176 protein-coding genes, 3 tRNA genes, 6 pseudogenes and 1 riboswitch (1 of these 186 only partly in view) are annotated in these 188,957 nt (G+C 70.4%); of the genes and pseudogenes, 81 read left to right on the top strand and 104 right to left on the bottom strand.

Translation table 11 applies throughout. The annotated features are described in order from the left end of the window. Nucleotides 1-175: 175 nt before the first annotated feature. Nucleotides 176-667: a response regulator gene (locus J7E88_RS08850; protein ID WP_215178951.1), complete on the bottom strand. Its 492-nt coding sequence runs from the start codon at nucleotides 665-667 to the stop codon at nucleotides 176-178. 147 nt (nucleotides 668-814) lie between these two features. Here J7E88_RS08850 and J7E88_RS08845 point away from each other — a divergent pair. From J7E88_RS08845 to J7E88_RS08835, 3 genes are all read left to right on the top strand, one after another. Further along, a tRNA-Arg gene (locus tag J7E88_RS08845) sits at nucleotides 815-886 on the top strand. A 365-nt stretch (nucleotides 887-1,251) separates the two neighbouring features. Further along, nucleotides 1,252-1,437, top strand: coding sequence for a hypothetical protein (locus J7E88_RS08840; RefSeq protein WP_215178949.1), 186 nt, complete (start codon nucleotides 1,252-1,254; stop codon nucleotides 1,435-1,437). Next, the gene (locus J7E88_RS08835) at nucleotides 1,427-2,164 is read left to right on the top strand and encodes a hypothetical protein (RefSeq protein ID WP_215178947.1); all 738 of its coding nucleotides are present in this window, start codon (nucleotides 1,427-1,429) and stop codon (nucleotides 2,162-2,164) included. The genes J7E88_RS08840 and J7E88_RS08835 overlap by 11 nt, the downstream gene beginning before the upstream one ends. Nucleotides 2,165-2,230: 66 nt before the next feature. Here the strand turns inward: J7E88_RS08835 and J7E88_RS08830 are convergent, their stop codons facing one another. From J7E88_RS08830 to J7E88_RS08770, 13 genes are all read right to left on the bottom strand, one after another. Continuing rightward, nucleotides 2,231-3,682, bottom strand: coding sequence for a tyrosine-type recombinase/integrase (locus J7E88_RS08830; RefSeq protein WP_251022357.1), 1,452 nt, complete (start codon nucleotides 3,680-3,682; stop codon nucleotides 2,231-2,233). A 5-nt stretch (nucleotides 3,683-3,687) separates the two neighbouring features. Beyond that, nucleotides 3,688-3,882 carry an AlpA family transcriptional regulator gene (locus tag J7E88_RS08825; RefSeq protein WP_215178943.1) on the bottom strand — a complete coding sequence of 65 codons (195 nt, stop codon included), beginning with the start codon at nucleotides 3,880-3,882 and terminating at the stop codon, nucleotides 3,688-3,690. Continuing rightward, nucleotides 3,879-5,036 carry an AAA family ATPase gene (locus J7E88_RS08820; protein ID WP_215178941.1) on the bottom strand — a complete coding sequence of 386 codons (1,158 nt, stop codon included), beginning with the start codon at nucleotides 5,034-5,036 and terminating at the stop codon, nucleotides 3,879-3,881. The genes J7E88_RS08825 and J7E88_RS08820 overlap by 4 nt, the downstream gene beginning before the upstream one ends. Then, nucleotides 5,033-5,929 carry a bifunctional DNA primase/polymerase gene (locus tag J7E88_RS08815; RefSeq protein ID WP_215178939.1) on the bottom strand — a complete coding sequence of 299 codons (897 nt, stop codon included), beginning with the start codon at nucleotides 5,927-5,929 and terminating at the stop codon, nucleotides 5,033-5,035. Before J7E88_RS08815 ends, J7E88_RS08820 begins: the two co-directional genes overlap by 4 nt. 90 nt (nucleotides 5,930-6,019) lie before the next feature. Then, the gene (locus tag J7E88_RS08810) at nucleotides 6,020-6,487 is read right to left on the bottom strand and encodes a hypothetical protein (protein WP_215178937.1); all 468 of its coding nucleotides are present in this window, start codon (nucleotides 6,485-6,487) and stop codon (nucleotides 6,020-6,022) included. 2 nt (nucleotides 6,488-6,489) lie between these two features. Then, entirely contained in the window at nucleotides 6,490-7,101 is a 612-nt protein-coding gene (locus tag J7E88_RS08805) for a hypothetical protein (RefSeq protein ID WP_215178935.1), read from the bottom strand. Nucleotides 7,102-7,111: 10 nt separating this feature from the next. Then, nucleotides 7,112-7,303: a hypothetical protein gene (locus J7E88_RS08800; protein WP_215178933.1), complete on the bottom strand. Its 192-nt coding sequence runs from the start codon at nucleotides 7,301-7,303 to the stop codon at nucleotides 7,112-7,114. A 162-nt stretch (nucleotides 7,304-7,465) separates the two neighbouring features. Beyond that, complete coding sequence (locus tag J7E88_RS08795; RefSeq protein ID WP_215178931.1) at nucleotides 7,466-7,717, bottom strand: hypothetical protein; 252 nt, start codon at nucleotides 7,715-7,717, stop codon at nucleotides 7,466-7,468. A gap of 140 nt (nucleotides 7,718-7,857) precedes the next feature. Then, entirely contained in the window at nucleotides 7,858-10,101 is a 2,244-nt protein-coding gene (locus J7E88_RS08790) for an FtsK/SpoIIIE domain-containing protein (RefSeq protein WP_215178929.1), read from the bottom strand. A gap of 74 nt (nucleotides 10,102-10,175) precedes the next feature. Then, entirely contained in the window at nucleotides 10,176-10,562 is a 387-nt protein-coding gene (locus tag J7E88_RS08785; protein ID WP_215178927.1) for an RRQRL motif-containing zinc-binding protein, read from the bottom strand. Next, nucleotides 10,562-11,212 carry a GGDEF domain-containing protein gene (locus tag J7E88_RS08780; RefSeq protein WP_215178925.1) on the bottom strand — a complete coding sequence of 217 codons (651 nt, stop codon included), beginning with the start codon at nucleotides 11,210-11,212 and terminating at the stop codon, nucleotides 10,562-10,564. Before J7E88_RS08780 ends, J7E88_RS08785 begins: the two co-directional genes overlap by 1 nt. Next, nucleotides 11,209-12,219 carry a DUF2637 domain-containing protein gene (locus J7E88_RS08775; RefSeq protein ID WP_215178923.1) on the bottom strand — a complete coding sequence of 337 codons (1,011 nt, stop codon included), beginning with the start codon at nucleotides 12,217-12,219 and terminating at the stop codon, nucleotides 11,209-11,211. Before J7E88_RS08775 ends, J7E88_RS08780 begins: the two co-directional genes overlap by 4 nt. Next, a complete protein-coding gene (locus tag J7E88_RS08770) occupies nucleotides 12,216-12,512 on the bottom strand; it encodes a hypothetical protein (RefSeq protein ID WP_215178921.1) in 297 nt (98 codons plus the stop codon). Before J7E88_RS08770 ends, J7E88_RS08775 begins: the two co-directional genes overlap by 4 nt. A 381-nt stretch (nucleotides 12,513-12,893) precedes the next feature. On the opposite strand from J7E88_RS08770, the gene J7E88_RS08765 reads away from it, so the two are divergent. Next, complete coding sequence (locus J7E88_RS08765; RefSeq protein WP_251022286.1) at nucleotides 12,894-13,583, top strand: XRE family transcriptional regulator; 690 nt, start codon at nucleotides 12,894-12,896, stop codon at nucleotides 13,581-13,583. Continuing rightward, nucleotides 13,580-14,053 (top strand): NUDIX domain-containing protein, encoded by a 474-nt coding sequence (locus J7E88_RS08760; RefSeq protein WP_215178917.1) that lies wholly within the window; start codon nucleotides 13,580-13,582, stop codon nucleotides 14,051-14,053. The genes J7E88_RS08765 and J7E88_RS08760 overlap by 4 nt, the downstream gene beginning before the upstream one ends. On the opposite strand, the gene J7E88_RS08755 is transcribed toward J7E88_RS08760, so the two are convergent. Both J7E88_RS08755 and J7E88_RS08750 read right to left on the bottom strand, forming a co-directional pair. Continuing rightward, nucleotides 14,046-14,609 carry an HD domain-containing protein gene (locus J7E88_RS08755; protein ID WP_215178915.1) on the bottom strand — a complete coding sequence of 188 codons (564 nt, stop codon included), beginning with the start codon at nucleotides 14,607-14,609 and terminating at the stop codon, nucleotides 14,046-14,048. The genes J7E88_RS08760 and J7E88_RS08755 overlap by 8 nt on opposite strands. 29 nt (nucleotides 14,610-14,638) lie before the next feature. Further along, entirely contained in the window at nucleotides 14,639-15,076 is a 438-nt protein-coding gene (locus J7E88_RS08750; protein WP_215178913.1) for a GntR family transcriptional regulator, read from the bottom strand. A 561-nt stretch (nucleotides 15,077-15,637) separates the two neighbouring features. Here J7E88_RS08750 and J7E88_RS08745 point away from each other — a divergent pair. Both J7E88_RS08745 and J7E88_RS08740 read left to right on the top strand, forming a co-directional pair. Further along, a complete protein-coding gene (locus J7E88_RS08745; protein ID WP_215178912.1) occupies nucleotides 15,638-15,982 on the top strand; it encodes a CU044_2847 family protein in 345 nt (114 codons plus the stop codon). After that, nucleotides 15,975-17,081 (top strand): serine protease, encoded by a 1,107-nt coding sequence (locus tag J7E88_RS08740; RefSeq protein WP_215178910.1) that lies wholly within the window; start codon nucleotides 15,975-15,977, stop codon nucleotides 17,079-17,081. Before J7E88_RS08745 ends, J7E88_RS08740 begins: the two co-directional genes overlap by 8 nt. A 17-nt stretch (nucleotides 17,082-17,098) precedes the next feature. Here J7E88_RS08740 and J7E88_RS08735 read toward each other — a convergent pair. The 5 genes and pseudogenes from J7E88_RS08735 to J7E88_RS37360 all read right to left on the bottom strand — a co-directional run. Beyond that, nucleotides 17,099-17,239 (bottom strand): annotated as a pseudogene (locus J7E88_RS08735) (IS5/IS1182 family transposase); the annotation flags it as partial. Between the two features lie 739 nt (nucleotides 17,240-17,978). Then, on the bottom strand, nucleotides 17,979-18,275 hold the full coding sequence (locus J7E88_RS08730) for a GYD domain-containing protein (RefSeq protein WP_215178908.1): 297 nt from the start codon (nucleotides 18,273-18,275) through the stop codon (nucleotides 17,979-17,981). Between the two features lie 243 nt (nucleotides 18,276-18,518). After that, nucleotides 18,519-19,163: pseudogene (locus J7E88_RS08725) on the bottom strand (site-specific integrase); the annotation flags it as partial. A gap of 68 nt (nucleotides 19,164-19,231) precedes the next feature. Next, a pseudogene (locus tag J7E88_RS08720) lies at nucleotides 19,232-20,111 on the bottom strand (FtsK/SpoIIIE domain-containing protein); the annotation flags it as partial. Between the two features lie 15 nt (nucleotides 20,112-20,126). Beyond that, a pseudogene (locus tag J7E88_RS37360) lies at nucleotides 20,127-20,462 on the bottom strand (hypothetical protein). Nucleotides 20,463-20,947: 485 nt separating this feature from the next. On the opposite strand from J7E88_RS37360, the gene J7E88_RS08705 reads away from it, so the two are divergent. Next, nucleotides 20,948-21,292, top strand: coding sequence for a hypothetical protein (locus J7E88_RS08705; protein WP_215178906.1), 345 nt, complete (start codon nucleotides 20,948-20,950; stop codon nucleotides 21,290-21,292). A gap of 525 nt (nucleotides 21,293-21,817) precedes the next feature. Then, nucleotides 21,818-22,522 (top strand): GIY-YIG nuclease family protein, encoded by a 705-nt coding sequence (locus J7E88_RS08700; protein WP_215178904.1) that lies wholly within the window; start codon nucleotides 21,818-21,820, stop codon nucleotides 22,520-22,522. Here J7E88_RS08700 and J7E88_RS08695 read toward each other — a convergent pair. Continuing rightward, nucleotides 22,503-22,955: a very short patch repair endonuclease gene (locus tag J7E88_RS08695; protein ID WP_215178902.1), complete on the bottom strand. Its 453-nt coding sequence runs from the start codon at nucleotides 22,953-22,955 to the stop codon at nucleotides 22,503-22,505. The genes J7E88_RS08700 and J7E88_RS08695 overlap by 20 nt on opposite strands. 106 nt (nucleotides 22,956-23,061) lie before the next feature. On the opposite strand from J7E88_RS08695, the gene J7E88_RS08690 reads away from it, so the two are divergent. Beyond that, nucleotides 23,062-24,234 carry a DNA cytosine methyltransferase gene (locus J7E88_RS08690; RefSeq protein ID WP_215178900.1) on the top strand — a complete coding sequence of 391 codons (1,173 nt, stop codon included), beginning with the start codon at nucleotides 23,062-23,064 and terminating at the stop codon, nucleotides 24,232-24,234. Nucleotides 24,235-24,966: 732 nt separating this feature from the next. Here J7E88_RS08690 and J7E88_RS08685 read toward each other — a convergent pair. The 7 genes from J7E88_RS08685 to J7E88_RS35655 form a co-directional block, all read right to left on the bottom strand. Further along, on the bottom strand, nucleotides 24,967-25,905 hold the full coding sequence (locus J7E88_RS08685) for a DUF3883 domain-containing protein (protein ID WP_215178898.1): 939 nt from the start codon (nucleotides 25,903-25,905) through the stop codon (nucleotides 24,967-24,969). Nucleotides 25,906-25,914: 9 nt separating this feature from the next. Then, a complete protein-coding gene (locus J7E88_RS08680; protein ID WP_215178897.1) occupies nucleotides 25,915-27,798 on the bottom strand; it encodes a DEAD/DEAH box helicase in 1,884 nt (627 codons plus the stop codon). Further along, nucleotides 27,795-29,129 (bottom strand): hypothetical protein, encoded by a 1,335-nt coding sequence (locus J7E88_RS08675; protein WP_215178895.1) that lies wholly within the window; start codon nucleotides 29,127-29,129, stop codon nucleotides 27,795-27,797. Before J7E88_RS08675 ends, J7E88_RS08680 begins: the two co-directional genes overlap by 4 nt. Nucleotides 29,130-29,135: 6 nt before the next feature. Next, nucleotides 29,136-29,981: a hypothetical protein gene (locus J7E88_RS08670; RefSeq protein WP_215178893.1), complete on the bottom strand. Its 846-nt coding sequence runs from the start codon at nucleotides 29,979-29,981 to the stop codon at nucleotides 29,136-29,138. A gap of 720 nt (nucleotides 29,982-30,701) precedes the next feature. After that, a complete protein-coding gene (locus J7E88_RS08665; protein WP_215178892.1) occupies nucleotides 30,702-31,064 on the bottom strand; it encodes a hypothetical protein in 363 nt (120 codons plus the stop codon). Beyond that, nucleotides 31,061-31,381 (bottom strand): transposase, encoded by a 321-nt coding sequence (locus tag J7E88_RS35660; protein ID WP_251022350.1) that lies wholly within the window; start codon nucleotides 31,379-31,381, stop codon nucleotides 31,061-31,063. Before J7E88_RS35660 ends, J7E88_RS08665 begins: the two co-directional genes overlap by 4 nt. Nucleotides 31,382-31,564: 183 nt before the next feature. Further along, a complete protein-coding gene (locus J7E88_RS35655) occupies nucleotides 31,565-31,786 on the bottom strand; it encodes an integrase core domain-containing protein (protein WP_374196254.1) in 222 nt (73 codons plus the stop codon). 290 nt (nucleotides 31,787-32,076) lie between these two features. On the opposite strand from J7E88_RS35655, the gene J7E88_RS08650 reads away from it, so the two are divergent. Then, nucleotides 32,077-33,033: an IS30 family transposase gene (locus J7E88_RS08650; protein WP_215178890.1), complete on the top strand. Its 957-nt coding sequence runs from the start codon at nucleotides 32,077-32,079 to the stop codon at nucleotides 33,031-33,033. Nucleotides 33,034-33,039: 6 nt separating this feature from the next. Here J7E88_RS08650 and J7E88_RS35650 read toward each other — a convergent pair. From J7E88_RS35650 to J7E88_RS08635, 3 genes and pseudogenes are all read right to left on the bottom strand, one after another. Continuing rightward, nucleotides 33,040-33,312, bottom strand: a pseudogene (locus J7E88_RS35650) (transposase); the annotation flags it as partial. 99 nt (nucleotides 33,313-33,411) lie between these two features. Next, nucleotides 33,412-33,831, bottom strand: coding sequence for an Imm10 family immunity protein (locus J7E88_RS08640; RefSeq protein WP_308307419.1), 420 nt, complete (start codon nucleotides 33,829-33,831; stop codon nucleotides 33,412-33,414). A 359-nt stretch (nucleotides 33,832-34,190) separates the two neighbouring features. After that, on the bottom strand, nucleotides 34,191-34,487 hold the full coding sequence (locus J7E88_RS08635) for a hypothetical protein (protein WP_215178889.1): 297 nt from the start codon (nucleotides 34,485-34,487) through the stop codon (nucleotides 34,191-34,193). A gap of 499 nt (nucleotides 34,488-34,986) precedes the next feature. On the opposite strand from J7E88_RS08635, the gene J7E88_RS08630 reads away from it, so the two are divergent. Continuing rightward, nucleotides 34,987-35,670 carry a hypothetical protein gene (locus J7E88_RS08630; protein WP_215178887.1) on the top strand — a complete coding sequence of 228 codons (684 nt, stop codon included), beginning with the start codon at nucleotides 34,987-34,989 and terminating at the stop codon, nucleotides 35,668-35,670. Nucleotides 35,671-35,879: 209 nt separating this feature from the next. Here J7E88_RS08630 and J7E88_RS35645 read toward each other — a convergent pair whose 3' ends face one another. The 10 genes from J7E88_RS35645 to J7E88_RS08580 form a co-directional block, all read right to left on the bottom strand. Then, nucleotides 35,880-36,296 carry a hypothetical protein gene (locus J7E88_RS35645; RefSeq protein ID WP_374196251.1) on the bottom strand — a complete coding sequence of 139 codons (417 nt, stop codon included), beginning with the start codon at nucleotides 36,294-36,296 and terminating at the stop codon, nucleotides 35,880-35,882. Between the two features lie 278 nt (nucleotides 36,297-36,574). Next, nucleotides 36,575-37,762: a M6 family metalloprotease domain-containing protein gene (locus J7E88_RS08620; protein WP_215178885.1), complete on the bottom strand. Its 1,188-nt coding sequence runs from the start codon at nucleotides 37,760-37,762 to the stop codon at nucleotides 36,575-36,577. 32 nt (nucleotides 37,763-37,794) lie between these two features. Further along, entirely contained in the window at nucleotides 37,795-39,060 is a 1,266-nt protein-coding gene (locus tag J7E88_RS08615) for an alpha/beta fold hydrolase (protein ID WP_215178883.1), read from the bottom strand. A 154-nt stretch (nucleotides 39,061-39,214) separates the two neighbouring features. After that, nucleotides 39,215-39,901: a GntR family transcriptional regulator gene (locus J7E88_RS08610; protein ID WP_215179013.1), complete on the bottom strand. Its 687-nt coding sequence runs from the start codon at nucleotides 39,899-39,901 to the stop codon at nucleotides 39,215-39,217. Nucleotides 39,902-39,949: 48 nt separating this feature from the next. Further along, complete coding sequence (locus J7E88_RS08605; protein WP_215178881.1) at nucleotides 39,950-41,332, bottom strand: aldehyde dehydrogenase; 1,383 nt, start codon at nucleotides 41,330-41,332, stop codon at nucleotides 39,950-39,952. Beyond that, nucleotides 41,329-42,333 (bottom strand): proline racemase family protein, encoded by a 1,005-nt coding sequence (locus tag J7E88_RS08600; protein WP_215178879.1) that lies wholly within the window; start codon nucleotides 42,331-42,333, stop codon nucleotides 41,329-41,331. The genes J7E88_RS08605 and J7E88_RS08600 overlap by 4 nt, the downstream gene beginning before the upstream one ends. A gap of 49 nt (nucleotides 42,334-42,382) precedes the next feature. Next, nucleotides 42,383-43,291: a dihydrodipicolinate synthase family protein gene (locus J7E88_RS08595; protein WP_215178877.1), complete on the bottom strand. Its 909-nt coding sequence runs from the start codon at nucleotides 43,289-43,291 to the stop codon at nucleotides 42,383-42,385. 75 nt (nucleotides 43,292-43,366) lie between these two features. After that, entirely contained in the window at nucleotides 43,367-44,815 is a 1,449-nt protein-coding gene (locus J7E88_RS08590; protein WP_215178876.1) for an NAD(P)/FAD-dependent oxidoreductase, read from the bottom strand. Next, nucleotides 44,787-45,110, bottom strand: coding sequence for a (2Fe-2S)-binding protein (locus J7E88_RS08585; RefSeq protein WP_215178874.1), 324 nt, complete (start codon nucleotides 45,108-45,110; stop codon nucleotides 44,787-44,789). Before J7E88_RS08585 ends, J7E88_RS08590 begins: the two co-directional genes overlap by 29 nt. A 105-nt stretch (nucleotides 45,111-45,215) precedes the next feature. Continuing rightward, nucleotides 45,216-46,379, bottom strand: coding sequence for an FAD-binding oxidoreductase (locus J7E88_RS08580; protein ID WP_215178873.1), 1,164 nt, complete (start codon nucleotides 46,377-46,379; stop codon nucleotides 45,216-45,218). 192 nt (nucleotides 46,380-46,571) lie between these two features. Here J7E88_RS08580 and J7E88_RS08575 point away from each other — a divergent pair, with 192 nt between their 5' ends. From J7E88_RS08575 to J7E88_RS08555, 5 genes are read left to right on the top strand one after another with little or no spacing between them, the layout of a single operon-like run. Then, complete coding sequence (locus J7E88_RS08575) at nucleotides 46,572-48,323, top strand: ABC transporter substrate-binding protein (protein WP_215178872.1); 1,752 nt, start codon at nucleotides 46,572-46,574, stop codon at nucleotides 48,321-48,323. Between the two features lie 14 nt (nucleotides 48,324-48,337). Further along, nucleotides 48,338-49,264 carry an ABC transporter permease gene (locus J7E88_RS08570; RefSeq protein ID WP_215178871.1) on the top strand — a complete coding sequence of 309 codons (927 nt, stop codon included), beginning with the start codon at nucleotides 48,338-48,340 and terminating at the stop codon, nucleotides 49,262-49,264. After that, entirely contained in the window at nucleotides 49,261-50,247 is a 987-nt protein-coding gene (locus tag J7E88_RS08565; protein ID WP_215178870.1) for an ABC transporter permease, read from the top strand. Before J7E88_RS08570 ends, J7E88_RS08565 begins: the two co-directional genes overlap by 4 nt. Beyond that, complete coding sequence (locus J7E88_RS08560; protein ID WP_215178869.1) at nucleotides 50,247-51,251, top strand: ABC transporter ATP-binding protein; 1,005 nt, start codon at nucleotides 50,247-50,249, stop codon at nucleotides 51,249-51,251. Before J7E88_RS08565 ends, J7E88_RS08560 begins: the two co-directional genes overlap by 1 nt. Beyond that, complete coding sequence (locus J7E88_RS08555; RefSeq protein WP_215178867.1) at nucleotides 51,248-52,219, top strand: ABC transporter ATP-binding protein; 972 nt, start codon at nucleotides 51,248-51,250, stop codon at nucleotides 52,217-52,219. Before J7E88_RS08560 ends, J7E88_RS08555 begins: the two co-directional genes overlap by 4 nt. 59 nt (nucleotides 52,220-52,278) lie before the next feature. Here the strand turns inward: J7E88_RS08555 and J7E88_RS08550 are convergent, their stop codons facing one another. Beyond that, nucleotides 52,279-53,460, bottom strand: a complete 1,182-nt coding sequence (locus tag J7E88_RS08550; protein WP_251022285.1) for a M6 family metalloprotease domain-containing protein — start codon at nucleotides 53,458-53,460, stop codon at nucleotides 52,279-52,281. 112 nt (nucleotides 53,461-53,572) lie between these two features. Here J7E88_RS08550 and J7E88_RS08545 point away from each other — a divergent pair, with 112 nt between their 5' ends. Then, complete coding sequence (locus J7E88_RS08545; RefSeq protein WP_215178864.1) at nucleotides 53,573-54,568, top strand: LysR family transcriptional regulator; 996 nt, start codon at nucleotides 53,573-53,575, stop codon at nucleotides 54,566-54,568. A 51-nt stretch (nucleotides 54,569-54,619) separates the two neighbouring features. On the opposite strand, the gene J7E88_RS08540 is transcribed toward J7E88_RS08545, so the two are convergent. Next, on the bottom strand, nucleotides 54,620-56,293 hold the full coding sequence (locus J7E88_RS08540; RefSeq protein ID WP_215179011.1) for an SWIM zinc finger domain-containing protein: 1,674 nt from the start codon (nucleotides 56,291-56,293) through the stop codon (nucleotides 54,620-54,622). Between the two features lie 208 nt (nucleotides 56,294-56,501). Here J7E88_RS08540 and J7E88_RS08535 point away from each other — a divergent pair, with 208 nt between their 5' ends. After that, complete coding sequence (locus J7E88_RS08535; RefSeq protein ID WP_215178862.1) at nucleotides 56,502-56,678, top strand: hypothetical protein; 177 nt, start codon at nucleotides 56,502-56,504, stop codon at nucleotides 56,676-56,678. Nucleotides 56,679-56,765: 87 nt separating this feature from the next. Here J7E88_RS08535 and J7E88_RS08530 read toward each other — a convergent pair whose 3' ends face one another. Beyond that, nucleotides 56,766-57,890, bottom strand: coding sequence for an amidinotransferase (locus J7E88_RS08530; RefSeq protein WP_215178860.1), 1,125 nt, complete (start codon nucleotides 57,888-57,890; stop codon nucleotides 56,766-56,768). 610 nt (nucleotides 57,891-58,500) lie between these two features. Between J7E88_RS08530 and J7E88_RS08525 the strand changes: the two genes are divergently transcribed. Then, on the top strand, nucleotides 58,501-59,664 hold the full coding sequence (locus tag J7E88_RS08525; RefSeq protein ID WP_215178858.1) for a GDSL-type esterase/lipase family protein: 1,164 nt from the start codon (nucleotides 58,501-58,503) through the stop codon (nucleotides 59,662-59,664). Nucleotides 59,665-59,727: 63 nt separating this feature from the next. Here the strand turns inward: J7E88_RS08525 and J7E88_RS08520 are convergent, their stop codons facing one another. The 3 genes from J7E88_RS08520 to J7E88_RS08515 form a co-directional block, all read right to left on the bottom strand. Continuing rightward, nucleotides 59,728-60,348, bottom strand: a complete 621-nt coding sequence (locus J7E88_RS08520) for a hypothetical protein (protein WP_215178856.1) — start codon at nucleotides 60,346-60,348, stop codon at nucleotides 59,728-59,730. 36 nt (nucleotides 60,349-60,384) lie between these two features. Beyond that, on the bottom strand, nucleotides 60,385-60,459 hold the full coding sequence (locus J7E88_RS37355; protein ID WP_373297613.1) for a 50S ribosomal protein bL37: 75 nt from the start codon (nucleotides 60,457-60,459) through the stop codon (nucleotides 60,385-60,387). Between the two features lie 231 nt (nucleotides 60,460-60,690). Continuing rightward, on the bottom strand, nucleotides 60,691-61,596 hold the full coding sequence (locus J7E88_RS08515; protein ID WP_215178854.1) for a DUF2867 domain-containing protein: 906 nt from the start codon (nucleotides 61,594-61,596) through the stop codon (nucleotides 60,691-60,693). A 45-nt stretch (nucleotides 61,597-61,641) separates the two neighbouring features. On the opposite strand from J7E88_RS08515, the gene J7E88_RS08510 reads away from it, so the two are divergent. After that, nucleotides 61,642-62,253, top strand: coding sequence for a TetR/AcrR family transcriptional regulator (locus J7E88_RS08510; RefSeq protein ID WP_215178852.1), 612 nt, complete (start codon nucleotides 61,642-61,644; stop codon nucleotides 62,251-62,253). Between the two features lie 75 nt (nucleotides 62,254-62,328). On the opposite strand, the gene J7E88_RS08505 is transcribed toward J7E88_RS08510, so the two are convergent. Then, a complete protein-coding gene (locus J7E88_RS08505) occupies nucleotides 62,329-63,384 on the bottom strand; it encodes a Ku protein (protein ID WP_215178850.1) in 1,056 nt (351 codons plus the stop codon). A 41-nt stretch (nucleotides 63,385-63,425) separates the two neighbouring features. Between J7E88_RS08505 and ligD the strand changes: the two genes are divergently transcribed. From ligD to J7E88_RS08490, 3 genes are all read left to right on the top strand, one after another. Further along, nucleotides 63,426-64,301 (top strand): non-homologous end-joining DNA ligase, encoded by an 876-nt coding sequence (gene ligD, locus J7E88_RS08500; protein WP_215178848.1) that lies wholly within the window; start codon nucleotides 63,426-63,428, stop codon nucleotides 64,299-64,301. Then, the gene (locus J7E88_RS08495; protein ID WP_308307416.1) at nucleotides 64,298-65,227 is read left to right on the top strand and encodes an RNA ligase family protein; all 930 of its coding nucleotides are present in this window, start codon (nucleotides 64,298-64,300) and stop codon (nucleotides 65,225-65,227) included. The genes ligD and J7E88_RS08495 overlap by 4 nt, the downstream gene beginning before the upstream one ends. A 68-nt stretch (nucleotides 65,228-65,295) precedes the next feature. Further along, the gene (locus J7E88_RS08490; RefSeq protein WP_215178846.1) at nucleotides 65,296-65,730 is read left to right on the top strand and encodes a DUF4440 domain-containing protein; all 435 of its coding nucleotides are present in this window, start codon (nucleotides 65,296-65,298) and stop codon (nucleotides 65,728-65,730) included. 33 nt (nucleotides 65,731-65,763) lie between these two features. On the opposite strand, the gene J7E88_RS08485 is transcribed toward J7E88_RS08490, so the two are convergent. Then, complete coding sequence (locus J7E88_RS08485) at nucleotides 65,764-66,570, bottom strand: NERD domain-containing protein (protein WP_215178844.1); 807 nt, start codon at nucleotides 66,568-66,570, stop codon at nucleotides 65,764-65,766. 157 nt (nucleotides 66,571-66,727) lie between these two features. Between J7E88_RS08485 and J7E88_RS08480 the strand changes: the two genes are divergently transcribed. The 6 genes from J7E88_RS08480 to J7E88_RS08455 all read left to right on the top strand — a co-directional run bounded on the left by J7E88_RS08480 (nucleotide 66,728) and on the right by J7E88_RS08455 (nucleotide 73,928). Next, complete coding sequence (locus J7E88_RS08480; protein WP_215179006.1) at nucleotides 66,728-68,833, top strand: PBS lyase; 2,106 nt, start codon at nucleotides 66,728-66,730, stop codon at nucleotides 68,831-68,833. Nucleotides 68,834-69,002: 169 nt separating this feature from the next. Next, nucleotides 69,003-69,293 (top strand): zinc-ribbon domain-containing protein, encoded by a 291-nt coding sequence (locus tag J7E88_RS08475; RefSeq protein WP_215178842.1) that lies wholly within the window; start codon nucleotides 69,003-69,005, stop codon nucleotides 69,291-69,293. Nucleotides 69,294-69,531: 238 nt separating this feature from the next. Beyond that, a complete protein-coding gene (locus J7E88_RS08470; RefSeq protein ID WP_215178840.1) occupies nucleotides 69,532-70,911 on the top strand; it encodes an FtsW/RodA/SpoVE family cell cycle protein in 1,380 nt (459 codons plus the stop codon). Further along, the gene (locus J7E88_RS08465; protein WP_215178838.1) at nucleotides 70,908-72,365 is read left to right on the top strand and encodes a penicillin-binding transpeptidase domain-containing protein; all 1,458 of its coding nucleotides are present in this window, start codon (nucleotides 70,908-70,910) and stop codon (nucleotides 72,363-72,365) included. The genes J7E88_RS08470 and J7E88_RS08465 overlap by 4 nt, the downstream gene beginning before the upstream one ends. Nucleotides 72,366-72,369: 4 nt before the next feature. Next, nucleotides 72,370-73,461: an amidase gene (locus tag J7E88_RS08460; RefSeq protein ID WP_215178837.1), complete on the top strand. Its 1,092-nt coding sequence runs from the start codon at nucleotides 72,370-72,372 to the stop codon at nucleotides 73,459-73,461. Further along, entirely contained in the window at nucleotides 73,458-73,928 is a 471-nt protein-coding gene (locus J7E88_RS08455; protein WP_215178836.1) for a DUF3291 domain-containing protein, read from the top strand. The genes J7E88_RS08460 and J7E88_RS08455 overlap by 4 nt, the downstream gene beginning before the upstream one ends. A 382-nt stretch (nucleotides 73,929-74,310) precedes the next feature. Here J7E88_RS08455 and J7E88_RS08450 read toward each other — a convergent pair whose 3' ends face one another. Further along, nucleotides 74,311-75,426 (bottom strand): ferritin-like domain-containing protein, encoded by a 1,116-nt coding sequence (locus J7E88_RS08450; RefSeq protein WP_215178835.1) that lies wholly within the window; start codon nucleotides 75,424-75,426, stop codon nucleotides 74,311-74,313. 179 nt (nucleotides 75,427-75,605) lie between these two features. Here J7E88_RS08450 and J7E88_RS08445 point away from each other — a divergent pair, with 179 nt between their 5' ends. From J7E88_RS08445 to J7E88_RS08425, 5 genes are all read left to right on the top strand, one after another. Then, nucleotides 75,606-76,541, top strand: coding sequence for a diiron oxygenase (locus J7E88_RS08445; protein ID WP_215178834.1), 936 nt, complete (start codon nucleotides 75,606-75,608; stop codon nucleotides 76,539-76,541). Between the two features lie 31 nt (nucleotides 76,542-76,572). Continuing rightward, the gene (locus J7E88_RS08440) at nucleotides 76,573-77,301 is read left to right on the top strand and encodes a TetR/AcrR family transcriptional regulator (RefSeq protein ID WP_215178833.1); all 729 of its coding nucleotides are present in this window, start codon (nucleotides 76,573-76,575) and stop codon (nucleotides 77,299-77,301) included. Nucleotides 77,302-77,311: 10 nt separating this feature from the next. After that, complete coding sequence (locus tag J7E88_RS08435; protein ID WP_215178832.1) at nucleotides 77,312-77,587, top strand: hypothetical protein; 276 nt, start codon at nucleotides 77,312-77,314, stop codon at nucleotides 77,585-77,587. A gap of 35 nt (nucleotides 77,588-77,622) precedes the next feature. Beyond that, nucleotides 77,623-80,463 (top strand): PQQ-binding-like beta-propeller repeat protein, encoded by a 2,841-nt coding sequence (locus J7E88_RS08430; protein ID WP_215178830.1) that lies wholly within the window; start codon nucleotides 77,623-77,625, stop codon nucleotides 80,461-80,463. A gap of 164 nt (nucleotides 80,464-80,627) precedes the next feature. Next, on the top strand, nucleotides 80,628-81,524 hold the full coding sequence (locus J7E88_RS08425) for a hypothetical protein (RefSeq protein ID WP_215178828.1): 897 nt from the start codon (nucleotides 80,628-80,630) through the stop codon (nucleotides 81,522-81,524). Between the two features lie 63 nt (nucleotides 81,525-81,587). Here the strand turns inward: J7E88_RS08425 and J7E88_RS08420 are convergent, their stop codons facing one another. The 5 genes from J7E88_RS08420 to J7E88_RS08400 form a co-directional block, all read right to left on the bottom strand. Beyond that, nucleotides 81,588-82,832, bottom strand: coding sequence for a styrene monooxygenase/indole monooxygenase family protein (locus J7E88_RS08420; RefSeq protein WP_215178826.1), 1,245 nt, complete (start codon nucleotides 82,830-82,832; stop codon nucleotides 81,588-81,590). 29 nt (nucleotides 82,833-82,861) lie between these two features. Further along, nucleotides 82,862-83,455 (bottom strand): ATP/GTP-binding protein, encoded by a 594-nt coding sequence (locus tag J7E88_RS08415; RefSeq protein WP_215179004.1) that lies wholly within the window; start codon nucleotides 83,453-83,455, stop codon nucleotides 82,862-82,864. 88 nt (nucleotides 83,456-83,543) lie between these two features. After that, the gene (locus J7E88_RS08410) at nucleotides 83,544-83,954 is read right to left on the bottom strand and encodes a DUF742 domain-containing protein (protein ID WP_215178823.1); all 411 of its coding nucleotides are present in this window, start codon (nucleotides 83,952-83,954) and stop codon (nucleotides 83,544-83,546) included. Continuing rightward, nucleotides 83,951-84,433: a roadblock/LC7 domain-containing protein gene (locus J7E88_RS08405; RefSeq protein WP_215178821.1), complete on the bottom strand. Its 483-nt coding sequence runs from the start codon at nucleotides 84,431-84,433 to the stop codon at nucleotides 83,951-83,953. Before J7E88_RS08405 ends, J7E88_RS08410 begins: the two co-directional genes overlap by 4 nt. Further along, entirely contained in the window at nucleotides 84,430-88,368 is a 3,939-nt protein-coding gene (locus J7E88_RS08400) for a nitrate- and nitrite sensing domain-containing protein (RefSeq protein ID WP_374196250.1), read from the bottom strand. The genes J7E88_RS08405 and J7E88_RS08400 overlap by 4 nt, the downstream gene beginning before the upstream one ends. 366 nt (nucleotides 88,369-88,734) lie before the next feature. On the opposite strand from J7E88_RS08400, the gene J7E88_RS08395 reads away from it, so the two are divergent. Further along, nucleotides 88,735-89,523, top strand: a complete 789-nt coding sequence (locus J7E88_RS08395; protein ID WP_215178817.1) for a hypothetical protein — start codon at nucleotides 88,735-88,737, stop codon at nucleotides 89,521-89,523. Between the two features lie 170 nt (nucleotides 89,524-89,693). Here J7E88_RS08395 and J7E88_RS08390 read toward each other — a convergent pair whose 3' ends face one another. Further along, nucleotides 89,694-90,176, bottom strand: coding sequence for a MarR family transcriptional regulator (locus tag J7E88_RS08390; RefSeq protein WP_215178815.1), 483 nt, complete (start codon nucleotides 90,174-90,176; stop codon nucleotides 89,694-89,696). Between the two features lie 231 nt (nucleotides 90,177-90,407). Here J7E88_RS08390 and J7E88_RS08385 point away from each other — a divergent pair, with 231 nt between their 5' ends. Then, entirely contained in the window at nucleotides 90,408-91,232 is an 825-nt protein-coding gene (locus J7E88_RS08385; protein ID WP_215178813.1) for a lysozyme, read from the top strand. Between the two features lie 45 nt (nucleotides 91,233-91,277). On the opposite strand, the gene J7E88_RS08380 is transcribed toward J7E88_RS08385, so the two are convergent. Both J7E88_RS08380 and lon read right to left on the bottom strand, forming a co-directional pair. After that, on the bottom strand, nucleotides 91,278-92,081 hold the full coding sequence (locus J7E88_RS08380) for a pentapeptide repeat-containing protein (RefSeq protein WP_215178811.1): 804 nt from the start codon (nucleotides 92,079-92,081) through the stop codon (nucleotides 91,278-91,280). A 368-nt stretch (nucleotides 92,082-92,449) separates the two neighbouring features. Continuing rightward, nucleotides 92,450-94,861: an endopeptidase La gene (gene lon / locus J7E88_RS08375; protein ID WP_215178809.1), complete on the bottom strand. Its 2,412-nt coding sequence runs from the start codon at nucleotides 94,859-94,861 to the stop codon at nucleotides 92,450-92,452. Nucleotides 94,862-95,023: 162 nt separating this feature from the next. Between lon and J7E88_RS08370 the strand changes: the two genes are divergently transcribed. The 13 genes from J7E88_RS08370 (at nucleotide 95,024) to J7E88_RS08310 (ending at nucleotide 109,909) form a co-directional block, all read left to right on the top strand. Then, the gene (locus tag J7E88_RS08370) at nucleotides 95,024-95,665 is read left to right on the top strand and encodes a GNAT family N-acetyltransferase (protein WP_215178807.1); all 642 of its coding nucleotides are present in this window, start codon (nucleotides 95,024-95,026) and stop codon (nucleotides 95,663-95,665) included. A 158-nt stretch (nucleotides 95,666-95,823) separates the two neighbouring features. Then, nucleotides 95,824-96,381 (top strand): RNA polymerase sigma factor, encoded by a 558-nt coding sequence (locus tag J7E88_RS08365; RefSeq protein WP_215178805.1) that lies wholly within the window; start codon nucleotides 95,824-95,826, stop codon nucleotides 96,379-96,381. After that, the gene (locus tag J7E88_RS08360; protein ID WP_215178804.1) at nucleotides 96,378-97,370 is read left to right on the top strand and encodes a zf-HC2 domain-containing protein; all 993 of its coding nucleotides are present in this window, start codon (nucleotides 96,378-96,380) and stop codon (nucleotides 97,368-97,370) included. The genes J7E88_RS08365 and J7E88_RS08360 overlap by 4 nt, the downstream gene beginning before the upstream one ends. Further along, the gene (locus J7E88_RS08355) at nucleotides 97,367-98,152 is read left to right on the top strand and encodes an ABC transporter ATP-binding protein (protein WP_308307411.1); all 786 of its coding nucleotides are present in this window, start codon (nucleotides 97,367-97,369) and stop codon (nucleotides 98,150-98,152) included. Before J7E88_RS08360 ends, J7E88_RS08355 begins: the two co-directional genes overlap by 4 nt. Further along, on the top strand, nucleotides 98,149-99,519 hold the full coding sequence (locus J7E88_RS08350) for a hypothetical protein (protein ID WP_215178803.1): 1,371 nt from the start codon (nucleotides 98,149-98,151) through the stop codon (nucleotides 99,517-99,519). Before J7E88_RS08355 ends, J7E88_RS08350 begins: the two co-directional genes overlap by 4 nt. Continuing rightward, nucleotides 99,516-100,121 (top strand): hypothetical protein, encoded by a 606-nt coding sequence (locus J7E88_RS08345; RefSeq protein WP_215178802.1) that lies wholly within the window; start codon nucleotides 99,516-99,518, stop codon nucleotides 100,119-100,121. The genes J7E88_RS08350 and J7E88_RS08345 overlap by 4 nt, the downstream gene beginning before the upstream one ends. A 231-nt stretch (nucleotides 100,122-100,352) precedes the next feature. Beyond that, entirely contained in the window at nucleotides 100,353-101,048 is a 696-nt protein-coding gene (locus tag J7E88_RS08340) for a spermidine synthase (RefSeq protein ID WP_215178801.1), read from the top strand. A 102-nt stretch (nucleotides 101,049-101,150) separates the two neighbouring features. Next, on the top strand, nucleotides 101,151-101,888 hold the full coding sequence (locus J7E88_RS08335) for a response regulator transcription factor (RefSeq protein WP_147988102.1): 738 nt from the start codon (nucleotides 101,151-101,153) through the stop codon (nucleotides 101,886-101,888). Further along, on the top strand, nucleotides 101,885-102,988 hold the full coding sequence (locus J7E88_RS08330; RefSeq protein ID WP_215178800.1) for a HAMP domain-containing sensor histidine kinase: 1,104 nt from the start codon (nucleotides 101,885-101,887) through the stop codon (nucleotides 102,986-102,988). Before J7E88_RS08335 ends, J7E88_RS08330 begins: the two co-directional genes overlap by 4 nt. Nucleotides 102,989-103,267: 279 nt before the next feature. Beyond that, nucleotides 103,268-107,086 carry a multifunctional oxoglutarate decarboxylase/oxoglutarate dehydrogenase thiamine pyrophosphate-binding subunit/dihydrolipoyllysine-residue succinyltransferase subunit gene (locus tag J7E88_RS08325; protein WP_215178799.1) on the top strand — a complete coding sequence of 1,273 codons (3,819 nt, stop codon included), beginning with the start codon at nucleotides 103,268-103,270 and terminating at the stop codon, nucleotides 107,084-107,086. Between the two features lie 227 nt (nucleotides 107,087-107,313). Then, nucleotides 107,314-107,496 (top strand): DUF6104 family protein, encoded by a 183-nt coding sequence (locus J7E88_RS08320; protein WP_019075209.1) that lies wholly within the window; start codon nucleotides 107,314-107,316, stop codon nucleotides 107,494-107,496. A 513-nt stretch (nucleotides 107,497-108,009) separates the two neighbouring features. After that, nucleotides 108,010-108,870, top strand: a complete 861-nt coding sequence (locus J7E88_RS08315) for a DUF4097 family beta strand repeat-containing protein (RefSeq protein ID WP_215178797.1) — start codon at nucleotides 108,010-108,012, stop codon at nucleotides 108,868-108,870. A 1-nt stretch (nucleotide 108,871) separates the two neighbouring features. Further along, the gene (locus J7E88_RS08310) at nucleotides 108,872-109,909 is read left to right on the top strand and encodes a helix-turn-helix transcriptional regulator (protein ID WP_215178795.1); all 1,038 of its coding nucleotides are present in this window, start codon (nucleotides 108,872-108,874) and stop codon (nucleotides 109,907-109,909) included. A gap of 54 nt (nucleotides 109,910-109,963) precedes the next feature. Here the strand turns inward: J7E88_RS08310 and J7E88_RS08305 are convergent, their stop codons facing one another. From J7E88_RS08305 to J7E88_RS08290, 4 genes and pseudogenes are all read right to left on the bottom strand, one after another. After that, nucleotides 109,964-112,720 (bottom strand): ABC transporter substrate-binding protein, encoded by a 2,757-nt coding sequence (locus tag J7E88_RS08305; RefSeq protein ID WP_251022279.1) that lies wholly within the window; start codon nucleotides 112,718-112,720, stop codon nucleotides 109,964-109,966. A gap of 102 nt (nucleotides 112,721-112,822) precedes the next feature. Then, nucleotides 112,823-114,263: pseudogene (locus J7E88_RS08300) on the bottom strand (cellulase family glycosylhydrolase). A 72-nt stretch (nucleotides 114,264-114,335) separates the two neighbouring features. Continuing rightward, on the bottom strand, nucleotides 114,336-115,301 hold the full coding sequence (locus J7E88_RS08295; protein WP_215178793.1) for a zinc-binding dehydrogenase: 966 nt from the start codon (nucleotides 115,299-115,301) through the stop codon (nucleotides 114,336-114,338). A gap of 219 nt (nucleotides 115,302-115,520) precedes the next feature. After that, entirely contained in the window at nucleotides 115,521-116,732 is a 1,212-nt protein-coding gene (locus J7E88_RS08290; RefSeq protein ID WP_215178791.1) for an NADP-dependent malic enzyme, read from the bottom strand. Nucleotides 116,733-117,255: 523 nt separating this feature from the next. Here J7E88_RS08290 and J7E88_RS08285 point away from each other — a divergent pair. From J7E88_RS08285 to J7E88_RS08275, 3 genes are read left to right on the top strand one after another with little or no spacing between them, the layout of a single operon-like run. Then, complete coding sequence (locus tag J7E88_RS08285) at nucleotides 117,256-118,224, top strand: ABC transporter substrate-binding protein (RefSeq protein ID WP_215178790.1); 969 nt, start codon at nucleotides 117,256-117,258, stop codon at nucleotides 118,222-118,224. Between the two features lie 41 nt (nucleotides 118,225-118,265). After that, the gene (locus tag J7E88_RS08280; RefSeq protein ID WP_215178788.1) at nucleotides 118,266-119,228 is read left to right on the top strand and encodes an amino acid ABC transporter permease; all 963 of its coding nucleotides are present in this window, start codon (nucleotides 118,266-118,268) and stop codon (nucleotides 119,226-119,228) included. Nucleotides 119,229-119,233: 5 nt separating this feature from the next. Beyond that, complete coding sequence (locus J7E88_RS08275; protein ID WP_215178999.1) at nucleotides 119,234-119,986, top strand: amino acid ABC transporter ATP-binding protein; 753 nt, start codon at nucleotides 119,234-119,236, stop codon at nucleotides 119,984-119,986. A gap of 64 nt (nucleotides 119,987-120,050) precedes the next feature. On the opposite strand, the gene J7E88_RS08270 is transcribed toward J7E88_RS08275, so the two are convergent. Continuing rightward, nucleotides 120,051-120,824, bottom strand: a complete 774-nt coding sequence (locus tag J7E88_RS08270) for a trans-aconitate 2-methyltransferase (RefSeq protein WP_215178786.1) — start codon at nucleotides 120,822-120,824, stop codon at nucleotides 120,051-120,053. 79 nt (nucleotides 120,825-120,903) lie between these two features. On the opposite strand from J7E88_RS08270, the gene J7E88_RS08265 reads away from it, so the two are divergent. Then, nucleotides 120,904-121,518: an ABATE domain-containing protein gene (locus tag J7E88_RS08265; RefSeq protein ID WP_215178784.1), complete on the top strand. Its 615-nt coding sequence runs from the start codon at nucleotides 120,904-120,906 to the stop codon at nucleotides 121,516-121,518. On the opposite strand, the gene sodX is transcribed toward J7E88_RS08265, so the two are convergent. Next, the gene (sodX, locus tag J7E88_RS08260) at nucleotides 121,437-121,862 is read right to left on the bottom strand and encodes a nickel-type superoxide dismutase maturation protease (protein WP_215178998.1); all 426 of its coding nucleotides are present in this window, start codon (nucleotides 121,860-121,862) and stop codon (nucleotides 121,437-121,439) included. The two genes, J7E88_RS08265 and sodX, sit on opposite strands and share 82 nt — an antisense overlap. 148 nt (nucleotides 121,863-122,010) lie before the next feature. Between sodX and sodN the strand changes: the two genes are divergently transcribed. Next, complete coding sequence (gene sodN, locus J7E88_RS08255) at nucleotides 122,011-122,406, top strand: superoxide dismutase, Ni (protein WP_089511141.1); 396 nt, start codon at nucleotides 122,011-122,013, stop codon at nucleotides 122,404-122,406. Nucleotides 122,407-122,546: 140 nt separating this feature from the next. Then, complete coding sequence (gene argG / locus J7E88_RS08250) at nucleotides 122,547-123,995, top strand: argininosuccinate synthase (RefSeq protein WP_215178782.1); 1,449 nt, start codon at nucleotides 122,547-122,549, stop codon at nucleotides 123,993-123,995. 369 nt (nucleotides 123,996-124,364) lie between these two features. Here the strand turns inward: argG and J7E88_RS08245 are convergent, their stop codons facing one another. From J7E88_RS08245 to J7E88_RS08230, 4 genes are all read right to left on the bottom strand, one after another. After that, a complete protein-coding gene (locus J7E88_RS08245; RefSeq protein WP_215178780.1) occupies nucleotides 124,365-124,805 on the bottom strand; it encodes a DUF6304 family protein in 441 nt (146 codons plus the stop codon). Nucleotides 124,806-125,160: 355 nt separating this feature from the next. Continuing rightward, entirely contained in the window at nucleotides 125,161-125,766 is a 606-nt protein-coding gene (locus J7E88_RS08240) for a dihydrofolate reductase family protein (RefSeq protein WP_215178778.1), read from the bottom strand. A 244-nt stretch (nucleotides 125,767-126,010) separates the two neighbouring features. Then, nucleotides 126,011-127,042: a family 2 encapsulin nanocompartment cargo protein polyprenyl transferase gene (locus tag J7E88_RS08235; protein ID WP_215178997.1), complete on the bottom strand. Its 1,032-nt coding sequence runs from the start codon at nucleotides 127,040-127,042 to the stop codon at nucleotides 126,011-126,013. Between the two features lie 429 nt (nucleotides 127,043-127,471). Next, on the bottom strand, nucleotides 127,472-128,890 hold the full coding sequence (locus tag J7E88_RS08230) for a family 2B encapsulin nanocompartment shell protein (RefSeq protein ID WP_215178775.1): 1,419 nt from the start codon (nucleotides 128,888-128,890) through the stop codon (nucleotides 127,472-127,474). A gap of 147 nt (nucleotides 128,891-129,037) precedes the next feature. On the opposite strand from J7E88_RS08230, the gene J7E88_RS08225 reads away from it, so the two are divergent. Continuing rightward, nucleotides 129,038-130,000 (top strand): 1-aminocyclopropane-1-carboxylate deaminase/D-cysteine desulfhydrase, encoded by a 963-nt coding sequence (locus tag J7E88_RS08225; RefSeq protein ID WP_215178773.1) that lies wholly within the window; start codon nucleotides 129,038-129,040, stop codon nucleotides 129,998-130,000. Here the strand turns inward: J7E88_RS08225 and J7E88_RS08220 are convergent. Further along, nucleotides 129,982-131,577 carry a Na+/H+ antiporter gene (locus J7E88_RS08220; protein ID WP_215178771.1) on the bottom strand — a complete coding sequence of 532 codons (1,596 nt, stop codon included), beginning with the start codon at nucleotides 131,575-131,577 and terminating at the stop codon, nucleotides 129,982-129,984. The genes J7E88_RS08225 and J7E88_RS08220 overlap by 19 nt on opposite strands. Nucleotides 131,578-131,621: 44 nt before the next feature. On the opposite strand from J7E88_RS08220, the gene J7E88_RS08215 reads away from it, so the two are divergent. From J7E88_RS08215 to J7E88_RS08205, 3 genes are all read left to right on the top strand, one after another. Further along, the gene (locus J7E88_RS08215; RefSeq protein ID WP_215178769.1) at nucleotides 131,622-131,882 is read left to right on the top strand and encodes a UBP-type zinc finger domain-containing protein; all 261 of its coding nucleotides are present in this window, start codon (nucleotides 131,622-131,624) and stop codon (nucleotides 131,880-131,882) included. Between the two features lie 246 nt (nucleotides 131,883-132,128). Further along, nucleotides 132,129-132,542: an anti-sigma regulatory factor gene (locus J7E88_RS08210; protein ID WP_018845530.1), complete on the top strand. Its 414-nt coding sequence runs from the start codon at nucleotides 132,129-132,131 to the stop codon at nucleotides 132,540-132,542. 23 nt (nucleotides 132,543-132,565) lie between these two features. After that, complete coding sequence (locus tag J7E88_RS08205) at nucleotides 132,566-133,510, top strand: RNA polymerase sigma factor SigF (protein WP_251022275.1); 945 nt, start codon at nucleotides 132,566-132,568, stop codon at nucleotides 133,508-133,510. A 160-nt stretch (nucleotides 133,511-133,670) separates the two neighbouring features. Here the strand turns inward: J7E88_RS08205 and J7E88_RS08200 are convergent, their stop codons facing one another. Continuing rightward, nucleotides 133,671-134,096 (bottom strand): hypothetical protein, encoded by a 426-nt coding sequence (locus tag J7E88_RS08200; RefSeq protein WP_215178765.1) that lies wholly within the window; start codon nucleotides 134,094-134,096, stop codon nucleotides 133,671-133,673. Between the two features lie 70 nt (nucleotides 134,097-134,166). Here J7E88_RS08200 and J7E88_RS08195 point away from each other — a divergent pair, with 70 nt between their 5' ends. Continuing rightward, a complete protein-coding gene (locus J7E88_RS08195; RefSeq protein ID WP_215178764.1) occupies nucleotides 134,167-135,135 on the top strand; it encodes a diacylglycerol kinase family protein in 969 nt (322 codons plus the stop codon). 317 nt (nucleotides 135,136-135,452) lie between these two features. Further along, nucleotides 135,453-135,710, top strand: coding sequence for a WhiB family transcriptional regulator (locus J7E88_RS08190; protein ID WP_003953983.1), 258 nt, complete (start codon nucleotides 135,453-135,455; stop codon nucleotides 135,708-135,710). A gap of 195 nt (nucleotides 135,711-135,905) precedes the next feature. Here the strand turns inward: J7E88_RS08190 and J7E88_RS08185 are convergent, their stop codons facing one another. The 5 genes from J7E88_RS08185 to J7E88_RS08165 form a co-directional block, all read right to left on the bottom strand. After that, nucleotides 135,906-137,381 (bottom strand): sensor histidine kinase, encoded by a 1,476-nt coding sequence (locus tag J7E88_RS08185; RefSeq protein ID WP_215178996.1) that lies wholly within the window; start codon nucleotides 137,379-137,381, stop codon nucleotides 135,906-135,908. Between the two features lie 508 nt (nucleotides 137,382-137,889). Then, nucleotides 137,890-139,437 (bottom strand): glycoside hydrolase family 3 protein, encoded by a 1,548-nt coding sequence (locus tag J7E88_RS08180; protein WP_215178763.1) that lies wholly within the window; start codon nucleotides 139,435-139,437, stop codon nucleotides 137,890-137,892. 9 nt (nucleotides 139,438-139,446) lie between these two features. Continuing rightward, nucleotides 139,447-140,304 carry a carbohydrate ABC transporter permease gene (locus tag J7E88_RS08175; protein ID WP_215178762.1) on the bottom strand — a complete coding sequence of 286 codons (858 nt, stop codon included), beginning with the start codon at nucleotides 140,302-140,304 and terminating at the stop codon, nucleotides 139,447-139,449. Beyond that, on the bottom strand, nucleotides 140,301-141,296 hold the full coding sequence (locus J7E88_RS08170) for a carbohydrate ABC transporter permease (RefSeq protein ID WP_215178761.1): 996 nt from the start codon (nucleotides 141,294-141,296) through the stop codon (nucleotides 140,301-140,303). The genes J7E88_RS08175 and J7E88_RS08170 overlap by 4 nt, the downstream gene beginning before the upstream one ends. 79 nt (nucleotides 141,297-141,375) lie before the next feature. Further along, nucleotides 141,376-142,659 (bottom strand): extracellular solute-binding protein, encoded by a 1,284-nt coding sequence (locus tag J7E88_RS08165; protein WP_215178760.1) that lies wholly within the window; start codon nucleotides 142,657-142,659, stop codon nucleotides 141,376-141,378. Nucleotides 142,660-142,943: 284 nt separating this feature from the next. Here J7E88_RS08165 and J7E88_RS08160 point away from each other — a divergent pair, with 284 nt between their 5' ends. From J7E88_RS08160 to J7E88_RS08140, 5 genes are all read left to right on the top strand, one after another. Continuing rightward, the gene (locus J7E88_RS08160; RefSeq protein WP_215178757.1) at nucleotides 142,944-143,708 is read left to right on the top strand and encodes a GntR family transcriptional regulator; all 765 of its coding nucleotides are present in this window, start codon (nucleotides 142,944-142,946) and stop codon (nucleotides 143,706-143,708) included. 225 nt (nucleotides 143,709-143,933) lie between these two features. Further along, nucleotides 143,934-144,215, top strand: coding sequence for a DUF3311 domain-containing protein (locus J7E88_RS08155; RefSeq protein ID WP_215178755.1), 282 nt, complete (start codon nucleotides 143,934-143,936; stop codon nucleotides 144,213-144,215). After that, nucleotides 144,212-145,840 carry a monocarboxylate uptake permease MctP gene (gene mctP / locus J7E88_RS08150; protein ID WP_215178753.1) on the top strand — a complete coding sequence of 543 codons (1,629 nt, stop codon included), beginning with the start codon at nucleotides 144,212-144,214 and terminating at the stop codon, nucleotides 145,838-145,840. The genes J7E88_RS08155 and mctP overlap by 4 nt, the downstream gene beginning before the upstream one ends. A gap of 171 nt (nucleotides 145,841-146,011) precedes the next feature. Next, nucleotides 146,012-146,145: riboswitch (cobalamin riboswitch) on the top strand. 137 nt (nucleotides 146,146-146,282) lie between these two features. Next, nucleotides 146,283-148,643, top strand: coding sequence for a ribonucleoside-diphosphate reductase subunit alpha (locus tag J7E88_RS08145; RefSeq protein WP_215178752.1), 2,361 nt, complete (start codon nucleotides 146,283-146,285; stop codon nucleotides 148,641-148,643). Then, nucleotides 148,643-149,659, top strand: coding sequence for a ribonucleotide-diphosphate reductase subunit beta (locus tag J7E88_RS08140; RefSeq protein ID WP_215178751.1), 1,017 nt, complete (start codon nucleotides 148,643-148,645; stop codon nucleotides 149,657-149,659). The genes J7E88_RS08145 and J7E88_RS08140 overlap by 1 nt, the downstream gene beginning before the upstream one ends. Nucleotides 149,660-149,734: 75 nt before the next feature. Here J7E88_RS08140 and J7E88_RS08135 read toward each other — a convergent pair whose 3' ends face one another. From J7E88_RS08135 to J7E88_RS08095, 9 genes are all read right to left on the bottom strand, one after another. After that, nucleotides 149,735-150,472: a D-Ala-D-Ala carboxypeptidase family metallohydrolase gene (locus J7E88_RS08135; RefSeq protein WP_215178750.1), complete on the bottom strand. Its 738-nt coding sequence runs from the start codon at nucleotides 150,470-150,472 to the stop codon at nucleotides 149,735-149,737. A 214-nt stretch (nucleotides 150,473-150,686) separates the two neighbouring features. Then, nucleotides 150,687-151,319: a peptide deformylase gene (gene def / locus J7E88_RS08130; protein ID WP_215178749.1), complete on the bottom strand. Its 633-nt coding sequence runs from the start codon at nucleotides 151,317-151,319 to the stop codon at nucleotides 150,687-150,689. Nucleotides 151,320-151,401: 82 nt separating this feature from the next. Next, nucleotides 151,402-152,382, bottom strand: coding sequence for a hypothetical protein (locus J7E88_RS08125; protein WP_215178748.1), 981 nt, complete (start codon nucleotides 152,380-152,382; stop codon nucleotides 151,402-151,404). A gap of 117 nt (nucleotides 152,383-152,499) precedes the next feature. Next, a complete protein-coding gene (locus J7E88_RS08120; RefSeq protein ID WP_215178747.1) occupies nucleotides 152,500-153,822 on the bottom strand; it encodes an HDOD domain-containing protein in 1,323 nt (440 codons plus the stop codon). Next, nucleotides 153,819-155,228 carry an HD-GYP domain-containing protein gene (locus tag J7E88_RS08115; RefSeq protein ID WP_215178746.1) on the bottom strand — a complete coding sequence of 470 codons (1,410 nt, stop codon included), beginning with the start codon at nucleotides 155,226-155,228 and terminating at the stop codon, nucleotides 153,819-153,821. Before J7E88_RS08115 ends, J7E88_RS08120 begins: the two co-directional genes overlap by 4 nt. A gap of 163 nt (nucleotides 155,229-155,391) precedes the next feature. Continuing rightward, nucleotides 155,392-155,688 (bottom strand): mycothiol system anti-sigma-R factor, encoded by a 297-nt coding sequence (gene rsrA / locus J7E88_RS08110; RefSeq protein WP_215178744.1) that lies wholly within the window; start codon nucleotides 155,686-155,688, stop codon nucleotides 155,392-155,394. After that, nucleotides 155,685-156,350, bottom strand: coding sequence for a sigma-70 family RNA polymerase sigma factor (locus tag J7E88_RS08105; RefSeq protein WP_215178995.1), 666 nt, complete (start codon nucleotides 156,348-156,350; stop codon nucleotides 155,685-155,687). The genes rsrA and J7E88_RS08105 overlap by 4 nt, the downstream gene beginning before the upstream one ends. 248 nt (nucleotides 156,351-156,598) lie before the next feature. Next, nucleotides 156,599-157,234, bottom strand: a complete 636-nt coding sequence (locus J7E88_RS08100) for an alpha/beta family hydrolase (RefSeq protein ID WP_215178742.1) — start codon at nucleotides 157,232-157,234, stop codon at nucleotides 156,599-156,601. Nucleotides 157,235-157,645: 411 nt separating this feature from the next. Next, nucleotides 157,646-158,461, bottom strand: coding sequence for an SOS response-associated peptidase (locus J7E88_RS08095; protein ID WP_215178740.1), 816 nt, complete (start codon nucleotides 158,459-158,461; stop codon nucleotides 157,646-157,648). A gap of 49 nt (nucleotides 158,462-158,510) precedes the next feature. On the opposite strand from J7E88_RS08095, the gene J7E88_RS08090 reads away from it, so the two are divergent. From J7E88_RS08090 to J7E88_RS08075, 4 genes are all read left to right on the top strand, one after another. After that, complete coding sequence (locus tag J7E88_RS08090; RefSeq protein WP_215178739.1) at nucleotides 158,511-159,251, top strand: M50 family metallopeptidase; 741 nt, start codon at nucleotides 158,511-158,513, stop codon at nucleotides 159,249-159,251. Nucleotides 159,252-159,291: 40 nt separating this feature from the next. Continuing rightward, the gene (aroA, locus tag J7E88_RS08085; RefSeq protein ID WP_215178737.1) at nucleotides 159,292-160,629 is read left to right on the top strand and encodes a 3-phosphoshikimate 1-carboxyvinyltransferase; all 1,338 of its coding nucleotides are present in this window, start codon (nucleotides 159,292-159,294) and stop codon (nucleotides 160,627-160,629) included. Between the two features lie 4 nt (nucleotides 160,630-160,633). Next, the gene (gene rsgA, locus J7E88_RS08080) at nucleotides 160,634-161,647 is read left to right on the top strand and encodes a ribosome small subunit-dependent GTPase A (RefSeq protein ID WP_215178735.1); all 1,014 of its coding nucleotides are present in this window, start codon (nucleotides 160,634-160,636) and stop codon (nucleotides 161,645-161,647) included. Between the two features lie 94 nt (nucleotides 161,648-161,741). Next, nucleotides 161,742-162,065 (top strand): multidrug efflux SMR transporter, encoded by a 324-nt coding sequence (locus tag J7E88_RS08075; protein WP_215178733.1) that lies wholly within the window; start codon nucleotides 161,742-161,744, stop codon nucleotides 162,063-162,065. Here J7E88_RS08075 and J7E88_RS08070 read toward each other — a convergent pair. Continuing rightward, nucleotides 162,031-162,687, bottom strand: coding sequence for a TetR/AcrR family transcriptional regulator (locus J7E88_RS08070; RefSeq protein WP_215178731.1), 657 nt, complete (start codon nucleotides 162,685-162,687; stop codon nucleotides 162,031-162,033). The genes J7E88_RS08075 and J7E88_RS08070 overlap by 35 nt on opposite strands. 133 nt (nucleotides 162,688-162,820) lie before the next feature. Here J7E88_RS08070 and hisN point away from each other — a divergent pair, with 133 nt between their 5' ends. From hisN to J7E88_RS08050, 4 genes are all read left to right on the top strand, one after another. Then, entirely contained in the window at nucleotides 162,821-163,621 is an 801-nt protein-coding gene (gene hisN, locus J7E88_RS08065; protein ID WP_215178730.1) for a histidinol-phosphatase, read from the top strand. Between the two features lie 133 nt (nucleotides 163,622-163,754). Then, entirely contained in the window at nucleotides 163,755-163,961 is a 207-nt protein-coding gene (locus tag J7E88_RS08060) for a protease inhibitor I42 family protein (protein WP_215178728.1), read from the top strand. A 36-nt stretch (nucleotides 163,962-163,997) separates the two neighbouring features. Then, nucleotides 163,998-164,408, top strand: coding sequence for a hypothetical protein (locus tag J7E88_RS08055; RefSeq protein ID WP_215178726.1), 411 nt, complete (start codon nucleotides 163,998-164,000; stop codon nucleotides 164,406-164,408). A gap of 274 nt (nucleotides 164,409-164,682) precedes the next feature. After that, nucleotides 164,683-165,081, top strand: coding sequence for a cyclic nucleotide-binding/CBS domain-containing protein (locus J7E88_RS08050; RefSeq protein WP_215178724.1), 399 nt, complete (start codon nucleotides 164,683-164,685; stop codon nucleotides 165,079-165,081). 86 nt (nucleotides 165,082-165,167) lie between these two features. Here the strand turns inward: J7E88_RS08050 and J7E88_RS08045 are convergent, their stop codons facing one another. Further along, nucleotides 165,168-166,619 carry a catalase gene (locus tag J7E88_RS08045; RefSeq protein ID WP_215178723.1) on the bottom strand — a complete coding sequence of 484 codons (1,452 nt, stop codon included), beginning with the start codon at nucleotides 166,617-166,619 and terminating at the stop codon, nucleotides 165,168-165,170. 161 nt (nucleotides 166,620-166,780) lie between these two features. On the opposite strand from J7E88_RS08045, the gene J7E88_RS08040 reads away from it, so the two are divergent. Beyond that, nucleotides 166,781-167,197 carry a Fur family transcriptional regulator gene (locus J7E88_RS08040; protein WP_215178722.1) on the top strand — a complete coding sequence of 139 codons (417 nt, stop codon included), beginning with the start codon at nucleotides 166,781-166,783 and terminating at the stop codon, nucleotides 167,195-167,197. A 166-nt stretch (nucleotides 167,198-167,363) separates the two neighbouring features. Here the strand turns inward: J7E88_RS08040 and J7E88_RS08035 are convergent. The 4 genes from J7E88_RS08035 to J7E88_RS08020 all read right to left on the bottom strand — a co-directional run bounded on the left by J7E88_RS08035 (nucleotide 167,364) and on the right by J7E88_RS08020 (nucleotide 172,875). Next, nucleotides 167,364-167,437 (bottom strand) — tRNA-Met (locus J7E88_RS08035). A 67-nt stretch (nucleotides 167,438-167,504) separates the two neighbouring features. Beyond that, the gene (locus tag J7E88_RS08030; protein WP_215178721.1) at nucleotides 167,505-169,658 is read right to left on the bottom strand and encodes a tetratricopeptide repeat protein; all 2,154 of its coding nucleotides are present in this window, start codon (nucleotides 169,656-169,658) and stop codon (nucleotides 167,505-167,507) included. A gap of 216 nt (nucleotides 169,659-169,874) precedes the next feature. Beyond that, a tRNA-Met gene (locus tag J7E88_RS08025) sits at nucleotides 169,875-169,948 on the bottom strand. 41 nt (nucleotides 169,949-169,989) lie between these two features. After that, the gene (locus tag J7E88_RS08020; RefSeq protein WP_215178993.1) at nucleotides 169,990-172,875 is read right to left on the bottom strand and encodes a UPF0182 family protein; all 2,886 of its coding nucleotides are present in this window, start codon (nucleotides 172,873-172,875) and stop codon (nucleotides 169,990-169,992) included. A gap of 136 nt (nucleotides 172,876-173,011) precedes the next feature. On the opposite strand from J7E88_RS08020, the gene J7E88_RS08015 reads away from it, so the two are divergent. Beyond that, nucleotides 173,012-173,590, top strand: coding sequence for a PPA1309 family protein (locus J7E88_RS08015; protein WP_251022272.1), 579 nt, complete (start codon nucleotides 173,012-173,014; stop codon nucleotides 173,588-173,590). 85 nt (nucleotides 173,591-173,675) lie between these two features. On the opposite strand, the gene J7E88_RS08010 is transcribed toward J7E88_RS08015, so the two are convergent. The 4 genes from J7E88_RS08010 to J7E88_RS07995 all read right to left on the bottom strand — a co-directional run bounded on the left by J7E88_RS08010 (nucleotide 173,676) and on the right by J7E88_RS07995 (nucleotide 176,882). Further along, nucleotides 173,676-174,764 carry a PDZ domain-containing protein gene (locus J7E88_RS08010; protein WP_215178720.1) on the bottom strand — a complete coding sequence of 363 codons (1,089 nt, stop codon included), beginning with the start codon at nucleotides 174,762-174,764 and terminating at the stop codon, nucleotides 173,676-173,678. Between the two features lie 85 nt (nucleotides 174,765-174,849). Then, a complete protein-coding gene (locus J7E88_RS08005; protein WP_215178719.1) occupies nucleotides 174,850-175,026 on the bottom strand; it encodes a hypothetical protein in 177 nt (58 codons plus the stop codon). A gap of 172 nt (nucleotides 175,027-175,198) precedes the next feature. After that, complete coding sequence (locus tag J7E88_RS08000; RefSeq protein WP_215178718.1) at nucleotides 175,199-175,660, bottom strand: molybdenum cofactor biosynthesis protein MoaE; 462 nt, start codon at nucleotides 175,658-175,660, stop codon at nucleotides 175,199-175,201. A 109-nt stretch (nucleotides 175,661-175,769) separates the two neighbouring features. After that, nucleotides 175,770-176,882, bottom strand: a complete 1,113-nt coding sequence (locus J7E88_RS07995; RefSeq protein WP_215178717.1) for an SDR family oxidoreductase — start codon at nucleotides 176,880-176,882, stop codon at nucleotides 175,770-175,772. A 215-nt stretch (nucleotides 176,883-177,097) separates the two neighbouring features. Between J7E88_RS07995 and J7E88_RS07990 the strand changes: the two genes are divergently transcribed. After that, nucleotides 177,098-178,561, top strand: a complete 1,464-nt coding sequence (locus J7E88_RS07990; RefSeq protein ID WP_215178715.1) for a zinc-dependent metalloprotease — start codon at nucleotides 177,098-177,100, stop codon at nucleotides 178,559-178,561. Continuing rightward, nucleotides 178,558-179,091 (top strand): NUDIX hydrolase, encoded by a 534-nt coding sequence (locus J7E88_RS07985; protein ID WP_215178713.1) that lies wholly within the window; start codon nucleotides 178,558-178,560, stop codon nucleotides 179,089-179,091. Before J7E88_RS07990 ends, J7E88_RS07985 begins: the two co-directional genes overlap by 4 nt. Nucleotides 179,092-179,145: 54 nt before the next feature. On the opposite strand, the gene J7E88_RS07980 is transcribed toward J7E88_RS07985, so the two are convergent. From J7E88_RS07980 to J7E88_RS07965, 4 genes are all read right to left on the bottom strand, one after another. Beyond that, on the bottom strand, nucleotides 179,146-179,901 hold the full coding sequence (locus tag J7E88_RS07980; RefSeq protein ID WP_215178711.1) for an AIM24 family protein: 756 nt from the start codon (nucleotides 179,899-179,901) through the stop codon (nucleotides 179,146-179,148). Between the two features lie 17 nt (nucleotides 179,902-179,918). After that, nucleotides 179,919-180,599, bottom strand: a complete 681-nt coding sequence (locus J7E88_RS07975) for an AIM24 family protein (protein WP_215178709.1) — start codon at nucleotides 180,597-180,599, stop codon at nucleotides 179,919-179,921. Nucleotides 180,600-180,612: 13 nt separating this feature from the next. After that, nucleotides 180,613-182,268, bottom strand: coding sequence for a TerD family protein (locus J7E88_RS07970; protein ID WP_215178707.1), 1,656 nt, complete (start codon nucleotides 182,266-182,268; stop codon nucleotides 180,613-180,615). Nucleotides 182,269-182,433: 165 nt separating this feature from the next. Next, nucleotides 182,434-183,054: a M48 family metallopeptidase gene (locus J7E88_RS07965; protein ID WP_215178705.1), complete on the bottom strand. Its 621-nt coding sequence runs from the start codon at nucleotides 183,052-183,054 to the stop codon at nucleotides 182,434-182,436. 199 nt (nucleotides 183,055-183,253) lie between these two features. Between J7E88_RS07965 and J7E88_RS07960 the strand changes: the two genes are divergently transcribed. Beyond that, nucleotides 183,254-184,399, top strand: coding sequence for a ThiF family adenylyltransferase (locus J7E88_RS07960; RefSeq protein WP_215178703.1), 1,146 nt, complete (start codon nucleotides 183,254-183,256; stop codon nucleotides 184,397-184,399). 64 nt (nucleotides 184,400-184,463) lie between these two features. Then, nucleotides 184,464-185,867 (top strand): AarF/ABC1/UbiB kinase family protein, encoded by a 1,404-nt coding sequence (locus J7E88_RS07955; protein WP_215178701.1) that lies wholly within the window; start codon nucleotides 184,464-184,466, stop codon nucleotides 185,865-185,867. An 81-nt stretch (nucleotides 185,868-185,948) separates the two neighbouring features. On the opposite strand, the gene J7E88_RS07950 is transcribed toward J7E88_RS07955, so the two are convergent. From J7E88_RS07950 to J7E88_RS07930, 5 genes are all read right to left on the bottom strand, one after another. Continuing rightward, complete coding sequence (locus tag J7E88_RS07950; protein ID WP_215178699.1) at nucleotides 185,949-186,164, bottom strand: hypothetical protein; 216 nt, start codon at nucleotides 186,162-186,164, stop codon at nucleotides 185,949-185,951. Between the two features lie 97 nt (nucleotides 186,165-186,261). Next, on the bottom strand, nucleotides 186,262-186,585 hold the full coding sequence (locus J7E88_RS07945; protein ID WP_215178697.1) for a hypothetical protein: 324 nt from the start codon (nucleotides 186,583-186,585) through the stop codon (nucleotides 186,262-186,264). Further along, nucleotides 186,582-186,950, bottom strand: a complete 369-nt coding sequence (locus J7E88_RS07940) for a WhiB family transcriptional regulator (RefSeq protein WP_215178695.1) — start codon at nucleotides 186,948-186,950, stop codon at nucleotides 186,582-186,584. The genes J7E88_RS07945 and J7E88_RS07940 overlap by 4 nt, the downstream gene beginning before the upstream one ends. A gap of 169 nt (nucleotides 186,951-187,119) precedes the next feature. Next, on the bottom strand, nucleotides 187,120-187,446 hold the full coding sequence (locus J7E88_RS07935; RefSeq protein WP_215178693.1) for a hypothetical protein: 327 nt from the start codon (nucleotides 187,444-187,446) through the stop codon (nucleotides 187,120-187,122). 163 nt (nucleotides 187,447-187,609) lie between these two features. Next, nucleotides 187,610-188,957, bottom strand: the 3' portion of a protein-coding gene (locus J7E88_RS07930; RefSeq protein WP_215178691.1) for an ATP-dependent DNA helicase UvrD2. The gene runs 827 nt beyond the window's last position; only the last 1,348 of its 2,175 coding nucleotides appear in the window; the start codon falls outside the window, past its right edge; the stop codon is at nucleotides 187,610-187,612.

The raw sequence follows: 188,957 nt of genomic DNA, 5'->3' as shown, positions 1-188,957 counted from the left end.
GAGGGAATAGGGGTGGAAAGGGGTTCTGTGGGGTGGGGAGAGGTGTATAAGAGACGGGTGCGGAAGGGCGGGGGGACGGGTGGGCGGCTCGCTGGCGGAGGGCCGACGCCGAGGGGCGGGCGGGGGCGGTCAGCCGCGGGGACGGGGCGGTGCGAGTGCGGGTCAGGCTGGGCGGTCAGCCGCGGGGGCTCGGGGCCCGTCCGGCCTCATGCCTGCCGTCTACTGACGGCGGGCCCTCCCGGTGCTCCTGGCGCATCAACTGCCGCACGATCCGCACGAGCTCCGCAGGCTCGAAGGGCTTGGCGAGGAACGCGTCGACGCCGGCGGCGATCCCGGACTCGACCTCGTACGGCGTGCACGCGCTGATGATCGCAACGGGCACCTGCCGGGTACGCGGATCGGCGCGGAGACGGGCGGCGGTGCGCAGCCCGTCGAGCCGGGGCATGACGACGTCGAGGGTGATCACGTCCGGCTGCACCTGGTGAACGACGTCGAGACACTCGGCACCATCGGCCGCGGTCACGACCTCGAAGCCCTCCAGCTCGAGGTTGACCCTGATCAGCTGCCGAATCACCCGGTTGTCATCGACAACGAGCACTCGGCCGGACGCGCCGGACACAACTCGAGAGTAGGTGCGGGGACGCGGCTGCGTCCGGGTTTTCCCCACTTCCGACCCCCGCGGGGGACGCGGGGGCACGTCGGGGCACACGGGGGCGCGCGCCAAGACGGCCGCACAGGCCGGAAATACCTGTTCACGGCGACCCTTCGGGAGCTGGTAGGGTTCTACCCGTCGCCGCGCACGAGCGAGGCGCACGCCCCCGTAGCTCAGGGGATAGAGCAACGGCCTCCGGAGCCGTGTGCGCAGGTTCGAATCCTGCCGGGGGCACTCGCCAAGCAGCCAGCGTGAATCAGCCGCTGACCAGGGCGGATGCCGACATGAAAGAGCGGGAGTCAGTCTCACTGACTCCCGCTCTTTCTCGTTGTCTCTCAGCGTCCGCGACACACCTCCGACACACGTCTCGGGGTGCCCGGCGACCCCGGCCCCGGTTGCTTACCGACTTTGAGGAGTAGAGGGTGCGGAAGGTCGGGATGAGCGCAGGTTCAGTCTGCCCAGCTCCTCGCGCTTCTGGCGCCTCCCAGAACGCCCTGCTGCCTGTCGTCGCCTACTTGGCGTGTCCGAACGAAGCCTCTAGGGTCATTGTCAGAGGTGCCTGCTTCACTCGACCTCTGAACGCCACGAGGGAGCACCCTATGACGACCATGATCCGCACAACACCTGCGGAACTCGTAGCTCAACGGGAACGCCTGCTCGCAGAGGTGCACATGACCTTCGAGGAGCTGCGCGACCGCGCCGAGACCTACAGCCTGAGCAGCGACGAGCTTGACGTCTGGCACACCATTGAGGGCATCGACTACCTTCTCAACGGTGAGTGCTGAGGAAGCTACGCTCGATGAAAAGGCGGCTGAGTTCGCCGATACGCTGACAGACCTTACGCGGGGAGTCCTCGGTCAGGACTCCCCGCGTTTTTCTGCCCTGAACGTCGGTAACCGCATCAGGGTTGCACCGCTGGCTGCTGACGGTCGAAGTATGCGCATCCCTATAAAGATCGACGGCGAGAGGTGCCTTAACCTCCACGTTCAGCACTTCTGCTGCTGGGATGGTCCGAACATGTACCTTGCCGCCGATCGGGCCGACGTACACGTCTTCTTCGAGGGGGTGCAAGACCCACTGCTTCGCTATGAATACCTGCGCCACTCGAAGACCCCTCCAGGGGCCCACTTGCAGGTGCATGCCCACCGGGACGAGATGGCCTATCTGCTTCGCCTGGCCGAAAAGAAGAAGGGCAGGCCGGCAGCGATGATGCGGAAGGGTAAGCTGCCCCGGCTGTCAGAGATGCATCTGCCAGTCGGCGGCCACAGGCTGAGGCCAGCGCTTGAAGACGTGCTACTGCTGCTGGTACGCGAGTTCGCCATTGACGTTGAGGACGGCTGGGAATCTGTCCTCGACCAGCACCTCAGGAAATGGCGCGTGCTGCAACTCAAATCCGCAGTCCGCGATGCGCATGAATCTGCCGCCGAGACACTGCGGGAGATGGGTTATACGGTTGAGCCGCCCAAGGATATGGAACCTCAACGAGCAGACTCTCGCCTCTACTGGCCCTGACCTCCGCTCCCTCCGACTTGCAGTCGACTGATAGGGAGCTGCCGTCACAGCCCCCTATCCGGGTGGCTACATGTCGCCCTCCTCCTCCAGGGCCTTTGTGATCTTCGCGTTGGCCGCTTCCTCATGGCCGTCGATGCAGCTGTGATATCGGCGGTGGATCACCTCCGGCGAATTACCGACCCGCCGGGCCACCTCAGCGATGGGCACTCCCGCGTTCAACCACCGCGTGATGCACGCGTGTCGCAGGTCGTACGGGCGGCCGGCCAACGGCGAGTCAATGCGCTCTGGCGGTAGGGCGTACCTCCGCGCTTCCTCCCACACCCGCCAGTAGGTGGAGGATCCGACCACTCCCCCGCGTTCGTTCCCGAACACGCGCCCCTCCTTGGCGGTCCCGAACTCCTTCAGGTGAGCCATGAGGATGGCAACGAGGACCGGCGGGATGGGGACCGGCCGGTCGGAGGACGCCTCGCGCGCCTTCAGGCCGCGACGGTCGTGGCGCTCCCCGGAGTCGGTCCACTGCTTGCCGGAGACGGGACGCGTCTCCCGCAGCGTCAGCGTGCCCCAGCCCTTTTCCGGCAGGTGGCAATCCGACAGCCGTAGCCCGACCGCCTCAGCCGGTCGGAGCCCCGCGTAGTACAGGACCGCATAGAAGGCCACCAGGCGCCGCCCACGGCAGCGATCCCACGACCCGACGTACGAGACGGCGGTGAGCAACTGCCGGGCCTGTACGGCGTTCACCAGTACGCGACGGTCCACCACGTCGTTGGAGCCGACGCGCTTCCGGCGGGTTCTCTGAAGCGGGTTTTCCGGGAGCTCGCCCGTGGCAACGGCGTGTTCGAGAGCGGCGTTCAGGGCCCGGCGGCGCCGCTTGTACGTGTCGCCCGCGGCCGGGGTGCCGTCCAGCTTGTAGCTGACGCGGTACACCACGTCCTCGAACACCTCGGCGCGGGCCATCTCGCCCAGCGGCCGGTCAGCCGTCGTGACCCAGTCATACGCGGCCTTGAGTTCGGCCGGCGGGTCCTCTCCCGCGTTCGCGGGCACGATCCCCCACCGGAAGGCCAACCGAAGGGACTCATCCTCGGGAACGCCGTCCCCACGCTTGACCATGGCGAGCGTCACGGCCGCGAGGCCGTCCGCCATGCCCTCACGGGACTTGGCCGCGCTCGTGCGCCACCGCGCGGCCACGTACTTCCGGCAGAACTCGAACCACCGCAACGGCGGTTCGGCGTCCGCTGCTGCGACGGCTTCGGTCGCCGCGCGCACCTCGGATTCAGGCAGCCCCGATTCGATCTCGAACGCTTCCCCGCGCCGGTTCATGGCCTGCCACAGCTCAGACCGTCGGCTCTCCGCGAGCGCCGACGTGGTGAACGTGTCGCCGTGCACCTGCCCTGCGACCACCCACCGGAGACGCCACGGGCGGGACTTACGGCCGGTCTTGGACACCTTCCACAGTTTGACGTCGAAGGAGTAGCCCGGCCGGGCCGACCCACGAGGGCGCCCGGCCGAGGTGTCGTTCAGAGCACTCACGCAGCGTCCTCCCGCTCCGCAAGCCAACGCTCGTACTCCGACCGCCGGATCCGTACGTCGCCGTTCGGGAGCTTGATCGAGCGGGGCCCCTTCCCGAGCTGGCGCCACCGGTAGAAGGTCGACGGGGCAACCTTCAGATCAGCGATGACCTCCTTGACGGTCATCTTCTCGTCCCGCGTACGGAGGCTCATGGGGCCATCCCTTCGACTTCGTCCGTACCGGACAGCCCGGACAGCTCGATTTCTGACTGTCCGGGTCGTTCTTGCAGGTCAGATGCGGTTCCCGGACACCCGGACAGCTCGGACACCTCTTGGGCGGCCTGTGTCCGGGTGTCGGTGTCCGGGTAGTACCGGCCGCCGGCGTCCCGTGTGAGCTGGCCGTCTGCGGCCATGCGGGAGCAGGTGCGCCGGGTCGTCTCGATGTCGACGTGCGGGAGCGTCGTGGCGATGTCCTTGGGCTTGGCGCCGGGGTGGGCGCGGACGTGCTTGAGGATTGCGGCGCGGGTGTCGCCGACGGTGTGGTCGGAGACGGGTCCGTCCAGGAGGTGCCAGGCGCCGGAGGCGTCTTGGAACTGGAGGGCGTATTCGGCTTCGTTCACGTCGCGTCCTGTGACGTGCAGGATGCCGTCGGCCTGGCCGCGGGCGCGTTTGAGGACGAGGGTGGCGTCGGCGGCTCCGGCGATGCCGTTGGTTCCGGAGACCTCGGTGAGGAAGTCCTCTGAGCCTGCCTTGCGGACGTGGTGGACGAGGACGACGGCGATGCCGTAGTGGTCGGCGATCCGCTTGGCGAAGCCGACGGCGTGATAGTCCGCGTCGTAGGCGGATACGCCTTGCGGGGCCTGGCCGCGCATCTTGGCGAACACGTCGATGACGACCATGCGGGCGTCCGGGTTGCGCTCCAGCCATTGGGAGATGGCTTCCGCGCCGCCCTGGGGGAAGGGAGGGCACTCGGTCACGAGGGTGAGCCCGGCCGGCGCCTTCTGGCCCCCGAGCAGCTTGCCCATGCGGGTCTGCAACCGGCGCGGGGTGTCCTCCAGGGCGAGGTAGAGCACCGGGCCGCCCTGGACGGGGACGGAGTCGAACGCCTTGCTCCCGGCAGCGACAGCGAGCCCGAGCCCGAGGGACAGCCAGGACTTGCCCACCTTCGGCGGTCCGGCGAGCAGGCTCACCCCCTCGGCGAGGATGCCGGGCACGGCCCATTTCGGCTCGGGAAAGTGCGCGGCCATCAGCTGGTCCGCGGTCCACGCCGTGCGCGGGCGCTCGCGCTTCGGCAGCGCCTCGGGCCCGGCCTGGGTGTCGCTGGGGACGGAGTACAGGTGCAGCGGCGGAATCGGGTTGGCGCTCATGCGGCGACGGTCCTCGGACGGTTGGCCCCCGCGCGCAGGCCGGAGGCGATCGTGCGCCGGGCCTCGCGCTCGCCCTGGCCGATGTTGAGCGCGGCGGCACACAGCCACCCGGTCACTTCGGCTTCGCCCAGTTCGCCCCCGGCAACGAGCTGCCCGAGAGCGACGGCTGCGATGTAGAGGGTCTTGTTCCGCTCGCCTTCCACGGCGCGGCTGACGCGTTCCAGCTCGCCGTTGACCGCGGCCTGCAGCCACTTGCCGCGCCGGTCCGTGGCGAGGGCGACCGTGATGGGCTTCTGCGGAGGCAGCGGTGCGGGGCGCAGGAGTTCGGCGAGCCATCCGGGCAGCGGCGCCACGTTCCTGTGGCGCACGGTCTCGTACGGATGGTGAGTGAAGGTGCTGCCGGGGGCGACGACGTAGCCGCCGTGGGCGCGGGTGTCGATCTTCCAACCGAGCCCGTTGCCCTTGTCGCCGCTGGTGTTGCGCAGCGGCTCGCCCTGGGGTGCCGTGAAGTACAGGTGGGTGCCGCCGCTCCAGGTCCGCACGGTGAACGTGTCGCCGGGGAAGGGCTGGCCGTGGCGCTCGCACAGGACGGCGAACACGTCGGCGCCGCTGGTCACGCCGGGCAGTGCCCAGTCGGCCGGCGGGGTGTCGTCCGGGGCCTTGGGCATGTCGAGGTCGATGACGACCAGCCCGGACGGGCCGGTGGCCAGGCCGATGTTGTACGGGGCGTGGGCCCAGCACCGGGCGATGCGTCCGGCGTCGGTCGTGGCGCGGGTCTCCCAGTCGGTGATGGCGGGGCGCTTGTCGCCGGGCCGGAGCGGGAAGACGTGCCAGCCGCGGGCGGCAGCGTCCAGCGCGGCGTGGGGCAGCGCGAGGCGTTCGGCTTGAGGCATGCTGAGGGTTCTCCTGATCTGTCTTCGGATGGGCAGGGAGAACCGCGGCGGCGGGCGACCTTGCTGGGGAGTCCCGCCGCCGCGGCGTTGCTACTGGTGCTTGGCCCAGTGGGCGTACTGCTGACGGACGTAGTGGCGGGGGTCGCAGGCGGCCCTGGCGTTGTCGGTGTCCATGAGGCGCTGGGCTGCCTTGGCGGCGACCTCGCTCGCGTCGCCGTGGATACCGGCGTCTTCGTCGGCGAGCGCGATGCGGTCCAGGACGGCGGCCTTGCGGAGCCAGAACTCGCGCCCGAGCGCGTGGCCGAACGGCTTGTCAGCGGCGGCGCGGGCGGTCCATCCGATCTCGCTGATGATGCTCGGGGCCAGCGCGTACGCCGCTTCCGGCGTCGGCCACGCCTCGGTGTCGGCGCGGTGTTCCGCCGTGACGTACACGCGGGTGCGCTCGGTGTTGTGGCGGTTGGGGTACTGGCGGGCGGGCCCCGTGGTGAACGTCTGGGCCAGCTTCTCGGTGATGTGGTCGGCGTCGGCCGGGTCGCAGATGACGCGAATCTCGAACACGGTCAGTCCTCCTTCGATGCGGTGTGCGCGGTGGGGAGTTCGGGCAGTCCGGCACGGGTGAGCTGCGCCGGGTCGAAGCCGGGGAGCATGGCGCGGGCGGTCATGGCCTCGGCGAGCGCGGTGGCGTAGGCGGCGCCCTCGCGGGCGACCTCGATCTGTGTGCGTGAGCGCAGGGCCTCGATGCGCTCGACGTGGCCGTGGTCCTCGCGCTTCTCGCTCATGCGCCGCTCGTGCGCGAGGGTGTCGCGGCGGTCGGTGCGCCAGTACCGGGCGGCGAGCCCGTACGCCACAGCGGTCGCGAGCGCCCACAGCAGCAGCGGAAGCGAAAGGCCGTCGGCGTATCCGGCAACCCCGGCAAGGGCGAGCCCGCCCGAGGCGGCGAAGCACGTCCCGGCGAGGACACCGTCTCCGGAGCGGCCGACGGACGCGCATGCGCCGGCCGCGGCGGCGCCCGTGGCGAGCACGACCATCAGGGCGGCGTTGCCGACGGAATGTTCGGCGCCATTGGCGTTCCAGATCCGCCCGAGAATCAGCACGGTGGAAGTGGCCACTGCGGGCGCGACCTTCGGCAGGGCGACGGTGAGCGGGTGGCGGACGGTGATGGGCTGGTTCATCGCGGGCTCCTCAGTTGATCTGCTGGATGGCGTCGATGACAGCTGTGGTGAGCTGGTTGATGGGGCCGGACGCTCCGGTGGAGGCGAGGAAGAACCCGAACGCTGCGGCGACGAACGCGGAGCCGTAGCCGAGGGTCTTGGAGCGCAGCAGGAAGAACAGGACGAGCCCGAACAGGGCGACGAGCGAGACCGTCACAGCCATGGTGGAAACTCCTTTGACGGTGGGTCGGGGAAGCGGGCTAAAGTGCGTGCGCCCTCGGGTCCTGGCCAATTCGAGGGCTTGGCCGACGGTTGCGCCCGCCTAGCTCCTGCTCGGAGCGGGGTCCGTCTCATGACGGGCACCGTCGGCCCCTTCGCGTCCACGTCAGCGGGTGCCGTCGCGGTACAGGCGCTGGGCACGGTTGAAGATCCAGCGGCCGATGCGTATGCGGCGACCGGTGGCCTTGCAGCGGCGGCAGTTCTTGCCGCGCTTGAGCTGTCCTTTGCGATCGGTCTTCAACTCGAAGCCCCAGCCGCGGCACTTGCGGCAGGGTCCGAACGGCGCAGCCGCACACATCCCGGCATAACCGAGCGTGACGGCGAGCAGGCTGGCGATAACAAGGGCGATGGGGGTCATCGGGGCCCTCCCAGGGCGGTTTCCGGCGTTTGTGCAGGTGGGGTGCTATCCACTAGATCGCTGATGGGAGCGCATTTGGGTCGCTAGCGGGGGTGCTACCGGTAGCAGGTGGCCCTGCTACCGGTAGTGGTCCTCTCGGGCTATGCGGCGCCCGAGTTTCGGTCACGCTCCGCGATCGTCTTGGTGAGGTCGGCGCGGACGATGCCGCGCCTTGTGGTCCGGGCTCCGTCGTCGGTGGTGCCGGCGACGTCGCGGGTCTTGATGCCGTGCGGCTTGAGCGCGCTGGTGACGTTCTCGCCCTTCCAGCCGCCGTAGACCTCGGGCCGCAGCTCCGCGAGCCGCGCGGCGATCCGCTCGTTCCACACCCGCTCTTCCGTCTCGGGGACGACGGCGGCGATGTCGGCGAGCAGGTCATACGAGGGGCCCTTGGCCTCGGCGGTGTCCTCTCCGAGCGCATGGCCGGACAGGGTGCCTTCGGCCTTGCGCAGGGCGAGGGCGCGCTGCGCGATGGCGTTGGTAGCCGGGTCGTCCAGGTAGGCGGTGCGCACCACGACCGGGAGCGTGGTGGCGCCCTTGAGGTAGCCGTTTCCGGCATCGATCTCGGGCCGGAACTGCGTCGCCCGCACACCGTTCTTGTAGGCGCTGGTGCCGAGGATCATGTCGTTCTCGGTCTGGCCTGCGACTTTCAGCGCGAATCGGATGGACACGTTGCCGCTGACACCGGTCGGCAGCGAGTCCTTGTCCGGGCGCTGTGTGGCCAGGACCAGGCTCACGCCCAGGGCGCGGCCGAGCTTGATGATGAACTCGGCATCGTCGCCCGCCTGCTTGCCGTAGGTGCCGTGGGCGAACAGGTTCTGGCACTCGTCGAAGACGGCGAGCAGCGGCCACAGCTTGAGCGAGCGCTTGTCGGCGATCTGCCGGGTGACCCGCTTGTCCGGGCACAGGTCCCGCGGCAGTTGCTTGATCGCCTTGGCGCGGCGCATGACTTCCTCGCGCAGCAGCTTGAGGGAGTCAGCGGCGTACTTGATCGACTCGTCATCAATGCCTGAGACGAACCGGTGCGAGACGCATTCGAGGGAGTCCAGGTCACCGGTGCCCTTGTTCTCGTGGAGCCACAGCTCCACCGACGGGTCCAGTGCCGCGCCGCAGGCAAGCACGCGCACGGAGCTGGTCTTGCCCTGCCCGGGCAGCGAGCCGATGAGCACGTTGTGCTGGATCAGCGGCACCGCCTGCGCCCGGCCGCGCGGGTCCAGACCGAACGGGATCCGTTTGAACACGTCGTGCCGAGCGGCGCTGGCGAGCTGCCACTTGACGATGCCCGTCTTGGACAGATCCCGGTCACCCACCCACAGGATCAGGCGGCCTTCGTGCTCGTTCGGATCGGCGTCCGGCCACACACAACCGAGCGGCCGACGCAGACCCGACGCGAGTCGGGCACGTCGGTCGGCAACGTCGGCCACGGTCACGCCCAGCGGGAGGTCGATGTCGGCGCGCCAGCCCGGTCCTTCACGGGTGATCGGGGCGGCGAACTTGATCCCGTCCTGGCCCTTGGCGACCGCGGAGGCGATCTGACCGATACCGATGGACGCCATGGCCTTGACCACGATGTCGCTCGTGAGTTTCTGCACCTCGGTCTTGATGACCGCCCGCGTCGACAGGGGCGCATCCGCCGGCGCACCCACCCAGCCGAACCCGAGCACCGCCGCCACAGCGGCGATGACCTGCGTCAACGGCTGTGCGCCGTAGACGAGGTAGAGCACGGCGACCAGCGAGCCGAGCCCGCCCACGGCCGTGAGCAGCATCCGCAGCCGCACCCGGCGGTCACGCTGCTTGGACAGCTTCAGGTACAGCTCCGAGTTCTCCCGGCGCGCCTCCGCCTGACGCAGCGGCTCGCCCTCGGCATCCACCGCCCAGCGGCCCACCTTGCCCAGGGTGTTCACCACGCCGCGCGGGGCACGCACCACGAGCTTGGGGGTGTAGAGGAACGGCACCCGCACCGCGTGGAAGGCGACGGTGTGGCCGACGTGTCCGGCGATCCACCCGGCCGTGTCCTTGAACTCCTCGCCCGACTTCATCCACACCGGGATCACGTCCAGGCGCTTGGAGCCCTTGATGCGCTCCAGCAGACCCGGACCCGACTGCGTCGGCACCATCGCATCGACCCGGACCGTCTTCGAGTCGGCCGACGGGTCGGCCTTCGGGACGGCCGACCCAAGGGGCTCGGAGTCGGCGGCCGCGTCGGGCGATCGGTCGGCGCTCGGGTCGGCCGACTCGGTCCGGGCGGATCGGGCCTTGCCGAGGTCGACCACATCCGCGCCCGGGTCGGCGTTCATGTCGGCTTCGAGTCGGTTGAAGAGTTCGTTCTCGTCATCGGGGTGCTTCACTGATGGTCCTTCCAAGGGAGGGCGGGCCCGGCCGACGCTGTGAGAGGTGAGCGGTCGGGCCCCGTAGTGGTTGATCAGGCGGCGCGCTGTTCATCGGGGTAGGCGCAGGGGACGCACATGCCGAGCGAGGTCGGGATGACGTATCCGGCGTCCGTCTGGCAGGCGGGGCAGGTGCGTCGGGCACGCATCGCCTTGGCGAGCGCGGCCGACTTCCCCGCCGTCATGGGCCGCACGGGCTTGGCCCGGTCGATGCGGTACAGGTAGGCGACCAGCACCCCGGCCTTGCGGCGGCGGGAGCGGCGCATCACCTGCGCCGCGGGCTCCTGGCCGCCGGGCCGCAACCCGCGGGCGCGGAGCTGGCGGCGGGTGGCGTAGCCGTCGGGGGCGAACCGCCACGGGTACGTCGGTATCCCGTACGTCGCGCCGGACGGGTCGTAGCACTTGCCGAACGCGGGGGACATCAGGCGGCCATCCCGACCGGCGGAACATCGGTGCGGGCACCGCGGCGGCCGGAGCGTCGGCCGGCCACCGTCGCGAACAGCCGCCCCAGCCCCGCCCGCCGGATACCGGCCCTTGCCTGCTTGGCCGCATACATGGCCTCATCCGCGCGCCCGAGCAGCCGGGACAGGTCCTCGCCGGGATGGTCGGCGGCGCGGACCCAGCCGAGCGAGACCGTGGTGTGCACGTCAGGCGTCTGGCCGTCGACGGGGCGGGCGAGCACGCCGTGCAGCACCGCGAGCAAATCGGCCGCGGTGCCGTTGCGGTCGATGACCACAGCGGCGAACTCATCGCCCCCGAGCCGCCCGGCGACACCGGCCGGGCCGACGTAGTGGGCAAGGCGCTGGGCGGTCGCCTTCAGCAGCACGTCCCCGGCCGCGTGGCCGTACCGGTCGTTGATGTGCTTGAAGCGGTCGACGTCGGCGAGGACGACCACCGCCCGCTCATCACGCAGCAGCGATGTGGCGCGGCGGGTGAACCCCTCACGGGTCCGCAGCCCCGTGAGCGGGTCGCGGCGGGCGGTGTGCAGGCGGCGGCGCAGCCACAGAGCGTGCAGCGCCCAACCCGCCAACAGCGGAGCGGCGGTGGCCAGGGCGGTTAAGAGGGTGATCATGCCGCCGCCCCCTCGCTGTCGTCGCTGTCCTCGGTGGCGTCGGCGTCGACGGGGTGCAGGCGCCGGCCGTCGGCCCGCTCGCTCAGCAGCGCGTCCCGCAGCACGCGGGAGTTGGCTGCCGAGCAGTGCAGCGTGGTCCGGATCGCCTCGGCGTTGATCGCGTCATCCGCCCAACCGGCCGTGGTCTCGCGCGCTTCGGCCAGCAGCTCCACCGCGGTGCGCTGGCCCTTGCCGGGCTTCGCCTTGGCCTTGGTCGTCCGCTTACGCGGCGGCTTCGGCGCTGCCGCCTCCGGCGGGGCGGGAGGCTCGGGGGCTGCGGGCTCCTCGGGCGGCAGCTCCTCACCCGCAGGCGTGAGCTCCCCGAGCTTGAGAAGCACCCGCTCACGGCGCGGTGTGCGCGTACGCCACCGGCGACCGTGCCGCTCCCGCAGGTCCGCACGAGCGAGCTGCCGCTCCCGCTCCCGCCCGAGCGCGTCGGCATAGGAGGTGATCTCCCACAGCGTCATCCGCCGCCACAGGGCGAACGTCGACAGCGGGGCGAGCAGCCAGCGCGAGGCGCGGATCTTGTCCATCCGCCGGCCGGTCGCCGCGCCGATCCGCACGGCGTAAATGTGGGCGCCGATCTCGGAGAACACCACCCACAGCAGCGGCATCGTCCCGTGAGCCACCTTCGCCCACGCTCCCGGACCAGAAGCGACGTTCAGCCCGCAGGTCACCAGCGTGAGGACCCAAGGAACGAACCGGACCCAGGCCAGGGCCATGTCCATCCGGACCAGCAGCAGGTTCGCCACGGTGAACACCGGGATCGCCACGTCGATACCGACGGGAAGCATCCACGGCTCACCGAACCCCCACCGCAGCGCGGCGGCCGACACGGCGTCGAACGATGAGATCAGACCCAGAGCGCCGACACCGGCCGCGGCGAGCGCGCCCACACCAGCAAGGCCCATCTCCGGACGCGTCAGCGGCGGCACCGCCGGGCGCGCCACCTCGGTCACGGTGCTCATGCCGCCACCCCGTTCCGGCGCGGCTGGCGGCGAGCCGCCTTCGGCGCGGTCAGCGGGACGACGTTGAATAGCTCCGGCGCGAACGCTTCGATCGCCTCCGCGGCGACCCGGCTCACGTCGTCCGGCAGGCTCGGGTTGTCGGCGAGGATGTCGCGGGCCGCGTCCATGCGGGCCGCGCGCTCCATCTCGCTCTCGCCCTCCACTCCGAGCCACAACTCAACCGGGGTACCAAGGGCAAGCTCCACGAAGTCCTCAGTGGAAACGGCCTGTTGATGGCCCACGTACGTGCGCATAGTGCTCTCCTGAGTCGAAGGAACAGGGAGAACCGCGGCGGCGGGCGACCTTGCTGGGGAGTCCCGCCGCCGGGCAGTGGTGGTGCAGGTAAGGACAGCCGTGGCCGCCCGTTCAAGTATGCGATACATGCTTGAACATGTCTCTCACATTGGCGCGCCCGATTGCGGCTGTCAAGTCCCTCGCTGCTTTCGGGTCGCCCTGCGACGTGCCATCAGGTTGCCGCGCTGGGGCGGGACGAAGTGACCACGTCCCTGGACGACTTGGGATGTCCTCGATAGCGTTCAGCGAGTCATGTACGTCCCGAGACGTCCCCGGGGGTTGGGATGGCGAACGAACGCTTACGGTCGGCGATGCTGACGCATGGCATCACGGTCGACGCCATGGCGACCCACGTCGGGGTGGACCCGAAAACCGTCGAACGCTGGATCACGCAGGGACGCGCCCCCTACCGGCGCCATCGCCTGACCATCGCCGCATTCCTGCACGAAGACGAGACATACCTCTGGCCGAATGGCCTCCCTGACGGCCAGCGGCAGGACGCAGCTGACGCAGAGGTCCTGAAGGTGTACCCGCACCGCTCCTACGTTCCCCCGGAACTCTGGTTGCAGCTCTTCGGCCGGGCGGAGCGGGAGATCGGCGTACTCGTCCACGCGGGTGTGTTCCTAGCGGAGAACCCACGGTGGCCCAAGCTACTGCGACAGAAGGCGTCGTCCGGTGTGCGGGCCCGAATCCTGCTAGGCGACCCCGATAGTGCAGAGATCCAGCGGCGCGGGGAAGAAGAGGAGATCGGCGAGGGAGTCGCGTACAAAGTGCGCGAAGTCATGAAGCTCTACCGCCCGCTGTACTCGGTCCCGGGCATCGAGTTCCGGATGCACAGGTCGACTCTCCACAACTCCCTCTACCGCTCCGATGACGAGTGGCTGGTCAACACACAGGTGTACGGCGTGAGCGCCCCCATGGCTCCGGTGCTCCACCTCCGCCGTGTCGCTGGCGCCGAGCTGGTCTCGACGTACCAGCAGAGCTTCGAGAAAGTGTGGTCCGAAGCCATCCCGATCGAAAGGCCCTCATGAGTCGCCGCACCGACTACTTCAACGATCCCGCCGCGCCGAAGGCCAACAGCATCGTGCCCGCGGTGACCGCGTTCGTCGTGAACGACGCAAATGACGTGCTCCTGGAGCGACGTTCGGACAATGGCCGCTGGGGCATGCCAGGGGGCGTTCAGGAGGTCGGGGAGAACATCGCCGGTACGGTCGTCCGGGAAGTCCTGGAGGAGACGGGGATTCACGTCGAAGTGGTCGGACTGGTCGGGATTTTCACCGACCCCGGACACGTCATCGCCTTCGCGGATGGAGAGGTGCGTCAGGAGTTCTCGCTCTGCTTCCGGGCTCGGCCGGTTGGTGGCGAGATCAAGGTGAGCTCGGAGTCCTTCGCTGTGCGGTGGGTCCCCAGAGATGAGCTGGACGCTCTCGACATCTCGCCGACCACGCGTCGACGCCTCGAAGAGGGGTTCCGTAACGCTGAGGTCCCCCTGATCAGCTGAGCTTCGCCACCGCCACCTCGGCACGCCGCCGGCGCACCCGGGCCACCCTTGCCATGAGCTCGGGCCGGGCCTCGGATACCGCCCGAAAGACGACGTGCTCGGGACCGTACCGCTCCAGGACTTCTGAGAGCCGCTCGGCAGGGTCCACCAGATCCCCGACCGGACTACTGGTCAGGTCGCAATAGGTGATCGCGTCTACCAACTCGGGTTCGGCGGGCCCAAACTCGTTGAGCGCATCGGCCAGCCCAAGTTCGGACGCCTCCCACGAGGAAGACGTATGGAAGGCCACGATGCTGCACAGCCGCGGGTCAGCCCCCACGACGTCGCGCAAGTACCGGGCCCCGTCAATCATGTGCTGTCCGGTGTCCACGGCGGCCTGTGCATACCCGATGTCGTGCGCGATGGCGGCGGCCGCCAAGAGCTCTGCGTCCTCGCCCAGCGTCGGCGCCAGGGTCAGAGCCTGGAAGTACACCCGCTGAGAGTGGGCCCACCGCCGCGGCAGGCTGTCCGCCAACATCGACTCAGCAAGGTCATGGGCCCACTTGGCCAATTGCATTTTCCACTGCCTCCGAGGCAATCGGGAGTTCAGGAAGGCGAGCTGACGAACCGGCCAACCCCGTGTCGCGCCACGATATGGCCGGCGGTCTCCAGTTCGCGCACAGCGCGGCGAACCGTGCCGCGAGACACTCCGTACTTCTCGACGAGGGCCGCTTCGCTCGGGAGACGCGTACCCGCAGGCAGCTCGCCCCTGCGGATCTGCTCCAACAAGTCCGCCATGATCTGTTCGTACGGTGCGGTCCCGGCGCCCCCAGCGAGCTTGCGGCCGACGCCGGCAACGGTCTTGATGTCCCCCGATTCTTCGAGGGCATGCAGGGCACGCCGAACCGTCGTACGGGCCACCCCGAACTCGCGCCCGATCTCGGCCTCGGACGGCAACCCGTCCTGGTAGACCCCTGCCGCGATCCGCTCGCGCAACGCCTGAGAGATCACCTGATACGTCCCGCGTGGACTGGGGCTCGGCACTCATTCCTCCTTCGGACGCCGTCGCGTTCCAGCTTCCCACGCGCACCCGTGCAGGTGGAATGTCCCAGCTGTCCGGGGGCCCGGGGTGAGACGCACTCAAATACCGCGTACAAGCGAGGCCTGAGGAAGGACCAGTTCACGACGTCGACGTGCGCGCATGGCTTCCCCCCTGTTGGTGAGTGCTTCGCCTGTCTCCCGCGCCAAGGCGTGGAAGAACTGTTGGCCGTCCGGCGATTGGCTCGACGTGCCCCAGTCGTAGACCGGCCCCTCGCACAGGGCCCATCGCACAAGTCGGCGTCCCAGCCGCTGACGCTGCCAATCAGGGCTCATCGAAATCTTCGAGTGTGATACTTCGACCGCGAACGCCACCACCGAGTGTTGCAGCCGTCGCTGGCGAAGCCGACCTTCTCCCCTCGGTCCAAAATTCAATTTTATGACCAGGCAAGAGTCAACCCTCGCCCAAAGTGATCCAGATGCGTGCATGTCACCTCTGGAGTTACTTTGAGATCAGACCCCTTCACCAAACCTTCCACATCCGGTCGGCAAAGTAGCGTGGTCTCTATGAGCACAGTTGTAATCGATCTCCCCCAGGGCTTGACGGTTGCCTTTGAGGTTGAGGAAACCGAAGTATGGCATGACGGCGACTGGGAAGAGGTCGGCGTCTCTGACGTCGCTGACAAACTCCAGAAGAAGGGCGTTGAGTCCCTGAAAAAGGGAATCGCTGCCGCATCCAACTTGGCTCAGATAGCCAAAGACGAGATGAGTGCCAGCAATCTCAGCTACGAGGAGGCTGAGCTTAGCTTCGGAATCTCCTTCGTCGGTGGGGCAGACGTAAAGTTCGTCAAGGGCGAAGCTGAGGCTACTCTCAACTTCACAGTGCACTGGAACGGGAACGGAAATGCCTGACGAGACGTTCAGCGGACTAGTGACCGTGGCGCGCCATGGTGAAGAGCAACACCGAGGGTGCGGTATCTACACCGTCAACAACCACGTCTTCACAGCAAACCATGTGATTGAGAAGGTGCTCGGTCGTCGCGTCGTTTCATCAGATCGCGGCACTGCTCAGGCAGATATTCGTTTCCCTTGGGCCGCCGACCCGAAGTCCCCCGTCGTGGCCACATTGCTCAGGAACGAGGAACGCGACGATGTAGCAACTCTTCGCCTCTCAGGGCCTGCACCCGAAGGCATCCAGCCCTGCCTGATAGTCCCTGATGCCGATAGGCGCGCCCTTGTCGGTAAAACAGCAAGGATACAGGCTTGGATCGAAAGCAGTGAGGAGACCTGGATTGAAACAACGATATCAGGACCTCACGGCCCAAGTCGGTATCAACTTGATACGACATCGATTCAAGGGTATACGGTGAAGCCAGGTTTTAGTGGAGCGCCAGTATGGATTAAGAGGAACGAAAATGAATGGTTTGTCGTTGGCATGATGGTTCGTGCCAGCAGGAAAGCCAGAAGCGTTTCCGAGATGCTTTCCAGTGCCAGACTTGCGACGCGCTACGCGTTCCAAGAGCGCTACGTCGGAACGTTGACCGACAAGATGCTCTGGTTCCGAGAGAACGCCATTCAGTCCATACTGAGCGATTTGGCGAGGCGAGAAAGGAAAGGCCTGCAGAAGCATCAGTGCGACGCCGTCTATGACGCCCTGAACCAGGTGCAGCTATCCTTCTCGGATTTGGACGGCTTGGCAGGTTGGGTCTTCTCGCCCTCCTCTCACCTCCAGAGGTTCCGGGACCTGTATTATGACTGGAATCACTTGCCGAGGATGCCTAGAGAACGGCGCGACCGTCACGATGACCTGACAAGGGTAAAGAATGAGCTGATGTCTGAGCTCGGGCAGACACGCTCACTTGTACTTCAGCATGTGAACATGAATCGCATTGTCGACAGGTCCATTGACCACCTTGAGGAACTATACGGCAACCATACTGACCTATTCCCCGCAATCGGCTCGACGGTCAGCAATTACCATAGCCGATTCGGCAGCACGACTGAGGCATGAACGGCGCAATGGGTCTCTCAGCGCTGCCGTTCCATGGTGAGGACCGCTGCTGCGATTGACGTCATTCGGTTCGGGCTGTATCGGGCTCTGCGGAAAATCCGCCAGGAGTTCAGACGGTCAATTCCGCCGTCGACCGGGGCCCGCGCCCTGGACAGCGCCCACCGTTCTCACCCTGGAGCGGCATCGTCGAAAGAGTTCAATCACTCCAAGTACGTACCTCGCGAACTGGCCTGCGGCACGTGGCCTCCCCTTCCAGTTACGTGGCGGCTTTCCCCATTGGCGTCCCACTCGCCCGGTTGACCGACACCTAGTGTCCAACCTGTCCGGCTGTCCGGTTACGCCTCTCACCTGCATCAACAGCCGGACAGCTCAACGTGCCGATGTCCGGGCTGTCCGGTCACAGACGGGCTGTAACACCGCGGGTGTTACAGCCCGTCGGCGAAGCCGACCTCTCAATGGGATCTAGGAGCTGGAGGCGACATCCGATCCGCTCTACCTCCCTGCGGCCCTCGCGACACACCTCCGACACACACCGCGTCGCCGCCCACCCCCATCCAACTCCGCACCAGGTCAGCGGGGCGTAGGGGGTGCGACCAGACAATCACTCCGGAGCCGTGTGCGCAGGTTCGAATCCTGCCGGGGGCACCCTGTATGAGGTGCCCAAAGACCCCGTCACCAGCGGAAACGCTGAGGCCGGGGTCTTCGCGTATGCGCAGGCGTACGCCGCTCGGAGCGGGCGTATGTCGGGGTCTGTGGACGAGGCGTGGACGGGATCTTGGGACGTAAGCCCAGGTGATGCCCCGGGAAAGCGAAGGCCCCGGGACAGGTCCAGGGGCCTTGGGGCGTGCCGCCTCGAGCGTGCCACTCGTACCAACAGATCCTCGACGTGGCAGTCCCTCAGCCAGTGGCTTTGGCGATGATGCGGTCCATCTCCTCCCGGCCGAAGGCTCGCAGGGTCGTGCTACGGACGTTGCCCAACGCGCCGACCTGTAGGAGCACTGCGGTGGCAGTCTCGTCGTCGGTCGCCTCTACGACAGCCACGATGTCGTACGGACCGACGGTCCAGAAGAGGTTCAGGACCTTCACCCCGAGCTTCTGTGCCGCTGCCGTGAAGGCTTCGGCGCGTTGCGGGGTGTCCTTGTAGCCGCGGACTCCCTGGTCGGTCCAGTTCAGCAGCGCAACAAACGTCGGCATGATCCTTTACCCCTGAAAGTAGACGCAACAAGTCGTGGTCAACTCTGGGCACCATGCGCGTAATGCGCATGAGAGGCGCATCTGAACGAGTGATGGAAGCCTGCCTGGCTTCATGGCCCGGCTCGGACACAAACCCCGAAGCCACCGACGCGGAAATCCTGAGGACAAGAACGCCGGTCTCCGCCAAGGCATGGCGATGCCCCCGGACAAGTCCGAGGGCATAAGAGCTACCGACGTCTGCGATCACTCGTACTCGCGCAACAGATCCTCAATACGGCGGTTGGCTACCTCTTGGCGGCCGTCGAGGCACTTGGCGTATCGACTGAGAAGGACCTCCACGCTGTTGCCGGCGCGCTCGGCCACCTCGGTGGCGTCCACTCCGGCGTCCAGCCATGTGGAGAGCGCGGAGTGCCGAAGGTCGTACGGGCGCCGCGCGAGTGGTGAGGCGACCGCGGCCGGCGGGAGCGCGAGCGTCCGGGCTTCTTGCCACGCCCGGTAGTAGGTCGAGGAGGAGACCACTCCCCCGTTCTCGCTGAAGAACAGCCGGCCGTCGTCGGCGGTCCCGAAGGTGTCGATGTGCTCACGGAAGATTGCGACGAGCTGGGGAGGGATGGGCACCCGCCGGACGTCCTCGTTCGGGCGGTTCTTCAATCCGCGGTCGTCGTGGCTCTCGCCGGAGTCGGTCCACTGCTTGCCCACGCTCGGACGCGTCCGATGCAGAAGCGCCGAGCCCCACCCGACAGCTGGCAGCGTCAGGTCTGGCTCAGCCAGGCCCACCACCTCAGCCGGGCGGAAGCCACCGAAGTGCATCCCGTAGGAGACGGCATGGAGCAGAGATCGTGCCTGCTCAGGGTTGGCTACGACCCGTGGGTCGACCTCGCTCGACATTCACGATTCGTTGATGCCGTCACGCGTGTTCGGCGCAGCATGCGGCCATATTGTGCCTCGGTCTCGCCCGGGATCTTCACCAGCGACACGGCGGGCGGCAGCGGGCGGAAACGTGCCAGCTCCGGCAGGTCCGGGTTGCGGTGCGCGTTGGCGTTGATGCGGACCCAGCCGCCTGTCGAGTCACCGGCGACGGCGGTGCCGGGACGGTCCGCGGGAATCTGTGTGGCGGCGATGACGGCGTCCGGTGCGATGTCGCCGAACGCCATCTTGGCGGAGGCTTCGGTCGTTGTTGCGGTGCGAGGTGCGGCCGGTGAGCTGGTCCGTCGCCGAGTTCGGATACGAAGCGCTGGCCGCAGATCTCGACGTCGATGCTGGCGGCGCGGCCGAACTGGCCGAGTCGGACGAGTGCGGTGATGATCCGCCCGCGGCGCTTGTTCTCAGCGGCGTTCCCGAAAAACGACAGTTCGGCCTCGTCGACCAGGAGCACGACGGCACGGGGCGCAGGTGGTCGGGCAGGCCCCAGATGTCGGCGGTGATCTCCGCGTCCGGGACGTCCGAGCTGATGCGCTGCTCGCGGCGGACGATCCGGTACGTCGCGGCCATGCGGTAGACGAGGACGTCGAGCAGGTCGGCGGCATTGTCGGCGAGCGCGGAGAAGCGTCGGGCGAGTGGGTAGAGCTCTACTCCTTCCTTGCAGTCGATGCCGACCAGGGCGACGTCGAGGGCGGCAAGTTCCTTGACCAACTGCCGCTGGTATACAGATTTGCCGGACTCGGTCGCGCCGAGGTTGAGGGCGTGCGGGACCTGGCTGTAGTCGCGGTAGTGGACCTCCCCGTCCTCCCGCAACGCGACCGGGATACACAGGCCCTCACGGGCGATCCTCGCGGGCATCTGCACCCGCTTGAGCACGTCATAGCCGGTCATCCGCAGCTCGACCACGCCTGATCGCTGTCCCGGTCACGATCAGGCCGCCGTGGGCTTGCCCGCGTCGACGGCCAGCGAGGTGACCGCGATCGCGCGGAAGCTCATGCCGTGCCGCTTCTAGCCGTTGAACTCGTTCTCGCACGGCCGGGCCACCACGCCGGTCAGGCCGACCGGGGTGCCGGTGCTGAGCTCGCCGGTGAACGCGGTCTCCGGGACGGTCAGGCTCAGGATCTCGGCGTTGCCGTTCATGACGAACATGACGTCGATCGTCACCAGCGGTGCACCGGTGTCCCGGTCGGTGGCGACCTCTCCGGTCTGACCATCACGACGGCGCCGGTCGTGTCGACGGAATTCGTCTTCTACCTGTCCGCCCAGACCAGCCTCATCCGCGAACTGGACGCCGAACCGGCGACGCACGACGTCAGCGATCCGCGCCAGCGTCCAGCACTGGTCAGGCCAGCCGAATGCGGCGGGGCCGGCATCCAGCGCCGTCTCCAGCAGGCGGAGTTGTTGCGGGTCGAGCTTGCAGTGGGCGCCGCCTGGACCCTTGGAGGCAAGGGCATGCCGGCCGCCCGAAGCCAACGCCCGCCGCCAGCGGTTCGCCGACATCCGAGTCACCCTGAACCGTCGGGCCACCTCCCGGTCACTGGCCCGGGACCGATCAGGTCAGCAGCTGCGAGCCGGACTTGCTCACGCCGAGCCCGTTCCTCAGCCGTCAATCCACCGCCATCGGGATACCTCATCCTCCCGGCACAGCGCGGACCACGGCAGCCGTCACGGCCCGACGTAACCCGCATCATTAAAGATCTCTAGGCAACTCGGTAGACACGCGAGTAATCAACTCAATACCCTCTGCAGTCATGGGATATGAAGAAATCGTGAGCGCCGTCAGGATCGATGGCGGGGTCAAGCGTTTACAGATGGTGACGATCAAGGAGCTAGCAGCGCCATACCGCGAACGGCTGAGCACGGCGCTCTCTCACGAAATCACCGACAAGCTGAACCACCTTGGAGTTCTGACGTTGCCGACGACGCTCCCGACCGATGAACGAGCCTGGGCAGTCTTGATCATTGAGAAGAGCCCTCTAGGCGAGGCCGTCTCACTGGCCACGAAGGCTGTTCGCTGCAGCGAGCTCGATACGCCGATGGCTCCGGGGGCTCACACCAAGTTCCGGAAGTTCGCAAGGCAGATCACGAAGAGGTAGAGCGCCTTCCGGTGCCGCCACGGGGCCCTCCGGGGCAGCCGAAGACGACCAACGTTGACAACCGTCGACAGCTGCAGCCACAAGGACCCCCAACCGGCCGGTGAGAGTCGAGACTCCCCATCGCTCCCTGCACCGCCATACCAGGACGTGAGCGAGGACTTCCCTCAGTCGCTGCGCCGCCCACTCAGCCTCCGCGAGGACGAGTAATCTGCGTCGCCAGAACCTCAATCGTGATCTTGTCGGGACGATCGGGGAACTACCCTCCACCCGTTCCGACATCGCGCTTCCGTCACGGTTGACCAGCGCCACGTCCGCGGGCCCACCGCACCCAGCATCTCCGCCCATCAGACGAGTGGCGTTGACACGCACCTCGATGTTGCACAAGTGGTTGATCGTCCTGGACCGACGCCGCGGTCCCTAGATCGTATCCACGCCCAGGCCGTCCGGCGCCGTCCCGGCGGCGGCGCACCCTCAGGTGCATCACGTGAGTACGATCTTCGTCCCGACTCCCCCGAGGTTAAGCGAATGACCGCACACGCCAAGCGTCCGCCTCGCGTAACGCTCCTGATCCGATCAGAAATCCATGCATACATGGATCAACCGGATCCTAATCATCCCGGGAAAAGGCTAGGGGATTGCAAAGGCGGGGTATACGCGTTCTACGACTACGATGGCGAGCCTATTTACGTAGGGCAGACCAGCGACACGGTGCGTGGACGCGTTGGGCGACATCTCACCGGCCAGCGAACCGACGTCGTGGCCAAATTCATCCTGGACCCCTTCGAGGTCGCTGACATCGAAGTCTGGACGATTCCCGAGATCGCAGCCTCCGACGCAGGCACCGCCACAAAGAGAAGACTACTTAACGAGTACGAATCAACCGTCTACCAGAAGCTCCGCAGTCAATCACGCTTCAATGCCGTTCTCAACGAACGGGTGCCAAATGCGGTTCCACCCGTACCCCTGCCCCCAAGCGTTCGTGGCCGCATCATTCCGGATTCAATCTGGGAGGACAGAATACACGCAGATGTACGCATCGCTCGCCGTGCCACCATCGTGGGACGACTCGCGCAGCTGATCAGCGAACGGCAAGTTACGGGCGGCATTCGAAAAACCCTGCACCTCCAAACCCAAAGACTTGAGTGGTTGAGCAACAAACGGCTGGAAGATTTTGGAATCACCTCCGAGAGCTCTCCGGCGGACACTCAGGTCAACTTTGAGGAGACGTGAGGCCAGGGTAACGTCGGGAATCAACCGCCTCAGAGACTCTAGAAGTCGCTGAAGCCACGTTCTCATGCTCCCAAATCCTGATTGACAGCCAGCCAGCCGCGGCGAGCTTCTCGTCTACCTCTTCATCGCGGATTCTATTTTTGCGGATCTTCTCTTCCCAATAGTCACGGTTACGCTTGGCAAGCCGGTGATGGATTGGACAGCCGTGCCAAAAGCAGCCATCAACAAATACCGCTACCTTCGCCCGCGAAAAGACCAGGTCGGCAGTCCTGCGGAGTTCAGGCAACGGCCGGCTGGCAACCCGGTATCGGTAGCCTCTCGCGTGCAAAGCTCTGCGCAACAAAAGCTCAGGACCTGTGTCACGACTGCGGTTCGCTCGCATACTGGCCCTGACGGCGGGGGTTGACGCCCAGGACTGCGAACTCTGTGTCATGCACCCACCGTACCTTCGCGAGCCTCTGGTGATCCTCGGCACACCTATCGAGTGATCGGCGCACGATCAGGTCCTAGCGAGGCACCGGTAGCATAAGATCTCCGACGTGACTATCGCGCCCGCCCTCACGCCCCCACAGCAAGCCACTTCGAGCTCCCTCCACCGGGAGCTCAACGCAGCAGAATTCTTCGCTGGCATCGGACTGGCTCGGCTCGGCATGGAAGCAGCGGGCCTCAAGGTTACGTGGGCCAACGATCTCTCCGCCGACAAGCACGACATGTATCTGCGGAACTTCGGCCAGAACGTCGCAAGTCATTACAAACTTGCGGATATCAAGTCAATTGCCGAAAATCCCCGCGCTTACGAAGTTCCCAGGAATCTTTCCGTCGCATGGGCGTCCTTCCCTTGCACCGACCTCTCTCTGGCCGGCGGCCGAAAAGGCCTGGCGGGCAAGCACTCGGGAACTTTTTGGAACTTCGTAACGATCTTGGAGAAACTGGGCGCTGACAGGCCACCCGTCGTTGCCTTGGAAAACGTAAACGGATTTGCCACCAGCCACAAGGGCGAGGACCTCAGAGCCGCCATTCGAGCGCTGAACGGTCTCGGCTACTCCGTTGACGTCGTCACGCTCGACGCCAGGAGCTGGGTTCCGCAATCGCGACCCCGTCTCTTCCTTGTCGGAGCTCTTGAAGTACCCGAGCAGACCCAGTTCCTCTCGCGTTTTCTGCGACCGCGCTGGCTCGATGGGATCTTCGCCGACGCGGCCCTACGAACGCATCAGGCGTCGTTGCCCGCTCCACCCGAACACCGAAACAGTGGCTGGACCTCCATCGTCGATGACGTTCCCCTGAGCGACCCACGTTGGTGGGATAATCAGCGAATGATGAAGTTCAACAGCGAGCTTTCTCCGGTTCAGATCAAAAAGATCGCGGAAATTTCTTCCACACGTGTCGCTTATAGGACTGCCTACCGCCGTACAAGGGACGGGAAGCCAGCTTGGGAGATCCGCGCCGATGACATCGCCGGCTGCCTGCGAACAGCAGGAGGTGGCTCATCAAAGCAAGCCGTCGTGCGGATTCAAGAGGGCCAGCCGCTGCGTGCACGGTGGATGACCTCCGTGGAGTACGCCCGACTCATGGGGGCGGACGGTTACGTACTCCCCGAGCGTCCCAGCCAGGCTGTTATGGGATTTGGTGACGCTGTCTGTGTTAATACGGTTCAATGGCTAACCGAGAGTTATTTGATTCCCCTCTTGGAAGGCAAGATGGCTCCGAAGTGAGCCAGGCAGCCTTCAAGAGCCACCTGGAAAAGCACCTCCGTGGCAAGCTGGCGGCTTCGAGGAGCTGCTTCTGTGATCCGTCCCTGAACGCCCGCTTCAGCGAGCGGTGGGCCTGCGCAGGGTGCGCTGAGCACGGCTTTCAAACCCGACCGACCAGCGCTGCCGTACATGGTCATCAAGGTCGACCCTCGCCGCCGCCAAGATCGGAATCAGCGAGAAAATACTGCCGTAACGGGTGGACTGTCCTGAAGGAGCTGACTTTTCCGCTCGGGCGCGACGATCGCGGCTGTGGAGAAGGCCACGGTCGAGTCGTGGCGGGTTCGCGGCTGGCCAGCTGTCTTGGACAACGGCCTTGCGTACGACGGCTACACAGAGAAGGTTTCTGTGCGGTCCATCTCTTCTGCGGAGATCTGGGCTGGGGTGTTCGCATTGGAGCCTGCTGGCGGCTCACCGTCCAGAGGAGGAGATACTGCGACCGCAACAGACCCCACCCCGCCGGTTCGCGCAATGGCGTCCCGGCCTGGGAGATGGTGCTGACGAGGTCGCTGGCTGCCTGCGCACTAGGGCAGCAAATCCTCGAAGCAGGCCGTCGTGCGCATCGCCCCGGACGGGCTGCGGGTACGCTGGATGACGCCGCGCGAATACGCCTGCTTGATGGGCGCGGATGAATACAAGCTCCCGAAGCGGACGAATCAGGCTCCCGATTCCCCTCAAGTGTCGGGGCCCCCGCTTTCAGGAGTGGTTTCCCATAGCCGCGAAGCCCGGCCGGACGAAGGACGGATCCGGTTCCAGCGTGCTCGGCCGCCACGCATCCGGCGGCGGAGTGATGAGCGCTGAGTCCTCCCACCGGAACTCGGAAGAATCCGCGGGCACGAGGTCCCGCAGCGCCGAGGCGGGCAGCTCGCGTATGTGGCTGACGTCCGCGGCCGTGATCGGGTCGGCGACGAATGCGCTTGCCTCGAAGACCACCTGGACCAGACACCAGGCATCACCCTGCCGGACGCTCGTGTCGAACTCGTGGCGGGAGAGGTGGAAGCGCGACAGAGTCTTCGGCCCGGCCGACTTCACCTCGAGGAACCGGACGGGCCCCTCGGACACGTCCACGTCGTACCCGTAGCCATCGGAGATGCGGGCGACATGCAGGGGCTCCTTGCCCGCCGCGCGCAGCGCCGCGACGACGATCTCCTCCGCGGCGTCGCCGATCTCCTTGGACAGATCCGCGCCGTCAGAATCGCCGACTAGCCAACGGGCCTCCACCAGGACATCGTCGAGAGCCTCCTCCAGCCAGCTCAGAGCGTCGAGATCCGGCTGAGGGATGTAGGCGCGCTCGACGCCGTCCGCATTCACGGCGACCCGCAGCCACGCCGGAGGCTGGGAGGCCAGCAGCGTGACCGCTGCATGACGCATCGCGTGCTGAGCTCCTCCTTTCGACGCCGCCACGGCGGCGAGCGAACGCGCCACCCTTATGTCGCCCTCCTCGCCCAGCGACGCGAGCCCGGCCCGGACCAGCGCCCGCGCCGGCGACCGAAGGTCGGTCGCCGCCGTCATGTAGGAGCCGTGGCGCAGCGCGGCCCTCACCCACTCGTCGACGCCTCTGCGTGGTGCGAGTCTCGCCACGCGAGCGAGATGCAGCACGGCGAAGACGACGCCGTGCCGAGGGAGCAGATCCACATGCCCCCCTCAGTCGCGCAGCATGGCCGCGACGACCTGCATGTCGTCCTCCGCGGCGGCTGCCCCTCCGACGTGTTCGTCGGGCTCGGGAAGCGACACACGCACCAGACCCGGGTCGTTCATCAGCCTGGCCATGGTTTCGATCTTGTCTCGCAGCCGTCCGTCCACGGTCTCGTCGATCGTGTCCCGGCTCAGCAGAAGCGTGAACCGGGTGAGGGTGCCCTCGGCGAGGCCGATACGGTGGATGCGGTCCTGGCTCTGCAGGAAATGACCGGCGTTGAACGTCCGGTCCAGGTAGACCGCATGGTGGCACCAGTGCTGGAGGCTGACGCCCTCGCCGCAGGCGGCCGGGTTAGCCAGCAGGACCTTGCACGATGGGTCGTTGCGGAACCGGTCGAACTCAGCCTCTCTGGTCACCGCGCCCGCCGGCGGATTCCCGTCCGCGGCGGGGACGCCGCCGTGCACCACTGCGGGCTCGTACTCCTTCAGGAAGGTGCGCAGGATCTTCAGGTTGCGGACGAATGTTGACCAGACGAGGACCTTCTGGCCACGCGCCGCCTCCTGCGCGACGATCTCCCGGACGCGGTCGTACTTCCACGGGACCTCGTGCGCCCGGTACTGCTGGAGCAGCCGCACCAAGGGTTCGTCGCCCTTCACTTGCAAGGGCGGGTGGAGGAAGCCGTCCTCGTCGTACCTGTCGGAGCCGGCCACGAGCAGCGCCGGGTTGGTGGCCGCCTCCAGCAGGTACATCATGATCCGGCCGAGCCGGTCGAAGTCCCGGCGTTCCTTGATGGCCAGTGCGAACTCTCCCTGGTACCGCCCGATGAGCGCCTCGTAGATCGCCCGCTGGAGCGGCCGCATCTCCTTCGACTCATAAATGATCTTCGTTTCCGGCAGCCCCAGGCGGGCCTTCGGCGTCCGGACGAAGTACTTCGAGATGGCGTTCCCGGTGTCGCGGACGACGTCCTCGTCGCGGCCGTTGCGCTCGTTGTAGGCGCTCTCCGGGAGGATCTTGCGGTCCTGGCCCGGATAGAGGAACCGCACCGGGGCGACGAGATCGTGCGCACCCTGAGGAGCGGGCGTCCCGGTGAGCACGTCGCGGCGGCGCGCGGCATACGCCAGGTCGAGCACAGCGCGCCCGTGCACGCCGCCCGAACCCCGCTTGATCCGGTGCGCCTCGTCCAGGACGACCTGGGTGGGACGGCGCACCACGAAGTCCCTGATCCGGTCGTAGTCGTTCGCCGCCCGGTTGTAGTTCGTCAGCAAGATCTGGGCGCTCTTCGGTATCGCAGACACGGAGCCGTGGTGGACGACGAGTTTCGGTGCCGGATCGAGGCAAGCCTCGACCTCCTCCTTCCAGGCCGGGAAGGCGGCGATGGGCGCGATTACCAGCAGCTGCTCGACCTGCCCCCGGGCACGCGCCACGGAGTGGTTGGCCAGCGCCACCGTCGTCTTGCCGGCCCCGGGCACCGAGAAGTCCGCGGCGTGCGGCAGCCGCACGATCCGCGCCAGGTTCTCCAGCTGGAAAGGCTTCAGCGTCCTGGTGAAGCCCGCGGCCACCAGTTGCTGCTCCAGGTCGGACAGGGAGACGGAGGACACGGGTGCGTCCAGGGCAGCCTGCCGCTGCTTCTGGTCCGCCGCCAGCGCCTGGATTTGCTCCCGCAGCGCTGGGCCGAGATCGACCTTCTGGTCGTAGCGCCTGCGGACCGCTCCGATGACGTTGAGCTCGGCGAGGAACACCTCGACCCGTACCTCGGTCCGGTCGCTTGAGCCGCCGACGATTCCCCGGGCGAGCGCCTCCTGGACGCTCGCCCACGCGCCGAGACTGGCCCCGGAACGCTTCTCGAGAACGACGACCGGTCTCGGTTCCTGGTACAGCTCGGCGTGGATCAAGACGCTCCCTTGGCCGTCCGGACGAGCTCATCGAGCTTCTCGATCCTCGCGGAGAACTCCCTCTCGTCCCACTCCTCGTAACGGCGAGCCTTCGGCAGCGCGTCGATCGCGCGCTTAAGCTCAAGGGCGGCCTTCTCCGCGCGCTCCAGCGGCGCGGTGATCTCCCTGCGGTCCTGCGTGTCTTCCGCCGCCTCCTGGGCGGCGCTCTTGACGACGTCGCGCAGGCTCTTCAGCAGGTCGGTCATCTCGATCGACCCTCCGTCCGCGACCTGGACGGTCTCCTCCGGCCCCTTCGTGGCGACCAGGCGCAGAAGGTCCTCCAGCGGCTCGGAAGCTGCCGGCTCATCGTCGAGGAACGAGTCCAGGAGGTTGTCGTCCTCCGAGGCGGGAGCGTGCGACGAGGCCTGCGGCAGGGCGTCGAGCAGCGGGGCCAGGGTGGCGTTGGCCCGGAGTTCGTCGACGACCAGCTCCGCTGCGTCCGGGCGGCGCAGGTGACGCAGGTTTCGGTACTCCACGCCGGCCAGCGTGCCGAGGAAGTAGACGTCCTTTACCGACTTCGCCTCGGTCTCGGACTTGTTTTTGACGTGCTTCGCGAGCTCCGCGAACGCCGACTCGTTGGGGATGAAGTCGACGTACTCCCGAGTCCCGTCGGAGAGAGCCACCAGCTGGTGAACCTGCTGGATCTTCTCGTAGTAGTCGCGCACCTCCTCGGTCTTGCGGTGTACGCGCTCGGCGACGCGCTTGAAGTCCTTGTTCTCGCGCTCGTAGAGCTCCTCGATGAGCAGGGCCTCGTTGATCCACGAGTAGTCCTGCTTGAAGTCCTTGGCGACCTGGAGCTCTGTTTCGAGGTCGACCAACTCGGCAGCGGTCGCGTCCGCCGGAAGCACGAGGCACTTGACGTAGCGAGCGCTGCGCACGTCTTCGTCGACGAACAGCGAACGCATCGCCGCCGAACGGCGGTTGCCGTTAATCAGAACTCCGTCGCCGGTGACGATCGCGGGCTCCTGCTGCCGCCGGCTCTTCAGGTCGCTCTTGAGATCCTCGAAGCCCTCCTGCCCGCACAGAATCCGGTACTGGGCGTCCTGCGCCTCCTTGCCGAGGGGATCCCGGCTGAACAGGTCGTCACGGCCGGCTTTGCGCTGCTCGCGGATCTGCTCGGCCTTGGTGCGGTGGTTGATGACCGAGAACCGCGCCCAGGTTACCTCGAGCTCCACGACCGGCAGCTCCTTCTCGGAGCGCGGCCAGGCGGGTACCGGCATGGTCTTCTGCGTCCCGCTCAGGCGTGCCGCGAGGAACTGGGACCGGTCCGGGTCGAGAGAAGAGAAGTGCATGCGGGATCAGCTCCTGTGCGAGGTCATGCGGACGAGGCCGTAACGCGAAACGATGTTGGTCTTGCGCTTGCCGCCGATGAGGCGGTAGCCGACGTCGCCCACGAAGAACGACGCCTGCTCCTGCGGGATGCCGAAGGCCTTCATCAGCACGGCTGGGAACTCGCGCTGCTGGCCGCCGTTCCAGTTCCACTCGTTCGCGGAGGGGTTCCGATCAGGCATCACGTAGACGCACGGCGGAGGCGTCTCGCGCCCGTCTATCGTGACGGCGTGCTCCATCTTCGGGCACAGGCGCCTGGACCCGCCGCACAGCTCGTTGTGAAAGATCACCCCGGCGAGTTGGTCGGGCCGCTCGTCGCTGAAGCGCTGGAAGAGCCTCTGGACTCCCTTGTGAACGTGGGTGCCCGGCTCGTATTTCATGCTGTCGCACACCCACCACAGGTACGCTTCACCGGCCCAGTCGGGCACCGACCATCTAGCGCTGCTGTGCGTCCCGTCAGGGCACCCCTTCTGGATGATGGCCACGTCCTCGGCCATCCCGGGAACCGACAGGCGATAGACGGTGTCGTCGCCATACTGAGGTTCCTCGAAGCGGGTGACCACCCCGCTGGACACCAGATGGCCCAGCATGCCTTGCATGAACTGTCGTCGGTCGCCTACGCCGGCGCTCGAGCTCCCGCGCATCTTCTGGATCGTCGGCCCCAAGGCCTCGCGGAACTCCTCCGCGGTGATGCCATGACGGGTGAGGAGGGCTTCCTCGGCCCCGAGACTCCGGATCAGCCGGGAGACCCGCTCGACGACATCGGCCGGAGGAGCTCCCGCGTGACGGCACGGCGCGGCTTCGTCTGCCCCCATACTCCACTTCCCCATTCCTCTAGTCAGCTGGAGGTGTGCTCTGCGTCGCGCGCAGGTCAGCACGCACATCCGGCCCCCAGAGAGCAGAGCGAGAATCGTAGCAACGGGGTCCGACAACGGCCCCTGGGCCAAGGGCACCCGCTTCTCAACAGCAGTCTGGCGCCACCCTGCCGGTCGCTTCGGCCCGACTGTGAGTCCATGACGTGCCGCGAGGGTTACAGACCCTCAAAGCGCGGATCTCTACGGCCGTTTCGACCGCCGCCGGGTGCTCCGGTCCTTGATCCTCACTGCCCCTCCCCATCGCATGGACGATGCATAGCCTGCGCATCGTATCGACCGAACGCCAGCCTCGTGCTGTCCCGAGCGGTACAGCAGGAATCCTTCTGAGCGGTCCTGATCACGGCAATGGTTGCGCAGGGAGGCCGGGTCCGGCTCTTTGTCGTTGTCTATCACTGGTTCCGTGCGAGTGGCGTGTGGGAGCGCGCAGCCGCGGAGTGCGGTCGCCTGACGATCGGTCCAGGTGCGGGTGCCAAAGATGTTGAGCGATCAGGTAGGGCTGCCCACATCTACGCTGCTTCTGCCGGCGGACCGCGAGGTACTGGGGGGCTGGCGGCCGAGCAGAGACGGGACGCTAACAACGGCATCTGGCTGTGCGCTACTGAACTTGAACTCGTGATGTCGGTGGTGTCGCAGAGACCGCTGGACTCTAGCCGTTCGAGATCAAGAGCGTGTCTGCAGCCAGCGACGCGCGGCGGCCAGGGTCACCTCGACATCGTCGCTCCATGAACAGACTTCCAGCCACGACAGGTAGCCGCCTTGCGTGAAGACCAGGACCTCACCGGCGCACTCGCCAGCCTCGGTGACGAGCTGCGCTTCGGCCGCCATGACACTGCTGGGGCCAGTGGGTGCGGGCTCCGCCTCGCTGGTGTCGAGTTCGAAGTAGGCGGTTCCGCACCCGCATGTGCAGCGCCCTCGGACGCTGAGGTGCGGAACCTGTCTTCGGAGCGCGACATTAACCGGATTGTCCGTGTTCAGGACTGCCGCGAGCACGTCGGCTACGTCGGCAGGCCAGCTCTCGGTCATTCCGTCACCGTATCTGACCAGCAACTTTTGGCTTGACCGTGCCGGCCAATCGCCGATCGGCCAGCCATTGCGTTCACGCGTCCAGGGCCAGGTCGGTGCCGGCGAGGCAGCCGTCGATGACCTCCGGCCCAGTACTGCAACATCTTGACCTTGCGCTTCACGGCGCGGGTGATCTGGCTGAGGTCGGCGGCGGCAAGGTTGCCGATGTCGCGCTTGACCAGCGACCAGATGCCTTCTTGCGGGTTCAGGTCGGGCGCGTAGGTGGGCAGTTGGAAGACCGTGAGCCAGTCCCCGTTCGCTTCGATGAACTCCCGCAGGGGCTTGGTCAGGTGTAAGCGGACGTTGTCCCAGACCAGACGATCGGGCCGCCGAGCTGGATGCGGGAGCGGATCAGCAGGTCACGGAAGTCCCGCCAGCCGAAGCCCTTGGATTGGTCCTTGCGTCCGGTGTACTCGCGGACTGAGCTTGTTCCGCTTTGACGGACACCATCAGTGTGGTGGTCAGGCTGCGAGTGCGGTCTCGTATTCGGCGGGACTGCGGTAGCCGAGGCTGCTGTGCAGTCGGTGCAAGTTGTACCAGCCCTCGATGAAGTCGAAGATCGTGGTGCGGGCGGCGGCCCGGCTGGGCCAGGAGCTCGTGTCGAGCAACTCCCGTTTGATCGTGGCGAAAAACGACTCGGCGAGCGCGTTGTCCCAGCACTGCCCGGTGCGGCCGACCGACAGACGGACGCCGAACTCCGTTGCCTGGGTGGCGAATTGCTGACTGGTGTACTGCTTAGATTCAACCGGTCAGAGCAACAGTGCTGGTTGAGGACGGTATACGTGGCGAGACTGGGTCGGCCGGGGATGTCGGACGAGATGAAGGCCGACTTGTGGCGGCGGTGGAGGGCCGGGGAGTCGATCAGCGTCATCTCAAGGCAGATCGGCAAGCCGCCCGGCTCGGTGTTCACTGTCCTCAGCACCACGGAGGAATCGCTCCCGGATCCCGCAAGGCGCGCGCTGGAAACTTGACCATGGGCGAGCGGGAGGAGATCTCGCGCGGGCTTTGTGCCGGCGAGTCCTACCGGACCATCGCTGGCCTCCTGGGGCGTGCGGTGTCGACGATCAGCCGTGAGGTCAACAACAACGGCGGACGCGACGTCTACCGGGCGATTGCTGCGCAGGAACGGGCGCTTGATCGCGCCCGGCGCCCGAAGCAGTGCTTGCTCGCCCGCAGCCCCGCGTTGAGGCAGACGGTGCTGACCCTGCTGAAGGAGGAGTGGTCGCCCGAACAGATCGTCGGACACCTGCGTCTGCATCACGGGGACGACCCGCAGATGCGGATTACCCACGAGACGACCTACCGGTCGGTCTACACCACCCGCTGGAAAATGGTGCCCCGCGAGTTGTGCAAACGCCTGCGAACTGGCCGCCCGATCCGGAAGAACAAGCGTCACACGGTGAAGGGACAGTGGCGTTCACAGATCAGCGATGCCCGACCGATCGAGGAGCGGCCCCAGGCGGCGGAGGACCGCAGCGAGTCCGGACACCTGGAAGGCGATCTGGTGATCGGCTCGAACAACAGCCAGGTCGCCACACTGGTCGACCGGAAGACGCGCTTCCTCACGGTCGTGAAACTCGCCAGCCGTCACACCACCGTGGTCGTTCCCGCTCTGGCCGAGACCTACGCACGCATGGATCCCCGACTACGCGGCACGCTGACCTGGGATCGCGGCATGGAACTGGCAGCCCACAAGCGTCTCAGCGCTGACACCGGTGTCGACGTGTTCTTCGCAGCCCCGCGTAGCCCCCGGCAACGTGGCACCAACGAGAACACCAACAAGTTGCTCCGGCAGTACCTGCCCAAAGGAACGAACCTGTCGACGTTCAGCCAGGACGACCTTGACGCTATCGCGACGAAGCTCAACAACCGTCCGCGCAAGTGCCTGGGATTCCGAACACCAGCCGAGAGTGTTGCCTTGACCGGTTGAATCTAAGGTGGCCCGCTTGAGGATCTCCACGTCCTCCCGCAGTCGGCGGTTCTCCCTCCGCAGCGCGGCCAACTCCTCGCGTTCGCTGCTGGTCAGGCCGTCGCGCTCGCCCGCGTCGACCTCGGCCTGGCTGACCCACAGCCGCACCGCCGTCTCGGTCAGGTCGAAGTCCTTGGCGACCTGACCGACCGAGCGGTCACCGCGCCGGCACAGCTCGACGATCTCGGACTTGAACTCCGGCGTGAACGAACGGCGAGGCCGAGGCTTCTTCTTCCCCATGCTCTCCATGATGGACATCCTTCCGGGGCAGAACCCCTGATCTCAGATGTCCGTCAAAACGGATCAAGCCCAGTCCTGACCACGTCTGTGTCGGCAGACTCAGACTGCGATCAAAATCGGCAGCGCGTCGGGGCGACCGTAGGTGAGGATGCGTGTGAGTGCCTCTCTCATACGAGCTACGTCTTCGGCTGGCGCACGCAGGACTGCCTCAACTACTGGATCGTCCAAGCACAGGGCCTCCAGGTAAGCAGGGTCGAATGTGACCCGCAGGAGGTTCCCTTCCAGCTCCGCAGTGCGCACGCATCCGTACGCGGTGTTCTGGTCGGGGGTAAAAACGCAGTACGAGTCGCTGCCGTTGCGGATGTCCTGTTCGGCTGCTTCCTCGAAGCCACCCTGGAACTCGAGCGCGAAGCTCTCCTCGTCTTCCGACTCGGCAACTCCGGCGGTCGGGACGTAGATGTCCGGCGGCCGCTTCTCCTGCCATCCGTAGGCGATGTTCGCAACAAACCTGTAGCCCACACACGTGTTCTACCAGGCCTGTGGCGGCCGATGCCGTGCGGTCGGCGCAGCGGTGCATTACCAAACACCCCGCCAGGGCAAAACGCTCTTTTAGAGGTCGTTTTCATCTAGAGAGTCTGTTTCATCCCAACTCGCCGCAGCGTTGGGAGTCAGCCTCTGAGGCGCTGGCGCATCAGAGTGCCTGGCGAGACTCAACGGGCAACCGTATTGCCTGTTTCATTCCTCGAAGCCTGTCTCGCTCCAAAACATGCGCACATTGGCGATTGGCCCCTCCGGGCCGCGCGCAATCTCGACACGCATGAGAGGCGAATGCATCTCTGTGACACATGATGCGACGCAAACCAGGTGAAAACGACCTCTTAGGTGGCAGGAGCCGACGACGGCCTCAGGCCGAGTGGAGGGGCGGCGAATGCCTTCTCCGAGTCGACCTCGTAGCAGACGTTGATGCTCGAGTCTCCGAGAGTTTCGTCGGCGAAGCGCTGGACGTCCTCGACGGACTCTGCCTCCCAGAGGCACGTCACGGCGGATCCGTCGACGTGTGGGTAGAACTGCAGCACCCGGCTGCCATCGGGCGCCCCGATACCGTCGATAAGGGCCTGGCCGCGGGGAAACGCTGTCTCCGGGTTCAAGATCTTGTGCTGGACCACGACGTACATGGGGTCCTCCTCGTTTGGTGTCGTGCCGTTCAACGATTCGACGCTGGGCGTGGGGAGGTGGACGCCGCGTCGCACACATTCACCAAGTCCATTGTGGACTGGGAAGGTCATTCCTGCCCGAGCAGCTCAGACCGGCTCGAACACCACCAGAGCCGCACCCCCGGCGGCGCCATGCTCCGCGTCTTCGGATGAACACCCCTCCGTGTGAGTGGCGTGCGAGACCGACACGTACGTGATCTTTGAACCGTATTCTTGCAGGTCAAGCCCTCAATGGCACACTTCCTGATCAGGCTCTGCGGGGCCGTGTGCGCAGGTTCGAATCCTGCCGCGGTCACATCGCAGGAAGTGCCCAAAGACCCCGCCGCCAGCGCTTTCGCTGAGACGGGGTCTTCGCGTGGACACGACCTTGGACATCGGCCCAGGTCAATCAGCGACATGAACGGGGGCTCGCGAGGCATGGCCCACAGCCACAGGACTCGCAGTACTCATCGCGAAAACCGTGTTGGCCGCCACCGGATCGCCCGTCGTCTTCCTGGGAAGGCTCATACAGGACACGACATCATGGAGCACACAGGGGGAGCGAGTGTCACAGCTGATGGGGGCGCTGATCGGAGTCTTCGGGACTCTCGCCGGCGGGTCGGTCGCAGGAGCGTTCACAGTGCTCAAGGCGCGGCAGGAGAGCTCAGACAGAGAACGGGACCGGCTGGAACAGCGCCTGGGGCGGCAGCACGAGGTGCGGCAGGGCGCGTACGCGGGGTTTCTTTGTGCCTGCCATAAGGCCGACGACAAGTTCATGGCGGCATGGGCCGCGCCGCTTGGTGGAGAAAGGGAAGCAGAGCTGCTGACTGCCGTTGTGGCGGCGAGGGAGGCGGCCCGTTCCATCAGGGAGTACCAGGTGATCGTTGGCCTCGCCGGACCGAACAACCTGGCCGACCTCACAGATCAGCTGTGCAGGAAGTACGCGGCGGAGCTCGCGGTCATCGAGGACCTTGGACGGGCGCACGCGGCTGATCCGGGCTGCGTGGAGGACCACCAGACTCCGGAACAACGGCGTGAGGTTGAGGCGCGGTGGGACATCCACGATCGAATCGTGGCGGAGGGGCGAGCGGTTCTGGGCGGGGACCTGCCGCCCGACTACCACTCGTTGAGGTCGGATCAGCGAGCGGCCCCAACGATCGCGTGATCTGAAAGAGAGGGTCGTAGGCCCCGGGACAGTTCCGGGGCCTACGAGGCTATTAGCTGATCGCCGTCACTCGTATTCATCGCAACAGGTCCTTGATGGGACTACTGGCCACCTCCTGCCTGCCGTCGAGGCACTTGGCGTACCGACTGAGCAGGACCTCTACGCTGTTGCCGGCGTGCTCAGCCACTTCGATGGCATCCACTCCGGCGTCAGCCATGTGGAGAGCGCGGAGTGGCGGCCGGCGGGAGCGCCAGCGTCCGGGCTTCCTGCCAGGCCCGGTAGTAGGTCGAGGACGACACCACTCCCACGTTCTCGCTGAAGAACAGGCGGCCGTCGACGGCGGTTCCGAAGGTGTCGATGTGCTCGCGGAGGATGGCGTCCGGGAACTCCCCCAGGTCCACGGCACAGTGCACTGCGTTGCCGAGGGTTCGGCGCTTGCGTTGTACGGTCTCGGCAGCCGCCGCGGTGCCGTCCGACTTGAGCTTGAGCGAGTCGAGAACGGCCCGCCCGATCACCGGGTCGGCCAGGTCGGCGAGAGGCCGGGAAGCCTTGGCTGCCCAGTGCAGGACGTTGCCGATCTCTGCCGGCAGCTCATGCTCATCGGGCCGGGGAGGACAAGGGCCCACTTCCGCAGGGCCTTGCGCAGCAGTTCATCGGACGAGCGACCCGGCCGACCGCGAGCCCCCCGGCGGTGTCGGCGGCGCGCTGGAGACCCCGCGGCGGCCCGGCGGCCGGCACACGACCGCGGCCCCCGGCCAGGCCAGGGCGCACCGCCCGCCGGCCATGCCGCGGCACGCCCCCGGACCGGCAAGGCACTCGGGCCGTGCTCGCGGTCCTGGCCTTGGTGGCGGGCCGGGTCGGATACCGGCTCACGGCGCAGACCCGGCCGTCGGCGGCACCGGCCTCAGGACTTGTCGAGCCGCACCACGTCCCCCGCTCTGCCGCCCTCGAGGACCTCGATCCGGACTCCGGTGTCTGGATCGGTGAAGGTCTGGCCGGGTGCGTACGCCGCCAGGTCGAGCTGGGTGCAGCCGGGGGGCGGTGTCGCGGACGGGTTGCCGTTCATGATCCGGACCGGGCCCTCACCGGTCGGGGTCGCGGAGTCGACCTTGTAGATGAGGACGCCGGTGGAGCAGGCGTCGCGGTCGTTGCCATCGGCGCGGCGGGACTCGGCGACGTACGCCGTGGTCTCGCTGGTGCGCAGCACGGCGATCTTGGTGCCACCGGGGCGTTCCACCGGTGTCAGCCGTACGGTGCGGTTTCCGGGGGCGGGCAGGCAGGCCACCTGGCGGTCGCGCGTCCAGCCGAGCTTCCAGGAGTGCCAGCCGAGGAACTGCGGGGCGGGACCAGCGATGTTCCCCATGACGTCCCAACCGCCGGCGTACTGGTGGGTGGCGCCGGTGAAGGAGTAGAGGTCCGGCAGTCCGAAGGTGTGGCCGGTCTCGTGGGCGACGACCTTGGGGCCCCAGCGCCAGAGGTCCTGACCGAACGTCACGCCCCACTTGATACGGGTGCCGTCGGCCCTCACGCCGGACGTGGCCGGGTCGTAGAGATAGGTCGGGGAGAAGGAGATGGCGGCCGCCGCCTTGGTGGGCACGACGTAGACCATGTCGTAGCGGGAGAAGTCCGCGTGCGGGTCGGCGGCGGCGATCGCGTCGCGTACGTACTTCTCGTGGGTCTCGAAGGTGAGGCCGCGCTCGAATCCGTACGAGGCGGAGTCCGCCGGCATGCGGATCCAGCGGTGCAGTGAGCTGATCGCGAGGCGGGAGCGGCCGTAGCTGGCCGTGCGCATCCAGTCGACGGCGGGGGCGAGTTGGGCGGCGTAGGCGTCCGTGGAGTCGGTGGCCGGCGCGTCGGGGAAGTCGACGAACAGCGTCAGGACACGGCGGGTGCCGGTGGACGGCTGGAACTGGGCGCGGTCGGTGTCGTGGCCCTCGTCGGTCCAGCCCGTTCTGCCGGGAAGTGCGCAATCGGCGGCGGGGGCGGGGGGATGGGGCCTCTCGGCCGCGGTCGCCGTGGTGGATGCGGCGACGCAGGAGAGAAGGGCGACCGCCACGGCGAACGGGCGCAGGCGGTGGGGCGAAGTGGGCATGTGACTCCCATCGATGGTGAGGTGGGGACCGATCAGGCGCGGCCTGCGGCCAGGTCCATCAGGCGGGCCAGGACGGCGCCACCGGAGGTGGTGACGCCGTCGTGCTCCCATTCATTGGTGACCCAGACCCGGGTCGAGCCGACCTCGCGCGCCGTGCGCAGGGAAAGGCCCGCGTCGACGTACATGTCGTCGTGGTAGACGACGGCAGCGAGGGGGACCTGGTTGGCGGCGAGGTGGTGAGGGTCGTAGAGCCGGGGCCAGTCGGTGCGCTGGGCCAGGAGGTCGGCGGCGTCCGCGAAGGGGCGCAGGCCCGCGACGTCCCGGAACATCCAGGGGTAGATCATTTCTCCGGTGAGGAGGAACGGGTCCGCGTCCTCGGCGAACTCGCTGAAGTCGGCGAGGGCCCGGGAGGCCGCCCAGTCGGTCGGCCCCGCGCCCTGGCCGTACAACGTCTCCTGCATGACGGCGAACAACGGGTTGTCCGTGAAGCCGGTCAGGGCCATCACCTGGTGGAGAAACGTGTCGGTCAACTCGCCGTCGGCGTCCAGGGATTGGTCGAGCAGCCAGTGGATGCGCTCGAATCCGTCGCCCATGCCGAGGGCCAGGCCGAGGGTGCGCAGGCGGCGGGGGGTGAGCCGGTCCCCGTCCGGCAGACGGACGTCGCCGGCCGTGAGGAGATCGGCGATCTTCCTCAGGCGGGGGGCGTCGTCCGGGTAGCGGGCATAGAAGTCGAGGACCCGGTCGCGTACGCGCGGGTAGGTGCGGGCGTACACGTCGTCGGCGGTGGCCGTGAGACCGGGCAGGCCGCCGGTGACATAGCAGGCCCGCAGGCCGTCGGGTGCCCGGGAGAGATAGGTGAGGGTGATGAAGCCGCCGTAGCTCTGGCCGAGCGTCTCCCAGGGTGTGTCGCCGCAGAGCCTGCGGCGGATCAGTTCCGCATCCGCCACGATCGCGTCCGCGCGGAAGTGGGCCAGATACGCGGCAAGTCGGGGTGCCGAGGCGAACCGGGAGGCGGAACGCGCGGTGATGGGCGTGGAGCGGCCGGTGCCGCGCTGGTCGAGGAGCAGTACGCGGTGGGTCTTCAGCGCCTGGGGCAGCCAGCCGGGCGAACCGGCTGACGGGCGTGGTGATTTACCGCCCGGTCCGCCCTGGAGATAGAGCAGCCAGGGCAGTTGCTCGCCGAAACGGGAGGGATCGGCGACCTCGCGGGCGAAGATCTCGATGGCAGGGCCCTCGGGGGCCTCGTGATCCAGGGGGACGGTGAAGACGTGGTCGACGGTCGCGTACGCGGGGTTCATGGATCCCTTTCACGGCCGAGGCGAGGTGGCCGAGTGCGATGTGACATTGCATAGCCAGTCTGAACCAGCCTCCCCTTTCCGCGGAGCCCTCGCTTGCGCATAACCCCGCGTTATGAACCTCCTCGCCGCAGCCGAGCGCTACCCGGCCGAGGCGCTACCCGGCGGTGCCCGCCGGCCCCTTGCTCCTGGCCCACAGGGAGCGGACATGCCCCAGGTGCTTGGTCATGCACTTCTCCGCGCCCTTGGTGTCGCCCGCGAGCATGAGGTCGAGAAGCTCCAGGTGTTCCTCGGCCGATGGGATCAGGTCACCGCGCTTGTCCAGGGCGGTGAGTCCGTACAGGCGGGACCGCTTGCGCAGGTCGCCGACGGTCTCGACGAGGCGGTCGTTGCCCGTGAGGCCGAGCAGCGTGAGGTGGAAGCGGCGGTCGGCCTCCAGATAGCCGATCAGGTCGTGCTCACGGGCCGCGCGCACGATTTCCTCGGCGACCGGCCGCAGCGCCTCGAGATCCGCGCGGTCGGCGGTGCGGGTGAGCCGGCCGACCGTGGGGACCTCGATGAGCGCGCGGATCTCGGCGTACTGGTCGAGGTCGCGCTCGTCGACCTCGGTGACCCGAAAGCCCTTGTTGCGGACGGGCTCGACAAGGCCCTCGCGGGCCAGGTCGAGCATCGCCTCGCGGACCGGGGTGGCGGAGATGCCGAAGTCCTCGGCCAGCGCCGGCGCCGAGTACACCACCCCCGGCCGCAGCTCACCCGAGATCAGGGCGGCTCGCAGGGCATGGGCGACCTGGTCGCGCAGCCGCTCCCGGGAGGCGTTCAGGTCACGGCGGGTCAGGTGCCCCATGACGGTGGTGGTCCCTTCGTTTTCGGTACGGACCACCACCGTACAATGTCACGTTGTTCCCGCAGGTAGGAGGGTGTAGGTGCGGCTGGAGGTGTAGAACTCCAGAGCGGCCCGGCCCTGTTCCCGCGGCCCATGGCTGGATTCCTTGGCTCCGCCGAACGGCAGATGGAAGTCGACGCCTGTGGAGGGGGCGTTGATCCGGATCATGCCGGTGTCCAGCCGGTCGAGCCCGTGCAGGACCGTGTTCAGATCAGCCGTGTGCACCGAGGTGACCAGGCCGTACGGTACGGAGTTGGTGATCCGTACCGCGTGGGCGAGGTCGTCGGCGGGCAGCAGGGCGGCGAGGGGGCCGAAGACCTCCTCTCGCAGCAGCCGGTGCCCCTGGGGGACCTTCTCGACCAGGGTCGGGACCGCGTACCAGCCGGGACCGGACGGCACCGTGCCGCCCACGAGCGTGGGCAGGCCCTGCCAGGCGTCGCTCACCCGGTCGCGCGCGTTCTCGCCGATGAGGGGCCCGCACATGACGGCCGCATCGGCCGGGTCACCGACCGGGAGGGCTCGCAGCGCTTCGGAGAGCGCCTCGCGCAGGGGGTCGAGGGCCGTGCCGACCGCGATCACCCGGCTGGTGGCGGTGCACTTCTGCCCCGCGTACCCGGCGATGGAGCCGGCGATGTGGGCCGCGGCCTGCTCGATGTCGGCGTCCGGCAGGACGATCGCCGCGTTCAGGCCGCCCATCTCGGCCTGGACCGGGACGCCCCGGGCTGTCGCCTCCCGGGCGACGGCCTGACCGACGGCGGTCGAACCCGTGAAGGAGACGACATCGGCGGCGGAGACGATCGCGTTGCCCTCGGTCGCACCGCCGGGCAGGACGGTGAACACCTCGGCCGGCAGCCTGTGCTGGACGATCTCGGCCAGACGCTGGGCGCACGCGGTGGCCTCGGGGGCGGGCTTGAGGACGACCGTGTTGCCGGCCGCGAGCGCCGGGGCGGCCTTCCAGCTCGGGATGGCGAAGGGGAAGTTCCAGGGCGTGATCAGCCCTGCCACACCGTGCGGACGGCGACGGGTCAGGAGCAGTCCGGAGCCCGCGGCGGTTTCGTGGACGACGCCGGTGGGCTCGTAGGGGGCCTGGGCGTAGTAGCGCCAGATCGCGGCGGTCCGCGCGGCTTCGGCCCTGGCCTCGGTGAGGGGCTTGCCGACCTCGCGGACGGCGAGTGCGGCCAGCTCATCCGCCGCGGCGTCGATGGCGGCGGCGACCGCGCCGAGGGCGGCGGAGCGGGCGGCGGCTCCGGCGAGCAGCCAGCCGGGCTGGGCGGCACGGGCCCGCTCGACGGCGTCGGCCGCCGCGAAGGCGCCGGGCGCCGGAATCCGCAGGAGGACGTCGGCCGGGTCGGCCGGGTTGCGGGAGGTGATGGACGTGACGGCCGTGGTCATAGGAGGAAGCCTCCGGGGAAGGGGTCGTCCGGGTCGAGGAAGTACTGGGCGGTGCCGGTGATCCAGGCGCGGCCGGTGATGGCCGGGACGACGGCGGGCAGCCCGCCGACGTCCGTCTCGGCGATGAGCCGGCCGGTGAAGCGGGTCCCGATGAAGGACTCGTTGACGAAGTCGCGGTCGAGCGGCAGCTCGCCCCGGGCGTGCAGCTGGGCCATCCGTGCCGAGGTGCCGGTGCCGCACGGGGAGCGGTCGAACCAGCCGGGGTGGATGGCCATCGCGTGCCGTGAGTGGTGGGCGTCGGAGCCGGGGGCAGCGAGGTAGACGTGCTTGACTCCGGCGATCTCCGGCCGCTCGGGGTGGACGGGCCGGTCCGGCGACGCATTGATCGCGTCCATGATCGCGAGGCCGGCCGCGAGCAGGTCGTCCTTGCGGGCACGATCGAACGGCAGCCCGAGATCGTCGAGCTGGACGAACGCGTAGAAGTTGCCGCCGAAGGCGAGGTCGTACGTGACCGACCCGAAGCCGGGGACGGCTGCCTTGCGGTCCAGGCCGACGCAGAAGGCGGGCACGTTGGTGAGCGTGACCGATTCCGCCACGCCGGCCGCCACCTGCACGTCGACGGTGACCAGGCCGGCCGGGGTGTCGAGCCGCACGGTGGTGACCGGTTCGCTCACCGGCACCATGCCCGTCTCGACGAGAACGGTGGCGACCCCGATGGTGCCGTGCCCGCACATCGGGAGCACTCCGGAGACCTCGATGTAGAGAACGCCGTAGTCGGCGTCGGGCCGGGTGGGCGGCTGGAGGATGGCGCCGCTCATGGCGGCGTGCCCCCGTGGTTCGTACATCAGGAGCGTGCGGAGATGGTCCAGGTGCTCGATGAAGTGCAGCCTGCGCTCGGCCATCGTGGCGCCGGGGATCACCCCGACGCCACCGGTGATCACGCGCGTCGGCATGCCCTCGGTGTGCGAGTCGACAGCATGGAAGACATGACGCGTACGCACGGGGGCCTCCTTTGTCGGGAACGGTGTCGTTCGTGAACGAGTCTCGTGGTCAGCGGTGGCCGTTGGCGATGGCCTTCTCGGTGGCGGTCCGCACTCCGGCCTCGATCTCGCCCGTCAGCGCCAGACGCGGCGGCCGGGTGGGGCCGCCGCGGCGGCCGGCCAGGTCCATGGACAGCTTGATCGACTGGACGAATTCGGTCTTGGAGTCCCAGCGCAGCAGCGAGTGAAGGGACGTGTAGAGCGGCACGGCGGTGGCCAGGTCGCCCGCGACCGCCGCGTGGTACAGCTCGGCGCAGCTGGCCGGGAAGGCGTTGGGGTAGCCGGCGATCCAGCCGACCGCGCCCGCCACGGCCAGTTCGAGCATCACGTCGTCCGCGCCGATGAGGAGGTCGAGTCCCGGAGCGAGTTCAGCGATCTCGTACGCCCTGCGGACATCGCCGGTGAACTCCTTCACGGCGACGATGCCGCCGTCCTCGTGCAGCCGGGCAAGCAGGCCGGGCGTGAGGTCGACCTTGGTGTCGATGGGGTTGTTGTAGGCGACGACCGGCACTCCGGCCCTGGCCACCTCGGCGTAGTGGGCGCGCACGGCCGGCTCGTCGGCGCGGTAGGCGTTCGGCGGCAGGAGCAGCACCGAGCCGCAGCCCGCTTCGGCCGCGTGCTCGGCCCAGCGGCGGGCTTCGGCGCTGCCGTAGGCGGCGACACCCGGCATGACGCGCGCGCCGTCGCCGGCCGCCTCGACGGCCGTACGGACCACCCGGGCGCGCTCGTCGTCGGTGAGGGTCTGGTACTCGCCGAGCGAACCGTTGGGTACGACGCCGTCGCAGCCGTTGTCGATCAGCCAGCGGACGTGCTCGGCGTACGCGTCGTAGTCGACGGACAGGTCGTCGTGCAGGGGCAGGGTGGTGGCGACCATGATGCCGCGCCAGGGGCGGGCGCTGTTCCAGGTGGTGGCGGTCATGTCCAAGAACCTCTCTTTAAGGTGTGACGTTCTACTCATGGTTGTGCGAGGTCCACGAGGGTGGGCGGGTCGCATTCAGTGTTCGGTCTCGGGGGGTTCGCCGAGCGCGGCGAGCGCCGACAGCGGAACCGGCACCGCGAACGGGCGGCGCTCGCAGGTCGTTTCGGCCGCGCGGTCGCGTGCGGCGAGGCGGGCCACGGCCGTTCCGCACATCCGGCCCTGGCACCAGCCCATACCGGCCCGGGTGAGCAGCTTGACGGTCCGGGCGTCGCGCGCCCCGAGGTCGGTGACCGCCTCGCGGACCCGCCCAGCGGTGACCTCTTCGCAGCGGCACACCTCGGTGTCGTCGGCCAGCCAGTCCGGCCAGCCGGGACCGGGCGCGTGGGCGGCGGCCATCACGTCGGCGAAGGCGCGCATCCGGTCGCGGCGGCGTTGGAGCGCACGGACCCGGCCGTCGCCGGTACGGCGTCCGAGCAGCCGGGCGGCTGCCGCGATGCCCGCCAGCTCTCCCTCCGTAAGGGCCAGTTCGGCGCCGCCCACTCCGCCCGTCTCGCCCGCCGCCCACAGACCGCGCACCGACGTCTCCTGAAGGCCGTCCAGGGCAAGAGCCACTGTGCCGTCGGCCAGGGGGCGGGTGGCGCAGCCGAGGGTCGTGGCCAGTTCGATCTGGGGGGCCAGTCCGTGCCCGACGGCCAGCGCATCGCACGTGATCCGCCGGCCCGTCCCCCGCACGGGCCGCCAGTCACGGTCGAGGCGGGTGACCGTGACGGCCTCCACCCGGTCGGTGCCGTGCACCTCGGTCACCGCGCTGCGCGGTCGGAGCCGGACCCGGTGCCGCAGCAGCGCGGCGCCGTGCACCAGAGCCTCGGCCGCCTTCCGCGGGTTGGTCACGAGCGCCCGGGGGCTGCGGGTGTACCGCAGGTACCCGGACGCCTCCACCACGGCCGGCACCCGCGCCCCCGCCGCGGCCAGCGACGAGGCGACCGCCAGCAGCAGCGGACCGCTGCCCGCCACGACGATCCGCCTGCCGGGCAGCACCAGGCCGGACTTGAGCATGGCTTGCGCGCCCCCGGCACCCACGACACCGGGCAGGGTCCAGCCCGGAAACGGAAGTTGACGCTCATAGGCCCCGGTCGCGAGCAGTACCGCGCGGGCGCGTACCCGGGCGGGACGCTCGTCGGTGCCGTCGGCCCCGGTGACGGCGTGCACCGCCCATGAGCCGTCGGCCTCCTTCATCACGCTCCACACGTGGTGTCCGGCCAGATGGGTGACCTCGCTCGCCGCCAGTCGCCGGCGCAGGTCGGAGAAAGCGGACCAGTCGTGGTGCAGGGCCTCGGGCCGCACTGCCCCCAGAGCGGGTGCGGGATGCCGGTAGAACTGCCCGCCGATCTGCGGGGAGGCGTCCAGCAGGGCGACGGTCAGGCCGAGTCCGGAGGCGGTGACGGCACCGGCGATCCCGGCGGAGCCCGCGCCGATGACCGCGAGGTCGTACGGTTCATACGATCCGGACGCTGGGTCGGTCATGGCCGTGTCCTTTCTGGGTGGTGATCGTGTCGCCGGGGCGGGCGGGGACCAGGCAGGCCCGGCGGTTGGGCTGTTCGTTGATGGTGGCGAGGCAGTCGAAGCACTGGCCGATGCCGCAGAACGCGCCGCGCGGCCGGCCGCCGACGCGGGTGGTGCGCCAGGCGAGGATTCCGGCCGCCCACAGTGCGGCGGCGACCGACTGCCCGGGCTGGGCGGTGACGCGGCGGCCGTCGAAGGTGATCTCGAACGGCGGATCGGGTTGTGCCCCGACGAGGTCGGCGGGCGTGCGGGCCACAGGGCCCTCCTCTCGTGACGGCGCGGCAGGAGCACCGGTCGGCTTCGGACACGGGCGGCACAGGACTCGGCAGGCAGCCAGTCCCAGGCGGCCCTGCCGGCGGATTCAGCAGGAGGCGGAGGCGGACGCGAACCGCTCGGGTCTGAACGGGCGGATGTCGAGCGGCGGTTCATCACCGGTCAGGCACCCCGCGACGATCAGTCCCGTCACCGGCGCCAGCCCGATCCCCGCCCCCTCGTGGCCGCAGGCGTGCAGCAGGCCGGGGACGCGCGGGTCGGCGCCGATCGCAGGCAGGTGATCCGGCAGGTACGGGCGGAAGCCCGCGTACGTCCGCACCGCCCGTACCGCGGCAAGCACCGGGAACAGGGCCGTGGCCCCGGCCGCCAGACGCCGCAGCACCTCCGCCGACATCGTCCGGTCGAAGCCGACCCGCTCCCGACTGGCCCCGATCAGGACCGGGCCCGCCGGGGTGCCCTCGACCACGGCCGAGGTCTGCAGCGCGGCTGACCCGCTGGCGACATCCGCCACATAGTCCGCCGCGTACACCTTGTGGCGCACCACGCGCGGCAGCGGTTCGGTGACGAGGACGAAGCCCCGGCGGGGCAGTACGGGAAGGTCCACTCCCGCCAGGCGCGCGAGTTCACCGCCCCAGGTCCCGGCGGCATTCACCACGTACGGGGCGTGGATCTCCCCGGCCGTCGTACGGACCCCGCGCACTTCCCCGGTGGCCCCGGTGAGCAGGCCTGTGACCTCCTCCCCGAGTCTCAGGCGCACCCGGTCGCCGCCCGCGCGCAGCAGATGCGCGGCGGCGAGGGCGGGCATGACCTGGGCGTCCTGCAGATAGTGGAAGCCGCCCGCCAGGCCGGGAGCGAGGTGGGGCTCCAGGTCATGCAGCAGCTCGGGCGGGACCTCCCGGGCACTGACACCCGCCTTCTCCTGTCCGGCCGCGAACGCGCGCAGCGCGCGCATCGCGTCCTCGTCGGAGGCGACGACGAGGCCGCCCTTGGACTCGTACTCGATCTGTGGCGGGAGCCGGTCGGCCAGCTCCAGCCACAACCGGGAGGAGAGGAGCGCGAGCTCGAGTTCGGGGCCCGGCTCCTTGTCGGAGACCAGGAGGTTTCCCTCCCCCGCGCCCGTGGTGCCGCCCGCGACGGGGCCGCGATCGATGACAGTGGCGGTGAGGCCGGCTTGAGAGGCGTAATAGGCGCAGGCCGCGCCGATCACACCGGCGCCGACGACGATGACGTCCGGGGCATTTCTCGTGGGCACGGCAGTAATATTTCACATGGCACTCCCTCTGCCAAGAGGCCTCGCCGAACGAACCGAACCGACCGAGCCGCTCGGACACAGGTCGGTAACGGACGCCCCCACGCCTTGTCAGTAAAATTTCACATTACTATGTTACAGGTCACATTCCAGCCGCTCCCGGCTGGCCGATCGCTGCTCCCGGAGTGACCACTGATGGACAAGCGCACCTCCACCGCCCTCGCCACCGCACTGGTGGCAGCCCTCACCCTTGGCCTGGCCGGTTGTTCCGGCGAAAAGTCCTCCGGCGACGACCGGGGAGGCAGGAATCCCGCGACCGCCAACAACGGCGCGATAGTCGGCGGTACTCCGCAGAAGGGCGGCACCCTGACCGTCCTGTCCAACCAGGACTTCCAGCACCTCGACCCCGCCCGCAACTGGGTCATGAACGAGATGGACTTCGGCACGCGGCTGCTCTACCGCACCCTCGTGACATACAAGGCGGAGCCCGGCGCCAAGGGCGGGGAGCTGATCCCCGACCTCGCCGAGGACCTCGGCACCTCCTCCAACGGCGCCAAGACCTGGACGTTCACGCTCAAGAAGGGGCTGAAGTACGAGGACGGCTCGCCCGTCACCGCCCAGGACATCAAGTACAACGTGGAGCGGTCCTTCTCGCCCGACCTGACCGGTGGCCCGGACTACGCGGCCCGCTACCTCGCCGGTGCCGAGGGGTACCAGGGTCCGGCCAAGGGCAAGCATCTCGACTCCATCAAGACCCCCGACGACCACACGATCGTCTTCGAACTCCGCAAGCCCTTCGCCGAGTTCCCCTACGCGACGGTCCTGCCCACCTTCGCCCCGGTGCCCAAGGCCAAGGACAAGGGCCCCCAGTACGACAGCCGCCCCTTCTCCTCGGGCCCCTACAAGATCGAGACGTACGCCCGGGACAAGCAGATGGTGCTGGTGCGCAACCCGCACTGGGACCCGAAGACCGACAGCGTGCGCAAGGCCTACCCCGACAAGATCGTCGTGAGGATGGGGCTCAAGCAGAACCAGATCGACGACCGGCTCATCGCCGGTACGGGAGCCGACGCCTCCGCCGTGCCCTGGGGCAAGCTGCGCCCCGAGAGCACGCCCAAGGTGCTCACCAAGCCCGACGTGAAGGCGCGTCTGCTGGCCGAGTCGAGCAACTGCCACGACATGGTGCAGATGCACACCGGCCGTGCGCCGTTCGACAACATCAAGGTCCGCCAGGCGGTGCAGTACGCCCTCGACCGCGAGGCCATCCTGACCGCGAACGGCGGTCCGGCACTCAACGACCTGTCCACGGCCCTCATGCCGGCCTCCCTCTTCGGCGGCAAGCAGCCCGACACCCTGAAGATCCCCGTCACCGGTGACGTGGAGAAGGCCAAGCAGCTCCTCAAGGAGGCCGGAAAGGCGGACGGCTTCGCCACCAGCATCACCGTCTCCAACGGCGACAAGGGAGTCGGCGAGGCGATCCAGCAGGCCCTCGGCCGGGCAGGGATCAAGGTCACCATCGAGACGGTGGACCCGTCGGCCTTCTACGACACCATCGGCGACACCAAGAACCGCACCGACCTCGTCTACACGGGCTGGTGCCCGGACTACCCCTCCGGCTCCACCTTCCTGCCCTTCGTCTTCGACGGCCGCTACATCAAGGAGAAGGGCAACTCCGGCAACCACTCGCTCTTCCGCGACGAGCCGACCATGAAGCGGATGGACGAGATCGCCGCCATGGCGGACGCCGCACAGGCCAACAAGGCCTGGCAGGACCTGGACGGCGAGATCCTCGCCAAGGCTCCGACCGCTCCCACCATCGTCGAGCGCTGGCCGCTGGTGCTCGGCCCCAACATCGCCGGCGCCTTCGGCCACAACTCCTTCGGCGGCCAGATCGACTACGCCACGATCGGCCTCAAGGACCCCTCGAAGAGCGACAACCAGGACTGAAGGTACGTCACCACATGGCTACCACCTCCGTCTCCGCTCCGGCGGGCAGTGGCCCCTGGCAACTCGCCCGCGCGGAACTGCGCCGCCGTACCTCCGTGAAGATCTCCCTCGCCGTGGTCGCCCTCTTCGTGATCACGGCGGTGGCCGCCCCGCTGCTCAGCTCGCTGGGCGGCTGGGGCCCCGAGGAGTTCGACAAGAGCGCCGTCGACCCCTATCTGGGCGGACAACCCATCGGGCCGTTCGGCGGCGTCTCGGCCGAACACTGGCTCGGCGTCGAACCCGTCACCGGCCGCGACCTGTTCGCCCGGGTCCTGCACGGCGCCCAGGTCTCTCTTCTCATAGCCTTCGCCGCCACGGCAATCGTCGTCATCGGGGGCGTCGCGGCCGGGACCGCGGCCGGTTACTTCGGCGGCCGCACCGACACCGTGCTCTGCCGGCTGATGGACCTGACCATGTCCTTCCCGTCCCTCATCTTCATGATCGCGATGATGTCGGTGGCCCGCGACGTCAACCGGATCGTGCTGATGACCGCGGTCATCGGCCTCTTCGGCTGGCCCGGCATCGCCCGCATCGTGCGCGGACAGACGCTCTCGCTCAAGCACCGCGAGTACGTCGACGCGGCCCGCGTCGGCGGCGCCGGCCCCTGGCGGATCCTCACCCGCGACATCCTGCCGGGTGTGGCGGGACCCGTCATCGCGTACACCACCCTGATCATCCCCGGGATGATCGCCACCGAGGCCGCCCTGAGCTATCTGGGCGTCGGCGTCCGCCCGCCCACTCCGTCATGGGGCCAGATGATCGCCGAGAGCGTCGCCTTCTACGACACGGATCCCATGTACTTCGTCATCCCGAGCACCTGCCTGTTCCTGACCGTGCTCGCGTTCACCCTGCTCGGCGACGCCCTGAGGGACATCCTCGACCCGAAGGGAAGCCGCACATGATCCTCTACATGTTGCGGCGGCTGGCCGGCGTCATCGGTGTGCTGATCGCCGTCGCCGCCGTCACCTTCGCCATCTTCTACGTCTTTCCCTCCGACCCCGCCGCCGCGGCCTGCGGCAAGTCGTGCAGCGCGGAGCGCCTGGAGGCGATCCGCACCCACATGGGCCTGGACCAGCCGCTGTGGCGGCAGTTCGCGGACTTCGTCACCGGCATCTTCACCGGCCGCACGATGGGCAGCGGCCAGTACGCCCTGCACTGCGACTTCCCGTGCCTGGGCTACTCGTACGAGAACAGCCAGGGTGTATGGGACCTGCTGATGGACCGGCTGCCCGTCTCCGCCTCGCTCGCGCTGGGCGCCGCGGCGATCTGGCTGCTCCTCGGCCTCTCCGCGGGCGTCGTGGCGGCCCTGCGCAAGGACACCCTCACCGACCGCGTCCTGATGGTCGGCGCGGTCGCCGCCGCCTCGCTGCCCGTCTACTTCACCTCGGTGATGCTCATCTATGGGCTGATCCGGGTGGCCGGACTGCTGCCCTATCCCGAGTACGTGCCGTTCGGCTCCGATCCCCTCGACTGGGCATCGAACCTGCTGCTGCCCTGGCTGGCGCTCGCCGTCCTGTACGCGGCCATGTACGCGCGCCAAAGCCGCAGTTCGATGATCGAGACGATGGCGGAGCCGTACATCCGCACCGCCCGCGCCAAGGGCCTGCCGCGCCGCAAGGTCGTGGTCAAGCACGGCTTGAGGGCGGGCATGACCCCGATCCTCACCATCTTCGGCATGGACCTGGGCGGCCTGCTCGCGGGCGCGGTGATCACCGAGTCCATCTTCGGGCTGCCGGGCATCGGGCGGCTCTTCTACGGCGCCCTGTCCACCGGCGACCAGCCGGTCATCCTCGGCGTCACACTGCTCGCCGCAACCTTCATCGTCGTGGCCAACCTGGCCGTCGATCTGTTGTACGCCGTCGTCGACCCGCGAGTGAGGTACTGATGGCCGACTCCGCCTCCCTGTTGTCGGTACGGGACCTGACGGTCACCTTCCCGACGAAGCACGGCCCGGTCCGGGCCGTAGATTCCCTCACCTTCGACGTGCGGCAGGGGCAGACCCTCGGCATCGTCGGCGAGTCCGGCTCCGGCAAGTCCGTCACCTCCATGGCCGTGATGGGCCTGCACACCGGCGCCGAAGTCACCGGCTCCATCACCGTCGGCGGCCGGGAACTGGTCGGCCTGGCCGAGCGCGAGCTGAACCGGCTCCGCGGCCGGAAGATGGCGATGATCTTCCAGGATCCGCTCTCCAGTCTCCATCCGTACTACACCGTGGGCGAGCAGATCGCCGAGCACCACCGGGTGCACTTCGGATCCAGCCGCAGGGCTGCCCGTGAACGTGCGGTGGAAGCGCTGGCCGATGTCGGCATCCCCGAACCCCGTCGCCGGGAGGGCGAGTACCCGCACCAGTTCTCCGGCGGCATGCGCCAGCGCGTGATGATCGCGATGGCGCTGGTCTGCGAACCCGACCTGCTCATCGCGGACGAGCCGACCACGGCCCTGGACGTCACCGTGCAGGCCCAGATCCTGGAGCTGATCGCCCGGATTCAGCAGGAGCGGGGCCTCGCCGTCATCCTGATCACCCACGATCTGGGGGTGGTCGCCCGGATCGCCCACGAGGTGCTGGTGATGTACGGGGGGCGGGCCGCCGAACAGGCTCCGGTCGACGCGCTGTTCGCGTCCCCGGCCCACCCCTACACCCGGGGCCTGCTCGACTCCCTGCCCCGTCTCGACGACAGCGACGACGCGCCACTGCGGGCGATCCCCGGCAGCCCGCCGTCGCTGCTCATCCCCGCTCCCGGCTGTGCGTTCGCGCCACGCTGCCCACGGCCGGCCGCCGGCTCCGCCGAGGAGCGGTCCCGCTGCGAGACGGAGCGCCCCACCCTCCGGGGACCGGCCGGACACCCGGCCGCCTGCCACTTCCCCGCGTACGAAGGCATCACCTCATGAGCACTGAACCCCTGTTGTCCGTACGTAACTTGACCAAGACCTTTCCCGGACGACGACGTACGAGCCCGGTGCGGGCCGTCGACGGCATCAGCTTCGACGTCGCGGCGGGCGAAACGCTGGGCCTGGTCGGCGAGTCCGGCTGCGGGAAGTCCACAACCGGCCGCATGATCGTCCGCCTGCTGGAACCCACCGCAGGGTCCATCACATACGACGGACGCGACATCAGCCATCTGTCGCAGCGGGGACTGAAGCCCCTGCGCAAGGACATGCAGATGGTCTTCCAGGACCCGCAGTCCTCCCTCAACCCCCGCCAGACGGTGGCCCGGATCATCTCCGATCCCCTGATGGTGCAGGGCAGTCCGGCGGCCGAGGCACGCACGAGGGCGGCCGAGCTGATGGAACTGGTCGGGCTGATCCCCGAGCACATCGACCGCTACCCGCACGAGTTCTCCGGGGGACAGGCCCAGCGCATCGGCATCGCCCGCGCCCTCGCCACCAGCCCCCGCCTCGTCGTCGCCGACGAACCGGTCTCCGCCCTCGACGTCTCCGTCCAGGCCCAGATCGTCAACCTGATGGAACGCCTCCAGCGCGAACTCGGCCTCGCCTACCTCTTCGTCGCCCACGACCTGTCCGTGGTCAAGCGGGTGTGCGACCGGGTCGCCGTGATGTACCTGGGCAGGATCGTCGAGATCGGCGCCAAGGAGCGGGTGTACGCAGCCCCCGCCCACCCCTACACGCGGGCGCTGCTGTCCGCCGTGCCCCTGCCCGACCCGGCCGCGGAACGGACCCGCGAACGGATCACCCTGCTCGGCGACCCACCGAGCCCGGCCGCGCCCCCGCCCGGCTGCACCTTCCACCCGCGCTGCCCGAAGGCCCAGGAGATCTGCCGGGCCGAGGCGCCGCTGCTGCGGATCGCCGCCCCGGGCGAGGCGCGGCAGGTGGCCTGTCACTTCCCCGAGGCCGCCTGAACGAGGTCCAGCCCCGGCTCCGGGATCACCGGAGCCGGGGCTGGACCGTCCGCGCGGGTTCAGGACTTGGTGATCCGCACGGTCTCGCCGTACCCGTCGGCGCTCAGCACCTCGATCCGCACACCGGACGCCGAGTCGGTGAACGACTCGCCGGCCCAGAACGGGGCGTCGTCCAGCGGGCGGCAGCCGTTCGCCGGCGTGGCGGCGGGCTTGGCATCCATCACCTGGATCGGCCCGTAGCCAGTCGCCACCGAGGTGTCCACCTTGTAGACCAGGGCGCCGGTCGAGCAGACACCCGTGTCCCCCTGGACCGCCCGCCTCGACTCCACGACGTACGCGGTGCCGGGGCCCGTGCGTACGACCGCCATCTTGGTGCCGCTGCCGTACTCGACCGCGGTCAGGCGCACGGTGTCGCTGCCCGCGGACGCCCGGCACACGACCTGGTTGTCGTCGGTCCAGCCGAGCTTCCAGGAGTGCCAGGCGAAGTAATGAGGCCCTGCGCCCCCGATCAGCCCCATCACATCCCAGCCGCCGACGAAGCGATGGGCGTCCGTGCCCGCGTCGAACGCGTACAGGTCGGGCAGGCCGAAGGTGTGTCCCGTCTCGTGGGCCACCAGCTTGGGTCCCCAGTGCCACATGTCCTGGCCGAAGGTCACGGCCCACTTGACCTTACTGCCGTCGGCGACGACGCCCGCCGTTCCCGGGTCGTACACATAGGTGGGGGTGAAGGAGATGGCCGCCGCGTTCCTCGTCGCGACCACGTACACCATGTCGTACCGCGAGAAGTCCACATACGGGTCGGCCGCCGCGACCGCGTCCTTGAGGTACGCCTCGTGCGTCTCGTGCGTCAGCCCGCGTGCGAAGCCGTAATCCGTCGAGGCGTGCGGCATCCGCACCCACCGCTGGTGCTGGGTGATGGCGAGCCAGGCCTTGCCGTACGAGGCGTTCCACAGCCAGTCGGCGCCCGGCGTGATCTGTGCCGCGTCGTCGGCGGGGGATTCGGTGGCGGGTGCGTCGGGGAAGTCCACGAAGATCATGCCGACGTTCACGGTCCCCGCAGGGCGCTTGAACACCGAGTAGTCCGTGTCATGTCCCTCGTCCGTCCAGCCGGTGGTGCCGCGCAGCGCGCAGGCCGACGGGTTCTCGGCTGCCGCCCGGGCGTGCGCCGTCCCTGGCAGGAGCAGGAACAGAGCGGCGAGCAGGGGCGCCCAGAGCGCCGCCCGAGCGGGCGCGCTGGACATGGTCCTTTGCATGGGGACACTACCTCTCCATGTATGGCGTGTGACATTTCACATAAGATTGCGGATGCAGATGCATGGCCGAAAGCTGTCGCCGGTCCATAACATCCGCGCCATGGACCTGGAGGTACGTCATCTACGGGTGGTGTGCGCGATCGCCGAGGCGGGCAGCCTCACCCGCGCCGCCGCCTCTCTCCGCATGACACAACCGGGGCTGAGCGCTCAACTGCGCCGCATCGAGGCCATGCTGGGTGGCGCCTTGTTCGACCGGCGGCAGGCGGGTGCCGTCCCCACGCCCTTCGGAGAGCTGGTACTCGGCCGGGCCCGCGCCATCCTGCCGGGCATCGACGGGCTGCTCGCCGACACCGCCCGGGCCGCCCGCCGGATGTCGGCTGCCGACCGGGTTCGGATCGGCTCGGTCGGCGCCCCCCTGATCGGCCATCTCATCCAGGCGGTGAAGGAATTGCTGCCGGATGCCGAAGTCACCTCACGCTGCCAGTACTCCCCCGTCGTCCTGCTCGACGACCTCGCGGCAGGCCGGCTGGAAGCGGCGGTGCTCGGCGACCACCCCGACCAGGAGCTGCCACAGCGTGAGGGCGTGGTGCTCCATCCGCTCGTCACCGAGCCGGTCTTCGCCCTCCTGCCCGCGGCCCACCCGCTCGCGGCTCGGGACGAGGTCGCGCTAGCCGATCTCCTGGACGAGGACTGGGCGGTCCCCCGGCCCGACAGCGACCGGACCCGCGAATACTGGTCGTCCGTCTGCGCTCTGACGGGTCGCCGCCCGTTCACCCCGTACGAAGCAGAGGGGCGCCAGCTGATCGAGACCGTCCGTGCGGGTCTGGCCGTCAGCCTCTGCCAGGCCACCTTCATCGAGGCCCCGGGCGTCGTGGTCCGTCCCCTCGCCGGAAATCCCCTGTGGTACCGGCACATTCTGGCCTGGCACCGTGACGGGCCGCTCGCGGCCCACGGCGTCGAGATCATGCGCCGTGTCCTCGATGGCTATCTGGACATATGCCTCAACAGCCCCACGTACGCACACTGGCGGGAACGGCATCCGCCTGCGGCCGGGCCGATGCCGAGGTCGAACGGCTGGGGCGACGGCGGGCGTTGAGGGTGCCATGTGGTCGTCATACGGCCGTGGAGCCCTTCGGGGCGTTCTGGCTCAGAGGCCGTGTTCGTCCATCAGCCGCATCAGGTTCCGCTTGCGTCTCTGGGCGGTGCGCAGGGCGGTGATGTACGCGGTGAACTCGTCCGATGTACCCAGGCGGTGGTGGCATTCGCCAATGCTCAGCAGCAGGCTGACGAGCCGCCCGTAGACCGCGTCGCCGGTCTGCTGGGTGAGCGACTCGGCCAGGCGCAGGTAGACACCGAGCGCGTCGGAGGGACGGTCGGCACGAGTTTGGTCGGCGAGGGTGAGCCACTGCCGCTCATGGGCGCCGGTTTCGGTGGCGGCTCGCCAGGCGGCGTCGACGTCCTTGTCGTCGAGCAGGGCATCGACCAGGACGGAGTCGCCTCGCCCGCTCTCGAGCCGCCGCCCGGCGTCGGCGCGCAGCAGGGCCAGCGCCCCCTCGCGCTCGGCCGGCCAGCAGTCGGCGGCCCGAGCGGCGGCACGCAGTTGTCTGTAGGTCAGCAGGGTGCGCAAAGCATCGAAGTGGTCGCGGCGCAAGGCGACGGCGTCGGCGAGCCGGTCCGCCTGCGCGTAGCGGTCACAAAGGTGATCGACGAGGGCGGTGTCGACTGCGGCGGGGTCCCGGACGTCCCGGATACCGCGCTCCGCCCAGCGCAGGCCCTGATCGGGCCGCCCCGCGGCATCCAGCTCCCGGGCGATGACCAGGTGGGTGCGGCCGTCCGGTGCGAGGTCGGCCGCATGCACGGCGATCACCGCTTCGACATCGCCTCCCGCCTTGGCCAGGCGCTCCATCAGGTACTTCTCGGCCCAGCCGGTGCGGTTGCCCCGCCACGCCTCGACCGCCAGGTTCCGCAGGACGGTCATCCCCCTGTCTCCGAGGACGTCCGCGTAGTCGAGCGGATCGATGCCGGTGAGATCGTCCATGTCACCGAGCACATGGCCGACCAGCCAGCGCGCGAGCTCCTCCGGGTCGGGGCGCGCCGAACGGCATGCGGCGTGGTGCGCTTCGACGAGGGCTGCGGCGACATGCCCGAGCCATCCGTCGGAGTCGTCGACGCTCTCCACCGCCTCGGCCAGCAGTCGCATGGCCTCTCGTGCCAGGATCATCGCATCGGCGGCCCGGCCCGAGCCGGTCAGCGCCCTGATCGCAGACACCGCCTGTCCGGCCTGGTCGGAGTAGGCACGGGCGTCGGCGTACTCGACGTACCCGTACTGTGCGAACGGACCGATGTCGAGCAGCTCGCGGACGCGGGTCCGGACCCCGGCCAGGTCTCCTCGCGCGCTCGCGACGCGCAGCTCCAGACGGCGGCGCAACTGCCGGTCCTCGGCGATCTGATCCCGTACGAGGGCGAGCAGTTCCTCCCGGGACAGGTCGGACAGCCAAGCGTCGAGGTCCTGTGCGCGGTCCCGAGCCGCCTTCCGTTGCCGTGGCAGACTCTCTCGCCGGGCGAGCACGGTAAGGCCGAGCGCGACCAGGTGCTTGCAGAAGTTTCCCTCCAGACCGTAGGGGCAGTCGCACTCGCCGGCCACGCCCCCGGGCCCGTTCAGCGCCAGTTCGACCTCGTACCGTTCCGTGCCATGGACGGTGGCAGTGACCCATGCGTCACCGACCTCGACTCCGGACACCGCGTCGAGGTATCCGAGCCCGCGCTCAAAAGAACGAGCCCCAGCCAACGCCCTGAGGTTCGCCTCGGTAAGGCCGACCACGGCTCTGTCCACCCCTGACTCCGGTCCTCTCGTGACGACCGTCAGCCTATGACCGCCGGTCAGCCCGGTACGGCGATCCGCCGGGAAAGCAGCCTCATCGGTGACGTGTGCGGCGTGGGCACCTACCACGACCTGGAGCCCTCGCCGTCATGAGTCTGCACAGCCCCATGTGCGCGAATCGTTCGGACGGCCGGCCCATCCATTCCTCATGACGCCCCCCTTTCTGGCCAGGGAACGCACCAGTTGCTCGCGACAGCGAGGGCTGTCCGCCTACGTCGCCGCGGGACCGGTCACGATCCTCACCTCGGACCCCGAGGACCTCACCACCCTGTGCGCTGGGCGGGTCACCGTCATCAAGGTCTGGCGGCAGGCCCTCGGCTCGTGATCCGTCCCCCGGCCGCTTTCCGCTTCGGACTGGCGAGTTGGCCGGCGGTCGTCCGGAGCCTTGACTGCCGGCGATCGATGGGCCCATTCACTGGAAATACGATTCCAGCGTGCCACGACGTCGGACATCCAGCGTCGCGCAGTGGAATGAGCCGCCGAACGGCGCGTAGTGGAGCAGGTCGCACGGGATCGGCTCGAATCCCCATTTTTCGAGCGCACGCAGCATGGCGGTGTGGTGCCGCTCCGCGATCACCCGTTTGTCGTCGATCATGAGAACGTTCATGCTGAGCCATTTGCCGCACATCGAGGTGAGCTTGAGCAGGCGCTCGTCGATAGGGTCGGGTTCGGGGGCGACCAGGATGTCCCACGAACTCAGGACATCGGGCAGGCGGTCGACGTCGATGTTTTCAGGATTGATCAGTGCCTTGCCGGGAGAGAGCAAGACGAACGTCGTGTCGATGTGCATGGGCGTTCGGCAGCGGCTCTCGATCTCGTGGATGCGATAGCCCGGTCCGAGATGGCGGCGCAGCCATTCGATGCCCATGCGGTTGGTGACGTTGCTCCGCGTAACGAACAGATCGCGTCCCGCCCGCACGAAATCCGCCGCGTCGAACACTGGCTCGAACTCGGTGAGGATGTAGCGCATGGGCTCGCCGGCCTCGGGTGTACGGAAATCCGCCTCGAACAGTTCGTCGGTGAGCTGCGGTTTCGGCGCCGCCGTCCAGCGCGCGCCACGCCGGAAGTAGTCCTTGAGAATGGCGCGATAGGAGTGGGTCTCGAAATATCGGCACGGCCATGCCATCGGGGTCTCGATGATCTCGTCGCCGATGACGAGCATGCTGTCGCGCGGACAGGTGTTGCAGAAACCGCGCGACGACCAATCGGGGGTGCCGAAGCGTTGCCTGTGGTCGACCGCGTCCGGGCGGGTGACCGTGACGCCGAGGGACTGCAGGAGCGTGATGAACTGATCGAGCTCCTGCTGCGCCGGCTCGATCAGCCTGCCCGGATACCTGAAGCCGGCCGCGATCCCCTGCAACCGCGCCGCCCACGGCGGGATGTTGCAGGCCACGACCGGGTGGTGGGAGGGGATCGTCGCGCCATCGAGACGCCCGACGATGATCTCCTCCAGCGGGTCCCACTCGTTGTGTGAATTGACCGGCGAGACGAGAGGTTCTGCGGCGTTGTCCGTCGCGGTCAATGGCGCCGACTTCACGCGTACTCCACAGCCCGCGTATGGGCATCACCGTCTGCCGCCGTCAGAATGTCGGACCTCTGCACTACCGCCAATGCTCAACCGCTTTCGATCGCAGAAAACAGTGACCGCCGCATTACCTGCCGCAATGGCTACGTTACTGCAAGTGGCATGGGCAGGGCGCTCCATGTCGACGGTCGGAGCCGTCCACCTGACAACGGATTGGCCGCCCGCAGGAGATCACGGCGGGGCGTCGGAGCGCCCGCTCCCCCAGGAACGGCTCAAGGCTCCGTCAGTTCGCAGGGTTGGCGAGCAGCGCGGCGGCAACGGGACCAACACGGTCGTCGCCAGGGGGCGCTGGGGCGTGGCCGGCAACGGGCACGGCAGATCCTGGGTGACCGCCTCGGCCCACACGTCGCGCGTCGTCGCGGCTCCGTCGCCCCCGCTCATGTGACCGAAAAGAGACCTGTCGCTACCTAGCGGTAACAAGACACGACGTGCCAGATTCCGCATGCCACCGGCCGGCGGCCCCCTCACTCGTACGTCACGCCCTCGTCGAGATCGACCGAAAGTCGCTCTCTTCCGTGGCCAGCCGCAGGAGTTCGCCGTGTCTGGATTCCGCTTGTACCGAATGCTTCCCTCAACCGCGCGTGGTCGGCGGTGGCTGCGTGCCGTGGTCGCCGGGGCTCTCGTCTTTCTCGCCCTTGTGGTCGCCGGAGCCGGGACCGCTCAGGCCGGGTCGGGCGTCGGGCCCAGCGCCATCGTGGCGCTCGGGGACAGTTACATCTCCGGCGAGGCCGGGCGCTGGAGGGGCAACAGCCTCACCGACAGCGGCAGCAGGGACGGCACGGACCGGGCGTGGACCGGGACGGCGTACGACCCGGCGCGGGTGTACGGGACGACCGCGGCGAACGGGTGCCACCGGTCGGACTCCGCGGAAGTGCTCAGCGCCACCGGGACGACCCAGGCGCTGATCAACCTCGCCTGTTCCGGGGCGACCACGGGGAACGTCTTCCGGGCGTCCCGCGGCGGCATCGCGTTCAAGGGGGAGGCCCCGCAGGCGGATCAGCTGGCCGCCGTGGCCGCCTCGCACGACGTCGAGGTGATCGCGCTGTCGATCGGCGGCAACGACCTCGGCTTCGCCGACATCATCACCACCTGCGCGAAGGACTACATCATCTACTACTCGTACTGCCACGACGACCAACAGGCCGTCGTGGACGGGAAGATCGACGCCGTGATGGCGAACGTCGGCAAGGCCGTCGACGAGATCCGCGCGGTGATGTCCGGTGCCGGGTACGCGGCCTCCTCGTACCGGATCGTGCTCCAGTCGTACCCCTCCCCCATCCCCCGCGGCAGCGAGAACCGGTACACCGAGAGCGGCTGGTCCCGGGTGAACACCGGCGGGTGCCCCTTCTGGGACCTGGACTCCGACTGGGCGCGCGACTCGCTCGTGCCGCAGCTCGCCGACCGGCTGAAGGCGCTCGCCGCGGCGAAGGGAGCCCAGTTCCTGGATCTGCGGGACATGCTCCAGGGCCGTGAGGTCTGCGCGAGGGCCAGCCGCCTGGTGACCGCGACGCAGCCTCCGTCGGCATCGGCCAGCGAATGGACGCGGTGGATCGACAGCGACGGGACGCAGGGGCCGGTGCAGGAGTCGGTGCACCCGAACTATTACGGGCAGTTGGCGCAGGGGCGCTGCCTGGCCCTCGTCCACGCGAAGCCGACGGGCGACTACAGCTGCCGCAACACGGCCGGCACCGGGGCCTCGGGCATGTATCTGACCGCGTTGTCCTGACCCCTGCCGCGGCCGGGGGCCACCTCGCTGATCACGCCCCGTGGCGACCGGCAGGGGCGGCCCTCAGCCGCGTGACAGCGTCCGCGACGGCTCGCCCGTTGTCGGCGACAGGTCGATGGCGTGCGTACGCACTCCGCCGTCGCCGTCGTCCGTCACCAGGCGGATGCGGTCGGGGCCGGCCCATGCGGCCTCCGTCAGCGCGTTGGCCGGGTCGTCGCCCTTGAAGTGGGCGACCTGCCAGCGGCGTGTGGCGAGGCCCGTGCCCTCGTCCACGTGGACCAGCCAGATCGGGTCGATCATCGCCGCGCCCTCCTCCACCACCAGGTGGCGATCGGGGCGGCCGGGGGCCGGGGCGTTCTGGATCGTCTTCGTGATGCCGGACTGTGCGAGCAGGAGCGAGACGGGGCCGCCGAAGAGGACAGCGGCCGCGGCCGGCACCGTGACGACGATGCGTACGGCCACGTGCCGAACGCCCAGGAGCAGCGCCGCGGTCAGGGCAGCCAGGAACAGCCGGCCGAAGAGCAGCGGGTGGTCGAAGGTCTGCGCGAGCGCGAGCAGGCCGCCCGGGCGGGCGGCCCAGTGGCCGACCGGCACCGCCGCCGCGCAGGCCGCGGCGGCTCCCACCAGGGCCCGGATGATCGTTCTGCGGCGCCGGACCGTCGGGTCCGCCATGGTCTCCCCCACGGCGGAGAAGTATGGCAGGGCGTCGGACGGCTCAGGTCAGGCGTTGGGGCGCTTGCCGTGGTTCGCGCCCTTCTTCTTGCGGGCGCGTCGCTTGTTGCCTCGCTTGGACATCGTGCGCACCTCCCTCTGTCGGGGCGTATCGGGCGCTCGCCAGTCTAGGTCCGGCCCCTCGGGGCCGCATCAGCGATGCGGAGGGGGCGGGGTCAGGCGGCGCTCGAGGTCCCGCAGATCCTCGACGAGCAAGGAGCGGACCCTGCGGGACATCAGGAGCGCGTCGGATCCCTGGTGTACACCGCCAGGGAGTGAACCCGCCGCGCCCTGGCGCCCATCAGCCCCCGCGGCTCAGCCGGACGGCGGGGCAGCCGCTTCCCGCGCCAGGCGCACCGGCGCCGGCGGAGCCGCGTACGCCAGCCGGCGGTGGGTGCGGACGAGCATCAGGCGCGCCATGAAGGGGTGAACGCGGCGCACCACGGACCAGTAGAGCCTGCCGCGCAGGTTGTGGGTCCGTACGACGGTGGTGAGCGTGACCGTGTCGTTCTCGATCAGGACCGAGGCGCGGAAGTCGAGGTGGCTCGCGTCCTCGCCGAGCAGCAGCTCCCTGGGCGCGCTCGCCCTGACCTCGTACGGGAGCACCCCGCGCCAGGCCTCGGGCGACGTGGGCATGCCGGGGCGGAGCGGGAGTTGCCAGGAGTCGGTGAAGTCCGGCCGGTCGTACGCCTCGTGGCCCAGGACGGCCGCCGCCGGGAACGGAACCGCCTTCGGGCGGTCCCAGACCGCCCGGTGCATCAGTCGCGCCCAGGTGCTCCGGCGCGTGGGGCGCAGGGGCCGGTCGGGAGTGGCGGCGCGGACGACGTTGTCGAAAAGTTCTTCGATCATCACGTCGTGCAGCGGTTCGATCGCCAGGGACCAGAGCAGCGCCTGCCTGATGCCCTGCTCCTCGTGGAAGACATGGGTGATGCGACAGCGGCCGGCGTCCAGGGGCTCGACGGTGAGGGTGTGGTAGCCGTCGGCCGGCGGGGGGAAGTCGAAGCGGACGGCCCGGCCCGGCTCGTACACGGTGACCCGGTACCGCACGAAGCCGTGGCCGCCGTCGGCGCCGACACCGAGGGGGCGGTCGAAGCGGAACGGGGGCCAGACCGGGCTCGGGGCGATCGGGTCGTCCGGCGACGAGAGGCGGTCGAGCAGGGCGCCGACCACCTCGGCGGGGGCTTCGACGACACGCTCGTGGACATTGCGTTCCGTGCGCATGACACACCTCCATACGGTCGCGTATGTTTAACCGTACGGTAGCGTATGGCCATGCGCAGGACAGAGGAAGGGGCCGGAAAAGGCCGCGGGCAGCATGCCGGACGCCGACGGCTCACCGCGCGGGACTGGGCCGACGCCGCGCTCGCCGCGATGGCCGAGCGCGGGCTCGCCGCCGTCGCCGTCGAGCCGCTCGCGGCGCGGCTCGGCACCACCAAGGGCAGCTTCTACTGGCACTTCACCAACCGCGAGGCGCTGATCGAGGCAGCCCTGGAGCGCTGGGAGGAGATCTGCACCGAGGAGATCATCACCGCCGTCGAGGCGGAGCCCGACCCCGAGCGGCGGCTGCGCACCCTGCTGCGGCAGGCGACGACGTCGGCCGCCGACGACCCGCTGGAGGTGTCACTGCTCGCGACCGCCGCGCACCCCCAGGTCGCCGCCGTGCTCGGCCGAGTGACGGAGCGCCGGATCGGGTACGTGGCGCAACTCTTCGAGGAGCTCGGCTTCCCGGGACCGGAGGCGCGCACCCGTGGCCTGCTGGCGTACAGCAGCTACCTCGGCCACACGCAGCTGGCGCACGCCGTGCCCCAGGCCCTGCCGCCGGCGGCGGAGAGCGACGCGTACCTGGAGTCCGTCATGGACACCCTGCTCAGACGGTAGGCGGTAGGCGGTAGGCGGCCGGGGTCGACGGGCCGGCGGAAGGCGGAACCGCGCCGCGGGGCGCCGAACTGCTCGTCACGCCGAACTGCGCCTGCGCGACGCCGCCTTCTTGGCCGCGGGCTTGGACTCCGCTGGAGACGCGCTCTTCGAGGCCGTCTTCGAGGTCGACTTCGAGGCTGACTTGGTGGTGCTCTTCGACGCCGCCTTCTTCGCCGTCTTCGCCGTGGACTTGGTCGCCGCCTTCTTGGCCGCGGTCTTCCTCGCGGCCTGCCCGGTCGACTTCTTCGTCCCGGACGGCTTGGGCGCGGCACGGCCCTTGATCGGCGTGACCTCGGCGACCTCCTCCTCGCCCCGCGCCTCCTTCGCCGCGCGCACGCTGTTCTCCAGTGCCGCCATGAGGTCGATGACCTTGCCTCCGGCGCGTTCGGCAGGCGCTTGCGTCTCCGCCGTGACCCCGCCCTCCACTTTGGCGGCGATCATGGCCTCGACCGCCTCGCGGTAGTCGTCGTGCAGGGACTCGATGTCGACCTCGCCGAGGGTGTCCATCAGGGCGTCCGCCAGGTCGAGTTCAGCCTCCCGCACGGTCACGTCGGCCTGCGGCGCCACACCCTCCGGGGCGCGGATCTCGTCCGGCCACAGCAGGCCGTGCATGGCGACCACATCGTCCACGACCCGCAGCATGCCGAGCCGTTCCCGGCCGCGCAGGGCGAACTTGGCGATGGCGACCTTGTCGCTGCGCTTGAGTGCCTCGCGCAGCAGCGTGTACGGCTTGGCGGCCGGCACTCCGTTGGGCGACAGGTAGTAGGCCGCGTCCATCTGCAGCGGATCGATCTCGGAGGAGGGCACGAAGGCGACGATCTCGATCGTCTTCGCCGTGGGCAGCGGCAGGGAGGCGAGATCCTCGTCGGTGATCGGGATCATCGATCCGTCCGCGTCCTCGTACGCCTTGCCGATCTCGGCGTTCGTCACCTCCTTCTCCTCCAGCTCGCACACCTTGCGGTAGCGGATCCGGCCGCCGTCGGCCTCGTGGATCTGCCGGAAGGACACCGAGTGGTTCTCGGTGGCGTTCACGAGCTTGATCGGGATGCTGACCAGCCCGAAGGAGATCGCACCATTCCAGATGGATCGCACGTTTCATCCCTTCTGTCCGGGATTCGTGGGATTCTCATCGTATGACGCCGATCACGGAGGTGGAGGGACGGCGGCTGGCGCTCACCAATCTGGAGAAGGTCATCCACCCCGCCACCGGGACGACCAAAGGCGAGATCCTGCACTACTACGCCGTCACGGCCGAGGCGATACTGCCCCACCTCCAGGACCGGCCCGTCTCCTTCCTGCGGTATCCGGACGGCCCCGCCGGGCAGGTGTTCTTCACCAAGAACCCGCCGCCGGGCACGCCCGACTGGGTGCGTACGGCCCCCGTCCCGCGGTCGGAGGATCCCGGCGCCCGCCAGGTGGTCGTGGACGATCTGGCGTCGCTGGTGTGGGCGAGCAACCTCGTCGTCGAATTCCACACGCCGCAGTGGCGTGCCGCGAAGCCGGCCGTCGCCGACCGCATGGTCTTCGACCTCGACCCGGGCGTCCCCGCGGGCGTCGCCGAGTGCTGCGAGGTGGCGCTGTGGCTGCGCGAGCGGCTGGCGGCGGACGGTCTGGACGCCTACGCCAAGACCTCGGGCGCCAAGGGGCTGCATCTGCTCGTGCCGCTGGCGCCGACGCCGTCCGAGACGGTGTCGGCGTACGCCAGGGCGCTGGCCAAGGAGGGCGAGGCGGCGATGCCCAAGCTGGTGCTGCACCGGATGACGCGCTCGCTGCGGCCCGGGAAGGTGTTCGTCGACCACAGCCAGAACGCCGCCGCCAAGACGACCGCCACGCCCTACACCCTGCGGGCCCGCCCCGAGCCGACGGTGTCGGCGCCGGTGACGTGGGAGGAGGTGGAGGCGCGGCGCGGCCTGACCTTCCGCCTCGGCGACATGGCGGCGCGGCTCGACCGGTACGGGGAGCTGCTCGGCCCGCTCACCGACCGGGACAGCGCCGGGCACCTGCCGTGAGCGTGCCCAGGCCGCCGGTGAAGGTCGCGGCGGCGGAGTCGGTGACCGTGCTGCCACGCGGAGCGGGCCTGGCGTACGAGCCCAAGTTCGACGGGCACCGGATGGTGGTCTTCCGGGTGAGCGGCGAGGTACTGCTCCAGGCCCGGTCGGGACGGATCGTCACGGCCGCGTTCCCCGATCTCGCCGAGGCGGCCGCGCGGCTGCCGGACGGCACGGTGCTCGACGGCGAGGTGGTGGTGTGGCGCGACGGGCGTACGGACTTCGCCGCCGTGCAGAAGCGGGCCGCGGCCACCCCGGGGCGGGCGCCGGGGCTCGCGCGCTCCCTGCCCGCCTCGTACGCGGCCTTCGACCTGCTGGCCGCGGGCGGCGAGGACCTGCGGCGGCTGGCGTACGCGAAACGGCGGGAGCGGCTGGTGGCGCTGGTGGGGCCCCTCGGGCCACCGCTCCAGCCGGTGCCGATGACGCTGGACGTGACGGAGGCGGAGACCTGGTTCGAGACGCTGCCCGCGATCGGCGTCGAGGGACTGGTGGTCAAGCGGCTGGACCAGACCTACCGGAGCGGTGCGCGCACATGGCGGAAGCTGCGGCACACCAGCAGCCGGGACGCGGCCGTGGTGGGCTTCACGGGCGGAGCGGCGCGGCCCGCGGCGCTGGTGCTCGTATTGCCGGACGACGACACCCCCGTGGTGTCGAGCCCGTTGCCCCCGGCGCTGCGGTCCCAGGCGGCGGTGGCGCTCACCGGGCGGGTGGGGGCCGGGACCGGGACGGCGGTCGCGCCGGGGCTGGGCGAGATCGGCTACCGGATGGTGGAGCCGGGGCTGACGGCGGAGGTGGAGCAGCGCACGACGCGGCACACGGTCACGACGGTGGTGCGGCTGCGACTTCCCGAGGAGATGGATTCACCGACTGGGATTGATCAAGTTTGACTAGATGCCTGGGCGGGAAGCAGCTTCGAGACGGCACGTAGCCAAATTTGATGAGCAGAGGAGACAGAGTGACGCGACTGCCCGACACCGGATACATCCCGACCGCCGAGGAGCTGGCGAGCGTCCAGGAGTGGTTCGCCGCCTACGACGCGGCGAGCGCCAAGCGCGACGTCGAGCGCATGGCGGACATGGCCGTCTTCCCGCTCAACCTGGTCAGCGACGACTCGGCGGGCAACGGCGCCTCGGCACAGTGGGACCGGCAGCAGTTCGTGCGGACGATGACGCAGGTGATGGGCGACGGCGGCAGCGACGACATCACGTTCGAGTCGGTACGGACACCCGTCTTCCTCTCGCCCGCCATGGCCGTGGTCTTCACGGACTCGACCATGACCATGGAGGGGCGGACGCAGCAGCTGCGGTACGCGGACATCCTGATCCGGCAGGACGGCCGGTGGGCGTTCCAGACCATGCTGCAGGGCGGCTGGGGCGACAACCTCCGCTGAGACGGCGCGGCATCGCCGGGCGCCGCGCGCGGTTCAGACCCCCAGCCAGGTGCGTCTGTCCCGTGCCGTCGCGTACAGCGCCTCGATGTCGGCCGGCTTCAGCACCCCGCCGAGCCGTGCCAGCGCGGGCACCTCGTCGTCCCGCAGGATGCGGACATCCTGCGGGACGGCCTCCGTCTCCAGACGCGCCGCGCCCACCACGGCCAGGACCGGCCGCACCGCCGTGGCCAGCGCGCGAGCGGCGCGCTCGGCCCGGCGGCGCACCGCCACCGCGTATCCGCTCGCCGGTCCGCGGCCCACCCGCACCACGGGTCCGGCGACGCGGACCCGGGTCCCTTGCGCCGCGAGGGCGCGTACGGCGAGGACGCCGCCGGGGCCGACGGCGAGGTGGTCGATCCGATCGGCGCCGGGCAGCGGTACACAGTGCACGGTCCGCCATCCAGCACCCTCCAGCCGGTCCAGCGCGTCACCGAGGCGCTGCTGGGCCGCCAGGTCGGCACGGCGGGGATCCTTGCGGAGCCGGGGCAGGGCAGGTGGTGGCCGCAGGTCCAGCTCGGCGTACAGGGCCTCGCCCGGGCGGTTGGGCGCCAGGTCGTCGTCCGGGTGCAGGGCGAGCCGGGCCAGCTCCGCCGAGGAGGGGACGGGCGGCGGCCCGACGGTGAGGTCACCGGTCGTATAGGGGGCGAGCGCCGCGAGCGCGTCGTCCCTGTACCGCTCCAGGACCACACTGATCCGGCCGTTGTCGGGGTCGTACCAGGCGACGGTACGGCCGCCCGGAAGATTCACGTACAGCCTGTTACGGCCCCCTGCCCGTGCGGGCGTCACCCTGAGTCCCTGCATGACAGCACCACCCCTGACCATGGGAGCAGCCATGGCGTCCGGCGGCAACATCCCGCAGTCCGGCAAGCGGCGTGATACCGGTCGCCCCGGCCGGGTCGTGGGGCACACTCTCCCCAGACACAAGGACGATGCGGGAGTTCTTGGGAGGGGGGCAACGGTGTTCGCGGGGATCGACGAGGTCGACTGGGCCTCTCTGGCGCACGCCTACGGCCCGGCAGACGACGTGCCGGAGTTACTGCGCGGACTGGCCTCCGCGGATCCCGACGAGCGGGAGCACGCGCTCGACGCGATGTACGGGGCGGTGCACCACCAGGGAGACGTCTACGATTCGACGCTCGCCTGCATCCCGTTCCTGATGGAGCTGGTGGCCGACCCCACGGTCGAGGACCGGGGCGGCATCGTCGAGCTGCTGACCAGCATCGGCGGCATCGATCTGGACGGCGACGACGAACTGGACCCGGACGACGAGGAGTTCGAGGGGGCGGCGAACTACGCGATGGCGGCCTCCGCCGTCACCGCGGGCGCCGACGTCTTCCTGGCCCTGGCCGGGGACCGCGACCGTGGGGTGCGGCTCGCGGCCCCGCTCGCGCTCGCGACGCTGCACAGCGACCCGGTGCAGGTGCTGGGGGTACTGCGGGAGAGGTTCGACAAGGAGAAGGACAACGAGGTACGGCTCGCCTTCATCGACGCGGCGGGCCGGATAGCACTGCGGCACCAGTGCCTGACGCCCGACGTCGTCGCCTGGCTGATGACGATCGGCGGCCCGGCCTACTGCGCGGGCCTGCGGCTGGGCGCCATCGCCCAGCTCGCCCGCTGCGCGCCCGCCACCCTGCCCGCGGACGTCGTGCCGTGGGTGACAGGGCTGCTGCGGGAACTGCGTGCGGAGCCCGTGGTGGTGGCAGCGGCCGCCGAGATGCCGTCGCCGCCCGTGCCGGGGGCGCAGCGCGAGACGCGGGCAGCCGCCGTCGCGCGCCGGGTCGCGCCGTGGACGGCGGACCTGCTGCGCACGCTCCACGCAGGCCTCGGCGACCGGGTGGACGACCGGATCGCGCTGCTGGCCGACCAGTTGTGCAGCCCCGACCGGGGCCAGCGGATCGACGGCGTACGGATGAGCGAGGCGCTGCTGCGGACGCTGCGCGGCGCCTACGACGAGCTGGTGGGTCTGATCGGCGAGCAGCTCGCGGATCCCGAGCCGCGGCTCGGCGACGCCGCCGCCGTGGTGCTCAAGGGGCTGTTCCAGCTCGCCGCGCCCGCCGCGGACGCGCTGATGGAGCGGGTGGCGGCCGAGCCGCACGGCTGGGTGCGCGAGTGGGACGCCGGTCCACCGACGCTCGGCGCGGCGGTCATGGCGCTGGTACGGGCGGGCGACGCGCGGGTCGTGCCCGTACTGGCCCGGATCCTGGAGCGCGAGAAGGCGCCGGGGGACCTGGGCCGGTCGCTGGACCGGCTCGGCACGACGGCGGCACCGCTCGGACCGGCGCTGTGCGACCGGCTGGCCCGCGTACCGCTCGACGACACGCTCCACGAACAGGCCGGACCGCTGCTCCACGGGCTGTCCGTGCTGCGGGCGGCCGACACGCTCCCCGGGGCCGTGCCCGCGGTGCTGCGGGTACTGCGGGGCGCTCCCGCGTACCGGCGCGAGTGGGTGACCGAGTCGGCGCTGCGGGCGCTGACCGCGTTCGGTCCCGCGGCGCACGAGGCGGTGCCGGAGCTGCGCCGGCTGATCGCCGGCCCGCACGGCGGGCGGCCCGGCGACACGGGACTCCCCGCCGCGCTGACGGCGCGGGCAGCCGGGGCGCTGTGGGCGATCGAGGGCGATGCCGATGCCGTGCTGCCGGTGCTGTGCGCGGTGCTGAACGGGCCGGACCTGGGGGCCCGGCGCACGGCCGCCGCGGTGCTCGGCGCCCTGGGGCCCGCCGGGGCGCCGGCCGCGCACCTGCTGGGCGGGCTGCTGTGGTCGGCGGAGCCGTGGACGCGGGTGGAGTCGGCCGCGGCACTGTGGCGGGTCAGCGGCGACCCGGGACGGGCGTGGCCGGTGCTGCGCCGGGCCTGGGGCGAGCAGCCGCACTCCCGGGTGCCGGTCGCGGCGGCTCTCGCGGAGATGACGACGCGGGGCGCCGAGGGCGCGGACCGGCTGGTCGACAGCGAACTGCTGTCCGTACGGCGGCACAACGCGATCGACGCGGGGGCGGGCGGCCACGACATCTTCACGGACGAGCGGCTGCTGAGCCTGTGCCGGCAGACGGTCACGGGCGGCCCCTGACCGCCCGCGGCCCCCCTGTCGGCGGCCCCTGACCGCCCGCGCCCCGACCGCCCTGCGTACGCCGTGGGCTCCTGACCGCCCGCGCCCCAACCTCGCGTACGTCATGGCCCCAGGGCGCGCCCCTGGCCGCACGTGCGCGATGCTGGACCTCTACGGAGGGAATCGGAACATGATCATTTTCGGCACCAAGGGCTACCTGTACCAACTGGCGATTCTGACGCTGGTGTGCGGCCACTGCGGCAACCCGTCGGCGCACACGCTCCGTAAGCGCGTCACGAAGTTCACGCTGTTCTTCGTGCCCCTGTTCCCCGTTTCGACGAAGTACGCGACGCAGTGCACGTTCTGCGGCGCGGAGCAGCGACTCACGGCCGAGCAGGCGGAGCAGCTCCAGGGGCAGGCTTCCTCCGCGCCGCCGGCCGGACAGCCGTCAGGCGGACAAACGGTGCGCCCGAGCGAATGAGGTCGACGGGCCGGTGATCGCCCGGTGCAGCCGCGCCGGCGCCGGCCCTGTCGGCCCGCCGTCCGGTCCGCCCCCGCGCGGAGAACGGGGAGCCCGAGCCGTACCGCCTGATGAGCAGGGGCGACCCGCCGGTTGAACTCGTCACGGACAGCACGGTGGTGACGGTCCGCGACCACAGGCCGGGGCCCTCCGCCGACATAAGGGACAAAAACTCTTACGGCTTGCTACGTTGCGTGGCATGACCGCAAAGACGGCGGAGCCCGACCCGCCCGAACCGCGCCCCGCCAAGCGGCGGGGCGTGGAGCTGTCGCTCCTCGTCTGCGCCGTCCTCATCTCCGTCTACGGCTATGTGGCCGTCGGCCTCGCCCGTCAGGGCGCCGTGCCCCCGGACACGGTGGGATACGGGGCCGGCCTCGGTCTCCTCTCCCTCCTCGCCCATCTCGCGGTACGCCGGCGCGCCCCCTACGCCGACCCCCTGCTCCTCCCGATCGCCGTCCTGCTCAACGGCATCGGGCTGGTGCTCATCTACCGGCTCGACCTGGAGACCCCCGGCGACGTCGCCGCCCCCACCCAGCTGGTGTGGTCCGCACTCGGCGTCGCCCTGTTCATCGCCTCCGCCGTCGCCCTGCCCGACCACCGGGTGCTCCAGCGCTATGCCTACGTCAGTGTCGTCGCAGCCCTCGTCCTGCTCTGCGCCCCGATCCTCTTCCCCGCCGTGAACGGGTCCCGCATCTGGATCCGCGTCGGTGAACTGTCCTTCCAGCCGGGCGAGTTCGCCAAGGTGCTGCTCGCCGTGTTCTTCGCCGCGTATCTCGCGGCCAACCGCGGCGCCCTCGCGCACACGGGGCGGCGGCTGTGGAGGCTCCAGCTGCCCGCCGGGCGCGTGCTCGGCCCGGTGCTCGCGATCTGGCTGCTCAGCGTGGGGGTCCTGGTCCTGGAGCGGGATCTCGGCACCTCGCTGCTGTTCTTCGGGCTGTTCGTCGTGATGCTGTACGTGGCCACCGGCCGGATCGGCTGGATCGCCGTCGGTCTGCTGCTCGCAGCGGCCGGCGCGTACGCCGTCGGCTCGCTCGAACCGCACGTCCACGGCCGGGTGCAGGACTGGCTCGACCCGTACGCGAGCATCGAGGCCGGACAGGGGCCCGGACAGCTCGCCCAGTCGCTGTTCGCCTTCGCCACCGGCGGGTTGCTCGGCACCGGCCTCGGGCTCGGCAACTCCGTCCTCATCGGCTTCGCCACCAAATCAGACTTCATCCTCGCCACCGCGGGCGAGGAGCTCGGCCTCGTCGGACTGACCGCCCTCTTCCTTCTGTACGCGCTGCTCGTGGCCCGCGGCTACCGCGCCGGACTCGTCCTGCGCGACGCGTTCGGCGCGCTGCTCGCCGTCGGGCTCTCCTCCATCCTCGCGCTCCAGGTGTTCATCATCGCGGGCGGTGTGACGGGGCTGATCCCGCTCACCGGTATGGCGATGCCGTTCCTGGCCCAGGGCGGCTCGTCCGTCGTCACCAACTGGGTGATCGTCGCCCTGCTCATCCGCCTGAGCGACTCGGCGAGGGCGCCGGGGCCCGAGGCCGCCGAGCCCGGCGTCGTCCTCGCGGAACCGGCGGTCGGCCGGTGACCCGCTGCATGCGGCACGCCGCCGCGTTCTGCGTGCTGCTGCTGGCCGCGCTCCTCGTCAACGCCGCACGGGTGCACCTTGTCGAGGGCCCCTCCCTCGTCGACAACCCGGCCAATCGCCGTACCGCCATCGCCCGTTACGCCGACCCGCGCGGCGACATCGTCGTCGACGGCAGGCCGGTCACCGGCTCCCGGGACACGGGCGGCCGACTGCGGTACGAACGGACCTACCTGCACGGCCCGCTGTACGCCCCGGTCACCGGCTACGCCTCCCAGACGTACGGCACCTCGCTGCTGGAGAGCATCGAGGACGGCATCCTCTCGGGCACCGACCCACTGCTCTCCCGGCTGCCGCTCTGGAACGACCTCAGCCGCGGCCGCCCGCCCGGCGGACGGGTCGTCACCACCGTCCGGGCAGCGATGCAACGCGCCGCGTACGAGGGGCTGAACGGACGCCGGGGCGCGGTCGCGGCGGTCGAGCCCGCCACGGGCCGCATCCTGGCGCTGGTCAGCAGCCCCTCGTACGACCCCGGCGAGCTGGCGGGCTCAGGAGAGGAGACCGCGGACGCGTGGGCTCGGCTGAACGGCGCCCCCACCCGGCCGATGCTCAACCGGGCGATCCGGCAGACGTACCCGCCGGGGTCCGCGTTCAAGATCGTGACGGCCGCGGCGGCGCTGGACTCGGGCGTGGTGGACGACGTGGACGCGCCGACCCGCACCCCGGACCCGTACGTCCTGCCCGGCACCAGCACCAGGCTTCCCGACGCTGCCGAGGGGTGCGAGAACGCCTCGCTCGCGTACGCGATCCAGTGGTCGTGCAACTCGGTGATGGCCGGGCTCGGGGCGCGGGTGGGCCTGTCGGGGATGGTGGAGGCCGTCGCCGGGTTCGGCTTCAACGACGCGGGGCTGCGCATCCCGGCGGCGGTCTCGCGGTCGAACTTCGACACCGACATGTCCGTGGACCAGCTCGCGCTCTCCTCGATCGGGCAGTTCAACACGACCGCAACACCCCTGCAGATGGCGATGGTCTCGGCGGCTGTCGCCGGTGGCGGCTCCATCAGGCACCCGTATCTGGTCGAGCGGGTGACCCGGGCGGACGGCTACCCGGTGGCCCAGTACGGCCCCCGGGCCTACCGGCAGGCGATGAACCCGGCCACGGCGATGCGGCTGCGGCGTCTGATGGTGCAGGCCGTCGAGGAGGGCACCGGGACCAACGCGGCGATCGACGGCGCGATCGTGGGCGGCAAGACCGGCACGGCCCAGCACGGCGTCGGCAACGCCGGTACGCCGTACGCCTGGTTCATCTCCTGGGCGCAGGGCCGGAACGCGGCGCAGCCCACGGTCGCGGTGGCGGTGGTCGTCGAGGAAGCGGTGGCGGACCGCGAGGAGATCAGCGGCGGGGGCAGCGCGGCGCCGATCGCCCGCGCGGTGATGGAGGCGGCGCTGCGAGACTGACGGCATGGATGTGGCACAGGCGCTGGAGACCATCGGACGGCTCGATCCCGCGCTCAGCGCCTTCGTCGAGGTCTGGGACGAGCGGGCTCGTGCGCAGTGGCGCGCCGTCGATCCCGGGCTTCCGCTCGCCGGGCTGCCGTTCGCGGTGAAGGGGCGGTCGGGCATCCGCCCCCGCAGTCCTTCGGGCACGGGAGGGGCCCGCACATACGCGGCTCGCCGGCTGATCGCGGCGGGCGCGGTCCCGGTCGGGTCGACGTCGGTGCCCGGCCCCGGCACGTACTGGCAGACCTGGGGCCTGGGCGCGCACGGCCCCACCCGCAACCCCTGGCGCGCCGACCGCACCCCGGGCGGCTCTTCGGCCGGCTCGGCGGTGGCGGTCGCGACGGGGATGGCGCGACTGGCCACCGGCAGCGACGGAGCTGGCTCGGTGCGCATCCCGGCGGCATGGTGCGGGGTGTTCGGCCTGAAGACGACGAACGGGCTGCTGCCGTCGCCGGACCGCACCGGGCTCGCCTCGGCCGGTGTGCTGACACCGAGGGCCGCGGACGCGCGGGCGTATCTGCGCTGTGTGTTCGACAGCCCCGCGGAGGCCCCTGTGGACCTCCCGCTGCGGGCGGTGTGGTCGCCGGACCTGGGCTTCGCCGCTGTGGACCCGGAGGTGGCCGATGTGGCACAGGCCGCGGTGGACCGGCTGGTGGCGGCGGGGGTCGTACGCCCGGCGGGCCCGGCTCCGGCTCTGCTGGACCCGGCGGACGCGTGGTCGGCGGTGCGAGCCGGGCGGGCGGCGGCGGGGACGGCGGTACGGGAGGAGAACGACCGGCGGCTCGACGCCCTGTTCGCCGGGGCGGACGTCCTTCTCACCCCGGCGACCCCGAACCGCCCGCACGGCCACGACGGCCCCGGTCCCGACGTCTACTCCACGGCGATGACTTGGGTGTTCAACCTGAGCGGCCATCCGGCGGCAAGCATTCCGGCGGGTTTCACCAGCGACGGCTGCCCCGTCGGGCTCCAACTGGTGGCGGCGCGCGGGGCGGACGTCTCACTGGTCGAAATGGCGGCGGCGGCCGAAGAGCGGCTGATTACTGTGGGGCCATGACCACACACGAACTCGCGCAGGTGAACATCGCCCGGCTCAAACACCCGCTGGACTCAGTGCAGTTGAAGGACTTCGTCGACAACCTCGACCCGGTGAACGCGGTCGCCGACGCGGCCGACGGCTTTGTGTGGCGCATGCAGGACGCGACGGGCAATGCGACGGACATGCGGGTGTTCGGCGACGACATGATGATGGTGAACATGTCGGTGTGGCGCGACACGAACTCGCTGTCGGCGTTCATGTACCAGGGGATGCACCGCGAACTCCTGGCGCGGCGCAACGAGTTCTTCGAGCGCATACAGGAGGTCATGAGCACCCTGTGGTGGGTCCCGGCTGGCCACCGCCCGACGGTGCGGGAGGCGGAGGAGCGACTGCTGTACGTGCGGGAGCACGGGCCGACGGAGTATGCGTTCACGCTGCGGACGTCGTTCCCGCCGCCGGTGGAGGAGCTCAAAGCCGCCGGTTGACCGCGGTGAGGTCGATGCCGACGGGGTACGGAAGGTCGACCTTGGGCTGCTTGCGGTGGATCCCGCTCAACGCGTAGGCGCCGGTCGCGGGGTCGTGGACGTGGACGACCGGCAGCCCGTCGCGGGGGCGAGCTCGTAGACGTGGACGACCGGCAGCCCGTCGTCTCCTCGACGCGCCAAAGTGGGGGACGCCGGCCTGGGCGTACGTGCGGTCGACGATCTGGTATCGACCGGCCCGGCCGTCAGCCGCCCAGCCCGTCCCGGTCGAAGGCCCCGTCCAGGTCGAGGACCCGCTGGATCGCCGGTGCCATGTCGGCGGGCAGGTGCTCGGGCCTGGCGGTCATGGCCGCCATCCGCCGCCCGCCACGAGGCGTGCACCGGCTCACGGACCGGAGAGCTGAGCGCCCTCCGCGATCGCGTCCGTCACCTCGGTCACCCGCGCCTGCTCCTCGGCCGCGAACCGTTCCCGGTCCAACTGTTCGGCCGCCTCCTCGTCCTGGGACATCAGCAGATCCAGGCCTGCGTCGCCCAACTCGAGGACGCCCATGTCCAGATACGCCTTCCGCAGCCGCTCGCCCCACAGGCCGATGTCCTTGACGCAGGGCACGATGCGGCTGAACAGCAGCTTGCGGAAGAGGTGGAGGAACTCGGACTGCTCCGAGTACTCCTCAGCCTCCTTGCGCGAGATGCCGAAGTTCTCCAGGACCTCGACACCGCGCAGGCGGTCGCGCATGAGGTAGCAGCCCTCGATCACGAACTCCTCGCGTTCGCGCAGTTCGGCGTCGGTGAGCTGCTGGTAGTAGTCGCGCAGCGCCATCCGTCCGAAAGCCACGTGACGGGCCTCGTCCTGCATCACATACGCCAGGATCTGCTTCGGCAGCGGCTTGGTGGTGGTGTCACGGATCATGCCGAACGCGGCCAGCGCCAGGCCCTCGATCAGGACCTGCATCCCGAGGTAGGGCATGTCCCAGCGGGAGTCGCGCAGGGTGTCGCCGAGCAGACTCTGCAGATTGTCGTTGATCGGGTAGAGCATGCCGATCTTCTCGTGCAGGAAACGGCCGTAGATCTCGGCGTGCCGGGCCTCGTCCATCGTCTGGGTGGCGGAGTAGAACTTGGCGTCGAGGTCGGGGGCGGACTCGACGATCCGCGCGGCGCAGACCATGGCGCCCTGCTCGCCGTGGAGGAACTGGCTGAACTGCCAGGAGGTGTAGTGCCTGCGCAGCTCGCCCTTGTCCTTGCCGGTCATCCTGGCCCAGTGCCGGGTGCCGTGGAGGGTCAGCGCCTCGTCGGGCGTGCCGAGGGCGTCGTACGGATCGACCTCCAGGTCCCAGTCGATGCGCTTGGCGCCGTCCCACTGCTTGTCCTTGCCCTTCTGGTACAGGGCGAGCAGCCGGTCGCGCCCGTCGTCGTAGTCCCACGTGAAGCGTGCCGAACCGGAAGCCGGGACCTGCCAGAGTGGGCTCGGGGGCGGCTGCGTGTAGTGCTCGTACGTCGACACTGGCGGCTCCTTCGCCGGGTATCCCGTTTCGTACTCACCGATGTGCAAAGACAGTTGGCAGGCTCACATGCTGGTAGACGGATAGTCAACGAGTTGCGCGCGAGGGATTGACGAGCTTGCTGACGAGCAGTCTCATAACGGGTGACGACCGGCAACCCCCTCGCGAGGTGTCCTCAGCCATGACAACCGTGACCGAACGCGACGTGCAGCTGCTGCGTGACGCACTGGGCCCGCTCCGGGACCGCGAGCAGGTCGCCGCCCGCCTGCTCGAGGCCTCCGCGAAGCACTCCTTCGACCCCGACAAGGAGCTCGACTGGGAGGCGCCGATCGAGGACGGCAAGTGGTTCTGGCCGCCCGAGCTGGTCTCGCTCTACGACACCCCGCTGTGGCACCGGATGTCCGAGGAGCAGCGGATGGACCTGGCCCGGCACGAGGCGGCGTCACTCGCCTCGCTCGGGATCTGGTTCGAGATCATCCTGATGCAGCTGCTGGTCCGCCACATCTATGACAAGTCCCTGACCAGCGACCACGTTCGCTACGCCCTCACGGAGATCGCCGACGAGTGCCGGCACTCGATGATGTTCGCGAAGATGATCCGCAAGGCCGAGGCCCCCGCCTACCCCGTGCCGCGGATCTACCACAACCTGGCCCGCGTGCTGAAGACCGTCTCGACCACGCCCGGGTCCTTCGCGGCGACGCTCCTCGGCGAGGAGATCCTCGACTGGATGCAGCGCCTCACCTTCCCGGACGAGCGGGTGCAGACCCTGGTGCGCGGCGTCACCCGCATCCATGTGGTGGAGGAGGCCCGCCATGTGCGGTACGCCCGTGAGGAGTTGCGCCGCCAGATGGTGACGGCGCCGCGCTGGGAGCAGGAGTTCACGCGCCTGAGCTGCGGCGAGGCCGCCCGCGTCTTCAGCGTCTGCTTCGTCAACCCGAAGGTGTACGAGAACGTGGGCCTCGACCGGCGCGAGGCCGTCGCCCAGGTGCGGGCGAGCGGTCACCGGCGGCAGGTGATGCAGTCGGGCGCCCGGCGGCTCACCGACTTCCTGGACGACATCGGCGTGCTGCGCGGGGCGGGCCGCAGGCTGTGGAAGAGCTCCGGCCTTCTCGCGTAGGGCGGCGCAGGCGGCGGTTACGCTGCGGAGCATGACCAGTCCTGCTCCCGCGGCCCGCGCGTACCGACGGCTCAGCGTCGAGAAGCGCCGCGCGCAGCTGCTCGCCGCGGCGCTCTCCCTCTTCGCGCACCGGCCGCCGGACGAGATCTCGCTCGACGACGTGGCGGAGGCGGCCGGTGTCTCCCGGCCGCTCGTCTACCGCTACTTCCCGGGCGGCAAGCAACAGCTGTACGAGGCGGCGCTGCGCTCGGCCGCCGACCGGCTGGAGGACTGCTTCGCCGAACCGGCCGACGGGCCCCCGACCGCCCGGCTGGCCCGGGTCCTCGACCGCTACCTCGTTTTCGTCGACGAGCACGACACGGGATTCAGCGCGCTGCTGCGCGGCGGCAGCGTCGTCGAGACCTCGCGCACGACATCGATCGTCGACGAGGTGCGGCGGTCCGCGGCCGAGCAGATCCTGATCCATCTCGGCGCCGAGGGGGCGGGGTCCCGGCTGCGGATGATGGTGCGCACCTGGATCGCGGCCGTCGAGGCGGCGTCGCTGATCTGGATCGACGACGGCAAGCAGCCGCCCGCCGCCGAGATGCGGGACTGGCTGGTGGACCATCTGATCGCCCTGCTCGTGGCGACGGCCGCGACCGACGAGGAGACGGCGGCGGCGGTCGCGGACCTGGTGGCGCAGGAGACGGCGGACGGCGCGGTCGGCACGCTGGCCCGCCGCGTGCTGCCGGTCGTGGCCGAGGCGTCGCATCTGCTGTGACACTGGTGCGGTGAGAAGCGAGAACACCCCCTTCGTCGGCGGCCCGATGGACGGGCGCGTACTGCCGGTGCTGGTGGGCCCCACGGGCCATCCCCCGAAGTGGTACACGATTCCGGTCCCGCACGACGACGGCAGCCCGCCCACGGTCCATGCCTACCGCAGGGTCCCGTCCGGCTACACCAAACGCCTCGGCCTGCAGCGCGGCTGGATGTACGAGTACGCGCCGGAGGGCGTGCGGCGGCGTGAGCCCAGGTGGCCCTGGTCGAAGCCGAAGGGCACGCCATAGGATCACGGCACCGTGTCACCAGGGGGGATGTCGCGATGGAGCCGCTGCAGCCGGACGATCCGGCCCGGATCGGTCCGTACCGCACGCTGGCCCGTGTGCGCGAGTCGGCCAGTTCGGTCCGCTTCCTGGCCCTCGGGCCGGACGGAGAGGCGACCGTGGTCGCGCTCGTCAGGCCCGAGCTGGCCGCCTCACGCGTGTTCCGGCGCCGTTTCCGGCACGAGACCCGCAGGACGGAGCAGCTGGCCGGGGGCTGGGTCCAGCCGGTCACGTCGGACGCGGACGGGCCGCTGCTGTGGACGGCGAGCGCGTACGTCCCCGCGCTGACCCTGCGGGAGGCGATCGCACTCGCCGGCCCGCTGTCCGAACGCACGGTACGGATCCTGGGCGCGGCGCTCGCCGAGACACTGTCCCGGGTGCACGCCACCGGCACGGTCCTGCACGGCCTCTCGCCCGACACGGTGCTGCTGGCGGCGGACGGCCCGCGTCTGACGGCGCTCGGCGCTCTCGGCGCCGCGGTCGTCGCTGAGGCGGACGCGGACGGCCAGCTGACGGTCAAGCTGGGCTATCTGACGCCGGAACAGGCCACGGGTGCCCAGCCCGGACCCGCGTCGGACATGTTCGTCCTCGGCCAGCTCCTGGCCTACGCGGCGACGGGTACGACCCCGCTCGCGGACGCGGACCGGATCACGCACGGCGAGCCGGAACTGGCCGGCGTGCCGGAGCAATTGCGCCCGGTCGTGGCCTCCTGCCTGGCGAAGCCCCCCGCCGAACGCCCCCTCGCCGGAAAGGTGGCGGCGGCCCTCGCCCTGGAGGGCGCGGCAGCCCTGGCCCGCGACGGCTGGCTCCCGGCCCCGGTGACGTCGGCGCTTGCGGCCCAGGAGGCGAAGGCAAGGACACTCGCCACGGGCAACGCGGACGCGGCGGGTACTCCGGGCGTGCGGTCCCCGGGTGGGGCGTCCGTGGGCGGCCCGGTCACGGGCGGGACCGGCTCAGGCCGCGCAGCCGAGGAGGCGGGCGGCACGACCGGCCCGACCACGGCCGGTGCAAGCCCGGTCCAGCCTGCCGCGGGGGCGGACGGCGCCGCCCACGCGGCCACACACCACCACCCCGCCGCAGGGAAACAAGGCGCCGCCCAGGCTGCCGCAGGCGCAGCCGACGGGGGCCACCCGGCAACGAGCGCGGGCCACCCCCACCACGACGCCGTCGGCGCAGCGAGCAGCGCCGACGAGGTGTATGGGACCGCTGCCGCAGGCGCACACCACCACCCCGCTGCGCGGGGAACGGGCGCCGCCCGGCCCACCGCGCTCGGAGCCAACACGCCCCACCCCGCCACGGGCCCGGGCAACCCCGCCCAACCCGCCGCGGGCGACGCGGGCGACACGGGCGACCTCGGGGATCGGGCCACCGTGCTCGTGCGGCGTCGTGGCGGGCCAGACGTGCGGGACACCACCCCCATGCCCGTGAGCGACCACACCGCGCCCGCGGTGCCGGCGCTGCCCGCAGTCGTGCCCTTCGCGGGCGGGACCGCGTCGCGGCCCGAGCAGGACACCGGCGTCGCGCGGCGAGGGCTGCTCGTAGCGGCGGCGGCAGGCGTCGCCGGGCTCGTCGTCGGGGGCGGGGCTGTGTACGCCCTCGGCGGCGACAGCGAGGACAAGGCCGGGACGGGCACCCCCGCGCCCGCCCCGCGGCCCAGGCGTATGGCCGGGCTCGCGCCCGATCCGCTGTGGCGGTACGAGCATCCGGCGGCCGGGGACGGTCCCGTCGGGGCAGCCGTGTGGCGCGACCGGCTGCTGCTGGTGACGGACGGCGAGCGGATGACCGGCGTCGATCTGCGCACCGGCCGCCGCCGGTGGGAGCTGGCGGAGGCGGCGTCCGCCTCCCGTCCCGTGCCGGTGGACACCACCTTCTGTCTCGTCGACACCGCCGACGACCTGCTGTGGGTGTCGGCGGAGGACGGCAGGACCGGCCACCGCGTGGCCAAGGCGACCCTGGCGCGGCCGGGCGAGAGCCTGACGATCGGGAACGTCATGGGAACCGACGGCTCCACCGTCTGGTTCACCGGCCATGTGCGCAAGACGGTCGAGAAGACCGTCAAGAAGCGCAAGAAGAAGGTGGACGTGCGCGAGACGTACGTGATCGCCTACGACCTCGCCGGGCGCAGACAGCTGTGGCGGGCCCGCGTACCCGACGGGCGTGCGCCGTACACCCCGCTGTACCAGCTGGTCGCGGCGCGCTCTGGAGAGGTGCTCGTACGGCAGGACGGCCACACCCTCACCCCCGCGCAGCGCAAGGCGGCGAGGAACAAGACCGTGCTGCTCGCCTTCGACCGCGGTACGGGCAAGCCGCTCGCGTCCGTTCCGCTCGGCGCGGTGGGCGCGACCGCCGCCGTCACCGGGGACGCCGCGGGCCGGCTCTACGCCGCGTCCGGCGGCGAGCTGCACGCGTACTCAGGGCCGGACGGCAAGCGGCAGTGGCGGGTCACCGCGGCCGACGCCCGCGGCGAGAACGAGGAGTTCGCCTTCGGTACGGCAGTACTCCGCGGCCCCAACCTGTACGCCGCCAACCGCTACCAGCAGGTATGCGCCGTCGACACGGCCACCGGCCGGCAGCTGTGGCGGCGCTCCACCGAGGCCCCGGTGTGGCGGGAGACGCCCTCGACGGTCCTGAGCACCAGCGGCCGCACCGTCCTGGCGGGTGATGCCGCGCAGCTCACCGCCTTCTCCGCGCGTGACGGCCGACGCCTGTGGAAGTTCCAGGAGGCGGGCGCCGCGGAGGCCGAGGAGCAGGCCGCGCCGCGCTACACGGCGATACCGGCCGGGGGCCGCCGGGTCCTCGCCCGCCGGGGATCCGTCTTCTACGCCCTGCCAGTGGACTGACGGACACCGCGGGGGCCCGTCGCCACGCCGCGCCGCGCGTGCACTGTGCCTCGACGGATGACCGTGTTGCGCCGATGCGACGACTCGGCGGGCCCACGCGGCGGCTGGGGCGCATGCTCAGGCCGTGGGGAGGACGGGCCGCCCCAGGAGGCGGAGGTGATGGTGTGTCAGACAGGCTGCTGCGTACGGTCTGCGCGGGGGCGCTCATCGCCGCGACAGCCGTCGCCGGGGTCCCGGCCGCCGCCGACCCCGTTCCCGATGGCGCACCGGGTGCCGTGGCGCCCGCTTCCGGCGGCACAACCGGTGCCATGGCGCCCGCTTCCGGCGGCGAGCCGGGCGGTGCCGTCGACCGGGTGCTCGGTGATCTCGGGGACGGTGTGGTCGAGGCGCTCGTCGGGCACGGCGGGCCCACGACAGGCGCAGGCGCGCCGGTCGGCGTGCAGGGGGTGCTGACGCAGCTTCGGGCTCAGTACCGGCAGGCGTCCGAGGCGGAGAGGACGTACCGGGTCACCGCACGGGCGCTCACGAAGCAGCGCGCCGAAACCGCACGACTCGGCCGCGAGCTCGCAGCGGCGCGCCGGGCGCTCGCCGTCGGTCGTGCCGAAGTCGGGCGGATCGCACGCCAGCAGTACCAGGGCACCTCGGAACTCTCCGCCTACCTGCGGCTGCTGCTCGCCCCCGATCCGGAACAGGCGCTGGACCAGGGATATGTGATCGAGCGGGCCGCCACCGGGCGGCTGGCGGCGATGTCCCGCCTTCAGGCCGTGGAGCGGCGGGCCCGGGAGCTGGCCGCCGCCTCACGTGCGGCCCTGGACACCCAACTCGCGCTGGCGGCAGGGCAACAGCACGTCCAGGCCACCGCGACCGCCCGGCTGAAGTCCGCCGCGGCGCTGCTCGCCACGTTCTCCCCCGAGGACGTCGCCGCTCTCGGATCCGCGCCGAAGGCCCCGCGGCCCCTGCCCGGCGGTGCTGCGGAAGGAACGGGCGGTACGAGCAGGACGGACGGCACCGCCGGTCCCGTGCCGCCGACCCCGCCTACCTCGCCGGCCCCGCCGGAATGACGGCGGGGAGGGGACGGGCAGGGGAGGGGACGGGACGACGGCGGCGGGCGAATGGGGACGCCGTCAGGAGCCCTGGGCGCCCGCGACCTCGGCCAGGTAGGCGCCGGCCTTCTCCGGATCGTAGAAGAAGTTCTCGAAGTCCGCCGGGTCGTTGAACCCGTTCGCGAACCGGTTCGCGACCGGCTGGAGCTGACCGGCCGCACCGATCAGGTTCAGCACGTGCTCCGGCGGGACTCCCAGCATCGCGTTGGTCCACTTGGTGACGTGCTGCGCCGTCTCCCAGTACCTGTCGAACGTCGCCTGCATCCATGCCTCGTCGAACGGCTTGTCGCCGTGCTCGGTGATCGAGGCGAGGTACGACGCCGCGCACTTGGCCGCCGAGTTGGATCCCTGGCCGGTGATCGGGTCGTTGGCCACGACCACGTCTGCCACGCCGAGGACCAGGCCACCGCCGGGCAGGCGGCCGATGGGGTTGCGCACGGTGGGGGCGTAACGGCCGGCGAGCGTGCCGGCCGCGTCGGTCAGCTCGACCTTCGTGGCCCGCGCGTACTCCCACGGCGTGTACTTCTCCATCAGCTCCAGCGTCAGGGCGAGATGCTCGGAGGGGTCCTTGACGCCCTGGAAGACGTCGAGCGGACCGCCGGGGACGCCCTCCCAGAAGAGGATGTCCGCGCGGCCCGACGTCGTCAGGGTCGGCATCACGAACAGCTCGCCGACGCCCGGCACCAGGTTGCAGCGCACCGCGTCGTAGTCGGGGTGCTCGGGGCGCGGGCCCAGGCCGTGGACGTAGGCGACGGCGAGCGCACGCTGCGGTTCGGCGTACGGGGAACGGGCGGCGTCCCGGCCGAACATGGAGACCAGTTCGCCCTTGCCGGCCGAGACCAGCACCAGGTCGTAGGTGCGGGAGAAGTAGTCCAGGTCGGACACGGCCGCACCGTGGATGACGAGCTGCCCGCCGCGCTGGGCGAACGTCTCCATCCAGCCGGCCATCTTGACGCGCTGGTCGACGGACTGGGCGTAGCCGTCGAGCCTGCCCACCCAGTCGACGGCACGGCTCGCGTCGGGCCCGGCCACCGAGACGCCGAGACCCTCGATCTTCGGGGCCTGCGTCTCCCAGAAGTTGATGCCCAGGTCCCGCTCGTGCTGGAGCGCGGTGTGGAACATGCACTGGGTGGACATGACCCGGCCGGACCGGATCTCGTCCGCCGTGCGGTTGGACATCAGGGTGACCTCGTAGCCCCGGGACTGGAGGCCGAGGGCGAGCTGCAGTCCGGACTGACCGGCACCGACTATGAGTATCTTCCGCATGAAGGGGTGCTCCGTAGATGTTCGGGAGGCTATTCGGGGGTGACTTCGAGGGCGTGGGCGACGAGCGCGAGCAGCGACTCGATGACCGTGACGCGATTGCGGGCGTCCATGATCACCACCGGCACGTGGGGCGGCACGGTGAGGGCCTCTCGTACGTCCTCGGCCTCGTAGGCGGTCGTTCCCTCGAAGTGGTTGACGGCGACGATGTAGGGCAGCCCGCAGCTATCGAAGTAGTCGAGCGCCGGGAAGCAGTCCGGCAGCCGCCGCGTGTCGGCCATCACGACGGCGCCGATCGCGCCGCGCACCAGGTCGTCCCACATGAACCAGAAGCGCTGCTGGCCGGGCGTGCCGAAGACGTAGAGCACCAGGTCGTCGTCGAGCGTGATGCGGCCGAAGTCCATCGCCACGGTCGTGGTGACCTTGTCGGGCGTGGCGGCGAGGTCGTCGGTGTCCTCGCTGGCCCGGGTCATCAGCGCCTCGGTCTTCAGCGGGGTTATCTCCGAGACCGAGCCGACGAAGGTCGTCTTGCCCACGCCGAAACCGCCCGCGACGACGATCTTGGTGGCGGTGGGGGCGCGGGTGGTGTCCAGCTCCCACGCCTGCAGGGTCTCTTCGGGCTGCACGGCGTCCCGCGGGCGCGGGTCCGCGGCCGCCGCGAGGGCGTCCTGCGCCTCCTGGTCCTGCGGGAGGTGGGGGCGTGCCAGGAGCGTGTCAGAGGCGGCGGAGTCCACTCAGCACCCTTTCGAGCAGCGCGCGGTCGGGCTGGCCGGTGCCGTGCCCGGTCCCGTACACACGGATCTTTCCCTGGTCGGCCAGGTCGCTGAGCAGCACCCGGACGACACCCAGCGGCATCTTCAGCAGCGCCGAGATCTCGGCGACGGTACGCATACGGCGGCACAGCTCGACGATCGCCCGCAGTTCGGGCATGACGCGCGTGGAGAGGTCGCCGCCGGGCAGCTCACGCCGCTCGGGCGCGGCCTCCAGAGCGGCGACGAACGTCTCGACGAGCAGCACATGACCGAAGCGGGTGCGGCCGCCGGTGAGCGAGTACGGGCGGACCCGGGCGGGCCTGCGCCCATGGCCGCGTACGGGGAGTGTGGAGGACGAAGCGGCGGCTGTCATCGGGTGCTCTCCATCGATTTGCGCAGCTCGCTGCGGACTTCGGGGGTGAGTACGTGTCCGGCGCGGCCGACGAACAGGGCCATGTGGTACGCGACGACGCTCATGTCGCAGTCTGGTGTGGCGTGCACGCCCAGCAGGGAGCCGTCGCTGATCGACATCACGAAGACGCTGCCCTCGTCCATCGCGACCATGGTCTGTTTCACCCCGCCGCCGTCCATCAGCCCGGCGGCGCCGACGGTGAGGCTGCCGATGCCGGAGACGATGGTGGCGAGGTCGGCGCTGGAACCGCGGGGGCCGTCACGGCGCGGGGACTCGGTCGGGGCGGTGTTCTGCGCGGGATCGGAGGAGAGCAGCAGCAGCCCGTCGGAAGAGACGACGGCGACCGAGCGGACCCCTGGCACCTCCTCCACGAGATTGCCCAACAACCACTGCAGATTACGGGCTTCGCTGCTCAGCCCGAATGTGCCGGTCGCAGTCAACTGCGTGCCTCCTCGACTGTGTCCCCCGCCTCTGTCTCCGTGTCCTGCTGGTCCGTTGTCCGGGTGTGGTCGGTCTGCGGCGCGTGCTGCTCGGTGAGCGCGGTCTGCTCGCTCTGCGCGATCTCGGCCTCGGCGTCGCGGCGGCCCTCCTGCGCACCGCGGTGGAACCCACCGAGCCGGCGCCGCAGCACCTCGGGGTCGACGCCCTTGGGGCGCTCCGCGGGCGCGGTCGGGGACGCGACGGTCTTGGGAGTCCGCTTGGGCAGGCCCTTGTCGGTGACGCGGTCCCAGGTGACGTCGCCGACGGCCGGGGCGTCGCTGTCGGACGGCTGCTCGGGCAGCCGCATCGCGAACGTCTCCTGGTCGATGGCGTCGGCCCGGGGTCCGCTGTCGGCGGTCTGCTCGTGCGCGTCCGGCGCGCGCTGCTCGTCCTGCGCGTCCTGCGCGTCCTGCGCGTCCTGCGCGTCCTGCGCGACTCCGGCGGCCCGGATGGCCCGCTCGGCGGCCACGACGAACGGGTCGACGGGGAGGGCGGGGTGGGCGGCGTCTGTGGGCTCGGGCTCGGCCAGGGGGCCGGCGTCGGCGTCGGCCGACGAAGCCACGGGCGCGACCGGGTCCGCGGGCGACACCGCGCCCGCGTGGGGCTCGCGGTCCGCGTGACCCGCCGGATCGGTACCGGCGAACAGCTCCGCCCGGCCGGACGGGTCGGCGTCGGCGGCGTCGGCCGACGAAGCCACGGGCGCGACCGGGTCCGTGTGGGGCGCGCGGGCCGCGTGATCCGCCGGGTCGGTGCCGGCGAACAGGTCCGCCTCGGCCGGCGACCCGGCCGCGTCGCCGTCGGCAAACGGGCGCGCCTGGGCCGCCACGTCGGCGAAGGCGGTGTCGGCCTCGGACGACGTGGCCTCGGACGTGGCCCGGTCCGCAGGCGCGGTGAGGCCTTCGACCGGCACCACGTCACCGTGGCCTGCACGGGTCGCGTGCTGCACCGGGTCGGTACCGGCGAACGGGTCCGCCGGGGCCTGCGATTCGATCTCGGCCGACGAGGCCGCAGGCGACACCGCGTCCGCGTCAGCCTCGCGGTCCACGTGACCCGCCGGGTCGGCGCCGGCCAACGGATCCGCGTCGGCCGGCAGGTGCGCGCCGGCGCTGTCGGCCGACGAGGCCGCAGGCGCAAGCGGGTCCGCGGGCGACACCGCGTCCGCGTGGGAGTCGCGGTCCACGTGACCCGCCGGGTCGGTACCGGCGAACAGGTCCGCCTCGGCCGGCGACCCGGCCGCGTCGCCGTCGGCAAACGGGTCCGCCTGGGCCGCCACGTCGGCGAAGGCGGTGTCGGCCTCGGACGGCGTGGCCTCGGGAGCGACCGGGTCCGCGGGCGACACCGCGTCCGTGTGGGGCGTGCGGGCCGCATGCTGCACCGGGTCGGTGTCGGCGAACGGGTCCTCTTCGGCCGGCGATGCGGCCTCGGCCACCACGGCCGCGTCAGCGGCGTCGGCCGCTGCCTCGGACGACGAGGCCGCGGGCACGGCCAAGTCCCCGGGTGCCGTGGCCGGCCGCGGCGAGGGGCGGCGGGAGCTCGGGGGAAGGGCGTTGGAATTCGCCTCCGCCGCCGAGCCCGGCAGGTTCAGCGTGGGGCCCGCGCCGGAGACCGGCGCCTGCTGGGACGCGGTGGCCGGCGGACCGTCCGGCAGCAGCGCCGCCGGGACGACGACCACCGCCGTGATCCCGCCCTGCTTGTGCTCGCGCAGCTGGATCCGTACGCCATGACGCGCGGCCAGCAGCGCGGCCACCCGCAGGCCGAGGCCCTGGGTCTCGCGGCCGGCCCCCGGCTCGTACGTCTCCGGGTTCTGCAGCCGGGCGTTGACCTCCTCGATACGCGCCTCGGTCATGCCGATGCCCGCGTCCTGGACGGACAGCATCACCTCGCCGCTCTCCAGCAGCCAGCCGGACATCTCGACCTGGGCGTCCGGCGGCGAGAAGGAGCTGGCGTTCTCCAGCAGTTCGGCGACCAGGTGGCTGAGGTCGTCGGCGGCGAAGCCGGCGACCTGGGCGTGCGGCGGCAGGGACTGGATGACGACCCGGTCGTAGCGTTCGATCTCGCTCACCGCGGCGCGCAGGACGTCGACGAGCGGTACGGGCCCGACGTGGCCCTGGCCGTGCTCGGCACCCGCCAGGACCAGCAGGTTCTCGCTGTGGCGGCGCATGACGGTGGCCATGTGGTCGAGCTTGAAGAGGGTGGCGAGCCGCTCGGGATCCTGCTCGCGCTCCTCCAGCTTCTCGATGACGCCCAGCTGGCGTTCGACGAGGCCGAGCGTGCGCAGCGAGAGGTTGACGAAAGTGTGGTGGACGGTGTGGCGCAGGCGTTCCAGCTCGGTGGTGAGCTGCGCGGTGCGCTCGCCCAGCTCGGTGCGGGCCTCGGCCAGCTCGGCGGCCAGACTCTCGCGCGTGCCGATGAGGTCGCCGCGCTCGCTGTCGAGGCGCTGGACGCGTGCGGCGAGGTCGCGCAGGCTGGCGTGCACGGTATTGAGGGACCGTACGACCTGGGCGAACTCGTCGTTGCGGCCGGTGAAGCGGACCGGCTCCTCGGTCTCGGGCGACTCGGCGACCCGGGCGGCGCCGATGCGCAGGACGGCGAGCGGGCGGGTGAGGGTGCGCGAGACGGCCGCGAGGACGCCGACGGTGACGACGAGCAGTCCGCCGAGCAGCGCGATGCGTACCTCGAGTGCGGTGACGTCGTCGTCGCGGAGCTGCTCGATGCGCGCGAGACGGTCGGCGACGAGCGCGGTCTCGGCGCCGCGCATCTGCTCGATGCGGGCGGTGAGCGCGGCCTCCAGCTTGGCGCGGTCGGTGTCGCGCTCCGAGTCGGAGAGCTTGGGCTGGTCGGTGAGGCGGGCGAGATAGCTCTCGGCGGTCGTGACCTCGGGACCGGTGACGGTGGCGGCCAGCTTGTCGCGGTCGTCCTTGTCGGCGGCCCGGTCGAACTCGGCGAGCGCGGCGAGTTCGCGGACGCGGGCCTGCTGGGCGGCGGCGCTGAGCGCGTTGCGGGTGCGGGCCTCGGCGCCGGAGTCCTCGGCCCGGGTCTGTACGGGCAGGCCCGTGACCGGATCGTAGGTCAGCCGGGTCTCGGGCTGCGGGACGGACAGCGCGGCGAGCAGCAGTCCGCGGGCGGCGGACGCCTGCTCCACGGCGAGGCCGAGCGCGGCGGGCGCACGGGTGGCCTCGGCGGCGCGCGGCGGGGTCTTCTCGGCGAGCTCGTCGGCGAGGGCCTGGAGCCGGTCGATGACCGCGGTGTAGGCGCGGTGCACCTCCATGGGGGTGCCCTCGCCGTTGAGGGCGGTGCGGCGCACGGTGGGCAGCGAGGCGAGCTCGCGGCGCAGTTCGGCGTATTCGTCGGGGACGTCGGCGGCGATCTCGTCGATCTGCCGGTCGACGCGGGCGCGGAGGCTCGCGGAAAGCTTCGGCCCCTCGTCGCTGCCCGCCGCTTCGTCCTGCGACCCGCCGTCCTGCGACCCGCCGTCCTTCACCGCGCCGCGGCCGGCGGCGACGTAGGCGGTGACCTCGTCGCGCTCGTCGGCGAGGGAATGGGCGAGGGTGACGGCCTGGCGGTCGAGCTCGGCGAGGGTGACGAGGCGTTGGGCCTCGGTCAGTTCCGCGGAGGTCGCGAGGACGCCGGGGGCTCCGGCGCCGACGACGACCAGGCCGACGACCGCGACCGCGGCGACGAGCCTGCTGCGTACGCGTGTGGGGCGCCCCGTGGGGGTCACCGTGTCCTGCGCGGGCGCGGGGCTCTGCGTGGGAAACGCGGGGTTCCCTTCCGGGGACGGGAGGGTTTCGCCCTGTTCCCGCGGGGGCAAGGACGCCGCCGGGGCCGGGACCTGGAGCTCGCCTGCCGTTCCAGTGGGCCTGCCGCCCTTGCCCCGAGGCCGCTTCTTCTGCACCGGTGCTCGCAATCTTGCTTGACTCGTCCACCCATGAAGCAGAGATGACGACCGGTCACGCGCGAAAGCCCCACCCCTGGTACGGCTTCCGACCATTCCAGTGCCTTTGGGAGGGAGGCGCGCATCGGCCGCTCCGCCACCCGAACGAGTGAACAACATGCTTGAGTTGGCGAACAACTCTCCGGAACACCGAAACTCGCGGAGCCCGGCGTGTGGGTTGGACCTCACGGGCACCCTTTGGCAGGATGCGCGCCCGCAGCTTCGCACAGCGGTCCATTTGGGTCGAAGCAACCGGTCTGACCTGCCGGTACGGGCCAATGGGCGCATCGCACGGGTTTGGTGGAGGAGTCATGCAGACTGAAGGTCATGCACATCGATCTCGCCACGACCGCGGGCAGCCCTGAACGTCTCAACGAGGACTGGGCCTCGGTGGCTCTGCCCGCGTCGGGCCAGGGCGGAACGCTGGTGGTACTGGACGGCGTGACTCCGCCCCAGGGCGACACGGGATGCGTGCACGGCGTTCCCTGGTTCACCGCCCGGCTCGGCGGCGCGCTGATCGAACTGTCCGGTTCGCGGCGTGATCTCCCTTTGGCGGACGTGCTCTCCGAGGCGATCCGCCGGACGGCGGCCGCCCACCGCGGCACCTGTGACCTTTCTCACGTGCGTACGCCGCAGGCGACGGTGGTCCTCGCGCGGTGGGGCGAACCGTCGGACGAGGTGGAGTACCTGGTGCTCTCCGACTCGACACTGCTGCTGGAGTCGGCCGACGGCTCGGTCCGCGCGGTGCTGGACGACCGACTCGACCGGTTGCCCCGCGAGGCGCTGCGCACGCACGCGTCGGCCGACGCGCTGCGTAATGCCGAGGGCGGGTTCTTCACGGCGGCGGCCGACCCGGCGGTGGCGGTGCGGGCGGTGACGGGCCGGGTCGCGCGCGTCGGGGTGCGGGCGTTGGGGGCGCTGACCGACGGCGCGTCCCGCTGGGTGGACATGTTCGCCGAGGGCGACTGGGCGGCGTGCGTGGACGTGCTGCGCAAGGAGGGGGCGCAGGCTCTGATCGACCGGGTGCGGGCGCTGGAGTCGGCGGCGGAGCCGCGTACGGGCGCGATCCGCTTCAAGCTGCACGACGACGCCACGGCGGTCTTCGTCGAGTTGTGAGGCGCGAGTTGTGAGGCGCGAACCGTGAACACGCGAGTTGTGAACCGGAGCGGCGGGGGCGGCGCTGCGGGGCCCGAGCGGTGGGGCCGCATGCGTGCCGAGCCGCGAGCCGAGCAGTGAGGGATGCCGGGCCTCTTCGCCCCGCGGGACCCTCGGCCTCCGAGGTCTCCTCAGCCCTCCGCGCGCGCGTTCAGGTGATGGAGCAGCCGGGCGAGTTCGGCGACCTCGCGGCGGTCCCAGCCGGCCAGCTTGTTCCGGTAGCGGCCGCGGCGGGCGTCGCGCACATGACGGAACCGTGCCACCCCTTCGTCCGTGAGCCGCACGAGGGAGGCTCGGCCGTCGGCGGGGTCGGGCTCCCGGGTGACAAGGCCCAGTTCTTCCAGGGCCCGCAGCTGCCGGCTCATGGTCGCCTTGCCGACCCCGAAGTAACCGGCGAGTTCCGTGGCGCGCTGCTGTCCGGTCTCCTCCAGGCGGACGAGCAGGCCGTAGGCGGCGGGTTCCAGGTCGGGGTGGACCTCGCGGGCCATCTCCCCGGACGAGGCCCTCGCGCGGCGCAGGAAAACAGACAACTCCCGCTCCAAGGCGAGGAATTCCTGGTCCACACCACTTCTGTCATTGGTGTCGGCTTCACTCGCCGTACCGCTTTCGTGCACGTCAGCACCCCTCGCGCGCTTTCCTGGTGATGAAAGTTTCTTCCCGCGTCCCACGTCGCCGCAGCTCGGCAAGTATTTCGCAGGCGTAGACCAACGGCGGCAACCCGGCCCCCTTCCACGGGGTGTTCTACGTGCGTAGCTTCGTTCATGGCATGTCCACACCATGCGTTTTCCGCCATGACATGTCGACACATCGTCAAAGCCCCTCACCGAGGTCTTCGGAGGCACGCTATGCCCGTGCACAGATCCGGAACGACCGGACGCAAGCGTCTCGCTGCGGCCGGCACTCTCCTCGCAGTCCTCGCCCTCCTGCTGGTCGCCCCGAGCTCCGCCGTGGCCGAACCCAAGCCCGAGCGCGGCTCCGCGCACATGGGCATGGGCGTGATCGCCCATGACGGTCAGGGCGGCCCCCCGGGCGACACCCGCGCCATCCAGACGGAAGGCGTCGACGTCTCCAGCCACCAGGGCAACGTCGACTGGGCCGCCCTGTGGAACAGCGGCGTCAAGTGGGCCTATGTGAAGGCAACGGAAGGCACGTACTACAAGAACACGTACTTCACCCAGCAGTACAACGGCTCCTACAACATCGGCATGATCAGGGGCTCGTACCACTTCGCCACCCCCGACACGGCGACGGGCGCCGCCCAGGCGGACTACTTCGTCAACAACGGCGGGGGCTGGTCCCGCGACGGCAAAACCCTGCCGGGCGCGCTGGACATCGAGTGGAACCCGTACGGCGCGGCATGCTACGGCAAGTCGCAGTCCGCGATGGTCACCTGGATCCGCGACTTCCTGAACCGCTACAAGTACCGGACCGGGCGGGACGCGGTCATCTACACGGCGACCAGCTGGTGGACCCAGTGCACCGGAAACTACGGCGGCTTCGGTTCCACCAACCCGCTGTGGATCGCCCGCTACAACACCACGCCCGGAACGCTCCCGGCCGGCTGGAGCTACTACACGATGTGGCAGTACACCTCGTCCGGGCCCATCGTCGGCGACCACAACAAGTTCAACGGCGCCTACGACCGCCTCCAGGCACTCGCCAACGGCTGAGCCCCGGCCCCCTTCCTGTCCCGTCCCGTCCCGCCGCGCCGGACGTCACGACCAGTGCGCGGGGCGGGTCAGCCCTTCCGGCAGGCGGGTGGCGCCGTCGCCGCGGGCCGCGTTCACCTGCGGCTGTGTGAGGAAGATGCTGCCGGTCAGATCCGCGCCGGAGAGGTCGGCGTCCCTCAGATCGGCCCCGATCAGATCGGCCTGCCGCAGATCGGCGCCCATGAGGTCGGCGGCGATGAGATACGCGCCGCGCAGGCTCACCCCGCGCAGATCCGCGCCGCGCAGCCGGGCGCCCATCAGGTCCGCGCCCCTGCGGTCCTTCTTCTTCCCGTCCTTGCCCACGCCCGCTCGGACGAGCTCGCTGGAACGCAGCAGCAGCACGTTGACGTTCTGGCGGTGAGCTTCGACGTCGAGTTCCAGCAGCGCGTCGGGGTCGAGGCGGGTCAGCCCGGTGACCGTCTCCCGCTGCCGGCGCAACGCCGGGTGCACCTCGCGCGCGGCCGGCAGCGTCAGCGCCTCCTCCACGTACCGGAGCAGCTCGTGGAGCCGGCGGACGACGGGGAACACCGCGAACATCTGCCGCGCGGTGTCCGGTGCCTGCCGCCAGTCCGTGCCGCCGTAGCTGACCTGGGAGACGTGCTGGCCGGCGCCGAAGCAGTCGTAGACGGTGCATCCCTGGAAGCCGCTCGTACGCAGCCGCTCATGGATGCCGCAGCCGAAGTCCGTCCGAAGGTTGCCACAGGGCTTTCCGGCGGGCTTGTCCACGGCGAAGTCGGCGGATGCGGAGAAGGGCAGTGCGACACAGCACAGCCCGAAGCAGTTGGAGCAGTCGGCCTGCAGGGCGGTCATCCGTCCATTGTGCGGGACATGCGGACATGGCAGGGACACGGCAGAGACCCGGTACGGACCCTGTTGTCGACGCGGCACGCATCCGGCACGCGCCCGCACGCGCCCGGCACGGACCCGGCGGTCGACCCGGCACGGGCACCGGCACGCATCCGGTACACGCACAGCGGTCGACCCGGCACGGGCACCGGCACCCATCCGGCACGCGCCCGCACGCGCCCGGCACGGACCCGGCGGTCGACCCGGCACGCATCCGGTACACGCACAGCGGTCGACCCGGCACGGGCACAGTACGGACCGGCAGGGACATGGACGGACCCGGCGGGGGACCACGTGGATCGCCTCCGCCGGGCCCGGACGCCGCCGTGCGGTCAGGCCGCGGCCGTCACCGGCACCTCCGCCGGGGAAAGCGCGAGCTCCAGCACCTGCCGGACGTCCGTGACGGGGTGGACCTCCAGCCCGTCGAGGATCTCGGCCGGCACATCGTCCAGATCGGCCTCGTTCCGCTTGGGGATCACGACGGTCGTGATGCCCGCGCGGTGCGCGGCCAGCAGCTTCTGCTTCACGCCCCCGATGGGAAGCACCCGACCGGTCAACGACACCTCACCGGTCATCGCCACGTCGGTGCGCACCAGGCGTCCGGAGAGCAGCGACGCGAGCGCCGTGGTCATCGTGACGCCCGCGCTCGGGCCGTCCTTGGGCACCGCGCCCGCCGGGAAGTGGATGTGCACGCCCCGGTCCTTGAGGTCGGCGACCGGCAGCTCCAGCTCGGCGCCGTGCGAGCGAAGGAAGCTCAGCGCGATCTGCGCGGACTCCTTCATCACGTCACCCAGCTGACCGGTCAGGGTCAGCCCGGCGGCACCGGTCTCCGGGTCGGCGAGCGAGGCCTCGACGAACAGGACGTCGCCGCCCGCGCCGGTCACCGCCAGCCCGGTGGCCACGCCGGGCACCGCGGTGCGGCGCTCGGCCGGGTCCTGGGCGGACTCGGGAACGTGATGCGGCCGTCCGATGAGCGCGCGCAGCTCACCGTCGGTGATGGTGAACGGCAGCTTCCGGTCGCCCAGTTCGTGCTGGGCCGCCACCTTGCGCAGCAGTCGCGCGATGGACCGCTCCAGGTTCCGTACGCCTGCCTCGCGGGTGTACTCCCCCGCCAGCTTGCGCAGCGCCGAGTCGTCCAGCGTCACCTCGCCGACCGCGAGCCCCGCCCGCTCCAACTGGCGCGGCACAAGGTGGTCCCGGGCGATGACGATCTTCTCGTCCTCGGTGTAGCCGTCGAGCCGGACGAGCTCCATCCGGTCGAGCAGCGCCTCCGGGATGGCCTCCAGCACGTTGGCGGTGGCGAGGAAGACGACATCGCTCAGATCGAGTTCGACCTCCAGGTAGTGGTCGCGGAAGGTGTGGTTCTGCGCGGGGTCGAGGACTTCGAGCAGGGCCGCGGCCGGGTCGCCGCGGAAGTCGGAGCCGACCTTGTCGATCTCGTCGAGCAGGACGACCGGGTTCATGGAACCGGCCTCCTTGATCGCGCGGACGATGCGGCCGGGCAGCGCGCCGACGTAGGTGCGCCGGTGGCCGCGGATCTCCGCCTCGTCCCGTACGCCGCCGAGCGCGACGCGCACGAACCTGCGGCCCATCGCGTGGGCCACGGACTCGCCGAGGCTGGTCTTGCCGACACCGGGCGGGCCGACGAGCGCGAGCACCGCGCCCCCGCGCCGCCCGCCGACCACGCCCAGCCCCCTGTCGGCCCGCCGCTTGCGCACCGCCAGGTACTCGGTGATCCGCTCCTTCACGTCCTGCAGACCCGCGTGCTCGGCGTCCAGGGTCGCCTTGGCGCCCTGAATGTCGTAGGCGTCCTCCGTGCGCTCGTTCCACGGCAGTTCGAGGACGGTGTCGAGCCAGGTGCGGATCCAGGAGCCCTCGGGGCTCTGGTCGCTGGCCCGCTCCAGCTTCTCGACCTCCTTGAGCGCGGCTTCCCTGACCTTCTCCGGCAGGTCGGCCGCCTCGACGCGGGCGCGGTAGTCGTCGGACTCGTCGTCGCCGTCCTGGCCGTTGAGCTCGCGCAGCTCCTTGCGCACGGCTTCGAGCTGACGGCGCAGCAGGAACTCGCGCTGCTGCTTGTCGACGCCTTCCTGGACGTCCTTGGCGATGGACTCGGCGACGTCCTGCTCGGCGAGGTGGTCGCGCAGCTGCTCCGTGGCGAGCTTGAGACGGGCCACTGGATCGGTGGTCTCCAGCAGCTCGATCTTCTGAGCGGTGGTCAGGAACGGTGAGTAGCCGGAGTTGTCGGCGAGCTGCGAGATGCCGTCGATCTGCTGCACGCGGTCGACGACCTGCCAGGCACCGCGCCTCTTCAGCCAGTCGGTGGCCAGCGCCTTGTACTCCTTGACCAGCTCCGTGACGGCGCCGGGCAGCGGGTCGGGAACGGTCTCCTCCACCACGGCACCCTCGACCCAGAGAGCCGCGCCGGGACCGGTGGTGCCGGCGCCGATGCGGACGCGGCCGACGCCCCGGATGAGTGCGCCGGGGTCGCCGTCGGAGAGCCGGCCGACCTGCTCGACCGTGCCGAGCACACCGGTCGCGGCGTATGTGCCGTCGATACGGGGAACGAGCAGCACCTTCGGCTTGTTGCCGGAGGGACGGGCGGCAGCCTGGGCGGCCTCCACCGCGGCCCGTACTTCGGTGTCGGACAGGTCGAGCGGCACGACCATGCCGGGCAGTACGACCTCGTCGTCGAGCGGCAGGACGGGCAGTGTGAGCGGTGAGTGAGCCGTGACATCGGCAGCCATGATCTCCCCTTAGGCAGTCAAGTTGAGCTGTACCGACTCAATGCATATGAGCCCCACAATGTTCCCCGAAGGCTGTTCGCTCAGAGCGATCACCCTGCCGCACCGAGGAAGGCGCTCCGCCGGGCCTGGCGCCTGCGCCAATCGCCCTGTGTAAATAGCCCCATGCAGACATCAGTCATTACAGCCGCCTGGGTCCGCGGCTGGGTCGTGTCCCGAGGCGCGGCCGAACCCGTCGTCAGACCCTGGGGGTTCACGGTCGACGTCGGCCAGGTCGGGCACGCCACCCGGCACGTCCTGACGGCCGACGACGAGGCCACCGTGCGCAAGGTCGCCGCCGAGGTCGCCGCACCGACAGTGTGGCTCAAGGTCTTCGCCGAGCCGGAGGACGTCGTCGAATGGGCCGGCCCCGACTGGCGGGCCGGCGGGCCCGGCTGGCTGATGCACACCCGGCTGCGGCCGACGCCGGCCCCCGAGGTGCCTGACGGCTACACGCTCAAGAGCTGGAGCCGCGGCGGCGTGACCCGGCTCCTGGTCGTCGCGTCCGACGGTTCGTTCGCCGCACGCGGCCAGATCGCGCCCACCGGGGACACCGCGGTCGTCGACCAGATCGAGACGGCGGCCGAGCACCGGCGCAAGGGCCTCGGGCGGCTCGTGATGCACACCCTTCAGGGCGCCGCGCTGGAGCAGGGCGCGACGACCGGCGTCCTGGGCTGCACCCCCGACGGCCGGGCGCTGTACGAATCGCTCGGCTGGCAGGTGCAGGCCCCGCTGGTCAGCCTGTTCCACGCGCCGTCCGGCGAGTGACCGGCACGCGGGCAACTCTCGGAAGGGTCCGGTCCGGACACCAGCGCTGACGGGCGCCCGCGCTCCGGGGCCGTCGCCTCACGCACGCGGCGAGCGGCCCGGAGAACAGAGCGTGAACCGGCGGCCCGTCCCGGGGCGATAGGGAAGACGTGAGACCGATGAGCCCCTCGGGGGGAGAGCGGGAGGACGCGGCGCTGCTGCGCGCGGTCGCCCGCGGGGACACGGAGGCGCTCGGCGTGCTCCACGACCGGCACGCCGGCTGGCTGCACGCCCGCCTCTCGCGTCGCTGCGCCGATCCGGAGACGGTGCGGGAGGTGCTCCAGGACACGTTCGTGACCGTGTGGCGCTCGGCCGCCTCCCATCGCGGAGGCGAGGCCGGTGGCTGGCTGTGGGTAATCGCCGCACGCCGCCTGGTCGATGCCCAGCGCGCACGGGCCCGCCACGAACGCGTCGTCCACGAGCCGGCCGGGGTCGTGCCGTCGGCGGAGGAGCGCGTACTGGCCGAGCTGGAGTACGGGGACGTGGGCACGGCCATGGCACGGATCTCGCCGGAGCTGCGGGAGGTGCTGCGGGCGACGGTGGTCGATGGGCTGACGACCCGGGAGGCGGCGCGGCTGCTCGGAATACCGGAGGGCACGGTCAAGACCCGCGCCCTGCGGGCCCGCCGCGAACTGCGGGCGGCCCTGGGTCGGCCTGCGTGGGGAGGTACGGCGTGAACGCCGTCATCTGGCATGTCACCGATGAGCTCGCGTCCCAGTACGCCTCGGGGGCGATTCCCGAGCCGGACGCCTGGTCGCTGGAGAAGCACATCGAGTCGTGCACGCCGTGCGCGTCCCGCGTCTCGGCGGCGGTCCGCGCAGGAACGGTGGGTCCGCTGCTGGCGGAGCTACGGACGGCGCTCGTCGCGGCGGCCGCCGCCGAGCCGGTCCGCAGCCCTCTGACGGCCCGGTTGCGCGGCCGGGGCAGGCGGACGGAGCCGTACGCCGCCGGGCAGGTCCCCCTGGCACGGGCCGGGGGGCGGATCCGGCAGGCGCGGGCCGCCGGGCGGGTCCCCCGGGCATGGACCGGCCGGCGGATCCAGCAGGCGTGGCCCGCCGTCCGGCGCCTGCGGTCCGTGGGACCGGGGTTGCACCGCGCCTGGGTCGTCGCGCTGCTGCTCGTCGGCGCGGGGGCGCTCGCGCTCGGGTACGGGGCCGGCTACGAGGCCGCGCGGCCGCTGCTGCTGCTCGTCGCGCCGCTGGTTCCGGTCGCCGGGGTCGGGCTGTCGTACGGCAGGCACACGGACCCGCTGTACGAGATCGCTGTCTCCACGCCGTCCGGCGGGCTCCGGCTACTGCTGACGCGCACCGCCGTCGTGCTCGCGGCCGGCGTCCCGCTGCTCACCGCGATCGGTGCCCTGCTGCCGCCCGGTTCGGGAGGGCCCGGCGCGGCGGCGTGGCTGCTGCCCGGCATCGCACTGACCCTCGCGGCTCTGGCGCTCGGCTCGTACGTCGGCTGCCGCACGGCCGCCGCGGCCCTGGCGGCCGGCTGGCTGGCCGTCGTCGTCGCTCCCGTCCTGGCGGCGATGCCGCCGGAGATCGCCGACCGCCTCGCGCACGTCGTGGGCGGACCGACCGCACAGAGCGCCTGGGGCGGTGCGGCCGTGCTCTGCGCGGCGCTTCTCGCTCTGCGCCGTTCGTCATTCGACCACCTGGAGAAGATGTGAGCACCGCAAGCAGGGCAGAGGTGGCGGGCCTGACGGTCCGGCACCGCAGAACCGTCGCGCTGGACGCCGTCGATCTCTCGTTCGGAACCGGTGTGCACGGTCTGCTGGGCCCGAACGGAGCGGGCAAGACCTCGCTGATCCGGGTCCTGGCGACCGTCGCCGCCCCCTCCGGCGGGCGGGTGGCGCTGCTGGGACGTGACGTTTCGGGCCACCGCGAGCGCGCCGAGGTCCGGCGCGGGCTGGGCTATCTGCCGCAGGACTTCGGTTACTACCCGGGCTTCACGGTGCGCGAGTTCGTGGCCTACGTGGCCTGGCTGAAGGAGATGCGTACCGAGGCCGTGCCGGCCGCGGTGGAACGCGCCGTGGAGCGGGTTGGCCTCGGCGACCGCATCGACGCCAAGATGAAAACGCTGTCCGGCGGCATGTTGCGCCGTGCCGGCATCGCACAGGCGATCGTGAACGAACCGGAACTGCTGCTGCTCGACGAGCCGACCGCCGGTCTGGATCCGGAGCAGCGCGTCGAGTTCAGGGCACTGCTCCGGGGGCTCGGCACCAGTGCCACCGTGATCGTCTCCACCCATCTGGTGGAGGACGTGGCGGCGGCCTGCTCGGAGGTGACCCTGATCGAGTCCGGTCGGCTCGCCTTCCGCGGCACCACCGCGGAACTGACCTCCCTCGGCAAGGACTCCGGCGCGGACGAGGACGGCGACAATCCCATCGAGCGCGGCTACACAGCCGCTCTCCGCAGCCACCGCGCCGCCCGGGCGGAGGTACGCCGATGACGACCACGGCCACGCCGCCCGCGGCCACGGCCGCCGCCGCGCGGCCCGCGCCGCATCCGTTCCGCAGCGAGCTGCTGCGCGGCTCCGCGCCCTGGACAGGCCTCGCCGTCGCTGTCACGCTCTCGATCGCTCTCGCGGGCAAGGCGTCGCAGTGGCAGGGAAGTTGGGAGGAGACCCAGGCGCTGCTGCACACAGCGGGCGCGCTGCTGGGCGGTCCTCTCGCGGCCGCGGCAGGCTGCTGGCAGGGCGGCAGGGAGCGGCGGCGGCGCACGGACGAGCTGCGCGCATCGGCCGCGCGCGCCCCGCTCGCCCAGTTCCTGACGGCCTCGCTGCCCACGGCGGGGTGGAACGTGGCGGGCTACGGCGTCGTGGCGGCGGGAACGCTGGCCGCCACCTGGCCTTACACGTCCGCGGGCCGTCCGCTGATCGCCCCGATCCTCATGGACGCCGCCTTCCTGGCTGCCATGACGCTGCTGGGGCACGTCGTGGGGCGGCTGGTGGCGTGGCGGGCGGCCGCACCGGCGCTCGCCGTGTGCTGCTACGTCCTCCTCGGCATACCGTCCTACGGGACGAGCGGGGCGCGCCACCTCAGCCCGGCGTCAGCGGAGGCGATGGGCGAAATGATTCCCGTGTGGTGGCAGCCCCTGGCCGCGATCGCGTGGACGGGCGGCCTGGCGGCCGCCGCGGTGCTCGCGTACGCGGCCCGCCGCCGGTCCACCGCGCTGCTGCCGCTCGCAGCCGCGGCCGTCGCGGGGGTCGTCATCGCGCAGACCGGTGACGGCATGTGGCGCCCCCACCCCCTCGCGCAGCGCCAGGTGTGCGACACGTCGGTACGCCCGCACATCTGCGTCAACGCGCTCCGTTCCGGTCTGCTCCCCGAGGTCAGGAACGCCCTGGCTCCGCTCCAGGAGCGCCTCGAAGGGGTCGACAACCTTCCCGTGCGCTTCGAGGACCTGGTCGGGGAGCCCGGGCCGGACGAGGCACAACTGCCCATGTTGACCCCGCTGGGCTGGATCGTCGTGCGCGGCGAGTTGACCGACCCCGAGCAGTACGCATGGGAGGGGGCAGCGGCGATCACGGGCAGCCACGACGCCTGCGACGCGCGCGCCGAGGACGAGCGGGCCCGCCGGGTCGACATGGCGGTCACCGACTGGCTGGCGCCGGTTCCCGTGCGGCAGACCGGCGAGCGGGACATCTTGGAGTTGGCCGGTGAGGCGGGCGACGAGGTCGCGATCGCGCGTGTCGGGGCGGACCGGGCGGCCCGGGCCCGCTTGGCCGCCATGCCGGACGACGCCCGCCGCGACTGGCTGTCCCGCTACTTCGCCACCGTCCACAACTGCGATCCGAAGGAGGTGCCGGTCCTGTGACCGCCTTCTGCTCCCGCCCGGCCGGAGCGCTCCTGCTCGCGCGCTCGCGCGCCGTCCCGCTCGCCCTCGCCTCGCTGGCCGCCGTCGCCGTGCTGGCGGTCTGGGCGGCGTACGGGCTGGACGCCCATCTCGATCCCGGACGTCTCGTCCCGGTGGTCGCGCTCGCCCCTCTGATGGCCGCCGCGGTGATCGGCACGGGCCTGCACACACCGATGCAGGAACTGGAGCGTGCCGCGGTACGCCCCTGGTGGCCGAGGCGTCTCGTCCAGTCGGCCGGTCTCACGGCCTTCGCCTCGGCGCTGCTCGCGCTCGCGGTCATCTTCGACGACGGCACGTTCGGCCCTGCGGCCATGGTCCGCAACATCCTGGGGGCCGTCGGGGTCACGGCGGCCGCGTCCGCCGTGATCGGCGCGCGCCTCAGCTGGCTGCCCGCGTTCGCCTACCTCAGCGCGGTCTATCTGGGCGCGCCCAGGGCGCACGGCGGTGCGGCGCAGGTCTGGGCCTGGCCGATGCAGCCCGGAGACCTGCCCGGCGCGTGGGCGACGGCCCTCGCCGCCTTCGTGCTCGGCGTCACCCTCCACGCCTGCCGCGGCCCCGCCTGACCGCCGCCCCGGCCGACCCCAGGTGCGGCCGGGCCCGCGGCCGGGTAACCGCCGCGGACGCGGTCCCACCACCCGCGCCGGCCGCAACCCGGCGCCTCCCGCCCGCGGGGCCGGGGCCCGGCCGCAACGGGGCCCCGGGGCGACCCGAAACAGGTTTGTCCCGCCCCCGGCGGCCCGACAAAATGGCGGTGATCCCTGTCGTCATTCGCCCGCCGTCCGGAGGTCACCACGATGCCGTTCCCCGTCAGCGACGCCACCGTCACCCTGGACCGGCGCATGGGGCCCTACGGGGAGGTCGTGCTGCGCAGACGTGGTGACGGAGACGCGGCGGTGCACGAGATCATCGCCAACGGGTGCTTCCTGATGGACACCTCCGACGGGCGCTCCGAGCGGCTGCTGATCGACGCCGCGTACGACGCCGTGACCACCGGCAACGTCGCGCCCAGTGTCCTCATCGGCGGTCTCGGGGTCGGTTTCTCCCTGGCCCGCGCCGCCGCGAACAGGGCCTGGCGGCGGATCGCGGTCGTCGAGCGCGAGCAGGCGATCATCGACTGGCACCGGTCGGGGCCGCTCGCCGCGATCTCCGGTGAGGCCCTCGCCGATCCACGCTGCGTGATCCTTCACACGAACCTCGTGACATATCTGCGGACCACGGACGACCAGTACGACGCACTGTGTCTGGACATCGACAACGGGCCCGACTGGACGGTCACCGAGGACAACGGCGAGCTGTACTCCCCTGCCGGACTCGCCGCCTGTCAGGGGGCGTTGAGGCCCGGGGGCGTACTCGCCGTGTGGTCCGCACAGCCCTCCGCCGCATTCGAGGATGCGTTGCGGAATGCCGGATTCACCGGGGTAAGAACCGAAGAGATCCGCCTTGCCCGAGGAGTACCGGACGTGGTCCACCTCGCTGTTCGCCCTGCGTAGCCGGGACCCCTTCGATGCCCTTACGCTGCTGGGACACACACGGGATCTACCTCGATCCGGATTCCGTGCAGCTAGCGGTGAAACAGGTACAGGGGCGGGGCGATGGAGCAGACACACACCACGCACAACGGGGTCGCGGCCACCCCCGGGGCCCAGCGCCGGGTGCTGGTCGTCGAGGACGACGCCACGATCGTGGACGCCATCGCCGCCCGGCTGCGGGCCGAGGGCTTCCTGGTCCAGACGGCCCTCGACGGCCCCGCGGCCGTGGACGCCGCCGAGGCGTGGCAGCCCGATCTGATGGTCCTGGACGTGATGCTGCCGGGCTTCGACGGCCTGGAGGTCTGCCGGCGGGTTCAGGCACAGCGTCCGGTGCCGGTGCTGATGCTCACCGCCCGTGACGACGAGACGGACATGCTGGTCGGTCTCGGCGTCGGCGCGGACGACTACATGACGAAGCCTTTCTCGATGCGCGAGCTGGCCGCCCGGGTGCACGTGCTGCTGCGTCGCGTGGAGCGCGCGGCGCTCGCCGCGGTCACGCCGCGCAGCGGCATCCTCCGCCTGGGCGAGCTGGAGATCGACCACGCGCAGCGCCGGGTGCGGGTACGGGCCGAGGACGTGCATCTCACCCCCACCGAGTTCGATCTGCTGGTGTGCCTGGCGAACACCCCGCGTGCGGTGCTCTCGCGTGAGCAGCTGCTGGCCGAGGTGTGGGACTGGGCGGACGCATCCGGCACCCGCACCGTCGACAGCCACATCAAGGCGCTGCGCCGGAAGATCGGCGCCGAGCGGATCCGCACGGTCCATGGCGTCGGGTACGCGCTGGAGACGCCGGCGCCATGACCCCGCGCCCCCGCGGCCGAATGCGCGGGCGGCTGGGTGCCGCCTCCATCGCGATCTCGATCAAGACCAAGCTCAGCACGCTCGTCGTCGTCTCGGTCTTCATCACGACCGGTCTGCTGCTGATGGCCTTCCACAGCAAGACCGAGATCCGCTTCATCACCGTCTTCACGATCATCGCCACCCTGCTGATCACACAGTTCGTGGCGCACGGCCTGACCGCGCCGCTGGACGAGATGAACACGGTCGCCAAGGGGATATCGCACGGGGACTACACACGCCGGGTGCGCGGCGCCGACCGCCGCGACGAGCTGGGCGACCTGGCCTCCACGATCAACCGCATGGCCGACGACCTGGAGGCGGTGGACCGGCACCGCAAGGAGCTGGTCGCCAATGTCTCGCACGAGCTGCGCACCCCGATCGCGGCGCTGCGCGCCGTGCTGGAGAACGTGGTCGACGGGGTCTCCGCCGCCGATCCCGAGACGATGCGCACGGCGCTGAAGCAGACCGAGCGCCTCAGCCGGCTCGTGGAGACGCTGCTGGACCTGTCCCGGCTCGACAACGGTGTGCTGCCGCTCAAGGCCCGCCGCTTCGAGGTGTGGCCCTATCTGTCCGGTGTGCTGAAGGAGGCGAATCTCGCATCGTCCCAGCGGGGCCTCGCCTCCGGCTCCGGCCACCACACCCGTACCGACGTCCACCTGCACCTGGACGTCTCTCCGCCGGAGCTGACCGCGCACGCGGACGCCGAGCGGCTGCACCAGGTGGTGGCGAACCTCATCGACAACGCGGTGAAGCACTCGCCGCCGCACGGCCGCGTGACGGTACGGGCCAGGCGCGGCCAGGGCCGGGAGTCGCTGGACCTGGAAGTGGTCGACGAGGGGCCCGGCATCCCGGAGCAGGAGCGTCACCGGGTCTTCGAGCGGTTCAACCGGGGCCAGGTCGCCTCACCGCACGGTCCGGGCAGCGACGGCGGTACGGGGCTGGGGCTGGCGATCGCACGCTGGGCGGTGGATCTGCACGGCGGCCACATCGGAGTGGCCGAATCCGCCCGGGGCTGCCGGATCCGCGTCACTCTGCCGGGGATCCCGTCACCGAGAGGTTGACGTAGGGTTCGAACCGGAGGGGCTTGTTCTGCGTGTATGCGGGCAGGGCTTGTTCCGGAGGAGCGAAAGACTGCAGGCCACAGGGCTGCAGCCGCGATGAGGCCTATCCTCACAGAAGCGGAACTTCGCCTGTTTCCCGCCATTCACAACCCCGAAACCCGCCTTTCGGTGTGACTTGCACGACGATGACCCGCCCGGCCTGCACCTCCCGGCCAGGGAGGCGTAGCCTTTATTTCCGCTGTCCATCACCTTGTGAAGCGGAAGAGGGCGGTTCTCGCCGTGTCGTCTCAGTCCCCCAGTAACTCGAGCATCTCGACCGACCAAGGCAAGCAGGGCCAAAACCCTGCCGCCGCGTTCGGAGCCAATGAGTGGCTCGTCGACGAGATCTACCAGCAGTACCTCCAGGACCCGAATTCGGTCGATCGCGCCTGGTGGGACTTCTTCGCCGACTACAAGCCGGGCGCTGCCGGCGCGGCGGACAAGGACAAGTCGGCGGCAGCCGCCGCGGCCCCCACCACGACCCCGAGCGCGCCGGCCGCGCAGGAGGCGGCACCCGCACAGGCCGCCTCCGCCGCCCCGGCGAAGCCCGCTGCCCAGCCCGCCGCTCCCGCGCAGGCCGCCCCGGCCCCGGCCGCTCCGGCCCAGCCCGCGGCCCCGGCGCCGAAGGCCGCCCCGGCGAAGCCCGCCGCAGCCGCCAAGCCCGCCGCCGCGCCGGAGACCGAGGCCCCCGCCGGGCCCGAGCTCCTCACGCTGCGCGGCCCGGCCGCCGCGGTCGCGAAGAACATGAACGCCTCGCTGGAGGTGCCCACGGCCACGTCCGTGCGCGCCGTCCCGGTGAAGCTGCTGTTCGACAACCGCATCGTCATCAACAACCACCTCAAGCGGGCCCGGGGCGGGAAGATCTCCTTCACCCACCTCATCGGCTACGCGATGGTGCAGGCCATCAAGGCCATGCCGTCGATGAACTGGAGCTACGCGGAGAAGGACGGCAAGCCGACCCTGGTCAAGCCGGACCACGTCAACTTCGGTCTGGCCATCGACCTGGTGAAGCCCAACGGCGACCGCCAGCTGGTCGTCGCGGGCATCAAGAAGGCCGAGACGCTGAACTTCTTCGAGTTCTGGCAGGCCTACGAGGACATCGTCCGCCGCGCCCGCAACAACAAGCTGACGATGGACGACTTCACCGGCGTCACCGTCTCGCTGACCAACCCCGGCGGCCTCGGCACCGTTCACTCCGTGCCGCGTCTGATGCCCGGGCAGTCGGTCATCATGGGCGTCGGCTCCATGGACTACCCGGCCGAGTTCCAGGGCACGTCGCAGGACACCCTGAACAAGCTGGGCATCTCCAAGGTGATGACCCTCACGAGCACGTACGACCACCGCGTCATCCAGGGTGCCGCGTCGGGCGAGTTCCTGCGGATCGTCGCCAACTTCCTCCTCGGCGAGGAGGGCTTCTACGACGAGATCTTCGAGTCGCTGCGCATCCCCTACGAGCCGGTCCGCTGGCTCAAGGACATCGACGCCTCCCACGACGACGACGTCACCAAGGCCGCGCGCGTCTTCGAGCTGATCCACTCCTACCGGGTCCGCGGCCATGTCATGGCCGACACCGACCCGCTGGAGTACCGCCAGCGCAAGCACCCCGACCTGGACATCACCGAGCACGGCCTCACCCTGTGGGACCTGGAGCGCGAGTTCGCCGTCGGCGGCTTCGCCGGCAAGTCGATGATGAAGCTGCGCGACATCCTGGGCGTGCTGCGCGAGTCGTACTGCCGCACCACCGGCATCGAGTTCATGCACATCCAGGACCCGAAGCAGCGCAAGTGGCTGCAGGACCGGGTGGAGCGCCCGCACCACAAGCCGGAGCGCGAGGAGCAGCTGCGCATCCTGCGCCGGCTGAACGCTGCGGAGGCCTTCGAGACCTTCCTCCAGACCAAGTACGTCGGTCAGAAGCGGTTCTCCCTGGAGGGCGGCGAGTCCGTCATCCCGCTGCTCGACGCGGTCATCGACTCGGCCGCCGAGTCGCGCCTGGACGAGGTCGTCATCGGCATGGCCCACCGCGGCCGCCTGAACGTGCTGGCGAACATCGTCGGCAAGTCGTACGCGCAGATCTTCCGCGAGTTCGAGGGCAACCTCGACCCGAAGTCGATGCACGGCTCCGGCGACGTGAAGTACCACCTGGGCGCCGAGGGCACGTTCACCGGCCTCGACGGCGAGCAGATCAAGGTCTCGCTGGTCGCCAACCCCTCCCACCTGGAGGCCGTCGACCCGGTCCTCGAGGGTGTCTCCCGCGCCAAGCAGGACGTCATCAACAAGGGCGGCACGGACTTCACCGTCCTGCCGGTCGCCCTGCACGGTGACGCGGCCTTCGCCGGCCAGGGTGTCGTCGCCGAGACCCTGAACATGTCGCAGCTGCGCGGTTACCGCACCGGCGGCACGGTCCACATCGTCATCAACAACCAGGTCGGCTTCACCGCCGCCCCGGAGTCGTCGCGTTCGTCGATGTACGCGACCGACGTGGCCCGCATGATCGAGGCGCCGATCTTCCACGTGAACGGCGACGACCCGGAGGCCGTGGTCCGCGTCGCGCGGCTCGCCTTCGAGTTCCGCCAGGCGTTCAACAAGGACGTCGTGATCGACCTCATCTGCTACCGCCGCCGCGGTCACAACGAGGGCGACAACCCGCAGTTCACCAACCCGCAGATGTACAACCTGATCGACAAGAAGCGCTCGGTGCGCAAGCTGTACACCGAGTCGCTGATCGGTCGCGGCGACATCACGCTGGAAGAGGCCGAACAGGCGCTCCAGGACTTCCAGGGCCAGCTGGAGAAGGTGTTCGCGGAGGTCCGCGAGGCCACCAGCCACCCGGTGCCGGAGCATGTCCCTGCCGTGCAGGCCGAGTTCCCGGTCGCGGTGAACACGGCGGTCTCCCAGGAGGTCGTCAAGCGGATCGCCGAGTCCCAGGTCAACATCCCCGACCACATCACGGTGCACCCGCGCCTGATGCCGCAGATGCAGCGCCGCGCGGCCTCCGTCGAGGACGGCACGATCGACTGGGGCATGGGCGAGACGCTGGCCATCGGCTCGCTGCTGATGGAGGGCGTCCCGGTCCGGCTGTCCGGCCAGGACACCCGCCGCGGTACGTTCGGCCAGCGCCACGCGGTGCTGGTGGACCAGCGGACCGGCGAGGACTACACCCCGCTGCTCTACCTGACCGAGGACCAGGCCCGTTACAACGTCTACGACTCGCTGCTCAGCGAGTACGCGGCGATGGGCTTCGAGTACGGCTACTCGCTGGCCCGCCCGGAATCGCTGGTCATGTGGGAGGCGCAGTTCGGTGACTTCGTCAACGGCGCGCAGACCGTCGTCGACGAGTTCATCTCCTCGGCCGAGCAGAAGTGGGGCCAGCACTCCGGCGTCACGCTGCTGCTGCCGCACGGCTACGAGGGCCAGGGCCCGGACCACAGCTCCGCGCGCCCCGAGCGCTTCCTGCAGATGTGCGCGCAGGACAACATGACGGTCGCGATGCCGACCCTGCCGTCGAACTACTTCCACCTGCTGCGCTGGCAGGTCCACAACCCGCACCACAAGCCGCTGATCGTCTTCACCCCGAAGTCGATGCTGCGTCTGAAGGCGGCGGCGTCGAAGGCGGAGGAGTTCACCACCGGCGGCTTCCGCCCGGTGATCGGCGACGAGTCGGTCGACCCGGCGGCCGTCCGCAAGGTCGTCTTCTGCGCCGGCAAGGTCTACTACGACCTCGACGCCGAGCGCAGGAAGCGCGGTGTCACGGACACGGCGATCATCCGGCTGGAGCGCCTGTACCCGCTGCCGGGTGCGGAGCTCCAGGCCGAGATCGCGAAGTTCCCGAACGCCGAGAAGTACCTGTGGACGCAGGAGGAGCCGGCGAACCAGGGTGCCTGGCCGTTCATCGCGCTCAACCTGATCGACCACCTGGACCTGGCGGTCGGCGCGGACGTCCCGCACGGCGAGCGCCTGCGCCGCATCTCGCGGCCGCACTCCTCGTCCCCGGCCGTGGGCTCGAAGAAGCGCCACGAGCAGGAGCAGGAGCAGCTGGTCAACGAGGTGTTCGACGCCTGACCGGCTCCCGCACGACGAGGCGGCCCGCCACCGATGCGATCGGTGGCGGGCCGCCTCGCTCGGTATCGGCCGTGGGTCAGCCGGGCTCGGTCTCGAAGACCCGGGAGGTCGCTGGGACGGGGACGCCGCACCCCCGCCTGTCCGGCAGCAGGGCGACGGCGGTCGGCGGTCGGCATCTGCTCCTATCCTGGTAGAGCACATTTCACAGATCCCATCGGAGTGCTCCCTTGTATTTCACCGACCGCGGCATCGAGGAACTGGAGAAGCGGCGCGGCGAGGAAGAGGTCACGTTCGAGTGGCTGGCCGAGCAGCTGCGCACGTTCGTGGACCTCAACCCGGACTTCGAGGTCCCGGTCGAACGCCTCGCGACGTGGCTGGCCCGCCTGGACGACGAGGACGACGACGAGTAACCGGCGCTGCCGCCCGGACATGCCGCTGACGCGGGGACCCCGGGGCGTCCGGATATGGCGCGCCCCGAGGGCGTACCCGGATAAGACGACGCCGATGCCGGGGCCGTCCGGCCCGGCTCTGGCGGTGGCGGTGGCGGTGGCGGCCCGGGGGCACCGCAGATGCCGAACCGCGCCTCCGATGCGCCGCTGACTCCGGGCGCATAGGGCCGCGTGCGCGGCCCACGCCGCCCACCGCTACCCGGCCTCGTCGCCCCCGGCCCCGCTGAAACCGCGCCGTCGGGCCACCCCGCCCACACCGCGACCGTGGCGCCCCGCGCCACGAGAGGGCGGGCACGACCGCGGTTCGCCCCACTCCCCGACACCGGCCCTGTAGGCCCCATTCCCGAGCCCCGGGGCAGCAGCGCCCCCACCGCCGACGCCGCCTCGGCCCTTGACAACCGAAAACCGCGATATATCGTGTCCATCAGGAGACGCGATATGTTGCGTCGCGGCCGGCCCTTGGAGGTCACCACCATGGCAGAAACGACATGGGAAGTCGCCGAGTCCCGGAAGCTCACCTTCGACGACCCGGTCACGACGCTCAGCGTCCGCATCGTCAACGGAACGGTCAACATCGTCGGGACCGACGAAGGTTCCACACGCCTCGAGGTGTCCGAGGTCGAGGGCCCCCCGCTCCTCGTCACCAGGAACGGCTCCACCCTCACCGTCGCCTACCAGGACCTGCCCTGGAAGGGCTTCCTCAAGTGGCTCGACCGCAAGGGCTGGCACCGCAGCGCGGTCGTCTCCCTCGCCGTGCCCGCCGAGGCCGCCGTCGAGGTCGGCGTCGTCGGGGCGAACGCCGTCGTCTCCGGCATCCAGGGCCCCGCCGTCGTCCGGGGGGTCACGGGGGACACCATCCTCGTCGGGCTCTCCGGCGCCGTCCGCGCCGACACCGTCTCCGGCAATCTTGAGGCCCAGTCGCTCAGCGGCGACCTGCGCTACAACTCCGTCTCCGGCGACCTCACCGTCATCGCCGGCTCGGGCCGCTCCGTGCGGGCGGACTCCGTCAGCGGGGACATGGTCATCGACGTCGACGCCGCCGGCGGACCGACCGACATCACGCTGACCACCGTCTCGGGCGAGGTCGCCATCCGGCTGCCCCACCCCGCCGACGCCCGGGTCGAGGCCAACACCGCGAGCGGCGCCGTGTCCAACGCCTTCCACGACCTGCGCGTCAACGGCCAGTGGGGCGCCAGGCAGATCACCGGGACCCTCGGCGCGGGCACCGGCAGGCTCAAGGCCACCACCGTCTCCGGCTCGATCGCGCTGCTGCGCAGACCACCGGCCGAGGAGGACGAGGCGTACGCCGACGCCCCGACCGGGAAGGTTCTCTGACATGCCGCCTGTATTCGCCCATGGCCGCCTGCGGCTCTACCTGTTGAAGCTGCTGGACGAGGCTCCGCGCCACGGCTACGAGGTCATCCGCCTCCTGGAGGAGCGCTTCCACGGCCTGTACGCGCCGAGCGCGGGCACCGTCTACCCGCGGCTGGCCAAACTGGAGGCCGAGGGCCTGGTCACGCACGCCACCGAGGGCGGTCGCAAGGTGTACTCGATCACCGACGCCGGCCGTGCCGAACTCGCCGGGCGCAGCGGTGAACTGGCCGATCTGGAACTGGAGATCCGCGAGTCCGTCTCCGAACTCGCCGCGGAGATCCGCGACGACGTGCGCGGTGCCGCGGGCAAGCTGCGCAGCGAGATGCGTGCCGCTGCGAGCGAGACCCGCAGGCAGTCGTCCGGCGCCAGGGGCGCGCAGGGCGCCAAGGTTCCCGGCGACTTCAAGGACTTCGGCGATTTCGGCGACTTCACGGACAAGGAGTCCTGGCGGGCGGCGAAGGAGGAGCTGCGCCGCGCCAAGCAGGAGTGGAAGGAGCAGGCTCAGCGCGCGAAGGACGAGTCGCGCCGGGCGCGCGAGGACGCCAAGCAGGCGCGCCGGCAGGCGCAGGAGGCGCAAGAGACCGCCCGCGCCGAGATGCAGCGCATCGCCAAGCAGGTGCAGGACCAGGTCCAGGACCACTTCGCGCGCAGCGACTGGCCCACCGGGGTGCGCGAGGGCCTTTCGGAGCTGGCGGGCCGGCTCGGCGGTCTGGCGCGGGGCACGGCCTGGCCGCCGTATGTGCAGCCGGACCCGGCCGACGCCGACCCCGACTGGGCGAAAGACACGGTGGACGCCGGGGATTCGGCCGATCCGGCGCGCGATCTGGAAAGGCTGCTGGACCGCTTCCGGGACGACGTACGGGACGCGGCACGCGACCACGGCGTGACGCGGGAGCAGCTCGGCGAGGCCCGCCGGCATCTGTCGACCGCGGCCGCGCACATCGGCGCGCTGCTGCGTGCCCCCAAGGAGCACGAGGAGCGCAAGGACCACAAGGCGTAGAACGGTCCGGGGCAGGGGGCCGGGACCCCGATCCGGCCCCGGACCCCCGCACGGTCACGGGCAGGTGTGCTCCTGCGGCCCCCAGACCCGGCGCACGTCGTCGCGCGCGATCATCCCGCACAGCAGCACCGTCTGCGCTCCCGGCGGGCCGCCGCGCTCGACCGCTATCAACTTGTTCTCGGTGACCCGGCCGCCGCCCGCCGCCCCGTGCGCGTCGATCCGTCCGGTGGCGCCGTCGAACCCTCCGCCGCCGAGCCCCTGGTAGAGCACGGCCTGCAGCAGCCTGCGGTCGAGGCGCTCGTCGTGGCCGCCGGTGCCCCGCCACGCCTGGTCGACGCCCTCCGCGAGATAGCGCATCGCGTCCCAGGCGAGCGCCACATGGGCGTCCTGCCGCATCGCGCCCGTCCGGGTGCCGTGGTCCTTCTCGTACGTGCGGTCGTACGCCGCGAGGAAGGCCGCCGCCTCGCCGCTGACCTCGGCGAGCGCCGGGGCGCGGCCGTGCGAGACGTAGTACAGGCTCAGTCCCGAGAAGACCTCCCAGGGCCGCCGCTCCTCCGTCAGGGCGTTGGTGACGTCGTCACCGCCGAGCACGCTCACCTCGGGACAGTCCCGGGCGTCACGGGTCAACTCGCCCAGGAACAGCTGGAAGTGGCTCCCCCGACCCGCCCAGACCACCGCCGTGCGCGGCTCCTCGGCCACCGCCCGGCACACCTCGCGCGCCAGGTCCTCCACCGCCGAGACCGGGGTGCCGGCCGGGGACCCGGGCAGCGGTGAGGGCTCGGGTGCGTCCGTCGGCGTGTACAGCAGCGACTCGGTCCGCTTCTCGCCGTACGCCGCCCGGAAGGCCGTCGCGAGGCTCGCGCTGTACGCGTCGGAAGGATCGGCGATGAGCCGCACGCGCACTGCGGGCTTGTCGTCCACCATGGGTGCGTGCTCGGCGAACGCCGCCATCACCTGCCCGGCGCGGGTGTCGGTCGGCGCGGTCTGGTAGTAGTGCCCGCCCTGGCGCAGCAGTTCGTCGGCCGTGCCCGAGGTGCCGACCATCGGCAGGCCGGCCTCGTCGAAGATGCGCATCGCCTCGTAAGTACGGCGCCGGCTCTGTCCGAAGCCGATCACTCCGACGATCGTGTGGTCCTTCCCGGCCAGTTCGACGATCCGGTGGGCCACAGCCGGGGCGTCCTTGAAGCGGTCGCCGGCGTTCGCGGCGAGGACGCGCAGCGGGACCCGCTCTCCGGAGCGCAGGGCCTGTCCGTTCGCATACGCCTGGGCGAGGGCCAGGCCGCGCAGTTCGGCGAGGGTGCCGCCGCGGACCGCGTCCTCGGCGTCCTTGCCGCCGCTGAGCGGGCCGAAGTAGACGACGGTGCGGGCGTCCGGTCGCGGGTCGTCGTCGTCCCGGCCCGAAAGCTCCTTCTCCACTTCCTTGTTCTGCCGCTCGATGCGCTGCAGCACATCCCGTACGGCGCGCTCGCTGTCGCCCGTGCCGAACGACGCCGCTCCTTCCGCGACGCCGACACACTGCCCGTCGGTGCCGAGGAAGGTGGAGCCGAGGCACGGGTCGGGGCCGACCCGGGTGAACGGCACGCCCGCCACGAGCGCCGCGGTGACCGCGATGGCGAGCACGCCCACGGTGGCCGACATGGCCACTTCGGCGCCGGGCCCCCAGTGTGTCGCGGGCGGAGCGAGCGTGGGCCAGCGGCCCAGCCAGTACGTCGCGGCCTGGTCGTCGGCGGGTCCGTCGGAGACCGGCACGACCATTCCGGACGGCCGCCCCGGCGGAGTGCCCCGCTGGGCGATGTTGGCCAGGTCGGCTCCGGCGGCGGACAGGCCCGGGACCTCGATGTCGGGGATCCGGCTGGCCAGCGTGCGCACACCGGCCGCCACCGCGACGACGGAGGTGCAGCGCAGGTCCTCCATGGCGGAGCGCAGTTCCCGCAGGAAGCGCTGGACACGCGACTCGGCCGGACCCGCCTCCTCCACCAGCAGCACGAAGCGGCTGACGCGCCGGCGCCGCCAGGGGTTGAACAGCCGTTTGCGGGCGGCGGCCTCCAGGTCGGCGAGCAAGGCGTGCACCAGGATCCGGTCGAGCTGCTCGGGATCGCCGTCCGGCCCGCCGCCGACCAGGTCGAGGGCCGACCGGAAGAAGTCGGAGGGCGGCGTGCCCTGTTGTTGGCGCACCCACTCCGCGTACCAGCGGCGGCCTCCGGAGCGGCTCCTGCCCAGCATCCGGCGGCCGGCCCGTCTGCCGTACAGGGCGCGCGGCAGCCGCTGGAAGAGCGGTCCTGCGATGAAGTTCCACAGCAGTTCGAGCAGGGTGCCGCCGTTGGCCTGGTCCCGGCCGCCCAGCCACCACAGCCCTCGGGCGAGCGCCGACACCTGCCGGTGCTCGGCGTAGCAGTGGTCGCGCAGCTCCCCGGGGCGGCGCTCCATCAGGCCGCCGACGGCGGGCGCGGTGACGACGGCGCGCAGCAGCCGGTAGGACGGCAGGCCCAGCCGTCCCGTGCCCGGCGGCATGGTCGCGTCCAGCTGGAAGGTGATCTGCTCGAACAGTTCCAGTGGCGGCGCGGCCGGGTCCGCGGTGGACTCGTCCAGGCAGGCGTGCGGGGCCAGCCTGCCCTCGCGCCCCCGCAGCCGGGAGCGCAGGCCGGTGACGATCCGGCGCCCCGCCCGCCCGTCGCCCGGCTCGCTCAGCAGCACCACCGGCACGCGGCTGCGGCTGCGGCGCGGCTCCACCACGAGTTTGTCGAAGGCGTCCACGAACCGTTCGACGCCCGGATAGGCCGGAATCCGACTCTGCTGATCCCCCGTTGCCATGATCTCCTCCCCCTTCACGTGCGATCACGTGAGTGTCAAGGCTCGTGCCCCGCACCACTGTTGCGCAACCGCCGCCCGGCGCACGCACGTGGTGCGGGGAGTTCATCGTGGTGTGCGCGCGGTGACCCGGACGGTGACCTGTGCGCCGGGCCGCGCGTACACGCGTGCGGTCGTCGCGCGGTCCGCGGGCAGCAACGGCGTGGCGGTCCGGGCGGGTCCGGTCACGTCGATGCGCCAGCCGCCCGGCCGGGGCGGCACGGAGATCTCGGTGGGGCCGCCGTGGGCCCGGTACGCCAGCAGGTAGGTCGCACTGTCCGGTTCGAAGGTCTCCGCGCTGATCCCGCCGGCGACGGCGGGGGCGTACGGGGCGGCGGTCTGCTCCTTGTTCGTACGGAAGCACCCTTCGTCGTCGACGGCGCAGTACCCGCCGCCGTAGCACCAGACGTAGCCCGCCCAGCCGGAGCCGTAGCGGTTCAGGGACGCCAGTGCGTCGCGGTAGAAACGGCCCATGTGCGGAAGGGAGTTGTTGAGCGGCCCCCACTCCCCCACCACCACCGGGACCCGGTACTGCCGCGGGTAGACGGTGACGGCCGACTCGTACGCCTCGATCCAGCCCTGAGAGGGGTCGTAGTCGGCGCCTGCCTCCATCGCGGTGTTGTAGAAGTGGGGGGGCGTAGACGGCCTTCGGGTCCTCGATCCGGCCCAGGCCGGTGGGGACGCCCTCCCCGACGATCGGGGTCGGTTCGAAGAAGATCCAGTTGTCGTCGTCGGCGGAACGGACCGCGTCCGCCAGGCGGTTGTACATCGGGGTGAGCTGCTCGCGCTCGATGCGCCGGGCCGCCGCCGGCAGGTCCTCGCCCGGCGCGATCTCGCCCATGGGCTCGTTGATCAGGTCGTAACCGATCACGGCCGGATGGTCCTCGAAGCGTCCGGCCAGCACCCGCCACATGTCCGCCTGTGCGCGCCGCAGGTCCGGGTCCTCGTAGAGGTGGGTGAACGCGCGCTGCACGGCGGGCTCGAAATACTCGGCGAACCAGTCGTCGGGGTGCGGGGTGAACGGCAGCCCGTCGGTCCTCGTGGCCCACCGAGGGATGCCGCGGTGCCCGAAGGCGGGCCCGAAGACGTCCTGGTGGGCGTCGATCAGGACCTGGATCCGGTGCTTGTGCGCCCAGCCCAGGACGCGTTCGATCTTGCGGAGGTATGCCTCGCTGTAGTGGCCCCGCTCGGGCTCCAGGTCGTCCCAGAAGACCAGCAGCCTGGCGAAGCCGAAGCCCTGGGCGCGCAGATCGCGGAAGTGGCGCTCGGTGATCGCGGACAGGGCGTCCTCGCCGCGATGGGTCTTGTCCTCGACGTTCCAGCCGCGCAGGGTGAGGACACGGCCCCGGTCGTCCGTGAGCCGGGGTATGTCCGGGGCTGCGTCCCGGTCGTCCGTGAGCCGGGGTATGTCCGGGGCTGCGTCCCGGTCGTCGGCGCTCCGCGCATGGGCGGCTGACGTGGACAGGACGGCGACGCAGACGAGGGCGGCGAGCAGACGCTGGCGCATGGGACCTCCGGCACGGTCGGTCGGCAGTGCCGGAGATCCCATCAGCAGAACTGACGGTCCATCAAGGGGGCGTCAGCGAGGTGTCAGGACGATCTTCCCGAACAGGTCGCCGGAAGCCAGCTTCTCGAAGCCCTCCCTGGCCCGGTCCAGCGGCAGCACCTGGTCGATCACCGGCCGGACGCCGGTCGCCGCGCAGAACGACAGCAGGTCCTCAAGCTCGTCCTTGGAGCCCATCGTCGAGCCCACGACCTTCAGTTCCAGGAAGAAGATCCGGGTCAGCTCGGCGTGCGAGGGCCGGTCGCCGCTCGTCGCACCGGAGATCACCAGCGTGCCGCCGGGCCGGAGCGACTTGACCGAGTGGGACCAGGTGGCGGCGCCGACGGTCTCGATGACGGCGTCCACGCGCCGGGGCAGCCGCGCGCCGGGCTCGTACGCCTCCTCGGCGCCGAGGTCGACCGCCCGCTTGCGCTTGGCCTCGTCCCGGCTTGTGGCGTACACCCGCAGGCCGGCCGCCTTGCCGAGCACGATCGCGGCGGTGGCGACGCCGCCGCCCGCGCCCTGCACGAGGACGGAGTCGCCCGGGCGGACACCCGCGTTGGTGAACAGCATCCGGTACGCCGTCAGCCAGGCGGTCGGCAGGCAGGCGGCCTGCTCGAAGGTGAGCTCCTTCGGCTTCGGCAGCACGTTCCAGGAGGGGACGGTGACCTGCTCGGCGAAGGTGCCCTGGTAGCGCTCGGTGAGGATGGAGCGGGGCTCGTCGGGTCCGACGCCATGACCGCTCTGGCCGATGACGGAGTGGAGGACCACCTCGTTCCCGTCCTCGTCGACGCCGGCGGCGTCGCAGCCGAGGATCATCGGCAGCTTGTCCTCGCCGAGGCCGACCCCGCGCAGCGACCACAGGTCGTGGTGGTTGAGGGAGGCGGCCCTGACGTTCACGGTCGTCCAGCCGGGACGGGCCTCGGGGGCGGGTCGCTCGCCCAGTTCGAGTCCGTTCAGCGGCTGGTCGCGGTCGATGCGGGCGGCGTAGGCGGCGAACATGACCTTGAGACTAGGACGGCCGAGTGCGTGGCGGAACCGGGCACCGGTGTGACGCGCGTCCCGATCCGCCGCGCCTCGGCTGTCCCAGAACAACCGTACGGCCCCATGAATCCGGTGAATCCGGTGAATCCGGAATCCGGTGAACCGGAACAGGCCGTGCCGCACCCCCGCACGGAGTACGACACGGCCCGCTTCCACCGCGCAGGACGCAAAGGCGCGTCAGCGCCGGGCCACGCCCTCGGCCCGCGCCGCCGCCGCGACGGCCGCGGTGACCGCGGGGGCGACCCGCTCGTCGAACGGGGACGGGATCACGTAGTCGGCCGACAGCGCGTCACCGACGACGTCGGCCAGCGCGTTCGCCGCCGCGATCTTCATGCCTTCGGTGATACGGGAGGCCCGCACCTGGAGCGCGCCCGCGAAGATGCCCGGGAAGGCGAGGACGTTGTTGATCTGGTTCGGGTAGTCCGAACGGCCCGTCGCCACGACCGCCGCGTACTTGTGCGCGACGTCGGGGTGGACCTCGGGGTTGGGGTTGGCCATGGCGAAGACGAACGCGCCCGGTGCCATCGACGCGACCGCTTCCTCGGGCACCGTGCCGCCGGAGACGCCGATGAAGACGTCCGCACCGGCGAGCGCGGTCTCGAGGGAGCCCGACAGGCCCGCGCGGTTGGTGATCTCGGCGAGCTCGCGCTTGACCGGGGTCAGGTCCTCGCGGTCACGGCTGACGATGCCCTTGCGGTCGGCGACCGCCACGTCACCGAGACCGGCCTCCAGCAGGAACTTCGCGATGGCCACACCGGCCGCGCCCGCGCCGGAGATGACACCGCGCAGGTCACCGAGACCGCGTCCGGTCAGCTTGGCCGCGTTGCGCAGGGCCGCGAGGGTGACCACGGCGGTGCCGTGCTGGTCGTCGTGGAAGACGGGGATGTCGAGGCGCTCCTGGAGCTTGCGCTCGATCTCGAAGCACCGCGGCGCGGAGATGTCCTCGAGGTTCACTCCGCCGAAGGACGGCGCGAGGCGCACGACGGTCTCGACGATCTCGTCCGCGTCCGTGGTGGCGAGCGCGATCGGAACCGCGTCCACCCCGCCGAACTGCTTGAAGAGGATCGCTTTGCCCTCCATGACCGGGAGGGATGCCTCCGGGCCGATGTCGCCGAGGCCGAGCACCGCGGTCCCGTCCGTCACGACGGCGACGACCTGTGACTTCCAGGTGTAGTCGTAGACGAGCTCGGGCTGCTCGGCGATAGCCGTGCACACCTTGGCGACACCAGGTGTGTACGCGAGGGACAGGTCGTCCTTGTTCCGCACGGGCACGGTGGCCTGGACGGCCATCTTGCCGCCGCGGTGCAGCGCGAAGGCCGGATCGAAGGGCTCGTCGGCACTCTCCGTGTTGGCCTTGTCGCTGCGAGGATTGACGATCTCCGCTGCCATTGGTAGACCCCTTAAGTCTTCATCAGTTGAGGGTGGCCACTCCTGGTTGAGGAGGGGTGGGCGGGCACCGCGTCCGTCCCCTGCACCAGGCGGTTGGCCCGCCCCGGCAGGGAGTGGTACGTACGCGCGGGCGCGCCGCACAACGCGCCCTGAGCCCCGGATGAGGGGTGTAAGGATCCTTCTTACCCGAGAGAGCGCACCTCGGACGAGTCGGTATCGGCACGGTGACGCGCTTCATACCCGTAAATCGGGACAACTCGGCCAGGTGACGTGAACCCGTCTAGATCGCGAGACGACGGGAGATTTTCCGGTCGGAAGAAGGCAATCCAGCGAAAGGTGCGGCCATGATGGACCGGCTCGCGGGGGTTCGGGGGTGACCCGTTATCCGATTTTGACATGCGCGTCCCCCTGAATGAGCCAGTCCGAATGGCAAGATGCCGAAAACACACCGGCTGGCGACACTCGAAGATGAGTGCACGGCTGCACGTAACGCCCCTCTTACTCATGCCGGAGGACCCCGATCATGACCGCAAGCTTCACCCGTCGTACGACTGCCGCCAGGTCCCGGATCGCCGCGCCGGTCTGTGCGATCGCGGTCGCCGGCTCGCTGATGCTCACCGCCTGTGGTGACCAGACGAACTCCGGATCCGACACCGCGCAGACCGAGGGCACGAAGTCCACGAGCGCCCCGCTGTTCGACAAGCTGCCGAAGAAGTACCAGGACTCCGGTGTCATCAAGGTCGGCACCGACGCCGCGTATGCCCCGATGGAGTACGAGGAGGGCGGCAAGATCGTCGGTATCGACCCCGACATCGCCGCCGCCATGGGCAAGGAGCTCGGCGTCAAGTTCGAGTTCACGAGCGGCACCTTCGATGGCCTGATCTCGTCGCTCAACACGGGTCGCCAGGACATCGTCATGTCCGCCATGAGCGACACGAAGGCCCGCCAGGAGGGCCTTGACGACAAGGGCAAGAAGACCGGCGAGGGCGTCGACTTCGTCGACTACTTCAACTCCGGCGTCTCCCTGCTGGTGAAGAAGGGCAACCCGGAGAACATCCAGTCGCTCGACGACCTGTGCGGCAAGAAGGTGGCCGTCCAGCGCGGCACGACCTACCACGACACCTTCAAGGCGCAGGCCACCAAGTGTGAGAAGGCCGGCAAGGGCAAGCTCACCATCGAGGCGTTCGACACCGACGCCGAGGCCCAGACGCGCGTGAAGTCCGGCGGCGCCGTCGCCGACCTCAACGACTACCCCGTCTCCGCGCACATCGCGAAGACCGCGGGCGGCGGCAACGACTTCGAGGTCGCGGGCGGCCAGACCGAGGCCGGTCCGTTCGGCATCGCCGTCGACAAGGACAACACCCAGCTCCGCGACGCGCTCAAGGACGCCCTGAACGCGATCATCAAGAACGGCGAGTACACGAAGGTCCTGGAGAAGTGGGACGTCAAGAACAGCGCCGTGACCGAGGCCACGATCAACGCCGGCAAGTAAGCGGCGTCCTCGCCTCAAGCGTTCACTGAAGGGCAGTCACTGTGACTGACAAGTTCCACAAAACACCCGCCGATGAGCCACCAGTGGACTCGGCGGTCGACAAGGGGGCCTACACGCCCCCTGAGCAGATCAAGGCCATCCCCGTCCGGCACTGGGGACGCTGGGTCAGCGGCGTCGTCGTCGTGGCCCTGCTGGGCACACTGGCCTACTCGTTCTCCCAGGGCGATGTCACCTGGGGGACGGTCGGCGACCTCATCTTCGACGACCGGATCGTCGCCGGCATGGGCAGCACGCTGCTGATCAGCGTCCTGTCGATGCTGATCGGTCTGATTCTGGGCGTCGTCTTCGCGGTCATGCGGCTGTCGAAGAACCCGGTGACCGGTGCGGTGGCCTGGCTGTACATCTGGTTCTTCCGCGGCACGCCCGTGTATGTGCAGCTCCTGCTGTGGTTCAACCTCGCGCTGATCTTCCCCGTCCTCAACCTTGGGTTCTACAAGGACGAGATGGTCGACGTGATGACCCCGTTCATGGTCGCGCTGCTCGGCCTGGGTCTGAACGAGGGCGCGTACATGGCCGAGATCGTCCGGGCCGGTATCCAGTCCGTCGACGAGGGCCAGAGCGAGGCGTCGCACGCGCTCGGCATGTCCAGCGGCAAGACCATGCGCCGTGTCGTTCTTCCGCAGGCGATGCGCGTGATCGTGCCGCCGACCGGCAACGAGTTCATCAACCTGCTGAAGACCTCCTCGCTGGTCTCCGCGGTGCAGTACACCGAGCTGCTGCGCGCATCGCAGAACATCGGCTCCACATCGTTCGCGATCATGGAGACCCTGCTGGTGGCGTCCGTCTGGTACCTGGCGCTGACCAGCGTGTTCAGCGTCGGCCAGTACTACGTCGAGCGCTACTACGCGCGCGGTTCGCTGCGGCAGCTGCCGCCCACTCCGTGGCAGCGGGTCAAGAAGAACCTGTTGCCCGTCATCGGTAACAGGGGAGGTGTCCAGGCATGACCGCGATGGTGAAGGCCGAAGGCGTCCACAAGTCCTACGGCGCCGCCCACATCCTGCGCGGCATCGACCTCGAAGTCGCCCCGCGCGAGGTGTTCTGCCTGGTCGGCCCGTCCGGCTCCGGAAAGTCCACCTTCCTGCGCTGCATCAACCACCTGGAGAAGATCAACGCCGGCCGGCTCTCGGTCGACGGCCAGCTGGTCGGTTACCGGCAGAAGGGCGACAAGCTCTACGAGCTGAAGGACCGCGAGGTCGCGGCCCAGCGCCGGGACATCGGCATGGTCTTCCAGCGCTTCAACCTCTTCCCGCACATGACCGCCCTGGCCAACGTCATGGAGGCCCCGATCCAGGTGAAGGGCGAGGCCAGGGCTGTCGCCCGCGCCCGGGCCGAGCGGCTGCTCGACCGGGTCGGCCTCGCCGACAAGGCCGGGAACTACCCCTCCCAGCTCTCCGGCGGCCAGCAGCAGCGCGTCGCCATCGCCCGTGCGCTGGCGATGGAGCCGAAGCTGATGCTCTTCGACGAGCCGACCTCAGCCCTCGACCCGGAGCTGGTGGGTGACGTCCTCGACGTCATGCGCGGCCTGGCCGAGGACGGCATGACGATGATCGTCGTGACGCACGAGATGGGCTTCGCGCGCGAGGTCGGCGACTCGCTGGTCTTCATGGACGGCGGCGTGGTGGTCGAGTCCGGCCACCCGCGCGACGTCCTGGGCAACCCCCAGCACGAGCGCACCAAGGCGTTCCTGTCCAAGGTTCTCTAGGCCGGTACGACAGAAGGGGCGGTACGGACTTTCGTCCGTACCGCCCCTTCTGCATGCCCGCCGGCTACTTCAGCGCCAGCACCAGCGCGTCGCTAGGCGACGCCCACACCGCCCGGGCCTCCTCGAAACCCGCCTCGCGCAGGGTGCGCGCGTGCCAGTCCGGAGACGGTATGTCGCCGTCGGCGTGCTCGCCGTAGATGCGGAAGCGCTCGGCCGTCGGCTCGGCGAGGACCGGGTCCTGCGCGGCGAGGGCCCACCAGTCGGCCCAGTCGACCGCCCCGACGGCGCGGGCGCGGTCCATGCCGGCGTGGCGGTGGGCGCGCTCCGCCGCGTTGATACGGGGCGTGGACTCGTCCTTCATGCGGTCGGCGTTCATGAACACGCCGCCGTCCCGGACCAGCCCGGCGAGCCGGCCGTAGAGCGCGGTGAGCGGCTCGCTGTGCAGCCAGTGCAGGGCGGTCGCGGTGAGCACCGCGTCGTACGAGGTGTGCGGCAGGGCGGCCGTCCAGTCCGGGGCCTTGAGGTCGGCGGTGACGAAGGTGACGCGCTCGTCCCCGGCGAAGTACCCGCGGGCGATCGTCAGCAGGGCGGGGTCGAGGTCGACACCCGTACTGGTCGCCTTCGGGAACCGCTTGAGCAGCCGGTCCGTGATACTTCCCGTACCGCAGGCGAGGTCCAGCACCCTCGGCTCGGTGCCGACCGTGGCCTCGACCATGTCCAGCATCACCCGGAACCGCTCCTCGCGGTCCGGCAGGTACCACTCCTGCTGCCGGTCCCAGCTGTCCTGCCAGGCCCGCCAGTCGGTACCGGTATCCGTACCCGTCCTCGTCTCCACCACGAAACCCCCTCGTCCGTAATACCCTCGAAGCAAAAGCAGCTGTTACGCCGACACTAGACCGTCGCGGTAAGGACTACAAGTGGAACTGGCCTATTACTCGGACTACGCCGTACGCCTGGTCAACACCGAGGAGCCGGGCCGCAACAGGGACTCGCTCACCTCCGTCGAAGCAGTCCGCGAACTGTTCGGCCCCGCGCCACAGGCCGGACGCCGCGCCACGGACTCGGACGTCACCCGCTTCCGGTCCGTCCGCAGCCGGCTGCGCGCGGTCTTCACCGCCGCGGACGCGGGCGAGGAGACCCAGGCGGTGGATCTGCTCAACTCGCTGCTGCTGGAGTTCCCGGTGAGCCCGCAGATCTCCGGACACGACCACCGCGACGAGGACGGCCGCCCCAAGTGGCACATGCACCTCGCCGACCATCCGTCGAACGCGACTGCGGGATACGCGGCCATCGCCGCGATGGGCCTCGCCTTCCACCTGACCGAGTACGGCGTCGACCGCCTCGGCCTGTGCCAGGCCGCGCCCTGCCGCAACGCCTACCTCGACACCTCGACCAACCGCTCGCGCCGCTACTGCTCCGACCGCTGCGCCACCCGCGCCAACGTGGCCGCCTACCGGGCCCGCAAGCGCCTGGAGACCGAGCGGTCGGCCGGCACGAGCCGCACAGCGGAGACGACCCAGGACGCCACGTAGAACGGGGTGCGGCGGCGCCCCGGCAGCATGGGTCGGTAGCGGGCGCGCACGCGCGCGAGCACCAGTTCGTCCGGCACGGCGCCGAACGCGCGGCTGTCCACGACCTCGTCGTTCGGATTGTCCCCCAGCACCCACCAGCCGCCGTCGCGCCGCTCGATCAGCCGCTTCACGATGAGCAGGTCCTGCTGCAGTGGATGACGCAGCACGGCGACATGCCCCGGCCGCACCTCCGCGCCGTTGTGCACGAGCAGTTGGTCACCGTGCCGCAGCGTCGGATACATCGAACGGCCGGTCACCTCGGCGATGCCGAACGGCGCCCTCGCCTGACTCGCCTGCTCACTCATCGGCCCCTCCGGCTCCACCGTATGTTCCGCCACCGGTCCCATGGTGACCCCGGACTTTTGCCCTAAGCCCCTGGGGGCACTCGCGAAAACCCGTCTGCCACGGAGTAATCTCCCACCTGAGAAGACGATCACGAGGAAGGACAGCTCAATGCTCTCCCGCCTGTTTGCCCCCAAGGTGAAGGTCAGCGCTCACTGCGACCTGCCTTGCGGTGTCTACGACCCGGCCCAGGCCCGCATCGAGGCGGAGTCGGTCAAGGCCGTCCAGGAGAAGTACCAGGCCAACGAGGACCCGCACTTCCGCGCCCGCGCCACGGTCATCAAGGAGCAGCGCGCGGAGCTCGCCAAGCACCACGTCTCGGTGCTGTGGAGCGACTACTTCAAGCCCCCGCACTTCGAGAAGTACCCGGAGCTGCACCAGCTCGTGAATGACGCCCTGAAGGCCCTGTCGGCCGCGAAGGCGTCGACGGACCCGGCGACGGGCCAGAAGGCTCTGGACTACATCGCCCAGATCGACAAGATTTTCTGGGAGACCAAGAAGGCCTGATTCTAGGCCGTCTGACCTGCGGTTTTCCTTGATCGCCCGGTCGTCCTGTCCGCACCCGGTCCGTCCATGACGGACCGGGTGCGGTTTTTCCTGCCCGGCGCGGCATTGCATGGTCATGCGATTAGTTGCATACTCTTGCTATGTCCAAGGTCCTCACCTCCCTCCCCACCGGCGAGCGCGTCGGCATTGCCTTCTCCGGCGGGCTCGACACCTCGGTCGCCGTCGCCTGGATGCGCGACAAGGGCGCCGTCCCGTGCACGTACACCGCCGACATCGGTCAGTACGACGAGCCGGACATCGCGTCCGTGCCCGGCCGTGCCTCGGCGTACGGCGCCGAGATCACCCGGCTCGTCGACTGCCGTGCCGCGCTGGTGGAGGAAGGGCTGGCAGCGCTCGCCTGCGGCGCGTTCCACATCAAGTCGGGCGGGCGCCCGTACTTCAACACCACGCCGCTGGGGCGCGCCGTGACCGGCACGCTGTTGGTGCGGGCGATGCTCGAGGACGGGGTGCAGATCTGGGGTGACGGCTCCACCTTCAAGGGCAATGACATCGAGCGGTTCTACCGGTACGGCCTGCTGGCCAACCCGCACCTGCGGATCTACAAGCCCTGGCTGGACGCGGACTTCGTCACGGAGCTCGGCGGCCGCAAGGAGATGTCGGAGTGGCTGCTCGCGCACGGGCTGCCGTACCGGGACTCGACGGAGAAGGCGTACTCCACGGACGCCAACATCTGGGGCGCCACGCACGAGGCCAAGATCCTGGAGCACCTCGACACCGGGATCGAGACGGTCGAGCCGATCATGGGCGTGCGGTTCTGGGACCCGTCGGTGGAAATCGCCACGGAGGACGTGACGGTCGGCTTCGACCAGGGCCGCCCGGTCACCATCAACGGCAAGGAGTTCGCCACCCCGGTCGACCTCGTCATGGAGGCCAACGCGATCGGCGGCAGGCACGGTCTGGGCATGTCCGACCAGATCGAGAACCGGATCATCGAGGCCAAGAGCCGCGGCATCTACGAGGCACCCGGCATGGCGCTGCTGCACATCGTCTACGAGCGCCTGGTCAACGCCATCCACAACGAGGACACCGTGGCCGCGTACCACAACGAGGGCCGGCGGCTCGGCCGGCTGCTCTACGAGGGCCGCTGGCTGGACCCGCAGGCGCTGATGGTGCGCGAGTCGCTGCAGCGCTGGGTCGGCGCGGCGATCACCGGTGAGGTGACCCTGCGGCTGCGGCGCGGCGAGGACTACTCGGTCCTCGACACCCGGGGCCCGGCGCTCAGCTACCACCCGGACAAGCTCTCCATGGAGCGGACCGAGGACTCGGCGTTCGGCCCGGTGGACCGGATCGGCCAGCTCACCATGCGCAACCTGGACATCGCGGACTCCCGTGCACGGCTCGAGCAGTACGCGGGCCTGGGCATGGTCGGCACCGATCACCCGACGCTGATCGGCGCCGCACAGGCGGCCTCGACCGGTCTGATCGGCGCCATGGACGAGGGCGGCGCCCAGGTGATCGCCTCGCGCGGCGAGGGCACGGCCGAGGAGACGATGCTGGACCGCGCCGCGATGGAGTCCGGCACGGACTGAGACCGGTCATCGGTCGTACGCACCTGGGCAGCGGGCCCCGGCGGATTCCCTTCCGCCGGGGCCCGCTGTCTCGTAAGCCCGGGACTCAACTCGCCATGAGCGTCAACGGTTTCGTTCGATGCTCTGGCAGCCGGTGCGCACGCGCGAGAACAGCGGCGCGCCACGGAAGCCCTCGATCCGGCGCAGTTGCGCGGTCAGCGACGGCCGGCTCGCCCGAGCCACCAGGCGGCCTTGTGCAGGCTGCCGATGTCGGCCATGGCGCACAACACACGCACGTGCCTCACCTCGAACTCCATGCCGTCGGACGTAGGGCGGCTCAACTGCCGCACCGCACACCGTTCTCGGGGCGGCGCCGTGAACGGAAGTGGGTCACGCCTGGGCCGGCTCGCGGTCCCCGAGTTCCGCGCCGGGCGGCAACTGGCCCCGGATACGGGCGAGTGCGTCGTCGAAATCGCCGTCCGCCACGCCCGCCTCATACGCGGCTCCGCCGCAGTGCAGCGTCAGATTGAGCTCCGCTCGGTCCGGCCCGGCACCGTCCTGCGCGAGCTCGCCCAGTGTCAGCAGGCAGCCGAGCGTCGCCTGCTGCACCTCGCCGTCCACCTGGACAGGCAGCGGCATGTCCCATTCCAGTACGCAGGAGGCCAGCACCCCGCCCCCCTCCGCCCACAGGGCGGCGAAAGTGACGCCCTCGTACTCAACACCTCTGATGCGCGTACGCACTTGGCCGTCGGCCGCGGTTATCGTGACCGCTTCCGCGCCGGCCCGGTCGCGGTACCAGCCCGCCCAGACCTCAGTCGACTCCGATGACATGCGCGGACTGTAGCGGTAGGCCCGTCCCCGACGCGCAGGAGGTGCCGCTTAGACGCCCGCCGGCCTGCGCGGCGGGCGTCGGCTCACTTCTTGCTGACCTCTTCGCCGGATGTGTCGCCGCCCTCGTCGACACTCAGGGGACAGTCGGGGTTGCGGCACGGCCCCGGTTCCCAGACGGGGACGAACGCCCCGAGTGTCTTGTGCCGTTTGACGACCGTGCCGACAGGCTTGCCGCAGGCGGGACAGACAGGTTCTCCCTGCGTGCGGCGCGGGACTCGTTGCGACCCATGTCCTTCACTGTCCATATGGCCAGAATATGCCGCTACGGGCGCCTCGGACAGCGGGACGGCCACCGTCAGTCCTGCCCCGTGTGCTCCACTTCGGGCTTCCTGGCGTACTTCCTGACGACCGCACCGTTGTCGAAGGAGCGCAGGGATTCCAGTGCGAAGTCGGCGAGCCGGAACGGGGCGGAGAACATCGGCATGCCCGCACCCAGCACGACCGGGTACGTCTTGATGACGAGTTCGTCGACCTCGCCGATCAGCTGGCCGGCGAGATGCGCACCGCCACAGAGGTAGATGCCGAGGCCGTCCTCCTTCTTCAGGTCCCGGACCGCCGCCGCGATGTCGCCGGAGACGATGCGCACGTTCGGATCCGGCGACTGCGTGATGCTGTTCGACGCCACGTACTCGCGCAGATGCGCGTACGGGCTGGTGACGCCGATCCGCAGGGCCAGGTCGTAGCTGGCGCGACCCTGGATGATCGTGTCGTACTCGCGGTTGGGCTCATCGTCGATGCCGAAGGCCCGGCGGGCCGCGGTCGGCAGGGTGTCCGGCGCCTCGTTCTTCAGGTACTCGACGAAGTCGGCGGTCAGATGGCGGGTGAAGAAGTCCGCCTCACCGTCCGGGGCTCCGATGAAGCCGTCGATCGACGCGGCGACGAAGTAGCTGAGCTTGCGCAAACCTGATCCTTTGGTCGGGGGTGAAGCCGGCGGCGGCCCGGCACATGCGCCAGGACTTACCACTCCAGCCATAGTGCTGCGTCTGTAGTGGTCACTGCAAGGCTGTTTCACGACGGGATTCGGAGGCAATAGTTCCGGTCGTCAGGGGCTCGGCACGCTGCGAGCGGTACGCGCCCCGGCCCCGGCACACTGAGGGCCGCACGCCCACGGCCCCGGCGCGCCGTATGCGGTACGACCGCCCACCTCAGCGAACGCGCCGCGTGACGAACTCCGCCAACGCCAGCAGATCCCCTGCCGCGGCCAGGTCCGGCACGGCACGCGACAACTCCCCCACCGCCCGCGACATCCGGTCGGCCGCCTGCATCTGCGCCCAGTCCCGGCCACCGGCCCGGTCGACCGCGTCGGCGGCGCGGGCCACCGCCGCGGCGTTCATCGGCTGCCGGTACAGCTCGGCCAGCTCGGCGCCGGCCGGCGTGCCCGATGCCAGGGCGGCCACGACCGGCAGGGACTTCTTGTGCGCCGCGAGATCGGCCCCGGCCGGCTTCCCCGTACTCTCCGGATCTCCCCAGATCCCGATCAGATCGTCGATGAGCTGGAAGGCGAGACCGGCCTGGCGCCCGAACGCGTCCAGGGCGGCGACCTCCTCCTCCCCCGCCCGCGCGTACAGCGCGCCCATCGCGCACGCGCAGCCCAGCAGCGCACCGGTCTTGGCCGTCGCCATGCCGAGGCACTCCTCCAGCGTCACCTCCCCCGGTGCGCGCTCCTCGAAGGAGCAGTCGGCCTGCTGGCCCGCGCACAGCTCGATGACACAGGCCGCGAGCCGTCCCGACGCGGCGACCGCGCACGGGTCCCGGTCCTCGGCCAGCAGCCGCAGCGCGAGGGCGAGCAAGGCGTCCCCGACGACGATGGCGTCCGCGGCGCCGAACACCCGCCAGGCAGTGGGACGGTGCCTGCGGGTGACGTCCTCGTCGATGACGTCGTCGTGCAGCAGTGTGAAGTTGTGTGCCAGCTCCACGGCCGCCGCGGCCCGCACGGCCCGGCGCGGGTCACCGCCCAGCGCCCGGCAGGCGGCGAGCACCAGCGCGGGCCTGACGGCCTTGCCGCCCGCCCCGGCGGCCGGGCTGCCGTCGGCCTGCTCCCAGCCGAAGTGGTACCTCGCCACCCGGCGCACGGCACCCGGCAGAGTGTCGATGGCGGAACGGAGCTCGGGCTGGACCGCGTCGCGGGTGCGCTCCAGCAGGGCGACGGCCTCACGGCCCTCGACGGTGTCCGGCATGGTCAACGGGCGGTCCTTTCCTCGGGGGCTGTCGGCCGTGCGGGCCGGGGCGCGTCAGGGGGTGTCCGGCTGATCAGGCTGCACAGGCCCAGGGCCGGACAGGGCCGCGGCGTCCGATGCATGGGGCCTCCCAGGCCCGCCGGAGCGAGGGAGGGCCTCCCCAGGCCCGCCCCGGGGCCGAGAGAGAGTGCCTCCCCAGGACCCGCAGGGGCCGAGAGGAAGCATCGCAAGGCGCCTCAGTGTCCTCTGGCGGAGCCACGAGGGCACTTCGACAACGCGGCGTGTGTCCTCTCCCGTGCCTGAAGGGCAACGGGAGTGGCATCGCCCGGGGAGCGCCCCCGGGCGACGCCCTGGGGCGCGTCGTGGCGGCCTCGGCCACGACGCGCCGGACACTCGCCCAGGGCGCGCCCCGGGTGCGGCACATGGTGGTCAGCGCGGGCGGCTCACCTCCACGTTCTCCAGGACGCCGAGGGCGTCGGGGACGAGCACGGCGGCCGAGTAGTAGGCCGTCACCAGGTACGAGATGATCGCCTGCTCGTCGATACCCATGAAGCGCACGGACAGGCTGGGCTCGATCTCGTCCGGAATGCCGGTCTGGTGCAGTCCGATCACGCCCTGGTCGGCCTCGCCCGTACGCATGCAGATGATGGACGTCGTCCGGGCGTCCGAGATCGGGATCTTGTTGCACGGGAAGATCGGCACGCCCCGCCAGGCCGGCACATGGTGGCCACCGATCTCCACATGGTCGGGCACGAGACCTCGCTTGTTGCACTCGCGCCCGAAGGCGGCGATGGCGCGCGGGTGGGCGAGGAACAGCTTGGAACCGCGCCGCCGCGAGAGCAGCTCGTCCATGTCGTCCGGGCTCGGCACACCATCATGCGGCTGCAGCCGCTGACCGTAGTCGCAGTTGCTGAGAAGGCCGAACTCGCGGTTGTTGACGAGCTCGTGCTCCTGGCGCTCGCGCAACGCCTCGACGGTCAGCCGCAACTGCTGCTCGGTCTGGTTCATGGGCTGGTTGTAGAGGTCGGCGACACGGCTGTGCACCTTCAGAACGGTCTGCGCGACGCTCAGTTCGTACTCGCGGGGAGCCGCGTCGTAGTCGACGTAGGTGTGCGGGACGACGGCCTCACCGACATGGCCCGCCGACAGGTCGATCGCCGCTTCGCCGTACGTGTTGGTCCGCTGGTGGGGCAGCGTGGCAAGGCCCGCCAGATGGGTGCGCAGCGACTCCGCGCGGTCGGCGAGGTTGAACACGTCGTCCCTGGTCAGCACGAGCACCGTGCAGGCCGTCGCCGCGCGGGCGGTGTACCGCCAGACCGCTTCGCGGTCCGTGAGGGACTGATCGCCGAAATACGCGCCGTCCGCGAGGACTTCGACCACGGCCTCGTCCCCGTAGGGTCCCTCGCCGACCTGCTCGACCCGGCCGTGCGCGAGCAGATAGATCCGGTCCGCCGCGTCCCCGCCGGTGGCCAGCACCTCGCCGGGCGCGAACTCCCGCTGGTAGCACCGCTGTGCCAGCTCCGTGAGCGCCGCATCATCACCGAAATCGCGCAGCGCCGGCAGCTCGCCCAGCTCGGCGGGAATGACCGTGACGCGGTCGCCCGTCTGCACAAATGTCACCCTGCCGTCGCCGACCGAGTAGGTCAGGCGCCGGTTCACTCGGTACGTACCGCCCTGCACCTGCACCCAGGGCAGCATGCGCAGCAGCCACCGTGAGGTGATCTCCTGCATCTGCGGGACGGACTTCGTGGTGGTCGCGAGATTCCGAGCGGCTGCGGTGCCGAGACTCTGCTGGGGACCCTGCTCCCGGACGTCCACGCCGACGGGACCTACCGAACCGACCGTCATGTAACTCCCTCTCGATCACGGGTCTGACCTGCGAGAGAAAGCCTTCCAGCGCAGTACGTCACGGCGCCATTACACAAATGAGTGGGACTGGATCGCCCCGACCGGGGCAGCGGCCGGATCGCTCGCACATCCGGCGACAATGAGGTCATGACCGGGCAGACCTTTGACCTTGACGCCGTGCTGCGGCCCCGGCTGCCCTCACCGCTGCAGCCCGTCGCGGACGAGCGGTTCGACCGCTACGGGGTGCGGCTGCTGCTCAAGCGCGACGATCTGATCCACCCCGACCTGCCCGGGAACAAGTGGCGCAAGCTCGTCCCCAATCTGCGCGCCGCCGCCGGCCGTACGGTGCTCACCTTCGGCGGCGCGTACTCCAACCATCTGCGCGCCACCGCGTCGGCGGGCCGTCTGCTCGGCTTCCCCACGATCGGTGTCGTACGGGGTGACGAACTGGCCACGCGCCCGCTGAACCCGTCGCTGCGCCGCTGCGCGGACGACGGCATGCGCCTGCTGTTCACCGACCGCGCCACCTACCGAGCGAAGGACGACCCCGCCGTGCTCGCACGGATCCTGCGCGACGCCGGAACCGGGACCGCGGCGGGGCTCCGGTCGGACGATGTGTACGTGGTGCCCGAGGGCGGCAGCAACGCAGCGGCCGCGCACGGCTGCCGGGAGCTCGGCCGTGAGTTGCGCGACCTCGACGAGGACATCGACGTCGTCGCCGTCGCCTGCGGCACGGGCGGCACGCTCGCCGGTCTTGCCGCGGGCCTCGGCGCGGACCAGCGCGCCATCGGCTTCCCCGTCCTGCGCGGCGGCTTCCTCGGCGACGCGATACGCGCGCTTCAGACGGCGGCCTTCGGCGGCCCGGCCGGTGACTGGTCGCTCGACGACCGCTTCCACTTCGGCGGCTATGCCCGCACGAGCCCCGGACTCGACGCATTCGCCGGGGACTTCGAGGAGCGGCACGGGCTGCCCATGGAGCGTGTCTATGTCGCCAAAGCGCTCTATGGACTCAGCGTGCTCGCCGCCGAGGGCGCCTTCCCCTCCGGCACCACTGTCGCGGCCGTGGTCACCGGCCAGGAGAACCGGTCGGCTCAGGCCTCCTCGCGGTAGGCCGCCGCCTCTTCCAGGTCCAGCCGGCGCAGCAGCGTGCGCATCATCTCGTCGTCGATCCGGCGCCGGTTGCGCAGCTCGACGAAGACGTCGCGCTCGGCGGCGATCATCTCCCGGGCCAGGCGCCGGTAGGTGTCGTCGGCGGACTCCCCGGTGATCTCATTGACCGTGCCGAGCCGCTCCCACACGGAGTGACGCCGGCGCTCCAGCACGGTGCGCAGCCGGTCGGCCAGGGGCTGCGGCAGGGCGTTGCGCTCGTCCGTGAGGAGTTCCTGAAGCCGCTGTTCGGCGGCGGCGGACGCCTCGCTCTGCGCCTGGGCCTCGGCGAGCGTCTCGGCCTGCACGTCGCGTCCGGGCAGCTTCAGCGCGCGGATGAGCGGCGGGAGGCTCAGGCCCTGCACCACGAGGGTGCCGATCACGGTGGTGAAGGTGAGGAAGAGGACGAGGTTCCGGGCGGGAAACTCCTCGCCGTCGGCCATGGTCAGCGGGATGGAGAACGCGATCGCCAGCGACACCACCCCGCGCATGCCGGCCCAGCCGACGATCAGCGGAGCCCTCCAGGTGGTGTCCGGCTCACGCTCCCGGATGCGCTGGGACAGCGCGCGGGGCAGGAAGGTCGCCGGGTAGACCCAGACGAAGCGCACGACGACGACGGTGACGAAGACCCCGGCGGCGTACCACAGGGACTCGCCCACGCCGTACTCCCCGAGCCCCTCCACCACGAACGCCAGCTGCAGTCCGATCAGTGCGAACACCACTGACTCCAGCACGAAGGAGACCATCTTCCACACCGCCTCCTCCTGGAGCCGGGTCGCGAAGTCGACCTGTGAGGAGTGGTGGCCCAGGTAGAGCGCGACGACGACCACCGCGAGCACTCCGGAGGCGTGGACCTCCTCGGCGGCGGCGTAGGCGATGAACGGGATGAGCAGGGACAGCGTGTTCTGCAGGAGCGCTTCCTTCAGGCGGGTGCGCAGCCAGTGGATGGGGATCATCAGGACCAGCCCCACGCCGATGCCGCCGAGCGAGGCGAGCGCGAACTCCCCCAGGCCCCCGGCCCAGCTCGCGCCCTCGCCGATCGCGGCGGCCAGCGCCACCTTGTACGCGGTGATCGCGGTGGCGTCGTTCACCAGGGACTCGCCCTGGAGGATCGTGGTGACGCGGCTGGGCAGCCCGAGCCTGCGGGCGATGGCCGTCGCGGCGACCGCGTCCGGCGGTGCGACGACCGCGCCGAGCACCAGGGCGGCGGTCAGCGGCAGATCGGGCACGATCAGGTACGCCAGGTAGCCGACGGCCAGCGTCGCGAAGAGGACGTAGCCGACGGAGAGCAGCGCGACCGGGCGGATGTTGGCGCGCAGGTCGAGGTAGGAGCTGTCCAGGGCGGCGGTGTGCAGCAGCGGGGGCAGCAGCAGCGGCAGCACGATGTGCGGGTCGAGGTGGTAGTCGGGGACGCCGGGCACGTACGAGGCGATCAGCCCCGCCGCCACCAGCAGCAAAGGCGCCGGGACCGGAGTCCGGCGGGCGGCGCCCGCGACCACGGCGCTCGCCGCGATGAGTCCCACCAGTGGCAATGCTTCCATCACACCGACCTCGTGTCCGTCACCTGCGTCGTAATCTGGCAATCATGAGCGAGTGCGCGCATGTAGCGGAACTGCCACTGCCCGAGCCGGTGCCACTGAGCGAGACGTGCCCGGAGTGTCTGGCGGTGGGCAGTCACCCTGTCCAGCTGCGACTGTGTCTGGTCTGCGGCCACGTGGGCTGCTGCGACTCGTCGCCGCTGCGGCACGCGAGCGCGCATTTCCACGAGACGGCGCATGCGGTGATGCGCAGTTTCGAGCCGGGGCAGAAGTGGCGGTGGTGCTTTGTGGACGGTTCGATCGTCTGACGCGTGGGTACGTCAACCATCCCCTGGTTCCGCGCAATTGGGTGGCGCAGACCTCTAGCCACTGTCCGTGCTCATATGCTTACCATGAGTGACAGTTGTCAGCTCGGGGGTCCCCGGCGACACGGCACCATGGATCGCGATAGCGTCGCCAGGCCAGTATCGGCTACGTAATCGACTACGTACCGCATGGCCGCGGGTCCTTTGGCCCGTGGCCCAGAAAGAGCTTGTGCCACCTTGGAGGTGAGGGTGTCCCAGATCGCAGGCGAGCCCGGGACTCAGGACTTCGTGGAAGTCCGGCTGCCGGCTGCGGGTGCCTACCTGTCCGTGTTGCGTACGGCCACGGCCGGTCTCGCAGCGCGCTTGGACTTCACCCTCGACGAGATCGAGGATCTGCGGATCGCGGTCGACGAGGCGTGCGCGATCCTGCTCCAGCAGGCCGTTCCCGGGTCAGTGCTGAGCTGTGTGTTCCGGCTCGTCGACGACTCGCTGGAGGTGACGGTCTCGGCGCCCACGACCGACGGCCGGGCCCCGGAGCGCGACACATTCGCCTGGACGGTGCTCTCGGCACTGGCCGGCAAGGTCGACTCCTCGGTCGCCGACGACCGTACGGTCTCCATCAGCCTGTACAAACAGCGCGGCGCGGGACCCGGGCCGGCGTGAGCAACGGAAACGGGGATGGTCCGATGCGGGAGGACGAGGAGCGTGGCCCCCGGGTGCTGAGCGCGTCTGCCGGCATCCCGGAGCAGCACGCACGGCCGCACCCGGTGGTGGACGAGCCCGACGGCCGGACGGCCTCGGCGGAGCAGGCGCGGGCAGATCAGGCGGACCGTATGAGCGAGCACGAACACGGGCACGAGCGGCATCACCACGACCTCCACGACCGCAGCGGGGCACGGGCGATGTTCATAGAGCTGCGCGAGCTGCCCGAGGGAGCGCCGGAGCGGGCGGAGCTGCGCAATCAGCTCGTGCGCATGCATCTGCCGCTCGTCGAGCATCTCGCACGGCGCTTCCGCAACCGTGGCGAGCCGCTGGACGACCTCACGCAGGTCGCCACCATCGGTCTGATCAAGTCGGTGGACCGGTTCGACCCGGAGCGCGGCGTCGAGTTCTCGACGTACGCGACGCCGACAGTGGTGGGCGAGATCAAGCGCCACTTCCGCGACAAGGGCTGGGCGGTCCGGGTGCCGCGCCGGCTGCAGGAGCTGCGACTCGCCCTGACCACGGCGACGGCGGAGCTCTCCCAGCAGCACGGCCGCTCACCGACGGTCCACGAGCTGGCCGAGCGCCTGGGCATCTCGGAGGAGGAAGTGCTGGAGGGCCTGGAGTCGGCGAACGCGTACTCCACGCTGTCCCTGGACGTCCCCGACACGGACGACGAGTCGCCGGCGGTGGCGGACACGCTCGGCGCCGAGGACGAGGCGCTGGAGGGCGTCGAGTACCGCGAGTCGCTGAAGCCGCTGCTGGAGGACCTGCCGCCGCGCGAGAAGCGCATCCTGCTGCTGCGCTTCTTCGGCAACATGACGCAGTCGCAGATCGCGCAGGAGGTGGGCATCTCCCAGATGCACGTCTCCCGGCTGCTGGCCCGCACGCTGGCGCAGCTGCGGGAGAAGCTCCTCGTCGAGGAGTAGCGGGTCAGAGGTCCGGGCGGGCTGCGGTGCGGGACCACACCCGTACGCAGCCCGCCCGTGCGTTGCCCGCAGATCTGGCAGCGCTCCCGGGGCGTCGGCCCGAGCCGCAGCGCTCCCCGGGGCGCGTCAGTCCTGTGCCGCAGGGCTCCCCCGGGGCGCGTCAGTCCTGAGGTGCGCCGATGCCCAGGGCACGGGCCGTCGTCGGGCTGACCAGCAGCACCAGGCCCGTCACGGCGACCGTCGCCAGTACGATGCCGAGCGGGATCAGCCCGCCGGAGGCGCGCAGGAGGGTCCAGGCCGGGATGAGGGCGATCAGCTGCGTGATGATCGCGGGGCCACGGCTCCAGGAGCGGCGGCGCAGCAGCCCGCGGGCCGCTAGCAGCGGGATGACGGCGAGGGCGATCAGTGTCACACCGCCGGTCTCCGCCTGGGCGGGGTCGTCGGGCCGGCCCAGCAGGCCCATCACGAGCATGTACACACCGCCGGCGACGAGCGCCAGCCCCTCGGCGGCACAGACCGCGGCCGCGGCCGTGAGGCGGGGCGGGCGGGCGCTTCGGGGGGAGGAGGTGGGGTCGTCGCTGCTCACCCCTGCAGGGTAGCCGTCACGGGAAGCCCGGGGCTGGGCCAGGTACCCCCCAGTAGGTACGCTGCATCGCATGCGCGCACTTCTCGTGGTCAATCCGGCAGCAACCACCACCAGTGCCCGCACGCGCGATGTGCTGATCCACGCACTCGCGAGCGAGATGAAGCTCGAGGCGGTCTCCACCGAGTACCGCGGGCACGCCCGCGACCTCGGCCGCCGGGCCGCGGAGTCGGACGACATAGACCTCGTCGTGGCGCTCGGCGGCGACGGCACGGTCAACGAGGTCGTCAACGGGCTGCTCCACCACGGCCCCGATCCCGAGCAGCTGCCCCGCCTCGCCGTGGTGCCCGGCGGCTCCACGAACGTCTTCGCCCGCGCGCTCGGCCTGCCGAACGACGCGGTCGAGGCGACCGGCGCCATCCTGGACGCGCTGCGCGACCGGACCGAGCGAACGGTCGGTCTGGGGCTGGCGGCCGGCACTCCGGGCACCGAGGACGAGGGTGTGCCGAAGCGCTGGTTCACCTTCTGCGCCGGGTTCGGGTTCGACGCCGGCGTCGTGGGACGGGTCGAACAGCAGCGGGAGAGGGGCAGACGCTCCACGCATGCGCTCTACATCCGCCAGGTGCTGCGTCAGTTCCTCGAAGAGCCCCACCGCAGACACGGCACGATCACTCTGGAGCAGCCGGGGGCGGAGCCGGTGACGGACCTGGTGATGTCCATAGTCTGCAACACCGCTCCCTGGACCTACCTGGGCAATCGTCCGGTGTACGCGTCCCCGAGGGCTTCCTTCGACACCGCTCTCGACGTGCTCGGACTCTCGAAGTTGTCGACGCCGGCCGTGGCCCGTTACGCGTCCCAGCTGCTGATGTCGAGCCCCGAGCGCGGCCCGCACGGCAAGCACGCCGTCACGCTCCATGATCAGACCGACTTCACCTTGCATTCAAAGGTCCCACTGCCCCTCCAGATGGACGGCGACCACCTGGGGCTGCGCACAAGCGTGACGTTCACAGGCGTACGCCGTGCACTGCGTGTGATTGTGTGACCGGAAGGACCGAAAGTCCTTTATCTCGAACGTACGGGCTGGCTTCCACCCCATAGAAGTACGGCTGTGACCTAGTCGACACCGAGGAATCAAAAAAAACTTTCCGGAAGGGGTTGTATCCGCCGCCGAGGTTTGCGAATCTCTACATGGCGATCGGGACGGCCCGCAACATCGGCCCCACAGACCGCCGGAACCCCTCCACGAATCCAGGACCCAACGCCGGGCAACTGGCGACGGCCCTTCCCTTGCGGGGGGATTCGTGAAAGCGTTCACATTCACAAGCACCCGCATGTAAATACCAAGGAGAGGTAGCAGCCATGGACTGGCGTCACAACGCCGTTTGCCGCGAGGAAGACCCCGAGCTCTTCTTCCCCATCGGCAACACCGGTCCTGCGCTGCTGCAGATCGAGGAAGCCAAGGCCGTCTGCCGCCGCTGCCCCGTCATGGAGCAGTGTCTGCAGTGGGCGCTCGAGTCCGGCCAGGACTCCGGCGTCTGGGGTGGCCTCAGCGAGGACGAGCGTCGCGCGATGAAGCGCCGTGCCGCTCGCAACCGGGCGCGTAACGCCAGCGCCTGACGCCCCCTGCTACGAGCCTGAGCCGGCGGCGCGTGCAGCGAGCACGCACTCACCGCCTTCGAGCCGCAGCGCGCAGTACCCCCGATGCGCATCGCGAATGCGAGCAACGAGCTTCGAGCCCCGGACCGTGTGACACGGTCCGGGGCTCTTCGCTGTGCGGGGCCCGGCGGCTGTACGAGCCCGGCGGAGAGGCCGTCAGCGCTTGTCGGATACGGGGATGTCGAGGACCACCCGGGTGCCGCGGGACGGCTGCGGGACCGGCACCATGTCGAAGCTGCCGCCCAACTCCCCCTCGACCAGGGTCCGTACGATCTGCAGCCCCAGGTTGCCCGCGCTCTTCGGGTCGAACCCCCCGGGCAGACCGCGACCGTCGTCCTGGACGGTGATCAGCAGCCGGGGGTTCTCCGCACGCGTGTCGCCGCGAACCACGGACACCTCGACCGAGCCGTGCTCGCCCGGCGCGAAGGCGTGCTCCAGGGCGTTCTGGAGCACCTCGGTGAGCACCATCGACAACGGCGTGGCGGTCTCCGCGTCGAGAATGCCGAAACGGCCGGTGCGCCGGCAGTCCACCTTGCCCGGGGAGATCTCGGCGACCATCGCGATCACCCGGTCGGCGATCTCGTCGAACTCCACGCGCTCGTCCAGATTCTGGGACAGCGTCTCATGGACGATGGCGATCGAACCGACGCGCCGGACCGCCTCGTTGAGCGCCTCCCGGCCCTGCACGGAGTCCATACGGCGTGCCTGGAGACGCAACAGGGCCGCCACGGTCTGGAGGTTGTTCTTCACCCGGTGGTGGATCTCCCGGATGGTCGCGTCCTTGGTGATCAACTCGCGCTCGCGGCGGCGCAATTCGGTGACGTCGCGCAGCAGGACCAGGGAGCCGATCCGCACCCCCTTGGGCTTGAGCGGGATGGCCCTCAGCTGGATGACACCGCCATTGCCCTCGACCTCGAACTCCCGGGGCGCGTACCCGCTGGCCAGCTTGACCAGCGCCTCGTCCACCGGGCCGCGCGAGGGGGCCAGTTCGGCCGTGACCTGGCCGAGGTGCTGCCCGACGAGGTCGGAGGCGAGGCCGAGCCGGTGGTAGGCGGACAGGCCGTTGGGGCTCGCGTACTGCACGACACCGTCGGCGTCGAGCCGGATCAGTCCGTCGCCCACGCGCGGCGACGCGTCCATCTCGACCTGCTCGCCGGGATAGGGGAAGGACCCGGCCGCGATCATCTGGGCGAGGTCGGAGGCGGACTGGAGGTAGGTGAGCTCCAGCCGTGAGGGAGTGCGGACGGTGAGCAGATTGGTGTTACGGGCGATGACGCCGAGGACGCGGCCCTCCCGGCGCACGGGAATGGACTCGACCCGTACGGGCACCTCCTCACGCCACTCGGGGTCGCCCTCGCGCACGATCCGGCCCTCGTCGAGAGCGGCGTCGAGCAGCGGCCGGCGGCCGCGCGGGACGAGGTGGCCGACCATGTCGTCCTGGTAGGAGGTCGGGCCGGTATTGGGCCGCATCTGGGCGACGGAGACGTAGCGGGTGCCGTCGCGCGTGGGGACCCACAGGACGAGGTCGGCGAAGGAGAGGTCGGAGAGCAGCTGCCACTCCGAGACCAGCAGATGGAGCCACTCGAGGTCGGAATCGCTCAGAGCGGTGTGCTGGTGTACGAGGTCGTTCATGGAGGGCACGTCAGCGAGGGTACCCGCGGGCCGCGGCGCCGTGACGGGACCCTCGACCCGTCCGGCACCGCAGCCCGGAGTTGCCCGGCCGGCGGGTGTGCGGTCCCGGTCGGCCGTGTGGAGGTCTCGGCGCAGTCAGGGCAGAGAGAGCCGGGGACCTCGTTCCACCCTCCTGTGCGGGGGAGGGCGGAGGCTTGTGTCTGAGCTTCACTTCATTCTGGACTAGACCACTCGGGCTGTCCATGCATACGGGCCGAGTTTAGTTCCCGCGCCATACTTATGCACCGGTCAAAAGGGACGGGCGGGCCCCTCCTCGAGCCCGCCCGTCACGATCCGGCCACCACGCCTACGCGCAGTGAGCGCATCGGCGGGTCTGGGTCACCTTCGCCGGCGCTGTCGGGCGCGTCCGGGTCATGGTCGCGGGCGATCACACCTCGTCCGCCTTCAGCTGGAGCGGCAGGATCTCGTCTCCCCCGGCGCTCGCCCGGCACAGCACCGCCGGCTGCGGTCAGAGCCCGGCGCCCCTGCCGGTGACCACCTCGGCGGCAGCACGTCCGCAGACGCGGGCGGCGCCATGGGTGGCGATGTGCAGGGCTCCCCTCGGCGGGGCCCCGTTGACCCCCATCTCGACCACGACCGTGTCGGGACGGGCCGCGATCAGGGCGTCCAGGGCGTTCGCCATCCAGGGGTGCCGGTGGATGTCGCGCACCACGGCGACGATCCTTCGGTCCGCGGCGGCGGCCAGCACATCTGTCATCAAAGCGGACACATCGTCATCGCTCGCCCAGGTACCCGTCGTGGTGCCGGGCAGCAGCTCCGCGAGTTCGGCCGCGAGCCCCCAGGGCGTCTCGTCACCGACGGCGATGTTGGCGACCGGGGTGAAGGCGGCGACGTGGGGCGCCGAGGTGACCGGCTCGTACGGCTGCTTCCCCACGGTGACCCGCACGGCGCGCCGCGCGGCGAGCAGACCGATCTCCGTTTCGGAGCCGGGCGCGGTCCCCTCCTGTGAAGCCGCGCCCGGCTCTGCTGCAGCCCCCCTGGCCCGGCGCGTCCAGTCGGCGAGGGCGCGCACGCGCGCCGCCGCGTCGGCCAGCCGCTCTTCGGGCAGGTCGCCGTCCCGTACCGCTGTGACCAGCGCGTCGCGCAGCCGCAGCACGGTGTCCTCGTCGGCCAGGCCGCCACCGACGCAGATCGCGTCGGCTCCTGCGGCGATCGCGAGGACCGAGCCGCGCTCGATCCCGTACACCGACGAGATGGCCTGCATCTCCATCCCGTCCGTGACGATCAGACCCTGGTAGCCCAGCTCTTCGCGCAGCAGACCGGTGAGGATCTGTGGGCTCAGCGTCGCGGGACGATCGGGGTCGAGCGCGGGCAGCAGGATATGCGCGCTCATCACCGCTTTGGAACCCGCCGCGATGGCGGCGCGGAAAGGCACCAGCTCACGAGCGTGCAGTGTGTCGAGGTCCACATCGATCCGGGGCAGCGCGTGGTGCGAGTCGACGTTGGTGTCGCCGTGCCCGGGGAAGTGTTTGGTGCAGGCGGCGACCCCGGCGGACTGGAGCCCTTCGACGTAGGCCACGGTGTGCCGGGCGGCGAGGCCCGTCCCCGCGCCGAAGGATCGCACCCCGATAACCGGGTTGTCCGGATTCGAGTTGATGTCGGCGGACGGTGCCCAGTTGAGGTCGACCCCGCACTCGGCGAGCCGCCGGCCCAGCTCACGTGCCACGGCGCGGGTGAGCTCCACATCGTCCACCGTGCCCAGCGCGTAGTTGCCCGGGAAGGAGGAACCGGTGCGCGCCTCCAGCCGCGTGACATCGCCGCCCTCCTCGTCGATGGCGACGAGGACGTCCTCGCGCTCGGCCCGCAACCGGGCGGTGAGCGCGACCAGCTGACCGGGCGTGGTGATGTTGCGGCCGAACAGGCCGACCGCGGAGAGTCCTTCGCCGATCCGCCGCAGCAGCCAGTCCGGGGCGGTGGTGCCGGTGAAGCCGGGCTGGAGGACGGTGAGGGCGTCACGGGTGAGGGTGTCGGATGATCTCCGTACGAGAGTCGTCATGAGGAGGCGTTATCCCTTCACCGCGCCGGCCGTCAGACCCGCGGCCATCTTGCGCTGGACAAGGAGGAAAAGGATCACGATGGGGACAGCCATCATCGTGGAGCCGGCCATCATCGGGGCGTACTCGGTGCCGTTCTTGGTGATGAAGTTGCTGAGCCAGACGGTGGCCGTCTGGTTCTGCTGGCTCATCAGCATCAGCGCGTACAGGTACTCGTTCCAGGCCTGGATGAAGCCGTAGACGGAGGTCGCGACCATGCCGGGCGCGAGCAGCGGGAAGACCACGCGGACGAAGGCGCCGGCGCGGGTGCAGCCGTCGACCATCGCCGCCTCCTCCAGCTCCCTGGGGATGTTGACGATGAACCCGCGCAACGTCCACACGGTGAAGGGCAGGATGAAGGTCAGATAGGTGATGATCAGGCCGGCGAGCCTGTCGTACTGGCCGAGGTCGTTCAGTAGCAGGAAGACCGGAATGATCATCGCGACCAGCGGAATCATCTGGACCGCGAGGATGCCGACGATCACGATCTTGCGGCCGCGGAAGGCGAAGCGGGAGATGGCCAGAGCGGCCAGCATGCCGACGACGATGCCGACGAGCACGACGGCGACCGAGACGACGAGGCTTCGCCCGACCGGCCCCCAGAAGTCGGAGATCTGCAGGGCCCGCTCGAAGTTCTCGAGGGTGAACACCCTCGGGAAGAAGTGTGGGTCGGGGTCGATGGCGTCCTTGGCCGGCTTGAACGCCGTGTTCAGCATCCAGTACACCGGGAAGCCGGCGGTCACGACGACGAGCAGGCCGAGGAGGTTCCAGCCGACCTTGCTCCTGCGGGGGCGGCGGCCGGCGGCGCCAGGCGCGGTTGTCGAGGTCACTCCACCTCTCCGATCTTGAGCATCTGGCGCATGTAGACGGCTACGACTCCGAGCAGGAGGAGCACGGTGACCAGGGCGATCGCGGAACCCCCGCCGTAGTCGTTGACGACGAAGGCCTTGTCGTACGAGTAGGTGGTGAGGACCTGGAACTCGGCTTCCGGATGGCCGTTGCGCATCACGAACACCTGCGGGAAGACGCCCATGTCCCAGATCACCGACAGGGTCGCCAGCATCACGATGATGGGCTTGAGGATCGGCAGGGTCACGAAGCGGAAGACACCCCAGGCTCCGGCGCCATCCAGGCGCGCGGCCTCTTCGAGCTCCTTGGGCACCTGGGTGAGCCCCGCATTGAGAGTGATCACCACGAAGGGCACCGCGCCCCACACCACCAGCAGCATGATCACGGCGAGGCCCTGGGGGCCGCTGGCGAACCAGTTGTGCCCGATCATCTCCACACCGGGCAGCTTGTCCAGCAGCCAGTTGAACACTCCGTAGTCGGCGTCGAAGAGCCACTTGAAGATCGCGGTCGCGACGATGATGGGCATACCCCAGCTCGCGACGAGGACGATGTTGATCAGGGCCTTCATCCAGCCGGACACCCGCTGGAGCAGCAGGGCGATCAGCATGCCGAGGACCATCGTCGAGATCACCGCACCGCCGGCGAAGACGATGGTGCGCACGACGACGGCCCAGAACTCCGCGTCCCCGAGGATCTTCGTGTAGTTCTCCAGGCCGACCGACTCGGGCGCCTGGAAGCCCCACAGCTGCGGCTGACCGAACTTCTGGAAGGAGAGGGTGACCAGGCGCACCAGTGGATAGCCGAGCACCAGCAGGAGCACCAGGAGACAGGGTGCGAGCAGTGCCCACGGCACCCCCGCCCGGCTCGACTTCCGCTTGCTGCTCTGCTGCTCCGGGGCGCCGGTTCCCGCCCCCGGTGGTGGCGATTGCCGCGCCGGCGGCACCTTCGCGGTGGTTGTCTCTGCGGCACTCATCCCGTGCTCCTCAGCGGTCCCTACTCCTGGTACGGGCGGCAGGGCCCCGTCGGCGGTGCGACGGGGCCCTGCCGGAAGGTCACTTGGTGTTGATGACCTTGTCGATCGCGGCGTCCGCGGCCTTCGCGGCGTCCGCGACGGACTTCTTGCCGTTGGCGATCTCGACGAGCATCGTCTTCAGGATCTGGGCCTTCTCGACCTGGCCCCAGCCCGGAGCGGTCGGGACGAACCAGCTGGACTCGGCGGCCGTGGCGGGGACCTGGGTCTTCGGGTCGGCTTTCAGCGGGGCCAGGTCCGCCTTGTTGTTGGGCAGGTTGCCCTTGGCGATCAGGCCCTGCTGGCCCTTGGAGCCGGTGAAGGCGTTGATCCACTCGGCCGCAATGTCCTGCGCCTTGGACTTGACCGGGACGGCCAGGTCGGAGCCGCCGAGGAAGACGGGCAGGTTCTCACCGTGGGGGCCAGGCATCACGAAGCTCTCGAGCTTATCGCCGAGCTTGCCGACCTTGTCGTTCTTCGGGTCCGCGGCGGTGGCGCCCTCCCACGCGGCGGCGAAGATGGCCGCCGCGTTGCCCTGGCCGAAGACGACCGGGCGGTCGGCCTCGTCCTTGGTCTTGTCGCCGTGCATGTACTTGTCGACGATCTCCTTGTAGACGCCCAGGCCCTTGAGGGACTCGGGCGAGGAGAGGTTCGCCTTCCAGGTCTCGCCGTCCTGCTTGGCGATGGAGCCGCCGGCGTCGTAGACGAACGACATCGCGGCGTACCAGTCCGGCGAAGGCTGGTACCAGGCGCTGAACTTGTCGCCCTTCTTCGTCTGGATCTTGTCCAGCGCGGCGGTGAGCTCCGCCCAGGACTTCGGAGCGGTCTTTACGCCCGCTTCGGCGGCGATGTCCTTGCGCCAGGTGCCCACGCGGCCGCCGGCGTAGTAGGGCACGCCGTAGGTCCTGCCGTTGTAGGTGACGGAGTCCTTGAGCGCGTCCAGCCACTTGTCGGAGTTGTCGTACTTCGCCGGGTCGACCTCGGCGAAGGCGCCCTTGGCCATGTAGCCGATCATCTCGGAGTTGCCCATCTCGACAACGTCCGGCGCCTTGTCCGTGGCGAGCACGGCGTCCAGCTTGGCGTTCTTGTCCGGCCAGCCGTAGTACTCGTGCTTGATCTTCAGGCCCGGGTGCTTCGCGATGACGGCGTCGTCGGCTGCCTTGACCAGCTCCGGCCAGTTGTTCTGCGCGTCGACCGTGAGCCAGACCGTGATCTCTTTGGCGTCGCCGCCACCGGCGTTGTTCCCGCTGGTGTCCGAGTCGCCACAGGACGCCAGGCCGATCATCATGCCAGCGACACCGATCGCTGCGATGAGCTTGCGCTTCACGTCATCCTCCTCAGGGATGCCTGCCACCCCCCGCCCGCCGTGAAGGCATACGCCGATCAATGCTCGTGGGCTGGGACCTGATCTTTAATGGTTTAGACCAGTACCGGGGAGCTTGGCCTAGACCTTTAGGGGTGTCAAGGGTGTATAAGAAGGGCAGTCGCGTCCGTTATCGGACCGACACCTGAGGGAGGGCGACGACCCGTGACCGGTCCGTGCCACCATGTGAGCCGCTACAGACGGAGGAGCCGGTGACGGCAGGAGCACAGCAGTCGGGAAGGCGGGCCATGACCAAGGACGGGGGCGGCACCGAAGCCGAGGGCGGGGCACAGACCCGCACCGCGCGCGTGCCCAAGTACTACCGGCTGAAGAGGCACTTGCTCGACATGACCGAGACGCTGCCGCCCGGCACGCCGGTACCGCCGGAGCGCACGCTCGCGGCCGAGTTCGACACCTCGCGCACGACCGTGCGCCAGGCTCTCCAGGAGCTCGTCGTCGAGGGCCGGCTGGAGCGCATCCAGGGCAAGGGCACCTTCGTCGCCAAGCCCAAGGTCTCCCAGGCCCTCCAGCTCACCTCGTACACCGAGGACATGCGGGCCCAGGGCCTGGAGCCCACGTCTCAGTTGCTGGACATCGGATACGTCACAGCCGACGACACGCTGGCGGGCCTGCTCGACATCTCGGCCGGCGGGCGGGTGCTGCGCATCGAACGCCTCCGGCTGGCCAGCGGCGAGCCCATGGCGATCGAGACGACGCACCTGTCGGCCAAGCGCTTCCCGGCGCTGCGCCGCTCGCTCGTCAAGTACACCTCGCTCTACACCGCCCTCGCGGAGGTGTACGACGTCCACTTGGCCGAGGCCGAGGAGACGATCGAGACCTCGCTGGCCACGCCGCGCGAGGCGGGCCTCCTCGGCACGGACGTGGGCCTGCCGATGCTGATGCTCTCGCGCCACTCCCTGGACGCCCAGGGCGAACCGGTGGAGTGGGTGCGCTCGGTGTACCGCGGCGACCGCTACAAGTTCGTCGCGAGGCTCCAGCGGCCCAAGGACTGAAGGCCGCGGTTCCGGCTGAAATCGCGGTCCGGCCGAACCCGTGGTTCCACCTGACAGGGTGTCCGACATGGCGTCGCAGCGTGTTGCGACGCCATGTCATGTTTTGCGCAGCCATGGCGCGAAGTCGTTGCCGTACCGATATGCGGACGGGGGGTGACGAGGCTCGAACGGCTCGCCTAGATTTCGTGCGCATTACACAGGTGACCAGTGAGGGGACGGAGCCGCATGTCAGCAGTGCCCGAGGCACCGGACGCGCCTGAAGCGCCCGAAGCGAAACAACCGGTCGTCACACCGGTGCGCGTGATCATCGCCCTCTGCCTGTTCGCGCCCTTCGTGGCGATGCTCTGGGTCGGTTCCTACGCGAAGCTCGAGCCGACCTTCATCGGCATGCCGTTCTTCTACTGGTACCAGATGCTCTGGGTTCTGGTGTCGACCGTGCTGACGATGATCGCCTACAAGCTGTGGCAGCGTGACCAGCGCGCTCGCAAGGGGGGTGCGTCCCAGTGAAGGACGGCGTGAACGGCGTCGCACTCGGCGTCTTCATCTTCTTCTTCGTGGCCGTGACGGTCATGGGCTTCCTGGCCGCGCGCTGGCGCAAGGCCGAGAACGAGCACAGCCTCGATGAATGGGGCCTCGGCGGCCGGTCGTTCGGCACCTGGGTGACCTGGTTCCTGCTCGGCGGCGACCTCTACACCGCGTACACCTTCGTCGCCGTCCCGGCGGCCATCTACGCGGCGGGCGCGGCCGGCTTCTTCGCCGTGCCCTACACGATCCTCGTCTACCCGCTGATCTTCACCTTCCTGCCGCGGCTGTGGTCGGTGTCGCACAAGCACGGCTACGTCACGACCTCGGACTTCGTCCGCGGACGCTTTGGCTCCAAGGGCCTGTCGCTGGCCGTCGCCGTCACCGGCATCCTCGCCACCATGCCGTACATCGCGCTCCAACTGGTCGGCATCCAGGCCGTGCTCGACGTCATGGGCGTCGGCGGCGGCGAGGACACCAACTGGTTCATCAAGGACCTGCCCCTGCTGATCGCCTTCGGTGTGCTCGCGGCCTACACGTACTCCTCCGGCCTGCGCGCCCCGGCGCTCATCGCGTTCGTCAAGGACACGCTGATCTACATCGTCATCGCGGTGGCGATCATCTACATCCCGATCAAGCTGGGCGGCTTCGACGACATCTTCGCCAAGGCCGGAGAGGCGTACAGCCAGATCAACCCGGCGACCGACAAACCCCGCGGTGCGCTGGTGCCCGGTGAGTTGGGCCAGTGGGGCTATGCCACCCTGGCGCTCGGCTCGGCGCTCGCGCTCTTCATGTACCCGCACTCCATCACGGCGACGCTCTCCTCGCGCAGCCGTGAGGTGATCCGCCGCAACACCACCATCCTGCCGCTGTACTCGCTGATGCTCGGCCTGCTGGCGCTGCTCGGCTTCATGGCCATCGCCGCGGGTGTGAAGGTGACCAACGGTCAGCTCGCCATCCCGCAGCTGTTCGAGAACATGTTCCCGGACTGGTTCGCGGGCGTCGCGTTCGCCGCGATCGGCATCGGAGCACTGGTCCCCGCGGCCATCATGTCCATCGCCGCGGCCAACCTGTTCACACGGAACATCTACAAGGACTTCCTCAAGCCCGACGCGACCCCGGCTCAGGAGACCAAGGTCTCCAAGCTGGTCTCGCTGCTGGTGAAGGTCGGCGCCCTGGCCTTCGTCCTCACCATGGACAAGACCGTGGCGATCAACTTCCAGCTGCTGGGCGGCATCTGGATCCTGCAGACGTTCCCGGCCCTGGTGGGCGGCCTGTTCACCCGGTGGTTCCACCGCTGGGCGCTCATCGCCGGCTGGGCGGCCGGCATGATCTACGGCACGGCCGCCGCGTACGGTGTGGCCAGCCCGACGCAGAAGCACTTCGGCGGCTCGTCGGCCGAGATCCCCGGTATCGGCGAGATCGGCTACATCGGACTCACCGCGTTCGTGCTGAACCTCGTCGTCACCGTGGTCCTCACCTTCGTCCTGAAGGCGCTCAAGGCCCCCGACGGCGTCGACGAGACCAGCCCGTCGGACTACACGGCCGACGCGGGAGACCCGGGCGTCAAGACCGAGCTGCCGCCGGCCACGGCGGGTGCCACGCACTGACGCCGCACCCACTCCGCGCACAACCGCGCACCGAAGGGCCGTCGCATCTCCCGCACGGGAGGTGCGACGGCCCTTTTCCGGTACACGCCGCACAACTCTTGCGGTGCACGCCCGACAACGCCCCTTCACAGCTGGACACAACATGTGGGGGGTGACGCAACTGGCCGCCCCCACATGTATGCTCATGCTCGCTGTCGCCGCAGGGGAATCCGGTGCGAATCCGGAACTGTCCCGCAACGGTGTGATCCGGTGCGCTTCGCCGTATCCGACAAGTCCGAGGACCTGCCGACGGTGCATCCGGCTCGACCGAACCGGGTGCCGAGACGTCCGGGCCTCGCGGTTGGGCCGGTGGGCGCCATCAGTCGTGCTGCCCGTACGCGGATCCGGCGACCGAATGGCCCTGCCCTCCGCCGGCCCAGAGCCGAGCGAGGGAGAGCACCACATGACCATCGCGCCAGCCGATCCGGCTTCAGGCACCGCAGACCGGACCGCGGACGGTCCCGGGACCGCACTTCTGCGGACCCTGACGGACCTCACCGCCGATCTGCCCGACGCCGACCCCGGCAGGGTCGCCGCAGCCGCGCTGCGCGGCCGGCACGCCGGATCCGACGCGGCCGAACTGCGCTCCCTCGCCACCGACGCCGCCGCCGGCCTCATCTCCGAGGACCCGGCGTACTCCCGTCTCGCCGCCCGGCTGCTGACCCGCACCATCGCCGACGAGGCCGCGGGCGAGGGCGCCGTGTCGTTCTCCGCCTCCATCTCCGTCGGCCACCGCGAGGGCCTGATCGCCGACCGCACGGCGGCGTTCGTGGCCCGGCACGCCGCCAGGCTCGACGCACTGATCGACCCGGCCGCCGACGACCGCTTCGGCTACTTCGGCCTGCGCACGCTCTACAGCCGCTACCTCCTGCGCCACCCCATCAGCCGTCAGGTCATCGAGACGCCACAGCACTTCATGCTGCGCGTCGCCTCCGGCCTCGCCGAGGACGACAGCACCCGTGCGGTGGACGAGGTGGCCGACCTGTACGGCCTGATGAGCCGGCTCGACTATCTCCCCTCCTCCCCCACGCTCTTCAACTCCGGCACCCGCCACCCCCAGATGTCGTCCTGCTACCTGCTGGACTCACCCCTCGACGAACTCGACTCGATCTACGACCGCTACCACCAGGTCGCGCGCCTGTCCAAGCACGCCGGCGGCATCGGGCTCTCGTACTCCCGCATCCGCGCCCGGGGTTCGCTGATCCGCGGCACCAACGGCCACTCCAACGGCATCGTCCCGTTCCTCAAGACCCTCGACGCCTCCGTCGCCGCCGTGAACCAGGGCGGCCGGCGCAAGGGCGCCGCCGCGATCTACCTGGAGACCTGGCACGCGGACATCGAGGAGTTCCTGGAGCTGCGGGACAACACCGGTGAGGACGCCCGGCGTACGCACAACCTCAACCTCGCGCACTGGATCCCCGACGAGTTCATGCGGCGCGTCGAGGCCGACTCCGACTGGTCGCTGTTCTCACCGGCCGACGTGCCCGAACTGGTCGACCTGTGGGGCGAGGCGTTCGACGCCGCCTACCGCCGGGCCGAGGCCGCCGGCCTCGCCCGCCGGACCATCCCGGCACGCGACCTCTACGGCCGCATGATGCGCACGCTCGCGCAGACCGGCAACGGCTGGATGACCTTCAAGGACGCCTCCAACCGCACCGCCAACCAGACCGCCGAGCCCGGCCGCGTCGTGCACTCCTCGAACCTGTGCACCGAGATCCTGGAGGTCACCGACGACGGCGAGACGGCCGTCTGCAACCTCGGCTCGGTGAACCTCGGCTCCTTCGTCAGCGGCGGGGACATCGATTGGGAGCGGCTGGACGCCACCGTCCGCACCGCGGTCACCTTCCTCGACCGGGTCGTCGACATCAATTTCTACCCGACCGAGCAGGCCGGGCGCTCCAACGCCAAGTGGCGGCCCGTCGGGCTCGGCGCCATGGGTCTCCAGGACGTCTTCTTCAAGCTCCGGCTGCCCTTCGACTCGGCCGAGGCGCGTGCGCTGTCCACCCGCATCGCCGAGCGGATCATGCTCGCCGCGTACGAGGCGTCCTGCGACCTCGCCGAGCGCAACGGCCCCCTGCCGGCCTGGTCCCAGACGCGCACGGCGCGCGGTGTTCTGCACCCGGACCACTACGGCACCGACGTGGCACTGAACTGGCCGGAGCGCTGGGCGGCCCTGCGCACGCGCATCGCCTCGACCGGCATGCGCAACTCGCTCCTCCTCGCCATCGCCCCGACGGCGACGATCGCCTCGATCGCGGGCGTGTACGAGTGCATCGAGCCGCAGGTCTCCAACCTCTTCAAGCGCGAGACGCTGAGCGGGGAGTTCCTCCAGGTCAACGGCTACCTGGTGGAGGACCTCAAGAAGCTCGGCGTGTGGGACGCCCAGACCCGCGAGGCGCTGCGCGAGTCCAGCGGCTCGGTGCAGGGCTTCACCTGGATCCCGGCCGAGGTGCGTGAGCTGTACCGGACGGCGTGGGAGCTCCCGCAGCGCGGCCTGATCGACATGGCCGCCGCCCGTACGCCGTTCCTGGACCAGTCGCAGTCGCTGAACCTGTTCCTGGAGACCCCGACCATCGGCAAGCTGTCGTCGATGTACGCGTACGCCTGGAAGCAGGGCCTGAAGACCACGTACTACCTGCGCTCGCGCCCGGCGACGAGGATCGCCCGCGCCGCCCAGGCGACGATCCCCGTGCAGGCGGCACCCGACCCCGACGCCGTCGCCTGCTCCCTCGAAAACCCCGAGTCCTGCGAGGCCTGCCAGTAATGCCCGAGAACACCGTCAAGAACCTGCTCGACCCGGGCTTCGAACTGACTCTCCGTCCGATGCGCTATCCGGACTTCTACGAGCGCTACCGGGACGCCATCAAGAACACCTGGACGGTGGAGGAGGTCGACCTCCACTCCGACGTCGCCGACCTGGCCAAGCTCTCCCCGGGCGAGCAGCACATGATCGGCCGGCTGGTCGCCTTCTTCGCCACGGGCGACTCGATCGTGGCCAACAACCTCGTGCTGACGCTCTACAAGCACATCAACTCCCCCGAGGCGCGGCTGTACCTGAGCCGCCAGCTCTTCGAGGAGGCCGTGCACGTCCAGTTCTATCTGACGCTGCTCGACACCTATCTGCCCGACCCGGAGGAGCGCACGGCGGCCTTCGCGGCGGTGGAGAACATCCCGTCCATCCGCGACAAGGCGCAGTTCTGCTTCCGCTGGATGGACTCGGTGGAGAAGATCGACCGCCTGGAGACCAAGGCCGACCGCCGCCGCTTCCTGCTCAACCTGATCTGCTTCGCGGCCTGTATCGAGGGCCTGTTCTTCTACGGCGCCTTCGCCTACGTCTACTGGTTCCGCTCGCGCGGCTTGCTGCACGGCCTGGCGACCGGTACGAACTGGGTGTTCCGCGATGAAACCATGCATATGAACTTCGCGTTCGAGGTAGTGGACACCGTCCGCAAGGAGGAGCCCGAGCTCTTCGACGACGAGCTCCGGCAGCAGGTCACGGACATGCTCGCGGAAGCCGTCGAGGCCGAGCTGCAGTTCGGCCGGGACCTGTGCGGCGACGGACTGCCGGGCATGAACACCGAGTCGATGCGCGAGTACCTCCAGTGCGTCGCCGACCAGCGCCTCACGCGCCTCGGCTTCGCCCCGGTGTACGGCTCGCAGAATCCGTTCTCCTTCATGGAGTTGCAGGGCGTCCAGGAGCTGACGAACTTCTTCGAGCGCCGCCCTTCGGCGTACCAGGTGGCGGTGGAGGGCTCGGTCGCCTTCGACGACGACTTCTGATCCCCTGCCGGAACAGCTGCGGCCCGCACCTCGCGCGAGGGAGGTGCGGGCCGCTTTCGTTCTGCGCTGCCGCGATCAGATGCCGCAACTGGGCGCCGACCAGTAGCGGCTGCTGCGGTGGTCGACGTGCGTGTGGTCGTTGTGGCCCGGGTAGCCCGGGCCCAGGATGCCGTTGAAGCCGTGGTAGCGGGCCTGCTGGGCCAGCTTGCACAGCGAGTGCGGGCCCGCGCCCAGGTCGGCCGCGTCGCCGTAGAGGTGGCGGCTGCTCGACGAGCCGCCGACCGCGTCGTTGCAGGCGTACGAGCGGAAGCCACTGGTCACGGTGATGGGCTGGTCGCCGAGGGCGTGGCGCATGGCCTGAAGTTTCCACATGGTGCGCAGGGCGTTGGACTTGGCGGTCGTGGCGCTGACCGCGCCGCCCGACCAGGTGGAGTTGCAGTCGTTGAGTTCGGCGTAGCTGAAGTGTGCCGGTGTGCAGTCGCTGTCCTGGAGCGCGTAGATCTTGCTGAACGTCGCGGGTCCGGCGACGCCGTCCGCGGCGAGGCCGTAGGCGGACTGGAAGCGCTTGACGGCGGCGGTGGTAGCCGGGCCGTAGGCGCCGTCGATGGCGAGGACACCGCCGTAGCCGGGGTAACCGGCGACCCTGATCTGGAGTTGCGTGACGTCCGCGCCGGATGCTCCCTGCGAGAGGGTGCGCGACCAGGTGTAGCAGTCGTCGGCCTGGGCGGCACCGGCCGTCGCGACGACACCGGTGAGCCCGGCAACCATAAGCATGACAATCGATAACAGCAGCCGTGCCGTACGTCTCAGCATGAAGTCTCCCTTGCGATCCCCTGCGCTGCCCGCGGATGCGGACGCGGATGCCTGCGATGAGAGCCGTGAGAGCGGTGCACAGCAGAGACTGGCCGCACGGTCGACGCGCGTCAACAGCCCCTGGGCTTCCGACATTTGTCGGCCCAATGACGGGCGGGTGACGCACGAGGGCCCCCGCTCGCACCGAACGGGGGCCCTCGGGTGGTCGTACAGCTCAGTCGTTGGGGACGACGGCGTAGCGCGGGGTGCCCTCGGCCATCTGCTTCAGCGCGTCCTTGCGGTCGCGCTTGGAGAGCCGGTCGATGTAGAGGTACCCGTACAGGTGGTCCGTCTCGTGCTGCAGGCACCGGGCGAAGTAGCCCGTGCCGCGCACCTTGATCGGGTTGCCCTGGGCGTCCTGACCGCGCACCACCGCGTAGTCGGGGCGGGCCAGTGCGGCGTACGCCGTCGGGACGGAGAGGCACCCCTCGTTGGAGTCGTCGAGGTGGCGCTGCTCCGGGGGAAGCTCCTCCAGCACCGGGTTGCACACGACGCCGACGTGGCGCATGCCCTCGTCGTCGGGGCAGTCGTAGACGAAGACCTTCAGGTCCACACCGATCTGGTTGGCGGCCAGGCCGACGCCCTCCGCCGTGCGCTGGCTGGCGAACATGTCGTCGATGAGAGCGGCGAGCTTGTCGTCGAACTCGGTGACGTCCTTGCACTCCTTGTGCAGCACGGGATTGCCCACGACCGTGATCGGGCGGGAGGTGCCGCGCTCGCGGTAGGCCCGCTCGCGCTCCTCGCAGTTCTCCGTGTCCACGACGAAACCATCGTTGACCTGCTGGTCCGTCTCCTGCTGCGACGCCATGTCAGCCGTACGCCCTTCTCATTACCCGATCCCTGGGCCGGTGCCCGGTCACTTACGCGTCCGTACAGCCTACGGGCAGGCGTCAGCAGACTTCCTCGAGATCCCGCCATTCACGGCTGTCCGGGCTGTCCGCCACCCAGCCGTCCAGCAGCCCGCGCACCAGCCCGGCCGGCGCGGCTATACCGCATTCGCGCTCGGGCGACCACAGGTCACCGGCCGTGCGGTGGCCCAGCGGCCCCGGGTGGCCGGGCTCGCTGTGGTCGTGCGGGTCGAGGTGCTCGCCCTCGCCCTCGGCGCTCGGCATCACGCCCTCGGAGCAGGCGCGGCACAGCAGCCGGACGGAGGAGGACCAGTCCTCGGCGGCGAACCCGGCATCGGCCGCGAGCTTCTCGAGCGCGTCCCGGTCGTTCTCGGTCGCCGCCTCCAGCAGCACGACCCAGGTCGGTACGGGCGAGGGCGCCCACAGTTCTATCTCGTCGAAGACGGGATAGGAGGGCCCCGCGCTGGTCGTCCGCTCGCCGTGCGGTACGCCGTCGTGCAGGACCACCTCACCCCAGCGCCGCCCGGACGAGGGCAGCGGGATGGACAGCACTTCCATCCGCGCGGGGTCGAGCCTGCGGCCCCAGACCACCTCGGCCTCGCCCTCGGGCGACAGCCGCACGGCGGCGCTGCCGAGGTCCATGCCCACCGGCTCACCGTTCGCGGCGGCGGCGCCCGGCACCTTCAGCCCGTACGCCTGCCAGGCGCGGCGGGCCAGCGGCCAGTCCTGCAGGGCGGTCGCGGCGATGCCGACGTTCCACCAGTCCGGGGCGCCGGTCTCCTTGTCAAGGAGGGCGACGGCACGCAGTCCCGCGGCCCGCGCCTGCTCCCAGTCGTGGCGGAACTTGTGCAGCAGCGCCAGGTTGAACCAGGACTCCGAGAGCCAGGGCTCGAGATCCGCCGCCCTGGTCAGCAGTGCGCCCGCGTCCTCGTACCGGCCGTCGCCGATCAGCGTGAACGCGCGGTCCGTGGCCTGCCGCCACGAGGCGGACGGCCGATGCCGTACCTTCCCGAAGATCCTCACGATTCCCGCCTGCCGGTCGCTCGGGTGACTGTCCCGGACGCATACCTGAGTGCCCGCTTCTGTGCCTTCTTTCGCATCCAACCATGCCCGGTCGCAGGCTCGCTCATTACCCATGGGTTACCCAGGTGGCACCCGGGTAAGGCCGCCTCTGGCAAGGACTCTGGCAAGTGATTCCACGACCGCGGGCTCATAGTCGTGACCCGTCCCGAGACGCAGCCGCTCCAGTGCGGCGAGCGCTCCGCCCGCGCTGCCGCCGCTCGCCTGCGCCAGATCCTCGTATGCGTTCACCGTGCGGACGATCCGGGCAGGCAGGGACTGCTCCCGGTAGGGGTCGGCCTGCTGTTCCACCACGGCCGCGACGGCGGCCGGCACCCCGGTCCTGCGGACGACCGCGCCGCCGAGCAGCGCGATACGGCGCTGTTCGGCGGCCGGCAATACGGCAGTGGCCCCGTTCGGCACGGGGTCGAGGAGGGACAGCTGCCCGATGTCGTGCATCAGGGCCGCGTGTTCGAGCACGCTCAGTTCGGGTCCTGAGAGCCGCATCTCCCGGCCCACGGCCGTACTGAGCACAGCGACCCTGCGGGCGTGGCCGGGCGGGGTGTAGCCGGCGATCTCCGTGGCGCGGGCGAGGGAGGCGATGGTCTGGCGGTAGGTCGCGCGGACCGAGGCGTACCTGCGGAACGACAGCTGTGTCAGCAGCAGCGGCACGCAGAAGACAGGCAGCGCCCACAGGCCGGCGACGGCGACCGCCGGCGCCATCACGGCACCGGTCGCGCAGACGGCGGACCCGGTGCCGGGCAGCGCGCGCAGTTCGTCGCGCAGCAGCGGCCCGTCCGGGTACCGGGTGCGGGCCGCGAGGAGGACGGAGGCCAGCACGGCGTCGCACAGGAGTGTGAGGACGAGCAGCACCAGGAGGAAGAGGGCATGGAGGGGGCCGTGTCCGATGCGGTGGTCCCATGCGCCGGAGTGGTGCAGCGGCTGGAAGCAGACAGCGGCGAACCCGGCGGTCAGCACTCGCCGGGCCACATGGTCGAGGCCGGGTCCGCGCCCGCGTGCGACATGGGGCACGGCCCCGGTGAGCACGCCCGCGACGACGACGGCGACGACCTGGAGGGGGCCGTGGCCGGTGGCTCGCCCGGCGCATTCGCCGAGGAGGGCGTACGCGAGGGCGCCGGCGGCGCCGAGCGGGGCGGGCTCCCTCGCCGACGGCTCCTCGAGCAGGGGCGGGGGCGCCCCGGGCGGAGCGGACGGGAGCGCGCCCGGACCGGGGCGGGTCCCCCAGCGCGCGAGCTCCCCGACGGCGATGAAGATCCCGAAGGCGAGGGCGATCCCGGGCTCGGCCAGGCCGTGCCAGGCGACGCGGCCGAGGGCGGCGACGGTGACAGCGGCGGCGGCCGCGTACACCGCGACGACGGCCCGGTCCGGCAGTGCCGCGGTCATCCGGTCCGCACCCGCCGCGGGGCTCCGGGTGTCTCCTCCCGCGCCCGAACCGCGGGTACGGCCGGACCCGCCGGACCCTCAGGATCCTCGGGTGACGCCGAGTCCGCGGGTGCGGCCGGATCCGCGGGTGACGCCTCGTCCGAGGTGACGGCCGTCTCCCAGCCCTCGCGCTCCAGTGCCCGCGCCAGGGCTGTCACCATCCGGGGGTCGAACTGCGTCCCCGCGCAGCGCTCCAGTTCCTCCAGGGCCGCGGCCACCGGCCGTGCCCGCCGGTAGGAGCGGGTCGAGGTCATCGCGTCGAACGCGTCCGCGACCGCGACCACCCGCGCGAACTCGGGGATCAGGTCCCCGGCGAGCCCGTACGGGTAGCCGCTGCCGTCCAGCCGCTCGTGGTGGTGCAGGATGGCCGACCGCGCCTCGCCGAGGAATCCGATGCCGCGCACCATCTCGTGGCCGTACTCGGGGTGCAGCTCGATCACGCGTCGCTCGTCTGGCGTCAGCGGCCCCTCCTTGCGCAGGATGCGCGTCGGTACGCCGAGTTTGCCGACGTCGTGCAGTATCCCGGCGAACCGGAGCAGTTCCAGCCGCTCGTCCGCCATGCGCAGCTCGCGTGCGATCAGTACGGAGGCTCGGCCGACCCGTTCGCTGTGACCGCGGGTGTACCGGTCCTTGATGTCGACGGCCTGGACGAGGGCGCGGATGGTCGCCTGGTGGGCCGCGCGCTCGCGGTGGTACTGGGCGAACATCCAGCTGGAGACGTACATGGGCAGCAGGACGACCAGGGCGGACACCGCCCCGTAGGAGCTGCGCCAGAGGACGGCCATCATCAGCCCGGCGAGGCCGTGCACACAGTAGGGGGCGGGTGACGCGGGCAGCAGCGCCCGCCCGGCCCTGCGCGGCGGCAGGTGCTCCGCCGTCGTGCGGATGCCGCCGTCGAGCGCGCCGAGCACGAGCCAGAAGGCGAGCGCGCCGGCGAGCGCCGGCACCAGCACGTGGGGGAAGTCCGGGGCGGTCAGGCTCCGTTCGCCGCCGCTGAGCCGGTACGCCTGGGCCGCTGCCCAGGTCGAGAGCGCCAGCTGGGCGGCGTGCCAGGCACGGCGCGCCCCGGGCGAGGGCCGGCCGGCCGGACCCAGCAGCGCTCCGGGGACGGGGACGAGCGCGGCGGCCGGGGCGGGCAGCAGGAAGGCGGCCGCCAGCAGTACGGGGAAGAAGGAACCGGCGCCGACCGGCGCCGAGTGGCCGGGCCGGAAGCGGGCGGGCATCTCGCACGCCGCATAGAGACCGGCGAGCAGGACGACCGCTGTCCAGCCGACGTCGGGGGCCGTCACGGCCGGGGCCGCGCAGACCACGGCGCCCACGACGGCACCGGCGATGAAGGCGTGTGCCGCCTTCGGTATGGCCGTCACTGCCCCGCACCCTCCTCGACTCCAGCGACGCACACGCTAGCGAGGTGAGAGGTGAGGGGCGGCGGTACGGGAGCCGTTCGCACGTACGGGTGAAGATCACGGATATGCGTGAGGCGCGCCGCGATCCGCGCCGCGCCTCGGTGTGGGCCAGGGACGAGAGGGGCTACTCCTGCGCCGTCGCCACGTCCTGCTCGGGCACTGCCTGTCCCGAGCGGATCAGATCGATACGCCCCATGACCTTGGCCCGCAGGTCGCTGGGCACATCGTCCTGCCCGCAGCACCGCTTGACCAGCTTCTTCACCGCCTGCTCAAGGCCGTACTTCTCCAGGCAGGGGGAGCACTCCTCGAAGTGCACCTCGAACTTGGTGCAGTCGCTGTCGGGCATCTCGTGGTCGAGGAACTCGTAGAGATGGTCCAGGACTTCAGAGCAGTCCGTCTCGTGCGGCTCTCCGCAGCTCATGAGCCCGAGCCTTTCGCGTCGTTCGACTCCCCCGCACCGGCCGGGACGAGCCCTCGCTCGCGGGCGTAGTCCTCGAGCATGCCGCGCAGCTGTCGGCGGCCCCGGTGCAGGCGGGACATCACCGTGCCGATGGGTGTTCCCATGATGTCCGCGATCTCCTTGTACGCAAAGCCCTCTACGTCGGCGAGATAGACCGCGATCCGGAACTCTTCGGGGATCGCCTGAAGGGCGGCCTTGACGTCCGAATCCGGCAGATGGTCGAGAGCCTGCGACTCAGCGGAACGCAGCCCCGTCGACATGTGCGACTCGGCGCGCGCGAGCTGCCAGTCCTCGATCTCCTCCGCAGCGCTGCGCTGGGGCTCGCGCTGCTTCTTGCGGTAGGAGTTGATGAAGGTGTTCGTGAGGATCCGGTACATCCACGCCTTGAGGTTGGTGCCCTCGCGGAACTGGTGGAACGAGCCGTACGCCTTGGCATACGTCTCCTGTACGAGGTCCTCCGCATCGGCGGGATTGCGCGTCATGCGCAGCGCGGCCGAGTACATCTGGTCGAGGTAGCCGAGAGCGTCCCGCTCGAAACGGGCATTGCGCTCGGCGGCCGTCTCCTCGGACTGCTCCGCCCGGCCGTCGTCGGTCCCTGCGTCGGTCCCAGTGACCGCACCCACCTCCTCCAACGCTGTGACGGAGCCGAAACCGGACCCGCTCGAATCGGAGAATAGTCGACCATGCTGCGACGGGGCCTGCCGATTCACGCCGCCCACCGCCGGAACCGGCCCGCTCTTGCCCTGCGACAGCACCGTCCACTCCAACCCTGTGGTGTGCTCGGCTGTCGGGCAGAAGGTCGTACCCATGCGGTGGACTCCCTACTCCTTGCTCTGTACTGACATCCGCCTCAACAGAGGGCGCCCGCGTCTCATTCCCGCAGCGCGGCTGTCCAACGGGTCACAGCGTCGGTGATCGTCCTGAGGGTCTCGGCCTCGTCGGTCCCCGCCTTCTTGGGCACGGCGAACCCATGATCGGCGAAGGGGACTTCGACGAGTTCGTACGGGCCGTCGGGGAATTCCGCGGGCTTGCCGAAGGGATCGTTGCCGCCCTGTACGACAAGGGTGGGCACACCCGTCCCGAGCAGTTCGTCGGCGCGGGACTTCTCCGGGCGGCCGGGCGGATGCAGCGGGAAGCTCAGCGCGAGCACGCCCACCGCGCCGAGCTCCGCGGCCGTGCGGCAGGCGACACGCGCCCCGGCGCTGCGGCCACCGGCGACGACGGGCAGCCCGGGCTTCGCCAGGGCGGGCCAGACGCCGCGCCACCCGGTGTCGAGTGTCTTCGGAGCGGGGGCGAGCTTCTTGCCGGCGACGCGCCAGGGCTGTTCGACGAGGGCGACGGTGACGCCGTGTGCGGGCAGGGCGCGGGCGATCGCCCGCAGGTCCCGGGCCTCGATCCCGCCGCCGGCGCCATGGCCGAGCGCGAGGACGAGGCCGGCGTGTCTGCCGTCGAACCAGGTGACGCGGGCGTCGCCGCCGGCGACGTCGATGATCTCTTTCCGCTCCATCGGACCATTCTGACGCGGGACCGCTGCGCGGGGCTGTTCCCCACACCGCGCTCCCCCTATGGCCTGGCGGCCGTGGGGTACCCCGGCGAAGCCAGGGGGCCCCATCCCGAACCGGGGCGTCGCCCCAGACCCCGTTGCCGCCCTTCGAGCGGTGTCCTCTTGCTCCCCTGGGCTCTGCCCGGGGGAGTTCCGGACCGGCTGACTTCGCGGAGCAAAACCCAGCCTCGCCGGGGGGGCACTCCCCTGGCGTCGCCGGGGGACCCGAGCCCACGGCCGCCGGCCATAGGGGAGTGTGAGTCGCACGCGTCCGGCGGTGGTCCCACGCCCGCAGGGCGTAGGGCAGCGCGGGTCCCGTGGGGTTTCCCACGCCCACAGGGCGTAGGGCAGCGCGAACGGGGAACGCCCGCAGGGTCAGAACAGCACCGGTGCCTCCGGCCCCGACAGCTCCTCCAGCAGCTCCGGGCCGTTGTTGCGCACATTGCTGACAGCCGTCGTCACCGCGTACGCCCGCATCAGCCCCTCCGGCGGCGCCGTGAGCAGCGCCCGGACCTCGTCGGGGTCCGTCGTGGACGGGTCCAGCCACGCGTCCCAGCGGTCCGGTGTCAGCATCAGCGGCATACGGGGGTGGATGTCGGAGAGCGAGCGCGGTCCCTCGGCCGGCGCCACGCCCAGCGGTCCCTTCTCCGCCTCCGTGGTGATCACCGAGCACGTCACCCACCACGCCTGCGAGTGGTCGTCCGGCAGCGTCCGGTCGCGCCAGAACTCGTAGACGCCCGCCATCGCGAACACCGACCCGTCCGCCGGGGTCACGAAGTACGGCTGCTTCCGGGGGCGCTTCTTCCTGCCCTCGACCTCGAGGTCGCGCTCTCCGGTCCCGGTCACCCACTCGTAATAGCCGTCGGCCGGCAGGATGCAGCGGCGCGAGAGGAAGGGCCTGCGGAACGACGGCTTCTCGTGGACCGTCTCCGCCCGCGCGTTGATCATCCGGGCAGCGCCCTCGGGTGACTTGGCCCACGACGGCACCAGGCCCCACTTCAGCGCGCGCATCTGGCGAACCGGACGCCGGTCCCCGGCGTCCTTCACAGGACGTTCGAGGATCGCGTAGACCTCCTTGGTCGGGGCCACGTTCCAGTCGGGAGCGAGAGTCTCCTCCGGCTCCCACTTCTCGACGTGGAACGTCCCGACGAGATCCTCGGGTCTACGGCTGGCTGCATACCTCCCACACATAAGTGCCACACTGCCACTTCCGTACGCCGTCCGAGGAGCCGCCCGCGAAATGGTCACGACACACACCGCCACGGTCCTCGGCAGCGCGACGCTCGCCGACTTCTGGGACCGGCTGTTCGGCACCCAGAGTCCGCCCGCTGTCTGGCTCGTCGTCGTCACCGGCGTCGTCGCGCTCGCCGCCGTCATACCCGGCAGCCTGTGGCGGGTCTCCAGGAACGCCGTCACCATCGCCCACGAGGGCGGCCACGGCCTTGTGGCATTGCTCACCGGCCGTTCTCTGCAAGGCATCAGGCTGCACTCGGACACCAGCGGCCTCACCGTGAGCCGGGGCAGACCGACCGGGCTGGGCATGGTCCTGACCGCGGCCGCGGGCTACACCGCCACCCCGCTCCTCGGTCTCGGCGGCGCCTGGCTGCTGGCCGCGCACCACATCACCCTGCTGCTGTGGGCGGCGACGGCACTGCTGCTGGCGCTGCTGGTCATGGTCCGCAACGCCTACGGCGTCCTCACCGTCACCCTGACCGGGGCCGCCTTCCTCCTCGTGTCCTGGCTGACGGAACCCGGCGTGCAGTCCGTCTTCGCGTACACGGCCGTGTGGTTCATGCTGCTCGGCGGCGTACGTCCGGTGTTCGAGCTGCAGTCCAAGCGCCGCCACGGCGGGGCGCCGGACTCCGACGCGGACCAGCTCGGCCGGCTCACCCATGTGCCGCCGGTCGTATGGCTGGCGTTCTTCCATCTGGTGGCCTTCTGTTCGCTGATCGGCGGAGGACGCTGGCTGCTCGGGCTCTGACCTCGGGGGCGGTCGGCGCCGAGCCACTAAAGTGAGGGCCATGACCGACAGCACCGTGCACCCCGCCCTCTGGCCCGCCCCCTACGCGACCGGAGCCGTCGAAGCGACGGTCACCGTGCCCGGATCCAAATCGGTCACGAACCGCGCGCTGGTGCTGGCCGCCCTCGCCGCCGAGCCGGGCTGGCTGCGCCGCCCGCTGCGGTCCCGCGACACCCTCCTGATGTCGGCCGCGCTGCAGGCGATGGGCGTCGGCATCGAGGAGACGGTCTCCTCCAGCACGACGGGCGGCGCCGGTGAGGCGTGGCGCGTCATCCCGACGGGTCTGCACGGCCCGGCCACGGTGGACGTCGGCAACGCCGGCACGGTGATGCGGTTCCTGCCGCCCGTCGCCGCGCTCGCCGACGGCCCGATCCGTTTCGACGGCGATCCCCGGTCCTACGAGCGTCCCCTCGGCGGAGTGATCGGTGCGCTGCGCACGCTCGGCGCCCGTATCGACGACGACGACCGCGGCGCGCTGCCGATGACGGTGCACGGCGGCGGGGCGCTGGACGGCGGGGCGGTGCGGATCGACGCCTCGTCCTCGTCGCAGTTCGTGTCCGCGCTGCTGTTGTCGGCGCCTCGCTTCAACCAGGGGGTCGAGGTGCGTCACGTGGGCGGCCGACTGCCCTCGATGCCGCACATCCGGATGACCGTCGACATGCTCCGCGCGGTCGGCGCGCAGGTCGACGAGCCGGAGACGGGCGGCGAGCCGGACGTCTGGCGGGTCTCGCACAGCGCCCTGCTGGGCCGCGACCTGACGGTCGAGCCGGACCTGTCCAATGCGCAGCCCTTCCTGGCGGCCGCGCTGGTGACCGGCGGCCGGGTCACGATCCCGGACTGGCCCGAGCGCACCACCCAGCCCGGTGACGCGCTGCGCGAGATCTTCACCGAGATGGGCGGCTCGTGCGAGCTGACGACGACGGCTGACGGCACGGCGCTGGTGTTCACCGGCAGCGGCCGTATCCACGGCATCGACGTGGATCTGGGCGAGGTCGGCGAGCTCACCCCGGGCATCGCCGCGGTGGCGGCGCTCGCCGACTCGCCGTCCACGCTGCGCGGTGTGGCGCATCTGCGGCTGCACGAGACCGACCGGCTGGCGGCGCTCACGAAGGAGATCAACGAGCTCGGCGGGGACGTCACCGAGACCGACGACGGCCTGCACATCCGCCCGCGCCCGCTGCACGGCGGCGTCTTCCACACCTACGACGACCACCGCATGGCGACGGCCGGTTCGATCATCGGTCTCGCGGTGAAGGACGTGCAGATCGAGAACGTGGCGACCACCTCCAAGACCTTGCCCGACTTCCCGCGGATGTGGGCCGAAATGCTCGGGGCCTGACGTCATGCGCCGCTACGGCAAGCACACCGACGAGGACGACATCCGCTCCCGCCCCAACCGCAAGGGCAACCGTCCGCGCACCAGCATCCGGCCCAAGCATGAGGACGCGGCGGAGGGCGTGGTCCTCACCGTCGACCGGGGGCGGCTGACGTGCCTGGTCGAGGACCGGATCGTCATGGCGATGAAGGCCCGTGAGCTGGGCCGCAAGGCGGCGGTCGTCGGCGACCGGGTCGGCATCGTCGGTGATCTGTCGGGCGCCAAGGACACCCTGGCCCGGATCGTACGGATCGAGCCGCGCAGGTCGGTGCTGCGGCGTACGGCCGATGACGACGATCCCTTCGAGCGCGTGGTCGTCGCCAACGCGGACCAGCTCGCGATCGTCACCGCGCTCGCCGACCCCGAGCCGCGCCCGCGCCTGATCGACCGCTGTCTGGTCGCGGCGTACGACGGCGGTCTGGAGCCGCTGCTCGTCCTGACCAAGTCGGACCTCGCCCCGCCGGACCAGCTGCTGGAGATGTACGGCGCGCTCGGTGTGCCCCATGTGGTCACCACCCGCGAGGAGTTCGTGGACGGGCTCGCGGCGGAGCGCGTCCGCGAGCACTTGGTGGGCAGGACGACGGCGTTCGTCGGGCACTCGGGCGTGGGCAAGACGACGCTGGTGAACGCGCTGGTGCCACAGGAGCGGCGACGCAGCACCGGCCTGGTCAACGCGGTCACCGGCCGGGGCCGGCACACGACCACCTCCGCGCTCGCCCTGCCGCTCGCGGACGAGAAGGGCGGCTGGGTGATCGACACTCCGGGCGTGCGGTCGTTCGGCCTGCATCATGTCGATCCCTCCCGGGTCATCCATGCGTTCCCGGATCTGGAACCGGGCACGGAGGGCTGTCCGCGGGCCTGCTCGCACGACGAGCCGGACTGTGCGCTGGACGACTGGGTGGCCGAGGGCCATGCGGATCCGGCCCGGCTGTACTCGCTGCGTCGGCTGCTGGCGACGCGGGAGCGACGCGAAGGCGACTGAGACGTCCACGTTTGCGGCCTGCGGCGGTTGGTAAGTGCATAATCGCACCAAGTCAGACCAAGCAGTCACCGATGACGCGGGAGGCCCAAGAGCGATGGCGTGGCTGCTGGTGGTGGTCGCAGGGCTTCTGGAGACAGGCTTCGCGGTCTGTCTCAAACTGTCGCACGGCTTCACCCGGTTCTGGCCGACGGTCGCCTTCGCGGTGTTCGCCCTCGGCAGTTTCGGCCTGCTGACCCTGTCGCTGCGGAAGCTCGACGTGGGGCCCGCGTATGCCGTGTGGACGGGCATCGGCGCGGCGGGTACGGCCGTCTACGGCATGATCTTCCTCGGGGACCTGGTCTCCACCCTCAAAATCGTCTCGATCACGCTGGTGATCGTCGGCGTCATCGGTCTGCAGCTCTCGGGCTCTTCGCAATAACGGCCGCCCCGAGCCCGTCCAGCGCGGCCCGCACCAGCTGGGCGAGCCCCTCGCCCACGGGCGCGACGACACAGGACAGCGCCAGGCGCACGGCGAGTTCGCAGCGCTGCGGCAGATCCGCCGGATCCTCGGTCGTGCGTCCCTCCCGCGACCGGCGTGCCTGCCGGACGGCGTTACGCGACCGGTCCCGTACGGCCGCGAGCAGCTCGGCCGGAGCGGGCAGAGGGGCGTCGGCCCGGCGCTGGGCCGGTACCACGGACCGCCCGGCGCCCCGGCGCACCGGGCGCGGCGCGGGCAGCCGCTCGCTCCAGCAGCCGGTGAGCAGAGCGCGCAGCAGCGGCCTGGTGCGGGCCTCGCCGACGGTCCACTCGGCGAGTGACACGAGCCGTTCGGCCGGTTCGGTCCGCTGGGCCATCAGCCGTTCCACACCGCGCAGATACCGGTCGGTCTCGCGCCGCATCAGGGCGCGGGCGAGGCCGTCCTTGCTGCCGAACTCGTTGTAGAGCGTCTGGCGGGACACCCCCGCGGCACCGGCGACGTCGGTCATCCGCACGCCCGACCAGGGGAGTTCGCCGAGTGCCGCGAGCGCGGCGTCCAGCAGGGACTCTCGAGCTGCGGGCATCGTCGCCTCCCGGGCCGGGCGTATGTGGGCACAGGGTTGACGGGCCCGGCGACGCTGTCAAGGGACACGGCACCGCGTCAGCCGGCCGCCCCGCGCCCGGGAAGGGTGGTTTCCGCACCGATAGAGTGGCGACATGCCGGACTATCACGATGATCTGCGCCTCGCCCATGTCCTCGCGGACGCCGCCGACGCCACCACGATGGATCGGTTCAAGGCCCTGGACCTCAAGGTCGAGACCAAGCCGGACATGACCCCGGTGAGCGAGGCCGACAAGGCTGCCGAGGAGCTCATCCGCGGGCATCTCCAGCGGGCACGGCCGCGCGACGCGATCCTCGGAGAGGAGTTCGGCATCGAGGGCACGGGCCCGCGGCGCTGGGTCGTGGACCCCATCGACGGCACCAAGAACTACGTGCGCGGCGTCCCGGTGTGGGCGACGCTCATCTCGCTCATGGAGGCGGGCGAGGGCGGCTTCGAGCCGGTGATGGGCGTGGTGTCGGCACCGGCGCTGGGACGCCGCTGGTGGGCGGCGAAGGGCGCGGGCGCGTTCACCGGCCGCAGCCTGACGTCGGCGACGCGGCTGCGGGTCTCGAAGGTGGAACGGATCCAGGACGCGTCGTTCGCGTACTCCTCGCTGACCGGCTGGGAGGAGCAGGGGCGTCTCGACGGCTTCCTGGACCTGTCCCGGGCCTGCTGGCGCACCCGCGGCTACGGCGATTTCTGGTCCTACATGATGGTGGCGGAGGGTTCGGTGGACATCTGCGCCGAGCCGGAGCTTTCGCTCTGGGACATGGCGGCCCCGGCGATCGTGGTGCAGGAGGCAGGCGGGTCCTTCACCGGCCTCGACGGAACTCCCGGACCGCACAGCGGCAACGCCGCCGCGTCGAACGGGCTGCTCCACCGCGAGCTCCTCGGGTACCTGAACCAGCGGTACTGAAGCCACTTGCGGCTTGACCTGCGCGTTTCCCTCATCTCTCGGCGCGCACGCCCACCTTTCCAGGACGGACGTTGCGCCGCCTTCAAGCTGCGGCGACTCCGGGCCCGCCGCGTACGGCACCGACGACCGGATCGTGACCGTCGACCGCGGCGAGAAGTTCACGCTGAAGGTCCCGGCCGACCCCGAGCTCGGCCAGAACTTGTACCTGGCGAACCCCGGCGCGGACGTGGACGTCCTGGAGTACCGGGGCGACCGCGAGGACACCGGCGACGGTGACGGAACCCAGCTCTTCGACTTCACGGCGCTCTCGCCCGGGAAGGCGACGGTGAAGCTGGTGTGATCACCGTCCGCTGAGCCGGACCGGAACGGAACGACGATGGTCCACGACCGCTCCCCACGCACCGACGACGAGGTGCTCGCCGCCACCGACATCGAGGCGCTGCTGCGCCACGGCCTCAGCCGCGACACCTTCCGCACCGCGCTCTTCGGCGACGGTGCGATCGCCGCCGCCGTCACCCTCGACCGGCTCGGTGTGGTGCCGCGCTCGGTGAAGTACGTCGCGAAGATCGTCCGGGCCGGCGGCCTCGCGTACGCGGCCGGGCTGGCCGAGCCCCTGCCGTCGGGTGCCGCGTCCGCATGCCGGCGGGACTGGCTGGAGACCGCCGCGCGTCTCGCCGGCACCCCGGACGACGAGGCGCGCACCGCACGCTGGCTGGACACGGTCGCCGAGCTCATCGGCCTGCGCCGCGGCAGCCGGGCCGCGACGGCGGGGCCCGGTCCGGCCTGATCCGAACGAGAGGCCCTGGCCAAGACGCACGGGCCATTGGAGCCACGCCGTACTGAATCCTCACCTGGACACGCGGTACCGATGGATCAGGAATCATCCGTACGGACCCGATCGGCGCACGCCCGCGCCATCAGCGGCTTTTCGTGCGCGGCCCAACAGGCCGCGCACGCCCTCTTGCTGCCCCGGTTGCGGGCTGCGACTCTGAGAGTCCCCCACTTGTGAATTTGTGAATCGGTTCTCCAGCACCGATCCACCAAGGAGGTGGCTTTCGCCCATGCTCGTCCGTGACGCCATGAGCACAGTGGTCCTCACCATCGGACCCGCACACACACTCCGCCAGGCGGCCAGTCTGATGGCCGCACGACGTGTCGGCGCTGCCGTCGTCCTCGACGGCGATCTGGGACTCGGGATCCTCACCGAGCGAGACATTCTGAACTCGGTCGGCTCGGGCCAGAGCCCGGACCTGGAGACCGCAGGGACGCACACCACCACCGACGTCGTGTTCGCCGCACCTTCCTGGACCCTGGAGGAGGCGGCCGAGGCAATGGCGCACGGCGGCTTCCGCCATCTGATCGTGATGGACAAGGGCGGCCCGATCGGCGTCGTCTCGGTCCGCGACATCATCCGCTGCTGGGCCCCGGCCCGGAGGCATGTGGGCTCGGTCGCCGGCTGACCGAGGCACGACGCATCCCTGAGCACGCCTGCAGAGGGCCGGATCCCCCTGGACAGGGATCCGGCCCTCTGCAATCGACAAGCGGGTCAGCCGCGCAGGTCCTGGACCGCGATCTCCAGCCGCTTGCCGAAGTCGCCGTCCGCCTGGCGGAAGTTGCTGATCGCGCGCTCGGCGATGTCGTCGCGCGAGACCTTGGCGATGAAGCCGGCCAGGTTGTCGATCAGACGGCTCTTCTCGTCCTCGGACATCAGGCGGTACAGGTTGCCCGCCTGCACGAAGTCGTTGTCCTCGGAGTGGATGGGCGCCGGGTGGTCGCCGGTCACGCCGGTCACCGGGACGGGCTGCCACAGCGCGCGGTCGATCTGGTGCGGGCCGCCGAAGCTGTTGGGCTCGTAGTTCTTCGCGCCCTTGTGACGGCCGTCGTAGAGGAAGCCGTCACGGCTGTTCGTCCGCGCCTCGGTGGCGTGCGGGCGGTTCACCGGGAGGTGGTCGGCGTTGATGCCGACGCGGTAGCGGTGGGCGTCGCCGTACGCGAAGAGGCGACCCTGGAGCATCTTGTCCGGGGAGGGACCGATGCCCGGCACGAAGTGGGCGGGGCTGAAGATGGACTGCTCGACCTCGGCGAAGATGTTCTCCGGGTTGCGGTTGAGCTCCAGCTTGCCGATCTCGATCGGCGGGTAGTCCGCGTGCGGCCACACCTTCGTGAGGTCGAACGGGTTGAAGCGGTAGGTCGCCGCGTCGGCCGCGGGCATGATCTGCACCTGCACGGTCCAGGTCGGGAACTCGCCGCGCTCGATGGCCTCGCGCAGGTCGCGCTGGTGGGAGTCCGGGTCCTCGCCGGCGAGCCTGTTGGCCTCGGCCTGGGTGAGGTTCTTGATCCCCTGGTCGGTCTTGAAGTGGTACTTGACCCAGAAGACCTCGCCGGCCTCGTTGTTCCACTGGTAGGTGTGGGAGCCGTAGCCGTTCATGTGGCGGTACGAGGCGGGGATGCCACGGTCGCCGAACAGCCAGGTCACCTGGTGGGTGGACTCGGGCGACAGACCCCAGAAGTCCCAGACGTTGTCCGCCTCCTGGCTGCCCGTGTACGGGTCGCGCTTCTGGGTGTGGATGAAGTCGGGGAACTTGATGGCGTCCTTGATGAAGAACACCGGGGTGTTGTTGCCGACGAGGTCGTAGTTGCCCTCTTCGGTGTAGAACTTCAGCGCCCAGCCGCGCGGGTCGCGGACCGCGTCCGCCGCGCCGAGGTTGCCGGCGACGGTCGAGAAGCGCAGGAACGTCTCGGTCCGCTTACCGACCTCGGAGAGGAACTTGGCGCGCGTCCACTGCGAGACATCACGGGTGAGCGTGAAGGTGCCGTACGCGCCGGCGCCGCGGGCATGGACGACACGCTCCGGGATGCGCTCGCGGTTGAAGTGCGCCAGCTTCTCCAGCAGCAGCTGGTCCTGGACCAGGACCGGACCGCCGACGCCCGCGGTCTCGCTGTTCTGGTTGTCGGCGACCGGTGCCCCGGCCTCCGTGGTGAGCGGTCCCTGCGTCACGTGCGCCTCCTGCGTCGTTCCTGCCCATTGATCAAAGTCAGCGCGACCTGCCCTTGGCGTGCGCTGGTCTCGATCCTACGATGGACTTTGTCTAAGTCAAGTTAACATCCAAAGTCACACCGGTTCGGGCCCTGGGTCCCTTCACTGTTAGGCTGGTCCTCATGAGTGACCTGTTGGAACGACTCCGCGGACGCGGCTGGCGCATGACCGCCCAGCGGCGTGTCGTGGCCGAGGTCCTCGACGGCGACCACGTCCACCTGACGGCCGACGAGGTCCACGCACGCGCCGTGAAACGGCTGCCCGAGATCTCCAGGGCCACCGTCTACAACACGCTGGGCGAGCTGGTCACCCTCGGCGAGGTGCTCGAGGTGTCGACCGACCGCCGCGCCAAGCGTTACGACCCGAACGCGCACCGGCCCCACCAGCACCTGGTGTGCGCCAGGTGCGGTGCGATCCGCGACGTGCACCCGGCGGGCAACCCGCTGGCCGACCTGCCCGACTCGGAACGCTTCGGCTTCACGATCTCGGACGTCGAGGTGACCTACCGCGGCACCTGCCCGAACTGCGCTGCCGCGTAGCACGAAACCACCGAGAAGGGCCCCGACGGAAACGTCAGGGCCCTTCTTCGTCAGGTCGTGGAGATCAGCCGGCGCGCCGCCGCACTCCGATCAGCGGGCGTGAACGCACCCGGCCTCGCAAATGACCGAAGACCCGGATCTCAAGGATCCGGGCCTTCGGTTTCAGTAGCGGGGACAGGATTTGAACCTGCGACCTCTGGGTTATGAGCCCAGCGAGCTACCGAGCTGCTCCACCCCGCGTCGGTGAACACCACCTTACGGGACCCCGGTGGACCAGCGCAAATCCCTTCCCCGCGGCCGGCTGCGGCTACGCGGTCAGCTCCTGGATCAGCGCCTCGCGCAGCTTCGCCGCCCGCTCGGCGACCTCCGCGGGACCCAGCTCGACCGCCCTGGCGCACCAGCGCTGCCCCTCGGCGAGCTCGCCCCTGCGGGCCGCGAGCAGCGCGAGCCGCAGCGCGGCCCTGCCGTGCCCGGCCCGGGCCGCCCGGGTCCACCACAGGGCGGCCTCGCGCTCACTTCCCTCGCGGGCCAGGAGCAGTCCGAGGTTGAACGCGCCGCTCCGGCTGCCCGCCTCGGCGGCCTCGCGGTACCAGCGGGCCGCCTCCGCCATGTCGCCGCGGGCGGCGGCGAGCATGCCGATCCGCACCTGGGCGCGGCGGTGCCCCTGCTCGGCGGCCCGCTCGTACCACTCCTCGCACTCGCTCTTCTCCGCCACCGGCTCACCGAGCGCCGGGGGCCCAGGCGGCGGCCGGCGCGCGTCGAGAACGCTGGCGAGCCGGAAGGCGGCCTCGGCGCTCCCGCCGCCCGCCGCGGACCGCAAATGGCGCTCGGCGGCCTGTTCGTCGCCCTCCTTGAGCCGGGCGATGCCGACCTGGAGCGCGGCTTCGGTGTGCCCGGCGGCCGCGGCCCGCTCGTACCAGGACAATGCGGTGCGGTCGTCGTCACGGCCGACGTGGAGGATGCCCAGGTTGAACGCCGCGTCGACGCTGCCCGCCTCGGCCGCCTTGGAGAACCAGGGCTCGGCGCCCGCGTGGTCCCCGGCCTGCAGGAGCAGCACGGCGAGCGCGTTCGCGGCCTCGCGGTGCCCCGCGTAGGCGGCGCGGCGGTACCACTGCTCGGCCTGGGCCGTGCGGTCCTGGGCGGCGCAGAGCAGCCCGAGGTTGTACGCGCCGTTGACGTCACCAGCGTCCATGGCCGCGCGGTACCAGCGCTCGGCGCTCTGCGCCTCGCCACGGGCGGCGTGCAGTGCGCCGAGGGCGTTCGCCGCATTGCCGTCCCCGTCCTGGGCGGCCCTCAGCCACCACACGGCGGCACTCTCCTCGTCACCCGCGTCGCGCAGCAGGAAGCCCAGCGCGCAGGCCGCCCGCGGCTCGCCGTCCTTGGCGGCCGTCAGGTACCAGCGCCCGGCCTCCTTCAGCTCGCCGCGCTTCTCCAGGATGGAGCCGAGATGCAGGGCGGCGCGCCGGTGCCCCCGGGCTGCTGCCTGCCGGTGCCACTGGGCGGCCTCGTCGAGCAGGTGCGGCCCGTCCTGGCGCGCGGCCCGCCCACGGGCGGCCTCCGCCTCGGCGAGCACGCGCAGTCCGGCGTCCGTCTGCCAGACGGCCTCGCCGGCCGCAGCGACGCGCTGCACGCCGTCGCCCGTCTCCCTCATCGCTTCCCTCGTCGCCTCGCCGCGCGCCTGGCCGCGCGCCTCGGCGGCGCCGCGGCCACGCCGAGCAGCGCCGGTGTGCGCGGGGCGCGGCGCGGGCGGGCCGCCGGGCACGAGCGGCCCAGCGCCCTTCCCCTTGCGCGCCTCGGCGGCGGCGCGGCGCTCAAGCGCTCTGGCGAGCCGATAGGCCGCCTCGCGGTGGCCCTGCTCGGCCGCCGTGCGCAGCCACCGCTCGGCCCCCTCCTCGCCGCGGTGCTCCAGCAGATCGGCCAGTGCGTACGCCCCGAGGGCATGGCCCTGCTCGGCGGACTGGCGCAGCCAGTACTCGGCGGCCGGTTCGTCGCCACGCTCGCGGAAGTGACGGCCGAGGGCGTGCGCGGCCGCCGCCGAACCGGCGACCGCGGCGATGCGCCACCAGCCGGCCGCCTCGTCCGCGTAGCCGCGCTGGTGCAGCAGGACGCCCAGGTTGTTGGCGGCCGCGCGGTCGCCATCGGCAGTGGCACCGCGCAGATAGGGCTCGGCGCCGTCCAGGTCGCCCCGGCGCAGCAGGAGCGCGCCGATCACGCTCATCGACGCCGTGTCGCCGCTGTCCGCGGCACTGCGGTGGCGCGCCTCGAGTCCGGCGGTCTCCTCGCCGTCGACGTGGTCCGTGGCACCGAGGCCACCCGTCATGACGACGTTGTCCGCGCGGCCGGAAGCGTCCATCGTGTCGACGGCGTCGACCGTATGGATCGCTTCCGCCGCGTCCCCGGCGTGCGGCTGCACAAACCGCCCTGTCTCCAACAGAGTTGCCCTGTCCCCCATAAATTCCATCGTCGCACCACCTGCAACCCGCGTACACCTGGTATACCGCAGCCAGTGAGGTCACTTCAGCGTTTTGTCGACATGCCCACAGAGAGATAAGTCAAACACGCTGCTCCCCAACTCTCGGCGAACGGCACGCACTTCGGGCGGACGAAGCCCTCGAACGTGTCGGCTCAGCACGAAGAGGGCCCGGATCCTCAAGGATCCGGGCCCTCTTCTTCGAAGTAGCGGGGACAGGATTTGAACCTGCGACCTCTGGGTTATGAGCCCAGCGAGCTACCGAGCTGCTCCACCCCGCGTCGTTGTTCCGTAAAGGTACCACGACACGGGGTGGATCCCGTCATCCGCCCTGGTCGGGCTCCCTCAGCCGGGCCTCGGCGTCCGCGGCTCGCTGGAGCGCCTCCTGCAGCGCGTCCTGCGCCTTGCCGTACGCCGTCCAGTCTCCGCGCTTCACGGCCGCCTCGCCGTCCGTGTACGCCTTCTGCGCGTCCGCGATGGCGTCCTGGAGCGCCGCGTCGCCCGTGGCGGGCGGGTCGGTGGGCTGCGTCGGCGGCTCGTCGGGCTCGGTCGGCGGCGTCGTGGTGTCATCGGGTGCTCGCTCGCCGAACACCTGGGACAGCGCGCCGCCGAGGTCGTCGGCGAAGCCGATCCGCTGGCCGTACACGACGGCGACCTTGCTCAGCAGCGGGAACTCCGAGCCGCGGCCCTGGGCGTAGATCGGCTCGACGTACAGGAAGCCGCTGTCCAGGGGGACGGTCAGCAGATTGCCGTACTTGATGGTCGAGTCGGCGCCCTTGAGGTCACGGACGAAGGTGGCGATGGGGTCGTGCCGGTTGAGCCGGCTCTGCACCTGCTCGGGACCGTCGACCTTGTCGTCCGTCACCCGCATCAGTCTGATCTTGCCGTAGTCGCGGCTCATGGCATCGGCGTCGACCGCCATGAACGCCCGCAGATTCGGCCGTCCACTGGGGGTGAACGTCGTCGTCAGCGCGAACTGCTGCCGCTCCTGCCCCGGCAGCTTCAGCGACAGGTAGTACGGCGGGACCGCGTTGCTGTCCGACCTGGTGGGGTCGTTCGGCACCTGCCAGGCGTCGCTCGCGTTGTAGAACGGAGCGGGCTCGGTGACGTGGTACAGGGACAGCAGCTCGCGCTGGACCTTGAACATGTCCTGCGGGTACCGCAGATGGGCCTTGAGCTCGTCCGGGATGTCGGCCTTCGGCTTGACCGTGCCGGGGAACGCCTTCTCCCACGTCTTGAGGACCGGGTCGTTCTCGTCCCACTCGTACAGGGTCACGGTGCCGTCGTAGGCGTCGACCGTGGCCTTCACCGAGTTCCGGATGTAGTTGACCTGGTTCTGCTGGGCGACCACCGCGCGCTGCCGGTCGGTCAGCGAGTCGGACGTGGTCTCCCCCAGCGTCGTACGCGACGCGTAGGGGTAGCCGTTGGTCGTGGTGTAGGCGTCGATGACCCACTGGATCCGCTTGCCCACGACGGCCGGATAGGCGTCGCCGTCGATGGTCAGCCACGGGGCCACGGCCTCGACGCGCTCCTTGGGCGTGCGGTTGTAGAGGATCTTCGAACCGTCGCCGATGGCGCCCGAGTACAGGATCTGCGGCTCGCTGAACGCCACTGCGTACGCGGCGCGGTTGAGCGGACCGGAGAGGTCGATGCCACCCTTGCCGGCGTAGCTCGTGGTGATCTGGCCGCCGCCGTCCTGTTCGTAGTCGAGCTCCTTCTGGGGCCCGCCCACGATCGAGTACTGCGTGGTCTTCTCGCCGTAGTAGATGCGCTGCTCGTAATCGCCGAGGCTGCCCTTGGAGGGCAGACCGGACTCGGTGAACTCCGGCGAGCCGCCGGTGCCCCTGGCCGTGTCCGTGCCCTTGGCGGCGACGGCGCCGTAGCCATGGGTGTACGTGAAGTGATCGTTGATCCAGTTGCGCTTGTCGACGCCCTGGAGGTTGAGCTCACGCAGACCGATGATCGTGTCCTGGCCCTTGTACCGGTCGATGTCCAGCGTGGAGGGGAACTGGTAGTACTTCCGCTCCTGCTCCAGCTGCTGGAACGTGGGCGAGACGATGTTGGGGTCGTTTATGCGGTAGCTGGCCGCCGAGTCGGCGTCCCTGCGCTGCTGCTCCCCCTCCTTGATCTGGCCGCGGCCCGTGTAGTCCGTCGGCTTCACGCCGTCGATGCCGTACGCCTTGCGCGTCGCCTCGATGTTCTTCCGGATGTACTCGGCTTCCTTGGCCTGCTCGTTCGGCTGGACCTGGAACTTCTGCACGATCGCCGGATAGAGCCCGCCGATCAGGATCGCGGAGAGGACCATGAGCCCGAAGCCGATCACCGGCAGCTGCCAGGTACGGCGCCAGAGCGTGGCGAAGAACAGTACGGCGCAGATCACCGCGATGCAGAAGAGGATCGTCTTGGCCGGCAGATAGGCGTTGGCATCGACGTAACGCAGGCCGGTCCAGTTGCTCGTGGCCTTGAAGTCGCTGGACTTGACCGCGAGTCCGTAGCGGTCCAGCCAGTACGCCACGGCCTTCAGCGCCACGAACAGTCCCAGCAGCACCGACAGGTGGCCGGTGGCGGCGCCCGTGGCCCGCGCGCCGGGGCTGGTGATCCGCAGCCCGCCGTACAGGTAGTGGGTCAGGGCGGCGGCGATCAGGGACAGCACGACGGCGGCGAAACCGAAGCCGAGCAGGAAGCGGTACCACGGCAGGTCGAACGCGTAGAACGCCACGTCCATCTTGAACTGCGGGTCCTTCTGGCCGAAGGGCACGCCGTTGACCCACATCAGCCACGTCCGCCACTGGCTGGTGGCGGAGGCCCCGGCGATGAGCCCGACGAGAGCGGTGATCGCGAGGAGCACCCACTTCTTGTACGGGGCGATCCCCATCCGGTACCGGTCGAGACTCTGCTGCTCCAGCGACATCGCGCTGAGCGGCGGCCGCAGCCGGTGCGCCAGCCAGATGTTCACGCCGACGGCCGTTGCCATGAGCAGGCCGAATACGGCGAACAGTCCGATCTTGGTCCACAGGGTGGTGGTGAAGACGGACGAGTACCTCACGGAGCGGTACCAGAGCCAGTCGGTCCAGAACCCGGCGAACATGACGAACACCATGGCCAGAGCGGCCAGGACGCCGAGTGTCATGAGCAGGGTGCGGACACGCCGGGACGGCCGGCCCACTCTCATCCGTGGCCCGGTCGGGCCTCCGCCGCGGTCCGGCATCTGGAAAGCCAACGTGCGCCCCTCGAAGTTCGCGGTCGTGTGAATCGGGCCCCGCGATCGTAGAGCCCACTGGTGCAACTTACTGAGGCTTTACCTAGTTCCCGTCGCGGGGCAGGAAGGAGGCAGGATATTGACCATGTCCAACGCTTCTGCCCCCGCCCCCGACAATCAGCCCCCCTCGGGCCCGATCGCCGCGAGCCCGCTCACCCGGGCCGTGCTCGAGATCGACGAGTACGCCGCCACCCTCGGCTGGGACCAGCCGGCCCGGCTGTTCGCGCTCGTCGACACCGCCCGGCTGCGCTCCCAGGAGCCGGGCCTCGCCGCTCAGCTCGGTCTCGACGAGGGCGACGCGGCCGCCCCGCTCACCCCTATCGAGCAGGACGAGATCCCGGCCGGCACCCCGCTCGACGAGTTCCTCGGCACGATCGCCTGGCCCGACGCGGTCGTCGGCTGCGCGCTGACGGTGGAGCGTCTGATGCTGCCTCCGTCCGCCGAGGCCTCCGTACCGGACGGTCTGGACGAGGCGGCCCTGACCAAGTGGGTCGCCGCCCACCCGGACCGCCAGGAGGTCCGGATGACGGTGGCCGTGCTCCGCGACGGGGCGCGGGAGTCGGCCCTGCGTCTGCGCGAGAAGGACTCGCCGAAGGAGGTGCTCACGGGCGGCGGCCTGGTGCCGGGGCTCGCCGAGGCCCTGTCGGCGACGTTCGAGGACTGATCCCGGGCCGCAGGGCCGGGACGTACGGCGGCCTCGCGCCGTGCGTCCCCGCCCCGGCCGTGCCGGTGCACCAGGGAGCGCGCCCTCAACCCTTGGAGCAGCTCGGCAGGCCCGCCGTGTCGCCCGAGCGGATCTTCGCCAGGGACTTCGTCGCGTCGGCGATGGTCTCGACCTTCACCAGCGTCAGGCCGTCCGGGGTGTCCGAGGCGGCGGATGCGCAGTTGTCGCCGGGGGTCAGGAAGTACTCGGCGCCCGCGTTGCGAGCGCCGACGAGCTTCATCTCGATGCCGCCGATGGGGCCGACCCGGCCGTTGTCGTCGATCGTGCCGGTCCCGGCGACGAACTCGCCCCCGGTGAGGTCCTCGGCGGTCAGCTTGTCGACGATGCCGAGGGCGAACATCAGACCGGCGCTCGGCCCGCCGACGTCGGCGAGGTGGATGTCGATGGTGAACGGGAAGGTGTGATCGGTCCCCGCCTGGATCCCGACGATCGCGCGGTCGTCGTCCTCGGCCTTCACCGTGGTGATCGTGACCTTCTGGGTGCCCTTGGGGTCCTTGCCCGCCTTCTCGGCCGCTGCGGCCACCTTGGCGGGGACGACGGTGAAGACGACCTCGTCGCCCGGCCGGTGCTTCACGACCTGCTCGGCGACGTCCCCGGGCTCCTCGACCTCGGTGCCGTCCACCGCGCGGATGACATCGCCCGCGTGCAGCCTGCCCTCCGAGGGCGAGCCCTTGACGACCGTGGCGACGACCACACGCGACTTCACCGGGATCTTCAGCTCCCGCAGGGCCGCCACCTTGGCGCTCTCCTGGGACTGGCTGAACTCCTCGGCGTTCTCCTGTGTGGACTGCTCCTCGGTCTTGCCGTTCGGGTAGAGCGTGTCGTGCGGCACGACCACGTTGTCGTGGGCCAGCCAGCCGTAGAGCGCCTCGACGAGGCTCATCTCGTAGTCCGCGCCGGTCACCCTGACGGTCGTCATGTTGAGGTGGCCGGAGGTCGGGAAGGTCTTGCGGCCGGAGATCTTGAGCACCGGCTCGCCGTCGGCGGAGCCCAGTGTGTTCACCGTCGGACCGGGCGACATCTCAGCGTACGGGACCGGGAAGAAGACGCCTGCGCAGAGAAGCGCGATGAAGACGAGGGTGGAGGCGAGCATCGTCGCAGTGCGGCGTGGCATGGAACGACAGTACGGGACGAGCCTGTGCGAGTACGGCCGGGGCCGGTCCGTCCGATGGGCTGTTGGCACCTGCGTACGCTCGGCGTCACTGCCGGACGGCGTCCGTACCGGAGGCGGCCTTCTCCATCGCGTCACGGAACCGGGCATAGCCGGCGAGCTCGGCGATGTCCCCGCTCGCACGGTTCCGCTGGGCCCATCCGGCCCATATAGCCGCACCGACAGCAGCGAAAAGCGGAATCAGCAACCAGGCCAGAACTGCCATCGCGACCTCCCTACCCCATGAGCGAACGCAACTGAGTGATCAGCAGATTAGTCATCTGCGGGTTCAACGCTCATGGCAGGGGTGCGGTTACGCAAATCGGGGCGGATGAGGGCTGACCGGGTTTCACCGGACGGACTTGCACTGACGGCCCGTCAGTGACGCGCTCCGGCGATCAGCAGGCGCCGACCCACTCCTCGGTGCCGTCCGAGAATTTCTGGTGCTTCCAGATGGGCACCTCGTGCTTGAGGTCGTCGATCAGCTTCCGGCACGCCTCGAATGCCTCCCCCCGGTGCGGGCAGGAAACCGCCACCACGACCGCGAGATCTCCGACCTCCAGGTCACCCACACGGTGGACGGCGGCGAGCGCCCGAACGGGGTACTCGGCGGCCACCTTCTCGGCGACGCGGCGCATCTCCGCCTCCGCCGTCGGATGGCAGGAGTAACCCAGCGCATCGACGTCGGCGCCGCCGTCGTGGTTGCGCACGGTGCCGACGAACAGCGCGGTGCCGCCCGCGGCGGCGTCGCCCACGGCCGCGAAGACCTCGTCGACGGAGAGCGGTGTGTCACGGATCGCGAGCAGCCGGATGGGGTCCTGCGCCGCGTTCTCGCCGGGGTGGTCGTACGTGCGTGCCATAGTGCCCATCGTGCCGTACGGCACTGACAGCACGGAATAGCCCTTTGCACGGTTCGGCCCCGTCGGGCCTTGGAGCCTCCTACAGGAGCACCGGTGAGCCCGGGGCGGCCTAGATCCGGCGGCGTGCCTTACGGGCGCGGCGCACCAGGGCCGCCGTGCCCAGCAGGGCGACCGTCGCGCCCGCGGCGCCCGCGGCCGTGGCGTCCTTGCGGCCGAGGCGGCGGCCCGCGACCGTGTGCCGGCCCTCGACCTCCTCCAGGAGGGCGGCGAGCACCTCCTCATTGGTCCACCGCGGGCGCCAGCCCGCGTCGTGCAGCCGGCTCACGCTCACGACCCAGGGATGCATCGTGTACGCGAGGTCGCCCGCGGGGGACGGCGTCAGGCCGATGCGGTGCAGACGCGCGGCCGCACCCAGCGCCACGGCCGAGGGCAGTTCCATCCGGCGGATGCCGCTGAGCTCCTCGACCTCCTCCTGTTCCAGCCAGCCGTCGCAGCCGACCGCCAGCTCGCCCTCGACCTTCTCCAGCGCCGCGTACTCCAGAGCGCTCACCAGGTCCTCGACATGGCAGAACTGCCAGGTGGGCCGGGATCCGGCGACCACGAGCAGCCGGGGCGACTCGAAGTAGCGGGTCAGCGCGGTGTCGGTGCCGCCGACGAGGACGGCGGGCCTGACCACCGTGACGTTCAGCCCGGGGTGGGCGCGGGGGGCGCGCCGCCCGAGACGTTCGATCTCCAGAAGGTCCCCGACGCCGGTCGCCTCGGCCGTCGCGCGCAGCTCGGCGTCCTCGGAGAGCGGGATGTCGTTCTCGGGCAGCGCCCCGTAGACCATCGCGGAGGTGCACAGGACGACCCGGTGGACACCGGCCGCCGCGGCTGCGGTCAGCACGGTCTGCGTTCCGCGGACGTTGTACGCGGTCCGGGCGGCCGTGTCGGTCTCGAGGTCGAGGTCCAGCGCGAGGTGCACCACGACGTCGGCGCCCCGCAGCTTCTCCGCGATCGCCGGGTCGCGGACGTCGAGGATGTGCCAGTGCGCCTCGGGGACCTCGCCGCGGCGCTCGTCGATCGCGATGACCTGTTTGACCTCGTCGCAGGCGGCAAGGCGCCTGGTGAGCAGGTCACCGACGCCCGTGGCGGCACCGGTGACGGCCACGACGGGACCGCGACCGGCGGCCGGGGTTGAGTGGTTTCGCGCTGCGCGAACCTGCGGATCTGGGGAACTCACCAGGCGTCTCCAGCGGTTGTCTTCAATACGCAAGCGAATGACGCATACGCACCAGGTGACGTCCATCCTGCCGCAGGCCACGTGCCGGCGGGGCATCGAGCCCGTAAGCGGCCAGGATGTCGGAGCCGCACGACCCCCGGCCGCATAGGCTGGGTGGTGTAGTCGGGCAGTCGCCGCCGACGATAAGCCGGCGGCCCTACGAGCCGAGGAAACCCGTGAGTGACACCCCATTCGGATTCGGCCTTCCGCCGGAGGAGCCGGAGAACGGCGACGAGGGCAAGAAGAAGAATCCCGCCGGAGGTGGCCAGGGCTCCGGCGGGTCCCCGTCCAATCCCTTCGGCTTCGGCGAGGGCGGCGGTGACAACCCCTTCGCCGCCATGTTCGGTTCCCTGAACCCGGGCGACCTCGGTGCCGCGTTCCAGCAGCTCGGCCAGATGCTGAGCTACGAGGGCGGCCCGGTGAACTGGGACATGGCCAAGCAGATCGCCCGCCAGACGGTCTCCCAGGGCACACCGGACGGCACCAAGGACGCGAGCGTCGGTCCCGTGGACCGCACCGCGGTCGAGGAGGCGGTACGACTGGCCGACCTTTGGCTGGACGGCGCGACCTCGCTGCCCTCGGGCGCGAGCACGGCCGTGGCGTGGAGCCGCGCTGAGTGGGTCGAGGCGACCCTCCCGGCGTGGCAGCAGCTCGTCGACCCGGTCGCCGAGCGTGTCGGTCTCGCCATGGGTGACGTGCTCCCCGAGGAGATGCAGGCCATGGCGGGCCCGCTGATCGGGATGATGCGTTCCATGGGCGGGGCGATGTTCGGCCAGCAGATCGGTCAGGCCGTCGGTGTCCTGGCCGGCGAGGTGGTGGGCTCGACAGACATCGGTCTGCCGCTGGGCCCGGCCGGCAAGGCCGCACTCCTGCCGTTGAACGTGGACGCACTCGGCAAGGACCTCAGCGTGCCGAAGGAGGAGGTGCGGCTCTACCTCGCGCTGCGCGAGGCCGCCCACCAGCGGCTCTTCACCCATGTGCCGTGGCTGCGCTCGCACCTGTTCGGTGCGGTCGAGGGGTACGCCCGCGGGATCAAGGTGGACACGACCAAGCTGGAGGACGTCGTCGGCCAGTTCGACCCGTCGCACCCCGAGCAGCTCCAGGAGGCGCTGCAGCAGGGCATGTTCCAGCCGGAGGACACCCCGGAGCAGAAGGCGGCCCTGGCCCGTCTGGAGACGGCGCTCGCGCTGGTCGAGGGCTGGGTCGACGCCGTGGTCCACGAGGCGGCCTCGGCACGGCTGACGTCTGCCGCCGCGCTGCGCGAGACCTTGCGCAGGCGCCGCGCGACCGGTGGTCCGGCGGAGCAGACGTTCGCGACGCTGATCGGTCTCCAGCTGCGTCCGCGCAGGCTGCGGGACGCCGCGCGGCTGTGGGCGTCGCTGACGGACGCGCGCGGTGTCGACGGCCGTGACGCCCTGTGGGAGCACCCGGACATGCTGCCGACGGCGACCGATCTGGACGACCCGGACGGCTTTGTGCACCGCGAGCAGCTGGACTTCTCCGAGCTGGACAAGATGCTCGGCGAGGCCGCCGGCGGCGGCACCGCGCCCAAGACGGACAAGCCGAACCTGGACAAGCGGAAGCCGGAAGAGGGACCCGAAGGGTCCGCCGGGAGCGACGAGGACGACACCGACAAGTGAGCCTTAATGACGACGCCGTCCTCGTACTGAAGGGCTACGAGGCCATCGAGGACGGCCAGAGTGCGCTGCGGCAGACGTATCTGGAGCACCTGGCGTCGCATCCGGACGGGATGTGGAAGTCCTGCGGGGCGGGGCATCTCACGGCCAGCGCGCTGGTGGTCGACGCGCAGCGCGGGCGGGTACTGCTGACGCTGCACAAGAAGCTCGGCCTATGGCTGCAGATGGGCGGCCACTGCGAGCCGCAGGACGCGACGCTTGCCGCGGCGGCGCTGCGCGAGGCGACCGAGGAGTCCGGGATCCGGGGTCTTTCCCTGCTGCCCGGCGGGCCCATCGTCCTCGACCGCCACCCGATCCCCGCGCCGTGCCACTGGCATCTGGACGTGCAGTACGCGGCGCTGGCCCCGGCCGGCTCCGCCCCGGCGATCAGCGACGAGTCGCTGGACCTGCGCTGGTTCGCCTACGACGAGGTCGCGGCCGTGGCCGACGCCTCCGTCGTACGGCTCGTGGAGCGCACGAGGGCGGCGCTGTAGCGCTGCACGGGTAAGGGGCGGTAGCCGTGGCGACCGCCCCTTACCCGTGTCCCGTCAGTTCCAGGCGTTGTTCTGGTTCTGTGCGTGGGAGCCGTGCTGGCCCATGCCGTACTGGGCGCGCACCCCCTGCCCGAGGTCCGCGTTCTGCGGGGGCATGACCTCGCTGGGCTGGACGAGGGCGAAGCCCTGCCCGAGGAAGCTCAGTTCCCAGCCCTCTCCGGTGTTGCCGCGGCGGCGGCGCACGTTGGACGAGTGCGTCTGCGCCTGCATCTGGACGCGCAGCGCGGAGGACCAGGCCACGATGGCGTCTGCGTCCACGCTGACGTACTTCTCGGCCGTCACCTGCATCATCAGCGGCTGGCCCGAGGTCATCAGCGCGACCTTGCCCCGGCCGGAGATGTTGAGCTGGTACTTGCCGGATCCGGAGATGCCGTACTGGCTGTCCACCGCGATGACCTCGGTGTGCAGCGTGGAGTCGAGCGCCAGCACATACGCGCTGTCGACGGTCATGCCCTCCTGGTCCACGTCGACGACGTGGACGTACTGGGCGAGGTTGGCAAGGTAGACGGTGCCCTGGCCCGAGCAGCGCATCAGATCCAGGCCCTCACCGGTGTTGGCACGGGCCCTGCGCTGGCTGTTCGTCTGGTACTCGCCGTCGAAGTCGACCAGCCCCTGGTAGGCGACCATCGCGCCCTTGCGGGCGAGCACGTCGTCGTGCCCGGTCAGGCTGACCCGCAGCAGCTGCGGGTTCTGTACGACGTACCGGTCCTGGGACTGCTGCTCGGCGTAGCCGAAAAGCGGACTCTGCATGGTGTTCTCGCTCCCCCTCAGCCCCGGACCCGCAGGCGGTCGGTGCTGTCCTCGCTCGGCTGTACGACGACGATGCCCTGGCCCGAGAAGGCCATCTGGTACGCCTCTCCGCTGCCCCGCCCTATCAGGGACGAGGCCTTGAAGCTGCGCTTGCCCTTCACCTTGAGGTTCGGGGACCAGGCCACGAGGGCGTCCGGGTCGACGTACGTCTCGTCCTCTCCGCGGCCGCAGTCGACGACGAGGGGCGTGCCGCGGGAGGTCAGGGCGACCCAGCCGGTGCCCGCGACCTCCACGTTCCACAGGCCCTGGCCGGCGAACTTGGCAAGGCCCTTGACCTTCTCGACACCCCACTGGAGGTGGGCGTCGAAGGCCAGGAGGTTGGTGCCGTTGACCGAGAGCGAGTCGTTGTTGAGGTTGATCACGACGACGTCGGCGCCGTAGTCGGCGAGGTAGAGCAGGCCGTCGCCGGAGCACTTCATGATCGGCGCACCCTCGCCTGTCACCCACTGGGAGGCGATCTGACGGACGGCGGGCGGGTTGGGCTCGTACTGGACGAAGCCTTCGTAGGCGACCATCGAGCCAGTGCGTGCGTACAGGTCCTGGCCGGTGGCCATGGCGACCTTGAGCATGGTGCGGCCGTGGTTCTCCATCCGGGCCGCGACGGGGGTCGGGGCGAAGCCCGCGAGTTGCTGGTTCATGTTTCGGGCTCCCTCAGACCTCGTACGGCTGGACGACGATGAAGTTGCCGGGGGCACCCCGGAACTGGAGGTTCACGGTTTCGCCGCTGTGTCCGGGGTAGGCGTTGCGCCGCAGGCGGACCTGACTGGAAAGGATCACCTGTGAGGCCGCCGACCAGGCGACGACCGCGTTGCTGTCGGCGAAGGTGGTGGGCGTGACCGGCAGAACGACCGGGACGCCCTGCGTCTTGACGACGACGGTGCCCGTGCCCTGGAACATCATCGTGAACAGCGCACCGCCGGGGATGCCGTGGCCCTCGATGCGCCGGACCTCGTGCTGGAGCGACTCGTCGAAGGCGAGCACGTTCTCGGCGGAGACACAGATGCCGTCGCCCTGCAGCTCGATGGAGTGCAGGTGTGCGCCGTTCTCCGCGAGGAAGACCTGGCCACGGCCGCTGCAGCGCATCAACTGCATCTCCTGGCCCGTGGCGTTACCGACCATGCGGCCGGCGAAACCGGCGCCCTTGTAGCTGAAGTCGACCTTGCCCTGGTACATGACCATGCTGCCCTGGCGGGCGAGCACGGGCGTGCCGCCCATGGTCAGGTCGACCCGCATCATCTGCTGGTTCTGCGGGGTCCAGCGCTGGCCGGTGGGCGTCTCGCGGTAGGGCTGCAGAGCGGCCTGGAGGCCGGCCCCGGTCTGTGGCACCCCCTGGGGCACTCCCTGCGGAGCGCCTTGGGGCATGCCGGGCTGCGGCATGCCGGGCTGCTGCCCGTACGGGCCGGGGGCCGGCTGGCCGTACGGGGACGGCATTGCGGGCGGCGGGGCCTGGCCGGGCAGCTGCCCCGGGACCTGACCGTACTGCGGCTGCTGCGGCGGTTGCGGCTGGCCGTACGGGGACGGCGCCGGCGGCGGCACGGTGCCGGGGCCAGGCGCCATGGGGGCGGCCATGGTCGGTGCGGCGTGCATCTGCGGGGCCGGCACCGGGGCCTGGGCGGCGGGAGCCGGGGCCGCAGGAGCGCCGAACGCGGGCGCGGGCGCGGGCGCGGGCTGCGGAGCTTGGGGCGCTCCGAAGGCCGGAGGCTGAGCGGGCGCGGCAGCAGCCGGGGGCGGTGCGAACGAGGGCGCGACCGCCTGAGGTTGCTGCGGGGCGGGCTCCTCCTCGGCGACCTCTCCGCCAAAGTTCTTCAGCAGTGCATCGAGCCCGCCGTCGAATCCCTGGCCGACGGCGGCGAAGCGCCATACGTCCTTGAGGTAGAAGTCGCCCAGCATCACCGCACGTTCGGTGCTGAACTCCGAGCCGTTGAACGCGTACCTGACCACCTCTTCGCCGCCCGCGACGATGCGGATGTGCCCGGGGCCGATCTGCGACATCTGCCCCGCGCCGTCGATCGTGGCGGTGAAGGAGAGCTTGTGGATGTTCGCCGGAATGCGGTCGAGAGTGACGCGGAACGACTCGGTGTCCCCGGCCTGCGCACCGAGCAGCTGAATGGACTCCTCGGGCGACTTCGGCTGGTTGAAGAAGATGAAGTACCGGTCGTCGGAGAGCTGCTCGTTCGCGTCGAGGCCGAAGCAGCTGATGTCGAAGGTCAGTCCAGGAGCAGCGATCTGCACACCTACGTACAGATCTGTTCCTGGCGTCAGATCACTGATCTTGGCCTTGTGGCCCCGTTGGAATTCCCTGGCCATGCGTTACGACCGTCCCCCATCCCGAATTACGAATGCGTCGCGTCAGGCTAACCGCTGGCGGCGACTTCGAGCCAAGCCGGTACACATTCGGTACAGGACCGTCGACACCCGCTCGCCGCCCGGCCGCCCACGACCGTCACGGCAGCGGATCGCCGCTCGCGTTCCTCACTCCTCGCGCGCGGGGGGCAGATGCGGCAGCCGGCCGGCCGCGGCGACGCCTTCGAGGTAGCCGCGGGCCCGCTCGGTACGGGGATACGCCTCCAGCAGCCGCCAGAAACGCGCCCCGTGGCCGGGCACGAGCAGGTGCGCGAGCTCATGGACGAGCACATAGTCGACGACGTACTCGGGCATGCCCTGCAGCCGGTGCGAGAGACGGATGCTGCCCTCCGCCGGAGTGCACGAGCCCCAGCGGGTGTTCTGGTTCGTCACCCATCGCACGGATGCCGGCTTCGCCCGGCCGTCGAAGTACTGCTCCGACAACCGCTCGGCCCGCTCGGCCAGTTCGCTGTCGCCGAGAACCCGCTTGCTCTCCTGCGCCGCGAGCTTGTCCAGCATCACGCCGACCCACCGGCGCTCCTCGGCCTCGGACATCCGGGCGGGGATCAGGACGATCGTGCGGTCGCCCTCGCGGTAGGCCGAGACCGTCCTGCTGCGCCGGGCGCTCCTGCGGACCTCGACCGCGCTCGTGGCGGGCCCGCGGTGCGGGTGGCGACTCGCGTTTCGCGTGGTTCCCGCGCCGCGCGCTGAGTTCTCCCCGGTGAGCCGGGGGGAGGGGTCGACGGGCACGCCCCGACGTTACCCGCTGTCAGTCCGGGAAGTCCCGCCCCCGGGACGGTTCACGCCTGATCCACTCCATGGCTGCACGATTTGAACGACTAATACCCCGCACCTGTGGACAACTTTTCACACGCCGCGGCGCGGACCGGCATTCTGACAACGGCTCGAGACCGAAGAGCAGAATTCAACCGGGGGAACGGGGACGGATATGCATCCGATGATGAAGCCTGCCCTGCGACGGGCATGGCGTGACCGCCAGTCCGTGCAGGTCGGGGTGACATCCGCGCACGCGGTGACGGTGGGGCCCGTGGACACCGCGACAGGCTCGCTCATCGAGCTGCTGGACGGCACCCGCGGACTGGACCTCCTGCGTGCCGAGGCACGCACGATGGGGCTGCCGGACGGGCGGGCCGACGCGCTGGTCGGGCGGCTGGCGGCCGCCGGACTCCTGGACGACCCGACGGCCGGCGGACCGGCCGCGGACTCTCTGCGAAGAAGGCCGGGTGCCCTCGACCGGCTGCGTCCGGATCTGGCTTCCTTGTCCGTGGTCCATCCCGAGCCGGGCGGCGCGATGCGGCGACTGGCGGCCCGGCGGGCCGTACGGGTCCAGGTGCGCGGCGCGGGCAGGGTCGGCGCCCTCGTCGCGGCGACGCTGTCCTCGGCGGGAGTGGGGCGGGTCGAGGTGCTGGACGGCGGCTTCACAGAACCGGGCGATGTCACACCGGGCGGACTGGCGCCCGAGGAGATCGGACAGCGCAGGGACGCGGCGGCCCGGCGTCTGGTCCGCCGCTCGGCACCGGACCGCCCCCCGCGCAGGGCGGAGGTGGCGGAGCCGGGCGGCGGCGAGCCGGCACTCGCTCTCGTGGTGGTGGCCCCGCGTGACGGACTCGACGCCTACGCACCGGACCCGCTGCCGGCCGAGGACTGGATCGCCGCCGGGATCCCCCATCTCTACGCGGGAGTTGTGGAGGCGACCGGCGTGGTGGGGCCGCTGGTGGTGCCGGGGAGCACAGCATGCGCCGGATGCCTGGAGCGCTGCCGGACGGAGCGCGACCCGGCCCGGTCGATACTGCTCGCGCAGTGGCGCTCGGGACGGCGCGCAGCAGTGCCCTCCGCCTGTGACGCAGCGCTGGCCACGACCGTCGCGGGGCTCACCGCGTGTCACGCGGTGTCCTTCCTCGACGGGGACCTGCCGGCGAGTGCGGATGCCCGCTGGGAGGTGTCGCTGCCGTCCGTGCGGTGGCGCTCCGAGCGGATCAGTGCCCATGCCGAGTGCCCGTGCGGCGCGGCGGGCAGGACTGAGACCAGACACACCTCGGGGTTCGGTCCGACACACGAGACAATGGCCGGGTAACCGCCGTCAACGGAGCAACGCCGTAAGGCAGATGCGGCACGCCGGCTGGGACTTGGAGGGGCGTATGTCTGATCTACCCCGGAAGGCGGTCACCCGTACCGCAAAATTGGCCGCGCTGCCACTGGGCATCGCGGGCCGTGCCACCTGGGGGCTGGGCAAGCGGATCGGCGGCAGGTCCGCTGAGATCGTGGCCCGTGAACTGCAACAGCGCACGGCGGACCAGCTGTTCAAGGTGCTCGGCGAGCTCAAGGGCGGCGCGATGAAGTTCGGACAGGCGATGTCCGTCTTCGAGTCGGCCCTGCCCGAGGAGATCGCCGGCCCGTACCGGGCAGCGCTCACCAAGCTGCAGGACGCCGCGCCGCCGATGCCGACGCGCACCGTCCACACCGTGCTCGCGGAGCGTCTCGGAGAAGAGTGGCGCGAGCTGTTCCTCAGTTTCGAGGACAAGCCCTCGGCAGCCGCCTCCATCGGCCAGGTGCACCGGGCCGTGTGGCACGACGGGCGCGAGGTCGCGGTCAAGGTGCAGTACCCCGGTGCGGGGGACGCGCTCCTGTCGGACCTGACCCAGCTGAGCCGTTTCGCCAAGCTCCTCGGTCCCCTCATCCCGGGGATGGACATCAAGCCGCTGATCGCCGAACTGCGCGACCGGGTCTCGGAGGAGCTGGACTACGAGCTGGAGGCGCAGGCCCAGCGTGAGCATGCGGCCGAGTTCGCCGGTGATCCCGATGTGGTCGTGCCGGACGTGGTCCACCAGTGCGACCAGGTGCTGGTGACGGAGTGGATCGACGGCATACCGCTGGCGGACGTGATCGCGGACGGCACCCCGGAGCAGCGTGACCGCGCGGGCCAGTTGCTGGCCCGGTTCCTCTTCTCCGGCCCCGCTCGTACAGGACGGCTCCACGCCGACCCTCACCCGGGCAACTTCCGGCTTCTGCCGGGCGAGGACGGCGAGTCCCTGCGGCTGGGCGTCCTGGACTTCGGCACGGTGGACCGTCTGTCGGGAGGGCTGCCGCAAACCATCGGGGCATGCCTGCGGATGACGCTGGCGGGCGAGGCCGAAGCCGTTTACCAGATGCTGTGCGAGGAGGGCTTCGTCAAGGAGTCCGTCAAGCTCGACCCCGACCAGGTGCTCGACTATCTGCTGCCGATCATCGAGCCGGCGGAGGTGGAGGAGTTCACGTTCACCCGCGGCTGGATGCGCGCACAGGCCGCACGGATCGCCGACGTCCGCTCCCCCGCACACCAGTTGGGCAAGCAGCTCAATCTGCCGCCGTCGTATCTCCTCATACACCGTGTGACGTTGAGCACCATCGGTGTGCTGTGCCAGCTGAACGCGTCCGTGCGGCTGCGGGAGGAGTTGGAGGCCTGGCTGCCCGGATTCCTCGCCGAGGAGGAGGACCTTCAGGACCGCGCGCTCGAGGAGCAGGGGGCGTCGGCCGAAGAGGCGGTGGTGGAGGCGCAGGCTTGACCGTCGCCCGCGGAGCGCGCACGCGGATCGCCGGCTCGCGCCTGTCGCTGTGACGGGGGCGGACCGGCGTGCCGGGTGGTGTCACCACCAGTCCGTGTCGAGCTTCCCCTCGATCGCCCTGATGTTGGCCCGAGCACAGGCCTCGCACAGGTACCTGCGGACACCATGCTCCACGGAGCATGTCCAGGTGACCGGTGTCCCCTCGGCGGTCGCGCCGCAGACGGAGCACACGGTGATCCCGGCGTCCTGTGCCGGCGCGCCCTGCGGTTCGGGCTGCGGCGTCTTGTCCTGGTCCACCTGGCGACGATACCGCCGCCCGGAGCACGTCTGCGTGAGCAACGCACCGCGGGGGCCGGTCCGTTCGGACCGGCCCCCGCGGGGACTGCGTGTGCTGTCACTGCATGACGGCCATGGCCAGTGCACGACGGGCGCGCATCGAGACGCGCTCGGCACGGCGCTGCATCCGCCGGGCGGCGACCAGGCGCACGGCCTGGCGTTCCGCATCGGCTTCGCGCCGGCGCTCGTGCATATGCGCACGAGCCAGGGCTTCTGGGATGAGTTGCATTTCGCGGGTCCTGTTCTGACGCGAGGCGGTCGCGCCGATCGTGGTGACTGCTGGAGTGGCGGAGCCTGACGGCTCGCTGGCGGAAGAGGTCATCGGGGCCTGCTTATGGGGTTCGTGCGTGACGGGTCGATCGATGGTTCCGGCGGTGCTCATGCCGCGACCGGGTTCTTGCGCGGGCGACCACGAGGCCGCTTCCGGGCGACGACGACACCCTGGACGAAGAGCTCTCCGCCCCAGACGCCCCACGGCTCACGCCGCTCCTTGGCGCCGGCGAGGCAGGCCTCCACCAGCGGGCAGGTACGGCAGAGGGACTTGGCGTACTCGACGTCGGCCGGCGACTCGGCGAAGAAGACCTCCGGGTCGTAGGAGCGGCAGGGGACGGGTACGCCGAGGTTCTCGATGGCGTCGTCGAGCGCGGTCAGCGCGGTGAGGGGAGTCAAGGTGGAGTCCTCGGGAAGGGCGGGCGGGGAGATCGGCTGGGAAGGCGGTACGGACGGGGCGTGCGCTTCGAGTTGCACGGTGTGTTGTTCCTCGTCTGTTGTGCCGGCCGGTCGGCCGGTTGGCTGCTGGTACCGGGTACTTCTGGTCCCGAGGCCCCTCCGCTCTGTCATCCCGCTGGGGAAAACAGAAGGGCCGCGGATCCCTGGTGGGGTTCCGCGGCCCTGAAGGCGCCGGCCTGATCGTGCATCAGGCTGGATCACTCCAGGGTTCGAGCCCACGGAAGGCCCACTTCGAGTGGTGGTGCGTCGTCTGCTGCCGGGTCTCGGCACTGGCCGCCGCGAGGGCATAGGCCTGAGCCTCTGCCGCTGCTACTCCTGCTTCCAGTGCCTTGGTCGGTCGCTCATTGCGCTCCAGGACGGGCAGGCCGCCCAGGCCGGACGCAGGAAGCACGGCGAAGTTGCCGGACATACCGGTGCCGATGAACGCCGAGGAGAAGCCGAGCGAGCAGGCGGAGACGACCGAGCGATCGGTCATTTTGGCGGTGCTGATGAAGCTGGTCTCGATGCTGATCACTGGAATCGCCTCCTCTCGGCGTCTCTGGGACCGGGCAAGCCGGTCGCGGTATTCGGATAAGTACAGCACGAGGACAGGGCTTCAGAGAAGCCGCTGTTCTCGTGGTTAAGAACCTATGGGGCTTGCCTGGGCGCGCGCAAACTATTTTTTCGACGAGTTTGCATCAGTCGTCCTCCTCGGCCTCCACCGGCTCCTCACCTGCGCAAATGGCCAGCACGTCGGCTCCGAAGCGCTCCAGCTTACGGCCGCCGACCCCCGAGATGCCGGCCAACTCGCCCTCGCTGCCCGGCACTGCCTCCGCGATGGCCATCAACGTCTTGTCGGTGAAGACGCAGTACGCGGGCTGCCCGAGCTCCTTGGCCTGCTCCGAGCGCCACTCGCGCAGCCGCTCGTACAGGGCCTCGTCCATGCCAGAGGGGCAGTCCTCACAACGCATCAGCTTCATCTCACCGGCATCGGTGAGGGTCTTGCCGCAGACCCGGCACAGCACCGGGCCGCGCCGCTTGCGCCGACTGCCGCTGCCGCGCTCGACGGCGCCCGCGCCGCCGGCCGCGCGGGCGCCGGAAGCGGCCGAGCCGGGGCGCAGGCCGTTGAGGAAGCGGCTCGGGCGGCGGGAGGCACGGCCGCCGGGCGAACGGGACAGCGCCCACGAGAGGCACAGATGCAGGCGGGCACGCGTGACGCCCACATAGAGCAGCCTGCGCTCCTCCTCGATCTGTTCGTCCGTCTTGGCGTAGGTGATCGGCATCATGCCCTCGGTGAGACCGACCAGGAACACCGCGTCCCACTCCAGGCCCTTGGCCGAGTGCAGGGAGGCGAGGGTGACGCCCTGGACCGTGGGGGCGTGCTGGGCGGCGGCGCGCTCGTCGAGCTCGGCGACCAGGTCCCCCAGCGTGGCGCCCGCCTTGGCGCGGGCGAAGTCCTCGGCGAGGCGGACCAGGGCGGCGAGGGACTCCCAGCGGTCGCGCACGGCCCCCGATCCGGCGGGCGGCTCAGTCGTCCAGCCCTTGGTGGAGAGCACGGCCCGCACCTGGGAGGGCAGGTCCTCGGCGTCGTCGAGCAAGGAGTCGTTGGCCCCGGCCCGGGCGGCACCGCGCAGGGCGACCCCGGCCTCCCGGACCTCCTGCCGCTCGAAGAAGCGCTCGGCGCCGCGGAGCTGGTAGGGGACGCCCGCGTCGGCCAGAGCCTGCTCGTAGACCTCGGACTGGGCGTTGATCCGGTAGAGGACGGCGATCTCGCCGGCCGGGACGCCCGCGGCGATCAGGTCGCGGATGCGGCGCGCGGTGCCCTCGGCCTCGGCGGGCTCGTCCCCGTACTCCACAAAGGCGGGCTCGGGGCCGGGGTCGCGCTGCGAGATCAGCTCGAGGCGGTGCTCGGCGGCGCGGCCGCGGGCCTGGCCGAGCAGTCCGTTGGCCAGGTGGACGACCTGGGGTGTGGAGCGGTAGTCGCGGACGAGCTTGACCACGGTGGCGCCGGGGTGGCGGGTGCGGAAGTTCAGCAGGTGGTCGGGG

Source organism: Streptomyces sp. ISL-10, from assembly GCF_018614575.1.
GTDB lineage: Bacteria > Actinomycetota > Actinomycetes > Streptomycetales > Streptomycetaceae > Streptomyces.
Note: the sequence above shows the minus strand (reverse complement) of the source record. Positions and strands in the feature narration are given on the sequence as shown.

Bases quoted from the DNA above. Each gene is read 5' to 3' on its own strand.
- J7E88_RS08840 (WP_215178949.1), top strand. From the start codon at position 1,252: ATGACGACCATGATCCGCACAACACCTGCGGAACTCGTAGCTCAACGG.
- J7E88_RS08825 (WP_215178943.1), bottom strand. From the start codon at position 3,882: ATGAGCCTCCGTACGCGGGACGAGAAGATGACCGTCAAGGAGGTCATC.
- J7E88_RS08820 (WP_215178941.1), bottom strand. From the start codon at position 5,036: ATGAGCGCCAACCCGATTCCGCCGCTGCACCTGTACTCCGTCCCCAGC.
- J7E88_RS08815 (WP_215178939.1), bottom strand. From the start codon at position 5,929: ATGCCTCAAGCCGAACGCCTCGCGCTGCCCCACGCCGCGCTGGACGCT.
- J7E88_RS08805 (WP_215178935.1), bottom strand. From the start codon at position 7,101: ATGAACCAGCCCATCACCGTCCGCCACCCGCTCACCGTCGCCCTGCCG.
- J7E88_RS08800 (WP_215178933.1), bottom strand. From the start codon at position 7,303: ATGGCTGTGACGGTCTCGCTCGTCGCCCTGTTCGGGCTCGTCCTGTTC.
- J7E88_RS08795 (WP_215178931.1), bottom strand. From the start codon at position 7,717: ATGACCCCCATCGCCCTTGTTATCGCCAGCCTGCTCGCCGTCACGCTC.
- J7E88_RS08785 (WP_215178927.1), bottom strand. From the start codon at position 10,562: ATGTCCCCCGCGTTCGGCAAGTGCTACGACCCGTCCGGCGCGACGTAC.
- J7E88_RS08780 (WP_215178925.1), bottom strand. From the start codon at position 11,212: ATGATCACCCTCTTAACCGCCCTGGCCACCGCCGCTCCGCTGTTGGCG.
- J7E88_RS08775 (WP_215178923.1), bottom strand. From the start codon at position 12,219: ATGAGCACCGTGACCGAGGTGGCGCGCCCGGCGGTGCCGCCGCTGACG.
- J7E88_RS08770 (WP_215178921.1), bottom strand. From the start codon at position 12,512: ATGCGCACGTACGTGGGCCATCAACAGGCCGTTTCCACTGAGGACTTC.
- J7E88_RS08765 (WP_251022286.1), top strand. From the start codon at position 12,894: ATGGCGACCCACGTCGGGGTGGACCCGAAAACCGTCGAACGCTGGATC.
- J7E88_RS08760 (WP_215178917.1), top strand. From the start codon at position 13,580: ATGAGTCGCCGCACCGACTACTTCAACGATCCCGCCGCGCCGAAGGCC.
- J7E88_RS08755 (WP_215178915.1), bottom strand. From the start codon at position 14,609: ATGCAATTGGCCAAGTGGGCCCATGACCTTGCTGAGTCGATGTTGGCG.
- J7E88_RS08745 (WP_215178912.1), top strand. From the start codon at position 15,638: ATGAGCACAGTTGTAATCGATCTCCCCCAGGGCTTGACGGTTGCCTTT.
- J7E88_RS08740 (WP_215178910.1), top strand. From the start codon at position 15,975: ATGCCTGACGAGACGTTCAGCGGACTAGTGACCGTGGCGCGCCATGGT.
- J7E88_RS08730 (WP_215178908.1), bottom strand. From the start codon at position 18,275: ATGCCGACGTTTGTTGCGCTGCTGAACTGGACCGACCAGGGAGTCCGC.
- J7E88_RS08705 (WP_215178906.1), top strand. From the start codon at position 20,948: ATGGGATATGAAGAAATCGTGAGCGCCGTCAGGATCGATGGCGGGGTC.
- J7E88_RS08700 (WP_215178904.1), top strand. From the start codon at position 21,818: ATGACCGCACACGCCAAGCGTCCGCCTCGCGTAACGCTCCTGATCCGA.
- J7E88_RS08695 (WP_215178902.1), bottom strand. From the start codon at position 22,955: ATGACACAGAGTTCGCAGTCCTGGGCGTCAACCCCCGCCGTCAGGGCC.
- J7E88_RS08675 (WP_215178895.1), bottom strand. From the start codon at position 29,129: ATGCACTTCTCTTCTCTCGACCCGGACCGGTCCCAGTTCCTCGCGGCA.
- J7E88_RS08670 (WP_215178893.1), bottom strand. From the start codon at position 29,981: ATGGGGGCAGACGAAGCCGCGCCGTGCCGTCACGCGGGAGCTCCTCCG.
- J7E88_RS08665 (WP_215178892.1), bottom strand. From the start codon at position 31,064: ATGACCGAGAGCTGGCCTGCCGACGTAGCCGACGTGCTCGCGGCAGTC.
- J7E88_RS08650 (WP_215178890.1), top strand. From the start codon at position 32,077: ATGGGCGAGCGGGAGGAGATCTCGCGCGGGCTTTGTGCCGGCGAGTCC.
- J7E88_RS08635 (WP_215178889.1), bottom strand. From the start codon at position 34,487: ATGTACGTCGTGGTCCAGCACAAGATCTTGAACCCGGAGACAGCGTTT.
- J7E88_RS08620 (WP_215178885.1), bottom strand. From the start codon at position 37,762: ATGCCCACTTCGCCCCACCGCCTGCGCCCGTTCGCCGTGGCGGTCGCC.
- J7E88_RS08615 (WP_215178883.1), bottom strand. From the start codon at position 39,060: ATGAACCCCGCGTACGCGACCGTCGACCACGTCTTCACCGTCCCCCTG.
- J7E88_RS08610 (WP_215179013.1), bottom strand. From the start codon at position 39,901: ATGGGGCACCTGACCCGCCGTGACCTGAACGCCTCCCGGGAGCGGCTG.
- J7E88_RS08605 (WP_215178881.1), bottom strand. From the start codon at position 41,332: ATGACCACGGCCGTCACGTCCATCACCTCCCGCAACCCGGCCGACCCG.
- J7E88_RS08595 (WP_215178877.1), bottom strand. From the start codon at position 43,291: ATGACCGCCACCACCTGGAACAGCGCCCGCCCCTGGCGCGGCATCATG.
- J7E88_RS08590 (WP_215178876.1), bottom strand. From the start codon at position 44,815: ATGACCGACCCAGCGTCCGGATCGTATGAACCGTACGACCTCGCGGTC.
- J7E88_RS08575 (WP_215178872.1), top strand. From the start codon at position 46,572: ATGGACAAGCGCACCTCCACCGCCCTCGCCACCGCACTGGTGGCAGCC.
- J7E88_RS08570 (WP_215178871.1), top strand. From the start codon at position 48,338: ATGGCTACCACCTCCGTCTCCGCTCCGGCGGGCAGTGGCCCCTGGCAA.
- J7E88_RS08565 (WP_215178870.1), top strand. From the start codon at position 49,261: ATGATCCTCTACATGTTGCGGCGGCTGGCCGGCGTCATCGGTGTGCTG.
- J7E88_RS08560 (WP_215178869.1), top strand. From the start codon at position 50,247: ATGGCCGACTCCGCCTCCCTGTTGTCGGTACGGGACCTGACGGTCACC.
- J7E88_RS08555 (WP_215178867.1), top strand. From the start codon at position 51,248: ATGAGCACTGAACCCCTGTTGTCCGTACGTAACTTGACCAAGACCTTT.
- J7E88_RS08550 (WP_251022285.1), bottom strand. From the start codon at position 53,460: ATGTCCAGCGCGCCCGCTCGGGCGGCGCTCTGGGCGCCCCTGCTCGCC.
- J7E88_RS08545 (WP_215178864.1), top strand. From the start codon at position 53,573: ATGGACCTGGAGGTACGTCATCTACGGGTGGTGTGCGCGATCGCCGAG.
- J7E88_RS08535 (WP_215178862.1), top strand. From the start codon at position 56,502: ATGACGCCCCCCTTTCTGGCCAGGGAACGCACCAGTTGCTCGCGACAG.
- J7E88_RS08525 (WP_215178858.1), top strand. From the start codon at position 58,501: ATGCTTCCCTCAACCGCGCGTGGTCGGCGGTGGCTGCGTGCCGTGGTC.
- J7E88_RS08515 (WP_215178854.1), bottom strand. From the start codon at position 61,596: ATGCGCACGGAACGCAATGTCCACGAGCGTGTCGTCGAAGCCCCCGCC.
- J7E88_RS08510 (WP_215178852.1), top strand. From the start codon at position 61,642: ATGGCCATGCGCAGGACAGAGGAAGGGGCCGGAAAAGGCCGCGGGCAG.
- ligD (WP_215178848.1), top strand. From the start codon at position 63,426: ATGACGCCGATCACGGAGGTGGAGGGACGGCGGCTGGCGCTCACCAAT.
- J7E88_RS08485 (WP_215178844.1), bottom strand. From the start codon at position 66,570: ATGCAGGGACTCAGGGTGACGCCCGCACGGGCAGGGGGCCGTAACAGG.
- J7E88_RS08475 (WP_215178842.1), top strand. From the start codon at position 69,003: ATGATCATTTTCGGCACCAAGGGCTACCTGTACCAACTGGCGATTCTG.
- J7E88_RS08470 (WP_215178840.1), top strand. From the start codon at position 69,532: ATGACCGCAAAGACGGCGGAGCCCGACCCGCCCGAACCGCGCCCCGCC.
- J7E88_RS08460 (WP_215178837.1), top strand. From the start codon at position 72,370: ATGGATGTGGCACAGGCGCTGGAGACCATCGGACGGCTCGATCCCGCG.
- J7E88_RS08455 (WP_215178836.1), top strand. From the start codon at position 73,458: ATGACCACACACGAACTCGCGCAGGTGAACATCGCCCGGCTCAAACAC.
- J7E88_RS08445 (WP_215178834.1), top strand. From the start codon at position 75,606: ATGACAACCGTGACCGAACGCGACGTGCAGCTGCTGCGTGACGCACTG.
- J7E88_RS08440 (WP_215178833.1), top strand. From the start codon at position 76,573: ATGACCAGTCCTGCTCCCGCGGCCCGCGCGTACCGACGGCTCAGCGTC.
- J7E88_RS08430 (WP_215178830.1), top strand. From the start codon at position 77,623: ATGGAGCCGCTGCAGCCGGACGATCCGGCCCGGATCGGTCCGTACCGC.
- J7E88_RS08420 (WP_215178826.1), bottom strand. From the start codon at position 82,832: ATGCGGAAGATACTCATAGTCGGTGCCGGTCAGTCCGGACTGCAGCTC.
- J7E88_RS08410 (WP_215178823.1), bottom strand. From the start codon at position 83,954: ATGACAGCCGCCGCTTCGTCCTCCACACTCCCCGTACGCGGCCATGGG.
- J7E88_RS08395 (WP_215178817.1), top strand. From the start codon at position 88,735: ATGCACATCGATCTCGCCACGACCGCGGGCAGCCCTGAACGTCTCAAC.
- J7E88_RS08385 (WP_215178813.1), top strand. From the start codon at position 90,408: ATGCCCGTGCACAGATCCGGAACGACCGGACGCAAGCGTCTCGCTGCG.
- J7E88_RS08380 (WP_215178811.1), bottom strand. From the start codon at position 92,081: ATGACCGCCCTGCAGGCCGACTGCTCCAACTGCTTCGGGCTGTGCTGT.
- lon (WP_215178809.1), bottom strand. From the start codon at position 94,861: ATGGCTGCCGATGTCACGGCTCACTCACCGCTCACACTGCCCGTCCTG.
- J7E88_RS08370 (WP_215178807.1), top strand. From the start codon at position 95,024: ATGCAGACATCAGTCATTACAGCCGCCTGGGTCCGCGGCTGGGTCGTG.
- J7E88_RS08365 (WP_215178805.1), top strand. From the start codon at position 95,824: ATGAGCCCCTCGGGGGGAGAGCGGGAGGACGCGGCGCTGCTGCGCGCG.
- J7E88_RS08350 (WP_215178803.1), top strand. From the start codon at position 98,149: ATGACGACCACGGCCACGCCGCCCGCGGCCACGGCCGCCGCCGCGCGG.
- J7E88_RS08340 (WP_215178801.1), top strand. From the start codon at position 100,353: ATGCCGTTCCCCGTCAGCGACGCCACCGTCACCCTGGACCGGCGCATG.
- J7E88_RS08335 (WP_147988102.1), top strand. From the start codon at position 101,151: ATGGAGCAGACACACACCACGCACAACGGGGTCGCGGCCACCCCCGGG.
- J7E88_RS08330 (WP_215178800.1), top strand. From the start codon at position 101,885: ATGACCCCGCGCCCCCGCGGCCGAATGCGCGGGCGGCTGGGTGCCGCC.
- J7E88_RS08315 (WP_215178797.1), top strand. From the start codon at position 108,010: ATGGCAGAAACGACATGGGAAGTCGCCGAGTCCCGGAAGCTCACCTTC.
- J7E88_RS08310 (WP_215178795.1), top strand. From the start codon at position 108,872: ATGCCGCCTGTATTCGCCCATGGCCGCCTGCGGCTCTACCTGTTGAAG.
- J7E88_RS08305 (WP_251022279.1), bottom strand. From the start codon at position 112,720: ATGGCAACGGGGGATCAGCAGAGTCGGATTCCGGCCTATCCGGGCGTC.
- J7E88_RS08295 (WP_215178793.1), bottom strand. From the start codon at position 115,301: ATGTTCGCCGCCTACGCCGCCCGCATCGACCGCGACCAGCCGCTGAAC.
- J7E88_RS08290 (WP_215178791.1), bottom strand. From the start codon at position 116,732: ATGGCAGCGGAGATCGTCAATCCTCGCAGCGACAAGGCCAACACGGAG.
- J7E88_RS08285 (WP_215178790.1), top strand. From the start codon at position 117,256: ATGACCGCAAGCTTCACCCGTCGTACGACTGCCGCCAGGTCCCGGATC.
- J7E88_RS08275 (WP_215178999.1), top strand. From the start codon at position 119,234: ATGGTGAAGGCCGAAGGCGTCCACAAGTCCTACGGCGCCGCCCACATC.
- sodX (WP_215178998.1), bottom strand. From the start codon at position 121,862: ATGAGTGAGCAGGCGAGTCAGGCGAGGGCGCCGTTCGGCATCGCCGAG.
- sodN (WP_089511141.1), top strand. From the start codon at position 122,011: ATGCTCTCCCGCCTGTTTGCCCCCAAGGTGAAGGTCAGCGCTCACTGC.
- argG (WP_215178782.1), top strand. From the start codon at position 122,547: ATGTCCAAGGTCCTCACCTCCCTCCCCACCGGCGAGCGCGTCGGCATT.
- J7E88_RS08245 (WP_215178780.1), bottom strand. From the start codon at position 124,805: ATGTCATCGGAGTCGACTGAGGTCTGGGCGGGCTGGTACCGCGACCGG.
- J7E88_RS08235 (WP_215178997.1), bottom strand. From the start codon at position 127,042: ATGCCGGACACCGTCGAGGGCCGTGAGGCCGTCGCCCTGCTGGAGCGC.
- J7E88_RS08230 (WP_215178775.1), bottom strand. From the start codon at position 128,890: ATGACGGTCGGTTCGGTAGGTCCCGTCGGCGTGGACGTCCGGGAGCAG.
- J7E88_RS08225 (WP_215178773.1), top strand. From the start codon at position 129,038: ATGACCGGGCAGACCTTTGACCTTGACGCCGTGCTGCGGCCCCGGCTG.
- J7E88_RS08220 (WP_215178771.1), bottom strand. From the start codon at position 131,577: ATGGAAGCATTGCCACTGGTGGGACTCATCGCGGCGAGCGCCGTGGTC.
- J7E88_RS08215 (WP_215178769.1), top strand. From the start codon at position 131,622: ATGAGCGAGTGCGCGCATGTAGCGGAACTGCCACTGCCCGAGCCGGTG.
- J7E88_RS08205 (WP_251022275.1), top strand. From the start codon at position 132,566: ATGCGGGAGGACGAGGAGCGTGGCCCCCGGGTGCTGAGCGCGTCTGCC.
- J7E88_RS08195 (WP_215178764.1), top strand. From the start codon at position 134,167: ATGCGCGCACTTCTCGTGGTCAATCCGGCAGCAACCACCACCAGTGCC.
- J7E88_RS08190 (WP_003953983.1), top strand. From the start codon at position 135,453: ATGGACTGGCGTCACAACGCCGTTTGCCGCGAGGAAGACCCCGAGCTC.
- J7E88_RS08185 (WP_215178996.1), bottom strand. From the start codon at position 137,381: ATGAACGACCTCGTACACCAGCACACCGCTCTGAGCGATTCCGACCTC.
- J7E88_RS08180 (WP_215178763.1), bottom strand. From the start codon at position 139,437: ATGACGACTCTCGTACGGAGATCATCCGACACCCTCACCCGTGACGCC.
- J7E88_RS08170 (WP_215178761.1), bottom strand. From the start codon at position 141,296: ATGAGTGCCGCAGAGACAACCACCGCGAAGGTGCCGCCGGCGCGGCAA.
- J7E88_RS08160 (WP_215178757.1), top strand. From the start codon at position 142,944: ATGACCAAGGACGGGGGCGGCACCGAAGCCGAGGGCGGGGCACAGACC.
- J7E88_RS08155 (WP_215178755.1), top strand. From the start codon at position 143,934: ATGTCAGCAGTGCCCGAGGCACCGGACGCGCCTGAAGCGCCCGAAGCG.
- J7E88_RS08145 (WP_215178752.1), top strand. From the start codon at position 146,283: ATGACCATCGCGCCAGCCGATCCGGCTTCAGGCACCGCAGACCGGACC.
- J7E88_RS08140 (WP_215178751.1), top strand. From the start codon at position 148,643: ATGCCCGAGAACACCGTCAAGAACCTGCTCGACCCGGGCTTCGAACTG.
- J7E88_RS08135 (WP_215178750.1), bottom strand. From the start codon at position 150,472: ATGCTGAGACGTACGGCACGGCTGCTGTTATCGATTGTCATGCTTATG.
- def (WP_215178749.1), bottom strand. From the start codon at position 151,319: ATGGCGTCGCAGCAGGAGACGGACCAGCAGGTCAACGATGGTTTCGTC.
- J7E88_RS08120 (WP_215178747.1), bottom strand. From the start codon at position 153,822: ATGACCGCGGCACTGCCGGACCGGGCCGTCGTCGCGGTGTACGCGGCC.
- rsrA (WP_215178744.1), bottom strand. From the start codon at position 155,688: ATGAGCTGCGGAGAGCCGCACGAGACGGACTGCTCTGAAGTCCTGGAC.
- J7E88_RS08100 (WP_215178742.1), bottom strand. From the start codon at position 157,234: ATGGAGCGGAAAGAGATCATCGACGTCGCCGGCGGCGACGCCCGCGTC.
- J7E88_RS08095 (WP_215178740.1), bottom strand. From the start codon at position 158,461: ATGTGTGGGAGGTATGCAGCCAGCCGTAGACCCGAGGATCTCGTCGGG.
- J7E88_RS08090 (WP_215178739.1), top strand. From the start codon at position 158,511: ATGGTCACGACACACACCGCCACGGTCCTCGGCAGCGCGACGCTCGCC.
- aroA (WP_215178737.1), top strand. From the start codon at position 159,292: ATGACCGACAGCACCGTGCACCCCGCCCTCTGGCCCGCCCCCTACGCG.
- rsgA (WP_215178735.1), top strand. From the start codon at position 160,634: ATGCGCCGCTACGGCAAGCACACCGACGAGGACGACATCCGCTCCCGC.
- J7E88_RS08075 (WP_215178733.1), top strand. From the start codon at position 161,742: ATGGCGTGGCTGCTGGTGGTGGTCGCAGGGCTTCTGGAGACAGGCTTC.
- J7E88_RS08070 (WP_215178731.1), bottom strand. From the start codon at position 162,687: ATGCCCGCAGCTCGAGAGTCCCTGCTGGACGCCGCGCTCGCGGCACTC.
- hisN (WP_215178730.1), top strand. From the start codon at position 162,821: ATGCCGGACTATCACGATGATCTGCGCCTCGCCCATGTCCTCGCGGAC.
- J7E88_RS08055 (WP_215178726.1), top strand. From the start codon at position 163,998: ATGGTCCACGACCGCTCCCCACGCACCGACGACGAGGTGCTCGCCGCC.
- J7E88_RS08050 (WP_215178724.1), top strand. From the start codon at position 164,683: ATGCTCGTCCGTGACGCCATGAGCACAGTGGTCCTCACCATCGGACCC.
- J7E88_RS08040 (WP_215178722.1), top strand. From the start codon at position 166,781: ATGAGTGACCTGTTGGAACGACTCCGCGGACGCGGCTGGCGCATGACC.
- J7E88_RS08030 (WP_215178721.1), bottom strand. From the start codon at position 169,658: ATGGAATTTATGGGGGACAGGGCAACTCTGTTGGAGACAGGGCGGTTT.
- J7E88_RS08020 (WP_215178993.1), bottom strand. From the start codon at position 172,875: ATGCCGGACCGCGGCGGAGGCCCGACCGGGCCACGGATGAGAGTGGGC.
- J7E88_RS08015 (WP_251022272.1), top strand. From the start codon at position 173,012: ATGTCCAACGCTTCTGCCCCCGCCCCCGACAATCAGCCCCCCTCGGGC.
- J7E88_RS08010 (WP_215178720.1), bottom strand. From the start codon at position 174,764: ATGCCACGCCGCACTGCGACGATGCTCGCCTCCACCCTCGTCTTCATC.
- J7E88_RS08005 (WP_215178719.1), bottom strand. From the start codon at position 175,026: ATGGCAGTTCTGGCCTGGTTGCTGATTCCGCTTTTCGCTGCTGTCGGT.
- J7E88_RS08000 (WP_215178718.1), bottom strand. From the start codon at position 175,660: ATGGCACGCACGTACGACCACCCCGGCGAGAACGCGGCGCAGGACCCC.
- J7E88_RS07980 (WP_215178711.1), bottom strand. From the start codon at position 179,901: ATGCAGAGTCCGCTTTTCGGCTACGCCGAGCAGCAGTCCCAGGACCGG.
- J7E88_RS07975 (WP_215178709.1), bottom strand. From the start codon at position 180,599: ATGAACCAGCAACTCGCGGGCTTCGCCCCGACCCCCGTCGCGGCCCGG.
- J7E88_RS07970 (WP_215178707.1), bottom strand. From the start codon at position 182,268: ATGGCCAGGGAATTCCAACGGGGCCACAAGGCCAAGATCAGTGATCTG.
- J7E88_RS07960 (WP_215178703.1), top strand. From the start codon at position 183,254: ATGCATCCGATGATGAAGCCTGCCCTGCGACGGGCATGGCGTGACCGC.
- J7E88_RS07955 (WP_215178701.1), top strand. From the start codon at position 184,464: ATGTCTGATCTACCCCGGAAGGCGGTCACCCGTACCGCAAAATTGGCC.
- J7E88_RS07945 (WP_215178697.1), bottom strand. From the start codon at position 186,585: ATGAGCACCGCCGGAACCATCGATCGACCCGTCACGCACGAACCCCAT.